The organism is Pseudomonas sp. NFR09 (assembly GCF_900111535.1).
In the GTDB taxonomy this organism is placed as follows: domain Bacteria; phylum Pseudomonadota; class Gammaproteobacteria; order Pseudomonadales; family Pseudomonadaceae; genus Aquipseudomonas; species Aquipseudomonas extremorientalis.
Window position 1 is genome coordinate 588,848 of the sequence record NZ_FOIH01000002.1, and the last position, 175,349, is coordinate 764,196.

The 175,349-nt window shown below is 60.9% G+C and carries 156 protein-coding genes and 1 tRNA gene; 70 read left to right on the forward strand and 87 right to left on the reverse strand.

Translation table 11 applies throughout. The annotated features are described in order from the left end of the window. The first annotated feature begins 153 nt into the window (after window positions 1-153). Window positions 154-1,218, forward strand: coding sequence for a class II fructose-bisphosphate aldolase (gene fba, locus BMX59_RS06715; protein ID WP_003177554.1), 1,065 nt, complete (start codon window positions 154-156; stop codon window positions 1,216-1,218). A gap of 143 nt (window positions 1,219-1,361) precedes the next feature. Here fba and BMX59_RS06720 read toward each other — a convergent pair whose 3' ends face one another. Both BMX59_RS06720 and BMX59_RS06725 read right to left on the reverse strand, forming a co-directional pair. Continuing rightward, window positions 1,362-1,790, reverse strand: a complete 429-nt coding sequence (locus tag BMX59_RS06720) for a hypothetical protein (protein ID WP_093120705.1) — start codon at window positions 1,788-1,790, stop codon at window positions 1,362-1,364. Between the two features lie 185 nt (window positions 1,791-1,975). Beyond that, window positions 1,976-2,641 (reverse strand): polysaccharide lyase family 7 protein, encoded by a 666-nt coding sequence (locus tag BMX59_RS06725; RefSeq protein ID WP_071490323.1) that lies wholly within the window; start codon window positions 2,639-2,641, stop codon window positions 1,976-1,978. Window positions 2,642-2,951: 310 nt separating this feature from the next. On the opposite strand from BMX59_RS06725, the gene BMX59_RS06730 reads away from it, so the two are divergent. The 3 genes from BMX59_RS06730 to BMX59_RS06740 are packed head-to-tail and all read left to right on the forward strand — an operon-like array spanning window position 2,952 to window position 5,915. Then, window positions 2,952-5,057 carry a putative bifunctional diguanylate cyclase/phosphodiesterase gene (locus BMX59_RS06730; RefSeq protein WP_092242103.1) on the forward strand — a complete coding sequence of 702 codons (2,106 nt, stop codon included), beginning with the start codon at window positions 2,952-2,954 and terminating at the stop codon, window positions 5,055-5,057. Between the two features lie 41 nt (window positions 5,058-5,098). Beyond that, window positions 5,099-5,599: a M48 metallopeptidase family protein gene (locus tag BMX59_RS06735; RefSeq protein WP_093120709.1), complete on the forward strand. Its 501-nt coding sequence runs from the start codon at window positions 5,099-5,101 to the stop codon at window positions 5,597-5,599. Between the two features lie 19 nt (window positions 5,600-5,618). Beyond that, a complete protein-coding gene (locus BMX59_RS06740) occupies window positions 5,619-5,915 on the forward strand; it encodes a winged helix-turn-helix domain-containing protein (protein WP_033898013.1) in 297 nt (98 codons plus the stop codon). Here BMX59_RS06740 and BMX59_RS06745 read toward each other — a convergent pair. Next, window positions 5,912-6,364, reverse strand: a complete 453-nt coding sequence (locus BMX59_RS06745; protein WP_093120712.1) for a GNAT family N-acetyltransferase — start codon at window positions 6,362-6,364, stop codon at window positions 5,912-5,914. The genes BMX59_RS06740 and BMX59_RS06745 overlap by 4 nt on opposite strands. 201 nt (window positions 6,365-6,565) lie before the next feature. Here BMX59_RS06745 and BMX59_RS06750 point away from each other — a divergent pair, with 201 nt between their 5' ends. Next, window positions 6,566-7,303 (forward strand): substrate-binding periplasmic protein, encoded by a 738-nt coding sequence (locus tag BMX59_RS06750; RefSeq protein WP_071490320.1) that lies wholly within the window; start codon window positions 6,566-6,568, stop codon window positions 7,301-7,303. Between the two features lie 35 nt (window positions 7,304-7,338). On the opposite strand, the gene yccS is transcribed toward BMX59_RS06750, so the two are convergent. The 10 genes from yccS to betI form a co-directional block, all read right to left on the reverse strand. Beyond that, complete coding sequence (gene yccS / locus BMX59_RS06755) at window positions 7,339-9,522, reverse strand: YccS family putative transporter (RefSeq protein WP_093120715.1); 2,184 nt, start codon at window positions 9,520-9,522, stop codon at window positions 7,339-7,341. A 203-nt stretch (window positions 9,523-9,725) separates the two neighbouring features. Next, window positions 9,726-10,904, reverse strand: coding sequence for a BaiN/RdsA family NAD(P)/FAD-dependent oxidoreductase (locus BMX59_RS06760; protein WP_092242106.1), 1,179 nt, complete (start codon window positions 10,902-10,904; stop codon window positions 9,726-9,728). Between the two features lie 159 nt (window positions 10,905-11,063). After that, window positions 11,064-12,401, reverse strand: coding sequence for an ATP-dependent RNA helicase DbpA (gene dbpA, locus BMX59_RS06765; RefSeq protein WP_231501119.1), 1,338 nt, complete (start codon window positions 12,399-12,401; stop codon window positions 11,064-11,066). Window positions 12,402-12,531: 130 nt separating this feature from the next. Beyond that, window positions 12,532-13,959, reverse strand: coding sequence for a multidrug transporter subunit MdtD (gene mdtD / locus BMX59_RS06770; RefSeq protein WP_093120719.1), 1,428 nt, complete (start codon window positions 13,957-13,959; stop codon window positions 12,532-12,534). Window positions 13,960-13,995: 36 nt separating this feature from the next. Then, window positions 13,996-14,844, reverse strand: coding sequence for an alpha/beta fold hydrolase (locus BMX59_RS06775; RefSeq protein ID WP_093120721.1), 849 nt, complete (start codon window positions 14,842-14,844; stop codon window positions 13,996-13,998). A gap of 199 nt (window positions 14,845-15,043) precedes the next feature. Next, entirely contained in the window at window positions 15,044-16,360 is a 1,317-nt protein-coding gene (locus tag BMX59_RS06780; RefSeq protein ID WP_093120724.1) for a TldD/PmbA family protein, read from the reverse strand. Then, complete coding sequence (locus BMX59_RS06785; protein WP_093120726.1) at window positions 16,360-17,802, reverse strand: TldD/PmbA family protein; 1,443 nt, start codon at window positions 17,800-17,802, stop codon at window positions 16,360-16,362. Before BMX59_RS06785 ends, BMX59_RS06780 begins: the two co-directional genes overlap by 1 nt. Window positions 17,803-17,983: 181 nt before the next feature. Continuing rightward, window positions 17,984-19,687 (reverse strand): choline dehydrogenase, encoded by a 1,704-nt coding sequence (gene betA, locus BMX59_RS06790; RefSeq protein WP_071490313.1) that lies wholly within the window; start codon window positions 19,685-19,687, stop codon window positions 17,984-17,986. Between the two features lie 143 nt (window positions 19,688-19,830). Beyond that, window positions 19,831-21,303 (reverse strand): betaine-aldehyde dehydrogenase, encoded by a 1,473-nt coding sequence (gene betB, locus BMX59_RS06795; protein ID WP_092242109.1) that lies wholly within the window; start codon window positions 21,301-21,303, stop codon window positions 19,831-19,833. A 91-nt stretch (window positions 21,304-21,394) separates the two neighbouring features. Then, entirely contained in the window at window positions 21,395-21,988 is a 594-nt protein-coding gene (betI, locus tag BMX59_RS06800; RefSeq protein WP_017735982.1) for a transcriptional regulator BetI, read from the reverse strand. A gap of 378 nt (window positions 21,989-22,366) precedes the next feature. On the opposite strand from betI, the gene BMX59_RS06805 reads away from it, so the two are divergent. Next, complete coding sequence (locus BMX59_RS06805; RefSeq protein ID WP_232000993.1) at window positions 22,367-24,301, forward strand: BCCT family transporter; 1,935 nt, start codon at window positions 22,367-22,369, stop codon at window positions 24,299-24,301. A gap of 52 nt (window positions 24,302-24,353) precedes the next feature. Here the strand turns inward: BMX59_RS06805 and choV are convergent, their stop codons facing one another. The 3 genes from choV to BMX59_RS06820 all read right to left on the reverse strand — a co-directional run bounded on the left by choV (window position 24,354) and on the right by BMX59_RS06820 (window position 27,391). After that, the gene (gene choV, locus BMX59_RS06810; protein ID WP_058426626.1) at window positions 24,354-25,532 is read right to left on the reverse strand and encodes a choline ABC transporter ATP-binding protein; all 1,179 of its coding nucleotides are present in this window, start codon (window positions 25,530-25,532) and stop codon (window positions 24,354-24,356) included. Then, window positions 25,529-26,374 carry a choline ABC transporter permease subunit gene (gene choW / locus BMX59_RS06815; protein ID WP_016972877.1) on the reverse strand — a complete coding sequence of 282 codons (846 nt, stop codon included), beginning with the start codon at window positions 26,372-26,374 and terminating at the stop codon, window positions 25,529-25,531. The genes choV and choW overlap by 4 nt, the downstream gene beginning before the upstream one ends. 69 nt (window positions 26,375-26,443) lie before the next feature. After that, window positions 26,444-27,391 (reverse strand): choline ABC transporter substrate-binding protein, encoded by a 948-nt coding sequence (locus BMX59_RS06820; RefSeq protein WP_092242112.1) that lies wholly within the window; start codon window positions 27,389-27,391, stop codon window positions 26,444-26,446. Between the two features lie 415 nt (window positions 27,392-27,806). Between BMX59_RS06820 and BMX59_RS06825 the strand changes: the two genes are divergently transcribed. Then, window positions 27,807-29,183, forward strand: coding sequence for an L-serine ammonia-lyase (locus tag BMX59_RS06825; protein ID WP_093120729.1), 1,377 nt, complete (start codon window positions 27,807-27,809; stop codon window positions 29,181-29,183). 508 nt (window positions 29,184-29,691) lie between these two features. Then, window positions 29,692-30,795: a choline metabolism transcriptional regulator GbdR gene (locus BMX59_RS06830; protein WP_005792167.1), complete on the forward strand. Its 1,104-nt coding sequence runs from the start codon at window positions 29,692-29,694 to the stop codon at window positions 30,793-30,795. A gap of 96 nt (window positions 30,796-30,891) precedes the next feature. Here the strand turns inward: BMX59_RS06830 and BMX59_RS06835 are convergent, their stop codons facing one another. From BMX59_RS06835 to BMX59_RS06860, 6 genes are all read right to left on the reverse strand, one after another. Then, a complete protein-coding gene (locus BMX59_RS06835; RefSeq protein WP_010207120.1) occupies window positions 30,892-31,155 on the reverse strand; it encodes a hypothetical protein in 264 nt (87 codons plus the stop codon). Between the two features lie 285 nt (window positions 31,156-31,440). Then, a complete protein-coding gene (locus tag BMX59_RS06840; RefSeq protein ID WP_093120732.1) occupies window positions 31,441-32,601 on the reverse strand; it encodes a gamma-butyrobetaine dioxygenase in 1,161 nt (386 codons plus the stop codon). A gap of 9 nt (window positions 32,602-32,610) precedes the next feature. Then, window positions 32,611-33,090, reverse strand: a complete 480-nt coding sequence (locus tag BMX59_RS06845) for a thioesterase family protein (protein ID WP_093120734.1) — start codon at window positions 33,088-33,090, stop codon at window positions 32,611-32,613. 13 nt (window positions 33,091-33,103) lie between these two features. After that, a complete protein-coding gene (locus BMX59_RS06850; RefSeq protein ID WP_093120736.1) occupies window positions 33,104-34,069 on the reverse strand; it encodes an L-carnitine dehydrogenase in 966 nt (321 codons plus the stop codon). Between the two features lie 127 nt (window positions 34,070-34,196). After that, complete coding sequence (locus tag BMX59_RS06855) at window positions 34,197-35,084, reverse strand: 3-dehydrocarnitine:acetyl-CoA trimethylamine transferase CdhC (RefSeq protein WP_092242127.1); 888 nt, start codon at window positions 35,082-35,084, stop codon at window positions 34,197-34,199. 78 nt (window positions 35,085-35,162) lie between these two features. After that, a complete protein-coding gene (locus tag BMX59_RS06860; RefSeq protein ID WP_092242128.1) occupies window positions 35,163-36,107 on the reverse strand; it encodes a choline ABC transporter substrate-binding protein in 945 nt (314 codons plus the stop codon). A 193-nt stretch (window positions 36,108-36,300) separates the two neighbouring features. Between BMX59_RS06860 and BMX59_RS06865 the strand changes: the two genes are divergently transcribed. Both BMX59_RS06865 and BMX59_RS06870 read left to right on the forward strand, forming a co-directional pair. Then, complete coding sequence (locus tag BMX59_RS06865; RefSeq protein WP_071490303.1) at window positions 36,301-37,245, forward strand: GlxA family transcriptional regulator; 945 nt, start codon at window positions 36,301-36,303, stop codon at window positions 37,243-37,245. A gap of 68 nt (window positions 37,246-37,313) precedes the next feature. After that, window positions 37,314-38,480, forward strand: coding sequence for an AAA family ATPase (locus tag BMX59_RS06870; RefSeq protein WP_093120739.1), 1,167 nt, complete (start codon window positions 37,314-37,316; stop codon window positions 38,478-38,480). Window positions 38,481-38,589: 109 nt separating this feature from the next. Here the strand turns inward: BMX59_RS06870 and BMX59_RS06875 are convergent, their stop codons facing one another. Together BMX59_RS06875 and BMX59_RS06880 are read right to left on the reverse strand one after the other, a co-directional pair. Beyond that, a complete protein-coding gene (locus BMX59_RS06875; protein ID WP_093120741.1) occupies window positions 38,590-39,006 on the reverse strand; it encodes a DUF3010 family protein in 417 nt (138 codons plus the stop codon). A 41-nt stretch (window positions 39,007-39,047) separates the two neighbouring features. Beyond that, window positions 39,048-39,449 carry a lysozyme inhibitor LprI family protein gene (locus BMX59_RS06880; protein ID WP_071494402.1) on the reverse strand — a complete coding sequence of 134 codons (402 nt, stop codon included), beginning with the start codon at window positions 39,447-39,449 and terminating at the stop codon, window positions 39,048-39,050. A 219-nt stretch (window positions 39,450-39,668) separates the two neighbouring features. On the opposite strand from BMX59_RS06880, the gene BMX59_RS06885 reads away from it, so the two are divergent. The 6 genes from BMX59_RS06885 to BMX59_RS06910 all read left to right on the forward strand — a co-directional run bounded on the left by BMX59_RS06885 (window position 39,669) and on the right by BMX59_RS06910 (window position 47,444). Continuing rightward, complete coding sequence (locus tag BMX59_RS06885) at window positions 39,669-40,646, forward strand: dipeptidase (RefSeq protein ID WP_010207105.1); 978 nt, start codon at window positions 39,669-39,671, stop codon at window positions 40,644-40,646. 75 nt (window positions 40,647-40,721) lie between these two features. Beyond that, complete coding sequence (locus BMX59_RS06890; protein WP_008083165.1) at window positions 40,722-41,252, forward strand: DUF5943 domain-containing protein; 531 nt, start codon at window positions 40,722-40,724, stop codon at window positions 41,250-41,252. 15 nt (window positions 41,253-41,267) lie between these two features. After that, window positions 41,268-43,328, forward strand: coding sequence for a dimethylglycine demethylation protein DgcA (gene dgcA, locus BMX59_RS06895; protein ID WP_071490299.1), 2,061 nt, complete (start codon window positions 41,268-41,270; stop codon window positions 43,326-43,328). Window positions 43,329-43,499: 171 nt separating this feature from the next. Beyond that, window positions 43,500-45,443 carry a dimethylglycine demethylation protein DgcB gene (dgcB, locus tag BMX59_RS06900; RefSeq protein ID WP_093120743.1) on the forward strand — a complete coding sequence of 648 codons (1,944 nt, stop codon included), beginning with the start codon at window positions 43,500-43,502 and terminating at the stop codon, window positions 45,441-45,443. Continuing rightward, window positions 45,443-46,663: an electron transfer flavoprotein subunit alpha gene (locus BMX59_RS06905; RefSeq protein ID WP_093120746.1), complete on the forward strand. Its 1,221-nt coding sequence runs from the start codon at window positions 45,443-45,445 to the stop codon at window positions 46,661-46,663. The genes dgcB and BMX59_RS06905 overlap by 1 nt, the downstream gene beginning before the upstream one ends. A gap of 10 nt (window positions 46,664-46,673) precedes the next feature. Further along, a complete protein-coding gene (locus BMX59_RS06910; protein WP_093120748.1) occupies window positions 46,674-47,444 on the forward strand; it encodes an electron transfer flavoprotein subunit beta in 771 nt (256 codons plus the stop codon). Between the two features lie 660 nt (window positions 47,445-48,104). Here the strand turns inward: BMX59_RS06910 and gbcA are convergent. Next, window positions 48,105-49,400 (reverse strand): glycine-betaine demethylase subunit GbcA, encoded by a 1,296-nt coding sequence (gene gbcA, locus BMX59_RS06915; RefSeq protein ID WP_071490295.1) that lies wholly within the window; start codon window positions 49,398-49,400, stop codon window positions 48,105-48,107. 281 nt (window positions 49,401-49,681) lie between these two features. On the opposite strand from gbcA, the gene gbcB reads away from it, so the two are divergent. After that, a complete protein-coding gene (gene gbcB / locus BMX59_RS06925) occupies window positions 49,682-50,782 on the forward strand; it encodes a glycine-betaine demethylase subunit GbcB (RefSeq protein ID WP_092242153.1) in 1,101 nt (366 codons plus the stop codon). A 57-nt stretch (window positions 50,783-50,839) separates the two neighbouring features. On the opposite strand, the gene BMX59_RS06930 is transcribed toward gbcB, so the two are convergent. Both BMX59_RS06930 and BMX59_RS06935 read right to left on the reverse strand, forming a co-directional pair. Then, a complete protein-coding gene (locus BMX59_RS06930; protein WP_093120751.1) occupies window positions 50,840-51,037 on the reverse strand; it encodes a hypothetical protein in 198 nt (65 codons plus the stop codon). Between the two features lie 176 nt (window positions 51,038-51,213). Then, window positions 51,214-52,254, reverse strand: a complete 1,041-nt coding sequence (locus BMX59_RS06935; protein WP_092242160.1) for a threonine aldolase family protein — start codon at window positions 52,252-52,254, stop codon at window positions 51,214-51,216. A gap of 90 nt (window positions 52,255-52,344) precedes the next feature. Between BMX59_RS06935 and BMX59_RS06940 the strand changes: the two genes are divergently transcribed. After that, window positions 52,345-53,073 carry a TraX family protein gene (locus BMX59_RS06940; RefSeq protein WP_093120754.1) on the forward strand — a complete coding sequence of 243 codons (729 nt, stop codon included), beginning with the start codon at window positions 52,345-52,347 and terminating at the stop codon, window positions 53,071-53,073. Between the two features lie 20 nt (window positions 53,074-53,093). On the opposite strand, the gene BMX59_RS06945 is transcribed toward BMX59_RS06940, so the two are convergent. Further along, window positions 53,094-54,122 (reverse strand): NAD(P)/FAD-dependent oxidoreductase, encoded by a 1,029-nt coding sequence (locus BMX59_RS06945; protein ID WP_093120756.1) that lies wholly within the window; start codon window positions 54,120-54,122, stop codon window positions 53,094-53,096. A gap of 21 nt (window positions 54,123-54,143) precedes the next feature. Beyond that, window positions 54,144-56,342, reverse strand: coding sequence for a hypothetical protein (locus BMX59_RS06950; protein ID WP_092242169.1), 2,199 nt, complete (start codon window positions 56,340-56,342; stop codon window positions 54,144-54,146). 407 nt (window positions 56,343-56,749) lie between these two features. Between BMX59_RS06950 and glyA the strand changes: the two genes are divergently transcribed. The 7 genes from glyA (at window position 56,750) to fdhA (ending at window position 65,592) form a co-directional block, all read left to right on the forward strand. After that, a complete protein-coding gene (gene glyA / locus BMX59_RS06955; protein ID WP_071490289.1) occupies window positions 56,750-58,003 on the forward strand; it encodes a serine hydroxymethyltransferase in 1,254 nt (417 codons plus the stop codon). A 22-nt stretch (window positions 58,004-58,025) separates the two neighbouring features. Beyond that, a complete protein-coding gene (locus tag BMX59_RS06960; protein WP_093120760.1) occupies window positions 58,026-59,276 on the forward strand; it encodes a sarcosine oxidase subunit beta in 1,251 nt (416 codons plus the stop codon). A gap of 15 nt (window positions 59,277-59,291) precedes the next feature. Continuing rightward, window positions 59,292-59,594 (forward strand): sarcosine oxidase subunit delta, encoded by a 303-nt coding sequence (locus BMX59_RS06965; RefSeq protein WP_010207083.1) that lies wholly within the window; start codon window positions 59,292-59,294, stop codon window positions 59,592-59,594. After that, window positions 59,591-62,608: a sarcosine oxidase subunit alpha gene (locus tag BMX59_RS06970; RefSeq protein ID WP_093120763.1), complete on the forward strand. Its 3,018-nt coding sequence runs from the start codon at window positions 59,591-59,593 to the stop codon at window positions 62,606-62,608. Before BMX59_RS06965 ends, BMX59_RS06970 begins: the two co-directional genes overlap by 4 nt. Window positions 62,609-62,711: 103 nt before the next feature. Next, window positions 62,712-63,344 (forward strand): sarcosine oxidase subunit gamma, encoded by a 633-nt coding sequence (locus tag BMX59_RS06975; RefSeq protein WP_092242174.1) that lies wholly within the window; start codon window positions 62,712-62,714, stop codon window positions 63,342-63,344. A gap of 10 nt (window positions 63,345-63,354) precedes the next feature. Then, window positions 63,355-64,212, forward strand: a complete 858-nt coding sequence (purU, locus tag BMX59_RS06980; protein WP_005792124.1) for a formyltetrahydrofolate deformylase — start codon at window positions 63,355-63,357, stop codon at window positions 64,210-64,212. Window positions 64,213-64,392: 180 nt separating this feature from the next. Further along, the gene (fdhA, locus tag BMX59_RS06985) at window positions 64,393-65,592 is read left to right on the forward strand and encodes a formaldehyde dehydrogenase, glutathione-independent (RefSeq protein WP_016972852.1); all 1,200 of its coding nucleotides are present in this window, start codon (window positions 64,393-64,395) and stop codon (window positions 65,590-65,592) included. 46 nt (window positions 65,593-65,638) lie between these two features. On the opposite strand, the gene BMX59_RS06990 is transcribed toward fdhA, so the two are convergent. The 5 genes from BMX59_RS06990 to BMX59_RS07005 all read right to left on the reverse strand — a co-directional run bounded on the left by BMX59_RS06990 (window position 65,639) and on the right by BMX59_RS07005 (window position 68,208). After that, window positions 65,639-66,022, reverse strand: a complete 384-nt coding sequence (locus BMX59_RS06990) for a hypothetical protein (RefSeq protein ID WP_078050475.1) — start codon at window positions 66,020-66,022, stop codon at window positions 65,639-65,641. Between the two features lie 157 nt (window positions 66,023-66,179). Then, window positions 66,180-66,584 (reverse strand): DUF3757 domain-containing protein, encoded by a 405-nt coding sequence (locus BMX59_RS06995; RefSeq protein WP_092242177.1) that lies wholly within the window; start codon window positions 66,582-66,584, stop codon window positions 66,180-66,182. Window positions 66,585-66,637: 53 nt separating this feature from the next. Then, window positions 66,638-66,991, reverse strand: coding sequence for a hypothetical protein (locus BMX59_RS07000; RefSeq protein WP_092242181.1), 354 nt, complete (start codon window positions 66,989-66,991; stop codon window positions 66,638-66,640). Window positions 66,992-67,197: 206 nt separating this feature from the next. Next, complete coding sequence (locus BMX59_RS30415; RefSeq protein WP_170856043.1) at window positions 67,198-67,353, reverse strand: hypothetical protein; 156 nt, start codon at window positions 67,351-67,353, stop codon at window positions 67,198-67,200. 396 nt (window positions 67,354-67,749) lie between these two features. After that, window positions 67,750-68,208 (reverse strand): anti-sigma factor domain-containing protein, encoded by a 459-nt coding sequence (locus BMX59_RS07005; protein ID WP_093120769.1) that lies wholly within the window; start codon window positions 68,206-68,208, stop codon window positions 67,750-67,752. A 135-nt stretch (window positions 68,209-68,343) separates the two neighbouring features. On the opposite strand from BMX59_RS07005, the gene BMX59_RS07010 reads away from it, so the two are divergent. Beyond that, the gene (locus tag BMX59_RS07010) at window positions 68,344-68,916 is read left to right on the forward strand and encodes a DUF2780 domain-containing protein (protein WP_092242187.1); all 573 of its coding nucleotides are present in this window, start codon (window positions 68,344-68,346) and stop codon (window positions 68,914-68,916) included. Window positions 68,917-69,111: 195 nt separating this feature from the next. Then, window positions 69,112-69,768 (forward strand): hypothetical protein, encoded by a 657-nt coding sequence (locus BMX59_RS07015; protein ID WP_092242190.1) that lies wholly within the window; start codon window positions 69,112-69,114, stop codon window positions 69,766-69,768. A gap of 90 nt (window positions 69,769-69,858) precedes the next feature. On the opposite strand, the gene BMX59_RS07020 is transcribed toward BMX59_RS07015, so the two are convergent. Further along, a complete protein-coding gene (locus BMX59_RS07020; RefSeq protein WP_092242195.1) occupies window positions 69,859-70,737 on the reverse strand; it encodes an acyltransferase in 879 nt (292 codons plus the stop codon). Between the two features lie 173 nt (window positions 70,738-70,910). Between BMX59_RS07020 and BMX59_RS07025 the strand changes: the two genes are divergently transcribed. The 4 genes from BMX59_RS07025 to creD are packed head-to-tail and all read left to right on the forward strand — an operon-like array spanning window position 70,911 to window position 74,954. Beyond that, the gene (locus tag BMX59_RS07025) at window positions 70,911-71,411 is read left to right on the forward strand and encodes a retropepsin-like aspartic peptidase RloA2 (protein ID WP_071494368.1); all 501 of its coding nucleotides are present in this window, start codon (window positions 70,911-70,913) and stop codon (window positions 71,409-71,411) included. A gap of 9 nt (window positions 71,412-71,420) precedes the next feature. Beyond that, a complete protein-coding gene (gene creB / locus BMX59_RS07030) occupies window positions 71,421-72,089 on the forward strand; it encodes a two-component system response regulator CreB (protein ID WP_092242198.1) in 669 nt (222 codons plus the stop codon). Next, window positions 72,089-73,528 (forward strand): two-component system sensor histidine kinase CreC, encoded by a 1,440-nt coding sequence (gene creC, locus BMX59_RS07035; protein WP_092242201.1) that lies wholly within the window; start codon window positions 72,089-72,091, stop codon window positions 73,526-73,528. Before creB ends, creC begins: the two co-directional genes overlap by 1 nt. Window positions 73,529-73,580: 52 nt before the next feature. Next, window positions 73,581-74,954: a cell envelope integrity protein CreD gene (gene creD, locus BMX59_RS07040; protein ID WP_092242204.1), complete on the forward strand. Its 1,374-nt coding sequence runs from the start codon at window positions 73,581-73,583 to the stop codon at window positions 74,952-74,954. 186 nt (window positions 74,955-75,140) lie between these two features. Here the strand turns inward: creD and BMX59_RS07045 are convergent, their stop codons facing one another. The 8 genes from BMX59_RS07045 to BMX59_RS07080 all read right to left on the reverse strand — a co-directional run bounded on the left by BMX59_RS07045 (window position 75,141) and on the right by BMX59_RS07080 (window position 83,906). Continuing rightward, complete coding sequence (locus BMX59_RS07045) at window positions 75,141-75,770, reverse strand: glutathione S-transferase family protein (protein ID WP_092242207.1); 630 nt, start codon at window positions 75,768-75,770, stop codon at window positions 75,141-75,143. Between the two features lie 34 nt (window positions 75,771-75,804). Next, complete coding sequence (locus tag BMX59_RS07050; RefSeq protein WP_093120780.1) at window positions 75,805-75,981, reverse strand: hypothetical protein; 177 nt, start codon at window positions 75,979-75,981, stop codon at window positions 75,805-75,807. Beyond that, window positions 75,978-77,072, reverse strand: a complete 1,095-nt coding sequence (locus BMX59_RS07055) for a PepSY-associated TM helix domain-containing protein (protein ID WP_093120783.1) — start codon at window positions 77,070-77,072, stop codon at window positions 75,978-75,980. Before BMX59_RS07055 ends, BMX59_RS07050 begins: the two co-directional genes overlap by 4 nt. A 63-nt stretch (window positions 77,073-77,135) precedes the next feature. Further along, window positions 77,136-79,565 carry a TonB-dependent siderophore receptor gene (locus tag BMX59_RS07060; protein WP_093120786.1) on the reverse strand — a complete coding sequence of 810 codons (2,430 nt, stop codon included), beginning with the start codon at window positions 79,563-79,565 and terminating at the stop codon, window positions 77,136-77,138. An 85-nt stretch (window positions 79,566-79,650) separates the two neighbouring features. Beyond that, window positions 79,651-80,631 (reverse strand): FecR domain-containing protein, encoded by a 981-nt coding sequence (locus BMX59_RS07065; protein WP_071490276.1) that lies wholly within the window; start codon window positions 80,629-80,631, stop codon window positions 79,651-79,653. Further along, the gene (locus BMX59_RS07070; RefSeq protein ID WP_092242219.1) at window positions 80,628-81,146 is read right to left on the reverse strand and encodes an RNA polymerase sigma factor; all 519 of its coding nucleotides are present in this window, start codon (window positions 81,144-81,146) and stop codon (window positions 80,628-80,630) included. Before BMX59_RS07070 ends, BMX59_RS07065 begins: the two co-directional genes overlap by 4 nt. A gap of 133 nt (window positions 81,147-81,279) precedes the next feature. Then, window positions 81,280-81,987 carry a 3'-5' exonuclease gene (locus tag BMX59_RS07075; RefSeq protein ID WP_092242222.1) on the reverse strand — a complete coding sequence of 236 codons (708 nt, stop codon included), beginning with the start codon at window positions 81,985-81,987 and terminating at the stop codon, window positions 81,280-81,282. Continuing rightward, the gene (locus tag BMX59_RS07080; protein WP_175486660.1) at window positions 81,984-83,906 is read right to left on the reverse strand and encodes a putative nucleotidyltransferase substrate binding domain-containing protein; all 1,923 of its coding nucleotides are present in this window, start codon (window positions 83,904-83,906) and stop codon (window positions 81,984-81,986) included. The genes BMX59_RS07075 and BMX59_RS07080 overlap by 4 nt, the downstream gene beginning before the upstream one ends. 246 nt (window positions 83,907-84,152) lie before the next feature. Between BMX59_RS07080 and BMX59_RS07085 the strand changes: the two genes are divergently transcribed. Next, entirely contained in the window at window positions 84,153-84,599 is a 447-nt protein-coding gene (locus tag BMX59_RS07085) for a response regulator (RefSeq protein ID WP_058426679.1), read from the forward strand. Between the two features lie 149 nt (window positions 84,600-84,748). On the opposite strand, the gene BMX59_RS07090 is transcribed toward BMX59_RS07085, so the two are convergent. Then, window positions 84,749-86,926 (reverse strand): malate synthase G, encoded by a 2,178-nt coding sequence (locus BMX59_RS07090; RefSeq protein WP_093120794.1) that lies wholly within the window; start codon window positions 86,924-86,926, stop codon window positions 84,749-84,751. A gap of 266 nt (window positions 86,927-87,192) precedes the next feature. On the opposite strand from BMX59_RS07090, the gene BMX59_RS07095 reads away from it, so the two are divergent. Next, window positions 87,193-87,705, forward strand: coding sequence for a glycine cleavage system transcriptional repressor (locus BMX59_RS07095; protein ID WP_092242227.1), 513 nt, complete (start codon window positions 87,193-87,195; stop codon window positions 87,703-87,705). 223 nt (window positions 87,706-87,928) lie between these two features. On the opposite strand, the gene rarD is transcribed toward BMX59_RS07095, so the two are convergent. From rarD to BMX59_RS07120, 5 genes are all read right to left on the reverse strand, one after another. Beyond that, window positions 87,929-88,813 carry an EamA family transporter RarD gene (gene rarD / locus BMX59_RS07100; RefSeq protein ID WP_092242230.1) on the reverse strand — a complete coding sequence of 295 codons (885 nt, stop codon included), beginning with the start codon at window positions 88,811-88,813 and terminating at the stop codon, window positions 87,929-87,931. 182 nt (window positions 88,814-88,995) lie between these two features. Continuing rightward, the gene (locus tag BMX59_RS07105; protein ID WP_092242232.1) at window positions 88,996-89,970 is read right to left on the reverse strand and encodes a serine/threonine protein kinase; all 975 of its coding nucleotides are present in this window, start codon (window positions 89,968-89,970) and stop codon (window positions 88,996-88,998) included. A gap of 183 nt (window positions 89,971-90,153) precedes the next feature. Beyond that, window positions 90,154-92,052 (reverse strand): PhoX family protein, encoded by a 1,899-nt coding sequence (locus BMX59_RS07110; protein WP_093120800.1) that lies wholly within the window; start codon window positions 92,050-92,052, stop codon window positions 90,154-90,156. 79 nt (window positions 92,053-92,131) lie between these two features. Further along, window positions 92,132-92,896, reverse strand: a complete 765-nt coding sequence (locus tag BMX59_RS07115) for a TOBE domain-containing protein (RefSeq protein ID WP_092242237.1) — start codon at window positions 92,894-92,896, stop codon at window positions 92,132-92,134. A 58-nt stretch (window positions 92,897-92,954) separates the two neighbouring features. Next, complete coding sequence (locus BMX59_RS07120) at window positions 92,955-93,692, reverse strand: ComF family protein (protein WP_093120804.1); 738 nt, start codon at window positions 93,690-93,692, stop codon at window positions 92,955-92,957. Between the two features lie 92 nt (window positions 93,693-93,784). On the opposite strand from BMX59_RS07120, the gene bioB reads away from it, so the two are divergent. The 10 genes from bioB (at window position 93,785) to BMX59_RS07170 (ending at window position 106,173) form a co-directional block, all read left to right on the forward strand. Further along, complete coding sequence (gene bioB, locus BMX59_RS07125; protein WP_093120807.1) at window positions 93,785-94,840, forward strand: biotin synthase BioB; 1,056 nt, start codon at window positions 93,785-93,787, stop codon at window positions 94,838-94,840. A gap of 164 nt (window positions 94,841-95,004) precedes the next feature. Continuing rightward, window positions 95,005-96,186, forward strand: coding sequence for an 8-amino-7-oxononanoate synthase (gene bioF, locus BMX59_RS07130; RefSeq protein ID WP_093120810.1), 1,182 nt, complete (start codon window positions 95,005-95,007; stop codon window positions 96,184-96,186). Continuing rightward, the gene (locus BMX59_RS07135; RefSeq protein ID WP_058426688.1) at window positions 96,179-96,910 is read left to right on the forward strand and encodes an alpha/beta fold hydrolase; all 732 of its coding nucleotides are present in this window, start codon (window positions 96,179-96,181) and stop codon (window positions 96,908-96,910) included. Before bioF ends, BMX59_RS07135 begins: the two co-directional genes overlap by 8 nt. Further along, entirely contained in the window at window positions 96,903-97,715 is an 813-nt protein-coding gene (gene bioC, locus BMX59_RS07140) for a malonyl-ACP O-methyltransferase BioC (RefSeq protein WP_093120813.1), read from the forward strand. Before BMX59_RS07135 ends, bioC begins: the two co-directional genes overlap by 8 nt. After that, on the forward strand, window positions 97,712-98,392 hold the full coding sequence (gene bioD, locus BMX59_RS07145; RefSeq protein WP_092242245.1) for a dethiobiotin synthase: 681 nt from the start codon (window positions 97,712-97,714) through the stop codon (window positions 98,390-98,392). The genes bioC and bioD overlap by 4 nt, the downstream gene beginning before the upstream one ends. Window positions 98,393-98,498: 106 nt before the next feature. After that, complete coding sequence (locus tag BMX59_RS07150) at window positions 98,499-98,780, forward strand: hypothetical protein (RefSeq protein WP_058426691.1); 282 nt, start codon at window positions 98,499-98,501, stop codon at window positions 98,778-98,780. Window positions 98,781-99,107: 327 nt separating this feature from the next. Then, window positions 99,108-100,913, forward strand: coding sequence for a phenylacyl-CoA dehydrogenase (locus BMX59_RS07155; RefSeq protein WP_071490261.1), 1,806 nt, complete (start codon window positions 99,108-99,110; stop codon window positions 100,911-100,913). 208 nt (window positions 100,914-101,121) lie between these two features. Then, entirely contained in the window at window positions 101,122-102,411 is a 1,290-nt protein-coding gene (locus BMX59_RS07160; RefSeq protein WP_093120817.1) for a GGDEF domain-containing protein, read from the forward strand. A gap of 90 nt (window positions 102,412-102,501) precedes the next feature. After that, window positions 102,502-104,271, forward strand: a complete 1,770-nt coding sequence (locus BMX59_RS07165; protein ID WP_093120819.1) for an acyl-CoA dehydrogenase C-terminal domain-containing protein — start codon at window positions 102,502-102,504, stop codon at window positions 104,269-104,271. A gap of 123 nt (window positions 104,272-104,394) precedes the next feature. Continuing rightward, window positions 104,395-106,173: an acyl-CoA dehydrogenase C-terminal domain-containing protein gene (locus BMX59_RS07170; protein WP_092242250.1), complete on the forward strand. Its 1,779-nt coding sequence runs from the start codon at window positions 104,395-104,397 to the stop codon at window positions 106,171-106,173. 226 nt (window positions 106,174-106,399) lie between these two features. On the opposite strand, the gene BMX59_RS07175 is transcribed toward BMX59_RS07170, so the two are convergent. Next, window positions 106,400-107,299, reverse strand: coding sequence for a LysR family transcriptional regulator (locus BMX59_RS07175; RefSeq protein ID WP_071490257.1), 900 nt, complete (start codon window positions 107,297-107,299; stop codon window positions 106,400-106,402). A 209-nt stretch (window positions 107,300-107,508) separates the two neighbouring features. Here BMX59_RS07175 and BMX59_RS07180 point away from each other — a divergent pair, with 209 nt between their 5' ends. After that, window positions 107,509-108,771: an aspartate aminotransferase family protein gene (locus tag BMX59_RS07180; RefSeq protein ID WP_093120822.1), complete on the forward strand. Its 1,263-nt coding sequence runs from the start codon at window positions 107,509-107,511 to the stop codon at window positions 108,769-108,771. 172 nt (window positions 108,772-108,943) lie between these two features. After that, on the forward strand, window positions 108,944-109,102 hold the full coding sequence (locus BMX59_RS07185; protein ID WP_003228885.1) for a YqaE/Pmp3 family membrane protein: 159 nt from the start codon (window positions 108,944-108,946) through the stop codon (window positions 109,100-109,102). A gap of 5 nt (window positions 109,103-109,107) precedes the next feature. Here the strand turns inward: BMX59_RS07185 and pqqE are convergent, their stop codons facing one another. The 10 genes from pqqE to BMX59_RS07235 form a co-directional block, all read right to left on the reverse strand. After that, entirely contained in the window at window positions 109,108-110,238 is a 1,131-nt protein-coding gene (gene pqqE / locus BMX59_RS07190; RefSeq protein WP_092242262.1) for a pyrroloquinoline quinone biosynthesis protein PqqE, read from the reverse strand. Next, the gene (gene pqqD, locus BMX59_RS07195) at window positions 110,231-110,506 is read right to left on the reverse strand and encodes a pyrroloquinoline quinone biosynthesis peptide chaperone PqqD (protein WP_092242265.1); all 276 of its coding nucleotides are present in this window, start codon (window positions 110,504-110,506) and stop codon (window positions 110,231-110,233) included. Before pqqD ends, pqqE begins: the two co-directional genes overlap by 8 nt. Further along, a complete protein-coding gene (gene pqqC / locus BMX59_RS07200) occupies window positions 110,503-111,255 on the reverse strand; it encodes a pyrroloquinoline-quinone synthase PqqC (RefSeq protein WP_017138042.1) in 753 nt (250 codons plus the stop codon). Before pqqC ends, pqqD begins: the two co-directional genes overlap by 4 nt. A gap of 11 nt (window positions 111,256-111,266) precedes the next feature. Beyond that, window positions 111,267-112,178 carry a pyrroloquinoline quinone biosynthesis protein PqqB gene (pqqB, locus tag BMX59_RS07205; protein ID WP_058424746.1) on the reverse strand — a complete coding sequence of 304 codons (912 nt, stop codon included), beginning with the start codon at window positions 112,176-112,178 and terminating at the stop codon, window positions 111,267-111,269. A 66-nt stretch (window positions 112,179-112,244) separates the two neighbouring features. Then, window positions 112,245-112,319, reverse strand: coding sequence for a pyrroloquinoline quinone precursor peptide PqqA (gene pqqA, locus BMX59_RS07210; protein WP_003194766.1), 75 nt, complete (start codon window positions 112,317-112,319; stop codon window positions 112,245-112,247). A 159-nt stretch (window positions 112,320-112,478) separates the two neighbouring features. Then, window positions 112,479-114,827, reverse strand: a complete 2,349-nt coding sequence (pqqF, locus tag BMX59_RS07215; RefSeq protein WP_093120827.1) for a pyrroloquinoline quinone biosynthesis protein PqqF — start codon at window positions 114,825-114,827, stop codon at window positions 112,479-112,481. Window positions 114,828-114,875: 48 nt separating this feature from the next. Continuing rightward, window positions 114,876-115,670 carry a carbon-nitrogen hydrolase family protein gene (locus BMX59_RS07220; protein ID WP_093120830.1) on the reverse strand — a complete coding sequence of 265 codons (795 nt, stop codon included), beginning with the start codon at window positions 115,668-115,670 and terminating at the stop codon, window positions 114,876-114,878. Between the two features lie 10 nt (window positions 115,671-115,680). Then, on the reverse strand, window positions 115,681-117,372 hold the full coding sequence (locus BMX59_RS07225) for a flavin monoamine oxidase family protein (protein WP_092242276.1): 1,692 nt from the start codon (window positions 117,370-117,372) through the stop codon (window positions 115,681-115,683). Window positions 117,373-117,518: 146 nt separating this feature from the next. Further along, entirely contained in the window at window positions 117,519-117,965 is a 447-nt protein-coding gene (locus BMX59_RS07230) for an Lrp/AsnC family transcriptional regulator (protein WP_010206997.1), read from the reverse strand. 37 nt (window positions 117,966-118,002) lie between these two features. Further along, window positions 118,003-118,872 carry a LysR family transcriptional regulator gene (locus BMX59_RS07235; protein WP_093120834.1) on the reverse strand — a complete coding sequence of 290 codons (870 nt, stop codon included), beginning with the start codon at window positions 118,870-118,872 and terminating at the stop codon, window positions 118,003-118,005. A 112-nt stretch (window positions 118,873-118,984) separates the two neighbouring features. On the opposite strand from BMX59_RS07235, the gene BMX59_RS07240 reads away from it, so the two are divergent. After that, window positions 118,985-119,410 carry a VOC family protein gene (locus BMX59_RS07240; RefSeq protein ID WP_093120837.1) on the forward strand — a complete coding sequence of 142 codons (426 nt, stop codon included), beginning with the start codon at window positions 118,985-118,987 and terminating at the stop codon, window positions 119,408-119,410. A gap of 44 nt (window positions 119,411-119,454) precedes the next feature. Here BMX59_RS07240 and BMX59_RS07245 read toward each other — a convergent pair. The 5 genes from BMX59_RS07245 to rpsU all read right to left on the reverse strand — a co-directional run bounded on the left by BMX59_RS07245 (window position 119,455) and on the right by rpsU (window position 127,965). After that, window positions 119,455-119,531 (reverse strand) — tRNA-Ile (locus BMX59_RS07245). 16 nt (window positions 119,532-119,547) lie between these two features. Continuing rightward, the gene (locus BMX59_RS07250; protein WP_093120840.1) at window positions 119,548-123,291 is read right to left on the reverse strand and encodes an EAL domain-containing protein; all 3,744 of its coding nucleotides are present in this window, start codon (window positions 123,289-123,291) and stop codon (window positions 119,548-119,550) included. A gap of 121 nt (window positions 123,292-123,412) precedes the next feature. Beyond that, window positions 123,413-125,263: an RNA polymerase sigma factor RpoD gene (gene rpoD, locus BMX59_RS07255; RefSeq protein WP_071490246.1), complete on the reverse strand. Its 1,851-nt coding sequence runs from the start codon at window positions 125,261-125,263 to the stop codon at window positions 123,413-123,415. Between the two features lie 67 nt (window positions 125,264-125,330). Then, window positions 125,331-127,304: a DNA primase gene (dnaG, locus tag BMX59_RS07260; RefSeq protein ID WP_071490245.1), complete on the reverse strand. Its 1,974-nt coding sequence runs from the start codon at window positions 127,302-127,304 to the stop codon at window positions 125,331-125,333. A gap of 445 nt (window positions 127,305-127,749) precedes the next feature. Next, window positions 127,750-127,965: a 30S ribosomal protein S21 gene (rpsU, locus tag BMX59_RS07265; RefSeq protein ID WP_002551877.1), complete on the reverse strand. Its 216-nt coding sequence runs from the start codon at window positions 127,963-127,965 to the stop codon at window positions 127,750-127,752. Between the two features lie 202 nt (window positions 127,966-128,167). Between rpsU and tsaD the strand changes: the two genes are divergently transcribed. Continuing rightward, window positions 128,168-129,193: a tRNA (adenosine(37)-N6)-threonylcarbamoyltransferase complex transferase subunit TsaD gene (tsaD, locus tag BMX59_RS07270; protein ID WP_092242291.1), complete on the forward strand. Its 1,026-nt coding sequence runs from the start codon at window positions 128,168-128,170 to the stop codon at window positions 129,191-129,193. A gap of 24 nt (window positions 129,194-129,217) precedes the next feature. Here the strand turns inward: tsaD and plsY are convergent, their stop codons facing one another. Beyond that, window positions 129,218-129,787 carry a glycerol-3-phosphate 1-O-acyltransferase PlsY gene (gene plsY, locus BMX59_RS07275; RefSeq protein WP_038843023.1) on the reverse strand — a complete coding sequence of 190 codons (570 nt, stop codon included), beginning with the start codon at window positions 129,785-129,787 and terminating at the stop codon, window positions 129,218-129,220. Between the two features lie 74 nt (window positions 129,788-129,861). Between plsY and folB the strand changes: the two genes are divergently transcribed. Both folB and folK read left to right on the forward strand, forming a co-directional pair. Continuing rightward, entirely contained in the window at window positions 129,862-130,215 is a 354-nt protein-coding gene (gene folB / locus BMX59_RS07280) for a dihydroneopterin aldolase (protein ID WP_071490243.1), read from the forward strand. Further along, window positions 130,206-130,724 (forward strand): 2-amino-4-hydroxy-6-hydroxymethyldihydropteridine diphosphokinase, encoded by a 519-nt coding sequence (gene folK, locus BMX59_RS07285; protein ID WP_071490242.1) that lies wholly within the window; start codon window positions 130,206-130,208, stop codon window positions 130,722-130,724. The genes folB and folK overlap by 10 nt, the downstream gene beginning before the upstream one ends. Window positions 130,725-130,796: 72 nt before the next feature. On the opposite strand, the gene BMX59_RS07290 is transcribed toward folK, so the two are convergent. The 11 genes from BMX59_RS07290 to BMX59_RS07340 all read right to left on the reverse strand — a co-directional run bounded on the left by BMX59_RS07290 (window position 130,797) and on the right by BMX59_RS07340 (window position 144,839). Beyond that, window positions 130,797-132,029 carry a multifunctional CCA addition/repair protein gene (locus tag BMX59_RS07290; RefSeq protein WP_092242295.1) on the reverse strand — a complete coding sequence of 411 codons (1,233 nt, stop codon included), beginning with the start codon at window positions 132,027-132,029 and terminating at the stop codon, window positions 130,797-130,799. A gap of 63 nt (window positions 132,030-132,092) precedes the next feature. Continuing rightward, on the reverse strand, window positions 132,093-133,658 hold the full coding sequence (locus BMX59_RS07295) for a SpoVR family protein (RefSeq protein ID WP_093120845.1): 1,566 nt from the start codon (window positions 133,656-133,658) through the stop codon (window positions 132,093-132,095). After that, window positions 133,655-134,926 (reverse strand): YeaH/YhbH family protein, encoded by a 1,272-nt coding sequence (locus BMX59_RS07300; protein ID WP_017138057.1) that lies wholly within the window; start codon window positions 134,924-134,926, stop codon window positions 133,655-133,657. Before BMX59_RS07300 ends, BMX59_RS07295 begins: the two co-directional genes overlap by 4 nt. 113 nt (window positions 134,927-135,039) lie before the next feature. Then, window positions 135,040-136,962 carry a PrkA family serine protein kinase gene (locus BMX59_RS07305; protein WP_071490239.1) on the reverse strand — a complete coding sequence of 641 codons (1,923 nt, stop codon included), beginning with the start codon at window positions 136,960-136,962 and terminating at the stop codon, window positions 135,040-135,042. Window positions 136,963-137,247: 285 nt separating this feature from the next. Continuing rightward, complete coding sequence (glpE, locus tag BMX59_RS07310) at window positions 137,248-137,577, reverse strand: thiosulfate sulfurtransferase GlpE (protein ID WP_092242303.1); 330 nt, start codon at window positions 137,575-137,577, stop codon at window positions 137,248-137,250. 9 nt (window positions 137,578-137,586) lie between these two features. Further along, window positions 137,587-138,438 carry a symmetrical bis(5'-nucleosyl)-tetraphosphatase gene (locus BMX59_RS07315; protein ID WP_093120849.1) on the reverse strand — a complete coding sequence of 284 codons (852 nt, stop codon included), beginning with the start codon at window positions 138,436-138,438 and terminating at the stop codon, window positions 137,587-137,589. Beyond that, the gene (apaG, locus tag BMX59_RS07320) at window positions 138,438-138,818 is read right to left on the reverse strand and encodes a Co2+/Mg2+ efflux protein ApaG (protein WP_010206973.1); all 381 of its coding nucleotides are present in this window, start codon (window positions 138,816-138,818) and stop codon (window positions 138,438-138,440) included. Before apaG ends, BMX59_RS07315 begins: the two co-directional genes overlap by 1 nt. 100 nt (window positions 138,819-138,918) lie before the next feature. Beyond that, window positions 138,919-139,731: a 16S rRNA (adenine(1518)-N(6)/adenine(1519)-N(6))-dimethyltransferase RsmA gene (rsmA, locus tag BMX59_RS07325; RefSeq protein ID WP_071490236.1), complete on the reverse strand. Its 813-nt coding sequence runs from the start codon at window positions 139,729-139,731 to the stop codon at window positions 138,919-138,921. Beyond that, complete coding sequence (gene pdxA / locus BMX59_RS07330; RefSeq protein ID WP_093120852.1) at window positions 139,728-140,717, reverse strand: 4-hydroxythreonine-4-phosphate dehydrogenase PdxA; 990 nt, start codon at window positions 140,715-140,717, stop codon at window positions 139,728-139,730. The genes rsmA and pdxA overlap by 4 nt, the downstream gene beginning before the upstream one ends. Beyond that, the gene (locus BMX59_RS07335; protein ID WP_093120855.1) at window positions 140,714-142,051 is read right to left on the reverse strand and encodes a peptidylprolyl isomerase; all 1,338 of its coding nucleotides are present in this window, start codon (window positions 142,049-142,051) and stop codon (window positions 140,714-140,716) included. The genes pdxA and BMX59_RS07335 overlap by 4 nt, the downstream gene beginning before the upstream one ends. Next, the gene (locus BMX59_RS07340; protein WP_093120858.1) at window positions 142,026-144,839 is read right to left on the reverse strand and encodes an LPS-assembly protein LptD; all 2,814 of its coding nucleotides are present in this window, start codon (window positions 144,837-144,839) and stop codon (window positions 142,026-142,028) included. Before BMX59_RS07340 ends, BMX59_RS07335 begins: the two co-directional genes overlap by 26 nt. Before the next feature lie 130 nt (window positions 144,840-144,969). On the opposite strand from BMX59_RS07340, the gene BMX59_RS07345 reads away from it, so the two are divergent. Genes BMX59_RS07345 through BMX59_RS07355 form a run of 3 tightly spaced genes read left to right on the forward strand, consistent with a single transcriptional unit; the run spans window position 144,970 to window position 147,435 of the window. After that, window positions 144,970-145,995 carry an aminoglycoside phosphotransferase family protein gene (locus tag BMX59_RS07345; protein ID WP_093120861.1) on the forward strand — a complete coding sequence of 342 codons (1,026 nt, stop codon included), beginning with the start codon at window positions 144,970-144,972 and terminating at the stop codon, window positions 145,993-145,995. Continuing rightward, window positions 145,992-146,666: an N-acetylmuramate alpha-1-phosphate uridylyltransferase MurU gene (murU, locus tag BMX59_RS07350; RefSeq protein ID WP_071490231.1), complete on the forward strand. Its 675-nt coding sequence runs from the start codon at window positions 145,992-145,994 to the stop codon at window positions 146,664-146,666. Before BMX59_RS07345 ends, murU begins: the two co-directional genes overlap by 4 nt. Before the next feature lies 1 nt (window position 146,667). Continuing rightward, window positions 146,668-147,435 (forward strand): TerB family tellurite resistance protein, encoded by a 768-nt coding sequence (locus BMX59_RS07355; RefSeq protein ID WP_093120864.1) that lies wholly within the window; start codon window positions 146,668-146,670, stop codon window positions 147,433-147,435. Between the two features lie 3 nt (window positions 147,436-147,438). Here BMX59_RS07355 and BMX59_RS07360 read toward each other — a convergent pair whose 3' ends face one another. Beyond that, a complete protein-coding gene (locus BMX59_RS07360; RefSeq protein WP_093120867.1) occupies window positions 147,439-148,413 on the reverse strand; it encodes an alpha/beta hydrolase family protein in 975 nt (324 codons plus the stop codon). A 77-nt stretch (window positions 148,414-148,490) separates the two neighbouring features. Here BMX59_RS07360 and BMX59_RS07365 point away from each other — a divergent pair, with 77 nt between their 5' ends. The 14 genes from BMX59_RS07365 (at window position 148,491) to BMX59_RS07430 (ending at window position 163,483) form a co-directional block, all read left to right on the forward strand. Further along, window positions 148,491-150,485 carry a PAS domain-containing sensor histidine kinase gene (locus BMX59_RS07365; RefSeq protein ID WP_092242326.1) on the forward strand — a complete coding sequence of 665 codons (1,995 nt, stop codon included), beginning with the start codon at window positions 148,491-148,493 and terminating at the stop codon, window positions 150,483-150,485. Between the two features lie 18 nt (window positions 150,486-150,503). After that, on the forward strand, window positions 150,504-151,133 hold the full coding sequence (locus BMX59_RS07370; protein WP_071490227.1) for a response regulator: 630 nt from the start codon (window positions 150,504-150,506) through the stop codon (window positions 151,131-151,133). Window positions 151,134-151,358: 225 nt separating this feature from the next. Then, window positions 151,359-152,471 (forward strand): ABC transporter ATP-binding protein, encoded by a 1,113-nt coding sequence (locus BMX59_RS07375; RefSeq protein WP_058424775.1) that lies wholly within the window; start codon window positions 151,359-151,361, stop codon window positions 152,469-152,471. A 43-nt stretch (window positions 152,472-152,514) separates the two neighbouring features. Then, window positions 152,515-153,555 (forward strand): ABC transporter substrate-binding protein, encoded by a 1,041-nt coding sequence (locus tag BMX59_RS07380; protein ID WP_071490226.1) that lies wholly within the window; start codon window positions 152,515-152,517, stop codon window positions 153,553-153,555. 220 nt (window positions 153,556-153,775) lie between these two features. Continuing rightward, window positions 153,776-155,023 carry an ABC transporter permease gene (locus BMX59_RS07385; protein WP_071490225.1) on the forward strand — a complete coding sequence of 416 codons (1,248 nt, stop codon included), beginning with the start codon at window positions 153,776-153,778 and terminating at the stop codon, window positions 155,021-155,023. A 12-nt stretch (window positions 155,024-155,035) separates the two neighbouring features. Next, window positions 155,036-155,860, forward strand: a complete 825-nt coding sequence (locus tag BMX59_RS07390) for an ABC transporter permease (RefSeq protein ID WP_015886162.1) — start codon at window positions 155,036-155,038, stop codon at window positions 155,858-155,860. 155 nt (window positions 155,861-156,015) lie between these two features. Next, window positions 156,016-157,164: an iron-containing alcohol dehydrogenase gene (locus BMX59_RS07395; protein ID WP_071490224.1), complete on the forward strand. Its 1,149-nt coding sequence runs from the start codon at window positions 156,016-156,018 to the stop codon at window positions 157,162-157,164. An 84-nt stretch (window positions 157,165-157,248) separates the two neighbouring features. Next, entirely contained in the window at window positions 157,249-157,923 is a 675-nt protein-coding gene (rpe, locus tag BMX59_RS07400; protein ID WP_071490223.1) for a ribulose-phosphate 3-epimerase, read from the forward strand. After that, complete coding sequence (locus BMX59_RS07405; RefSeq protein WP_093120876.1) at window positions 157,920-158,738, forward strand: phosphoglycolate phosphatase; 819 nt, start codon at window positions 157,920-157,922, stop codon at window positions 158,736-158,738. The genes rpe and BMX59_RS07405 overlap by 4 nt, the downstream gene beginning before the upstream one ends. Window positions 158,739-158,808: 70 nt before the next feature. Further along, the gene (gene trpE, locus BMX59_RS07410) at window positions 158,809-160,290 is read left to right on the forward strand and encodes an anthranilate synthase component I (RefSeq protein ID WP_071490221.1); all 1,482 of its coding nucleotides are present in this window, start codon (window positions 158,809-158,811) and stop codon (window positions 160,288-160,290) included. A gap of 9 nt (window positions 160,291-160,299) precedes the next feature. Next, window positions 160,300-160,893 carry an aminodeoxychorismate/anthranilate synthase component II gene (locus BMX59_RS07415; RefSeq protein WP_071490220.1) on the forward strand — a complete coding sequence of 198 codons (594 nt, stop codon included), beginning with the start codon at window positions 160,300-160,302 and terminating at the stop codon, window positions 160,891-160,893. A 9-nt stretch (window positions 160,894-160,902) separates the two neighbouring features. Further along, the gene (trpD, locus tag BMX59_RS07420) at window positions 160,903-161,952 is read left to right on the forward strand and encodes an anthranilate phosphoribosyltransferase (protein WP_071490219.1); all 1,050 of its coding nucleotides are present in this window, start codon (window positions 160,903-160,905) and stop codon (window positions 161,950-161,952) included. After that, a complete protein-coding gene (gene trpC / locus BMX59_RS07425; RefSeq protein WP_071490218.1) occupies window positions 161,949-162,785 on the forward strand; it encodes an indole-3-glycerol phosphate synthase TrpC in 837 nt (278 codons plus the stop codon). Before trpD ends, trpC begins: the two co-directional genes overlap by 4 nt. After that, a complete protein-coding gene (locus BMX59_RS07430; protein WP_170856046.1) occupies window positions 162,785-163,483 on the forward strand; it encodes a lipoate--protein ligase family protein in 699 nt (232 codons plus the stop codon). Before trpC ends, BMX59_RS07430 begins: the two co-directional genes overlap by 1 nt. Here BMX59_RS07430 and crp read toward each other — a convergent pair. Next, complete coding sequence (gene crp / locus BMX59_RS07435; RefSeq protein WP_071490216.1) at window positions 163,480-164,124, reverse strand: cAMP-activated global transcriptional regulator CRP; 645 nt, start codon at window positions 164,122-164,124, stop codon at window positions 163,480-163,482. The two genes, BMX59_RS07430 and crp, sit on opposite strands and share 4 nt — an antisense overlap. A gap of 247 nt (window positions 164,125-164,371) precedes the next feature. Here crp and BMX59_RS07440 point away from each other — a divergent pair, with 247 nt between their 5' ends. Further along, window positions 164,372-164,794 (forward strand): OsmC family protein, encoded by a 423-nt coding sequence (locus BMX59_RS07440; protein ID WP_005792019.1) that lies wholly within the window; start codon window positions 164,372-164,374, stop codon window positions 164,792-164,794. Between the two features lie 55 nt (window positions 164,795-164,849). On the opposite strand, the gene coq7 is transcribed toward BMX59_RS07440, so the two are convergent. The 6 genes from coq7 to hemJ form a co-directional block, all read right to left on the reverse strand. Beyond that, entirely contained in the window at window positions 164,850-165,497 is a 648-nt protein-coding gene (coq7, locus tag BMX59_RS07445) for a 2-polyprenyl-3-methyl-6-methoxy-1,4-benzoquinone monooxygenase (protein WP_015886151.1), read from the reverse strand. A 116-nt stretch (window positions 165,498-165,613) separates the two neighbouring features. Next, a complete protein-coding gene (locus BMX59_RS07450) occupies window positions 165,614-165,952 on the reverse strand; it encodes a histidine triad nucleotide-binding protein (RefSeq protein ID WP_010206940.1) in 339 nt (112 codons plus the stop codon). A gap of 46 nt (window positions 165,953-165,998) precedes the next feature. Next, entirely contained in the window at window positions 165,999-166,787 is a 789-nt protein-coding gene (locus BMX59_RS07455; RefSeq protein WP_092242344.1) for an SDR family NAD(P)-dependent oxidoreductase, read from the reverse strand. Window positions 166,788-166,850: 63 nt separating this feature from the next. Continuing rightward, a complete protein-coding gene (locus BMX59_RS07460) occupies window positions 166,851-167,813 on the reverse strand; it encodes a DUF805 domain-containing protein (protein WP_092242347.1) in 963 nt (320 codons plus the stop codon). 69 nt (window positions 167,814-167,882) lie between these two features. Next, on the reverse strand, window positions 167,883-168,845 hold the full coding sequence (locus BMX59_RS07465) for an NAD(P)H-dependent flavin oxidoreductase (RefSeq protein ID WP_093120883.1): 963 nt from the start codon (window positions 168,843-168,845) through the stop codon (window positions 167,883-167,885). Window positions 168,846-168,869: 24 nt separating this feature from the next. After that, window positions 168,870-169,298 carry a protoporphyrinogen oxidase HemJ gene (gene hemJ / locus BMX59_RS07470; protein ID WP_071490210.1) on the reverse strand — a complete coding sequence of 143 codons (429 nt, stop codon included), beginning with the start codon at window positions 169,296-169,298 and terminating at the stop codon, window positions 168,870-168,872. A gap of 136 nt (window positions 169,299-169,434) precedes the next feature. Here hemJ and argC point away from each other — a divergent pair, with 136 nt between their 5' ends. Both argC and erpA read left to right on the forward strand, forming a co-directional pair. Beyond that, complete coding sequence (gene argC, locus BMX59_RS07475; RefSeq protein WP_003210935.1) at window positions 169,435-170,469, forward strand: N-acetyl-gamma-glutamyl-phosphate reductase; 1,035 nt, start codon at window positions 169,435-169,437, stop codon at window positions 170,467-170,469. 165 nt (window positions 170,470-170,634) lie between these two features. Then, window positions 170,635-170,985: an iron-sulfur cluster insertion protein ErpA gene (erpA, locus tag BMX59_RS07480; protein ID WP_003176443.1), complete on the forward strand. Its 351-nt coding sequence runs from the start codon at window positions 170,635-170,637 to the stop codon at window positions 170,983-170,985. A gap of 67 nt (window positions 170,986-171,052) precedes the next feature. On the opposite strand, the gene BMX59_RS07485 is transcribed toward erpA, so the two are convergent. Both BMX59_RS07485 and BMX59_RS07490 read right to left on the reverse strand, forming a co-directional pair. Continuing rightward, on the reverse strand, window positions 171,053-172,144 hold the full coding sequence (locus BMX59_RS07485; RefSeq protein WP_093120886.1) for an anhydro-N-acetylmuramic acid kinase: 1,092 nt from the start codon (window positions 172,142-172,144) through the stop codon (window positions 171,053-171,055). Window positions 172,145-172,146: 2 nt separating this feature from the next. Further along, window positions 172,147-173,565 (reverse strand): peptidoglycan DD-metalloendopeptidase family protein, encoded by a 1,419-nt coding sequence (locus BMX59_RS07490; protein WP_093120889.1) that lies wholly within the window; start codon window positions 173,563-173,565, stop codon window positions 172,147-172,149. A 209-nt stretch (window positions 173,566-173,774) separates the two neighbouring features. On the opposite strand from BMX59_RS07490, the gene tyrS reads away from it, so the two are divergent. Beyond that, window positions 173,775-174,974, forward strand: a complete 1,200-nt coding sequence (tyrS, locus tag BMX59_RS07495; protein ID WP_010206932.1) for a tyrosine--tRNA ligase — start codon at window positions 173,775-173,777, stop codon at window positions 174,972-174,974. Window positions 174,975-175,349: the final 375 nt, after the last annotated feature.

Below are 175,349 nucleotides of genomic sequence, written 5' to 3' on the forward strand. Positions count from 1 at the left end.
CCACATTAGATTCGGTTCCAAATTGGGTTCTGAGTCAGCAATAACGATTCAGCAAGTCAGGCATGCAAACCCTGACCTGCAATAACTTGAATAGCAGCCGCCGCTACGGCAGGCTTGCACGATTAACGACCCTCGACCGGGAGAGACAACACAATGGCACTTATCAGCATGCGTCAAATGCTGGACCACGCAGCCGAGTTCGGCTACGGCGTCCCAGCCTTTAACGTCAACAACCTTGAGCAGATGCGCGCCATCATGGAAGCCGCTGACAAGACCGACTCCCCCGTGATCGTCCAGGCTTCGGCCGGAGCCCGCAAATACGCCGGCGCGCCGTTCCTGCGTCACCTGATCCTCGCCGCAATCGAAGAATTCCCGCATATCCCGGTGTGCATGCACCAGGACCACGGTACCAGCCCTGACGTGTGCCAGCGCTCCATCCAACTGGGCTTCAGCTCGGTGATGATGGACGGCTCCCTCGGCGAAGATGGCAAGACCCCGACCGACTACGAATACAACGTGCGCGTCACCCAGCAAACCGTAGCCATGGCCCACGCCTGCGGCGTGTCTGTTGAAGGCGAACTGGGCTGCCTGGGTTCCCTGGAAACCGGCATGGCCGGCGAAGAAGACGGCATCGGTGCCGAAGGCGTGCTGGATCACAGCCAAATGCTGACCGATCCGGAAGAAGCCGCCGACTTCGTGAAAAAGACCCAAGTCGACGCCCTGGCCATCGCCATCGGCACCAGCCACGGCGCCTACAAGTTCACCAAGCCACCTACTGGCGACGTGCTGGCCATCGACCGCATCAAGGAAATCCACAAGCGCATCCCCAACACCCACCTGGTGATGCACGGTTCTTCCTCGGTGCCGCAAGAGTGGCTGGCGATCATCAACCAGTACGGCGGTGACATCAAAGAAACCTACGGCGTGCCGGTTGAAGAAATCGTCGAAGGCATCAAGTACGGCGTGCGCAAGGTCAACATCGATACCGACCTGCGTCTGGCGTCCACCGGTGCGATGCGTCGCCTGATGGCTACCAACCCGAGCGAGTTCGACCCACGTAAGTTCTTCGGTGCGACCGTGACCGCGATGCGTGATGTATGTATCGCTCGCTACGAGGCCTTCGGTACTGCCGGCAATGCTTCGAAGATCAAGCCGATCTCGTTGGAAGCGATGTATCAGCGGTATTTGAAAGGTGAGTTGAACGCTAAGGTGAACTAAGCCAATAGCGCCAAAAAAACCCGCAGAAATGCGGGTTTCTTATAGGCGTGAAGTATTTTTCTAAGGACAGTGAACAGTTTTTCATCGTGAGTAACGCAATAGTTTTTCAGGTAATGGATAAGCCATCTTAGTAATTACTCTAGTTATACAACTGTAAATCTCAGGTTCTGTCCGATCTCCGTATATGTTTGAGATGCATTTTCAAGCTCCCAGTAAACATCATAGACTCCTGGGTTTGGAAGGTAGCAGGGTATTTCCTTCTCAAAATGTTCGCGTTTATTGTTGATGTAAATTTGTAGCAGCGCGGCAGTAAGAGTTATTTGTTCCAGAAACATCGTAGGAAGACCTGCGGACGGCACAGGGTAGCAGTAATAAGTCAGCACATCGCCTATCCTGGTGTTGTTGCTCAAAAAGTGCGACAAGACGAGATACCTGAAGGGCCTGGTGACAACTGGCATGTTTTGGGGCGGCGTCGCAAAAGAACCAGGTGGGGTGGAATTGTATATTTTTGGTTGCGACCCGGCGCCAAACCCCGAGACGGCAGGTTGGTTAATGGTGGCTATCGTTGGCATGTGTTTAACTCCTGAATGGGTACATGAGTCGGACGCACATGATTTTATGAGATGTGCGCTAGGGTGCGCACTGCAAGAGATACTATTTTTTTATGCTGTTTTGCTATAGGGGTAAGACGATCGTCGAAGTTCGTTATATCCAAGTAATCATTCCCCCGCCGTAGCGGGGGATGATTGAAATAATCTTACTCGTGATCAATATCCAACTTGGCAAACGTCACCCGCGCCCCTTCCTTGCTGTCGCCACTGTTGTCCTGCACATACGCTCCCGCCTTGAAATACAACGGCTTGGCGCCCCACGCCGCGCCGATGCGTTCGTTCCACTCGCCGTCCGCCGCATACACACTGAGCAGTCCAGCCTTGTTGAGGTTGATCACATAGGTGAAGGTTTTTTCCAGCGGCACATTAGATGCCACGGTGATCACCCGGCCTTCATCTTCATCCGGGCGCATGCGCACCTTGGCGACGATGTTGCCTGTCTGGGTCTTCTCCTTGAATTGATACTCCAGCTTGATCAGTGGTTTCTGGCTGTCATAGGCGTGAATCTGCCCGATCACGATTTTGCCGGAGGACGGCACTTGATTGACGGCCAGAGTGGCACGCAGGAAGTTGTCCGCATCCGGATAGGTCCAGTTGCGCAGGCGGCCATCGGCGTAGGTCTCGCGCAATTCACTGCGCGGGTAAATGGCGTTTTCGGTACGAGTGCCGGTGACCGGGGTCCAGAATTGGACGTTGCTGCCTTCGGCCTGGAAATATTGGTCGTTGAAGCCGCTCATCAATCTGGGGGTTTCGATGGTCGCGGGTGGAGAGCCGACAGGGATGCTGAGGTTCCAGGTAGATAGGTCGATCATGGCGTAGGCCTTTTTACAGAGGGGTGTAGGCTATGGCCCTTGGGCCAGACAGGTTCTTTATAGGTGGTGTTAACCGTCTTGTTAAATCATTGCTGGCAACTTATTGGCGCCAAAGGAATGCCAAAAAGCCATGTTTCCCGTGGTTCGTGGCTTGTAGCGATTGACCGTTAGTCGGCTTCCTGAACTTTGGCGCAATGATGGCACTGAGGTTACTTCTGCTTTTTCTGAACCGGGGCTAGAGTGAGGCCTCAGTGTTTGTCCGGGTTTTCTGTCAGAAATGACCGGAGTAGTCCTAAGGAAGAGACGTAGCATGGAATGCGCTCCACACCACGGCGATGGTCATTCGGTTCTTCTCGTGGTCGATGACTACCCAGAGAACCTGCTCAGCATGCGAGCGCTGTTACAGCGTGAAGACTGGCATGTGGTGACCGCTGCGTCCGGTGTGGAAGCCCTCGAGAAGTTGCTCAAGCACGAAGTCGACCTGGTGCTGCTGGATGTGAAGATGCCCGGCATGGACGGCTTCGAGGTGGCGCGCCTGATGCGTGGCAGCCAGCGCACGCGCATGACCCCGATCATTTTCCTCACCGCCAATGCCCAGTCGCCCGCCGCAGTACTTGAAGGCTATGCCAGTGGCGCCATCGATTACCTGTTCAAACCGTTCGACCCGCATATCCTCAAACCCAAGGTCCAGGCGTTGCTGGAGCATCAGCGCAATCGCCGGGCCTTGCAGCGTCTGACTCATGAGCTGGAGTCCGCACGGGCGTTCAATGCCTCGGTGTTGGACAACGCCGCCGAAGGCATTCTGGTGGTGGGCGAGGGCAGTGTGATCGAGTATGCCAACCCGGCCATTTCGCGACTGCTGAACGCTACCATGGCCGAGTTGCGAGGCGAGAGTTTCCTGAGCTTCCTGCAAAAACCCCATGTGCCGGCCTGGCTGGGGTTCGAGATGTACCTCGCTTACCGCCAGGGCCAGACCTGGCGCTTGCACGATGCGATCCTGCGTACCAGCCGCGGCCAGCAGGTGCCGGTGGCGTTGTCGTGTGCGCCGCTGCCGGCTGAACAGAAGGCCATGGTGGTGACCGTGCTGGACATGTCCGAAGTGCGTCACCTGCATCAACAATTGGAGTTCCAGGCAGTCACCGACCCGCTGACCGGGCTGTTGAACCGGCGCGGGTTTTACCAGGCGGCCGAGAACATTTTGCTGCGCAGCGAGCGCAACGAGCAGTCTCTGGTGCTGCTGTACCTGGACCTTGATGGCTTCAAGCGGGTCAATGATTCTCTCGGCCATGACGCCGGCGACCGGGTGCTGCGCTGGGTGTCGGAGCAGTTGCAGGGTTGCCTGCGTTCCTACGACATTCTCGGGCGCATGGGCGGCGATGAGTTCACCGCGCTGCTGGAACTGGAGTTCCCCGAGCAGGCGGCGAAGATTGCGGAAAAACTGATCGAACGGGTGTCTATCTGCCAGCAGGTTGACGGTTTGGATGTGATGCTCGGTGTCAGTATCGGTATCGCCACGTTCCCGGATTGCGGTTCGGACGTTAACGGCCTGTTGCGCGCGGCGGACATCGCCATGTACGAAGCCAAGCGCGCAGGTCGTCAGCAATATCGCTATTACGACCAGGAAATGAACGGCCGCGCCCGTTCGCGCCTGATGCTGGAAGACGGCGTGCGCACGGCGATTCAAAACAAGGAGTTCACCCTGGTGTACCAGCCCCAGGTGGCGTTGGCGGACGGACGTGTGCGCGGCGTGGAAGCGCTACTGCGCTGGCAGCACCCCAGTGTCGGTGATGTGCCGCCCGGTCTGTTTTTGCCGTTGCTGGAAGAAGCCCGGCTGATCAGCCAACTCAGCACCTGGATTTACCAGCAGGTCGGCGGCCAGCTCCAGGCCTGGCACGCCGGCTTGGATGATGAATTGGTGTTGAGCGTGAGCCTGAGCAGCAGTCAGTTCAACATGCCCAACCTGGCGAGCCAACTGCAGCAGGTGCTTGAGCGACATGGGCTGCAGGGGCGGCAACTGGAAGTGGAAATCAGTGAAGACTGCCTGATGAGCAACCTTGAAGAGTCGATCAAGCAGCTCAAGTTGCTGCGCCAGATCGGCGTGCGCACCGCCCTGGATGACTTTGGCCTGGGCAACTGTTCCCTGGCGCATCTGCGCGACCTGGCCTTCGACACCCTCAAGCTCGACCCGCAATTGGTCGCTCGCCTGCCAGGCTCAGCGCGGGATGAGGTGATGGCGCGCAGCATTATCGAGCTGTGCGGGCATTTTGATGTAGTGGTGGTGGCTGAGGGGGTGGAAACCCAGGAGCAGGCCCAATGGCTGAAGGCCAATGGCTGCCCTTTCATTCAGGGGCCGATGGCGGCGCAGCCGTTGGTGGCTGAGGAAGTGGCACACTGGTGCCACGCTCGCCTGCGCTGAATTCGTTACACTGGCGCCTATCCGAATCTGTTGCAGACCCCATGACCGCGCTGAAATACCTCCAGGCCTATCCCGCCGCCCTTCAGGAACAAGTGCGCCAACTGATCGCCGAGGACCAGTTGGGTGCCTACCTGGAGCAACGTTACCCCGAACGCCACGCGGTGCAGAGCGACAAGGCCCTGTACGCCTACGCCCTGGCCTTGAAGCAGGAACATCTGCGCAATGCGCCGGCCATCGACAAGGTGCTGTTCGATAATCGCCTGGACCTGACTCATCGCGCCCTAGGCCTGCACACCACCATCTCGCGGGTACAGGGCGGCAATCTGAAATCGAAGAAAGAGATCCGCATTGCTGCGCTGTTCAAGGAGGCCGCGCCGCAGTTCCTGCGCATGATCGTGGTGCACGAACTGGCACACTTCAAGGAGTCGGACCACAACAAGGCGTTCTATAAACTCTGCGAGTACATGATGCCGGGCTACCATCAGGTGGAATTCGACCTGCGGGTGTACCTCACGTACCGCGACCTGCTGGGCAAACCCTGACCGCACAAGGCAACCGACCATGGATGTGAGCAAGACCAAGAGCAGCTTCTACCGCCGCCTGTACGTGGCCTACCTGATCGACAGCGGCCAGGCCAGCAGCGTCCCGGCCCTGACCGACGCCACCGGCATGCCCCGGCGTACGGCGCAGGACACTATTGCGGCGTTGGCCGACCTGGACATTGTGTGTGAGTTCGAGCAGGAAGACGGTGCCCGCAACCATGCCGGGCACTATCGGATTCGCAGCTGGGGCGCGATTGATCGGCGCTGGATCGAGGCGAACCTCGGCCAGATCAAGCAGGTGCTGGGTTATCCCTAGTCCTTTCGCATGCCGATGTGTGGAATATCATCCTCAAGGTACTCCTCACCTGCCACGACAAAACCATACCGCCCGTAGTACCCCTGCAAATGCGCCTGGGCTGACAGGAATATCGGTGTCTCGGGCCAGGTATCGGCAATCTGCTTGAGCGCCTCTTCCATCATCCGATGGCCCAGCCCGGTGCCGCGCGCCACCGGCGCTACGATCACGCGGCCGATCACCACGTCGCCGCCCTGGGATTCCGGGTCCAGCAGGCGCAGGTACGCCACCAGTTGGTCGTCCTGCCACGCCATCAGGTGGTGGGTGTCGCCCGATAAATCCTGCCCATCGAGATCCTGGTACACACATTTCTGCTCGACAACAAACACCTCGTTGCGCAAGCGCAGGATCGCGTAAAGCTGCTCCTTGCCCAGGTCATCGTGGTGTTTGCACACCCATTCAACGGTCATGGCCAGTTCTCTTATCAATGTCTGTTGCGGATAGTAAGCGCAGCGGGCAACGCTGTCTAAATCAACTATTTTTGTGAGTGAAATCAATTTGCCATCATTGAGTGCGTTCGGCGCCGGTTTCTTTGTGTAATCTGAGCTACTGTTAGAACCTCGGGCCGCGCCTGAGCCAAGGCCACCGCCTGCCTGCCAAGGACTTTGAGCATGCCGCGATTCTCTCGTGCCGTTGCTTTGATTGGAGTGTTGCTGCTGGCCCAGCCGGCATTCGCGCAGCGTCTGCGTCTGGTGGCAGATGCCTGGCCGCCTTTTACCGATTCCACCTTGATCAACGGCGGGCTGGCCACCGATATCGTCAGTACCGCCCTTGCCCGTGCGGGTTATGCCAGTGACTTCGAGCAAGTGCCCTGGGCCCGTGCGCTGATGGGGGTTGGGGACGGCCGTTATGACGTGCTGATCAACGCCTGGTACGACGATGCCCGTACGAAACTGGGCCAGTTCTCAGGTGAATACCTGCTCAACCGTGTGCGCTTTATCAAGCGCCGCGACGATCCCATCGAATTCCAGAACCTTGCGCAATTGCACGACTATCCCATCGCCGTGGTGCGTGGCTATGCCTATTCGGCGGCGTTCGATGGGGATGCGCAGTTGCAGAAAGTCCCGGTGCACAACTTCGCCATGGCCGTGCGCATGCTCGCGGCGCAGCGGGTGCGGCTGACGCTGGAGGATGAGTATGTGGCGCGCTATTACCTGTCGCGCGAGTCGGCGCGGGTGCGCAATGCGGTGGAGTTTTTGCCCCAGCCGCTGAGCGAAAACAGCCTGCATATCCTGGTCAGCCTGAAGAACCCGGAGCATGAGCAGATCGTGGCCGGTTTTGATCGGGAGATTGCCAAGATGAAGGCTGACGGTAGCTATGAGCGGTTGATGAAGCAGCACGGTATGTAGCGGGCGCCTCTTGTGGCAAGCCCGCTCGCCACAGGTCAGGCCGCGCTGGTGTCCTTGATCAAATGCGCCGCCAAGGTGCGCAACGGCCCCAGTTGCCGGCAAATCAACGCCAACTGCGTCTGCACCAACCGCTGCCCTTCATCGATCTCATCCGGCATCTGCTCCAGGTCCGCCGCCAGCGCTTCTTCGGCATCGCTCTGGATCGCGATCGGCTGCTTGTTGGCCAACCCCGTGGCGATCTCATCGATGCTCGCCGCCAGGGTCTGGCCGGCGCCATCGATCAGATGCTCACGCACCTCGGCCGGCAATTGGGTTTCACGGTGCGCGCCCAGCCCTGACAAATAACTGAGCAAAGTGTGCGACAACACCAGGAACCGAAAACCCACGTCCGCTTCCTTACGGAAGTGCCCCGGTTCCATCAGCATGTTCGCCAGGGTGGTGGACAGCGCCGCATCGGCGTTGTGCGCGTTGCGTCGGGCCAGGCGGTAGGCCAGGTCGTCGCTCTTGCCGGCGGCGTACTGCTGCATGATCTGGCGCAGGTAGATGCTGTTGCAGGTCAGGGTATTGGCCAGCACTTTGTTCAAGCGGCGACCTTGCCAGTCCGGCAGGAACAGGAACACCGCGAGGCCGGCGATCAGGCTGCCGAGCAAGGTATCGAACAGGCGTGGCAGGAATAGTCCGTAGCCATCGCCGACCTGGTTGAAGCAGAACAACACCATCAAGGTGATGGCGGCGGTGGCCAGGGTGTAGCGGGTGGTGCGGTTGATAAAGAACACCAGGCCGGCAGCAATGGCGAACATCGATTGCACCAGGGGGCTCGGGAACAAGTCGAACAGTGCCCAGGCCACGGTCAGGCCGATGGCCGTGCCGATGATCCGCTGGCCGAGCTTGCGCCGCGTGGCGCCATAGTTCGGCTGGCACACAAACAGCGTGGTGAGGATGATCCAGTAGCCCTGGGACGCGTGGATCGCATGCAGCATGCCGTAGCCGACGGTCAGCGCCAGGGACAGGCGCAACGCGTGGCGGAACAGCAGTGACGTCGGCGTCATCTGCGTGCGCAGGCGCGTCCACATTTCCTTGAGGTTGCGCGGGGCGCGGTCGAGCAGGTTGCTGTCGGTGGCGTCCGCCAGGCTGTCGGGGTTGCTGGCGTCGCCGAGCAGGCGGTCCAGGGTCGACAGGTTGGCCGCCAGGGCGCGCAACGAACGCAGCAGGCCGCGCCAGGCTGGGTTGCTCTGGATGCGCAGGTGCTCCAGGGACGCGTTGAGGTCGCCCAGGGCTTCGGCGAAGCTGTCGTCATAGATGAACGGTTGGCGCATCTGGATCGATTCGGCCAGGGTCTGGCAGGCCTTGCCCTGCTGGCGCAGCAGGCGCTGGCAACGGAAGAGTACGTCGCTGTGGAAGAAGGCCTCGGCCAGGGCGTTGTACGGGTAGTGCGACGAACTGGCGCGTTCGTGGATGTCCTGGGCCAGGAAGTACAGCTTCAGGTAACGGCTGACTTTCGAACCGGGTCGACCATTGCCCACGCGATGCAGGATGATTTCCTTCGCCGCATTCAGCGCCGCCACCACGCGACCGTTCTGCTGGGCCAGTTCCAGGCGCCGCGCTTCCACGTCCAACTGGCGGATTGGCTCGAACAACGATGACTTGAGCTTGAGGTACCGTCCAAGCTCACGGAACAACCGCGCCAGGCTCTGTTGCACCGGCTGGTTGGAAAACAGCGCCTGCCACAGCACCGACAGCGCGCCATACCAGGCTGCACCGGCCACCAACAGCAGCGGCTCATGCCAGAAATCGCTGACGGCGCCGCCGCGTTGGTCCACGCCGATCATGGTGTATACCGAAAGAATCAACGTTGCCGAAGCAATCGCCCCATAGCGCTCGCCCAAGGCGCCGAGCATGGTCAGGCAGAAGGTGGCCAGGGCCAGTGAGACCGCGAAGATCAAGGGATAAGGGAACAGCAACTCTACCGACAGCGCGGCGATGCTGAAACACACCAGCGTCACCGCCAGGGCGTTGAGGCGGCCCTGCCAACTGTCATCGGTCTCGGCCAGGGCGCTGGCGATGATCCCCAGGAACAACGGGATCAGCAGTGCCATTTCATCCTGATACCAGCACAGCGCCATGCTGCCGGTGAGGGCAATGAATACCCGAATGCTGTAGCTGAATTTATCCAGTGCCCACAGGCGCCGCAGGGACTGCTTGAACGAGGTCGATGACATGAAGTCTGGAGTCTTCCGGGACGATGCCGCTAAATTGAGCTATCAAGGACGCCACGGCAAGCGTGGCGATCACATCCAACAGCAAAATTTATTCCATGTGGGAGGGGGCTTGCCCCCGATAGCGGTAGATCAGTCACAGTCGTACTGATTGACACACTGCCATCGGGGGCAAGCCCCCTCCCACATTTGACCGATTACACTCTTCAGGCGTACTGCGCCGCCGCGTAACCCGAAGCCCAGGCCCACTGGAAGTTGAAGCCGCCCAGGTGACCGGTCACATCCAGCACTTCACCGATAAAGTACAGGCCGGGGCTTTTCAGCGATTCCATGGTCTTGGACGACACTTCCCGTGTGTCCACGCCACCCAATGTGACTTCCGCCGTGCGATAACCCTCGGTGCCCGCCGGCACCAATTGCCAGTTGCCGAGTTTTTGCGCGATGTCGGCAATTTCGGCATGGGTGTATTGCTTCATCGGCTTGGACACGAACCATGTCTCGGCCAACAGGTTGGCCATCTTCTTGGTGAAGATCTCGCCCAGCAGGGTTTTCAACTCGCTGTTGGGGCGCTCGACTTGTTGCTGTTGCAGCCAGGTGTGAGCGTCGTGGTCGGGCAGCAGGTTGATTTCAACCGTGTCGCCGGATTCCCAGTAAGAAGAAATCTGCAGAATCGCCGGCCCGCTGAGGCCACGGTGGGTAAACAGGATGTTCTCGCGAAAGCTCTGGCCGTTGCAGCTGACCAGGCAATCCACCGACGTCCCCGACAACTCGCCACACAAATCCTTGAGCTGGTCGGTGATGGTGAACGGCACCAGCCCGGCGCGGGTCGGCAGCAGTTCGTGGCCGAACTGTCTGGCCACCTGGTAACCAAAACCGGTCGCGCCCAGGGTCGGGATCGACAGGCCGCCGGTGGCGATCACCAGGGATTCACAGCGCAACTCGCCCAAGGTGGTCTGCAACTGATAGCCGCTGTCCAGCTTGGCAATCTCCTGGACCGACGTGTCCAGGTGCAGGCTCACGCCGACCTGGATGCACTCATCGAGCAGCATGCCGAGGATGTCGCTGGATTTGTTATCGCAGAACAACTGGCCGAGTTTTTTCTCGTGGTACGGCACGCCGTGCTTGGCCACCAGCCCGATGAAGTCCCACTGGGTGTAGCGGGCCAGGGCGGACTTGCAGAAGTGTTCGTTGTGCGACAGGAAGTTGGCCGGCTCGGTGTACAGGTTGGTGAAGTTGCAGCGGCCACCACCGGACATCAGGATCTTCTTGCCGGCCTTGTTCGCATGGTCGACCAACATCACCTTGCGCCCACGCCCGGCGGCGGTCAGCGCGCACATCAAGCCTGCGGCGCCGGCGCCAATGATCACAACTTCGGTCGAGCGCAAAACGGTGTCCTCATACAAGTTCTGATTTGGAATACAGTCAAATGTGGGAGGGGGCTTGCCCCCGATAGCAGTGTGTCAGCCAGTGCATCGGTAACTGATAGATTGCTATCGGGGGCAAGCCCCCTCCCACATTGGATCTCCATTGAAGCGGAGAGCCCGTTACAGGATGCGCACGCGCAACGAACGGCCTTTGATCTTGCCGTCATTCAAGCGCTGCAAGGCCTGCTTGGCGATCCCGCGTTCCACGGCCACGAAGGCCTGGAAGTCAAAGATCGCGATCTTGCCGACCTGGGCACCCGGGATGCCAGCTTCACCGGTCAACGCGCCGAGGATGTCGCCTGGACGAACCTTGTCTTTACGGCCTGCAGCGATGCACAAGGTGCTCATCTGCGGCAGCAACGGACCACCGCTTTGCGGCTTGAGGTTGTCCAGTTGGTCCCAGTTCAGTGGCGATTTCTGCAACTGCTCGATGGCCTGGGCGCGGTGCGCTTCGGACGGAGCGACCAGGCTGATGGCGATGCCGGTCTCACCGGCGCGACCGGTACGGCCGACGCGGTGGATGTGGATTTCCGAATCGCGGGCCAGTTCGACGTTGATCACCATGTCCAGCGAGTCGATGTCCAGGCCACGGGCTGCAACGTCAGTGGCAACCAGCACCGAGGTGCTGCGGTTGGCGAACATCGCCAGCACCTGGTCGCGGTCGCGCTGTTCCAGGTCGCCATGCAGGCCAACGGCGGAAATGCCCTTGGAGGTCAGGTGATCCACGGTTTCCTGTACTTGCTGCTTGGTGAAGCAGAAGGCCACGCAGGAGGCAGGGCGGAAATGCGCCAGCACCTTGGTCACGGCGTCCATGCGTTCTTCCGGTGAGATCTCGTAGAAACGCTGCTCGATCTGGTCATCGGAGTGGAACGCTTCGGCTTTGACTTGCTGCGGCGCGCGCATGAACTTTGAGGCCAGCTGCTTGATGCTCACCGGGTAGGTGGCGGAGAACAGCAGGGTCTGGCGGCGCGGCGGGGTCTTGCTGATGATGTCTTCGATGGCGTCGTAGAAGCCCATGTCGAGCATGCGGTCGGCTTCATCGAGGATCAGCGTGTTGAGGCCGTCCAGCACCAGCGAACCCTTGCGCAAGTGCTGCTGGATGCGGCCCGGTGTGCCGACGATGACGTGGGCGCCGTGCTCCAGGGAAGCGATCTGCGGGCCGAGGGACACGCCGCCGCACAGGGTCAGCACCTTGATGTTGTCTTCGGCACGGGCCAGGCGGCGGATTTCCTTGGCGACCTGGTCGGCCAGCTCACGGGTCGGGCACATGACCAGGGCCTGGCAGCCGAAGTAGCGCGGGTTGATCGGGTTCAACAGGCCGATGCCGAAGGCGGCGGTCTTGCCGCTGCCGGTCTTGGCCTGGGCAATCAGGTCCAGCCCCTTGAGGATCACCGGCAAGCTTTGCGCCTGGATCTGCGTCATCTCGACATAACCCAGCGAGTCGAGGTTAGCCAGCATGGCGGCGGACAGGGGCAAAGTATTAAAAGCGGTGGCGATGGTAGTCACGGGACTGGCTCTGCAAAACAAAATGTCGCGCAGTGTACCAGTCCCGTGGGAATTTCCCTGCAAGTTCTAGACGAGAAGCCTGTTAATGCTCGATGTCGTGCTCGCGGCTGACTACTCGTTTGCCATCGGTTGGCGACAACTGCAGGAAGATCGCCGCCGCCAGCATCGCCATGATGCCCACTGTCAGAAAGGTCAGTTGGAACGCGCCGAGTACGCTTTCCACCCCATCATTACCGGTTTCGGCGGTGAACCCGCCGAGCAGCGCACCCGCGCAGGCCACGCCGAGGCTGAGGGACAACTGCGCCACCACTGACAGCAAACTGTTGCCGCTGCTGGCCTGGGCGTCGTCGAGGTCGATCAGGGTGACGGTGTTCATCGCGGTAAATTGCAGGGAATTGATCGCCCCGAGTAACGCCAGCATGCACAACAGCAGCGGGTAGGGCGTGTGCTCGCTGACCAGGCCCATGCTCGCCAGCATGATGCCCAGCGCCAGCGTGTTGCCGGTGAGCACGATGCGGTAGCCGAGGCGTTCGATCAGGGTGCGGGCGATGGACTTGGCAAACATCGCCGCCGCCGCCAGGGGCAGCATGCTCATACCGGCTTCGGACGGTGAGTAACCCAGCGCGACCTGCAACAGCAACGGCACCAGAAACGGCAACGCACCGCTGCCCAGCCGCGCAAACAGGTTGCCGAGGATGCCGATAGCAAAGGTGCGAGTCTTGAACAGCACCGGCGAAAACAGTGGGTTGTCGATATGCCCGGCGCGCAGCCAATACGCCGCCAGGCACGCCAGCCCGCCGAACAGCAGCAACATCACCCGCAGGTGCGGCAGGTGCAGTTCGCCCAAGCCTTCCATGGCGATGGTGATCAACACCATTGCCGCGCCAAACAAGAGAAACCCGACGCCATCAAAGCGCGTACGTTCGCTGCCGCGCAGATCGGGGATGAGTTTCCACACGGCGTAACAGCCGACCATACCCACCGGCAGGTTGATCAGGAAGATCCAGTGCCAGGTCAGGTATTGCACCATCCAGCCACCCATGGTCGGGCCGAGTAGCGGGCCGAGCAGGCCGGGAATGGTAATGAAGCCCATGATGCGCACCAGTTCGGAGCGGGGGTAAGCACGCAGCACCACCAAGCGGCCGACCGGCAACATCAGCGCGCCGCCCAGGCCCTGGATCACCCGGGCGCCCACCAGCATGGTCAGGCTGCTGGACAAGGCGCACAGCAGCGAACCGATGCTGAACAGCATGATCGCGCCAAAGAAGATTTTCTTGGTGCCGAAGCGGTCGGCGATCCAGCCCGAAGCCGGGATCAGCAAGGCAACGGTGAGCATGTAGGCGATCACCACCCCTTGCATGCGCAGCGGGTTTTCAGCGAGGTCCCGGGCCATGGCCGGCAACGCCGTGTTGAGGATCGTCCCGTCCAGCGACTGCATGAAGAAGGCAATCGCGACCACCCAGGGGAGCCAGCGGGCGGTCTTGGCATCGAGCGGGACGCGATTGGGCATAGAGAACCTTTTTGTTAGCTGGCTATGTGTTGGCGATTATGCGCCAACCGGGGTGCTTTTTCCCACCAGGAAATCCAGCAGTTCACGGTGTACCGCTGCGGCGGCTTCGTTGGATTCGAGGTCGAGCAAGTGGCCAGTGTGTTCGGCCACGGCGAAGCTGCTGCGTCCTACGTACTGCTTGAACAATTGCGCTTCGGCGGCGGGGGTGTATTCGTCGAGCGCGCCGTTGAGGAAGTGCACCGGTGTTTCAATCTGCTTGAGTGTCGGCAGGTAGTTGCCGTCGCCCAAGGCCAATACCTGATGGATGTGAAAACGCGCCTGGCGGTATTCGGTGGTGGCCATGCTCGACAAGTGCCGGTGGTTGTTGCGCTTGAGGCGGGGCGACAGGTACTTGCCCACGGTCACGTTGAGCAAGTGGCCGACCGCGGACTTGTCATCGGCCTCGATCAGCACGCGCACGCGCTCCACATAATCGAGCATGGCCTGGTTGAGGCTGGGCGCCAGGGCCATCACCACCGAGCTTTCGATGGACGGCGGGTTATGGGCCAGGGTCAGCAACGTCGAGATGCCGCCCCAGGAGGCCGACACCAGGTGGTTGACCTGGAAGCGCTCGACCAGGGCGCGCAGCATCTGCACCTCGTCGTCCTTGGTGACCAGGTCCAGTTCGGCGTTGTGTTCCCTGGAATAGCCGGAGAACGGCAGGTCGAACAGCAGCACATTGAAATGCCCGGCCAGGCATTTGCTGGTGCGGGCGAAGGAACGCGTGGTGGACAGCGCGCCGTTGACCATCAGGACGGTCTTTTTTTCCGAATCGTTTCCTAGCTGCTCAACATGAACGTTGTAGTGTTTGAACAGCTTCTCTATGACAAAACTTCCATGGTTCATGTCAACGCTCCAGCTTGCCCTTCCCGGGCAAGGCCATGCTCTCGTGGGTGGGGTGGCGGGGTGCCACTAACCCTTATAACGAGGAATCTGGAGGTGAACAACAGGCCGAATGGCCAAAGTGTGGAGAAGGGAAGCTTCGCTACGGCGCAGGTAAATCCCCTGTAGGAGCCGGCAAGCCGGCGCCCACGAAGGATGGGGTTTACAGGGTGAGGGTCAGGCGTTTGACCAGGGCTCCCGGCAACAGGTTGGAAGCGGTGTTGCGCTGGCTGTAGGTACTGGCCGAGAGCAGCAATTCCCGCTCAGCGGTCAGGGCTTCCAGCTGCGAGCCGAGCAGGTTGTACACGCTGTCATCAAAGCGCATGGTGCTGACCGGTGCCTTGATCTCGCCGTCTTCCACCCAGAACGTGGCGAAGCGTGTCATGCCGGTCAGGCGCGCCGCCGGCAGGTCCGAGTAGTTCAAATACCACAGGTTGCTGATGTACAGCCCGGTGCCCAATTGCTTGAGGATATCGGCCTGGGCCAGGCCGCCGGCGGCCATCTGCAAGGCGCTGGGGGATTCGTCGCTGCTGGCGCCGTTGGTGCTCAGGCCGTATTCGGCGGCGCTGCGCGAGTTGACCAACTGGCCTTCGCCTTTGCCCGCGCTGATCAGTGTCACGTCACTGCGCGGATAGCCTTCGGTGGAAAACGCCTGGCTCAGGGAGCCGCTGATCTGTTCGTCCACGGTCACCAGCGGGCTCAGGGATTGTTCACCGGCATACAGCTTTTGCAGCGAACTGCCTTTGCTGGCAATGGCCTGGGCGGAAAAACCACCCCAGGTGATGAGGCTGATGATCTCTTCCAGCGCCGCCGGGGCGAGGTAGGCGCGGTACTGCCCGGGTGCCAGCTTGTGCAGCGGGCGGCCAAGGAATTCCAGTTGCTCGCGGGCTTGCTGGAAGCGCGCGGCGAACTCGGCGCTGTTCCAGGTGTGCCCGGCATAGCTGGCCTTGACCGCTTCACCATTGGCGTGGAACAGGCTGAAGTCGAAGTTGAAGCTGTTGGCGCGGTGCCAGCCGAACGCGCCGTCCGAGCTGGCAAAGCCACGGCTGATCGGGCCGGCAGCGTAGAAACCGACCAGATCAACACCTTCAGCAGCCTGGCTGATGTCTTCCAACACCCGGGCCAGGTCCGGCAGCGGTCGCGTTTGTTCGTTGCTGCTTTGCCAGGCATTGTGGTTGAGCAGCAGGTACGGGTCCTTGGGTAGCAACGGCAAGGTGTCGCGCAGTTGTTGCAGGCCGTCGGCCAGGCGTTGGCGGTCCAGCCCCGCTTCGCCGGACAAGGTGATGCCCAGGTCGGCATGGCGGCCATCGTTGATCAGTTTCAGGGTGAGGCTGGCTTGTTGCACCTGGCCGGCCTGGCGCACCTTGGCGTGGTTGAAGCGTACGAATTCGGAGGCTTCATCGGCATAGCCGAGGTGGAATTGTTCGTTGTCGGTGATGGCCTGCTTGAGCCACTCCACCAGTGCCTTGAAATTGTTCATCAGGCATCTCCCCCAAATACGTCGACATCACTGAATACGCAGGCCGGCGACGCATGGCCGACGCGAATCACCTGGTTGGGCTCGCCTTTGCCGCAGTTCGGTGTACCCAGCACCTTGAACGTACTGGCATCGCCGACGGCGCTGAGATTGCGCCAGAAGTTTGCGGAAATGGCCCGGTAGTTGGGGTTTTTCACCACGCCTTTCAACTCGCCATTTTCGATCAGTTGGCCCCATTCGCAGCCGAACTGGAATTTATTGCGCGCATCGTCGATGGACCACGAGCGGTTGGTCGACATCAGGATGCCGTTTTCGATGCCGCCGATCAGTTGCGCGAGGCTCTTGTCGCCTGCTTCGATATTCAAGTTGGCCATGCGATCGATGGGCGCGCGGTTCCAACTGCTGGCCCGGCTGTTGGCCACGCCTGGCATGCCTGCACGGAATTGCGACAGCGCTCCACCGAGGGGCTTGAGCAGCAGCCCCTCACGGATCAGGAATTGCTTGCTGGCTTTGGTGCCTTCGTCATCGTGGCCGTAGCTGGCCAGTTGTTCGGGAATGTCCGGGTCGAAGGTCACGTTCAGCAGCGGGGAGCCGTATTGCAGGTGGCCGAAGTCGCTGGCCTTCACAAAGCTGGTGCCGGCGTAATTGCGCTCGTCGCCGAGGATGCGGTCCAGTTCCAGGGGGTGGCCGATGGATTCGTGGATCTGCAGGATCATCTGGTCGGGCATCAACAGCAGGTCACGCGGACCGTTGGGCGTGTTCGGCGCGGCCAGCAGTTGCAGGGCCTCATCGGCGATGCGCGGCGCGGCGCCGACCAGGCCGAAGCGGCTGATCACGTCGAACCCGCCTTGCTGGCCGAAGTTGCTGCCGCCGAGGGTGCGGGTCTGGCTGTCATCACCGTCGTAGGCGGTGACGTTGACGCCGGGGAATACAAAGCGCTGGGCCTGGCGCAACTGGGCACCGGCATTGTTCAGGTAGATCTGCTCGACGTGGGTCAGGCCCAGGCTGACTTCCCAGCTCACCAGGCGCTCGTCCTTGGGCACGGAGGCCGATTCGCTGCCGAGCAACTGGTAGCAATCGCTCAGGGACGGGAAGGGCTGTTGAAGCTCGGGCGACAGGTAATCGGCGACGTCACTGGAGACGTGTTGCTCGCGCAGGTCGAGCAAGGCGTGGGGGCTGATCAGGCGGGCTTGTTGTTCGGCACGCTCAAGGGCGGCTTGCAGGCCGGCGAGGGAAATGTCGTTGGTCGCGGCGTAGGCTTCCACACCGTTGAGACGCACGGTGAGCATGGCGCCCTCGTCGTGGCTCAGGTGGGGCGGTTCGGCGACGTTCTTGCGTACGGCCAGGTATTGGCCGGATTCGCGTACGTAGCGCAGCGAGAAGAATTCGGCGCGGGTGCGCAGGGCACTGAAATGCTGTTTGAGTGTGGCGTGGTGGTCGAACATGGGGCCTTCCTTGTGGGCGGCTCGTCGCGGGCAGGCAGACAGAGTAGCTGATCAAGGAGGGGTTTTGCAGTGACTGGTCGGGCCTCTTCGGGGGCAAGCCCCCTCCCACACTTGATCGGGTTCACACGGTCAAAAATGTGGGAGGGGGCTTGCCCCCGATGGGAACACCGCGGTGTATCCGTTACTGCGCGGTAGGGCCCACTTCACGCAGCGGCTTGCCACGTACCGGCGCGTCGCCTGCCACGTAGTAGTCGGCGGTGCTGCGTGGCAATGGCTTGCGGCCACGGATCTTGTCGGCGATTTTCTCGGCGATCATGATCGTTGGCGCGTTCAGGTTGCCGGTGGTGATGATCGGCATGATCGACGCATCGACTACACGCAGACCCTGCATGCCATGCACGCGGCCTTCGCCATCGACTACTGCCATCTCGTCGGTGCCCATTTTGCACGAGCAGGACGGGTGGAACGCCGTTTCGGCGTGCTCACGGATGAACTTGTCCAGTTGCTCATCGGTTTGCACATCGATACCCGGGCTGATTTCGCGGCCACGGTAGGGGTCCAGCGCCGGCTGCTGCATGATTTCACGGGTCAGGCGGATGCCGTCGCGAAATTCCTGCCAGTCCTGCTCGGTGGCCATGTAGTTGAAGAGGATGCTCGGGTAGTCCCGTGGGTTCTTCGACTTCAACTGGATGCGGCCACGGCTCGGCGAGCGCATGGAGCCCATGTGCGCCTGGAAGCCGTGCTCTTTCACACCGTTGCTGCCGTTGTAGTTAATCGCCACCGGCAGGAAGTGGTACTGGATGTTCGGCCATTCGAATTCTTCACGGGTGCGGATGAACCCGCCCGCTTCGAACTGGTTGCTGGCGCCGATGCCGGTACCGTTGAACAGCCACTCGGCACCAATGGCCGGCTGGTTGTACCAGAGCAGCGACGGGTACAGCGACACGGGCTGGGTGCAGGCGTATTGCAGGTACAGCTCAAGGTGGTCCTGCAGGTTTTCACCGACGCCTGGCAGGTCGTGGACCACCGGGATGTCGAGGCTTTCCAGCAGTTTGGCCGGGCCGACACCGGAGCGTTGCAACAATTGCGGCGAAGCGATGGCGCCGCTGCACACCAGCACTTCCTTACGGGCGCGGGCTTCGACGCGCTCTTCGGCGGCGCCGATCAGGTAACGCACGCCAACCGCACGTTTGCCTTCGAACAACACTTTGTCGGTGAGGGCGTGGGTGACGATGGTCAGTGTGGAACGCTTCTTGGCGGTGTCCAGGTAACCGCGTGCGGTGCTGGCGCGACGGCCTTTAGGCGTGACGGTACGGTCCATCGGGCCGAAGCCTTCCTGCTGGTAGCCGTTCAAGTCTTCGGTACGCGGGTAACCGGCCTGCACGCCGGCTTCGACCATCGCGTGGAACAGTGGGTTGTTGCCAGGCTTGGGCGTGGTCACGCTGACCGGGCCATCGCCGCCGTGCCAGTCGTTGGGGCCGATATCGCGGGTTTCGGCCTTGCGGAAGTACGGCAGGCAGTCGAGGTAGGTCCAGTCTTCCAGGCCCGGCAGCTTCGCCCAGTTGTCGTAGTCCATGGCGTTGCCACGGATGTAGCACATGCCGTTGATCAGCGAGGAACCACCCAGGCCCTTGCCGCGCCCGCATTCCATCCGGCGACCGTCCATGTGCGGCTCTGGATCGGTTTCGTAGGCCCAGTTGTAGCGGCGGCCTTGCAGTGGGAACGCCAGGGCGGCTGGCATTTGCGTGCGGAAGTCGAAACGGTAGTCGGGACCACCGGCTTCCAGCAGCAGGACGGTGACGCCTTCGTCTTCGGTCAGACGGGTCGCCAGGGTGTTACCGGCGGAGCCGGCACCCACAATGATGTAGTCGTATTCTTGGGACATTGGATGCACCCTCTTTGATGTGTGGTCAGGTCGGGCCTCATCGGGGGCAAGCCCCCTCCCACATTTTTGAATGTATGCGCAAATCAAAGTGTGGGAGGAGGCTTGCCTCCGATGGCGGCCTCAGGCAATACATGGCCCGGGTCTTAGAACACCGAGGCGTAGTCGCCCAGCTCGACCTGTACCGATTTGATGCGGGTGAAGTTGTTCAGCGAGCTGATGCCGTTCTCACGGCCCACACCCGATTGCTTGTAGCCACCGACCGGCATCTTCGCGTCGGATTCGCCCCAGGCGTTGATCCAGCAGATACCCGCTTCCAATTGGTGAATCACGCGGTGAGCGCGGTTCAGGTCTTTGGTCACCAGGCCAGCGGCCAGGCCGAAGTCGGTGTCGTTGGCGCGGCGGATCACTTCTTCTTCGGTCTCGTAGGTGAGGATGCTCATCACTGGGCCGAAGATTTCTTCACGGACGATGGTCATTTCGTCGGTGCAGTCGGTGAACACGGTCGGGGCCACGTAGGCGCCTTTGGCGAAGTCGCCGTCGGTCAGGCGGTCGCCACCGCACAGTACGCGTGCGCCTTCTTCCTTGCCTTTGGCGATGTAGCCCAGCACGCTTTCCATGTGGGCGAAGCTGACCAGCGGGCCGAAGTTGGTGTTGTCGTCCTGCGGGTCGCCGACGCGGATGCGCGCAACACGCTCGACGATCTTGGCTTCGAATGCCGCTTGCAGGTGCTTGGGTACGAACACGCGAGTGCCGTTGGTGCAGACCTGGCCGGAGCTGTAGAAGTTGGCCATCATCGCGATGTCGGCGGCGCGATCCAGGTCGGCGTCTTCGAACACGATCAATGGCGACTTGCCGCCCAGTTCCATGGTCACTTCCTTGAGCGAGGAGCTCGACGCGCTCGCCATGACTTTCTTGCCGGTGTCGGTGCCGCCGGTGAACGAGACTTTCTCGATGCGAGGGTGCTCGGTCAGCCAGGTGCCGACTTCACGGCCGCTGCCGGTCAGCACGTTGAACACGCCCGCCGGAACGCCGGCTTCGGTGTAGATCTCGGCCAGTTTCAGCGTGGTCAGCGAGGTGACTTCGCTTGGCTTGAAGATCATCGCGTTGCCGGCGGCCAGGGCCGGTGCGGATTTCCACAGGGCGATCTGGATCGGGTAGTTCCACGCGCCGATACCGGCGACCACGCCCAGCGGCTCGCGGCGGGTGTAGACGAACGAGGTGTCGCGCAGCGGAATCTGCTCGCCTTCGATGGCCGGCACCAGGCCTGCGTAGTATTCCAGCACGTCGGCGCCAGTGACGATGTCGACGTACTTGGTTTCGGAGAAGGCTTTACCGGTGTCCAGGGTTTCCAGGGCGGCCAGCTCGTCGTTGCGCTCGCGCAGGATGTCGACGGCACGACGCAGGATGCGCGAGCGCTCCATGGCGGTCATCGCAGCCCAGATTTTCTGGCCTTTCTCGGCGCTGACCACGGCACGTTCAACGTCTTCTTTCGTCGCGCGTTGCACTTGGGCGAGAACTTCACCGTTAGCCGGGTTGATGGCTTCGAAGGTGGCATCGCTGCCAGCGTCGCTGTAGCCGCCGTCAATGTAGAGTTTTTGCAGTTCGAAACGGGCCATAAAGTCCTCGCAAGTGCATAAGTGGTTGGCGTTGACTGCCGTACCGTAAGCCGGTGCGGCAGCGTTCAGGGGTTGAGCGTTTATGTGTGCTCTAACTCACCTGCTTGGCCAATTGGAAATCCATGTATTCGTAAGCGATCCGTTGCGCCTGCGCCGTGTCGAAAGCGTCTCCCGACAGGGCGCCGCGCAACCACAAACCGTCGATCAGGGCCGCCAGGCCTCGGGCTGCTTTGCGTGCGTGCGGTAGCGGCAGCACTCGGCGGAACTGGCAGCACAGGTTGGAATACAGACGTTGATCGTTGATCCGCTGCAACCTGTGCAATGACGGGTGGTGCATGCTGGTGGCCCAGAAGGCCAGCCAGGTTTTCATTGCCGGTCCGTTGACCTGGCTGGCGTCGAAGTTGCCCTCGATGATCACCTGAAGGTGCGCCCGTGGGCTGTCGTCCGTCAGCGCCTGCCGGCGCTCATGGACGTTGTCGATCAGCGCGTTCATCAAGTAGCGCATCGTCGCTGCAATAAGGCCGTTCTTGTCCTTGAAGTAGTGACTGATGATGCCGTTCGAGACGCCGGCCAAACGGGCGATCAGCGCAATGCTGGCATCTCCCATTCCGACCTGATCGATGGCCGTCAACGTGGCTTCGATCAACTGCTGGCGGCGTATGGGTTGCATACCGACCTTGGGCATGTAGCACCTCTCCTTAGGCCTGCGGCGGGCGATAAACGTCCGTCGGCTTGATGGCCAGTCTATTTTGTTTTGATTGAACGTTCAATCAACAAAGAATAAGATCTGCGACAAATGGTCGCGTCCTACAGGTATTTCCCACCTGCAGGCGCGACATCCGGCACCTGGTTAAACCCCTGAAACGTCCCTGGGCACTGCGCCCGTGGGGGACAGGGATTTAAGGGGTGTCTTTATAACACCCGTCCGTCGACTGCCGAAAAATCGATGTCCCGGGATAACCGTTGCCTTGTGTTTCTCTCTCGCACTGCCCGGAGCATCTGCGCCATGAGTTCTGCCTCTCTTATAAAAACCCCACCGGAAAAGGTGCGGGTCAACGGTTGGGTGTTCTACACCTCCACCGCGCTGATTCTGTTGTTGACTGCCATTCTGATCATCGCCCCGCAGGAGGCCGGGCGCATGCTCGGTGTTGCCCAGGCGTGGCTTTCGAAAAGCTTCGGCTGGTACTACATGGTGGTCATCGCCGCCTACCTGGTGTTTGTGGTGGGCCTGGCGTTTTCGTCCTACGGCAAGTTGAAACTGGGCAGCAAGGACGACACCCCGGACTTCAGCTACGGCGCCTGGGCCGGCATGTTGTTCTCCTCGGGCATCGGCATCTCGCTGCTGTACTTTGGCGCCTCGGAGCCGCTGGACCATTACTTCAACCCGCCCGAAGGCGCAGCCGCCAGCAATGGCGCCGCACGCCAGGCGCTGCAACTGACCTTCCTGCACTGGGGCCTGCATGGCTGGGCGATCTATGCCCTGGTTGGCCTGGCCGTGGCGTACTTCGCGTATCGCCATAACCAGCCGCTGGCCCTGCGTTCGGCGCTGTACCCGCTGGTGGGCGAGCGTTGGGTGAAAGGCGCGGCCGGCCATGCGGTGGACGGTTTCGGTATGTTCGTGACCCTGCTGGGCCTGGTGACGAACCTGGGGATTGGTTCGATGCAGGTGTCGTCCGGGTTGGAAAACCTGTTCGGCATGCAGCACAGCAACACCAACCTGTTGATCGTGATCATCGTGATGAGCACCGTGGCAACCATTGCTGCCGTGTCGGGCGTGGAGAACGGCATCCGCCGCCTGTCCAACCTCAACATCGTGCTGTTCAGCGGCCTGTTGATCTTTGTGCTGTTGTTCGGCCCGACCCTGCATTTGCTCAACGGCCTGGTGCAGAACACCGGGGACTACCTCAACGGCATCATCCTGAAAACCTTCGACCTCTACGTGTACGAAGGCGATGCCGACAAGACCGAACGCTGGATGGGCCTGTGGACCCTGTTCTACTGGGCGTGGTGGATTTCCTGGGCGCCCTTCGTGGGCATGTTCATCGCGCGGATTTCCCGTGGTCGCACGGTGCGTGAACTGGTGGCCGGCGTGCTGCTGATTCCGCTGGGCTTTACCCTGGCGTGGCTGTCGATCTTCGGTAACTCGGCCCTGGACCTGGTGCTGAACCACGGTGCGGTGGAGTTGGGCAAGACGGCGCTGGAGCAGCCTTCCATGGCCATCTACCAGTTGCTGGAGCATTATCCTGCGTCGAAAATTGTTATCGGCGTGTCGATCTTTGTAGGCTTCGTGCTGTTCCTCACCCCGGCGGATTCCGGCGCGGTGATGATGGCCAACCTGTCGTGCAAAGGTGGCAACGTGGATGAAGATGCGCCGCACTGGCTGCGGATCTTCTGGTCGGCGGTGATCACCCTGGTGACCATCGGCCTGCTGTTTGCCGGCAACTTCGAAGCCATGCAAACCATGGTGGTGCTGGCGGGGCTGCCGTTCTCGGTGGTGCTGATCTTCTTTATGTTCGGCTTGCACAAGGCGATGCGCCAGGACGTGGCCATCGAACAGGAGCAGGCGCAATTGGCCGAGCGTGGTCGCCGTGGTTTCAGCGAGCGTCTGACGGCGCTGGACCTGCAACCGAGCCAAGGCACCGTGCAGCGTTTCATGGACAAGCATGTGACGCCGGCGTTGGAAGAGGCGGCGACGGCGTTGCGTGATCAGGGCTTGGAAGTGCAGACCCTGCTCGGTAAGTCCAAGCGTTGCATCGGTGTGCGCATCGAGATGGAAGAGGGCAACCCGTTTGTCTATGAAGTGAGCCTGGATGCCTACTCGTCGGCGCCGAGCGACCTGCCCGAGGAAGAGCGCACTCGCTACTACCGTGCCGAGGTATACCTGCACAACGGACCTCAGGAATACGACCTGATGGGCTTCACCCAGGAACAGATCACCCGGGATGTGCTCGATCAGTTTGAAAGCCATCGGCAACTCCTTGGCCGGGTCTATAGCTGATAGTTGAAGACGGGTGGTGTCCTCACTGACACCACCTGTCTACTGTGCAGTGTCAGCCCAGGTTCTTGCCCAGCAGGGCGTGGTACAGCTCACTGTCTCCCAGAATCCCCACCACCTGGTTGTTGTCATGCAACACCAGCTTGTTGCCGGTGTGATAACGAATCTGCAACGCATCGCGCATGCCGATGTTCGAGTCCACCAGTGTCGGCAATCGACCCAAACCTTCCACCGCTTGCCCCGGCGCCCAGTTCTGCAGGTTCATCACCGCGCCGTTCTGGCGGGCGCCCTTGATGGTGTTGCCTTCGGCCAGGTCCAGCCACGAGTCGCCGCCCGGATCGAGGCATACCGAACCGTTCACGCGCTTGCAGTTGTCCAGGGTGCGCATCAGGCTGCGACCGCACAGCACGTTCAACGGGTTGGTGTGGGCGACGAAGGTACGCACATAGTCGTCCGCCGGGTTCAGCACGATCTCTTCCGGCACGCTGTACTGGATGATCTTGCCGTCTTTCATGATTGCGATACGGCTGCCCAGCTTGAGCGCTTCGTCGAGGTCGTGGCTCACGAACACGATGGTTTTGCTCAGCTTGCGTTGCAGCTCCAGCAACTCGTCCTGCAGGCCTTGCCGGATCAGCGGGTCGAGGGCGGAGAAGGGTTCATCCATCAGCAGGATATCGGCGTCCATCGCCAACGCTCGGGCCAGGCCGACGCGCTGCTGCATGCCGCCGGAGAGTTCGTCCGGCTTCTTGTTGCGCCACTGGGTCAGGCCCACCAGTTCAAGCTTTTCATCCACCAGCTTGCGCCGGTCTTTCTCTGGGCGGCCCTGCATCTCCAGGCCGAAGCTGATGTTTTCGCGCACCGTCAGCCAGGGCATCAGGGCGAACTTCTGGAACACCATGGCGATGCGCTTGGTGCGCATCATTTTCAGCTCGGCGGGCGTGCAGGACGCGATGTCGATCTGGCGACCTTCATGCTCCACGAACAGCTGGCCACGGCTCACGGTGTTGAGACCGTTGATGCAGCGCAGCAGGCTCGATTTGCCGGAGCCCGACAGGCCCATCAGCACGCAGATCTCACCTTTCTCGATATCCAGGCTGGCTTTTTCCACGCCGACAATCTGTCCGGTCTTTTTCAGGATCTCGTTACGGCTCATGCCCTGGTCCAGCAGCTTGAGCGCTTCGCGTGGGTCTTTGGAGAAGATCACGTCGACTTTGTCGAATCGGATAATGCTCATGCATCACCCCCTACTTTGGCGTCGGGTTGTTTGCAGATGCGGTCGAGCATGATGGCCAGCAGGACGATCGCCAGGCCCGCTTCAAAGCCCAGGGCGATGTCAGCGGTGTTGAGCGCGTTGACCACCGGCTTGCCGAGGCCGTCGGCGCCCACCAGGGCCGCAATCACCACCATCGACAACGACAGCATGATGCATTGGGTAATGCCGGCGGCAATGCTCGGCATGGCGTGGGGCAGTTCAATGCGCGAGAGCAACTGACGACGCGAGCAGCCAAAGGCCTTGCCGGCGTCCATCAACTCTTGCGGTACATCACGGATACCCAGGTAGGTCAGGCGGATCGGCGCGGCAATCGCGAACACCACCGTGGAAATCAGCCCGGGCACCACACCCAGCCCGAAGAGGGTCAGGGTAGGGATGAGGTAGACGAAGGTCGGTACGGTCTGCATCAGATCGAGCACCGGCCGCATCATGGTGTAGAACAACGGTTTGTGCGCGGCAACAATGCCCAGCGGCACACCGATGACCACGCAGACCAGGGTGGCGAACAGCACCTGCGCCAGGGTCTCCATGGTTTCCTGCCAGTAACCCAGGTTGAGGATCAGCAGGAAGGAGGCGATGACAAAAACAGTCAGTCCCCATTTACGTTGGATAAAGTGAGCCAGCAGCGCAATCAGACCGATCAATGCCAGCGGATTGAACCAGGTCAGCGCAAACGTCACGCCGTGGATCATCGTTTCCAGTGTCGATGCGATTGCGTCGAAATAGTTGGCGCCGTGTTGGGTCAACCATTCGACGAAGGCAGCGATGTACTGGCCTAGTGGGATTTTCTGTTCAGTCAGCATGGTAGTGAATGTCCACATGCGAAGAGGGAAAACATCCCGGGGCAGCGCACCGCCCCGGGGTCAGCGGCATTACTTGGAGAGGTAAGCTTTCACGGCCTCCAGGCCAGGTTTGCCATCAACGGTGGTGACACCGGCGAGCCAGGTGTCGAGTACTTGAGGGTTCTTCTTCAGCCAGGCTTTCGCCGCGGCGTCGGGTTTCATCTTGTCGTCCAGGACATTACCCATCAGGGTGCTTTCCATGTTCAGGGTGAACACCAGGTTCTTCAGCAACTGACCCACGTTGCTGCATTCCTGGGTGTAGCCCTTGCGGGTGTTGGTGTAGATGGTGGCCTGGCCGTAGTTGGGGCCGAAGGAATCATCACCCCCGGTCAGGTACTTCATCTTGAAGCGGGTATTCATCGGGTGCGGTTCCCAGCCGAGGAACACGATGGCCTGGTCGCGCTTGGTGGCGCGTTCGACCTGGGAGAGCATGCCGGCTTCGCTGGACTCGACGACTTTGAAACCGGCGGTTTTCAGGCCGAAGGCGTCTTTGTCGATCAGCGTCTGGATGGTGCGGTTGCCGTCGTTGCCCGGCTCGATGCCGTAGATCTTGCCGCCCAGCTCATCCTTGAATTTGGCGATATCGGCGAAGTCCTTCAGGCCTTTGTTGTACAGCGCTTCCGGGACCGCCAGGGTGTACTTGGCGTTCTCCAGGTTGGCGCGCACGGTTTCCACGGTGCCGGCATCGCGGTACTGCTTGATGTCGTTTTCCATGGTCGGCATCCAGTTGCCGAGGAAGATGTCCATGTTCTTGCCGTCGGCCAGGGACTTGTAGGTCACGGGCACCGAAATCATCGTGGTGCGTGGCTTGTAGCCCAGGCCCTTGAGGACTTCGCTGGTGGCGGCGGTGGTGACGGTGATATCGGTCCAGCCGACATCGGAGAAGTTGACGGTCTGGCATTGTGCCGGTTCTGCAGCGTGCGCCACGACTGGCAGACTCAGCATGGCGGCCAACAACAACGAGGGTGAAGCTTTCATGGGGCTAGACTCCTGTGTTTTTTCTGACGGCGTTCGCCGCGCTTTATAAGTGTTGCGGTTGGAGCGTGCGACAACAGCTCTGGCACGGTGCCTTGCAAACGAGTCGAGACTGATCATGTACCAGTGAAAATCTGACGCCTACAGGGGGCGTCGTATCCAGTACAGGGAGGGTCGTATCCAGTGTCGGTGACGTCGCTTACAGGTTTTTCCCAAGGCAAAACTGCAGTTTTTGCCCATCTGCACCGCTAAAAACGGCCAAAACCGGTGATCGCACAGGCGCGACGCTGGTGAGCATGGGTGCGTCGGTGTGAGACGCCGTGACGGCAAACAAAAGCTTGATGATGCCGCCATCTGGGCGATCTGAGCGTAGCAGCTCGTTGGTGTCCGGCCTGTTCACCTGCGGAGTTCCACGTTAATGGCTATCAGTGTTTTCGACCTGTTCAAGATCGGCATCGGGCCTTCGAGTTCTCATACCGTCGGCCCCATGCGCGCCGCGGCGTTGTTCGTTCAAGGGTTGCGTGAACGTGATCTGTTGGAACAAGTGCGGCGCGTCGAAGTTCAGCTGTATGGCTCGCTGTCGGCCACCGGCATCGGCCATGGCAGCGACACCGCGACCATCATGGGCCTGATGGGCGAATGGCCGGACGCCATCGACCCGTCGCAGATCGGCCAACGCATCCACGCCCTGCGCGAGACCGACACCCTGCTGCTCGACGGGCGCTTGCCGGTGCCCTTTGTCTGGGCCAGGGACATGCGCCTGCTCGACGAAAACCTGCCGTTCCATCCCAACGCCATGACCCTGGTGGTGTCGGGTGACAACGGCGAGCTGCACCGCGACACCTACTATTCAGTGGGTGGCGGTTTCGTGGTGGATGAAGCCCAGGCGCAAAGCGGCGTGGCCGATATGGACCGCACCGAATTGCCTTACGACTTTTCCAGCGCGGTGGAGCTGTTGCAGCTGTGCAAGACCCACAACCTGCGCGTGGCCGAGTTGATGATGGCCAACGAGAAGGTCTGGCGCTCTGAAGATGAAATCCGCAGCGGCCTGATGAAACTCTGGCGCGCCATGCAGGATTGCGTGGAACAGGGTCTCAAGCACGAAGGCATCCTGCCCGGCGGCCTCAACGTGCGCCGGCGTGCCGCCAAGTTGCACCGCAGCCTGCAGGAGTTGAACAAGCCCAATGTGATTGGTTCGACCCTGAGTGCCATGGAATGGGTCAACCTGTTCGCCCTGGCGGTGAACGAAGAAAACGCCGCCGGTGGACGCATGGTCACGGCGCCCACCAACGGCGCTGCCGGGATCATCCCGGCGGTGCTGCATTACTTCATGAAATTCAGCGAAGAAGTCACCGAGGCCAATGTGGTCGACTACCTGCTTGGTGCGGCGGCGGTGGGCATTCTGTGCAAGAAGAACGCCTCGATCTCCGGCGCCGAAGTCGGCTGCCAGGGCGAAGTGGGCTCTGCCTGCGCCATGGCCGCCGCCGGGCTGGCCGAGATCCTCGGCGCCACGCCGGAGCAACTGTGCAATGCTGCCGAAATCGGCCTGGAACACAACCTGGGGCTGACCTGCGACCCGGTGGGCGGCTTGGTGCAGGTGCCGTGCATCGAGCGCAACGCAATCGCGGCGGTGAAGGCGATCAACGCGGCGCAAATGGCGCTGCGCGGCGACGGCCAGCACTTTATCTCCCTGGACCGGGTGATCCGCACCATGCGCGATACCGGAGCGGACATGCATGACAAGTACAAAGAGACATCGCGCGGTGGGTTGGCGGTCAGCGCGGTGGAGTGCTGAGACCGCGTTGCCTGCATCGGGGGCAAGCCCCCTCCCACATTTGGATTGGTGAACACAGTCAAAGGTGGGAGGGGGCTCGCCCCCGATAGCAATCATCCAGGCGCCGCTGCGCAAAAAGTGAACACCCCAACCAAAAGCGCCACCTTTTAGCGCGTCGCAAATAGATAAGTAGCTTGCGAACGATTTTCGACCTGACCACTGGCCTCCCGCGCTTTGGGTGACAGACTTCTCCCACACCCGAAAAGCGCCTTCCCACAAGTGCTACCGATCTGCTCACACACCTTGCCCGGGCGTGTTCCTACGGCCAATTCCAGCCATAACCGTACGTGCGGCGCGGGCTTATTTAGACGCGTCATGAGGTCGTTTTTAGGAGTTATTGGACGGCCATTCAAATTTAGGCATGGCATTTGCTCTATCAATTCAAAGCCTCTCTCCTCGCCGGATGAAGAGCGCAATAACAAGAGCCTCGCCTGAGGCCATCACCCGCTTTGTGTGAGGAGATACCGCGATGACGTCGTTCAACTCCGGGGCCCAACCCCAGAACCGTGCGCCTCAATCCATCGGCTTTTTGCTGCTGGACAATTTCACGCTGATTTCCCTGGCCTCCGCAGTCGAACCGCTGCGCATGGCCAACCAGCTCTCCGGCCGCGAGCTGTATCGCTGGACGACCTTGAGCGTCGATGGAAACCAGGTGTGGGCCAGCGACGGTCTGCAAATCACTCCCGATGCTTCCATGCACAAAGCGCCCGCCCTGGATACCGTGATCGTGTGCGGGGGTGTGGGTATCCAGCGTACCGTGACCCGTGAACATGTGTCGTGGCTGCAAAGCCAGGCACGCCAATCGCGCCGCTTGGGCGCGGTATGCACCGGCAGTTGGGCCTTGGCTTGCGCCGGTCTGCTCGACGGTTTTGATTGCAGCGTGCATTGGGAATGCCTGGCTTCGATGCAGGAAGCCTTCCCCCGCGTGGCCATGAGCACACGCCTGTTTACCCTCGACCGCAACCGCTTCACCAGCTCGGGCGGCACCGCGCCGCTGGACATGATGCTGCACCTGATCAGCCGCGATCACGGTCGCGAACTGTCGGCCGCCATCTCCGAGATGTTTGTGTACGAACGCATCCGCAACGAGCAAGACCACCAGCGCGTGCCGCTCAAGCACATGCTCGGCACCAACCAGCCGAAGCTTCAGGAAATCGTCGCGCTGATGGAAGCCAATCTGGAAGAACCGATCGACCTGGATGAACTGGCGGTATACGTCGCCGTCTCACGTCGCCAGTTGGAGCGGTTGTTCCAGAAGTACCTGCATTGCTCGCCGTCGCGTTACTACCTCAAGCTGCGCCTGATCCGTGCACGGCAGTTGCTCAAGCAAACGCCGATGTCGATCATCGAAGTGGCGTCGGTGTGCGGGTTTGTGTCCACGCCACACTTCTCCAAGTGCTACCGCGAATATTTCGGCATTCCGCCACGGGATGAACGCGTCGGCTCCAACACCACCCAACAGGTGGCGATGATGCCAATTCCACAGGCGCTGGTGTTGTCGCCGTTGTCGGGGCCGATGTCGGCGTTGAGTCAGGCGCGCAATGAGTCGACGTTTGCCAGCGTAAGGCTCTAGACCGAGGTTTCTGCATCGGGGGCAAGCCCCCTCCCACATTTGGATGGGTGAACACAGTCAAAGGTGGAAGGGGGCTTGCCCCCGATAGCAATCTAATCAGGCGCCAGAGTTCTGCTTGAACTGCACCAGTGCCGGCAACAACTGCTTGTCGATTGCCTGGCGCACGGCCGGCAGAATCGTCGCACTGCCGGTGTACATCTGCTCCACCATGCCCTTGAGCGCCTTGGCCCGTGCCTCGCTCAAGCCGCGCACCGCGCACTCGCAGGCCTGCTCGGCAGTGGCGCCGCTGGACACTTCGAAACCCAGCGAGCGCAGTTGGCCCAGCAGGTCATCCTGGTCAATCAAATCCGCGTGCATCATGACGTTTATCCTGGTGAGGTGAACGGGGTCTGACTGGGATTCTGGTAGCCACCCAAGAGGGCGGCAAGCGCAGATTGTATGAATGCCTCAGATGGCTATGAGCATGTCGTTTTCGGGCCATTTACCGGCGGCGGTAATGGGCACACTGAGTACCAGCAAACAGCTTGAAGGTTTGGTCACCCTCGGGATGTCACGCTCACACAAGGCCCTCTGCCTCGATCCAGTCACGGCTGGATCGGGGTTTTTTTGTGGGGGCGGGCTTGCTCGCGAAGGGCGCGCCAGGGTCTACCGTTGCAACACCAAAATGCGCGAGAGCAACTCATCCCTATCGATATAACACCCTTGAAAATGCCGAGCCCCGGAAGCCGGGTCAAAAGCGTGACGCGCATGCAACGTGCGGCGGTTATCGAAGCACCACAGCTCACCGGGGTTCAGGCGCTGCACCACACGAAAGCGATCTTCCCGCGTCATCGCGATAAAGCGCCGATAGGCGCGATACAGCAACGGCATCTGTTCCACACTCGTCTCAAACGGCCCGCGTAGAAAATTGGCCATGCGGATCTCCGCGATATCGCCCAAGGCATCCAGCGCAATGATCGGCGCCAACTGGCGGTAGTCGCTGTGACGGTCCTTGTTGCGAAACTCCACCGGGATGTCGCACAGAGCCAGGAACGCTTCGGGGTCTTCGGTACGCAGGGCGCAGGCGATGGCAAACCCATCGACAAAAATACTTTCGCCACCGTCGGCATCGTTCACCAGGCAATGCAAAAACTGCAGGCCCGGTTGCAGCTCCCGCGTGGGCAAGTCACTGTGCAACGGCAGGTTGAAGGCGGTGTAGGCATTGCTGTCGGCATCGGCCTTGGATTGCACGTTGAACAGCACGCCGAAGTTGCTCTCGCGGATGAATGAAATGCGCTTGGCGACCAGCGCCAGGGCGCCGGGCTCGGTGGGCACGCCGCGGATTTGCGTGAGGCCGCAGTCACGTAGCGCCAGCAGCCACTGCAACAATGCGTGGGGGTCTTGCATGACCGCTGAATAGTCGAACACCGGCAGTTGGAAGCGGCTGTCCCACAGCTGGGGTTTGGGCTTCGCCGCCCAGCGTTCGGCGCGGGACTCATCGTCGTAGGCATGCGCCCGCAGCCAGCCGGGGTCGTACTGGCTGCGGTGGCCGCCGCTCCATTGCACGCTCAACAAGCCTTGATCGATGCATGCGTCGACAGCGCTGAGGTGCTCGTCCACATCGACAATCTCCAGCACCTGCTCGCGGGTCACGCTGTACACGCATTCCGCGCAGGGGCAGTTGTCCCGCAGCCACTGATGATGAAACGGACTGACCCGCCCATCGGCCCATTGCACACGAATCTGATCATTTAGCACCCGCACCTGCGCAAGGTCGCAGATCTTCGGGTAGGTACGGAAATCGGCAACAGCGGCGGCGGTTTGCATGGGGTCTCCTTATGGTTTTTTGGGTGGCAGTCCAATCACTCGGCCGAGCAGGGCGGGGCGAGGCAGGTCAGCCTGCTGGGCGCTGATGGCAGAGAGTCTTTCCAACGTGGCATCGGTGAACGGCGCGGCATGCGGACCGGCCAGGTCAACGTGCAACAGCATCTGTTCGTTGCCCGCCAGTTCCTTCTCATCCCCCACCAAGTGCAGGCTGTGATAGAGGTGCAGGCGCTTGGCGTCATGGGCGATCAGTTGGGTATGCACCTCCACGTCGGCGCCGAGTTTCACTTCGTGCAGGTAGTTCAGGTGCAGCTCCAGGGTGAACAGCGAATGACCGCTGGCTTCGCGATTTTCACTGTCCAGCCCGAGGATGTCCATCAGCGCGTCGGTGGCGTAGCTGAAGATCAGCAGGTAGAACGCGTCGCGCAGATGGCCGTTGTAGTCCACCCAGTCGGGGTGGACCTGGGTGGTGTAAGTGGTGAGTGCGGGCATGTCAGGGGTTCCGTTATTCAGCGAAGGTCATGCCGTGCTTGGCCTTGGTGGTTTTCACCGCTTCCAGCACCGCCAGCAGGCAATCATCACGATAGCGCTCCAGCGCTGAAATGCTGTGCTTGCCCAACTGGTCGCTGGTGCCGTCGACCACGTCGTCGATCAGCTTGTCGGTCAGTTCCGGCGCCGGCAGGTAGGTCCACGGCAATTGCAGTGCCGGGCCGAACTGCGCCATGAAGTGCCGCATGCCGGCATCGCCGCCCGCCAGGGTGTAGGTGAGGAACGTGCCCATGATCGACCAGCGCAGGCCGGCGCCAAAACGGATTGCGTCATCGATCTCGCCGGTGGTCGCCACGCCATCATTGACCAGGTGCAGTGCTTCACGCCACAACGCTTCGAGCAGGCGATCGGCGATGAACCCCGGGACTTCCTTGCGCACATGCAGCGGGCGCATACCGAGGGATTCATACACCTTGATCGCGGCCTGGATGGCTTCTGGCGCGGTGTTCTTGCCGCCAACCACTTCCACCAGCGGCAACAGGTAAACCGGGTTGAACGGGTGGCCGACCACACAGCGTTCCGGGTGGGTCGAACCTTCGTAGAACTCACTCGGCAACAGGCCCGAGGTGCTTGAACCGATCAACGCATTCGGCTTGGCTGCCGCACTGATCTTGCTGTGCAGGTCCAGCTTCAGCTCCAGGCGTTCCGGGGCGCTTTCCTGGATGAAGTCGGCGTCTTTCACGCATTCTTCAATGGTGGCGACAAAGCGCAGGCGCTCTTGCGACGCACCCGGCGCCAGCCCTTGTTTCTCCAGGGCGCCCCAGGCGTTGGCGACGCGCTTGCGCAGCGCAGCTTCGGCACCAGGTGCCGGGTCCCAGGCGACCACATCCAGGCCATGGGCCAGCGCGCGGGACACCCAGCCGCTGCCGATGACACCGCTGCCGAGGGCGGCGAAGGTTTTGATTTCGGTGATAAAGCTCATGGCAAATTCCTATGGATTTCGGTGGTCCAGTGTGGGAGGGGGCTTGCCCCCGATAGCGGTGTGTCAGTCGATACATTCGGTACTGATGCACCGTAATCGGGGGCAAGCCCCCTCCCACATTTTTTGATTAGCGGCGTTTGGTGAGGCCCATTTTTATGCGTCCTTCGGCGGGGGTCATTACCCGTGCGCCGAGGCGGCTGAGGATTTCACTGGCCCGTTCCACCAACTGGCCGTTGGTCGCAAGCACACCCTTGTCCAGCCACAGGTTGTCTTCCAGACCGACCCGCACGTTGCCGCCCAGCAGCACCGCTTGCGCCGCCATCGGCATTTGCATGCGGCCAATCCCAAAGCCGGCCCACACGGCGTCGGCGGGCAGGTTGTCGACCATGGCTTTCATGGTGGTAGTGTCGGCCGGTGCGCCCCACGGGATGCCCAGGCACAGCTGGAACAGCGGGTTGTCGAGCAGGCCTTCCTTGATCATCTGTTTGGCGAACCACAGGTGACCGGTGTCGAAGATCTCCAGCTCGGCCTTTACGCCCAGCTCCTGGATGCGTTTGGCACCCGCCCGCAGTTGGGCCGGAGTGGACACGTAAATGGTGTCGCCATCGCCGAAGTTCAGGGTGCCGCAGTCCAGGGTGCAGATTTCCGGCAGCAGTTCTTCGACGTGGGCCAAGCGGGTCAGCGGGCCGACCAGGTCGGTGTTGGGGCCGAATTCCATCGGGTTCTCGCCGCCACCGATCTCCAGGTCGCCGCCCATGCCGGCAGTGAGGTTGACGATGATGTCGATGTCGGCCTCGCGGATACGCTCCATCACTTCGCGATACAAGGCGACGTCACGGCTGAACTTGCCGGTGTGCGGGTCGCGCACGTGGCAGTGCACAACGGTCGCGCCCGCTTTGGCGGCTTCCACGGCGGCGGCGGCGATTTGTTTGGGGGTGACCGGCACGTGTGGGCTTTTGCTGGTCGTGTCGCCAGCACCGGTGAGTGCGCAGGTGATGATGACGTCGTGGTTCATGAGGCAGGTTCCTTACAAGCGGGCGTAGGGGTGCCGTGCGCAGCCGGGAGTGGCTGCGACACGGTGATTCGAATCAGGTTATTTGCTGGTCAATTGCAGGTTGGCCGCCGCCGGTTTGCCGTCGAAGGTGGTCACACCTTCCAGCCAGCGGGCCTGGTCTTGCGGGTGATCCTTGAGCCATTGCCTGGCGGACTCGATAGGGTCCTTGTGATCCAGCAGCGGCTGCATCATCCGGCTCTCGTCGGCGGCGGTGAAGGTCAGGTTGGTCAGCAGTTTGTGCACGTTGGGGCATTGTTCGGCGTAGTTCGGTGCGGTGACGCTCCACACGGTGGCCATGCCTTCGTTCGGCCCCAGGGCGTCGTCGCTGCCGGTGAGGTAGGTCATGGCGACGTTGACGTTCATCGGGTGCGGCGCCCAGCCGAAGAACACTACGGCTTCCTTGCGGCGCACGGCGCGGTCGACGGCGGCGAGCATGCCGGCTTCACTGGACTCGACCAGCTGGAATTTGCCGAGGCCGAACTGGTTCTTGGCGATCATCGCCTTGATCTGGGTGTTGGCGCCCGAGCCTGGCTCGATGCCGTAGATCTTGCCGCCCAGTTCTTTCTCGAACCTGGCGATGTCGGCAAAGGTTTTCAGGCCTTTGTCTGCCAGGTAGGTAGGCACGGCGAGGGTGGCACGGGCGTCTTCCAGGCTGGGCTTGTCGAGCACCTTGACTTGCTTGGCGTCGACGAACGGCGTGATGGTCTGGGTCATCAGCGGGTTCCAGTAGCCCAGGAACAGGTCCAGGCGCTGGTCGCGGATACCGGCGAAGATGATTTGCTGGGAGGCGCTGGTCTGTTTGGTCTTGTAGCCGAGGCCGTCGAGCAACACTTGGGTCATGGCGCTGGTGGCGATTACGTCGGTCCAGTTCACCACGCCCATGCGCACGTTCTGGCAGGATGCCGCGTCGGCAGCCAGTACGTTCGTGCTCAAGATGGCGCTGGCGCTGAGTGCGAGCACGCAGCGGCTGATCAGTCGGTTCATGGTGGATCCCTCGGCAGGTCGTTATTGTGGGGTCCGGCGTCTTTGTGCGCCGTGGGATCAAATTACGCAGCTTGAGGGCCGACAAAACGCACGGCGGCGACCAGCTCTTGCACTGCAGCGACCTGTGCTCTTGAATGGCTCGTTGAACTGGCGTATCACAGTGAGCACGCTGCCCGTCCTACGAGAGCGCACCATGTCCCAGGATTTCTACTTTCTGCTGATGCCGGGCTTCTCGGCCATCGGCTTTATCTCTGCGCTGGAACCGCTGCGGGTGGCCAACCGCTTTCGTGGCGAGTTGTACCGCTGGCATGTATTGAGTGCCGATGGCGGCGCGGTATTGGCGAGCAATGGCATGTCGGTCAACGCTGACGCCGCGCTGGAACCGTTGAAAAAGGGCGCGACGTTATTGGTGGTGGCGGGCTTCGAGCCGCTGCAGTTCGCCACGCCTGCGCTGGAGCACTGGCTACGGCGCCTTGACCATGATGGCGTGACCCTCGGCGCCATCGACACCGGCGCTTGTGTGCTCGCCGAAGCCGGGCTGCTCGACGGCCACCGCCTCACCCTGCACTGGGAAGCCATCGACGCGTTCAAGGAATCCTATCCGCACCTGACGGTCACCCAGGAACTGTTCGAAATCGACCGCCGCCGCATCACCTGCGCTGGCGGCACCGCTTCCATCGACCTGATGCTCGACTTGATTGCCCAGGCCCACGGCCCCGAACTGGCGATCCAGGTCTCCGAACAATTCGTGCTCGGCCGCATCCGCCCACGCAAAGACCACCAGCGCATGCAGATCGCCACGCGCTACGGCATCAACAACAAGAAACTGGTGCAGGTGATCGGCGAAATGGAGCAACACACCGAGCCGCCGCTGAGCACCTTGGCCCTGGCCGAGGCGATCAAAGTCACCCGGCGCCAGTTGGAGCGGCTGTTCCGCCTGCACCTGAACGACACCCCGAGCAATTTCTACTTAGGCCTGCGCCTGGAAAAAGCCCGACAGCTCTTGCGCCAAAGCGGTATGAGCGTGTTGGAGGTAGGTATTGCGTGCGGGTTCGAGTCGCCGTCGTACTTCACCCGCAGTTATCGCGCGCGGTTTGCGAAGTGTCCGAGGGAGGATCGGCGACGGGAGGTGGTGTAATGGCCAATTATAGTAAATTATACTCGCGACTATAATTTATAGTCCTTTCCATAATTGAGTATAAAACCATGTCCAAGCACAGCGGCTTTGTATTCCGCCGCCCCACCCTGGCCAGCAGTATTGCTGACGGCCTGGTGGGCGCCGGCATTCAGGATTTCACCTCTGGCCTGTTTCTCGCGGCGCCGCGTCGTACGGGCAAAAGTACTTTTTTGCGTGAGGATCTGATCCCGGAGTGCCAGCTTCGGGGTTGGCTTACCGTGTATGTCGATCTGTGGGCCGACAAAGAGAAAGATCCTGCGGAGTTGATTGCCAGTGCTATTGCTGCCGCGCTGGTGCCCTATGAAAAGGGCATTCGCAAGCTGGCCAAGCACATTGGAATCGAGAAACTGAGCTTTCTGCGTACCCTGTCCTGGGACTTCAGCAAGCCTCAATTGCCGGTTGGCGCGACGTTGACCCAGGCCTTGGAGTTGCTCCACCGCGCAGCGGAAAAACCTGTCGTCCTGATGATTGACGAGGCTCAGCACGCTTTGACCAGCGATTCAGGCATCAATGCGATGTTCGCGCTCAAGGCTGCCCGGGATCAGCTCAACCAAGGCCGTGACGAGGACGGCAGCGGTTTGCATCTGGTATTCACCGGCTCCAATCGCGACAAGCTGGCTCACTTGGTACTGGGTAAAAGCCAGCCGTTCTTCGGCTCCAGCATCACGCCGTTCCCGCTGCTGGGTAAAGAGTTCACCCAGGCCTACACCGCGCACCTCAACGCGCACCTGGCCAAGACCAACCAATTCAACGCCGCCGATATTGATGAAGCCTTTGAGCTGGTAGGCCGGCGCCCCGAGATGTTGCGCACGATCATCGGTGAAGTGGCGCTGGAGTTGGGCGAAGCCAGCAACCTCGGCCAGTTGCTGCACAGTCGTGCCGAACTGCTGCGTGCCGGTGTGTGGACCGAATTCGAAAGCGCCTGGAACAACCTCACCATCCCCCAGCGCGCCGTACTGCAAGTGATGGTGGAGCGCTCGCAAAACAACGAACCCTTCGCGCCGTTCACCGACAGCACCGTAACGGCGGTCAGCAAGGCGCTGGAGGACATGGGCAGCGACGTGGTGCCGGGCACCCAGACGATTCAGGCCTGTATCGATGCCCTGCGCGACAAGGAACTGGTGTGGAAGTCGAGCCGGGGAGGGTATGCCCTGGAGGACAAAACCTTCGGCGACTGGCTGCGCAACAAGCGCTGACATGTGGGAGGGGGCTTGCCCCCGATGACAGGCTGTCAGTTGATACAACTTCGGCTGACCCACCGCTATCGGGGGCAAGCCCCCTCCCACAGTAGATTAATGATGTGGCCTATTTCTTCAGCAGCGCCGAACACGCTGCTTTGTACGCTTCATGCTGGTATTTGTTCAGCGTCGCCGGCAGTTCGAAGTTGTGCTTCTTGTTCTGCGCATTAAGGGTCTGCGGCGACAGCAAGGTCACCTCAACCCCGTCCAGCAGCTGGAACACCCCTTCAATCTTGAACGTGGTCGGGCCACCGGCGAACTCGCCTTTCTTGCTGCGCTTCTTGATCGCGATACGCTCGATGGCGTTTTCCTGCACAAATGCCTTTACCTGTGCGGCGAAGGCTTTGACGTTGGCGGCCTCGTCATCGTCTTCCAGGGCAATTTTCTTGGTCGCCAGGATGACGTGGGCAAGTGCCTGGTTGTCCAGTGAGGCGACGGCGATGATGGCTTCGCTGCCTTTGATTTCGATGCCGCAAGTCTTCATGAATAGCCTTGGTTCAGAGTAAAAGTGGCGGAGATTGTCGCTTATTCCTGCCCAATCGACTCCAAAAACTCCGACCGCTCATCACTCATCCGCGCCAGGCAGTCGTTCTGTGCGATCGCGTAGGCCTTGGTGCCGGTCACCGCCGGAAAGGTGTCCACCGCGCAATCAGCGTCACGCAATTTTTCCCACTTTTGCTGGGCATCCTTCAGACGAGCGGTAATGTCCGCCAGCTTGGTCTTGTCGCTGCCGTAGGTCGACGCCATGCGTTCGAGCAGGCCCTGGTAGTTATCCTTGAGCAGCTGTTCAGCAGTGGTTTTGTTATAGGTGGCGCATTCCAGGGTTTGCTTGTCGTTTTCGATGCCGTCGCACGGCGTGCTGTCGGTGTCTTCAGCCGCGTGAACGCCGGTTGCGATGAGTGCCAAAGCCAGGAAAATCGATTTCATTGCGCCGTCTCATATCAGTTGATGCCCGAATTCTGGCTCAAGCGTAAGACAAAGAACAGCCGCGAGTCAGACCTCTCTTGGTAGCCTTTGTCGCGGATTGACGCTTTCGGCAATTCCCCTGTCGTTTTTGCACCCGGCTCTGTCGGCCCCTGGGCATATGCTGGCCCCAAAGCGCCGGCAGACGATTCGGCGCATGAATCGCCAATAAGGGGACGCCTGATGAGCCCAGCCGAATTGCACGCCGACAGCATCGTTATCGACGGGCTGATTATTGCCAAGTGGAACCGCGACCTGTTCGAGGACATGCGCAAAGGGGGGCTCACCGCCGCCAACTGCACGGTGTCGGTGTGGGAAGGGTTCCAGGCCACCATCAACAATATCGTGGCCAGCCAGACTTTGATCCGTGAGAACAGCGACCTGGTGATCCCGGTGAAAACCACTGCGGACATCCGCAAAGCCAAGGAACAGGGCAAGACCGGCATCATCTTCGGCTTCCAGAACGCCCATGCCTTCGAAGACCAACTCGGCTACGTCGAGATCTTCAAGCAGCTCGGCGTCGGTGTGGTGCAGATGTGCTACAACACCCAGAACCTGGTCGGCACCGGTTGCTACGAGCGCGACGGCGGCCTGTCGGGCTTCGGTCGCGAGATTGTCGCCGAGATGAACCGTGTCGGCATCATGTGCGACCTGTCCCACGTGGGCTCCAAGACGTCCGAAGAAGTCATCCTCGAATCGAAAAAGCCGGTGTGCTATTCCCACTGCCTGCCGTCGGGCCTTAAAGAACACCCGCGCAACAAGTCCGATGAAGAGCTGAAGTTCATCGCCGATCACGGGGGGTTTGTCGGTGTGACCATGTTCGCGCCGTTCCTGGCCAAGGGCATCGATTCGACCATCGACGACTACGCCGAAGCCATCGAATACACCATGAACATCGTCGGTGAAGACGCCATCGGCATTGGCACCGACTTCACCCAGGGCCATGGCCAGGATTTCTTCGAAATGCTGACCCATGACAAGGGCTACGCCCGCCGCCTGACCAGCTTCGGCAAGATCATCAACCCGCTGGGCATCCGCACCGTGGGCGAGTTCCCCAACCTCACCGAGACCCTGCTCAAGCGCGGCCACCCTGAGCGCGTGGTGCGCAAGATCATGGGCGAGAACTGGGTCAACGTCCTCAAGGACGTCTGGGGCGAATAAGCCACCGCTAACGCATCTTCTCCCCGGCCATCCGCGCCGGGGCACTACACAAGAATTTTCTGGAGTTAAGTTTCCATGGCTAAGATCGCCCCGCAATTGCCTATCGAAGTCGACAGCGAAACCGGTGTCTGGACCTCCGACGCCCTGCCGATGCTGTATGTGCCACGCCATTTCTTCGTCAACAACCACATGGGCATCGAAGAAGTGCTGGGCGCCGAGGCCTATGCCGAGATCCTCTACAAGGCCGGCTACAAATCCGCCTGGCACTGGTGCGAGAAAGAAGCCGAATGCCACGGCCTGGAAGGCGTCGCGGTGTTCGAGCACTACATGAAGCGTCTGTCGCAACGTGGCTGGGGCCTGTTCAAGATCCAGGACATCGACCTCGACAAAGGCACCGCCAGCGTCAAGCTCGAACACTCGGCGTTTGTCTACGTGTACGGCAAGGTCGGGCGCAAGGTCGACTACATGTTCACCGGCTGGTTTGCCGGTGCCATGGACCAGATTCTTGAGGCCCGAGGCAGCAAGATTCGCACTGTGGCCGAACAAGTCTACGGAGGCTCCGAAGAGGGCCACGATGACGGCCTGTTCACCGTCAAGCCGTTGTAAGCCGAGGACCGTGCCATGGCTTTCGAAGCAATGTTCCAGCCGATCCAGATCGGCAAGCTGACCATCCGCAACCGCGTGCTCAGTACCGCCCACGCCGAGGTGTATGCCACCGATGGCGGGATGACCACTGACCGCTATGTGAAGTATTACGAAGAGAAAGCCAAGGGCGGTATCGGCCTGGCAATCTGCGGCGGTTCCTCGGTGGTGGCCATCGACAGCCCGCAGGAATGGTGGAGCTCGGTGAACCTGTCCACCGACCGCATCATCCCGCACTTCCAGAACCTGGCCGACGCCATGCACAAGCATGGCGCCAAGATCATGATCCAGATTACCCACATGGGCCGCCGCTCGCGTTGGGACGGCTTCAACTGGCCGACGCTGATGTCGCCGTCTGGCGTGCGTGAGCCGGTGCACCGCGCCACCTGCAAGACTATCGAACCGGAAGAAATCTGGCGTGTGATCGGCAACTACGCCCAGGCCGCACGCCGCGCCAAGGCCGGTGGCCTGGACGGGGTGGAATTGTCCGCCGTGCACCAGCACATGATCGATCAGTTCTGGAGCCCGCGGGTCAACAAGCGGACCGACGAGTGGGGCGGCACGTTTGAAGGGCGCATGAAGTTCGGCCTAGAAGTGCTGAAGGCCGTGCGTGCCGAGGTGGGTGACGACTTCTGCGTGGGCATGCGCCTGTGCGGTGACGAGTTCCACCCGGATGGTTTGTCCCACGAGGACATGAAGCAGATCGCCAAGTATTACGACGACACCGGCATGCTCGATTTCATCGGCGTGGTGGGTTCGGGTTGCGATACCCACAACACCCTGGCCAACGTTATCCCCAATATGAGTTATCCACCGGAGCCGTTTTTGCACCTGGCCGCCGGTATCAAGGAAGTGGTCAAGGTCCCGGTGCTGCACGCGCAGAACATCAAGGACCCGAATCAGGCCACGCGCATCCTGGAAGGCGGTTATGTGGACATGGTCGGCATGACCCGCGCGCACATTGCCGACCCGCACCTGATCGCCAAGATCAAGATGGGCCAGATCGACCAGATCAAGCAATGCGTCGGCGCCAACTATTGCATCGACCGCCAGTACCAGGGCCTGGATGTGTTGTGCATCCAGAACGCCGCGACGTCCCGTGAATACATGGGCGTGCCGCATATCATCGAGAAGTCCACCGGGCCGAAACGCAAAGTGGTGGTGGTGGGTGCCGGCCCGGCCGGGATGGAAGCTGCACGCGTGGCCGCCGAACGTGGCCATGATGTGACGCTGCTGGAGAAGAAAGAATTTATCGGTGGGCAGATCACCACCGCTTCGAAAGCGCCGCAGCGTGACCAGATTGCGGGTATCACCCGCTGGTTCCAACTGGAGCTGGCACGCTTGAAAGTCGACCTGCGCCTTGGCGTGGCGGCGGATGCCGACACCATCCTGGACCTGCGTCCGGACGTGGTGGTGCTGGCGGTGGGTGGGCATCCGAATGTGGAGCAGAACGAGCACTGGGGCGCCGCCGAAGGTTTGGTGGTGAGCAGTTGGGATGTGCTCGACGGCAAGGTAGCACCGGGCAAGAACGTGCTGGTGTACGACACCATCTGCGAATTCACCGGCATGTCGGTGGCGGATTTCCTCGCGGACAAAGGCAGCCAGGTCGAGATCGTCACCGACGACATCAAGCCGGGCGTGGCCATCGGCGGTACGTCGTTCCCGACCTACTACCGCAGCATGTACCCCAAGGAAGTGATCATGACCGGCGACATGATGCTGGAAAAGGTCTACCGCGAGGGCGACAAGCTGGTGGCGGTGCTGGAGAACGAATACACCGGCGCCAAAGAGGAGCGGGTGGTCGACCAGGTAGTGGTAGAGAACGGCGTGCGGCCGGACGAAGCCATCTACTACGCGCTCAAGGAAGGCTCGCGCAACAAGGGCCAGATCGACGTCGAAGCCTTGTTCGCGATCAAGCCGCAGCCGTGCCTGAGCGAGACGGGTGATGGGTACTTGCTGTTCCGCATCGGTGACTGTGTGGCGCAGCGTAATACCCACGCTGCGATCTATGACGCTCTGCGCCTGTGCAAAGATTTCTGAGCCAGCCTTGAACCAATGTGTACTCGGTCCAAATGTGGGAGGGGGCTTGCCCCCGATGGCGGAGTGTCAGTTGATACAGCTGTAGCTGACCCACTGCTATCGGGGGCAAGCCCCCTCCCACATTCAGCGCCAGTTTCACAGTAGACCTGTGCGGTCTGTGGGAGCTTCACCATGTTGAACACCTTGCTGCCTATTCTCTTGTTTACCGCCCTGGGCCTCGCCGTCCTCGGCGCCCTGCGCCGGGTGAACATGTGGCGCCGTGGCCGCGCGTCCAAAGTCGACCTGCTGGGCGGTCTGCTGGCCATGCCCAAGCGCTACATGGTCGACCTGCACCACGTGGTCGCCCGCGATAAATACATCGCCAATACCCACGTCGCCACCGCGTTGGGCTTTGTGCTGTCGGCCTTGCTGGCGATCCTGGTCCACGGTTTCGGCCTGCAAAGCCGTATCCTCGGCTACGCCTTACTGTTGGCCTCGGTGCTGATGTTTGTTGGCGCCACCTTCGTCTATCTGCGTCGGCGCAACCCGCCGTCGCGCCTGTCGAAAGGCCCGTGGATGCGCCTGCCGAAAAGCCTGATGGCGTTCTCGGTGAGCTTCTTTCTGGTGACGCTGCCGGTGGCTGGGATTCTGCCGGCGGACTTCGGCGGCTGGCTGCTGGCCGCATTGCTCAGCGTCGGTGTGTTGTGGGGCGTGTCCGAAATGTTCTTCGGCATGACCTGGGGCGGCCCGATGAAACACGCCTTCGCCGGTGCCCTGCACCTGGCCTGGCACCGCCGCGCCGAGCGTTTTGGCGGTGGCCGTTCCACCGGTTTGAAACCGCTGGACCTCAGTGACAAGACTGCGCCCCTGGGTGTGGAGAAACCCAAGGATTTCACCTGGAACCAACTGCTCGGTTTCGACGCCTGCGTGCAGTGCGGCAAGTGTGAAGCCGCGTGCCCTGCGTTCGCCGCCGGCCAGCCGCTGAACCCGAAAAAGCTGATCCAGGACATGGTCGTCGGCCTGGCCGGCGGCACCGATGCCAAGTTCGCCGGCAGCCCGTATCCGGGCAAAGCGGTGGGCGAGCACAGCGGCAACCCGCACCAGCCGATCGTCAACGGCCTGGTCGACGCCGAGACCCTGTGGTCGTGCACCACCTGCCGCGCCTGCGTGGAAGAGTGCCCGATGATGATCGAGCACGTGGACGCCATCGTCGACATGCGTCGCCACCTCACGTTGGAAAAAGGCGCCACGCCGAACAAGGGTGCCGAAGTCCTGGAAAACCTGATCGCCACCGACAACCCCGGTGGTTTCGCACCGGGCGGTCGCCTGAACTGGGCGGCGGACCTGAACCTGCCGCTGCTCAGCGAAAAAGGCAGTGCCGAGGTGCTGTTCTGGGTCGGCGACGGTGCCTTCGACATGCGTAACCAACGGACTTTGCGTGCCTTCGTCAAAGTGCTGAAAGCGGCCAAGGTCGACTTCGCCGTGCTCGGCCTGGAAGAACGCGACAGCGGTGATGTCGCCCGGCGCCTGGGTGATGAAGCGACCTTCCAGCTGCTGGCTTCGCGCAATATCCAGACCCTGGCCAAGTACAGCTTCAAGCGGATCGTCACCTGCGACCCCCACAGTTTCCATGTGCTGAAAAATGAATACGGCGCTTTCAACGGCAACTACCGGGTACAGCACCACAGCACCTTCATGGCCGAGTTGATCGCTGAGGGAGCGCTGAACCTGGGCCAGCACAAAGGCAACAGCGTGACCTATCACGACCCTTGTTACCTCGGCCGCTACAACGGCGAGTACGAGGCGCCGCGCCAAGTGCTGCGTGCATTGGGGATTGAGGTCAAGGAAATGCAACGCTCGGGGTTCCGTTCACGCTGCTGCGGTGGCGGCGGCGGTGCGCCAATCACTGACATCCCCGGTAAGCAACGTATCCCGGACATGCGCATGGAAGACATCCGCGAAACCGGTGCCGAGCTGGTGGCGGTGGGTTGTCCACAGTGCACGGCGATGCTTGAGGGCGTTGTAGAACCAAGACCCTTGATCAAGGACATTGCCGAGCTGGTGGCCGACGCGCTGCTCGAAGACGCCGCGCCTGCCAAAGCCCCATTGAAGCGTGAACCTGCGGAGGTGCACTGATGAGCGACATTATCCGCCGTGACCCACGCGCCGAGTGGATCGCCCGCAACCGCCTGCACCCGCTGCATGCGGCGATGCAACCGGTGCAGCACAGTTGGATGGGGCCCAATGGCGTCATCCGCAAGAACGTGCACGGCGTCGGTTTTATCGGCCCCAATGGCATCAAGCGTATCGACCGCAGCGGCGCGCAGCAGGGCGGCTCGGCCAAGCGTACGGCGGCAGTAGAAGTGCAATTGCCGCTGCATCAGATTGCCGCCCCCGCGTTCTACATCAACGTGGTACCGGACATGGTTGGCGGCCGCTTGAGCAGCCACGATCGCGACCTGCTTGGCCTGGCGCGACAACTGGCCGGCAGCGACGGCGCGGTGCTGGCGGTGGTGTTTGGTGATCACAAGGAAAGTGCGTTTGCCACGGCGGGTGTCGACCGTTTGCTGGTGCTGGAAGGCCACGCATTCGACGGTTATTCACCGGAACAACGCGTCCAGGGCCTGCGGGCTGTGGACAATCAGTTCAACCCGCGACACTGGCTGCTGCCGGACAGCCGCAGCGGCGGTGGCGAGTTGGGTCGACGCTTTGCCGCCAGCCTCAAGGAGCGCCCGGCCACGCGGGTGTGGCAGATCAAGGGCGACGAGTGCATCGGCCGCGCCGGTGCCGGCCAGGAAGACTTGGCCCGGCCACTGCCGCGCCTGGTCCTGGCGGTTGCCGAATGTGCCGATCCGGTCAGCGAAACCCGTCACGAAGTGCTGCCAGTGGAGTTATCCACAGCCCTGGCGCGCAGCCTGCCACGCATCGAAGACCTCGGCGCGGTGGCGGTGGACCCGGCGGCGATTCCCATGGCCGAAGCGGAATTCATTTTCTCCGGCGGCAACGGCGTGAAGGACTGGGCGCTGTTCCACCAGACCGCCGCCGCCCTGGGCGCCACCGAAGGCGCCTCGCGGGTGGCGGTGGACGATGGCTTCATGGCGCGTGATCGCCAGGTCGGTGCCAGCGGCACCTGGGTCACGGCGCGGGTCTACGTGGCCGTGGGTATTTCCGGGGCGATCCAGCACCTGCAAGGCATCGGCGCCTGCGACAAAGTGGTGGCGATCAACCTCGACCCGGGCTGCGACATGATCAAGCGGGCCGACCTGTCGGTGATCGGCGAAAGCGCCGCAATACTGCAAGCCTTGATCGCGGCGGTCGAAGCCTACCGCAACGGCGCCAAGCGCGATGCAGCATGAGGATACGACCATGACGACGAATGTAATCAGCCTGGTGTCCATCGGCGCCCACCCGACTTCCGGGCGCCCGCGCCGTGCCGAGCAGGATGCGCGAGCCGTGGAGCTGGGCCTGCAAATGGCTGGGGATAAGTTGCAGGTGCTGCACGCCGGCAACATCGCCGAACCGACCCTGCGCAGCTACCTGGGCATGGGCCTGCCGCAATTGCATGTGCTGGAGCAACCGGCGGGTAGCGATGCGTTGCCGGTGCTCAGCGAGTACCTGCGCGATGCGGGTGCCCAAGTGGTGCTCGCCGGCAGCCAGGCCGAAACCGGTGAAGGCTCGGGCATGCTGCCGTTCCTGCTGGCCGAGCAACTGGGTTGGCCGCTGATCGTGGGGCTGGCGCAGGTGGAGTCCATCGACGGCGGTGTGGCCCATGTGCTGCAAGCCTTGCCCCGTGGTCAGCGGCGGCGCTTGAAGGTGCGCCTGCCGTTCCTGGCGACGGTGGATAACGCTGCGCCCAAGCCACGGCAAAGCGCCTACGGCCCGGCGCAACGCGGTGAGTTGGCGGCCCATGAAGTCCAGATTGAAGAGGATGAGCTGTTCCATGCGGCGGTGTTGCAGCCGGCCAAGCCACGGCCCAAGCGTCTCAAGGTGATCAAGGCCAAGAGCGGCGCTGACCGGATGAAAGCCGCCACGGCCAAGGCCAGTGGTGGCGGTGGGCAAGTGCTCAAGGGTGTGAGCCCGGAAGAGGGCGCCCAGGCGATCCTCAAGCTATTGGTTGAGGAAGGTGTGGTTCGCTGAACATGAACAGGGACTGTGGTTTACCCACAATCCCTGTTGACCTGTCTGTGGATAACCTGTTCGCGGTTGTCCACACCCCTTATGAATCAAGCGCTAGAGTCCCATGTACGAAAAATAACCAAGCTAACTGAAGGTTTTTGATGGGGTTTTTCGCGCCGTCGGTGTATTTCGCTGAACCGACTTGCCCCCATAGTCTGTTGGTGCTTCTGTGGATAACGTGTTCGCTCTCGGCTGAGGGCCTTATTAATAAAGGCCTGCATGGAGTTGATCAAAATCTGATCGATGTAAGCGGTTTCTCAGCTGAGACGCCTGAAAGCCTAGATTCATGAAGCTTTGAGGTGGTTTTCCACAGCGTGATCGGAGTTGCCCCCAAAGTCTGTTGGTGCATCTGTGGATAAGGTGTTCGTGTACTGCTACAAGCCACGTAAATCATGGCTTTCAGTAGGTTGTTCAAAAAACGAACAAAGCCGGGCCAGACTCACTGGTTTGAATAAGTCACGGATTTTATTCACTTGATTTCAGGCTGGTGCGGCGCTTGTCCACAATTGCTGTGGGTGGCTCTGTGGATAAGTTGTTGGGCAAAGTCTGGAGGGCAGGGGAAACAAGGGGAAGCAGGGGGTTGAATGTTTTTTGCACAATTCAGCCCCCCGGACCAACGTGTCATTCGTGAGCGGCAACACCCTTGAGGTAGGGCGCCGGAGCGGCCCCAAGGTTGTGCAGCATGCGCTCGCTGTACCAGTCCACGAAGTTCACCACGCCGAACTCATAGGTCTTGGAGTACGGGCCAGGCTGGTAAGCGGTGGAGTTGATCCCGCGCTGGTTCTCTTCGGCCAGGCGACGATCCTGGTCGTTGGTGGCGTCCCACACTTCGCGCATGCGTGCCACATCGTAGTCAACACCTTCCACGGCGTCCTTGTGCACCAGCCACTTGGTGGTGACCATGGTTTCCTGGGCGCTGATCGGCCACACAGTGAACACGATGATGTGGTCGCCCATGCAGTGGTTCCAGGAGTGGGGCAGGTGCAGGATGCGCATCGAGCCCAGGTCCGGGTTCTTGATGCGGCCCATGAGTTTAGCGCAGCCCTGCTTGCCGTCCATGGTCATCGACACGGTGCCTTTGAGCAGCGGCATGCGCACGATACGGTTACGCAGGCCGAAGCTGGCGTGGGCGTAAGGGATCTTCTCGGCATCCCAGGCGGCGGCGGAGGCGGCTACATGGTCCTTGAACGCCTGGTCGGCGCGCGGATCGGTGACGTCGTCCCATTCCAGCAGGGTTTTCAGCAGTTCCGGGTGCGACGCGTTGCAGTGGTAGCACTCGCGGTTGTTTTCCAGCACCAGCTTCCAGTTGGCTTTTTCCATCAAGGTGGTTTGCACCGCCACCTTGGTGTTCTCCATGTCGTAGGGTTCCATGTAGTGGTTCAGCGTCGACAGGAAGTCGTCGATGGCTGGCGGGTTCTCGGCCAGGCTGATGAAGATGTAGCCGCCGGCGGTCTTCACGTTCACTGGCTTGAGGCCGTACTGCTTCATGTCAAAGTCGGCGCCCATCTCGGTGCCGGCGAACAGCAGGCGGCCGTCCAGCTCGTAGGTCCACTGGTGGTAGTGGCACACGAGTTTGGCGACCTTGCCCTTGTCGCTGGTGCACAAGCGCGAGCCGCGGTGGCGGCACACGTTGTGGAACGCGTGCACCACGCCTTCGGCGCCACGGATCACGATGATCGGGTTCTTGCCCACTTGCAGGGTCAGGTAGTTGCCCTTGGTGGGGATCTCGCAGGTCATGCCGGCGATCAACCACTCTTTCTGGAAGATCTCCTGCATGTCGATATCAAACAGCCGCTCATCAGAGTAGAACGGCTGTGGCAGCGAGAAAGTGCGCTCGCGCTCTTGCAGCATCTGCGCGGTGGCCTTGCGTGCGGGTTCCAGCGGATCGCCCAAGCTTAAGGTTGCGGTGACGTCCATCGTGTGTGTCCTCATGGCCATTCTGTGTGGCCGGCGAATAGTGGCTACGGTTGTACTACGCAAGGCATAAAGAAAGCGTCGTTGTTGGGAGCGAGTGTGGGGCCGCGCAACGTCAGAACCTTATCCATGGGCGACATGGCCCAATCTGTTCCCGACGCGCAACCCTAGGTCGTTGGGGGCTGGTCGCGATAAGTATGTGAATGTCGCAGATAGGTAAATGGGCGGTTCCGGCGTTACGCAGAATCGCCACCATAAGGCCGACGTCGGCGGTGGAGAACAACATGTCCAATAATTTCCTGAATCCGGTAACCACCCAGACCTGGGCCAATGGTCGGCACATTGTCCGGTGCGTCAAAGTCATCCAGGAAACCTGGGACGTACGCACCTTCTGCTTCATGGCTGATCAGCCGATCCTGTTCTTCTTCAAGCCAGGGCAATTCGTCACCCTGGAGCTGGAGATCGAAGGCCAGCCGATCATGCGTTCCTACACCATTTCCAGCTCGCCGTCGGTGCCGTACAGCTTCTCGGTGACCATCAAGCGCGTGCCGGGCGGCAAGGTTTCCAACTGGCTGCACGACACGTTGCACGAGGGCCAGGAACTGGCGGTGCACGGGCCGGTAGGCCTGTTCAATGCCATCGACTATCCGAGCCCGAAGGTGCTGTACCTCAGCGGCGGCGTCGGCATCACGCCGGTGATGTCCATGGCCCGTTGGTTCTACGACACCAACGCCAACGTCGACATGACGTTTATCCACAGCGCCCGCTCGCCGAAAGACATCATCTACCACCGCGAGCTGGAGCACATGGCGTCGCGGATCGACAACTTCAGCCTGCACCTGATTTGCGAGAAGCATGGGCTGGGCGAGCCATGGGCCGGTTATCGCGGTTACCTGAACCACAAGATGCTCGAACTGATGGTGCCGGACTTCCTCGAGCGCGAAGTGTTCTGTTGCGGGCCTACACCGTATATGAATGCGGTGAAGCGCCTGCTGGAAGTGGCGGGTTTCGACATGACGCGGTATCACGAGGAGTCCTTTGGCGCCACGCCGCCGGAGGCCCGTGCGGATGCGGTAGAACAAGCCGAACAGGCCGCCGACGCGCCGGAAATCGACTTGGCGGATCTGCATCAGGTGGAGTTCATTGCGTCGGGCAAAAGTATTCGCGTGGCCCCTGGCGAAACTGTCCACGCCGCTGCTGCGAAGCTTGGATTGCTGATCCCGAAAGCCTGCGGCATGGGCATCTGTGGTACGTGCAAGGTGATGAAGCTGGGTGGCGAGGTCGAGATGGACCACAACGGCGGGATTACCGAGGAAGATGAAGCCGAGGGTTACATCCTGTCGTGCTGCAGCGTGCCGAAGGGTGATGTGCGTATCGAGTTCTGACTAACGAAGCCGCTCTAAATGTGGGAGGGGTGTAGAACCCCCTCCCACAGTCAGTGCTTAACGCACAAACAGGTTGATGAGATACGCGCCCGATGCTGTCATTTCGAACTCTTTACCCGTGACGGTAAAGTGCCTTGAAGGCTCGATGATAGCGTCACCAACGTCCGCCAGTTTCCTCAGGTCGTCCAGGCCGACGAGGGTGGCGTTGGTGTCGGATTGAAGCTGAGAAGCAGTCGTGTAGCATTGAATTTCCATGATGTTGCCCTCTGTGGGATATCCATTTCCAGCCGACTATTCGGCAGGCAGTCAGCCCCGAAACAACGCGTCCATTGGTTCGGGGTGACGAGATCTTATCCAGGGCAGGGGCTAGATAGATACTGTCAGAAATACGTACAAACAGTCTCTGAAAACGGGCTGGAAGGCCCGTAGTCTCAGGCCCCCATCACTTTCCGAATATCCGCCGCCAATTCTCTTACACGCTCTTCCTCGGTATCCCACGCACACATAAAACGCGCGCCGCCTTTGCCGATGAAGGTATAGAAACGCCAGCCCTTGGCCGTCAGCGCTGCGATGGCCGGCTCCGAGAGTTGCAGGAACACGCCGTTGGCCTGCACCGGGAACATCAACTCCACACCGGGAATATCCGCCACCAGGCTGCTCAGCAGCTGCGCGCAGTGGTTGGCATGGCGTGCGTGTTTGAGCCAGGCGTCGTTTTCCAACAGACCTACCCACGGGGCCGAAAGAAAGCGCATTTTCGACGCCAGCTGCCCGGCCTGTTTGCAGCGGTAGTCGAAGTCTTCGGCCAGCTTGTGGTTGAAGAACAGGATAGCTTCGCCCACGGCCATGCCGTTCTTGGTGCCGCCAAAGCACAGCACGTCCACACCGGCTTTCCAGGTCAGGTCGGCGGGCGAGCAGCCGAGGAACGCGCAGGCGTTGGAGAAGCGTGCGCCGTCCATGTGCAGGTTCAGGCCCAGCTCTTTGCAGGTGGCGCTGATGGCGCGGATTTCTTCCGGGGTGTACACGCTGCCGACTTCCGTGGCTTGGGTCAGGGTGACCACGCGTGGCTTGGGGTAGTGGATGTCCTGGCGCTTGAGGGCGATCTCGCGGATCGACTCCGGGGTCAACTTGCCGTTTTCGGTGCGGGCGGTGAGCAGCTTGGAGCCGTTGGAGAAAAACTCCGGCGCGCCGCATTCGTCGGTTTCGACGTGGGCGGTTTCCGAGCAAATCACGCTATGGTAGCTCTGGCACAGCGAAGACAGCGCAAGCGAGTTGGCGGCAGTACCGTTGAAGGCGAAGAACACTTCGCAGTCGGTTTCGAACAAGTTGCGGAAACCGTCGGCGGCGCGGTGGGTCCATTCATCATCGCCATAGGCGCGTTGATGACCCTGGTTGGCTTGTTCCATGGCGGCCCAGGCTTCCGGGCAGATGCCGGAATAGTTGTCACTGGCGAATTGTTGGCTCTTGTCGGTCATGGCCCATTCCTGTGGTCGATGTTGGTGCGCACTGTAACCAAGATTGTCGCGGGTGCGCACGCACTGTAAATGCAAAGTCACTGGGGAATTATGCACGGTACTGGAACGATGCCTGTCGGACGTGTCCGCGATGGCGCTCTGGATCTGCTCAAGTGGCTGGCGCTGTTGAGTATGGTGCTGGACCACCTGCGCTATGTCGGTTTAAGCCTGGATGGCCTGTATGTGCCGGGGCGCCTGGCGTTTCCATGGTTTTGCCTGGCAATTGCGGCCAACCTGCATCGGGTCGCAGGCACGCCGGTGACGCGCCAGTGGCGTTACCTGGGATGGCTACTGCTGTTCAGTGTGATCAGCGAAGTGCCGTACCGGATGTTTATCGACGATGCCGATACATTGAATGTGTTGCCAACCCTGGCGCTGGGTTTGCTGGTTGCCAGAGGATGGCAGCAGAAGACGTTTTTTGATCGAGGATTGGCGTTGATCGCCATCACGATTGCGACCGTTTTTTCCGCGCACTTGATGTTCGGCTTTTTCGGCGTATTACTGCCGTTGGCGATGTTGCTGGTCTTCAGTCGCCCCTGGTATTTCAGCGTCTTGCCGGGCGCGATCTGCGTAGCAGCCAATCAATGGCAGGCCCTGCTCAACAGCGGTACGTTTTTGGCGCTGTCGGGACTGACGGTGTGCATGATCGCGCCACTGCTCGGCTTGGTCCTGCTGCGACATGCCAAAAACGCCGCGCCACCCGCCATGCGGCGCTGGGCGTATAGCCTTTACCCTGCGCATTTTATAGTGTTGCTTGCCGTTCGACAGCTGATTGCTTGACCGCGCAAGGGCCGTATTGGCTATGGCTTTTCAAGCCACGGAGGAGGGAACGGATGGGCACGATACAGTTCACGCATTCTTTTTACATCGCTCTCGAACCAGTCCCGTATCCATCGTTGGTACTGCAGGGAAATAACCTGTTGATTCGTTGGGTTGGCACATCCTTCGACGACAGCCTGGGCGGCCATCATTCCTGACATTAGTGCTTTAAGAACCCCATGAGAGGCGCCCGGATCTATCACCGCGCTGGCGTCTCCCACGATGAAGTAGCCACTGCCTGCCGATTGATCGCAGATTCTCCAAGTAACATCGGCACCCTGCATTTTCCCCACGCGGGTCAGGTGTTCGAAGGAGGATGGAACAGCAGATGCCTTGCAGATCTGATCGTGCTCAAAATAGAGGCGTGTCCAGTGATACAGCTTTCGTCCTACGTGTGCGGTCCAATACCACCCCAGCCGATCGGCGAAAATACCCAGTGCACTTTCGTCGATGGTTCCGCTCGTATAGCCATACAGGGCCGTAAGTGGCGGTGAGTAGCAACGTGATCCCAGCCCGAGCTGACGTGTGAGCCAGCCATGAGCGCCGCTGGCATCCACAAGCTGGCGGCAAGACAGAGTCCCGGTAAGGGTTTGTACGCCCATGACGCGACCGTTTTCCAGGAGTACCTTTTTTGCATGGCAAGGCTGCAGGGCATGGACCCCCAGCGCGATTGCCTTCGCCAATAAAAAGCCATCCAATATGGACCTGGGTATTTGAAACCCTGACCAAGCGCCATCGGCATCATTTCCGAAGGGAGTAAAGTTTCGTTCCTTATCCCAGGTTACCCAGTTTCCAAAAGGCCTGATGAATTTGCCCGCCTGCACTTGGTTCATCACGCCTAGCTGCTTAAGAAGAGGCTCAATGCCAGGATGCAGTGTTTCGCCAGGACGTTCGCGAGGAAATGAAAGGCGCTCAACAATGGCCACCCTCAGGCCATGTTGAGCGCAAGCAATAGCCGCCGCGCATCCTGCCGGGCCGGCGCCTATTATGACGACATCGTAGTCATTCATCGTGTCGGACTTTAGCTGTGGTTAAACGGGTTGCCATGGACGCGTGCCTGATTGGTGAAAGATCACATGTGGCCAGACGAGATAATTTGAAGTTTCTATGACTTTGATTAGGGTTTTATTGAAATGTGGAGAGGCGCTTGGTTCATAGCGATAGAGTTCGAATCGATATGCTGTGGTATCAAGGGTGACGTTTGAATTTAGAGGGGAATCGAGCTCTCTTAAATCGTCGGAAGTTATAGTTTTGAACGAGCGTATAAACCATTTTTCATGCAGGGAGCCGAGTGCAAGTTTGACGCGTCGGAATGCATCAATACGTCTTTGGTATTCCAATGTATCAATCTTGCCGGTCAGGGCGAGTGAGAACTTACCTTCCAGAGCGCTTTCCGTATAATCACCATAGCGATAACTGTGATAAGCAATTTGTGTCACGTTGTTGGTAATAATACTGTGTGGTGCGGGGATGCCGTCCCAAGAAAAACCGGAAGTTATGCCAATTTCCTGATCGAGCATCGGTTTAATCGTCGGGCCCGCTCCGGCGTCGGGTTCAAAGGATTGAGCGGCGTCAGGAGCGACTGCCGGCCAAAATGAACTGAGCGCGGCACACAGTTTTGCGTCCTCTGGAAAAGGGCTGCCTAGCCTGTAGGCTGCGAGGTGCGGCACGGCCCCCGAGCTACTCTCGTATTCGACAGCACCAACATCCCAGCCAGGAGCAAAGACTCCCGCTGCGGCATCTGGAAGGCATGAGGCACGTTTTGCCGACGCTGTATCAGGTTTTGCCGCAGTCGACTGCCCAACAGTTGACCCATGGTGACCCACAATCGCAGTTACGCTGACATCAGTGCTGGAAAAGAGGGTGGGAAAAGACTGGATATTGGCCGCATAGCGAGAATCGGACAGGCATTCAGGGGGCGTCTGAAACACGGTTTTTTGAATGTCCGGACTCAGGGTCTCCAGCCACTCGCTCAGATGCCGCTGATTACACAGAGGGTAGAAGTCGGGAGCGCACAGCAAAGAGTAGGCGGGTATGCGAGTTGGAAAAGCGGTGTCCAGCGCTGGGCACTGAGCTTGAATCCAGCCGTCTGCGGTAAAGTCCAGGTAATGCAGGGCTCGGAAGTCGCCTTTTTCCAGCTCACTGAGGATGCCTGGCTGTTGGTTGAAGTTAACAAGGTTGCCGGCGTCGTCAACTTTATGGCGAATGTGCACATATTCCGGAGCGTTTTCGGGCCCGATCAAGGTGGATGCTAACAGCCTTGGCGATTTTGGTACGTTGAAGGTCAACGGTTTACCTTTGTATTGCGCCGCCTCAACCAGAAATCTGCGTGGCGAGGCTGCCATGAGCCCCGCGCCGAATTCCTGTTCGCAAAGCCAGTTGCCGAGCCCTTCGGTTATGACAAAAGGTGGTTGACTGATGTCTGGTTCTTCCCAGCCCGACCCGGCGCCCAACATTAAGTGTAGGCGGCGTATTTTCTCGTTTTTGTGCATCGCTGTCAGTTGGACGTCAAGGCTCAGACCTGCAATGCACTCGGTGCCGTTGAACAGTTTGTGCAGGGGTACCCAAAAATCGTGGGTTTCGTCCTCTTCGCGCACGCGCATAGGGCCGAAAGTTGTGGCGTCTCCCTTGCGTTGGATGGCGATGTAGGCGGCGTATCGAGCAGGCAAGACACGAATGGCGTGGTTGTCATCTGCAACAAAAGGTAGGAACCCCCTACTTTGCGCATCGTACAAAGGTTCAGCGGTGCCAACGCGTGATATGCCGGTTCGTGAAAAACACATATCGGCCTGTTCTTTGTGAACTGTATCAGGTGCCGGTCGGTACTCATTAGCAAAGACGACCACAGCCATGGGCGCACCATTGGCGCGTTCTTTTAATTGCTGGAGGCTGGGTGGTTGGCTGCCGTAAACATAGTTCATGACCGTTTCCAACTCGGCAGCCGTAGGGTAAATCTGAAGTGGATTACCTTTCGCATCCACTGTTACGTTAGCGTTGGCCAGTGCGTGAAACAGCAAACTGAGTGCTGGGTTGCCGGGTTCAATGCCGCGTACTCCGCTTAACGCGAAGTCTTCAAAGCCGGCGAGTGTTCGATCCACCTTTAAGATGTTACGAAGTTCGTCTTGCAAGGACGGTGCAAGGATGTTAAGGCCGTGATGAAGCAGTAAGTTATGCCAGCCACCAGGGGCCAATCGGGTGCAAATATCTTTGACTTGATCAATTAAAGCCATGTTTGTTCTCCTGCGGTTTAAAAGTCAGTTTCAAGATAGCGTTGCCGGATTGTTGCGCGAGTCGAGGTATTGCTCGGCGAGCAATTAAGTTCTCATGTAGGGTGAAATGCAAAAGATGTTTTGTAAGTGGTTATTTGGTTGGGTATTTTCAAAGTTTATTTTAATGTTTGCCTGTTAGTGGTTTTTGTAAGAAGCCTCTTTCAGTAGGTTTTTTGTATATAAAAACTTTCTGCCGGGCAGGTGCCTGCCTCTTCGTGTACGTTGAAAACGAGGTCGACCAGCAACCCATGTCGTAAACGCACCTTTGCATGGCGTGCGCAGGCATTTGACCTGTCTGCGCCAGCCCTACCATCGCATCAAAGGGCCCTGCACGGGCCTCAACAATACGAAAGGCTGGGAGAGACGCGATGTTCAGCAAACAAGACCAGATCCAGGGATATGACGACGCACTGCTGGCGGCCATGAATGCCGAGGAGCAGCGCCAGGAAGATCATATCGAGTTGATCGCGTCAGAGAACTACACCAGCAAACGCGTGATGCAAGCCCAAGGCAGCGGCCTCACCAACAAATACGCCGAAGGCTACCCAGGCAAGCGCTACTACGGTGGCTGCGAGCATGTGGACAAAGTTGAAGCCCTGGCCATCGAGCGCGCCAAGCAGCTGTTCGGCGCCGATTACGCCAACGTGCAGCCACACTCCGGTTCGTCCGCCAACAGCGCCGTGTACCTGGCCCTGCTGAACGCCGGCGACACCATCCTGGGCATGAGCCTGGCCCACGGCGGTCACCTGACCCACGGCGCCAAGGTGTCGTCCTCGGGCAAGCTGTACAACGCGGTGCAATACGGGATCAACACCGACACCGGCCTGATCGATTACGACGAAGTCGAGCGCCTGGCGGTGGAGCACAAGCCGAAAATGGTCGTGGCCGGTTTCTCCGCCTACTCCAAGACCCTGGATTTCCCACGCTTCCGTCAGATCGCGGACAAAGTGGGGGCGCTGCTGTTCGTCGACATGGCCCACGTCGCCGGCCTGGTTGCCGCCGGCCTGTACCCGAACCCGCTGCCCTACGCCGACGTGGTCACCACCACCACCCACAAGACCCTGCGCGGTCCTCGTGGCGGCCTGATCCTGGCCAGGTCCAATGAAGAGATCGAAAAGAAACTCAACGCCGCCGTATTCCCCGGCGCCCAGGGCGGCCCGCTGATGCACGTCATCGCCGGCAAGGCCGTGTGCTTCAAGGAGGCGCTGGAGCCAGGCTTCAAGGCTTACCAGCAGCAAGTGATCGACAACGCTCAGGCCATGGCCAGCGTGTTTATCAAACGCGGCTACGATGTAGTGTCCGGCGGCACCGATAACCACCTGTTCCTGGTCAGCCTGATCCGTCAGGGCCTCACCGGCAAAGAGGCGGACGCCGCCCTCGGTCGCGCCCACATCACCGTCAACAAGAACGCCGTGCCGAATGACCCGCAGTCGCCGTTCGTGACCTCGGGCCTGCGCATCGGCACCCCGGCGGTGACCACGCGTGGTTTCAAAGTGCCGCAGTGCATCGAACTGGCCGGCTGGATCTGCGACATCCTCGACAACCTCGGCGACGCCGACGTCGAGGCCAACGTGGCCAAGCACGTGTCTGCCCTGTGCGCTGATTTCCCGGTTTATCGCTGAGCGCGGTTTTGGAGTAATGACTATGCAACGCTACTCGGGCTTCGGCCTCTTCAAGCACTCCCTCAGCCACCACGAAAACTGGCAGAAGATGTGGCGCACGCCGACCCCCAAGAAAGTCTACGACGTGGTCATCGTCGGCGGCGGCGGGCATGGTCTGGCAACCGCCTACTACCTGGCCAAAGAACACGGCATCACCAACGTGGCCGTGGTCGAGAAAGGCTGGTTGGGCGGCGGTAACACCGCGCGCAACACCACCATCGTGCGTTCCAACTACCTGTGGGACGAGTCGGCGCACCTGTACGAACACGCGATGAAGCTGTGGGAAGGCCTGTCCCAGGACCTCAATTACAACGTGATGTTCTCCCAGCGTGGCGTGTACAACCTGTGCCACACCTTGCAGGACATCCGTGATTCCGAGCGCCGTGTGAGCGCCAACCGCCTCAATGGGGTGGACGGCGAATTGCTCAATGCCAAGCAAGTGGCCGACGAGATCCCATACCTCGACTGCTCGAAAAACACCCGCTACCCGGTGCTCGGCGCCACCGTGCAACGGCGCGGCGGCGTGGCCCGTCACGATGCCGTGGCCTGGGGCTTTGCCCGTGCCGCCGACGCATTGGGTGTGGACCTGATCCAGCAGACCGAAGTGATCGGCTTTCGCAAGGAAAACGGCGTGTGCATCGGCGTGGAAACCAACAAGGGCTTCATCGGCGCCAAGCGCGTCGGTGTAGTCACTGCCGGTAATTCCGGGCACATGGCTTCGCTCGCCGGGTTCCGCCTGCCGATCGAATCCCACCCGCTGCAAGCGCTGGTGTCGGAGCCGATCAAGCCGATTATCGACAGCGTGATCATGTCCAACGCCGTACACGGCTACATCAGCCAGTCCGACAAGGGCGACCTGGTGATCGGCGCCGGTATCGACGGCTACAACGGCTACGGCCAGCGCGGCTCGTACCCGGTGATCGAACACACCATCCAGGCCATCGTCGAGATGTTCCCGGTGCTGTCCCGCGTGCGCATGAACCGTCAGTGGGGCGGTATCGTCGACACCACGCCGGATGCGTGCCCGATCATCTCCAAGACTCCGGTGCCGAACATGTTCTTCAACTGCGGTTGGGGCACCGGTGGCTTCAAGGCCACGCCGGGCTCAGGCAACGTGTTTGCCGCCAGCCTGGCCAAGGGTGAAATGCACCCATTGGCGGCACCTTTTGCCATCGACCGTTTCCACAACGGTGCGTTGATCGACGAACACGGCGCTGCGGCCGTCGCCCACTAACAGGAGAAATTCCCTATGTTGCATATCTTCTGTCCTCACTGTGGCGAACTGCGCTCCGAAGAGGAATTCCACGCATCCGGCCAGGCGCATATCCCGCGCCCGCTGGACCCGAATGCCTGCACCGATGAAGAGTGGGGCGACTATATGTTCTTCCGCGACAACCCGCGCGGCCTGCACCACGAACTGTGGATCCACGCTGCCGGTTGCCGCCAGTACTTCAACGCGACCCGCGACACCCTGACCTACGAAATTCTTGAAACCTACAAGATCGGTGAGAAGCCACAATTCACCGCCAAGGCCTCTGGAGAGAAGGTATGAGCCAGACCAATCGCCTGTCCAACGGTGGCCGGATCGACCGTAATAAAGTCCTGACGTTTACTTTCAACGGCCAGACCTACAAAGGCTTTGAAGGCGACACATTGGCCGCAGCCCTGCTGGCCAACGGCGTCGACATCATCGGCCGTAGCTTCAAGTACTCGCGCCCTCGCGGCATCTTTGCCGCCGGCGCCGAAGAGCCGAACGCGGTGCTGCAGATCGGTGCCACCGAAGCCACTCAGATTCCCAACGTGCGCGCCACGCAACAGGCGTTGTACCAAGGCCTGGTCGCCACCAGCACCAACGGCTGGCCGAACGTCAACAATGACGTGATGGGCATCCTCGGCAAGGTCGGCGGCAAGCTGATGCCGCCGGGTTTCTACTACAAAACCTTCATGTACCCGCAATCGTTCTGGATGACCTACGAGAAGTACATTCGTAAGGCCGCCGGCCTCGGCCGCTCGCCGACCGAGAACGATCCGGACACCTACGACAACTTCAACCGTCACTGTGACGTGCTGGTCGTCGGCGCCGGCCCTGCGGGCCTGGCTGCCGCACTGGCCGCCGCCCGCAGCGGTGCCCGCGTGATCCTCGCCGACGAGCAGGAAGAGTTCGGTGGTTCGCTGCTGGATTCGCGTGAAAGCCTCGACGGCAAGCCGGCTGCGGAATGGGTTGCCAGCGTCATCGCTGAACTCAAGGCCCTGCCGGACGTGGTGCTGTTGCCCCGCGCCACCGTCAACGGCTACCACGACCATAACTTCCTGACCATTCACGAGCGCCTCACCGATCACCTCGGTGACCGTGCGCCGATTGGCGTGGTGCGTCAGCGTATCCACCGTGTGCGTGCCAAGCGCGTGGTGCTGGCGACCGGCGCGTGCGAGCGTCCGCTGGTGTACGGCAACAACGACGTGCCGGGCAACATGCTGGCCGGTGCGGTCTCCACCTACGTGCGTCGCTACGGCGTGGCACCGGGCAAGAAGCTGGTGCTGTCGACCAACAACGACCACGCCTACCGCGTTGCCCTGGACTGGCTCGATGCCGGCCTGCAAGTGGTGGCCGTGGCCGATGTTCGCCACAACCCACGCGGTGCGCTGGTGGAAGAAGCCCGCGCCAAAGGCATTCGTATCCTCACCGGCAGCGCCGTGATCGAAGCCCGTGGCAGCAAGCACGTGACCGCCGCCCGCGTGGCCGCGATCGATGTGAAAGCGCATAAAGTCACCAGCCCAGGCGAATGGCTGGAGTGCGACCTGGTAGCCAGCTCCGGCGGCTACAGCCCGGTAGTTCACCTGGCTTCGCACCTGGGCGGCAAGCCGACCTGGCGTGAAGATATCCTCGGTTTTGTACCCGGCGAAGCGCCGCAGAAACGCGTGTGTGTCGGTGGGATCAACGGGGTCTACGGCCTTGGCGACTCCCTGGCGGATGGTTTTGAAGGCGGCGTGCGCGCGGCCAGCGAAGCCGGTTTCGCGCCGGTGGAAGGCACCTTGCCCAAAGCGCTGAGCCGCCTGGAAGAGCCGACTTTGGCGGTTTACCAAGTACCGCACGACAAGCCGACTGCACGGGCGCCGAAGCAATTCGTCGACCTGCAGAACGACGTGACCGCCGCCGCCATCGAACTCGCCACTCGCGAAGGTTTCGAGTCGGTCGAGCACGTCAAGCGCTACACCGCGCTGGGCTTCGGCACCGACCAGGGCAAGCTGGGCAACGTCAACGGCCTGGCCATTGCCGCCCGCTCGCTGAACGTGACCATCCCGCAGATGGGCACCACCATGTTCCGTCCCAACTACACGCCGGTGACTTTCGGCGCCGTAGCGGGCCGTCACTGTGGGCACATCTTCGAACCGGTGCGCTACACCGCGTTGCACGCCTGGCACGTGAAGAACGGTGCCGAGTTTGAAGACGTCGGCCAGTGGAAGCGCCCTTGGTACTTCCCGCGCAACGGTGAAGACCTGCACGCCGCCGTCAAACGCGAATGCCTGGCCGTGCGTGACAGCGTCGGCCTGCTGGATGCGTCCACCCTCGGAAAGATCGACATCCAGGGCCCCGACGCGCGGGAGTTCCTCAACCGCATCTACACCAACGCCTGGACCAAGCTCGACGTGGGCAAGGCGCGCTATGGCCTGATGTGCAAGGAAGATGGCATGGTCTTCGACGACGGCGTGACTGCCTGCCTCGCCGACAACCACTTCCTGATGACCACCACCACCGGCGGCGCTGCCCGTGTGCTGCAATGGCTGGAAATCTACCAACAGACCGAGTGGCCAGACCTCAAGGTGTATTTCACCTCGGTCACCGACCACTGGGCGACCATGACCCTGTCCGGCCCCAACAGCCGCAAGCTGCTGGCGGAAGTCACCGACATCGACCTGGACAAGGACGGGTTCCCGTTCATGACCTGGAAAGAAGGCCTGGTCGGCGGCGTACCGGCGCGGGTGTTCCGCATTTCGTTTACCGGTGAGCTGTCGTACGAAGTCAACGTGCAGGCCGACTACGCCATGGGTGTGTTGGAAAAAATCGTCGGCGCCGGCAAAAAGTACAACCTGACCCCGTACGGCACCGAGACCATGCACGTATTGCGGGCCGAGAAGGGCTTCATCATTGTCGGCCAGGACACTGACGGCTCGATGACCCCGGATGACCTGAACATGGGGTGGTGCGTGGGCCGTACCAAGCCGTTCTCGTGGATCGGCTGGCGTGGCATGAACCGTGAAGACTGTGTGCGTGAAGAACGCAAGCAACTGGTGGGCTTGAAGCCGGTCGATCCGAAGGTGTGGCTGCCGGAAGGCGCGCAGCTGGTGTTTGATCCGAAGCAATCGATCCCGATGAAGATGGTCGGTCACGTCACCTCCAGCTACGCCCACAACTCCCTTGGCTATTCGTTTGCGCTGGGTGTGGTCAAGGGCGGCTTGAAGCGTATCGGCGAGCGGGTGTTCTCACCGCAGGCCGATGGCAGCGTGATCGAGGCGGAGATTGTTTCTTCGGTGTTCTTCGACCCCAAAGGCGATCGCCAGAACATCTGACAGGCCAAGCCCCTCCCTCAAGTTGAAATGCATTCCCCTGTGGGAGGGGGCTTGCCCCCGATGAGGTCAGCAGCCTCACAACAGAATTCAGAACAGGTGCTTTATGACAGCAGCCAATGTTTACCAACAACGCCCCACCTCCGGCGCCAAGGCCGAGTCGTCGCTGCACCACGCCGACCTCGCCAGCCTGGTCGGCAAGGGCCGCAAGAACGCCGGCGTGACCGTGCGTGAAAAGAAACTCCTGGGCCATCTGACGATTCGTGGCGACGGCCATGACGCAGCCTTCGCCGCCGGCGTGCACAAAGCCATCGGCATCGAGTTGCCCGGCGCGCTGCAAGTGATCGTCAAGGGCGAAACCAGCCTGCAATGGCTCGGCCCGGATGAGTGGTTGCTGATCGTGCCGAGCGGTGAAGAATTCGCCGCCGAGCAAAACCTGCGCGCCGCCCTGGGCGACCTGCATATCCAGGTCGTCAATGTCAGCGGCGGTCAGCAGATCCTCGAACTCAGCGGCCCGAACGTGCGCGATGTGCTGATGAAGTCCACCAGCTACGACGTACACCCCAACAACTTCCCGGTGGGCAAGGCAGTGGGCACGGTGTTCGCCAAGTCGCAACTGGTGATCCGCCACACGGCTGAAGACACCTGGGAGCTGGTGATCCGTCGCAGCTTCTCGGATTACTGGTGGTTGTGGTTGCAGGATGCATCGGCCGAGTTCGGCCTGAGCGTCCAAGCCTGAGGAATGAGCCATGAGCCGCGCACCCGATACATGGATTTTGACCGCCGACTGCCCCAGCGTGCTCGGCACGGTGGACGCGGTCACCCGCTACCTGTTCGAGCAGGGTTGCTACGTCACCGAGCACCACTCGTTCGATGACCGGCTTTCGGGCCGGTTCTTTATCCGCGTGGAATTCCGCCAGCCCGACGGTTTTGACGAACAGGCGTTCCGCGATGGTCTGGCCACCCGCGGTGAAGCCTTCGGCATGATCTTCGAGCTGACGGCGCCGAACTACCGGCCAAAAGTGGTGATCATGGTATCCAAGGCCGATCACTGCCTCAACGACCTGCTGTATCGCCAGCGCATCGGCCAACTGTCGATGGACGTGGTCGCGGTGGTGTCCAACCACCCCGATCTGAAACCCTTGGCCGACTGGCACCAGATTCCCTACTACCATTTCCCCCTCGACCCCAACGACAAACCGTCCCAGGAGCGTCAGGTGTGGCAGGTGGTGGAAGACACTGGCGCCGAATTGGTGATCCTTGCGCGCTACATGCAAGTGCTGTCGCCGGAGCTGTGCCGCAAGCTCGATGGCAAGGCCATCAACATTCACCACTCGTTGCTGCCGGGGTTCAAGGGCGCCAAGCCGTATCACCAGGCGTATAACAAGGGCGTGAAGCTGGTAGGCGCCACGGCGCATTACATCAACAACGACCTGGACGAAGGCCCGATCATCGCCCAGGGCGTGGAGGTGGTGGACCACAGCCACTATCCCGAGGACTTGATTGCCAAGGGGCGGGATATCGAAGGGCTGACGTTGGCCCGGGCGGTGGGGTATCACATTGAGCGGCGGGTGTTTTTGAACGCCAATCGGACGGTGGTGCTCTGACTGACGCCATCGGGGGCAAGCCCCCTCCCACCTTTGGAATGCGGTCGAATGTGGGAGCGGGCTTGCCCCCGATGAGGCCCTTACTAACAACGCAAGAACAGCATCTGTACCCGAGCACTTAAACGCGCTGCCCACCCAACGGGCAACGCAGTTCCATAAAAACAACAGCGAGGTGAAAGCATGTCTGGTAATCGTGGTGTCGTGTATCTCGGCAACGGCAAGGTCGAAGTACAGAAAATCGACTATCCCAAAATGCAGGACCCCCGTGGCAGGAAGATCGAGCATGGCGTCATCCTGCGCGTGGTCTCCACCAACATCTGCGGCTCCGACCAACACATGGTGCGCGGCCGCACCACTGCCCAGACCGGCCTGGTGCTCGGTCATGAAATTACCGGTGAAGTGATCGAGAAGGGCAGCGACGTCGAGAACCTGAAGATCGGCGATCTGGTCTCGGTGCCTTTCAACGTGGCGTGCGGGCGTTGCCGCTCGTGCAAAGAGCAACACACCGGTGTGTGCCTGACCGTCAACCCGGCCCGTGCCGGTGGCGCCTATGGCTATGTTGACATGGGCGACTGGACCGGCGGCCAGGCTGAATACGTGCTGGTGCCGTATGCCGACTTCAACCTGCTCAAACTGCCGGATCGCGACAAGGCCATGGAGAAGATCCGCGACCTGACCTGCCTCTCCGACATTCTCCCGACGGGCTACCACGGGGCCGTCACTGCCGGCGTTGGTCCGGGCAGCACTGTGTACATCGCGGGTGCCGGTCCTGTGGGCCTGGCGGCTGCCGCCTCCGCCCGCCTGCTGGGCGCCGCAGTGGTGATCATCGGCGACGTCAACCCGGTCCGCCTGGCTCACGCCAAGGCTCAGGGCTTCGAGATTGCCGACCTGTCCAAGGACACCCCGTTGCACGAACAGATCGCCGCACTGCTGGGCGAGCCGGAAGTGGACTGCGCCGTCGATGCCGTGGGCTTTGAAGCCCGTGGTCATGGTCATGAAGGGGTCAAGGCCGAAGCGCCGGCCACCGTACTCAACTCGCTGATGGGCGTGGTGCGCGTGGCGGGCAAGATCGGTATCCCTGGCCTGTACGTCACCGAAGATCCGGGTGCCGTGGACGCCGCCGCAAAAATGGGCAGCCTGAGCATTCGCTTTGGTCTGGGCTGGGCTAAATCCCACAGCTTCCACACCGGGCAGACGCCGGTGATGAAGTACAACCGCCAGCTGATGCAGGCGATCATGTGGGACCGTATCAACATTGCTGAAATCGTCGGTGTGCAGGTGATCAGCCTGGATGACGCACCGCGCGGCTATGGCGAGTTCGATGCGGGCGTGCCGAAGAAGTTTGTGATTGATCCGCATAAGTTGTTCAGTGCGGCATAAAGAGCAGGGCAAATAATAAGGGCGACCCCAGGGTCGCCCTTATTATTTATTGTGAGTTGAGCCGCAGGTAGGGAGTGGCTGTTACACCCTCTTCAACGACAGTCTTTCCGCCATAGTCACAACGTAGCCTTCCCTCTGTCTGGGTGATGGTCTCTGCCTTGAGTGCGTACCTGGGGGCTAGATAATCGTCATCTGTTCCGGCTGTCTGGCCCTTCCATGTCCTGCCCCTGGTGTGGGCCGAGTATTCATATCCTTCGCCGTAGGGCGGTGGCAGGTCAGGGTCCGTGTAGGGTTTGGAGTGGATGTCGCTGACGGCTGGGCATTGGCCGATGTCGATGGCCTGGCCCGACGAAGCCTGGTGTGGCCTGCGAAAATCGAGAAGGTTGAGTGCGGTAGCGGCAGCAAAAATATTGGGTATCAATCCGATCATCTCGTCACAGTTCCTTGTTTGTGGCTGAACCTTCGCGTCGAAAATCGTGAGAAGGCTGCCTTGGGTGGGCCGTGCCGGGCCTACAGTTCCGCAAGCACGTCGGCGGCTGGCTGAGGATTTGTGAACGTGAACGGTCGGAATGATTCGGATGACGTTTTTACTGATGCGTAAATGAACACTTGGAAATTGCCAGGGCTTCGCAATACGTGCCTTTCCACTCGCCAATAGGAGGGATAAGGTTCCAGGCAGACACAGGTTTGAGCGTGACCGAAAAGCTCGCGTCGTTATTCATGGGGCCCTTATAGGTGCAGGTGACGGTTTTGTTATTTGCATCGTACCGGGCATCGTGAAAGGTCGAATCATTCAAGTATGAAGCGGCAGCCAACGGGTTTTCACCTATCCAGGCCCGTCCATCAGGTTGTGACGCCTCATAGCGGTAACCGCCATTGATCATCTCCGTTTGTTTGATGGCTTGGATCGAGGGACAGGTGGAGGTCGCTGCACCGACAGTGTGCACCAGGGCCATCGTGGCCAACATACCTGCAAGCAGTGAGCTTCTCATTACCCGCCTCCTGTGGGTTGCGGGAAGGGCGACCGCAAAGTCGCCCTTATTAATTATTGCGGTGCTGTGAGTCTTAGATTAGGAACTGCAGTTTCACCATTTTTTATCAGCGTTTTGCCTCCGTAGTCACAGCGCTGCTTTCCATTCACTACATTGAACGTCTCTGCTTTGAGTTCATATTCAGGTGCCAGGTAATCATCTTTAGTGTTACCTGTTTGGCCCGTCCACTCCTTACCACCGCTCTTGGCGGTGTATTTGAAACCGTCGACGCTATTACCTTGGATGGTTTCTTGGAATGCTTCAGATTTAATGGTTTTAGTTGCCGGGCAGTCCTCGATATCAGCTGCATGAGCGCCCCCGGCCAATACACAAGCAGCCAGCATCCCTACGGCGAATTGATAATTCATATCTGATCCTTAATTGAATTGTGAGGTGAAGTCTGAATGCTAAGACGGTTTGCTAGCGTGGGGTACTGTTAGAAATGACAGTAATTTATAATTATTCGGTATGAGAAATTCGTTTTATATGGGAGTCGGTATATTTGAAGCTGCCAGAAATAGCATACGCAGGTACAGAAAGGGCGACAGGGCATCGCCCTTTTTGCGGCAATTTTTTAAGCCTGCAATCGCCGGCTGATGACATCGAGCAAATCGCAGCCGTCGCACAGCGGAATGGCGCATAGCAGGTCGAAGTCCTGGGGGACGAGGGTGTCGGTGTGCAGGGATGGGGTGGCGCTGTCGTGGCCGGTGAGCGGCATGTATCGGTTCATGTTTTGAACCCATTCAAGTAGAGGTGGGCTACACATATATTCGTCGCCAAACGAATTGGGTGGCAGCTGTACGCAGGTTGGCGAACCGGGAATGGAACCGGCAGACCCGAAGGTCTCCCGCGCACAGCCACCATGAAAGCGGCTATTGCGGACGCAAAAGGGCCTGCAAAAAAGCAGAAGCTTTTGCACCATTCACCGGGTCGCCAAACCCGTGTCGCCATGTGGACGACGGCCGAACTATAAAGCGCGATCCCTTGCCACGAGCAAGTCACCCAGGCACTGAATGTCAATGTGGGAGGGGGCTCCGATGGCGGTGGCTCAGTCAGTAAAGTTGTGACTGAACTACAGCTATCGGGAGCAAGCCCCCTCCCACATGGGTTTGTGGTGTTTGGGGAATCAGCGAGTGGCCAGTGCGCCCTGGTAGACGGTCGGCCCCGTCGGCTGTTTGCTGATGGAACCACCCTTGGTCTCCGAACTCACCATCAACTCCACCGGCTTGCGGATGCTTTTCTGCTGGCGCGGGTTGAGTCCGATAATGCCTTTGCCATCTTCCGGCAACAGCCCCAGGGAAACCGGCGCGCTGCCTTCTGGAATGGCCCAGAGTTCCAGGCTGCGGTCCGGCTCCGGTGCCGCCGTGGCGATCGGTTCAACTTCGAGGTAATCCTTGTGCGCAATGATTTGAGCGGCCGGCTGCTGGGCCGTGGTCACCAGGGTGGCGGCGGACTTGACGTTATCCTGGGTGTAGAGCGCGCCACCGAGGCCGGCGACGATGGCCATGCAGGCGCCGATAAACACACGTGGGCGGCTCCAGAATGGGGACGTTGGCTCAATCACTTGGGGGCGTGTGGCGCTCATATGGCTATTCCTGGCTGTGTTGAAGTCATTTCATGGACTCTGGTATTCCCCTTGGGTTCCTCGGCCCGCCAGGAACAATGCGTCGGATACCCAGTCAAACGCCTGCTTTCACCCCGACACCCAGAGGTTGTTTCGATGAAGATTTCACGCGGTTTCGCCCTTTCCTGCCTGATGACCCTGGCAGCCGGCCCGGTGCTTGCCGCAGGGTTCAGCCTTGGCGACGCGGCCAATGCCATTTCCGGCATGCAGGGTGGTAACAACAAGGCAGCGGCAGCAGCGCCGTCGTCCGAGACGGCCGGGTTGCTGAGCGCCCTGACCTCGCAACTGAACATCACCCCCGAGCAAGCGGTCGGCGGTACGGGCGCAATGCTGGGCCTGGCCAAGAACAAATTGAGCGGCAACGACTATTCGCAACTGGGTAATAGTGTGCCTGGCCTCGACCAACTGTCGGGGAATAATGCGTTGGGCAGCCTCGGGGCCTTGAGCGGGATGCTCGGCCAGGCTGGCGGTAGCAAGACCAGCGGCCTGGATGGCCTGCTGGGTAACGTGAAGAACACCAACGACCTGAACACCGCGTTCAGCGCCCTGGGCATGGACAGTGGCATGGTCGGCCAGTTTGCCCCGGTGATCCTGCAATACCTGGGTGGTCAGGGTGCCAGCAGCTCGGTGCTGGGCAAGCTGGCCAAGGCCTGGGGTACAGGCGGTTAATCGCCCTTTCTCCAAGGAGTGCATTTCCTGTAATTATTTCTGCGTCATTATTCATGATGAGTTGGATTATCGGCGCAATGAGTTGTAGTAAAGCGGTAGGAACGGTAGGAAGTCTGAGTGCCACGCAGTTGTACCCTTCGCAGCATCACTTCGGTGCTGTTTGAAGGGCAAATCGACTGAATTAATGGTGAACTAATGACATCTGTTAATCCGCAGCAAACAACGCTTCAGAATCAATATAACCAGATTGGCGCCAACTTGCAGAGCACCAAGCCTGTGCTGACTGCCCCCAATTTTTTGCGTGATATGGGGTTGAACGCGAACTTACTGCACAACTTGCGAAATGACTTGGACGCGGTGATTAATGGGTCGGTCCCTGACCGGGCACTCACTAATTTGGTGGCTGGGTTTCAACAACTCCTGACTTCTTTTAGTGGCGGGGCCAAAGAGTGGCCTGCAGACAAAGTGATCCCTGAAGGCGGTAAATTCTTTGTGAAGGGCAGTGACGGCCTGCTAAAAGAAATCACCCCGCCCAAAGAGTGGCCTGCAGACAAAGGGTTCCCCGAAGGCAGTAAATTCTTTGTGAAGGGCAGTGGCGGCCTGCCAAAAGAAATCACCCCGGCCAAAGAGTGGCCTGCAGACAAAGTGATCCCTGAAGGCGGTAAATTCTTTGTGAAGGGCAGTGACGGCCTGCTAAAAGAAATCACCCCGCCCAAAGAGCGGCCTGCAGACAAGGCGTTGCTGGAAGCTAGGGCTGCTGTAGACGACATCTCGCAGGCAGCGGAAAACTTGCGCTCGGGTTTGAAGCCTCTTCTTAGCAATTCGTTTTTTGCTAACAGCCCTGAGCAATGACGAGATACTTTTTGCAATAGCATAAACTCGCAGGCTTGAACTTTAGTTTTGAAACAGTAGGGTTTAACAGCCCTACTGTCTTTGACACTTTCATTTGAGAAGGTTTTGAATGCGCTGATCCTTCTCGCCCCAGAGCTGGTTGACCCAGTCCTGGACGGTCTGGCGAAATGCCGGATCATTCTCGTAATCTCCTTGCCACAGCGCCGGGTCCAGCTCACGGGTGCGGATATCGATGATCACCTTCGGTACCGATCCGCAAATCAAATCCCAGAACCCTGGAATCCTGTCTTGCGGGTAGACCACCGTCACATCGAGCACAGCATCCAGTTGTTCACCCATCGCCGCCAGCACGAATGCCACACCGCCTGCCTTGGGCTTGAGCAAGCGGGTGAAAGGTGAGCCCTGCTGTTTGCGCTTGGCCTCGCTGAACCGCGTACCTTCCAGATAATTGACCACCGTCACCGGCTGGCGCTTGAACAGCTCACAGGCCTCTTTGGTGATCTTCAGATCCTGCCCCGCCAGTTCCGGATGCTTGGCCAGGAATGCCTTGGTGTAGCGCTTCATGAACGGGTAATCCAGCGCCCACCAGGCCAGGCCCAGGAAGGGCACCCAGATCAGCTCTTTTTTCAGGAAGAATTTGAAGAACGGCGTACGCCGGTTGAGGGCCTGGATCAAGGCCGGGATGTCAACCCAGGATTGGTGGTTGCTGATCACCAGGTAACTGGTGTCACCCCGCAGATCGTCGCCGCCGCGAATGTCCCACTGGGTCGGGATGCACAGCGAGAAAATCAGCTTGTCGATCTCGGCCCAGGTCTCGGCGATCCACATCACCGCCCATGACATGTAGTCACGCAAGCGCCCCGGGGCTACCAGCTTGAGCAGGGCAAACACCATCAACGGGCCGAACAGCACGAGGGTGTTGAGCAAGAGCAGCAGGGTGACGAAACAGCCGGTGAGCAGGCGGCGCATAAGTAACTCTTGGAATCTTGTGGGCGGGCCATCATAAGCAAGGTGAGTCTAGAGGCCAAATCGCAAATCACCGTACGAATGTTTCACAATGTGCCGGGTATGGTGGGGTTAGCTAACTAACCGGCGCTTTTGCGGTCTAGAATCCGCCTACTTCTTTCCGAGGACATCACTTCGTGAAACTGTTTCTTGCCTCCCTCGCCCTGGTTGCCCTGCCGGTCATGGCCGCCGAGCCGACCCTCTACGGTCGCTACGAATACATCCAGTTGCCGGAGATCGGCGAAACCTTCAAGGCCAAGATGGACACTGGCGCGCTGACCGCCTCGCTGTCGGCCCGCGACATCCAGACCTTCACCCGTGACGGTGACGATTGGGTGCGTTTCCGCCTCGGCGGCAAGGACGCGTCCGATAAGGTCTACGAACACAAAGTCTCGCGCATCAGCAAGATCAAGAGCCGCGCCGACGAAGACGAGGACAAGGACGAAGCCACCGTGGCCAAGCGCCCGGTGATCGACCTGGAAATGTGCCTGGGCGACGTCAAGCGCACCGTTGAGGTCAACCTCACCGACCGCAGCAGCTTCAACTATCCGCTGCTGATCGGCGCCAAGGCTCTGCGCGAGTTCGGCGCTGCGGTCAACCCGGCGCGTCGCTACACTGCTGACAAACCGGACTGCTGACCGACCACCATGCCCCACATCCTGATTGTCGAAGACGAAGCGGCGATAGCCGACACGCTGATATTCGCCCTGCAAGGCGAGGGCTTCACCACCACCTGGCTGACACTTGGCCAGGCGGCGTTGGAGCATCAACGCCAGACCCCGGCCGACCTGATCATCCTCGACATCGGCCTGCCGGACATCACCGGGTTTGAAACCTGCAAGCAACTGCGCCGGTTCAGCGAAGTGCCGGTGATGTTCCTCAGCGCGCGGGATGGCGAGATCGATCGGGTGGTGGGGCTGGAAATCGGCGCCGACGATTATGTGGTCAAGCCCTTCAGTCCTCGGGAAGTGACGGCGCGGGTCAGGGCGATCCTCAAGCGCATTGGCCCAGGAGCTGCGCCGGTGGTGTTCCAGGTAGACCTGGAGCGCATGCAGATCATGTATCGCGGCCAGCCATTGAGCCTCACGCGTCACGAATTCCGCCTGCTGCAAAGCCTGCTGGAACAGCCTGAACGTGTATTCAGCCGCGAGCAGCTGTTGGACGCGGTCGGCGTGGCGGCGGATGCCGGTTACGAACGCAACATCGACAGCCATATCAAAAGCCTGCGCAGCAAGTTACGCAGCGTGGCTGCGGACGCCGAGCCGATCCAGACCCACCGCGGCCTCGGCTACAGCTACAGCCCGGGCAACAGCTGATGCGCCTGGGGCTGCGGATCTTCCTGGTATACGCGCTGTTTATCGGCCTGACCGGCTACTTCGTGCTCAGCACCGTGATGAAGGAAATCCGCCCTGGCGTGCGCCAGTCCACCGAAGAAACCCTGGTGGACACCGCCAACCTGCTGGCCGAAATCCTGCGCGACGACGTGAAGAACGGCACCCTCGGCCAAAGCCACTGGCCCGAACTGCTCAAGGCCTACGGCAATCGCCAGCCGGGCGCGACCATCTGGGGATTGCCGAAGAACCAGGTCAACCACCGCATCTACGTGACCGACGCCAAGGGCACCGTGCTGCTCGACTCCACGGGTGAAGCAGTGGGGCAGGACTATTCCAAGTGGAACGACGTGTACCTGACCCTGCGTGGCGAGTACGGTGCGCGTTCCACTCGCAGCGAGCTGGATGACCCCACTTCCTCGGTGATGCACGTGGGTGCACCGATCCGTGACAACGGGCAGATCATTGGCGTGGTCACCGTGGCCAAGCCGAACAGCTCGTTGCAGCCCTACGTCGACCGCACCGAGCGGCGCCTGCTGTGGTACGGCGCGGGCCTGGTGATTCTCGGCCTGTTGCTCGGCGCGCTGCTGTCGTGGTGGCTGAGCGTTGCGCTGCGTCGTTTGACGGCCTACGCCGAGGCGGTCAGCGAGGGCCGGCGCGCCGAGCTGCCGCATTACCGTGGCGGTGAACTCAAGCAGTTGTCCACCGCTGTCGAGCACATGCGCACGCAACTGGAAGGCAAGGCTTACGTCGAACACTACGTGCACACCCTGACCCACGAATTGAAGAGCCCGCTGGCCGCGATACGCGGCGCGGCAGAGCTGTTGCAGGGCGACATGACCCGTGAGCAACAGCAGCGTTTCGTCGGCAATATCGACAGTGAAAGCGCGCGCCTGCAGCAGTTGATCGAACGCCTGCTGAACCTGGCGCAGGTCGAGCAACGCCAGGGCCTGGAAGAGCAGGTGAGCATCCCGCTGGCAGCCATGGTCGATGATGTTCTCAAGGCGCAATGTGCGCGGATCGAAGGCGCCGGGTTGCACGTCGATCAGGCGATTGCGGCGGATGTGAAGGTGTACGGCGAACCCTTTCTGCTGCGCCAGGCCCTGGGCAACTTGCTGGATAACGCCCTGGATTTCACACCGCCTGGCGGCACCTTGAAATTCAGCGCGCAGACCCGGCACAACGACGTACAGGTGAGCCTGTTCAACCAGGCTGCGCCGATTCCCGACTACGCCCTGCCGCGCCTGAGCGAACGGTTCTACTCGCTGCCACGCCCGGCCAGTGGCCGAAAAAGCACCGGCCTGGGCCTCAACTTTGTCGAGGAAGTGATGAAGCTGCACGGCGGCGCGTTGCAGATCGGCAACGTGCAAGGCGGCGTGCAAGTGGTGCTGCATCTCCACACAGTCTCCACATTGCCCACATAAATCTCCCACACAGGCTGCCCAGACTCTCCTCCATCCAAACAGGGAGAGACCCATGAACCGCAGCCTGCTTTTCAAACTTGGCGCGATTGCGCTGCTGATCCTGCTGTTGCTGATTCCGTTGCTGATGATCAACGGCATCATCAGCGACCGCCAGCAACTGCGCGATGGCGTCCTGATGGACATCGCCCGCAGCTCCAGCTACGCCCAGCGCCTCACCGGCCCGGTGATGGTGGTGCCGTATCGCAAGACCGTCCGCGAGTGGAAGCTCAACGAAAAACTCAACAAACGCTACGAAGTCATCCGTGAAGAGCGCGGCCGGCTGTATTTCCTGCCGGACCGTTTTGAACTCGACGGCAAGGTGCAGACCGAACTGCGCGCACGGGGCATCTACCAGGCGCGGCTGTTCCACGCCGACAACCGTATCAGCGGACGTTTCGAATTGCCCGCGCAGTTGGGTATCACCGAAGACTTCGCCGATTACCGCTTTGAACCGGCGTTTCTCGCAGTGGGCATCAGCGATATTCGCGGCATCGAAAATGCGTTGAAGCTGGAGCTGGGCAGCCAGCAGCTGGAGTTCGAACCGGGCTCCCAGGTGGACTGGCTGGGTGAAGGCGTGCACGTGACGCTGCCGGAGCAGGACAGCAAAAAGCCCAGTGTCGTGGACTTTGCCTTCGACCTGCGCCTGCAAGGCACCGAGCAATTGCAAGTGGTGCCGGTGGGCAAGACCAGCCAGGTATCACTCACCTCCAACTGGCCGCACCCCAGCTTTATCGGCAATTTCCTGCCGGCGCAACGTGAGGTCACCGATAAGGGGTTTACCGCCAACTGGCAGACCTCATTCTTCTCCACCAACCTCGAACAGGCTCTGCAAACCTGCCTGGACGGGCAGGGCTGCAATGACTTCAACAACCGCAGCTTCGGCGTGAACTTCATCGATCCGGTGGACCAGTACCTCAAGAGCGACCGTGCGATCAAATATGCGCTGCTGTTCATCGCCCTGACCTTTGCCGGCTTCTTCCTGTTCGAAGTGCTCAAGAGCCTGGCGGTGCACCCGGTGCAGTACGCGTTGGTGGGCTTTGCGCTGGCGTTCTTCTACCTGCTGTTGTTGTCGTTGTCCGAGCACATAGGCTTTGCCCTGGCCTACCTGACCTCGGCCAGTGCCTGTGTGCTGTTGATCGGCTTCTATGTGTGCCATGTGCTGCGCAGCGTGGCGCACGGGCTGGGCTTCTCGGCGGGGTTGGCGGCGTTGTATGGCTTGCTGTACGGGTTATTGAGTGCCGAGGACTACGCGTTGCTGATGGGTTCGTTGCTGCTGTTCGGCCTGCTGGGCACGGTGATGGTGTTGACGCGCAAGTTGGACTGGTATGGCGTGGGCAAGCGCAAGGCGGCCGAGCCGTTGATGTTTGACCTGGAGGCGGTGCAATGATCGGGTTACGCGAGGATCAGCAAGTGGGGGCGCAATTAGCCGCAAGGATCGCTACATTCCTCAATACCACCGCCGTTCAATGTGGGAGTGGGCTTGCCCGCGATAGCGGTGGTTCAGAAACAGCTGTGCTGAATGACATACCGCGATCGCGGGCAAGCCCGCTCCCACATGGGGTCGGTGTGAACATCAGGTCGGTGGCTGGGTCTGCAGCATCGAAGGCCGCTGGCTGACCTCGGCGTACCAGGCGGCAAGCTGCGGGTTGTCCAGGCGCCATTGCATATCCGGGTGGCGGAAGTCGAGGTAACCCAGGGCACAAGCCACGCTGATGGCGGCGATATCGAAATGGCTGGCCAGTTCGGCAATCGCGTCGGCTTCCAGCTCGGCGAGGGTGCGACGGATCTTGTTGCGCTGTTCGTCGAGCCACTGGTCCCAGTGTTTTTCTGCCGGGCGCAGGGCGGTTTCGTAGCGCACCAGCACGGCGGCATCCATGATGCCATCGGCCATCGAGGCCAGGGTCAGGCGGCGCCAGCGGGCCGAGCCGTCGCGGGGGATCAGCGGGGTGCCGACGTGCTGGTGGTCGAAGTAATCGAGGATCACCCGGCTGTCGTGCAGTACTGAACCGTCGGCCAGGCGCAGGGCCGGGATCTTGCCCACGGGGTTGCCTTCTACCACCTGCGCATCCGGGTTGACCGGGGTCGGCATGCAGCCGTACAGGGCGACGCGATCCTGCTGGCCGGTTTCAGCCAGCAGCACGCGAACCTTACGAACGAACGGTGACGCGGGGTTGTGGAACAAGGTCATGCTGGGAGCGGACATGGGCATTCCTCTGAATGGGCTGCGCTAATCTATCTCACCGTTTGATCAAGGCCCAAGTACCAATTGCAGCGGGGATGCCCAGCCCGAGCCAACTGAGCGAATCCCACAGCCCATCCCCGAGCAGCGCCGCAAACAACCCGACGGCGCTGAGCAGGCCGATCCCCAGAGGGATCCCGAAGACCTTCCAGAAACTCGACTGACGTGGCTTCATGTTCGGCGCCTTACGATCCACAGGTAGATCCCGCTCACCAGCACGATGATGGTCAGCCCATCCAACACCGCCCACAGGATCTTCATCGGCATGCCGCCGTAATCGCCAAAGTGCAGCGGCTGGGACATGCCCATGGCGTCCATGTACCAAGGCCGTTCGGCGACGGCGGTGACAGCCAGGGTGCTGGCGTCGATCAGTACCGGCGTGAGCAAATGCGAGGTGAGGTGGGTGCTGCCTTTCATGAACACCGCGTAATGGTGTTCGCTGGAAAAGCGTGTGCCGGGGAAGGCGATGAAGTCCGGCTCCATGCCGGGGGCGGCCTTGGCGGCAATCGCCAGCAGTTCGGTGGCCGGTGCGCGTTGGGTCAGGGGCGAGGCGTTTTTGTAGGGTTCGATCATGGCGCTGAGGCTGTCCTGGCGCCAGGCGGCGATGATCAGGTCGGCGCAGGCGCTGATCACGCCGGTCACGCCTACCACCAGCGCCCAGGTCAGGGTGACCACGCCGATCAGGTTGTGCAGGTCGAGCCAGCGCAGGCGGGTGGACTTGTCCTGGCGCACGGTGGCGAACTTCAGGCGGCGCATGAACGGCAGGTACAGCACCGTGCCGGAGATAATCGCCAGCACAAACAGCGCGCCCATGAATGCCAGCAACAACTTGCCCTGCAGGCCGGCGAACATGTCCACATGCAAGCGCAGCAGGAACATCGTGAACCCGCCGTTGGCCGCCGGGGTTTCCATGGCTTGGCCGGTGCGCGCGTCGAGCAGGAAGGTGTGCGACGAGTTGGGTTCGGTGCCGGCGGTGGCGGCCATGATCGCGATCACGCCGTTCTTGTCGTCTTCGTCCCAGGCCAGGTACTGCATGGCGTCGCCGGGGCGATGGGCCTGCGCGGCGCTGACCAGTTGCTCCAGGTTGAGCTGCGGCGTGTCGGCGGGCATCTGCGCCAGCTCGGGCTCGTTGCCCAGCAGGTGGTCGATCTCGTGGTGAAACACCAGCGGCAGGCCGGTGAGCGCGAGCAGCAGCAGGAATACCGTGCAGATCAGGCTGGTCCAGGTGTGGATGAAGGACCAGCGGCGGATGGTTTTGCTTTTCATGTTTTCAACCTTCAGACACACCAAAGCCGCCCATTGGGGCGGCCCGGTGGTTAACTCAGCCGATTACCACTGGTAGGTGGCACTGGCGACGACGCTGCGTTGGTCGCCGAAGTAGCAGTAGGAACCGTCACAGGTGGAGATGTAGTCCTTGTTGAACAGGTTGGTGGCATTGAGTTTGACCGAGGCGCCTTTGAGGCTGTTGTCCAGGCGACCCAAGTCGTAATGCACCGCACCGTCGAAAACGGTGTAGGCGTTGGCTTTGCCGAGCCAGGTGTTGCCCTGGTCGCCGTAGGTGTTGCCGGTGTAGCGCGCGCCGAAGCCGATACCGAAGCCGTCCAGTACACCGGTGTGCCAGGTGTAGTCGGTCCAGAGCGACGCTTGCTGATTTGGCATCAGTTGCAGGCGGTTACCTTTGAAGTCGCCTTTTTGGACTTCGGATTTGGCCAGTGTGTAGGCGGCGATCACCTTGAGGTTTTCGGTCACGTCAGACACGGCTTCCAACTCCAGGCCTTTGACTTTCACTTCGCCGGTCTGGTCGGTGACCGCCTGGCCGCCTGCACCTGTGCTGGTGACCAGCACGTTTTTCTGGGTCAGGTCATACACCGCCGCACTCAACAGGGTGTTGGAACCGGGTGGCTGGTACTTGATCCCGAGTTCCCACTGCTTGCCTTCGGTTGGCTTGTACGATTTGAGTGGGTCTACGCTGGCGTTGCTCGCTGGCTGGAAAGATTCAGCGTAGGACAAGTACGGCACAAAGCCCGAGTCGAACACATAGCTCAACGCTGCGTTGCCACTGAAGTTCTTGCTGCGGTCGGTGTTGGTGACGTCGTTCTTATTGAAGTAGGTCGTGCCCTGATGGACCCAGTCTTCACGACCGCCCAGGGTCAGGCGCCAATTGTCCAAGGCCATCTGGTCTTGTACGTAGAGGCCGGTCTGGATGGTTTTCTGGTTGTAATCGTAATACGCATCGGAGCGTGGAGGACGTACGACCGGCGTGGTGTTTACAGGATTGAAGATGTTGACGGTGCCTGCTCCGCCGTAGATCGACAGGTATGACGTATCGGTACGCTGGTGATCCAGGCCCAGCAGCAGGGTATGCGTGACATCGCCGGTGGCGAAGTCTGCCTGGAAGTTGTTGTCGACTGCGAACTGGCCGATGTTCTCGTCGACGTTGGTCGAGGTGCGGCCAATGTTACCGGCAGCGTCAACCGGGTAATAGGCATAAGCGCCCACGGTCAGTTGCTGGAACGACAGCTCCGACTTGGTGTAGCGCAGGTTCTGTTTGAACTGCCAGGTGTCGTTGAAGCGGTGCTCGAACGCATAGCCCAACGCGTAATAGGTGCGGTCGTAAAACTCGTAGTCCGGGTCGCCCAGGTTCTTGTGGTGGGACACATCGCCCAATGGCGATTTGATCTTGGTGCCCACGATAGGCAGGAACTGACTGGTGGCCCCCGTATCGTCACGAGTGAACTGCGACAGGAAGGTCAGCTTGGTGTCCGGGTCGATGTTCCAGGTCAGGCTGGGCGCAATGTTGTAGCGCTTGTTATCGATGTGGTCGACCTGGGTGCCGGCATCCCGCACCACGCCGCTGAGGCCATAGAGGAACTGGCCTTCGTCATCGATCTTGCCGGTGCTGGCGAAGTTGATCTGGCGGTAGTTGTCGCTGCCGTATTGCACCTGTACGGCATTGCTCGATTCAGCACTGGGGCGGCGGCTGACCATGTCCAGCAAACCGCCCGGCGGGGTCTGGCCGTAGATCGACGAGGCCGGGCCGCGCAGCAGGGCGAGGCGGTCGAGGTTCCAGGTTTCGGCTTTCGGGTTGGCGTACACACCGCGTGGCAGCGGCAGGCCGTCGAGAAACTGGGTTGGTTCGAAGCCGCGCACGCGCATCCAGTCGTAGCGGGTGTCGCTGCCGTAGCTGGCGGACACGATGCCGGGCATGTATTTGACCGCATCGTCCAGGTTCTGCACGTTGCGGTCCTGCATCTGCTGGCGCGTGGCAACCGAGATCGAACGCGGCGCCTCGACCAACGCGGTGTCGGTCTTGGTGCCGGCGGCGGTGCGCTTGGCCAGGTAGCCGTCGACCGGGCCCCAGGCGCTTTCATAGCTGTCCTGGCCGGTGATATTGGTGGTCGGCAACGCTACGACGCCTTCCGGAATTGCCACCAGGGTGTAGGTTCCCGCACTGCTTTGTTCCAACTGCAGTCCCGTCCCTCGCAACGCCTCACGCAGCGCACCGGGTGCGTCGAACTGGCCCTGGACCGGCGCCGAGGTCTTGCCCGATGCCAGTGCCGGGCTGAGGGTGAGTGCCAGGCCGCCCTGGCTGGCAATCTGGTTCAGGGTGCTGGCCAGTGGCGCCGCCGGCAGGTTGTAGGCGCGCACGCTGGACGCCTGTTCGGCGGCGATCAGCGACGTGCTGGCCAGCGGGGCGCCGAGGGCAATGGCCACGGCTAACAGGCTGGGGCGCAACAAGGTGTCTAGCGTGCGGGACATAGGGCGGCTCCTGAATGGAAGTAATTCGCAATTGCCTATGTGCCGAACGAGAATCAGAAAGTGATAGGGCGGGGGGAAATATTTTTTATTTGGCGGCAGGTGCCTTGCCAGTCACCGTCACCCACCACGGCGTGTGCTGCTCGATCTGCACCGGCAGGGTCGGCAGCAGCGCATTAAGCGCCAGCGTGGTGTCGCGCAATGGGAAGCTGCCAGTGATGCGCAGGTCGGCCACGTTTTTATCCACACCCAGGTAACCGGTGCGGTAGCGGCTCAATTCCTCGATCACATCGCCCAGGCGGGCGTTGTCCACCACCAGCATGCCGCGGGTCCAGGCGTCGGTGGCGGGGGTAACGGCCAGCAGTGGGCCGAGGCCGTCGCTGCGCATCAGCACTTGCTGGCCGGCCTTGAAGATTTGCTCCTGATGCAGCGCCTCGGGCTGGGCGGCCACCGCCGATTGCAGCACGCTCAAGCGCGTGGCGTCGTCTTCGCGCTTGACGATGAACCGCGTGCCCAACGCCCGCAGGCTGCCGTCGCGGGTTTGCACATAGAACGGGCGGGCATCGTTATGGCCGGTCTCGACCAGGATCTCGCCTTCCTGCAATACGATCAGGCGACGTTTTTCATCAAAACGCACGTCGATGGCGCTGTGGGTATTGAGGTTGATCAGCGTACCGTCCGCCAGCTTCAGCGTGCGCTGTTCACCCGTGGCGGTGCGTTGGTCGGCCAGCCAATAGTGGATCGGCACATAGCGCTCGCCGGCAAACAACGCCAGCCCGATCACCAGTGCAATGCTCGCCAGCCCACTGCCCAGCTTGCGCACGCGTTGGCGAATGCCTTCGCGCGATTGCAACAACGCCACCCGCGCCGGGCCCGAGGCCATGCTGAAACGCTGGTCGAGCATGCCCAGTTGGCGCCAGGCGCGAGCGTGCTCTTCATCGCTGGCCAGCCATTTATCGAACTCTTCGCGCTCAATGGCGCTGCCGTCGCCTGAATCAAGGGACAGCTGCCAGGCAATCGCCGCATCCAGCACGCGGGCCGACACGGGTTTGGAACTGATCACCGTCACAGCGGCTCGCCATACAGCGCGATGTAGCACTGGCGAATGCCCTGGGCCAGGTACTGGCGCACCCGGGGTACCGATACGCCCAGGCGCTGGGCGATTTCCGCGTGGCCCAGGCCGTCGAGGCGGTTATAGAGGAAGGCGGCGCGGGCCTTGCTCGACAGCTTGCCGAGCAGACGGTCGATGGCCTTGAGGTCTTCGAGGATCAGTTGCTGTTCTTCCGGCGAGGGATGTTCGCTTTCCGGGATCAGCATCAGTTCGGTGAGATACGCCTGCTCCAGGGCGGCGCGGCGGAAGTAGTCGAACAACAGGCCCTTGGCGATCGCCACCAGAAAGGCCCGTGGCTCGCGGGGTTCGCGCAGCTCATCACGGCCGAGCAGACGTATGAAGGTGTCCTGGCTCAAATCCTCGGCACGGCTCGGGCAGGCGACGTTGCGTCGAAGCCAGGCCAACAGCCAGCCACGATGGTCGCGATACAACGCACCAACAAGCTCACTGCGTGGGTTCTGGATCGACGACAAGGCATCACCTGGTAAACGCGATGTTTAAACTAACGAGAATTATTCGCGATTGTGTCAGAGCCTTGGGGTGGGCGCAATTGGCGTCTGTCGGTTTGTACCGGGGCAAGCCTGCTCACCACAAGGATCGGCGGCCTTAGAAAGAGGGCGCGTGTTTACGCCGTTTCCATTGGCTCAAACGCTCTAGCAGTGCTTGTGGCGTGTCGATGTGCTGCGCCCGTGCGCGGCTGAACAGGATCAGCATCAGCTCCGCCGTGGCCAGGGCATCGGCGCTGGCGTGATGGCGCTCGCCCACGTGCAGGTTGAAATGGTTGATCCAGTCGTCCAGCCCGGCCTCGCGGATATGCGCGTCGGGGCACAGCAAAGGGGCGATGTCGGCCACGTCCAGGAACGGGTGGGCCAGGCGGTAACCCAGGCTGTCCTTGAGCGCCCGGCACAGCATGTGTTGATCGAATGGCGCATGGAAGGCCAGCAAAGGGCTGTCGCCGACGAACTCCATGAAATCCAGCAGTGCCTCGGCCGGGTCGCTGCCGGCGGCAATGGCACTGGGGCCGAGGCCGTGGATCAGTACGCTGGGGCTGAGTCTGGTCTCGGCGCGTTGCAGGGTGCGTTCGAACATCTGGGAGAAGTCCACCGCGCCGTCCTCGATCACCACCGCGCCGATGGACAGCACCTGGTCGCGATTGAGGTTCAGGCCACTGGTTTCCAGGTCCACCACCACCCAGCGCTGGCTGCGCAAAGGTTCGTTGCCTAGAGGCGAAGGCTTGCACAGTCGCTCCAGACGCTGTTGTTGCGTGCTGTCGAGCCCCGGTTTTTTCGTACGCAGCCAGTTGAACAAGCTCACAGCTGATACCGCAACGTCAGGCTGCTTTGCAGGCGTTGGGCCTGGCGCAGAGATTCCCGCAGGATGCGCCGGTCCAGATGGTTGAGGCTGTCGGGGTCGACGCGGTTGGAATACGGCTGGTTCTCGCGGGTCTGCAACTGGTGCTGCTGCATGCGGGTTTGCTGGATAAAGTGGTAGGCCTCTTCGTAGGCGGCGCCGTCCAGGGGCTCGATCACTTCCTTGACCACCAGTTGGCGCAGGCGCTCCAGGGTGTTGTTGGCGTGGATGCCATTGGCCAGGGCCAGCAGGCGCGCGCCGTCCACAAATGGCGTAAGGCCCTGCACCTTGAGGTCGAGGGTGGCTTTCTCGCCCCCTTTACGGGTCAGCACAAACTCGCGGAAGCGTCCTACAGGTGGGCGCTGGCGCAACGCGTTCTCGGCCAGCATGCGTTGGAACAACCGGTTGTCCGCGACCTGATCCAGAATGCCCTGGCGCAGTTGCTCGCAGCCACGCTCGTCGCCCCACACCACCCGCAGATCGAAATAGATACTGGAACCCAGCAGATTCTCCGGCGTGGCCTCGCGGATAAACGCTGCGAAACGGCGCGCCCACTCAGCCCGCGACAGGCACAACTCCGGGTTGCCGGCCATGATATTGCCCTTGCACAAGCTGAACCCGCAGAGCGCCAGGCTCTGGTTGATCTGCTGCGCCAGCGGCAGCAGCCGGCCACGCATCTCGGCCGCTTCGGCGGCGTCCTTGGCATCGAACAGGATGCCATTGTCCTGGTCGGTATACAGCGTCTGCTCGCGGCGGCCTTCGCTGCCAAAGCACAGCCAACTGAATGGCATGCCGGGGTCGCCTTTCTCGGCCAGGGTCAGTTCGATCACCCGGCACACGGTGTGGTCGTTGAGCAGCGTAATGATGTGGGTGATCTGGGTGGACGACGCACCATGTGCCAGCATGCGCTCCACCAATTGGCCGATTTCGCCGCGAATCGCTACCAGGTTGTCTACCCGCGGTGCGTTGCGGATGGTGCGCGCCAGGTGCACCAGGTCCACCCGTTGCAGGGAAAACAGGTCGCGTTCGGACACCACGCCGCACAGGCGCTGCTCTTTGACCAGGCACACATGGGCGATATGCCGCTCGGTCATGGCGATGGCCGCGTCGAAGGCGCTGTGGTCCGGGGTCAGGAAAAACGGTGCCTGGGTCATATGGCCTTCAATGGCCCGGCTGAAATCGCTGGTGCCATCGGCCACCACCTGGCGCAGGTCGCGCAGGGTGAAAATCCCCAGGGGCGCTTTGTGTTCATCGACGATCACGATACTGCCCACCTGCTGCTCATGCATCAGCGTAACGGCCTCGCGCAGCGGTGTGGTGGGGCTGCACGTTACCGGGTGGCGCATGGCCAATTCACCCAGGCGAGTGTTCAGGGAGTATTGAGTGCCGAGGGTTTCCACCGCCTTTTGCTGCACTTGCTGGTTGACCTGGTCCAACAGGCTGCTGACGCCGCGCAGGGCAAAGTCGCGAAACGGGCTGGACAGCGCGAACAGCTTGATAAACGCCGGTTTGTTCAGTTGCAGGCAGAAGGTGTCTTCGGCGGCCTTGTGCTCGGTGCGGGTGGCCCGTTCGCCGAGCAGGGCTGCCAGGGGGAAGCATTCGCCCGTGGTGATTTCAAAAGTGGTTTCGGCGCTGTCCGGCCGCTCGCCCACGACGCGACCCTGCTTGACGATATAAAAATGCTCTACCGGGCCGCCCGACGGTTTGAGGATGCTGTCGCCGGGGCTGTAGAAGCGTAACTGGCACTGTTCCACCAAAAACGCCAGGTGCGCGTTTTCCATCTGGTTGAACGGCGGGAAACGTTGCAGGAATTGCAGGGTGCCGTGGATATTTTGCAGTACAGCAGTTTTCCCCGCCTGGGCGTAGGCATCAGCTTTACTCATAACAGTGACCGCAGTTTTTTTGTCGTTATCGTCCCTCATGGTCGACTCCTGCGCAGCGGGTGCCCATTGGACGTAAGTCTAGGTCGCTGAAAACACCATAGAACTAGGGAAAAACCTTACATGACTATCGTCCAAACCCCGTAGAACACCCACTAGTCAAACTTTCCGACGAAGTGCACATTGATCGCCCTTCCGCAGATGTCTGACGAGTGTGCTGGGAGCTAGATGAGAATTGCTGAGAACCGTATGTCCGACCACGATATTTTGAGCGATGCCGAGCGTGAGGCGCTGAGCGCCGTGATGCTGGAGCCTGATTTACCGCCACAACGCGTGTTGATTGTTGACGATGACAAGGACGCGCGTGAACTGCTGGCGGAAATCCTGGGGCTGGACGGTATTCGCTGCATGACAGCCGACAGTGGTGAGGCGGCGTGGGATTTGTTGAAGTCCAGCAGCTCTATCGGTTTGTTGATCACTGACCTGCGCATGGCGCCCAGCAATGGCCTGGAACTGATCCGACAAGTGCGTGAATCCACCCGGGCGGCGTTGCCGATCATCATCATGTCGGGGGACGCCGAAGCGCCGGACGTGATCGATGCGATGCACTTGAGCGTAGTGGACTTTTTGCTCAAGCCGATTGATAGCGTGAAATTGGCAAAGATGGTGAAGCGGGAGTTGGGGATGGCGTCCTGATTCTGCGGTGTCTATAACGGCCTCATCGGGGGCAAGCCCCCTCCCACATGTTCTATTAGTTGTGGGAGGGGGCTTGCCCCCGATAGCGCCAGTTCAGCCACCACAACCCCAAAGAAAAAGCCCCGATCTCTCGATCAGGGCTTTTTGATTTACAGGCCGTTTTTAGCCTTGAACTCCCGACGCCGACGGTGCAACACCGGCTCGGTGTACCCGTTCGGCTGCTTGGTCCCTTCAATCACCAACTCCACCGCTGCCTGGAACGCGATGTTGCTGTCGAAATCCGGCGCCAGCGGACGATACAACTTGTCCCCGGCATTCTGACGGTCCACCACCGGCGCCATGCGCTTGAGGCTTTCCATCACCTGGGCTTCGTCGACGATGCCGTGGCGCAGCCAGTTGGCGATGTGCTGGCTGGAGATACGCAGGGTGGCGCGGTCTTCCATCAGGCCCACATCGTTGATGTCCGGCACTTTCGAGCAGCCGACGCCCTGGTCGATCCAGCGGACGACATAACCCAGGATGCCCTGGGCGTTGTTGTCCAGCTCGTTGCGGATCTCTTCGTCAGACCAATCGGTGTTGCTGGCCAGGGGAATGGTCAGGATGTCGTCCACCGACGCGCGCTCGCGCTTGGCCAGCTCGGCCTGGCGGGCGAACACGTCGACCTTGTGGTAGTGCAACACGTGCAGCGCCGCCGCCGTAGGCGATGGCACCCACGCGGTATTGGCGCCGGCCAGTGGGTGGGCGATTTTCTGTTCGAGCATCGCCGCCATCAGGTCGGGCATCGCCCACATGCCTTTACCGATCTGCGCACGGCCTTGCAGCCCGGTGCTCAAACCAATATCGACGTTCCAGTTTTCGTAGGCGCCGATCCATTTTTCCGCCTTCATCGCCGCCTTGCGCACCATCGCGCCGGCTTCCATGGAGGTGTGGATCTCGTCGCCGGTACGGTCGAGGAAGCCGGTGTTGATAAACACCACGCGCTCGCTGGCGGCCTTGATGCAGGCCTTGAGGTTGACCGTGGTGCGGCGTTCCTCGTCCATGATCCCGACTTTCAGCGTATTGCGTGGCAGCTTCAGCACGTCTTCGATACGGCCGAACAGCTCGTTGGTGAACGCGGCTTCTTCCGGGCCGTGCATCTTTGGTTTCACGATGTACACGGAACCGGTGCGGCTGTTCTTGCGGCTGCTGTTGCCGTTGAGGCTGTGGATCGCGGCCAGGCTGGTGATCAGCCCGTCGAGAATGCCTTCCGGCACTTCGTTGCCGTCTTTGTCGAGGATCGCGTCGATGGTCATCAGATGACCCACGTTGCGTACGAACAGCAGCGAACGGCCATGCAGCGTCACGTCCTGGCCATTTACGCCGGTGTACACGCGGTCGGCGTTCATGGTCCGGGTGAAGGTCTTGCCGCCCTTGGACACTTCTTCGGCCAGGTCGCCCTTCATCAGGCCGAGCCAGTTGCGGTAGATCACCACTTTATCGTCGGCATCCACAGCGGCGACGGAGTCTTCGCAGTCCATGATGGTGGTCAGCGCGGCTTCCACCAGCACGTCTTTGACGCCGGCGGCGTCGGTCTGGCCGACCGGGGTGTTGGCGTCGATCTGGATTTCGAAGTGCAGGCCGTTGTGTTTCAACAGGATCGCAATCGGCTGGGCGCTGTCACCCTGGAAGCCGATCAGTTGTGCGTCGTCGCGCAGGCCGCTGTTGCTGCCGCCCTTGAGGCTGACGATCAGCGTGCCATCGACGATCTTGTAGCCGGTCGAATCCACATGGCTGCCGGCGCTGAGCGGTGCGGCTTCATCAAGGAAGGCGCGGGCGAAGGCGATCACTTTGTCGCCACGGACTTTGTTGTAGCCCTGGCCCTTCTCGGCGCCGTCGGCTTCGCTGATGGCGTCGGTGCCGTACAGGGCGTCATACAACGAGCCCCAACGCGCATTCGAGGCGTTGAGGGCAAAGCGCGCGTTCATCACGGGCACCACCAGCTGCGGGCCGGCCATGCGGGCGATCTCGTCATCGACGTTTTGGGTCGTGGCCTGGAAATCCGCGGCTTCTGGCAGCAGGTATCCAATGTCTTGCAGGAAGGCTTTGTAAGCCACCGGGTCGTGCGCCTTACCTGCGTGAGTCTGGTGCCAGGTATCGATCCGCGCTTGGAAATCGTCGCGTTTGGCGAGTAGGGCTTTGTTCTTCGGTGCCAGGTCGTGGATGACCTTGTCGGCACCGGCCCAGAACTGGTCGGCAGTGATGCCGGTACCGGGAATGGCTTCGTTGTTCACGAAGTCGAACAGGACTTTGGCGACCTGCAGGCCACCGACTTGAACGTGTTCAGTCATTGCTTGCCTCACTCTGCGGAGCTTATGCGCTTTTTCAGATTTTCATTATGTAGTGCACGGTTGGGCATACTACATGATGACTTGCGGTTGTGAAAATTAGACTAAATACGTCGTTTAGCGACCCACTTTGGTCGTACGGTCACAGCGGAGAACCGGATGTTCTCAAAAAACTATTGGATTGTTCCAGATAAATATAAAAATGGTACACGATTTGTTTTCGAGGGCTTCCGAGTCCACCTTGTAGATTGAATTCAGAGGGCTTCGCCATGGACCATCTTGTACTCACAATTATCGCCGCCGACAAACCCGGCCTGGTTGAACGCATCGCGCAGAATATTGCCACCCACGGTGGCAACTGGCTGGAAAGCCGCATGGCGCACATGGCCGGGCAATTTGCCGGGATCCTGCGGGTCAGCGTTCCAACAGAGAACCGTCAGGCGCTGGTCGGCGCGCTGGAGGACTTATCCACACATGGCATTCGCGTGCTGGTGGGCGAAGGCAGCAGCGGGCAGGCCTCGGCCTCCAAGTCGATCATGATGACGCTGGTGGGCAATGACCGTGCGGGTATTGTGCGCGAGATTACGGCGCTGCTGAGCAAGCAGGGCGTGAACCTGGAGAGCCTGAGCACGGACGTGCGCCCGGCGCCCATGAGCGGTGATCCGTTGTTTACTGCTGAAGCGCTGCTGCAGGTGCCGGCAGCGTTATCCCTAGATGCCTTGCAGTTGACCCTGGAAACCCTGGCGGACGATCTGATGGTGGAACTGCATCACGAGGAATAATCGGCCCACAGGGTTATGCATGGAAATCTTGCATGGGCCTGTGGATAACCTGTAGAGACCCGGCGCCAGGCCACGCCGTGCGGGGTTCTTCGCTACTTGAGCAAAAAACGAGCAGTTTCAAGGGCTTGTGCACAAATGGCGGGGATCAGGTTGTGGATAACCTTGGGGTGGATGTCTGCAAGCCACGTAGATTATGGCTTGCAGAGGTTTGTACGTTATTTGATCAGCGTTTGCGTGCGCTGAGCCAGATGTCCATGCTGTACACCACCAGGCCCGCCCAGATGAACGCGAAGGCGGTCAAAGTGCTTGGTGCCAGATGCTCGCCGAACAGCAGCACGGCTTCCAGCAATACCAGGGTCGGCGCGACGTACTGCAAAAAGCCCAGGGCGGTATAGGGCAAATGCCGTGCGGCGGCGTTGAAACACACCAGCGGGATCAGTGTCACCGGGCCGGCGGCGACCAGCCACCAGGCTTCGGAGGTGCCCCAGAATTCCATCTGCGCACTGTGGGCGGTCGGGTTGAACAGCAGCCATGCAACCGCAATCGGCACCAGCATCCAGGTTTCCACCACCAGCCCCGGCAGGGCTTTCACCGGTGCCTGCTTGCGAATCAGCCCGTAGAAACCAAAGGTCAACGCCAGTACCAGCGATACCCACGGCAGGCTGCCCACTTGCCACACCTGCTGCGCCACACCCACCGCAGCCAGCCCAACGGCGACCCACTGCAAACGGCGCAGGCGTTCACCCAGGATCAACATGCCCAGTACCACATTCACCAACGGGTTGATGTAGTAACCCAGGCTCGCCTCCAGCATGCGCCCGGTGTTGACCGACCACACGTAGGTCAGCCAGTTACCCGCGATCAACGAACCACTGAGTGCCAGGATCGCCAGGCGCTTGGGGTTGTCGCGCAGTTCGCGGAACCAGCCGGGATGTTTCCACACCATCAACAGCAAACCGCCGAACAGCGCCGACCACAACACGCGGTGCACGATGATCTCTGCGGCGGGCACGCTGGCGATGGCTTTGAAGTAGAGCGGGAACAGACCCCAGATGACATAGGCGCTCAGGCCCAGGATATAACCCTTGCGGGGGTTGGCGGCTTGCATTGCAGAATCCTTGCTTAGGCAGCTAACAAAGGCGTGATTGTAAGTACATTTGGCGGGCAATGTGATCTGCTTTGCTTTGGGTGGGAGGGGGCTTGCCCCCGATTGCTGTGTGTCAGTCACAGATGCATCAACTGGCAGACTGCAATCGGGGGCAAGCCCCCTCCCACATTTAACTCGACAGGTCAGAAGAGTTTCAGGGGTTCTTCGTTGAGGGCCGCCAATTGCTCGCGCAAGGCCAACACCTGATCGCCCCAGTAACGCTCACTGCCAAACCACGGAAAGCTATGGGGGAACGCCGGATCATCCCAGCGGCGTGCCAGCCAGGCGCTGTAATGCATCAGGCGCAAGGCGCGCAGGGGTTCGATCAGCGCCAGTTCACGCGGGTCGAAGTCGTGGAACTCCTGATAGCCGTCCATCAATTCCGACAGTTGCCCCAGACATTCCTGGCGATCGCCGGCGAGCATCATCCACAGGTCCTGCACCGCCGGGCCCATGCGGCAGTCATCCAGGTCGACGATGTGGAACATCTCGTCGCGGCACATCATGTTGCCGGGGTGGCAATCGCCGTGCATGCGGATGTTCTTGTGCGGCGTGGCCTTGTACACCTCTTCCACACGCTTGAGCAGGTCGCGGGCCACGGACTCGTAGGCCGGCAACAGGCTCTTGGGGATGAAATTGCCTTCGAGCAGGGTGGTGAGGGAGTCGTGCCCGAAATTCTTCACGCCCAGGGCTTCACGGTGTTCGAACGGGCGGGTAGAGCCCACCGCATGCAAACGGCCGAGCAGTTGCCCGAGGCGATAGAGTTGGTCGAGGTTGCCTGGTTCCGGCGCGCGGCCGCCACGGCGCGGGAACAGGGTGAAGCGGAATCCGGCATGTTCGAACAGGCTTTCGCCGTTGTGAATCAGTGGCGCGACCACCGGCACTTCGCATTCGGCCAGTTCGAAGGTGAAGCGGTGTTCTTCGAGGATCGCCGCGTTGGTCCAGCGCTGCGGGCGGTAGAACTTGGCGATCAGCGGCTCGGCGTCTTCGATGCCCACTTGGTAGACGCGGTTTTCGTAGCTGTTGAGTGCCAGGACGCGAGCGTCGCTGAGGAAACCGATGCTTTCGACGGCGTCGAGGACCAGGTCGGGGGTGAGTGTTTCAAACGGGTGGGCCATGCGAACTCCTGCGCGCAGCAGGGCGCCGCGTCCGGCCGGGTATGGTAACGCACCGGGGCTGAGATAGGGGGGGCTGTGCCATTGCTATCGGGGGCAAGCCCCCTCCCACATTGACTGCATTCACATATTTTGACTTGTGAACACAGTCAGTGTGGGAGGGGGCTTGCCCCCGATGAGGCTTTGTCAGGCGCCGACGATACCGCCGTCATCCCGCCGAATTGCCATCACTGACGAGCGCGGCTTGCCATTCGGCAGATGCTCCGGCCAGGTCGAACCGCCGGTTTCGCCTGGGTGCTGAATCCCCACAAACAACGTCTTCTGATCCGGCGAGAAGCTGATGCCCGTCACTTCACACGCTACCGGTCCGACCATGAAACGGCGGATTTCCCCGGTGGAGGGGTCGGCGCAGAGCATCTGGTTGTTGCCCATGCCCGCGAAGTCACCCGCGTTGCTGTAGTCGCCATCGGTGAGAATCCACAGGCGTCCAGCCTTGTCGAAACCCAGGCCGTCCGGGCTGTTGAACATGTTCTGCGGGTTGATATTCGACGAGCCACCCTTTGGCGTGCCAGCGTGCACGCCCGGGTTGCCGGCCACCACGAACAGGTCCCAGCTGAATTCAGTGGAACCGTGGTTATCCGCGTCGGCCTTCCAGCGCAGGATCTGGCCGTAGACGTTTTTTTCACGCGGGTTGGGGCCGCCCACCGGCTGGCCGTCTTCACCGCGCTTGGCGTTGTTGGTGAGGGTGCAATAGACCTGGCCATCGGTGGGGCTGACCACGATCCATTCCGGGCGGTCCATGCGCGTGGCCTTCACCACGCTGGCGGCCAGGCGCGCGTGGATCAGCACTTCGGCCTGGCTGGCGAAACCGGTGCTGGCGTCGATGCCGTTCTTGCCGTGGGTGAGTTCGACCCATTGGCCCTTGCCCTTGGGGTGATCGGCGTTGCCGTCGCCCGCGTCGAAGATCGCCACGTACAAGGTGCCGTGGTCGAGCAGGTCCTTGTTGGCCTTGGGGTTGTGGTGGTTGATCGGGTCGCGGCTGACGAACTTGTAGATGAACTCGCCGCGTTCGTCGTCGCCCATGTACACCACGGCGCGGCCGTCACGGGTTTCGGCCAGGGCGGCGTTTTCGTGCTTGAAGCGGCCCAGCGCAGTGCGCTTGACCGGCGTGGACTTGGGATCGAACGGGTCGATTTCCACCACCCAACCGTGGCGGTTGAGTTCGTTGGGGTTCTTGGCGATGTCGAAGCGCGGGTCGTGCGGGTGCCAGTTGATGTCTTTGCTGGCGGCCACCACACCGTAGCGTTTCTGCCCGACGTCGAAGGTTTGTTGCGGGTTGCTGCTGCCAAAGCAGTCGGTAAAGTTCTCTTCGCACGTCAGGTAAGTACCCCACGGCGTCTTGCCGTTGGCGCAGTTCTGGAAGGTGCCGAGGGCTTTCTTGCCGGTTTTGTCGGCGCTGGTTTTCAGCCAGGCGTGGCCAGCGGCGGGGCCGCTGAGGTTGATCGGCGAGTTGCCGTGGATGCGCCGGTTGTAGCGCGAGTCCTGCACGAACTGCCAGGTGTCGCCCTTGCGCCGCACTTCGATCACCGACACGCCTTCGCTGGCCTGGGCCTTGCGCACGTCTTCGGCCGATTGCGGCGCGCCGCCGTGGGCGAAGAGGTAGCGGTAATTGGTGTATTCGTTGTTGATCGCCATCAGCGCACGGTTGTCGTCGCCCGGGAAGGCAAACAGGCTCATGCCGTCGTTGTTGTCCCCGAACTGCTGCTCCTGGGCCTTGGCCGTGCCGTTGCCGGACGGGTCGAAGGCGGGTGCGTTCTTGCTCAGCGGTTGGCCCCAACTGATCAGCACCGAGGCGCTGTAGCCTGGCGGCAAGGTGATGGTGTCACTGGTGGCGGCGGCGATGCTGGTAAAGCCCAGCAGTGGGCTGGCGCTGGCGGCGTTGACGGCCAGGGCGCTGCGGCTCAGCAGGTTGCCACCGAGGAACATTGCGGCACCGCACAGGGCGCCAGCGCCGATAAAGCGGCGGCGGGTGAGGCCGACCATCTGTTCAAGGTCGGTGGCTTGGTTTTCTTCTAATAGGCTCATCTCAGGCTCCCTGCGGTTTTTGCAGACACCATAAGGAGCGGGCGTGACGAAATGGTTGCAGTTTGAAGACGGGCTGCGACTACACCGGCGTACCGAGCAGCACATTGCTCGGCGCGAACTGCACGGTGATGGTTTTACCTACGACGGCGCCCACGTCCTTGAGTGCGTCGGGCCGCGCCAGGGCGCATAAAACCTGGCCATTGGGCAGGGCGATGCGCACTTCGCCTGGGCCGTCGTCGGCGTCGAGAATGGCGTCGACGGTGCCGCTCATGCAATTGTGTCCAGGTGTTGCAGATTGCTTGGATGGGAGCAGTTCCAGCCATCCGGCCTTGATCAATGCGACCACTTCCACACCGGTTTCCAGCTCCAGGCGCTGCGTGCTGTCGTGGGTGATCTGCGCGTCCAGGCTCAGGCCGCCGGCCAGTTGCAGGCGGATCAGATCGTTACGGCCCTGCTGCTCGATGGCGATGACCTGGCCATGCAATTGGTTGCGCGCGCTGGTGCGCAGCATCAAGCGGCCGAGCAGGTTGAAGTCGCTGGCGGCTTCATCGGAGCCCAGCACCTCGGCTTGCAGCACTTGCAGACGCTGGTACAGACGCAACACGCGCTCACCTTCGGTCGTCAGCTTGGCACCGCCGCCGCCCTTGCCGCCCACGCTGCGTTCTACCAACGGCTTTTGTGCCAGGTTGTTCAACTCGTCGATGGCATCCCACGCCGCCTTGTAACTCAAGCCTGCGCTTTTGGCCGCGCGGGTGATGGAACCCTGCTCGGCGATATGCGCCAGCAAGGCAATGCGCTGGGGGCGGCGAATGATGTGTTGGCTGAGGGAGGCTGGCAGAGACATGGGGATACGCTTGGCTGGGATGAGCCGAACGTTGCGGGCAAGGTGCGCCGGAGTCAAGTCAACTGCCCGGTTTGGGCGTGCGGGCCAGGCAATACACATCGACCTGCTTCGCACCGGCGTTCATCAATAACCGCGCCAGGCTGTGGGCCGTGGCGCCGGTCGTCAGCACGTCGTCGACCAGGGCGAAATGCCGGCCCTGCACCTGGGCGTCGGGCGCCAGGGCGAAGGCGCCGAGCAGGTTGCGTTGACGGGTCTTGGCGTCAAGGGCTTGTTGGGCCACGGTTTCATGGGGGCGTAACAACAGCTGTTCATCGTGGGGGATGTTCAAGTCGCTGCCGAGCCAGCGCGCCAGCATCAACGCCTGGTTGTAGCCGCGTTCGCGCAGGCGCTTGCGCGCCATGGGCACCGGTAGCAGGCACTCGGGGCGTACGAGTTCGGTATTGTCAAAGCGATGTTGCAGGTGCTGCGCCAGGAGCCACGCCAGCATCTGCCCGAGGGGCCAGCGTGCCTGATGCTTGAAGCGGCTGATCAGGCTGTCGATGGGAAAGCGGTAGGACCAGGGGGCGATGACCTGTTTAAACGCGGGGGGATTTCTTTGGCATTGCCCGCAGATCAAACCCTCCATCGGCAAGGGCAGGGCACACACATCGCAGTGCTCCATGAGCCAGGGCAGCTCGGTTTCGCAGACGTTGCACACACAATGGGCGGAAGGTGTCGCTTCATCACAGATTAAACAGGTTTGTATGTTATTTAACCAGATGTAAACCTGGTGTTTGTATCTTGGTTGACAGTGCATGAATCTTCCTTAAATATGCCGAGCATCCGTGTCGTGCCTGTGGGTATTGCCCTTCCCGCAGCGCTTGCCAAAGCATAATCAAGGAATCGCCCATGAGCGCCAGCACCACCGCCACCTTGCGTCACGATTGGTCCCTCGCCGAAGTCAAGGCGCTGTTCGTGCAGCCGTTCAATGACCTGCTGTTCCAGGCGCAGACCGTGCACCGCGCGCATTTCGACGCCAACCGTGTGCAAGTGTCGACGCTGCTCTCGATCAAGACCGGCGCCTGCCCGGAAGATTGCAAATATTGTCCGCAGTCGGGCCACTACAACACCGGCCTGGAAAAAGAAAAGCTGATGGAGGTGCAGAAGGTCCTCGAAGAGGCGGCCCGCGCCAAAGCCATCGGCTCGACCCGCTTCTGCATGGGCGCCGCCTGGAAACACCCGTCGGCCAAAGACATGCCCTACGTGTTGCAAATGGTCAAAGGCGTGAAGGCCATGGGCCTGGAAACCTGCATGACCCTCGGCCGCCTTGACCAGGACCAGACCGAAGCCCTGGCCCAGGCCGGCCTGGACTACTACAACCACAACCTCGACACCTCGCCGGAGTTCTACGGCAGCATCATCACCACCCGCACCTACAGCGAGCGTCTGCAAACCCTGGCCTATGTGCGTGATTCGGGGATGAAGATCTGCTCCGGCGGCATCCTCGGCATGGGCGAGTCCCTCGACGACCGCGCCAATTTGCTGATCCAGCTGGCCAACCTGCCGGAGCATCCGGAGTCGGTGCCGATCAACATGCTGGTGAAGGTGGCGGGGACACCGCTGGAAAACGCCGAAGATATCGACCCGTTCGACTTCATCCGCATGCTCGCCGTGGCGCGCATCCTGATGCCGAGGTCCCACGTGCGCCTGTCGGCCGGCCGTGAGGCGATGAACGAGCAGATGCAGGCGTTGGCGTTCTTTGCCGGTGCCAACTCCATCTTCTACGGCGACAAGTTGCTGACCACCGCCAACCCGCAGGCTGACAAGGACATGCAACTGTTCGCGCGCCTGGGCATCCTGCCGGAAGCCCGTGAAGAACATGCCGATGAAGTGCATCAGGCGGCAATCGAGCAGGCGTTGGTGGAGCAGAAGAGCAGCGAGCAGTTCTACAACGCTGTCGTTTGATTTAAACGCCATACAGCTGTGGGAAACGGCTTGTGTGGGAGGGGGCTTGCCCCCGATAGCGATGGGTCAGTCGACACCTGCATCAACTGACCGATTGCAATCGGGGGCAAGCCCCCTCCCACATTAGATCCCCGCCACATTTTTACCGTTAAACCGAGGCCAGCATGTCTTTCGATCTCGCCGCGCGCCTCGCTGCCCGTCGTGCCGAACACCTTTACCGCCAACGCCCGCTACTCGACAGCCCCCAAGGCCCGGAAGTGGTGGTGGACGGCCAGCCGCTGCTGGCGTTCTGCAATAACGATTACCTGGGCCTGGCCAATCACCCGCAAGTGATCGAGGCCTGGCGCGCCGGTGCCTCCCGTTGGGGTGTGGGCGGCGGCGCTTCGCACCTGGTGGTCGGGCATGCCACGCCGCACCATGAACTGGAAGAAGCCCTGGCCGACCTCACCGGTCGCCCGCGTGCGCTGCTGTTTACCACCGGTTACATGGCCAACCTCGGCGCGGTCACGGCGTTGGTGGGGCAGGGCGATACGGTGCTGGAAGACCGTCTCAACCATGCGTCGCTGCTGGACGCGGGCTTGCTCTCGGGGGCGCGTTTCAAGCGTTACCTGCATAACGATGCGCAGAGCCTGGCCAAGCGCCTGGAGAAAGCTACCGGCAATACCCTGGTGGTCACCGATGGTGTGTTCAGCATGGACGGCGACCTGGCCGACCTGCCCGCGCTGGCCCGCGAAACCAAGGCCAAAGGCGCCTGGTTGATGGTGGATGACGCCCATGGTTTTGGCCCCCTGGGCGCCAACGGCGGCGGCATCGTCGAGCATTTCGGCCTGAGCCAGGAGGACGTGCCGGTGCTGGTCGGCACCCTCGGCAAGGCGTTCGGCACGGCCGGGGCGTTTGTGGCCGGCAGTGAAGAGCTGATCGAAAGCCTGATCCAGTTCGCCCGCCCGTACATCTACACCACCAGCCAACCGCCCGCCCTGGCCTGCGCCACCTTGAAAAGCCTGGAACTGTTGCGCACTGAGCATTGGCGGCGCGAGCACCTCAACCGCCTGATCAGCCAGTTCCGCCAGGGCGCCGAGCAGCTTGGGCTGGACCTGATGGACAGCTTCACGCCGATCCAACCCATCCTGATCGGCGACAGCGCCAAGGCCATGCGGCTGTCGCAGATGCTGCGCGAGCGCGGCCTGATGGTCACAGCTATTCGCCCACCGACCGTGCCCGCCGGCAGTGCGCGTCTGCGCGTGACATTGACGGCGGCCCACAGCGCGGCGCAGGTGCAGCTATTGTTAAACGCATTGGAAGCGTGTTTCCGCTTGTCAGGCAGTTCGGGGCCCAACCATGCGTGATCGACTGATATTGCTGCCCGGCTGGGGCCTCGGTGTATCGCCGCTGGAGCCGTTGGCCGCCGCCTTGCAAGGTTTGGACGAGCACCTGCAGGTGCAGATCGAACCGTTGCCCGCACTGGATTCCAGCGACCTGAATGAGTGGCTCGACGAACTCGACGCCACGCTGCCAGACAACGCCTGGCTGGGCGGCTGGTCCCTGGGCGGCATGCTGGCTTCGGAACTGGCGGCGCGGCGTGGCGAACGTTGCTGCGGCCTGCTGACTCTGGCGAGTAACCCGTGTTTCGTCGCCCACGCTGGCTGGCCAAGCGCGATGCCCGCCGAGACCTTCGACGCGTTCCTCGCGGGCTGCCATGCCGACTCCCAGGTCACCCTCAAGCGCTTCGGCCTGTTGTGCGCCAAGGGCGCCGAAGACCCGCGCGGACTGTCGCGGCTGCTGGTCAGTGGCGCGCCGAACACGCCGTCCAGTGTGTTGATGCCCGGCCTTGAGCTACTCGCCCAGTTGGATACCCGTGAAGCCTTATTGGCCTATCGCGGCCCGCAGTTGCACCTGTTCGCCGGCCTGGACGGGTTGGTACCCGCCGAAGCCGCCAGCGACCTGCTGGCCCTGCTGCCGGATGTTGAAATCGGCCTGATTGAACAGGCCGGCCACGCGTTTCTTCTGGAAGACCCTCACGGTGTAGCGGGGGCCATCCAGGCTTTTTTGCATGAGTGCGTCGATGACTGATTTATCCCACGCCCCGCTGCCGGGCGCGTTGCCGGACAAGCGCCAGGTGGCGGCGTCCTTTTCCCGTGCCGCCGCCAGTTACGACAGTGTTGCCGAATTGCAGCGGGCGGTGGGCAGCCAATTGCTGGCGCGCCTGCCGGGCAATACCGCGCCGCAACGCTGGTTGGACATGGGCTGCGGCACCGGTTATTTCAGTCGCGTGCTGGGTGAACAGTGGCCCGCCAGCGAAGGCATCGCGCTGGATATCGCCGAAGGCATGCTCAACCACGCACGCCCCCTGGGTGGCGCCGAGCACTTCATCGCCGGCGACGCTGAACGCTTGCCGCTCAAAGCTGAGAGCGTGCAGCTGCTGTTTTCCTCCCTCGCGGTGCAGTGGTGTGCGAATTTCGAGGCGGTGCTCAGCGAAGCCTATCGGGTGTTGCAACCGGGCGGAGTGCTGGCCTTCGCCAGTCTCTGCGTGGGCACCCTGGAAGAACTGCGCGAAAGCTGGCGTGCGGCGGATGGCCTGGTGCACGTCAATCGTTTCCGCACCTTCGAGGCGTATCAACACTTGTGTGCGGCCAGCGGCCTGCGGGTGGTGAGCCTGGAGCGCCGTCCTCATGTGTTGCATTACCCGGATGTACGCAGCCTGACCCACGAATTGAAGGCCCTGGGCGCGCATAACCTCAACCCCGGTCGCCCCGGTGGGTTGACGGGGCGCGCGCGGATTGTTGCACTGGTGCACGCGTATGAGCGGTTCCGCCAGGCCCAAGGCCTGCCGGCGACTTACCAAGTGGTGTATGCCGTACTGGAGAAACCTCTATGAGCGCCGCCTACTTCATCACCGGCACCGACACCGATGTCGGCAAGACCACCATCGCCGCCGGCCTGTTGCACGCGGCGCGGCAAGCCGGTAGAAGCACCGCGGCTGGCAAGCCGGTGGCCTCCGGTTGCCAGGTCACGCCCAAGGGCTTGCGCAACGCCGATGCACTGGCGTTGCTGGCCGAATGCTCGTTGCCGTTGAGTTATGCCGAGGTCAACCCGGTGGCCTTCGAACCGGCCATCGCTCCCCACCTGGCGGCGCGGGAGGCGGGTTTCTCGCTCACCGTGCAATCGTTGTTGAAGCCCATGCAGCAGATCCTGGCACGGCAAGCGGATTTCACCCTGATCGAAGGCGCCGGCGGCTGGCGGGTGCCATTGGCCGATCAGGCGAACCTGTCGGACCTGGCCATGGCGCTGAAGTTGCCGGTGATCCTGGTGGTGGGCGTGCGCCTGGGTTGCATCAGCCATGCCTTGCTGACCGCCGAAGCCATCGCCCGGGACGGCCTGCAGTTGGCCGGGTGGGTGGCCAATATCATCGAGCCCAAGACCTCCCGTCTGGAAGAAAACCTCGCCACCCTGGCCGAGCGCCTGCCTGCGCCATGCCTGGGGCGTGTGCCGAAACTCAAGCACGCCGGGGCTGAAGCGGTTGCCGAGTACTTACAGTTGGACCTGCTTGACTGATTTTGGCTATCGACAAGGCATTATGCCATTAGTGTTTTTGACGAGCCCTTTGACGGGATATCTGCTTCAATTCAACTTCACGATTCTCTAAAGGCAGGCTTACGCCATGGAAATCTCTGGAAGCAGCGCGTTTTATTCGGGCCTGAGCAGTATTCAGTCCGGACAGAACCGTGTCGATCAGGCCGCCGGCAGAATTGCCAGCGCCGCGACTACCCAGCCATCGGATGCGCAAAGCGACCGTCTGCAAGCCAACGACCGCGCCCAGCCGTCCAACTCGGCCAGCAATATGGTTGAAATGGCCCAGGGCAAATTCCAAGTGGAGCTCGGCGCCAAAGTCGCCAAGGCTTCGGATGAAATGCTCGGCACCTTGATCGATACCTACGCCTGATCTGCTGGCGCTAAAAAATATGGGAGGGGGCTTGCCCCCGATAGTGATGGATCAGCCAATGTGTGTATGGCTGACATGGCGCTATCGGGGGCAAGCCCCCTCCCACATTTTTACTGTGCCGTCCTTCTGAACTTCTACACTCCCGCAGTCATGTGGCGTCTTGCCGCAAGCGTTGCAGTGCGCGCCATTGATTCGCGTCATGACAAACGGCATCCGGACGACGCTTGACATCCCCAAGTGGTAAACGTATGTTTCAAACACCTGTTTGACCGCCCCACACTTCCACGCGGTTGTTCATTCCAGATACATCAGCAGAGGTTTATCGCTATGCCTGACTACAAGGCCCCCTTGCGTGATATTCGCTTCGTTCGTGACGAACTGCTTGGCTATGAAGCGCACTATCAGAGCCTGCCGGCTTGCCAGGACGCTACCCCGGACATGGTTGACGCCATCCTTGAAGAAGGCGCCAAGTTCTGTGAGCAAGTGCTGGCACCGCTGAACCGCGTGGGCGACATCGAAGGCTGCACCTGGAGTGAGTCGGGCGTCAAAACCCCTACCGGTTTCAAAGAAGCCTACAAACAATTCGTCGAAGGCGGCTGGCCAAGCCTGGCCCACGACGTGGCGCACGGCGGCCAAGGCCTGCCGGAATCCCTGGGCCTGGCCGTGAGCGAAATGGTCGGCACCGCCAACTGGTCGTGGGGCATGTACCCGGGCCTGTCCCACGGTGCGATGAACACCATCTCCGAGCACGGCACCCCCGAGCAGCAAGAGGCCTACCTGACCAAACTGGTGTCGGGCGAATGGACCGGCACCATGTGCCTGACCGAGCCACACTGCGGCACCGACCTGGGCATGCTGCGCACCAAGGCCGAACCTCAGGCTGATGGTTCCTATAAGGTCTCCGGCACCAAGATCTTCATCTCGGCCGGTGAACACGACATGGCCGACAACATCGTCCATATCGTACTGGCCCGCCTGCCGGACGCACCGGCCGGCACCAAAGGCATCTCGCTGTTTATCGTGCCGAAGTTCCTGCCCAACGCCGATGGCTCGATTGGCGCGCGCAACGCCGTGAGCTGTGGTTCCCTGGAACACAAGATGGGCATCCACGGCAACGCCACCTGCGTGATGAACTTCGACGCGGCCACCGGTTTCCTGATCGGCCCGGCGAACAAAGGCCTGAACTGCATGTTCACCTTCATGAACACCGCTCGTCTGGGTACCGCGCTGCAAGGCCTGTCCCATGCCGAGATCGGTTTCCAGGGCGGCTTGAAATATGCCCGCGATCGCCTGCAAATGCGCTCCCTGACCGGCCCGAAAGCACCGGACAAAGCCGCCGACCCGATCATCGTGCACCCTGACGTGCGCCGCATGTTGCTGACCATGAAGGCCTTCGCCGAAGGCAACCGTGCGATGGTGTACTTCACTGCCAAGCAAGTGGACATCGTCAAATACGGCACCGACGACGAAGCCAAGAAACAGGCGGACGGCCTGCTGGCCTTCATGACCCCGATCGCCAAGGCCTTCATGACCGAAGTCGGCTTTGAATCGGCCAACCACGGTGTGCAGATCTACGGCGGCCACGGTTTCATCGCCGAGTGGGGCATGGAGCAGAACGTTCGCGACAGCCGCATTTCGATGCTGTACGAAGGCACCACCGGCATCCAGGCCCTCGACCTGCTGGGCCGTAAAGTGCTGATGACCCAAGGCGAAGCGCTCAAGGGCTTCACCAAGATCGTGCACAAGTTCTGCCAGGCCAACGAAGGCAATGAAGCGGTCAAAGAATTCGTTGCACCGCTGGCTGCGCTGAACAAAGAGTGGGGCGAGTTGACCATGAAGGTCGGCATGGCCGCGATGAAAGACCGTGAAGAAGTGGGTGCCGCCTCGGTGGACTACCTGATGTACTCCGGTTACGCCTGCCTGGCTTACTTCTGGGCCGACATGGCGCGCCTGGCGGCCGAGAAACTGGCTGCCGGCACCACCGAAGAAGCGTTCTACACCGCCAAGCTGCAGACCGCGCGCTTCTACTTCCAGCGCATCCTGCCGCGTACCCGTACGCACGTGGCCACCATGCTGTCGGGCGCCAACAACCTGATGGACATGAAAGAAGAAGACTTCGGCCTGGCTTACTAAGCCTTACCGGGGTTCACTTGCAGAGCCGCCGCTCCCTTGCGGGAGCGGCGGCTTTTTTGTACCCGATAAAAAACCACAGCGCAGCACTCAGGGATTACTGTCGGCTGCCGTTACAGTGATGGCAATGTGATACATGTTCGACGGGTTGTGTTTAACTGTCTGCATAAAGGCACAGTGCCATCATTTTTTGCGGGTCGGAGTTTTACCCTTGTCACGCGTGTCCGCTGTACGTTTCAGTCACTTTCTCCCTTCGTTGCTGCTCTTGCTGGCCGGGCTCTCGGCTGCGTACGTCAAGGACCTCAACGTCTTCTTCACCTCGCTGTTCAATGTGTTGCCGACCCTGGTGCTGTTGCTCGGTGGTTCGTACTGCGCGGTGTACCGCCGCCAGCGTGAACTGTTCCTGATGATCACGGTGTACATCGTCTACTTCCTGCTCGATACCCAGACCGACTTCTACCGCGACAATGGTCGCGTGCGCGAAGACGCCGCGGTGGTGTTTCACCTGTGCTGCCTGCTGCTGCCGTTGTTGTTCAGCATCTACGCTCTGTGGCAGGAGAAGACCCACCTGTTTCGTGACTTCGTTGCCCGTGGCGCGGTGTTGCTGGCGGTCGGCAGCGTAGCGCTGGCGCTGGAGCAGAGTTATCCCCAGGCGGTGCTGAACTGGCTGGCGGAGATCCGCTGGCCGGCGCTGCATGGCACTTGGATGAGCCTGATCCAGTTGTCTTACCCGATGTTCCTGATCGGCTTCCTGACCCTGGCAGCGCAATACTGGTACCAGCCGCGCCCGCTGCATGCGGCGCAACTGGTGGGGTTGCTCGGCCTGTTCTGGATGTTGCCGCAGACGTTCATCCTGCCCTTCACCCTGAATATCATGTGCAGCCAGGTGATGCTGATGATCGCCGCCGGTGTGGCCCACGAGGCTTATCAAATGGCCTTCCGCGATGAGCTGACCGGCCTGCCGGGGCGTCGTGCGCTGAACGAGCGCATGCAGCGGCTGGGGCGCAACTATGTGCTGGCGATGAGCGACGTCGACCACTTCAAGCGCTTCAACGATACCCATGGTCATGACGTGGGCGACCAGGTATTGCGGCTGGTGGCGAGCAAGCTGTCCAAGGTCAACGGCGGCGGGCGCGCGTACCGCTACGGCGGTGAAGAATTCGCCGTGGTGTTCGCCGGCAAGACCCTGGATGAATGCATGCCGCACCTGGAGGCGATCCGCGAGATCATCGCCGACTACGACATCAAACTGCGTCATTCGGACCGCCCCCAGGACGATCAGCAGGGTCGCCAGCGCCGTTCAGGCAGCGGTGCCTCCAGTGTCTCAGTGACCATCAGCATCGGCGTGGCCGAACGCCAGGCCGAGCAGCGCACGCCCGAGGAAGTGCTCAAGTCCGCCGACCAGGCGCTGTACGCCGCCAAGGGCGCGGGGCGCAACTGCGTGGTGGCGTCCGGGCAGACCCGGCGTGGCGCGGTGCGCATGGAGAGCGCTGCCGGTTGAGTGATGGTGGTGTATTCAGCGGTTCTACAGTGATTGTTCCGGGCGTTGGCCGGCAGTAGGTTGAAACCATCTGCTGACGGAGACATTGCCATGCCTGAGTACAAAGCTCCCCTTCGCGACATGCGCTTTCTGATCGACAACGTGTTTGATTTCCACGGCCACTACGCCGCATTGGGCGCGACCGATGCCAGCCCGGACATGGTCGCTGCGATCCTCGAAGAAGGCGCAAAATTCTGCGAGAACGTGCTCGCGCCGCTCAACCGCAGTGGCGACGAAGAAGGCTGCCATTTCGACAATGGCGTGGTCACCACGCCCAAGGGCTTCAAGGAAGCCTTCGCCCAGTACGTTGAGGGCGGCTGGCACGGCGTGGCAGCGGACCCGGCCTACGGTGGCCAGGGCTTGCCGCAGTCGCTCGGCCTGGTGCTGAGCGAGATGATCGGCTCCAGCAACACCTCCTGGGGCATGTACCCGGGGCTGACCCACGGCGCGATGTCGGCGATCCACGCCCACGGCACCGCCGAGCAGAAAGACACGTTCCTGACCAAACTCACTGCGGGCGAATGGACCGGCACCATGTGCCTCACCGAAGCCCACTGCGGCACCGACCTGGGCCTGATCAAGACCCGTGCCGTGCCCCAGGCGGACGGCAGCTATGCGGTCACCGGCAGCAAGATCTTCATCTCGGCCGGCGAGCACGACATGAGCGCCAATATCATTCACCTGGTGCTGGCCAAGCTGCCGGATGCGCCGGCGGGCACCAAGGGCATCTCACTGTTCATCGTGCCCAAGTTCCATGCCGACACAGGCGAGCGCAATGCGGTGCACTGCGGTTCCATCGAACACAAGATGGGCATCAAGGCGTCCGCAACCTGTGTGTTGAACTTCGATGGGGCCAAGGGTTTCCTGATCGGTGAGCCGAACAAGGGCCTCAACTGTATGTTCACCATGATGAACCATGCGCGCCTGGGCACCGGCATGCAGGGCCTGTGCAACGGCGAAGCGAGCTTCCAGGGCGCGATCAAGTACGCCAACGACCGTCTGCAGATGCGCTCGCTGACTGGCGCCAAGGCCCCGGACAAAGCCGCCGACCCGATCATCGTGCACCCTGATGTGCGCCGCATGCTGCTGACCATGAAGGCCTTCAACGAAGGTAACCGTGCGCTGACCTACTTCACCGCACAATTGCTCGACACCGCGCACCTGAGCAAGGACGCGGCGCAGCGTCAGGAGGCCGAAGACCTGCTGGCGTTCCTCACGCCCATCTGCAAAGCCTTTATGACCGACACTGGCCTTGAGGTGACCAACCACGGCATGCAGATCTTCGGTGGCCACGGTTACATCCGCGAATGGGGCATGGAACAACTGGCCCGCGATGCGCGGATTGCGCCGATCTATGAAGGCACCAACGGCATCCAGGCCCTCGACCTGCTGGGGCGCAAGGTGCTGGGCAGCCAGGGAAAGTTGCTGCGTGGGTTTACCAAAATCGTGCATAAGTTCTGTGCCGCGAATGCCGAGCACCCTCAGCTCAAGGGCTATGTGGCGCAACTCAATCAGTTGAACGGGGAGTGGGGTGAGCTGACCACGAAGGTCGGCATGGCCGCGATGAAGAACCCCGATGAAGTGGGCGCGGCGGCGGTGGATTACTTGATGTACAGCGGTTACGTGGTGCTCGCGTACCTGTGGCTGCGCATGGCGATCGCTGCCCTTGAACAGCCAGATGGCAATTTTGCCAAGGCCAAGTTGGCCACGTGCGAGTTCTACTTCAAGCGTCTACTGCCGCGTACGGCTACCCATCGCGCGGCCGTGGAAGCGGGCAGCGAATGCCTGATGAGTCTGCCTGCGGAGGCGTTTGCGTGGTGATGACTTAAAAATACCAATCAGTCACAAGTGGACCCTATGTGTCTGAAAAGTTGTTCGGGTACACTCTGAGCCTGTAAAACCGACTCTTCCCGAATTACTTTTCACGTTCTCACGAGGTTTGCCATGGCTGATTACAAAGCGCCGCTGCGTGATATGCGCTTCGTCCTCAACGAAGTCTTTGAGGTCGCCACCACTTGGGCCCAGTTGCCGGCATTGGCAGACACCGTTGACGCCGAAACCGTAGAGGCCATCCTCGAAGAAGCCGGCAAGGTCACCGCCAAATCCATCGCCCCGCTCAGCCGTGGTGGCGATGAACAAGGTTGCCGTTGGGATAACACAGCGGTATTTACGCCGGACGGTTTTCCGCAAGCCTACAAAACCTACGCTGAAGGCGGTTGGGTGGGTGTAGGCGGCGACCCTGCGTTCGGCGGCATGGGCATGCCCAAGGCCGTGTCGGCCCAGGTCGAAGAGATGATCAACTCGTCGAGCCTGGCGTTCGGCCTGTACCCGATGCTGACCTCCGGCGCCTGCGTGTCGATCAACACCCACGCCAGCGAAGCGCTCAAGGCTGCTTATCTGCCGAAGATGTATTCCGGTGAGTGGGCCGGTTCCATGTGCCTGACCGAGGCCCACGCCGGGACCGACCTGGGGATGATCCGCACCAAGGCTGAGCCGCAGGCGGACGGCTCCTACACAGTCAGCGGCACCAAGATTTTCATCACCGGCGGTGAACACGACCTCACCGATAACATCATCCACCTGGTACTGGCCAAGCTGCCGGACGCGCCGGCGGGGCCCAAGGGGATTTCGCTGTTCCTGGTGCCGAAGTTCATGGTGAACACCGACGGCAGCCTGGGCGCACGCAATGCCGTGAGCTGTGGTTCCATCGAGCACAAGATGGGGATCCAGGCGTCGGCGACCTGCGTGATGAATTTCGACGAGGCCGTGGGTTACCTGGTGGGCGAGCCGAACCGTGGTCTGGCGGCGATGTTCACCATGATGAACTACGAGCGCCTGGGTGTCGGTATCCAGGGCCTGGCGTCCGGCGAGCGTTCCTATCAGAACGCTATCGAGTACGCCCGCGACCGCCTGCAAAGCCGTGCACCGACCGGCGCGCAGGCCAAAGACAAAATGGCCGACCCGATCATCGTGCACCCGGACGTACGGCGCATGCTGCTCACCATGAAGGCCGCCAACGAAGGTGGCCGTGCGTTCTCCACCTACGTGGCGACGCAACTGGACATCGCCAAGTTCAGCGACGACGCCGCTGCCCGCGAGCGTGCGGATAACCTGGTGGCACTGCTGACGCCGGTGGCCAAGGCGTTCCTGAGCGACCTGGGCCTGGAAACCACTGTGCTGGGCCAACAGGTATTTGGCGGCCACGGTTACATTCGTGAGTGGGGCCAGGAGCAACTGGTGCGCGATGTGCGAATCACCCAGATTTACGAAGGCACCAACGGCATCCAGGCCCTGGACCTGATGGGGCGCAAGATCGTCGGCAGTGGCGGGGCGTTCTACACCCTGTTTGCCGATGAGATCCGCGCGTTCATTGCCTCGGCGGGTGCCGAGCTGGCCGAATTCACCAAGCCGTTGGGCGCGGCGGTGGACAACCTGGATGAGCTGACCGCCTGGGTGCTGGACCGCGCCAAGGCCAACCCCAATGAAATCGGCGCGGCGTCGGTGGAGTACCTGCATGCCTTTGGCTACATGGCGTATGCCTATATGTGGGCTCGCATGGCCAAGGCCGCGTTGGGCAAGGAGTCGCAAGAAGACTTCTACGCCAGCAAACTGGGGACTGCGCGTTTCTACTTTGCGCGCCTGTTGCCACGCATCCACTCGCTGAGTGCGTCGGTAAAAGCCGGTAGCGAATCACTGTTTTTGCTGGATGAAGCCTTATTCTAAGGGCTTGGAGGACGTGTAAGCATTCTCTTACATGACGTGCTGCTATTCGTCCTCTATCGCCATATTGGATCCACGGATAATCTACTTCACATGGACGTCGCGCAGGAAGCGCAAAGCAACAACACGGACACGTAGGATTCTGCCAGGACGGCGGAGTGAAATGGATGTCAGGGAAACAGTCTGCAAAGCCCCGCTTCGGCGGGGTTTTCTTTTGCCCGCGAAAAAGTCAGGCAGGCGCCTGCGGGGCATTCATCACGTCTTCCAGCAAGGTGCGCAGCAACGCCACCGTCGCCTGCTGGCGCTGCACATCGCGGCACACCAGACCGACTTTCAGCGGCACCCTGGGCTCACTCAAGGGCTTCCAAAGCAGCGCCTGGCTGTTGTGTTCATCCTGGGAGCGCCCCGGCAGCACCGTCGCCAGTTTTGTGTGAGGCAGGCTGTCGAGGATCCCCACCATGGTGTTGAGTTCCGCCTGGACCTGCGGGCGTCGCCCGAGGTTGGACAGTTGGCCCTGCCAGATCTGCCGCACCTGAAACTCTTCCCCCAACAGCAACATCGGCAACTCCGCGGCCTGCTTCAGTGAGACTTTCTTGAATTCCCGCAAGGGATGGTCTTCGGGGATGACCACCTTCAACTCATCTTCGTACAACAACACGCCGTGCAACCCCGGCTGGCGTGGCGGCAGGTAACTGATGCCGATATCCAGCGAGCCGTTGAGTAGCCGCCGCTCAATTTCGAGCCCGGTCAATTCGTAGATCTGCACCACCAAATGCGGCTGGGCCTTGCGCACGCGCTCGAGCATCTGCGGGACCAGGCTGGTGTGCACGGTTTGCAACACGCCGATGGCCAGCGTGCGCATCGCCTGGCCCTTGAAGTTGCGCAGGGCCTCAACTGCCTGTTGCATGCCATCGATCAGCGGCAAGGCGTGGTTGTACAGCGTATGCGCCGCCAGTGTCGGTAGCAGGCGCTTGCTGCTGCGTTCGAACAGACTCACATCCAGGTTCTGCTCCAACTGGCGAATCTGCTGGGACAGCGCCGGTTGGGAGATCGACAGACGCTCCGCAGCACGGCCTACATGGCCCTCCTCATACACCGCGACGAAATAACGCAGTTGCTTGAAATCCATAAGGTTTACTTATCGAAAAAGCTGGAAAATCGAAATGGCCGCTGGCCCCCGAGACGCCTAGTCTAGCGCCTATTCGCAGGGCTTACAGGGCCAGATCGGGCAATGAACAGCGTTTATATTGATGGCGTTTACATAGGCAAGGCAAAAAACCTCAAGGCAATGTTGGCACCTCGCACCGACCAAGGCCCAGTTGCTATTGGGGGCGAGCCATGAATCTATTCCGTCGCCCCGCGCCGAGCCTGGACGATTTAGTTCTGGAGACGCCCAGCGATAATCCTCCCAACGAATCCCTGATGCCCTCCGTCGCACGGCCGCCGCAAGTGTTCGTGCGCGGCCAGGGTTCCTGGCTCTGGGACAGTGACGACCGGGCCTACCTGGATTTCAGCCAGGGCAACGCAGCCAACAGCCTCGGCCACAGCCCACAGGTGTTGATCAAGGCGCTGGCCGACCAGACTCAGGCGCTGATCAACCCAGGCAACGGCTTGCATAACCGCGCTCAACTCAACCTTGCCGAGCGCCTGTGCCATCGCACCGGCAGTGACCAGGCCTACCTGCTCAACAGCGGCGCGGAAGCCGTTGAAGCCGCGATCAAGTTGGCGCGCAAATGGGGCCAACTGCATCGTGGTGGCGCTTACCGCATCATCAGCGCGAGCGGTGGTTGCCATGGTCGCAGTTTTGCGGCGATGTCGGCGTCGGCGGGCGAGAGTACCAATCGCTTCGAACCGCAACTGCCGGGCTTCAGCCATGTGCCCTTCAACGACCTGCCGGCCCTGCATGCCGCGGTCGACGCGCAAACCGTCGCCATCCTGCTGGAGCCGATCCAGGGCGCGGCCGGAGTGATCCCCGCGACGGAGCACTATCTCAAAGGGGTCGAGCGGCTGTGCCGTGAACTGGGGATCCTGCTGATACTCGACGAGGTGCAAACCGGCATAGGCCGCTGCGGCACCTTGCTCGCCGAACAGCAATACGGCGTACGTGCGGACATCATCACCCTCGGCAAAGGCCTGGGCGGCGGTGTGCCCGTTGCGGCGCTGCTGGCGCGTGGTAAAGCCTGCTGTTTTGAAGTGGGCGAGCTGGAAGGCACCCATCACGGCAATGCGCTGATGGCATCGGCCGGGCTGGCGGTATTCGATACGGTGCTGGAGCACGGCTTTCTGGAACAGGTGCGTGAGTCCGGCCTTTACCTCGGCGAAGGCCTTGCCCGCCTGGCCTATCGCTACGACCACGGCCCGCTGCGCGGCCACGGCCTGATGTGTGGCCTGGCGCTGTCGGATGATTCTGCGGATGCGGTGGTAAAAGCTGCCCTGCACGAAGGCCTGATCCTCAACGCCCCACAGCCCGGCTGCCTGCGCTTCACCCCGGCTCTCACGGTGAGCAAAAGCAACATCGACGAAATGCTCCTGCGCCTGGCCCGTGCCTTCTCCCGCGTGCGTACCGCACAACTGCAATGCCGCAAGGGCATCGCTGTTTAACCCCTATTCCTGAACCGTCTCGCGGTCTACGCGACGCCTCCGGCCTGATTCTTTTGGCTGGGGGCGTTTTTTTGCCTGGATGGCCCAACGCCAGATCCCACTGAACCCTCACGAACGCCCAAGGTCGATTAGCTACACGGCTCACACGAGCCGATTTTCTGGAGCTGATCCCATGGATTTCATTCGTATCATCATCGCCATTCTGTTGCCGCCACTGGGTGTGTTCCTGCAAGTGGGTTTCGGCGGCGCGTTCTGGCTGAATATCCTGCTGACCCTGTGCGGCTACATCCCGGGCATCGTGCACGCCGTGTACATCATCGCCAAGCGCTGAGGCCGTCAGCCTTTGGCGATGAGCCGTGAGTTGCGCTCATTGCGAAAGGCCAGTTGCTCGATGGTCTGGGTGGCGTGCTCGGCCTCTTCCCGCGCTTGCAGGATGATGCCGTGCTGCTCGGACTTGCTGCAGACCGGGTCGGCATTGCTCGCGTCCCCCGTCAGCATGAAGGCCTGGCAACGGCAGCCGCCGAAGTCCTTTTCTTTTTCATCGCACGAACGGCACGGCTCGGGCATCCAGTCGTAGCCACGAAAGCGGTTGAAGCCGAACGAGTCGTACCAGATGTGCTGCATGCTGTGGTCGCGCACATTGGGAAATTGCACCGGCATTTGTCGGGCACCGTGACACGGCAGGGCGGTACCGTCGGGTGTCACGGTCAGGAAGATACTGCCCCAGCCGTTCATGCAGGCCTTCGGGCGCTCTTCGTAGTAGTCCGGTGTGACGAAGATCAGCTTGCACGGGTGACCTTCCGCTTCCAGCCGGGCGCGATATTCGTTGGTGATGCGTTCGGCGCGCACCAGCTGCTCCCGGGTCGGCAACAACCCCACCCGATTGAGCTGTGCCCAGCCGTAGAACTGGCAGGTGGCGAGCTCCACGAAGTCGGCCTCCAGCGCAATGCACAGTTCGATGATGCGGTCGATCTTGTCGATATTGTGCCGATGGGTCACGAAGTTCAGCACCATCGGGTAGCCGTGGGCCTTCACGGCCCTGGCCATTTCCAGCTTCTGTGCGAAGGCTTTTTTCGAGCCGGCCAGCAGGTTGTTCACCTGTTCGTCGCTGGCCTGGAAGCTGATCTGGATATGGTCCAGGCCGGCTTTCTTGAAGTCGCTGATCTTCTGCTCGGTGAGGCCGATGCCCGAGGTGATCAGGTTGGTGTAGAACCCCAGTTTGCGCGCTTCAGCGATCAGCTCGGCCAGGTCCTGGCGCACCAGCGGTTCACCGCCGGAAAACCCCAGCTGCGCGGCCCCCATCTCGCGGGCTTCGCGAAACACCTTGAACCACTGCTCGGTCGTCAGCTCCTTGCCCTGCTCGGCAAAGTCCAATGGGTTGGAGCAGTACGGGCACTGCAACGGGCAGCGGTAGGTCAGCTCGGCCAGCAACCACAGCGGCAGGCCGATGGCCGGCTTTTCAGGCAAGGGTGATCCAGTGCTCAGCACGGGCGACCTCCATGAATTGCTCGATGTCTTCACCGAGCTCAGGCACACCAGGAAATTGTTTCTCCAGCTCGGCGATGATGGCCGCCACGTCGCGCTCGCCGTCGATCAAGCCACCGATCAATGCGGCGCTGTCGTTGAGCTTGATCATGCCTTCGGGGTAGAGCAACACGTGGCCTTTTTGCGCCGGCTCATACTGGTAACGGTAGCCTGGGCGCCAGGTCGGTTTCTTGCTGCGGTCAAAGCTCATAGGGTGATCCCTTTATGCCACACCCGCTGCTCGGTCACGCTGTGATATGGCGGGCGCTTGAGTTCATAGGCCATGCTCATGGCATCGAGCATGCTCCACAGGATGTCGAGTTTGAACTGGAGAATCTCCAGCATGCGCTCCTGGCCTTCACGAGTGGTGTAGTGCTGCAGGGTAATTGCCAACCCGTGTTCCACATCGCGGCGGGCCTGGCCCAGGCGGGTGCGGAAATATTCATAGCCGGCCGGGTCGATCCAGGGGTAATGCTGCGGCCAGCTATCGAGGCGCGACTGGTGGATCTGCGGCGCGAACAGCTCGGTCAGCGAGCTGCTCGCGGCTTCCTGCCAACTGGCGCGACGGGCGAAGTTGACGTAGGCGTCTACCGCGAATCGTACGCCAGGCAGTACCAACTCCTGCGAGCGTAGTTGGTCGGGGTCGAGGCCCACCGCCTGGCCCAGGCGCAGCCAGGCTTCGATGCCGCCGTCCTCACCGGGGGCGCCATCGTGGTCGAGCAGGCGCTGGATCCACTCGCGACGGATCTCACGGTCCGGGCAGTTGGCCAGGATCGCGGCGTCTTTGAGCGGGATATTCACCTGATAATAGAAACGGTTGGCGACCCAGCCCTGGATCTGCTCGCGGGTGGCGCGGCCTTCGTACATCGCCACGTGATACGGGTGATGGATATGGTAGAAGGCGCCCTTGGCCCGCAGGGCGGCTTCGAATTCGGCGGTGGTCAATGGCGTGTCAGTCATCTCGTCAGCTCCTACAATTCAATGCTCATGCCGTCGTAAGCCACTTCGACATTGCGCCGCACCAGCTCCGCTCGCTCGGGGGAGTCTTCATCGAGGATCGGGTTGGTGTTGTTGATGTGGATAAGCACCTTGCGCTGCTCGGGCAACTGTTCCAGCACTTCAAGCATGCCGCCGGGGCCGTTTTGCGCCAGGTGGCCCATCTCGCGGCCGGTGCGGGTGCCAACGCCACGGCGCTGCATTTCATCGTCATCCCACATGGTGCCGTCCACCAGAAGACAGTCGCTGCCGGCCATGATCTCCAGCAATGGCGCGTCGACCTTGCCCAGGCCCGGGGCGTAGAACAGCTTGCCGCCAGTGCGCAGGTCTTCGACGATCAGGCCGATGTTGTCGCCGGGGTGCGGGTCGAAGCGGTGTGGCGAATAGGGCGGTGCGGCGCTGCGCAGGGGCAGCGGGGTGAAGCGCAGATTGGGGCAGGCCGGGATGGTGAAGCTGGCGTCCAGCTCGATGCGGTTCCAGGCCAGGCCGCCATTCCAGTGGGTGAGCATGCTGAACAGCGGGAAACCGGTGCTGAGGTCTTCATGGACCATGTCGGTGCACCACACCTGGTGCGGGCAGCCTTCGCGCAGGCTCAGCAGGCCGGTGGTGTGGTCGATCTGGCTGTCCATCAGGATGATCGCGCTGATGCCGGTATCGCGCAGGGCGCGGCCGGGTTGCATCGGTGCAAAGCCCTGGAGTTGCGCGCGGATATCCGGCGAGGCATTGCACAGCACCCAATTCACGCCATCGTCGGAGATCGCGATGGACGACTGGGTACGCGCCTGGGCCCGCAGGCTGCCATCACGAAAACCCGCGCAGTTCACGCAGTTGCAGTTCCACTGCGGGAAACCACCGCCGGCGGCGGAACCTAGAATCTGGACAAACATGGCAGCTCCATCAAGCTCAAAACAAAAACGCCCCGGGCGAACCGAGGCGTTGTAGTACCCAGCGGATTAACGGCTGGCGAAGTACATGGTTACTTCGAAACCGATGCGCAGATCAGTGTAAGCAGGTTTGGACCAGGTCATATTCTTACTCCTACGAAGGGATGGGACGTTTACTACCAAGTAATACATATAGTCCACCTCCAGTCGGAGATGTTCAGATGTGTGCGTGGGAATATTACTCAATTCTTTTCAAGTTAGCGCTGTCTTGAGGGAGAAAGCCTTTTGCAGGGGCGGCAATGATCACCCTGCCGCTTGCCACGCAGTCGAGATGCGCGGGCCGTTGGCGATGCAGCGCCAGCCGCCTGCGGCGTCGTTTAATTGTTGCGCGGCATGCTGCAATGCTTCGCGGGTACAGGTTTGGATCCGGGCTTGAAGTTGAACCAGGTAGTCCGACGGATGGCCCGCCAGATGGGCATGCCACAGCAGTTCGGCGGCTTGGGCGTTGGGCAGCGTCCGTACGCAGAACTGCTCGGCCAACGCCAGGTTGCCCAGGTCGTCGCTGCGGTCGATCAGCGCCGGCAGTTGCTTGAGGAAGGTGTTCAGGTGATCGGCGATGCCCGACAGGGACAGGCCAGGGGATTGCACACCGAACAGCAGGCCGGTCTGGCCGTTTATCTGTCGGATGCCGCTGAACACGGCGTAGCCGATTTGCAGCTCTACCCGCAGGCGTTGGTAGAACGGCGCCTGGAGCAGATGGCCGAGTAGTCGCCATGCGGCTTCGTCCGCCAAGGATTGGCTTGGCGTTGGACAAAACAGCAGCAACGCGGCTTCGTTTGAGTCGGTTTCCACCTCATGCCAGATACGTTGGCCGCTCAGGGATGGCGCGACGTGATTGAGGCTCGCGGGTTGCCCCGGCAGGCGGGCCGCAGCAGTTTTGATCAAGGCTTCATGGGGGGTAGAGAAACCCAGCCCCAGACCGTGCCAACGTGCGGAGTCCCACGAGGCTGGTTCGGACGTGGTCGAGGTGCAGCAAGCGGGCAGCGTCTTGAGCAATTCGCGGATGGCGATCATGGGCGGCGCGGCGGCTTGTGCCTCTTGCGGATCGCCCAGGCGTTGTGCCAGCACTTCCAGAACTGCTGGGATCGGCTCCTGTAGCCCGACCATTTTCACCAGCCAGTGACTGCCCAGGTTTTCGAACGACACGTCGACACCCGCCTGGCGTGCATTGTCGCGCAACGATTGCAAAGCGTTTTCCGGGTGTGGCGGAGCTGATTGCCATTGCAGATACAATGCCCCTTCGTTGCTGTCGTCCGCCAATGCCTGGCTGAAGGTCAACGCCGATGCATCACGACGCCCTCTGGAGCGATCCTGGGCAAACGTGCGCAAGCCTCGGTGGGCGCTGGTCTGGCCGCGGATCAGGCCGGCGCGTTCTTCCTTGACCGGCGGACGCAGGAAGGGGTTGTTCGGCGGCAACTGCCAAGTGAGTGTGGAGGGCGGCAGGTGCAGCGAATCCAGCATGGCCTTGAGGGCGGCGACATCCAGTTCCGACAGGTCTTGGTTGTCGTTTCGGGCCAAGGCCAGAGCGCCTTGGGTCTGTTGTTGGCGAACGGCCAGCAGTGCGAATTCTTCGCGCAACGCCGTCCAGTCGCTATGTGCGAAAAAGGCCAGCCAGTCGTACAGCAACGCCTCGACGTGTGTCGCCGATTCAGCGGGACCACTGAGTGTAAAGTCGATAGCCAGCACCGCTTGCCCAGCGAAGTGATACAGCACCGACGCCTGCAGTGCGCTCGCCAGTTGCTGCGCTTTCAGCTCCGCCAGCAAGCCACCGGGTGCCGAAGCGTTAAGCCAGGTGCAGAGGAATGCCAGTGCTTCCCGGGGTGCATTGCACGTGATGACCTGATGCAGGTGATCATTGGCGATGTGCCGATAGCGCTGGGCTTGCCCCTGCATCAAGGCCGGTGGCGCGGATTGCACACGCAGAGGTCCTGGGATCAGGTGCTCACTGAACCGCTGTGCCAAGCCTTCCAGTGCCTCCAGCGATTGTGGGCCGGCCAGGCTCAAGGTCATCTGCCCACTCTGATATAACTGCGTATGAAATTCCCGCAAGGCTTGCTGAAATGTCTCATGCTCTACTGGCAGGCTGTCGCGGTTGCCCGCATGGAAACCCCGCAGCGGATGATCCGACGCCAGGCCTTCCAGTAGTGCCACTTGCTGTTGTGCCGTTGCATCCTGGGACCAGGCGATAAACTCCGCGTGCAGCACCTCGCGCTCACGCAGTTGGTCCTCCAGCGCCAGGCGCGGATGGGTCAGCATGTCGGCCAAGCGCTCCAGGCCCCCGGCAAACGTGGCCGCCGGCAGTTCAAAGAAAAAGTCCGTAGTGCGCTCACGCGTGCTGGCATTGACCTGGCCTCCATGGCGTTGCACGTAGGCCATCAACCCTTCGCTTGTGGGAAAACGCTCGGTCCCGAGGAACAGCAAATGCTCCAGGAAATGCGCCAGTCCCGGCCATGCCAATGGCACGTCGTGGCTGCCGGCCGCCACCCTCAGCACGGCCGCGCAACGCTTTAACCGTGGGGCGTGATGCAAGGAAGCCCGCAAGCCATTGGCCAGGGTCAGGTGAAGGTAATGAGGGTGGGCCGGCGCAGGCATGGGCACTTCCGAAACAGAGAATGTGCCTATGCTAGCAAACCGGCTGGATCAGGGCTTGTGCAGCGCGCCGTACAACTCGGGGCGGCGATCTTGCAGGTAGTGATTGGCACTGCGGGCGTCGAGGAGCGATTGGCGCTCCAACTCCCCGACGATCAGCGCTTCGTCCAGGCCGGCCTGGGCAATACGCTGGCCATTCGGCGCGGCAATGCTGCTCTGCCCGCAGTACTGGATCTCGCCTTCATGCCCGCAGTAATTGGCGTAGGCCACATAACACTGGTTTTCAAAGGCCCGCGCCCGCACGGTGACATCGGCGACAAAATCGAACGGCACCATGTTGGCAGTGGGCACCAGGATCAGCTCAGCGCCAGCCAGGGCCAGGCGCCGGGTGTTTTCCGGGAACTCCAGGTCATAGCAGATCAGGAAACCGAGCTTCCAGCCGTTGAGTTCTACCAGTGGGAAATCATCCTCACCGGCGCTGAACATCGAATGGTCCAGATCACCAAACAGATGGGTCTTGCGGTAGTTGCACAGGCGCTGGCCGTGGGCGTCGATCAACTGCACGGCGTTGTAGATCTGTCCATCTGCGGCCCGCTCAGGGTAGCCGTACAGAATCGCCAGCCCGGCGCTTTTGGCCAGTTCGGCAATGGCCTGCGCCGACGGCCCGTCCTGTGTCTCGGCCAAGGCGCCAACGGCCTCGGCACCGATGTTGTAGCCGCTCAGGAACATCTCCGGCAGCACCAGTACATCGGCATCGGATGCCTCATGCGCCAGTTGGTGCAGGCGCTTGAGGTTGCCGGCCACATCCAGCGGCAGCGGCGGGCATTGGTACAGGGCGACGCGCATGTTCAACTCCTTAATCCGCCAGGGCAATCGGCCCGATTTCATCGAACACATCACCCGGCCCCGGGTTCTCGGGGTGAGTGCTGCCGCCGAAGTGGGTCATGATGCCCCACACCGCGTTCAGTGAGGTTTGCACCGCGCCCTCCACCCAGGCCGGCGTCCAGGACACATCATCACCAGCGATAAAAATCCCACGTTGTTCGGCGGGCATGTCCTTCTGCATGAAGTGTGCATACATGCGCTGGTTATAGCGATAGTGCCCCGGCAACGCGCCCTTGAAGGCCCCGAGGAAGTGCGGGTCGGCTTCCCAGGACACGGTGATTGGATCGCCGATAATGCGTGCCTTGATATCGACTTTCGGGTAGATCTTTTTCAGCGCGTCGAGGGCAAGTTTCACCCGCTTGTCGATGGGCTGCGGCAGCATTTTCAGGGCGTCGCTCATCCACGAGTACGACAGGCAGATCACCCCCGGCTTGTCGTCGCCGTTATCGAACAGGTAGGTGCCACGGGTCAGGCGGTCGGTGAGGGTCATGCTCATCAGGTCACGGCCGGTTTCCGGGTCTTTGTCCTTCCAGAACGGGCGGTCGACCATCACAAAGGTTTTCGATGATTGCATGTAGCGTGTGCGGTCCAGGGCCATCCACATTTTTTGCGAGAACAGGCTTTCGTCGCATTCGATCTGGGTGGTCAGCAGCCAGCTCTGGCAGGTGGTCAGCACGGCGGCGTACTCGCGGGTGTCGCCATAGTTGTCGGTGACGGCAAAACGGCCATCGGCGGCATGGGCGATACGTTTGACGCCCGCGCGTGGCGCGCCGCGATGCAGTGAACTCAGGCTGGTGCCGGCCGGCCAATGGGCGCAGCGCTCCGGTACATGGCGCCAGATGCCCATCGGCACCTGGGCTACGCCGCCGACCACCAGGTGTTGGTGGTCGTCGCAGTTGGTCATCACCACGCGGAAGATTTCCAGCATCGAATTGGGGAAGTCAGAGTCCCAGCCGCCGGTGCCGAAACCCACCTGGCCGAAGACTTCACGGTGCAGGAACGACAACTTGGCGAACGCCTTGGAGGTGGCGACGAAGTCGTAGAAGGTGCGGTCGTCCCACAGCGGCACCAGCTTGTTCCACAGCTCCTTGAGGCGCGGCACGTCGCGGTCGCGGATGGCCTGCTGGATATCACCGAACTGCGAACCGGCTTCCAGCGCATCGGCCCAGGCGTCCGCGACTTCCTGGAACAGTACCGGCAAGTCGGAGAGCTTTTGCGCGTAGTGGGTCTGGCCTTCAAGGTCGATGACCGTGCTGCCGGAGGCCGGGGTCAGCGGGTTGGGGAAAGGTTTGGTTTCCAGGCCGAGCTTGTCCACATAGTGGTAGAACGCCGTCGACGACACCGGAAAGCGCATGCCGCCCAACTCGGCGATGATACCTTCGGCGCCTTCAAAGGCCTGGGAGCGCAGGCGGCCGCCCATTTTCGAGGCTTCGTACACCACCGGCTTGAGGCCCAGCTTCATCAGTTCGTAGGCGGCCACCAGACCCGCGATGCCGGCGCCGACGATCGCCACTTCGGCGCCGTGGTGGGCGGCGGGGATGCTGCCCAGGCCTGCCGGGTGTTCGATCCAGTCATCAAAGGCAAACGGGAAGTCCGGGCCAAAGATGGTGATGGGCTTTTTACCGTCTGCAGGGTGGCGATTGTTTTTGTTGAAGGTGTTCATGGCTGACCTGGCTGATGACCCGACGGGGCACGACCCGCTGAGTATAGGAAAAGATGGCAGCCAGTTTAGGGAGCGCGGCGTTCGTTAATAAGACGTAAAGTGTCGTCGGATTGAACTTTTTTTAGTCAGAATGACGAAACTGTTGGTCAGATTGGTTGACCGCGATCCAGTTTGTTACTGAGGATGATCGACGTGGTGGTTTTCTCCACGCCGTCGACGCTGCCGATCTGGTCCAGCAGTTGGTCCAACTGCTCCGGCGAATCCGTGCGCAGCCAAGCCACGTAATCAAACTCTCCACTCACCGCGCACAACTGCTGCACTTGGGCCATGGCACTCAACCGGCGCAACACTTCTTTGCCCGAGCGTGCCTGTACGGTGATGCCCACATAAGCCTGCAAACCACCATCGACCACCCGCTGCCCGAGGCGCACGCCATAACCGGTGATCACCTGGGTTTTCTCCAGGCGTGCCAGGCGTGACGTCACTGTGGTGCGCGCGATGCCCAACTGCCGGGCGAGCATGGCCACGCTTTCGCGGGCGTTGATCTGCAGGGCGGCGATCAGTTGGCGGTCGATTTCATCTAGGGCAGGCAAGGCGAGGGCTCCGGTACGGGGGCAATGGGTTGGCATCTTACAGGTTGGCGCTGGCGAGCAGGCAGCGGGTAAACAGTTGCGGCACGGGCAGCTGGCGTTGACTGTAGCGGCTCAGCAGGATGATTTCGCGGTAAAAGGTCCGGCTGCCCAATGGGATGACTCGCACGTTGGGCGAGCGTTCCAGCCACAACCCGGCCTGAGGAATCAGCGATACGCCCAGGCCGCATTCGACCATCTTGACGATGGCCTCCAGCTCATCCAGCTCCAATGCTACCTGCACGTCAAGTTTATGTTCCTTGAGGAATCGGCTGACCAGGCGACCGCCAAATGAAGTGCGGTCATAGCGCACATGGGGCTGCGTCGCCAGCAACTGCAACGGGTTATCACCCGCCAACGTGTGAGGCACGATCAGCGCGAACGGCTCCTTGCGCAGCACCTGCACGTGCAGTTCCTTGGGCAGGTCGAAGGGCGGGCGGATGATGATCGCCGAGTCCAGCTCACCGGCGTCCACCCGGCTCAACAACTCCAGGGACACGCCCGGTATCAACTTGCACTCCACCGTCGGTGCCGCCTGACGCAAACGCACCAGCGCCTGGGGTAGCAGGCCGGTCTGCGCGGTGGTGATGGCACCCACTTTCAGTTCGCCCCGGTACTCGTTGGCATCCACGGGTACGGCCATGCGGTTGAAGGTTTCCAGTATCTCCCTGGCCAACGGCAAGGCACGCAAACCGGCTGCATTCAACGTGGCCTGGCGCCCGGTACGATCGAACAACTGCACGCCAAGCGCCTGCTCCAATTGACGAATCTGCGCACTGACCGCCGACTGCGTCAGCCCGATATGCATACCGGCCGCCGCGAATGTGCCGTGGCGGGTTACTGCGATAAAGGTCTTCAGTTCACGCAGCATGGGCGTCTCGATTGATCGAAATAATTTGAGCTCGGCGCAAAAACTATCGTCTTTTCATCGTCAGGAGCAAGGCTAAACTCGTGGGACTTAATGCCCACAGAGGTTTGACCTGATGACACTCGCACCTTTTCACCTGGCAATTCCGGTATACGACCTCGCCGCTGCGCGGCATTTCTACGGTGAAGTCTTTGGCCTTGAAGAGGGGCGTTCCAGCGAACACTGGGTAGATTTCAACTTCTTCGGGCATCAGTTGGTCATTCACGAACACCCGAAAACCGCCTCCCAGGAGTTAGCCCACACCAACGCAGTCGACGGCCACAACGTACCCGTGCCGCATTTTGGCGTGGTGCTGGGCTGGGAAGATTGGCACGCCTTGGCGCAGCGGCTGCAGGCCAGGGAAACTCGGTTTGTGCTGGAACCACATATTCGGTTCAAGGGGCAGGTGGGGGAGCAGGCGACGTTGTTTCTGTTTGATCCGTGTGGGAACGCGCTGGAGTTCAAGGCGTTCAAGGATATTGGGCAGTTGTTTGCGAAGTGAGGCGGCCAGACACACGAAAGCCGCGCAATGCGCGGCTTTGGAGTTGGTGGGCCCACACGGACTTGAACCGTGGACCAAAGGATTATGAGTCCTCTGCTCTAACCAACTGAGCTATAGGCCCTGTAACAGGTCGCGGATTATAACGATGGTTTCCCCGCTGTGCCATCCGAAAAATCCTCAATGCTTATACGAAGAAACGTAGCAGCAAAAAGCTCCGGCGGTAGCGGCAGACTGACGATGTAGCCTTGCATCTGTTCGCAGCCTTCCGCAGCGAGGAAGGCCTGCTGTGCGGGGTTCTCCACGCCTTCGGCGATGATGGTGAATTGCATGCTGTGGCCCAGGGCGATGATGGCGCGCACAATGGCGGCGTCGTGGGGGTCGTCGGGCAGGCCGCGGACGAAGGATTGGTCGATCTTCAGGTAATCCAGGGGCAGGCGCTTGAGGTAGCTGAGGGAGGAGTAGCCGGTACCGAAGTCATCGATTGCCAGTTGTACGCCGAGGTCTTTGAGTTGGTGCAGCACCTCCAGCGCTTCTTCGGCCTGGCTCATGATGAAGTTTTCGGTGATCTCCAGTTGCAGGCAGCCCGGGTCGAGTCGGTAGTCGCGCAATAGCTGTTCGATGCGCGCCAGCAAGCCGGGGTGACGCAGTTGGGCGCCGGCCAGGTTCACCGACAGTGGGCCGAACTCGTCGAAGGTGCCTTGCCAGGTGTGCAGTTGTCGGCAGGCCTGTTCCAGCACCCAATCACCGATCTGCAGGATCATGCCGTTCTCTTCGGCGAGGGCGATGAAGTGTTCGGGCGGTACGTCGCCAAACGTGGGGTGATGCCAGCGGATCAATGCTTCGGCACCGATCAGTTCCTGGGTGATCAGGCTCCGTTTCGGCTGGTAGTACAGGGTCAGTTCGTTGCGCTCGATGGCGCGGCGCAGTTCATGTTCCAGCGCCACGCGCTCGTTGGCCTGGGCGGTGAGGTCGCGGGTGTAGCTTTCGACCCGGTTGCGCCCCTTGGCCTTGGAGCGATACATCGCGGCGTCGGCATTCTTGACCAGGGTGGCGACGTCGGTGCCGTCCTGCGGGTATAGGCTGGTGCCGATGCTGGCGCTGATAAAGAACTCGTGCTCGCCGGCCTGGAACGGCGGTGTAAAGCAGGCCAACAGCTTATTCGCCAGGTATTCGGCGTCACTCGCGTGTTGCAGGCCTGGGAGCAGGATGATGAATTCGTCGCCGCCCAAGCGTGCCACGGTGTCGATGTCGCGCAGTTGCTCCTTGAGGCGGACGGCGATGTCTTTGAGCAGCAGGTCGCCGATCGGGTGGCCGAGGCTGTCGTTGATGTGTTTGAAGCGGTCCAGGTCAAGAAACAGCACGGCGCCCTGTTTGCCGGTTTCCTGGTGACCGTTGAGGGCGGCCTGCAGTCGGCTTTCGAACAGCGTGCGGTTGGGCAGGCCGGTCAATGGGTCGTGATGCGCCTGGTAGTCGAGACGGGCCTGGGCCAGTTTGAGGCTGGAGATGTCGGCGAACACCGCGACGAAGTGCGTGATCAACTGGTCGCGGTTGCGCACGGCACTGATGGTCAGCCAACTGGGGTACAACTCGCCGTTCTTGCGACGGTTGGAAATCTCGCCTTGCCAATGCCCCTGGGCGGTCAATTGATGCCACATCGCCGCATAAAACGCGCTGTCATGCAGCCCGGAAGCGAGTAAGCGCGGGGTATTGCCGAGGGCTTCGGCCTCGCTGTAGCCGGTGATTTCACTGAAGGCACGGTTGACGGCGCTGATGTTCTGCCGGGTGTCGGTGATCAACACCCCTTCGGCTGTGCTCTCGAACACGGTGGCAGCTTGTTGCAGTTTTTCCTGCATCAGTTGGCGTTCGGTGATGTCTCGGGCGATGGTCAGCATGCAGTCGTCATCGCCAATCGGCAGTGGGCGGCTGGATAGCTCGCACAGGCGAATCTGACCATCGCTGCGGCGTATGTGGCAGATGAAGTCGCGCACAAAGCCATCGCGCTGCATCAGTTCGAGCATGTGTTTGCGTTCGTTGAGGTCGACCCAGATGCCCAGGTCCAAGGTGGACTGATCGACGGAGGCGGCGCTGTTGAAACCTGTGATCCGGCTGAAACCATCGTTCACTTCTATCAGCAGGCCATCGCGCTGGCGGCTCAACAGCAAGCCGTCGGGGGAGGCGTGGAAGGCCTTGGCGAATTTCTCCTCGGAGGTTTGCAGCTGTTGCTGGGTTTCCTTGAGTTGGGTGATGTCGCGCACCACCACCACGATGGCCTCTGTAGTGTCGAGTTGAAACGGCTCGGCGGAAATCAGCCCGGTGAAGGCTTGGCCATTGCTGCGCAGAAAGGGCATTTCCAGGTTGCGGATGCTGGTGGTCTGCAACCGCTGCAGCAGATCGGGGCCTGCGCCCTGGATGCCCCAGATGTTCAGCTCGGTAGCGGTTTTACCCACGACCTGTTCGGCTGTCAGCCCGACCTGGTCCTCGAACGCTTTGTTCACCTCCAGCAGGCAGCCGTCGGACAGCTGTGCAATCACCAGGATGTCCGGGCATTGCTGGAACACCGAGGCGAACTTCTGCTCAGACAGTTGCAGGGCCTCTTCGGTGCGCTTTGCCTCACTGATGTCGATCATCAAGCCGCGCAGCACGGGCTCATGGCCGTGCTCGATCAGGCTGACGATGTCACGCACCCACAAGCAACGGTTGTCGGCGGTGATGACCCGGTAATCAACGCTGTGGTCACGGTTGGCGCGGGTTTCGCGTTGGCAGTAGGATTCGGTGCGAATCAGGTCGGCGGGGTGAATGATGTTGCGCCAGAAGCCCGGAATCAGCCAGTGGGCCCGTGGGTAACCCAACAGTTCCTCAGCGTGGGGTGATACATAGCTGTAGGTGAAGTCGGTGACGCTGGCTTCCCAGGCAATCGCGGACAAGCTCTCCACCAGGCCGCGATAGTGGTACTCGCTGCTGCGCAGTTCCTGTTCGAGGGCTACGCGGCGGGAGATTTCCGAACTGAGCCGGCGATTGATCCGGATTACCACGGCCAGTACGGTGCTCAGCAGCAACACGGCGGGCAGGCCGTAAGTCAGCAAGTCGGTCCAGAAGGTGCGATGGTCGGTAAAGCTGCCGACCCAATGTTGCTGGATCGCGTCGGTTTCCTGCGGGCTAAGGTCGGCCAGTACCTTGTCGAGGATGCCCACCAGCATTTTGTTGTCGCGTGGTACGCCCATCGCCAACTGATAGCGGTAGGGCGTTTCGCCGCTGACGTACAAACCGTCGAGCTTGAGTTGGCGCAGGCTCCAGACGCTTGAGGCGAGGTCGCCGACGACCGCATCCACTTCGTCCGTGGCCAAGGCTTGCAGCGTCGAACTCACATTCGGCATGGCCACCAGGTTGAGGTCGGGATGGTGCGTGCGTAGCAGTTCATGGGGCGCGTAGTTTTCCACCACGGCAATCTTCAGCCCGTAGAGATCCTTCAGATTGCGCGGTTTGGCCCCGCCTTCGTGGGCCAGGATGACGATGGGGAAGTCGAGGTACGGGCGAGTGAACGCCATGTAGCCTTGGCGTTCGGGTGTGGACATGATGCCGGGCAGCAGGTCGAGCTGGTTGTTGCGGGCCAGCTCCAGTACCGCGCTCCAGTTCACCGGTTCGATCAGCTTGACCCGTATGCCCAGGCGATCCTGGATCAGGCGCACGTAATCCGCCGCCAAACCTTGGTAGCGACCTTCTTCGTCACGGTACTCAAAGGGTGGCCATGACGCGTCCACCCCCAGGCGCAGCTCCTGATGGTCCGCCAACCAGCCACGCTCATCATCAGTGAGAGTCAACGCGCCAGCCGTTGCGGTCCAGGTCAGCAGCGACAGCAGTAACACAGTCGGCAATCTGGGCATAACGGTCTCGTTATGGCACGGGGAATGTTTCGAGTGTAGACGGGCATTGCGGGGGAGGGGCGTTGCGAGGGATTTTATCTATACAAAACAAAACCCCCGGCCTGGGCCGGGGGTTCTGGTGTCACTCGTCGAGGAAGGAGCGCAGATGCTCGCTTCGCGTCGGGTGGCGCAACTTGCGCAGCGCCTTGGCTTCGATCTGACGGATCCGCTCGCGGGTCACGTCAAACTGCTTACCGACTTCCTCAAGGGTGTGGTCGGTATTCATGTCGATGCCGAAACGCATGCGCAGTACCTTGGCTTCACGGGCAGTGAGGCCGGACAGTACGTCGCGAGTCGCTTCTTTAAGACTCTCAACGGTGGCGACATCGATTGGCGACTGCATGGTCGAGTCTTCGATGAAGTCACCCAAGTGGGAGTCTTCGTCATCACCGATCGGGGTTTCCATGGAGATCGGCTCTTTAGCGATCTTCAATACCTTGCGGATTTTATCCTCAGGCATTTCCATGCGTTCGCCCAGCTCTTCCGGGGTCGGTTCGCGACCCATTTCCTGCAACATTTGCCGGGAAATACGGTTGAGCTTGTTGATCGTCTCGATCATGTGCACCGGAATACGGATGGTGCGGGCCTGGTCGGCAATCGAGCGAGTGATTGCCTGACGGATCCACCAGGTGGCATAAGTCGAGAACTTGTAGCCGCGACGGTATTCGAACTTGTCCACAGCCTTCATCAAGCCGATGTTGCCTTCCTGGATCAGGTCGAGGAATTGCAGGCCACGGTTGGTGTACTTCTTGGCGATGGAGATCACCAGACGCAGGTTGGCTTCAACCATCTCTTTCTTCGCGCGGCGGGCCTTGGCCTCGCCGATCGACATGCGCCGGTTGATGTCCTTGATCTCGGCGATCGTCAGACCGGTTTCGGTCTCAAGCGCAGTCAGCTTCTGCTGGCAACGGATGATGTCCGGCTGCAGGCGACCAATGGCTTCAGCGTATTTCGCCTTGCCTTTGGCCAGTGCGTCGGTCCAGCTTTCGTCTACTTCGTTGCCCGGGAACTGGCGCAGGAAGTCGGCACGCGGCATGCGGGCATCACGCACACACAGTTGCATGATTGCGCGCTCTTGGGCACGCAGACGCTCCAGGGCACTGCGAACACGCTCAACCAGGCCTTCGAATTGCTTCGGCACCAGCTTGATCGGCATGAACAGCTCTGCCAGGGCCACCAGCTCGGCAATTGCCTGCTTGTTGGCGCGACCGTGCTTTTTCAGGGCCTTGCGGGTGATTTCCATTTGATCGGAAACCGCACCGAAACGCTGGGCAGCGATGATCGGGTCCGGACCGCTTTCGACTTCGTCTTCATCGTCGCCGCTGGCTTCAGCGTCGTCGTCTTCGGAGTCGTCGTCCGCTTTCGCAGCCTTGGCATCGACAGGCGGCGGTACTTCGGCGGCAGGCGGCGCAATGCCGTCATCCGGGTCGATATAACCGCTCAGGACGTCGGACAGGCGACCACCTTCGGTGGTGACGCGGGTGTACTCGGAGAGAATGTGGTCAACCGTGCCTGGGAAGTGCGCGATTGCGCCCATCACTTCACGGATACCCTCTTCGATACGCTTGGCGATTTCGATTTCGCCTTCGCGTGTCAGCAGCTCGACGGTCCCCATTTCACGCATATACATGCGCACAGGGTCGGTGGTACGACCGATATCGGTCTCCACAGCAGCCAGCGCGGCGGCCGCTTCTTCTGCGGCAGCCTCGTCGGTATCGGCGTCCGCCAGCATAAGGGAATCCTTATCTGGCGCAGCTTCGAATACGTTGATCCCCATGTCGTTAATCATGCGGATGATGTCTTCCACCTGCTCTGGATCTGAAATATCCTCAGGCAGGTGGTCGTTGACCTCCGCGTAAGTCAGGTAACCCTGCTCACGACCGAGAACGATCAACTCTTTGATACGTGACTGCTGTTGCGCTTTTCCGGACATAACACCCTATCCACTGAAGGTCTTGGCGGGCAAAAAACAAGCCGAGGATTATACCCGAGCTATGACCTCACACGCCAGCTGAGGTCGGGTTTGATGCGGAAACATTCTGTTTTAAGAGGTCGCGCATCTGTTTTGCTATCTGAATTTGCTCTTCAGCCGACAATCCCGGCTGCCTTGCTCTCTTGATGAGTTCATCGAGGGTCTGCGTGTGCTGACCCGCAGATAACCTAGTAATGGTGTCTAAAAACTGTTGTTCAAGGTTGTCGCCGTCAATTAGCCACTCCTTTTCCGCGAGCGCTTTGAGCAAGCGGCCTTGTTCGGTGCCATGCCAGCGAGCCATCAATTGAATTGAGTTTAGCTTAGGATTTTTCTGTACCGCCTCGATCAGGGCGATCAGTACCTGGGCGTAGGTGTTGCTCTCGTTGGCAAAGTGATCGGCGCTCTCGACCTTCTCCGCCAGATGCGGGTGGTGGATGAGCGTGCGCAGGGCAATCAGCGTCGGCGCTTCCACGGCAACCGGGGTGCGCGGGGCGTAGGCCTCATCGCCGTCACCGCGCTTGCCGTTCTTGCTCCAGGGTTTCTTGTCCCATTTCTTGCCGCCGGCACCGGGTTTCTTCGGCGTCCACTCCTGTTGGGGCGCGTAGGCCTCCTGGGGTTGGTGGAAGTCGGAGTAGTCCGGCATGGCGTCGTAATCCATGCCTGGGTCGTAGGCCGGTGGCGCTGCGTCATGCGGTGCGTTATGCACCAGCTGGCTGACGGCTTCGCCACTGAGCCCGGTGATTTCCAGCAGACGCATGCGCATCAGGGACTTCAGGTTGGCGCCTGGGACCTTATCGATCAACGGTGCCGCGAGGGTAGCCATGTGGGCCTTGCCTTCGAGGGAACGTGGGTCTGCTTCTTCGGTCAGTTGCTGGAAGAAGTAGTCGGCCAACGGCTGCGCATGTTGATTGATGCGCGCGCGAAATGCGTCGGTGCCTTCGGAGCGCACCAGGGTGTCCGGGTCTTCGCCTTCGGGCAGGAACAGGAAGCGCGCACGGCGTCCATCCTGCAGGCTCGACAGCGTGGCTTCGAGCGCGCGCCATGCGGCATTGCGGCCAGCCTGGTCGCCGTCGAAGCAGAACAGCACGCTGGGCACCACGCGAAACAGGCGTTTCATGTGTTCTTCGCTGGTGGCGGTGCCCAGGGTGGCGACCGCGTTGCGCAAGCCTTGTTGGGCGAGCGCAATTACGTCCATATAGCCTTCAACCACGATGATCTCGTCGAGGTTGCGGTTGTTCTTGCGCGCCTCGAACAGGCCGTAGAGTTCCTGGCCTTTGTGGAACACCGGGGTTTCCGGGGAGTTCAGGTACTTGGGCTTGTCGTCTCCCAGCACCCGGCCACCAAAGGCGATGATGCGGCCCCGGCTGTCGCGGATCGGGAACATCACGCGGTCGCGGAAGCGGTCATAGCGTTTGCCAGTCTCGGCGTTCTCCACCAGCAGGCCGGCGTCGATCATGGCCTTTTGCTGGAGGGTGTCACTGCTCAGGTGCTTGTACAGGTTGTCCCAGCCGGGCGGGGCGAACCCCAGGCCGAAGTCGCGGGCGATTTCGCCGGTGAGGCCGCGTCCCTTGAGGTAGTCGACGGCGGCCTTGCGCTGCGGATGGCTTTTAAGCGCCTGACGGTAGAAGTCGGCAGCGGCGGTCAGCAGCGGGTACAGCGGCGAATCGGTGGGTTGCCGCGGTTTGTGCGGGCGTCCGCTTTCTTCGCGAGGGATTTCCATGCCGGCGGCTTTTGCCAGTTCCTCGACCGCCTGGGGGAAGTCCAGGTTGTCGTGGTCCATGATGAAGCCGAGGGCATTGCCGCCCGCGCCGCAGCCAAAGCAGTAGTAGAACTGCTTGTCTGGGCTGACGCTGAACGACGGAGTCTTTTCCTTATGGAACGGGCAGCAAGCGGTGTAGTTCTTGCCGGCCTTCTTCATTTGCACGCGCGAGCTGACCACATCGACGATGTCGGTGCGGTTCAGAAGGTCGTCAATAAAGCTCTGGGGAATCAGCCCGGCCATGGCGTTCTCGTCATCACTGCGTGTAAATGAGGGCCCGTGAGGTGTTCAAGCGCGCGTATCGAGTGCTCGAGCATCCAGCGACTGCATGGGGTGTACGGAAGTGTATCTGCCGAATATTCACTGACGTTAGTTTCTGATCAGTCTTCGGTGTGGAAATGTTGCCCCGGCGCCCGGTCTTGGCCGGTGACGGGCCTCGGAAACGCCTCGTTGGGCGCAGTCGACACGGTTGGTCGGCTGTTTACAGAATGAGTGTGCTCGTCAGTAGCCTTGATAGGCTCGTCAGAAGAGACGTGCACCGCTGGCAAAAGAGCCAGTCCTGACGTGTGAAGCAGTTGTCTCGGTCGCATGTGCGGCGTCAACGGTGAAGCATCAAGCGATATCCGCAAATGCCATTAGCCCGGCTGAGGGCCGGGCTTGGCAGAAGCTTGCTACGAACGTCTGTGTATTAGTACAGACGAACGGCGCGGCGCTGTTCGCGCTGAACTTTCTTGGCGTGACGCTTGACAGCGGCTGCTGCTTTACGCTTACGCTCAGAAGTTGGCTTCTCGTAAAATTCGCGGCTACGAACTTCAGCCAGTACACCGGCTTTTTCGCAGGAGCGCTTGAAACGACGCAGAGCTACGTCGAAGGGTTCGTTCTCTTTAACTTTGACGGCTGGCATCCAGAGCTACCTTCTTTCATTACCGGGATCAACGTTCTCGTCGCAAAAAATTCGCGGCTGAGGTCGTCGGTTTTTAAGGGTTGCGGATGTTAACCCCTCATTGCCCGGAATGCAAAGCCTCTGATCGAAAACCGCTAGTCGGGAGGGGGAGTGGCGACTATTATGCGCGCCTTCGAATTCAGCCTCTACAAGGCGCAAACCCATGCTAGTACTGGGACTTGAAACCTCCTGCGACGAAACCGGTGTCGCACTTTACGACAGTGAACGCGGGCTCCTGGCCGATGCGCTGTTCAGCCAGATCGACCTGCACCGTGCCTATGGCGGCGTGGTGCCGGAGCTGGCCAGCCGTGATCACGTCAAGCGCATGCTGCCCCTGATCCGCCAGGTGCTGGACGAGGCCGGCTGCGTGCCGACCGAGATCGACGCTATCGCCTACACGGCCGGCCCCGGATTGGTCGGGGCCCTGCTGGTTGGGGCCTCTTGCGCTCAGGCGCTGGCGTTTGCCTGGGGCATTCCGGCGCTCGGCGTGCACCATATGGAAGGCCATTTGTTGGCTCCGATGCTGGAGAAAACCCCGCCACAGTTCCCGTTCGTCGCTTTGTTGGTTTCGGGCGGCCATACGCAGTTGGTTCAGGTGGATGGCATCGGCCAATACACCCTTCTGGGTGAATCCCTGGATGACGCCGCCGGTGAAGCGTTCGACAAGACCGCGAAGATGATGGGCCTCAATTATCCGGGTGGCCCGGAAATCGCACGCCTCGCTGAAAAAGGCGTGGCCGGCCGCTACACCTTCCCGCGCCCGATGTGTGATCGCCCAGGCCTGATGTTCAGCTTCAGCGGCTTGAAAACCTCCGCGCTGAACACCTGGCAGCAGAGCGTCAGCGCCGGGGACGACAGTGAGCAAGCCCGTTGCGACATCGCGCTGGCGTTCCAGCAGGCCGTGGTGGAGACTTTGACCATCAAGTGCAAGCGCGCCCTGAAACAGGCGGGCATGAAGCGCCTGGTGATCGCCGGCGGCGTCAGTGCCAACAAGGCTTTGCGCACTTCGCTGGAAAAAATGCTCAGCGATATGAAGGGCGATGTGTTCTACGCACGTCCGGAGTTCTGCACCGACAACGGCGCGATGATCGCCTACGCCGGTTGCCAGCGCCTGCAGGCCGGGCAGCATGAAAGCCTGGCGATCAGCGTGCAGGCGCGCTGGCCGATGGAGCAGTTGTCGCCGCTGTAACACCGCAACCTGAATTGACGGTATTTAAAAATGCCGTTCGCGCCCGGCAAACAGGTCGCGTAAATTGCCACGGTGGCGCCAGACGATCAGCAGTGTCAGCACGCTCATCGGCAGCAGCGCCGCCGGTTCTTGCCAGGCCAGTAGCGGCAGGGTGAGCGGGGTGGCGATCAGTGCGGCGAGTGAGCTGGTGCGGGTCAGGTAGAACGTCAACAGCCAGGCGAGTACAGCCAGTAACGCTGCCGGTGGGTAGATCCCCAGCAACATGCCGGCCGCCGTGGCGACGCCTTTGCCGCCACGAAAGCGGAAGTACAGGGGAAACAGATGGCCCAGGACCGCGCAGACGCCGATCCAGGCCTGTTGTTGCAGAGGCAGGCCGGCGAGGCTGGCGATCAGCACGGGCAACAAGCCCTTGCACAGGTCGCCCAGTAGCGTCAGTACGGCGAGTTTCTTGCCGGCCAGGCGCAACATATTGGTGGCGCCGGCATTGCCTGAGCCACTCATTCGCGGATCGGGGTTTCCCGTCAGGCGGCTGAGCAAAATGGCGAAGGACAGCGAGCCGAGCAGGTAGGCGAAGATCGCCAGTGACCAAAACATGCTAACTATTCCGGGCGAGGACGCCCTGATTCTAACGGGGCATCGCGCCCTTGTCGTGCTGCGGAGAAGAGTGCTTGGACAGAGTGTTTATCGAAGGCCTGGAAGTCGACACCGTCATCGGGGCCTACGACTGGGAGCGCGGAATCCGCCAATGCCTGCGCCTGGACCTGAGCTTTGCCTGGGACAACCGCCCGGCTGCGGCCGGTGACGACCTGACCCTTGCGCTGGATTACGCCAGCGTGTCCGCGCGCATCCAGGCCTTTGCCGAGCAATCCCAGTACCAACTGGTGGAAACCTTTGCCGAACGCCTCGCGCAAGTGTTGATGAATGAATTCCAGATTCCCTGGCTGCACCTCAAGCTGACCAAGCCTGGTGCCGTGCCGGCTGCCAAAGGCGTGGGCGTGGAGATCGAGCGCGGATGTCGCTAACTCAGGTTTACCTTGGCCTAGGCAGCAATATCGAGCGCGAGTCTCACCTGTGCGCCGGCTTGGATGCGCTGGCGAGTTTCTTGACCGATATGCGTTGCTCGGCGGTGTTCGAAAGCCAGCCGGTGGGCATCAAGAGTGGGCCGTTCTTCAATCTGGTGGTGTCGGCGTATACCGATCTGCCGTTGATGGAACTGGACCGCCGGTTGAAATTCATCGAGGCCGACAACGGTCGTTATGCGCCGGACCGCAAAGGGCTGCCGTTGGATATCGACGTGTTGTTGTATGGCGATCTGGTGGGCAATTTCGATGGTTTGGTTTTGCCGCGTGCGGAAATCCTGAAAAACGCCTTTGTGTTGTGGCCGCTGTCGCTGATGGCGCCGGAACGCGTGCATCCTGAGGTGGGCAAGACGCTGGCCGATTTGTGGCGCGATACGCAGATCGACCAAGTGCTGGCGCCTGTCGCGTTTGAATGGCAGGGCCGACAACTGACGCCGGGCGCTCTCCTGTAGGAGCCGGGCTTGCTCGCGAAAAACCGGAGAGCGCTGCGTTATCGTTGACGTTCTTCGCGAGCAAGCTCGCTCCTAAATGAGTGCGTGTTGTTCCTTGTAGGTTTTTAGTGCCTTGAGCCGTTCGCGTTTGAGCGCCTCACCCAGCTCCGGGCCTTTGAAGCCTTTCTCCAGCAGGGGGGCCACCGCAACCTCGCGAGCTGCTTTTGCCGCTCCGCGCAAATAATCCGCCTGTGGATAACTTCTTTGCTCCAGACCCTTGCGGCCTCGGGCGTCCATCTCGCAGGCGACCACGAACTCTTCAAAGCGCTGTGGCCGCCGGTACACGTCGAAGCTTTGCAGCAACTCCAGCAATGTCGAGGCCTTCAGCTCCAGAGCGCGATGGCCGTGGGTGTGATATTGGCCCACCAGCAGTGCTAATTCCTGGCAATCCCTCGGCACCTTGAAGCGTTCGTTGACCGCCTTGATCAGCTTCAAGCCCCGGTGTTCGTGGGCGATGTGCTGCGGCAACTTATCCACAGGCGTCGTACCCTTGCCCAGGTCGTGGAGCAGGCAGGCCCAGCGCACAGTCAGTGGCTGTTGATGCAAAGCGGCTTGTTCTAGCACGCTGAGGGTGTGCACGCCGGTGTCGATTTCCGGGTGATGGGCTTCGGGTTGTGGCACGCCGAACAGTGCATCGACTTCGGGCATCAAGGTTTTCAGGGCCTGGCAGTCACGCAGCACCTGAATAAACACCTGAGGTTGATCTTCCATCAGCGCCCGGGAGATTTCTTTCCAGCTGCGCTCCGGCGTCAGGGCTTCCAGTTCGCCGGATTCGCTGAGTTGACGCATCAGCTCCAGTGTTTCCGGCGCGACGGTGAACCCCAGGGGCGCATAACGTGCAGCAAATCGTGCCACTCGCAGTACGCGCAGGGGATCTTCGGCGAACGCCGGGGAAACGTGGCGCAGAATGCGCGCTTGAAGATCGCGTTGGCCGTGATAAGGGTCGATCAAGTTACCGTCATCGTCTTGCGCCATGGCGTTGATGGTCAGGTCGCGACGGATCAGGTCTTCTTCCAGCGTCACTTCGGGGCTCGCGTGAAACACAAAGCCGCCGTAACCCCGGCCACTCTTGCGTTCGGTGCGGGCGAGGGCGTACTCGTCGCCGTTCGTTGGATCGAGGAACACTGGGAAGTCTGCGCCCACCGGCTTATAGCCCTTGGCGAGCATCTCTTCGGCAGTCGCGCCCACCACGACGCGGTCAATATCGGTGACCGGGATGCCCAAGAGGCGATCCCGTACCGCACCGCCGACTTTATAGGTTTTCATGAAAAAGCCTCCGTTAGCGGCACAGGATACCGCCTGTGCCTGACCAATGGAGGCTTTGCTGTTTCAGAGATGAACGACAGCCAGATCCAGGCGACCGTAGTCGTTGTCGTTGTGATCGCTGCGCGGTGGCACATGGTGGGTCTTCATCACCTGATCGCCTTGCAGGGTTTCCAGGTGAATATCGAAGCCCCACAGCCGATGCAGGTGCTTGAGTACTTCCTCGGTGGATTCCCCCAAAGGTTTGCGATCGTGCTGCTGGTGCCGCAGGGTCAGCGAGCGGTCGCCGCGCACGTCGATACTGTAGATCTGCACGTTGGGCTCGCGGTTGCCCAGGTTGTACTGCGCCGCCAGGGTTTCACGGATGGTGCGATAGCCAGGCTCGTCGTGGATGGCCGGCACCACCAGGTCATCCTTGAGGTCGTCGTCGAGGATGCTGAACAGCTTGAGGTCGCGGATCACCTGAGGTGACAGGTACTGCAGGATAAAACTCTCGTCCTTGAAGCTGCTCATGGCGAACTTGATGGTGGAGAGCCAGTCGCTGCCGGCGATTTCCGGGAACCAGCGGCGGTCTTCTTCGGTGGGGTGCTCGCACATGCGGCGGATATCGCGGTACATCGCAAAGCCCAGCGCATAAGGGTTGATGCCATTGTAGTAAGGGCTGTCGAAGCCGGGTTGGAAGACCACGCTGGTGTGGGAGGTGAGGAATTCCATCATGAAGCCGTCGGTGACCAGGCCTTCGTCGTACAGGTCATTCATCAGTGTGTAGTGCCAGAACGTGGCCCAGCCTTCGTTCATCACCTGGGTCTGGCGCTGTGGATAAAAATACTGCGCGATCTTGCGCACAATACGCACGATTTCCCGCTGCCAGGGCTCCAGCAACGGCGCGTGTTTTTCCAGGAAGTACAGGATGTTTTCCTGAGGTTCGGCGGGGAAGCGTACATTATCCTTGTCGCTGTTTTTTCCTGTCTTTTTGGGAATGGTGCGCCACAGGTCATTGATCTGCTTCTGCAGGTGTTCTTCGCGCTCCTTCTGGCGCAGGCGTTCTTCCTCGGCGGAAATCGGGTAGGGGCGCTTGTAGCGGTCGACACCGTAGTTCATCAGCGCGTGGCAGGAGTCGAGCAGGTCCTCTACCGCATCGATGCCGTGGCGCTCCTCGCACTGCATGATGTACTGCTTGGCAAACACCAGGTAATCGATGATCGAACTGGCGTCGGTCCAGGTGCGGAACAGGTAGTTGCCCTTGAAGAAGCTGTTATGCCCGTAGCAGGCGTGGGCCACCACCAGTGCCTGCATGCAGATGGTGTTTTCTTCCATCAGGTAGGCGATGCACGGGTCGGAGTTGATCACGATCTCGTAGGCCAGGCCCATCTGGCCGCGGGTGTAGGACTTTTCGGTGCTGAGGAAGTGCTTGCCGTAGGACCAGTGGTGATAGCCCAGCGGCATGCCCACCGAGGCGTAGGCATCCATCATCTGTTCGGCGGTAATCACTTCGATCTGGTTGGGGTAGGTGTCCAGGGCATACCCCGCGGCGATACGGCTGATTTCCCGGTCATAAGCCTGGATCAGTTCAAAGGTCCACTCTGACCCCGTGGAGATGGGGTGGCGTTTTTGCTCTTTTTTGGCGGTCATGTCACTAACCTGCGCTGGAAGAGTTCACGGAAGACCGGGTAGATATCGCCGGCCGAGACCAGTTGCTGCTGGGCGAACGTGTCGGCGAAGGCTTCGCCGATGCGCTCGTATTCGAACCACAGCGCCTGGTGCTCACGGGGGGTAATTTCGACATACGTGTAGTACTGCACGAACGGCATGATCTGGTTGATCAGGATGTCGCGGCAGATGGGCGAATCGTCGTTCCAGTTGTCACCGTCCGAGGCTTGCGCGGCGTAGATGTTCCACTCATTGGCCGGGTAGCGCTCGGCCATGATCTCCTGCATCAACTTCAAGGCGCTGGAGACGATGGTGCCGCCGGTTTCCCGTGAGTAAAAGAACTCCTCTTCGTCGACTTCCCGGGCGCTGGTGTGATGGCGGATAAATACCACGTCGATCTTGTCGTAGTTCCGCTTGAGGAACAGATACAGCAGGATGAAGAAGCGCTTGGCGATGTCCTTGGTGGCCTGGGTCATGGAGCCGGACACGTCCATCAGGCAGAACATCACGGCCTTGGAGCTGGGGTTGGGTTGCTTGACCAGCAGGTTGTATTTCAAGTCAAAGGTATCGAGGAACGGCACGCGGTGAATACGCGCGCTGAGTTTCTCGATTTCTGCCTCTATTTGCTGGATATCCCCGAAGTTGTCCGGTTCTTCACGCTTCAAGCGCGCTAACTCTTCCTTGGCCTCCTTCAGTTTGGCGCGGCTGCTGCCCGACAGTGCGATACGCCGGGCATGGGCCGAGCGCAGGGTGCGGATGATGTTGATGCGCGAGGGGTTGCCCTCGTTGCTGATACCCGCGCGTACGGTCTTGAAGGTGTCGGTACCGGTCAGGTTGCGCTTGACCAGGTTGGGCAGTTCCAGGTCCTCGAACATGAATTCGAGGAATTCTTCCTGGGTGATCTGGAACACGAACTCGTCCATGCCTTCGCCGGAGTTGCCCGCCTTGCCCGGACCTTTGCCGCCGCCACCCCCTTGGGGACGCTGGATATGCTCGCCGGTGGTGAACTCCTTGTTGCCGGGGTGCACGACGGTCTGTTTACCGCCCCGGCCGTGGTGCAGCACCGGTTCGTCAATGTCCCGTCCGGGAATGCTGATTTGTTCGCCATGCTCCATGTCCGTGATGGAGCGGCGACTGACGGCCTCTTCGACGGCCTTTTTGATGTGGTCACGGTAACGCCGCAGGAAACGCTGGCGGTTTACCGTGCTCTTGTTCTTGCCATTGAGGCGTCGGTCGATCACATAGCTCATGGGGAGCCCTCCGGGCAGCTTCACGTTACAAGCTTCAAGCCGCGAGCTGGAAGCTTAGAGACAAGCGGTCGGCTGCCAGGCCAGAAGCCCGGCAGCGCACGCCTGTCGCTGCCTTACTGCGATTTGCGCACCCGCAGGTACCACTCGGACAGCAGCCGTACCTGTTTGTCGGTGTAGCCGCGCTCGACCATTCGTGTGACGAAGTCGTTGTGTTTTTGCTGATCCTCCTTGCTGGCCTTGGCGTTGAAGCTGATGACCGGCAGCAAGTCCTCGGTGTTGGAGAACATCTTCTTCTCGATGACCACCCGCAGCTTCTCGTAGCTGAGCCAGGTCGGGTTCTTGCCATTGTTGTTGGCGCGGGCGCGCAGCACGAAGTTGACGATTTCGTTGCGGAAATCCTTCGGATTGCTGATGCCGGCGGGTTTTTCGATCTTTTCCAGTTCCTCGTTGAGGGCGACGCGGTTGAGGATCTCGCCGGTTTCCGGGTCGCGGTATTCCTGGTCCTGGATCCAGAAGTCGGCGTACAGCACGTAGCGGTCGAAGATGTTCTGGCCGTACTCGCTGTAGGACTCCAGGTACGCAGTCTGGATTTCCTTGCCGATGAACTCGATGTAGCGCGGCGCCAGGTATTCCTTGAGGAAGCGCAGGTAGCGTTCGCGGGTTTCCGCCTGGAATTGCTCCTGTTCGATCTGCTGTTCCAGCACATAGAGCAAGTGCACCGGGTTGGCGGCAATTTCGTGAGGGTCGAAGTTGAAGACCTTGGACAGGATCTTGAACGCAAAGCGCGTCGACAGGCCGTTCATGCCCTCATCCACGCCGGCGGTATCGCGGTATTCCTGGATCGATTTGGCCTTGGGGTCGGTATCCTTGAGGTTTTCGCCGTCGTACACGCGCATCTTCGAGTAAATATTCGAGTTTTCCGGCTCCTTGAGGCGTGACAGCACGGTGAACTGGGCAAGCATCTTCAAGGTGTCGGGTGCGCAATGCGCCTTGGACAGGGAGCTGTTGAACAGCAGCTTGTCGTAGATCTTGATTTCATCGCTGACCCGCAGGCAGTAAGGCACCTTGACGATATAGATCCGGTCGATGAAGGCTTCGTTGTTCTTGTTGTTGCGGAAGGTGTGCCACTCCGATTCGTTGGAGTGGGCCAGCAGGATCCCGGTAAACGGAATCGCACCGAGGCCTTCGGTACTGTTGTAGTTGCCTTCCTGTGTGGCGGTAAGCAGTGGGTGCAGCACCTTGATCGGTGCCTTGAACATCTCCACGAACTCCATCAGGCCCTGGTTGGCCCGGCACAGCGCGCCGGAATAGCTGTAGGCGTCGGCGTCGTTCTGCGGGAATTCCTCGAGTTTGCGGATATCGACCTTACCCACGAGGGCCGAGATGTCCTGGTTGTTCTCATCGCCCGGTTCGGTCTTGGCCACGCCGATCTGGTTGAGGATGGACGGGTAGAGCTTGACCACGCGGAACTGGCTGATGTCACCGCCGAACTCGGCCAGGCGCTTGGTGGCCCAGGGCGACATGATGGTGTTGAGGTAGCGGCGCGGGATGCCGAAGTCTTCTTCGAGGATCGCGCCATCTTCCGTGGCGTTGAACAGGCCCAGGGGCGACTCGAAGACCGGCGAGCCCTTGATGGCGTAGAAGGGCACCTTCTCGATCAGTTGTTTGAGCTTCTCGGCCAGGGACGACTTGCCGCCGCCGACGGGGCCGAGCAGGTAGAGGATCTGTTTCTTCTCTTCCAGGCCTTGGGCGGCATGGCGGAAGTAGGAGACGATCTGGTCGATGCATTCTTCCATCCCATGGAAGTCTTCAAAGGCCGGGTAGCGACGGATCACCTTGTTGGAGAATATTCGCGACAGCCGCGAATTGTTCGAGGTGTCTATCAGTTGCGGCTCGCCTATCGCCAGCAGCAAACGTTCGGCGGCAGACGCATAGGTGCTGCGATCCTGTTTGCACAGCTCGAGATACTCTTGCAGCGTGAGTTCTTCCTGCTGTGTGGATTCGAAGCGGTTTTTGAAGTGGCTAAAAATACTCATGACGTCGTCACCTCGCTCGATACGTGGAGCCGACGCCGGATCAATCAGTCGATGCTGGCAGACATTGGCAGACGCCAATGGCTGTTTTCCCCCCAGAACACCCTGAAACGCTACCGATGACCCGCACGCCGGTGTACCGGCTCTCCCCTGATTCGGATGGCCTGCGCTTAAGGATAGTTCGGAATCGGAGAGGTCAAGGCGCGATGCGCAATTAGTTTGGCTGCGCCGTTCGTCAGAAACGGCGCAAGCCCAAGCGTCACGCGGGGTAGCGGGGTGTGAAAAAAATTATTGCGAATCGCCCGAGGAAATTTCCGCAGGATAGGTCGTACGCCACAGCTCAAAGCCGCCGTCCAGGCTGTAGACGTCGGAGAAGCCCTGGCTGATCAGGTAGGCCGCCGCGCTCTGGCTGGAGTTGCCGTGGTAGCAGGCCACGATTACCGGTGCGTCAAGGTCTGCGGCGCGGATGAAGTCGGCGATGTTGACGTTGTCCAGGTGCCTGGCACCGGTGATGTGCGCGGCGTTGTAGGTCGGCTGGTCGCGGATATCGACCACCACGGCACCTTGCTCGCGCAGGGCCTGGGCTTGTTCGGGAGGGATACGTTTGAATTCGCTCATGGATGGCTCCTAGGGCCTGGCGGTGGCCGGCAATGTAACGGGCAGGGGGGATTCGCACTGGCAGCTATAACGCTCGCCGGTGTCGACGTTCATCAGCGTCATGGCGCCGCCCCACACGCAACCGGTGTCGAGGGCGAATACGCCAGGCTCATCGCACTTGCCTTCAAGTGCAGCCCAGTGACCGAAAATGATCCTGGTGTCACGGGTCTTGCGTTCTTTGTGGGCGAACCAAGGCTTATAGCCGGGAAGCGCGGTGTCGGCGCCTTCCTTGCTCTTGAGATCCAGCTTGCCCTCGGCGGTGCAGAAGCGCATGCGCGTGAAGTAGTTGGTGATGACCCGCAGGCGTGCGACGCCGGTCAGGTCGTTGTCCCACTTCACCGGCTCGTTGCCGTACATCCCGTCGAGGTAGGCGGTGTACAGATTGTCATCGGTCAGGGCGCTCTCGACTTCAGCGGCGCACTTGAGTGCTTTCTTCAATGACCATTGGGGCGGGATGCCTGCATGGACCAGGGCCACGTCACGGCCTTCGTCGTAATGCATGATTTTCTGGCGGCGCAACCAGTCGAGCAACGCGGCGCGATCGGGCGCTTCGAGGATTTCCCGCAAGGTATCGCCCTTTTTCAGGCGCTCGATGTTGTTGCCGGCCGCCAGCAGGTGCAGGTCGTGGTTGCCCAATACGCACACCAGGGAATCGCGCAGGCTATATAAGTAGCGCAGCGTCTCCAGGGACTGCGGGCCGCGATTGACCAGGTCACCGACCAACCACAGGCGGTCACTTGCCGGATCGAAGGCTACGCGCTCAAGCAGGCACTTGAGCGGCTCCAGGCAACCTTGCAGGTCGCCGACCGCATACGTCGTCATCAGTGCAGGGCTCCCGGCACGGCAAGACGGAACGGCGCGATGATGGCGTCGAACAGTTGGCCGTCGGTGGCCTTCATTTGATACGAGCCTTGCATGGTGCCGACCTTGGAGGTCATCACCGTGCCGCTGCTGTAGGTGTGGCTGGCGCCGCTGTCGATCAGCGGCTGCTGGCCGACCACGCCTGCGCCGCGCACTTCTTCGACCTGGCCGTCACCGTCGGTGATCACCCAGTGGCGTGACAGCAACTTGGCCGGTACCAGCCCGTTGTTTTTCACCGTGATGGTGTAGGCAAAGGCGAAGCGGTTCTGTTCAGGTTGCGATTGGTCCGCCAGGAAGCGGGTGACGACGCTGACGTCGATCTGGTAGCGAGGATCGGACATGCAAGAGGCCTTAAAAGCAGAGGACAGCAGATGCGGGTCAGTCTAGGCCAAGAGGTGGGCACTAGGCCAGACATGCTGTCTGGCCTATCCCCGGGATGCTCTATTGCGCTGCGGGCGCAGGCTGGATGGCCAACTGGTCGGCCAGGCGTACGAACGCGGCCAGGTCCAGTTGCTCGGGACGCAGGCTGCCATCGACGCCGGCAGCTTCGATCTCGGCGTTGCTCAGCAAGGCCTTGAGCGTGTTGCGCAGGGTCTTGCGGCGCTGGTTGAACGCTTCGCGTACGACGCGTTCCAGCAGGCGATGGTCTTTGGCCGGGTGCGGCAGTACCGCGTGGGGCACCAGGCGCACAATCGCCGAATCGACCTTCGGCGGCGGGTTGAAGGCACCCGGACCGACGTTGAACAGGTGTTCGACGCGGCAGTGGTACTGAACCATGATCGACAGGCGGCCCCAATCACCACCGCCAGGGCCTGCCGCGAGGCGTTCGACCACTTCCTTTTGCAGCATGAAGTGCATGTCGCGGATGATCCCGGCGTTGTTCAGCAGGTGGAAAATCAGCGGCGTAGAGATGTTATACGGCAGGTTACCCACCACGCGCAGGCTGTTGGGTGCGGCGTTGAGAGTGTTGAAGTCGAACTTCAGCGCATCGCCCTGATGCAGGTTGAAGTTGGGCTTGCCGGCGAACTGCTGGTTGAGAATCGGGATCAGGTCCTTGTCCAGCTCCACCACATCCAATTGGCCGCCGCTGGCCAGCAGGCCTTGAGTCAGCGCGCCCTGGCCCGGGCCGATTTCCAGCAGACGGTCTTCGGGCTTGGCATGGATGGAGCGCAGGATGCGGTCGATCACGCCAGCGTCGTGCAGGAAGTTTTGCCCGAAGCGCTTGCGCGCCCGGTGTTGGTAATGCTCAGTCATATACGGGTCTCGGCCATCTGATAGGCGGTTTCCAGGGCCACGTGCAGGCTACCGGTATCGATCCTGCCGCTGCCCGCCAGGTCCAGGGCGGTGCCATGGTCGACGGAGGTGCGGATGATCGGCAAGCCCAATGTCACGTTGACGGCGGCGCCGAAGCCTTTGTATTTAAGCACCGGCAGTCCCTGGTCGTGGTACATCGCCAGCACTGCATCGCAGTGCTCCAGATATTTGGGGGTAAACAGAGTGTCCGCAGGCAGCGGGCCGTGCAGGTCCATGCCTTCTTGGCGCAGACGCTCCAGGGTGGGTTCGATGATGTCGATTTCTTCGTGGCCCAAGTGGCCGCCTTCACCGGCGTGGGGGTTAAGCCCACAGACCAGGATGCGCGGTTGGGCGATGCCGAATTTCTGTTGCAGGTCGGCGTGCAGGATGCGTGTCACGCGCTCCAGTCGCTCGACGGTGATGGCATCGGCAATGTCGCGCAGTGGCAGGTGCGTGGTCACCAGGGCGACCCGCAGGCCGCGCGTGGCCAACATCATCACCACTTGCTCAGTGTGGGTCAGTTCGGCAAGGAATTCGGTGTGGCCGGAAAAGGCGATGCCGGATTCGTTGATCACGCCCTTGTGCACGGGTGCGGTGATCATGCCGGCGAAGTCGCCGTCGATGCAGCCTTGCCCGGCGCGGGTCAGGGTTTCGAGCACGAACGCTGCGTTGGCCTTGTCCAGTTGCCCGGCGACGACTTTGGCCTGCAGTGGGGTGTCCCACACATACAGGCTGCCGGCGGGGGCGGGCAGGTCCGGCCAGTTGCCCGGCGCCACGTCCAGCAAAGTGACTGCCACACCCAGCTGCGCGGCCCGCTCAAGGAGCAGGTCACGGCTGGTAATGGCGATCAGGGGGTGTGGCTGGGGTTGCGAGGCGAGCAGCAGGCACAGGTCAGGACCAATGCCGGCCGGCTCGCCGGGTGTCACCGCGAAACGCTGGGGTTTCACTGCACTGCCTGGTCGGTGCCTGTCTGGGCGCCTGGTAGCTTGATTTCAACGTAGGCTTCGTCACGGATCTGACGCAGCCAGGTTTGCAGTTCTTCATCGTATTTGCGGTTACGCAGTACGTTCAGCGCTTGTTGCTCGCGGGCCTGGCTGGTGTTGTCGGTGGCGCGACGGCCAAGGACTTCCAGCACATGCCAGCCATATTGGGTCTTGAACGGCTTGGACAACACGCCCTGCGGCGTATCGGCCATCACCTGCTGGAACTCCGGCACCAGGGCTTTCGGGTCGATCCAGTTCAGGTCGCCGCCGTTGAGGGCAGAACCCGAGTCTTCCGAGAAACTCTTGGCCAGGGTGGCGAAGTCTTCACCGCTTTCGATGCGGTCGTAGATCTTCTGGGCCAGTTCCTTGGTTTGCGCTTCGGTGCGGATTTCGCTTGGTTTGACCAGGATATGACGAACATGCACTTCGTCTTTAAGCGAGGTCTCGCCACCGCGACGCTCCAGCAACTTCAGGATGATGAAACCACCTGGGGTGCGGGCTGGTTTGGTGATATCACCCACGGCCATGGCGCTCAGTTCACGGTCGAACGGAGGTGGCAACTGAGCGGCTTTACGCCAGCCCATGTCGCCGCCCTCGAGGGCGTTGTCGCTACCGGATTGGGCAATGGCCATCTGGGCGAAATCAGCACCGGCCTTGAGGCGATCATAGATAGCCTGGGTCTTGGCGGCGGCGGCATTGAGCTGCTCGGAGTTGGCGCTGTCCGGTGTCGGGATCAGGATATTGGCCAGGTGCAGTTCTTCGGAGAGTTGCATCTTGCCGAGGTCCGATGCCAGGAAGTTCTTCACTTCCTGTTCGGATACCTGGACCCGCTCGGCAACACGGCGCTGACGCACACGGCTGATGATCATTTCACGGCGGATCTGGTCACGGGCGTCGTCATACGAAAGGCCATCGTGGGCCAGGGCCGCGCGGAATTGATCGATGCTCATGTTGTTGCGCTGGGCAATGGTGCCGACTGCCTGGTTCAGTTCTTCGTCCGAAATACGGATGCCGGAACGATCGCCGATCTGCAGTTGCAGGTTCTCGACGATCAGGCGCTCCAGCACCTGCTGGTCCAGGACGCTGGTCGGCGGCACGCCACCGCCACGCTTGGCGATGGTCTGCTGGACTTCCTTGACGCGCTGGTCCAGTTGGCTCTGCATGATCACGTCGTTATCGACGATGGCCACGACCTTATCCAGTTCTTGAACCGCAGCGTGTACCGATGCGGCACCCAGGAACAGCGCGCCCAGCACTAGCGGGCGCAGACAATCAGAAAGCTTGGTCTTCACGTTCACGATAACCTTCAATGCCTTTGTCGAGGAAGCTCTCTACCTTGGCGCCGGTCAGGCCGCCGAGTCCTTTGAGGACGATCTGGAAGAAGAGCCCGTGGTCACCCTTTTCGTTAAGCGGGGCGATCTGGCTGTATTCGTCGTTGGAAACCCAGTAACGGTTGATGACGCGCAGTTTCCAGCAGCAGTTGTCGTACTCGAAACCACCGAAGGCTTCCAGGGTACGGTTGCGGGCGTAGTCGTACTGCCAGCGAGTGATCAGGTTCCATTGTGGAATGATCGGCCACATCATCGAGAAGTCGTGTTGCTGGATCTTGTAGTAATCCTTCACGAAGTTCGGATCACCTGGTTGCCCGTAGTCACCACCGAACTGCCATTTGCCGGTCAGCTGGTTGTAGACGACTTGGTCATTGCGATAGCGATAACCGACGTTGATGATCTTGTTCGGGTTGTCTTCCGGCTGGTAGTGCAGCATCGCGCTACCGGAACGAGGGCTGTGTTCCTCGGTGTCCCAGTTGTAGTCGGCAGTGGCGCGCCAGTCACGGTTGAAGCGGAACTCGTAGTCCAGGGCAACCGGCGAAACGTCGGACTGTGCGTCGGCACGGTCCGCCGCCAGGATACCTGGAAGTTGAACTTCACGGTCCTTGAAGTACACGGCCTGGCCGACGGATACGCGCTGACGCTCGAAGCCGTTCTCTTCGATCCAGCGGCTGGTCAAGCCCAGGGACAGCTTGTTTTCGTCGCCGATGCGGTCGGTGCCGCTGAAGCGGTTATCGCGGAACAGCGACGCGTAGCTGAACGAGTACTCGCTGGTGTCGAAGACCGGGATATCAGCCTGGTCCTTGTTCGGTACGTACAGGTAGAACGCACGCGGCTCAAGGGTCTGGCGATACTCTTTGCCGAACCAGTTGGTGTTGCGGTCGAAATACAGGCCGCTGTCGACGCTAGCAATCGGAACCGCACGGTCCTGGGAGCTTTTGAACGTACCACCGGCGTACTGGGTACCGTTCCTGGCTGCTGCGGCCTGGTCGGCAACGATCTGGTTCTTGCCGATGTTGTCTAGGTCCAAGTCATACTTGGTGTACACGTACTTGAGCTTCGGCGTGATGAAGCCGTAGGTCCAGTTCATCGGGTATTCGACGGCTGGGGCTACGTTCAGGCGCGTGCCGTTGGCACGGGTCAGGCCGCGGACGTAGGTGTCCAGGCGGGCTTCTGAGTCACCGTTCTCATTGATAAAGTTGCCGTTCTCCAGATCGCGATCGAAACGCACGGCTTCGGTCTCGTAGCTGAAGTTAAGGCCACCTGGATGGTACGGCAGCGTGCCGTTGAAGGTGATCTGCGGCAGGCGGTCATACGGAGTGACCTGGGAAATCGTTGCCAACTGGTAGGCCTGCAGGTTCAAGCGAGCCTGGAAGCTGTCGCCGCGATAAGTTACCGAACCCTGCTGGTTGATGTAGTCGCGGCTCTCGACGCCTTCCTGATAGGACTTGAGGTCCTGGAAGTAGTAAGGATCGCTGATCTTGGTGTAGTCGACCTGGGTCAGTACACGCGAGTCCAGCCCGCCCTTGTGTTGCCAGTTGAGCATGTAGCGGGTTTTTTCGTAATCGGTCTGCTTTTTCCGCTCGTCGCTGTCGTCGTTCAGGTACGCGCCGCCGAACTGGCCTTCGCTGGACTTGGTGAGGTAGCGGAATTCGCCTTCCATCAACAAGCCACGCTTGGTCATGTACTGCGGGTACAACGTGGCGTCGTAGTTCGGCGCCAGGTTGAAGTAGTACGGCGTGACCAAGGTAAAGCCGGTTTCGCTGCCGGTGCTGAAGCTCGGTGGCAGGAAGCCGGACTGACGACGGTCGTCGATCGGGAAATAGATGTAGGGGGTGTACAGGATCGGAATGTTCTTGACCCGCAACGTCGCGTTGGTGGCCGTACCGAAACCGGTGGCCGGGTTCAACGTGATGTTGTTGCCCTTGAGCTGCCAGGCGTTGCTGTCTGGCTCGCAGGTGGTGTACGTACCGTCCTTGAGACGGATGATCGCGTTCTCGGCACGCTTGGCGTACAGCGCGTTACCGCGGATACGCGATTTGTGCATCACATATTCGGCGTTGTCGATCTGGGCGGCGCCAGTGTCCAGTTGGACTTCGGCGTGATCGCCCACGATCAATGCGCCGTTGTCGCGTAAACGAACGTTGCCGTTCAGCTCGCCACGGTTCTCGGCCTGGTACAGGCTGGCTTCCTCGGATTCCAGTTGCATGCTGCCCTGGCGCATGACGACGTCACCGGCCAGGGTTGCCACCTGTTGTTCCTGCTCGTAACGAGAGGCCTTGGCACCGATGAAGGTGGGCGCATCGCTCTTGTTCGTCTTGTCGTTCATGCCAGGACGCGTCGGCTCGATGTACGCACCGCCGCAGTAAGGGCCGGTTTCGGCCAACTGTGCTGCGGTCAGCTTGTCGCGGGGCACCCAGTCCAGGTGGCTGTAGTCGGCGCTGCGCGAACGCAGGCCACGGCCCTTGGCTTCGGTGACCAGAGCGGTCTTGGGCTCGGCCTCGGCGTTGCCGCCAGCATCGGCCTGCGCCGTGCTGTTGGCGGAGCTGACGGCTGCACCGTCATGCACCGGGCGTGGTGGTAGTGGGGTTGCGGCGGTTTTTGGCGCGCAATCCCAGGCACCCGAAGCAGAGACTGAGCAGTCATACTGTTCCGCGGCGACCACGAATGAGGTGGCGAAGGGTTGCAGGGCCAGCAGACTGCCGGTTACCAGCAACGGAAATTTTCTACGAAACGCGGGGGATTTCAATGCCATCTTATTAGTCCGGGCTTCCTGCGTGCCATCTGCCCGCGGTTTGGGCCGCACGCCTCTCGATGGTCTGAAAAAGATGCGTGATAATAAAGCATGCCCCGCTTGACGGCTAGCGCCGTCGGAGACCCTTGTAATGCCCGAGCAAGATCTACGTTTACAACAGCTGGAAGCCTGGCTGGAAGAGCAGTTGCCGATCCTTTTCAACACTCAAGGCTGGGGCGCCGTCCCCCCGGCCATATTGACCGCGGCCAGCAGCGACGCGAGTTTCAGGCGCTACTTCCGTTGGGAAGGGGGGGGGCGGACCTTTGTCGTAATGGACGCTCCACCCCCCCAGGAAAACTGCAAACCTTTCGTCGATATCGCTCATTTGCTGGCGAAGTCGGGCATAAATGTTCCAAAAATTTATGCAGAAGATTTGCCCCGAGGCTTTCTTTTGCTCAATGACCTGGGCAGAAAAACCTACCTGGACGTGATTGACGACAAAAACGCCGATCACTTGTTTGCCGATGCCATCGACGCCTTGCTGGCTTTCCAGCAGTTGCCGATGGACGCGCCGCTGCCCAGCTATGACGTCGCCTTGCTGCGCCGCGAGCTGGAATTGTTTCCCGAGTGGTACGTCCGCCGGCACCTGGGTATCGAGTTGGATACACAGCAACAAGCGCTTTGGCAGCGCGTCAGTGACCACCTGATCGACAGCGCCCTCGCGCAGCCGAACGTGCTGGTGCACCGCGACTATATGCCGCGCAACCTGATGATCAGCGAGCCGAACCCGGGCGTGCTGGATTTCCAGGATGCGGTCTACGGGCCGGTCACCTATGACATCACGTGCCTGTTCAAGGACGCGTTCCTCAGTTGGCCCAAGGCCCGCGTGCGGGACTGGCAGCGCGGCTATTGGGAGCGTGCCGCGAAACTGGGCATCCCGGTGCAGGCGGACTTCGAAGACTTCCTGCGTGCCAGCGACCTGATGGGCGTGCAGCGCCACCTCAAGGTCATCGGCATCTTCGCGCGGATCTGCCATCGCGACGGCAAGCCACGTTACCTGGCCGATGTGCCGCGCTTCTTTGCGTATATAGAAGCGGTGCTCGCCGACCGCCCTGAGCTGAGCGAACTGGGTGAATTGCTCGCCAGCTTGCGCCAGCCCACCGAGGCAAGCGTATGAAGGCGATGATCCTGGCGGCCGGCAAAGGTGAGCGGATGCGGCCACTCACCTTGCATACGCCCAAGCCGCTGGTGCAGGCCGGTGGCAAGCGCCTGATCGAGTATCACCTGGAGGCATTGGCCAAGGCGGGCTTCACCGATATCGTGATCAATCACGCCTGGCTCGGCCAACAGATCGAGAGTTACCTGGGGGATGGTGCACAGTTTGGCGTGCGCATCCGTTACTCAGCCGAAGGCGAACCGCTGGAAACCGGCGGCGGGATTTTCCAGGCGCTGCCGTTGCTGGGCGACGAACCGTTCCTGGTGGTCAACGGCGACATCTGGACCGATTACGACTTCACCCGGCTCAAGCAACCGCTCAAGGGCCTGGCCCATCTGGTGATGGTCGATAACCCGGCGCATCACCCTTCGGGTGGCGATTTCTACCTGGATCAGGGTTTGCTTCATGATGCGGCGGCCGGTGCCGATAACCTGACCTTCAGTGGCATTTCCGTGCTCGACCCCAGGCTGTTCGCGGGGTGCAGCGCGGGTGCCTTCAAGCTGGCGCCGCTGTTGCGGGCAGCCATGGCCAAAGGTCTGGTAACGGGGGAACACATGGCGGGACGCTGGATTGATGTCGGCACGCTGGAGCGCCTGGCGCAGGTCGAAACCCTGCTGGCAGCGGGGCAGTAGCATGCTGTGGCCAGGGACGCTGATCGGCGCGGGGGCTGGCTTTGCCATTGCCAGTATTCCGGGGGCCATGTTGGGCGCACTGTTGGGGCAGGCGCTGGACCGCCGCCTGCAACTGCGCAGTTGGGCCCAATTGCGCGAGCGCCTGGGCGGGCGCCCGGCGTTGCGCAATGACGAGTTGTTGTTTGTGTTGCTGGGGCGCCTGGCCAAGAGCAATGGGCGTGTGGTGGATGGGCATATCCAGCAGGCGCGTCAGGAGATGCGTTCGCTGGACATGACCGAGTCGGCCCAGCGCCGTGCGATAGCGGCGTTCAATCGCGGCAAGTCCGGCGCTGACCGGATGCGCAGCTACCTGCGTGTGCTCAAGGCCCAGCCCCACGCCGCCGAAGGTGTGTTGCGCGCGTGCTGGCGTATGGCGTGGGCCGATGGCAAGGCGGATGACGCCGAACGCGACCTGATCGACCTGTGGGGCAAATGGCTGGGCTGGACGCCACAACAGCTCCAGGCATTGGCCGCTGACTTCAAGCCTGAGCACAGGCCATTGGTCAGTCGCGGCATCACTTATCAGGAGGCGTTGCGCTTGCTGGGGGTGACGGCCACCACCGAGCCATCGGCAATCAAGCGTGCTTATCGCCGCCTGCTCAGTCGCCATCACCCGGACAAGATTGCCGGCACGGGTGCCAGCGCCGCGCAGGTGCGTGAGGCGACCGAGCGTACCCGTGAATTGCACAACGCCTATACGTTGATTCGCGAGCGCCGGGATTTCCGCTAGGTTTCAGTCGACGCTGGCCTGCGGGCTCAACCAGCCGCGAACCCTGCGATACAACTGCTCCTGCCCGGCATCACTGTTGCCGGGCAAGGCTTTCAACGACACCTGCTTATAGCCATCATTCTTCAAACGCTTGGCCGCCTGGGCACGGGCCAGTGCGTTTTTGCGTGATTGAGCGCTGTCTTGATAGAACACATCGGCGGTCGGCAACTTCAGGCCGGGGGCCAGTTGTTGCACATCCGGGTGACGACCGGTGGGCGTCTGCGCCGCGACCATGACGAACTTCTGCACCTGGGACGGCTGCTTCTCGCTCAAATAACGTGCGGCCCACCAGGCGCCGGTGCCATGGCCGAGCAGCACCACGCTGCGTGCGCTCTGGGTCTGGGCGAAGGCCACTGCGGCGTCGATGCGCGCGAAAATGCGCGAAGCGTCGGTCTTGTCCTGTTCATCGGCGCCAGGCACCACGGCCGGGTCGGTGCCTTCGGCTTCGGCGCTGGCGGCTTGTTCGATAGGTTTGTCGGCGGTGCTCGCTTCCTTGCTGCTGGTGTCGACGGTAGCCTTGGGCGCTTCCATCACACGTGGTGGCAGCGTGTCCACGCTCACATCCGGCAGCGACAGGCTGAGGGAGCCCCAATTGGCATCCGGCAATTTGTGCCGCAACGGGCTGATTGCTTGCGGCCAGTCAGCACTTTCGCCGGCGCCCGGTACGATAATCACCACACCTTCGGGCTCGGCGCTGTTGGCCGGTTTCCACAGGGCCAGGAATGAATCGCTGCCGGCCTGCAATTGTTGCTGTTCCTGTTGCGGGATTTTGCGCTCCAGTGCACTGGCTTCCTCCTGGCTACGCTCGGGTAAAGGCTGGCGCTCGACCGGTTTTTCGGCGGCCGGTGCGGGGGCGTCAGCGGCCTGCACGGAAAAGGCACTGGTAATAAGTAGCGACAGGCACAATGCTGGCAGTGCCGAACGGTGAACAAAGGGCATCGTAAATTCCCGGCCAGAAGTGATTCCGGCAGCCTAATGGGTTGGTCAGTATTTGTCAGTGATGTGAGACGTCAATCATGGTTTTTCGCTGTCTGCTGGTTATCGGCTGTTGCTGCCTTGCCTTGATCGCAAATGCCGCCCCTGCGCCCGCCACTCCCCAGGCGCAGCTCAATGTGCAGCAACGCGAGTGGCTGGCCCAGCACCCGGAACTGCGGGTGGGCCTGGTATTGCAGGCGCCGTATGCGCAATACGACCGGCGTTTGCAGCGATTGTCCGGGGCGAACGTCGAGTTGATGCAGTGGTTGGCCAAGGCACTGAACATCGAGCTGACCTGGCGCAACTTCCCCAACCAGGAGCAACTGGAAGCCGCTGTGCGCGAGGGCGAAGTGGACATCGCCCCCGGCCTGCAACAAACCCCGGCCGGTTTACGCCTGTGGTTGTTCACCGACCCTTACATGCGTGTGCCGCAGCACATTGTCGGCATCCGCGAGGGCGGCGGCGCTGTGGAGTTGGAGAAACTCGATGAGCAATCCCGCGTTGCCGTGCGCATGCCCAGCGCCGTGGCGGACTACCTGCGCAGCACCTATCCCGGCCTCAACCTGCAAGGCGTGCCGATGGAGCGCCAGGCCCTGCAGCTACTGGTGAGCCAGCAGGCACGCTATGCGGTGGTGGACGAGGCGCAATTGAGTCGCTTGTCCGGCGAGGCGGAGTTCGCCGGGTTGGCGGTAGTGGGGGATATCGGCCTGCCACAGTTGTTGCGGGTGGCCACGCGCCGGGAGTGGCCGGAGCTGGCCGGCATCATGGAAAGCGCCTTGCGCGCCATCCCCGCCCGCGACCTGGACCAATTGCATAGCCGCTGGCTGCAACCCAAGTACCCACGCCTGACGGAAACCCCAGGCCTGTGGCAAAACCTCAGCCTGTTGTTGGGCCTGTTTTTGCTCGCCAGCCTGGTTGTCGTGTTCTGGCAGCGCCGCCAGCAACGGGTGCTCGAGCATGGGTTATTGGCCGCCCGCGAAGAAAGCGCCGCCCGCGCCGCCGGGGCCGAAGCCTTGCGCCTGACGCAGTTTTCCATCGATCAGAGCACCGTGGGCATCTTGTGGGTCAACTGGGACAGCCATGTGCGCTACGCCAACCGTGCCGCCGAAAGCATGCTCGGCTATAGCCCCGGTGCACTGATCGAGCGGCCATTGGCTGACCTGGATCCAAGCCTGGATATGGACCGCTGGCTCAACCTGTGGAAACGCGCGCGGGCCAGCGAAGACGGCCCGCAGAACTTTGCCACCGATTGCCGACGTGCCGATGGCAGCATCCTGCCGACCAATGTGTCCTTGAGTTTTCTGCGGTTTGCCGAGGCCGAGTACCTGGTGGTCTACCTCAACGACGTCACCGAGTTGCGCCGGACGTTGGCCGCGTTGCTGCAAAGTGAAGCGCAGTTGCGCGAACTCTCTGCCCACCTGGAAACCGTGCGCGAAGAAGAAAAGGCCCGCATCGCCCGTGAAGTGCACGACGAACTCGGGCAGATGCTCACGGTGCTCAAGCTCGAAACCTCGATGTGCGAGCTGGCCTATGCGCAACTCGACCCCGGTTTGCACGAGCGCTTGAACAGCATGAAGCGCCTGATCGCCCAGTTATTCCAATTGGTACGCGATGTGGCGACCGCGCTGCGCCCGCCGATTCTGGATGCCGGCATTGCTTCGGCCATCGAATGGCAGGCGCGGCGTTTTGAGGCGCGCACGCACATCCCTTGCCTCGTCCAGGTGCCGGATAACCTGCCGACCTTGAGCGATGCCAAGGCCATCGGCCTGTTCCGCATCCTGCAGGAGGCGCTGACCAATGTGATGCGCCATGCCCAGGCGCATACTGTCGAACTGACCCTGGCAGTGGAAGGCACGCATCTGCGGCTGACCATCAGTGATGACGGCGTCGGTTTCGTCCAGGCCCAGGGCCGTCCGGTATCATTCGGTCTGGTAGGCATGCGCGAGCGAGTGCTGATCATGGGCGGGCAATTGAGTCTGGACAGCGAGTTGGGGGAGGGCACCACCCTGAGCGTCACGGTGCCGTTGGATGCATAACACCAAGAGGAAGCGCCTGTGATCCGTGTACTGGTAGCCGAAGACCACACCATTGTTCGTGAAGGCATCAAGCAGTTGATCGGCCTGGCCAAGGACCTGCTGGTGGTGGGTGAAGCCGGCAATGGCGAGCAGTTGCTGGAGACCTTGCGTCACGTGCCGTGCGAGGTGGTGTTGCTGGACATCTCGATGCCCGGCGTCAACGGCCTGGAAGCGATTGCGCGCATCCGTGCGCTGAACAATCCGCCGGCCATCCTGGTGTTGTCGATGCACGACGAAGCGCAAATGGCCGCCCGCGCCTTGAAGGTTGGCGCCGCCGGGTATGCCACCAAGGACAGTGACCCGGCGCTGTTGCTCACGGCGATCCGCAAGGTGGCGGCCGGCGGGCGCTACATCGACCCGGACCTGGCCGACCGCATGGTCTTCGAAGTCGGCCTCACCGATACCCGGCCGCTGCATTCGTTGCTTTCCGAGCGCGAATTCTCGGTGTTCGAACGCCTGGCCCAGGGTGCCAACGTCAACGACATCGCCCAGCAGCTGGCGCTGAGCAGCAAGACCATCAGCACGCACAAGGCGCGGTTGATGCAAAAGCTCAATATCACCTCACTGGCTGAACTGGTGAAGTACGCCATGGAGCACAAGCTCCTCTAGCGACGTATCTAATAACGACACTCCCAAAACACCGTCAAACCCATTCTTGCCGCTTGCAGCTCGCCCCTTGCGGCTGTGCTGTCCCGTACGCGCCATCCCTGTAGGGCAATCCCTACCCCCAACCTTCCATCCGACCGATGCAATTCTCTCCTGGCCCCCGATTTCCGGGGGCTGGCGCCTGGACTACGCTTGTTCCACAGCAGTCCAAAACAAAAAGGTGCGGGTATGAGCGAGGTGGATTCAAATGATGTGCTGGTCAGCTTTCGTGGCGTGCAGAAGAGCTACGACGGCGAGAACCTGATCGTCAAAGACCTCAACCTGGAGATTCGCAAGGGCGAGTTCCTCACCCTGCTCGGGCCTTCCGGTTCGGGCAAGACCACCAGCCTGATGATGCTCGCCGGCTTCGAGACGCCGACCGCCGGCGAAATCCAGCTGGCCGGGCGGTCCATCAACAACGTGCCACCGCACAAGCGCGACATCGGCATGGTGTTCCAGAACTACGCCTTGTTCCCGCACATGACCGTCGCCGAGAACTTGGCGTTCCCGCTGTCGGTGCGGGGCTTGAGCAAGACTGATATCAGCGAGCGGGTCAAACGCGTGTTGAGCATGGTCCAGCTCGATGCCTTCGCCCAACGTTACCCGGCACAACTCTCCGGCGGCCAGCAGCAGCGCGTGGCGCTGGCCCGGGCGCTGGTGTTCGAACCGCAATTGGTGCTGATGGACGAACCCCTCGGCGCCCTCGACAAGCAACTGCGCGAACACATGCAGATGGAGATCAAGCACCTGCACCAGCGCCTCGGCGTGACTGTGGTGTACGTGACCCATGACCAGGGCGAAGCGCTGACCATGTCTGACCGCGTGGCGGTATTCCATCAAGGCGAGATCCAGCAGATCGCCGCGCCGCGCACCTTGTACGAAGAACCGAAGAACACCTTTGTCGCCAACTTCATCGGTGAGAACAACCGCCTCAATGGTCGCCTGCACAGCCACACCGGCGAGCGCTGCGTGGTGGAGCTGGCACGGGGCGAGAAGGTCGAGGCACTGGCGGTGAATGTCGGCCAGGTCGGTGGCCCGGTGACCCTGTCGGTGCGCCCGGAGCGCGTCAGCCTCAATGGTTCCAGCGAGAGCTGCGTCAACCGTTTCTCGGGGCGGGTGGCGGAATTCATCTACCTGGGCGACCACGTGCGCGTGCGCCTGGAAGTCTGCGGCAAGACCGATTTTTTCGTGAAACAACCGATTGCCGAGCTGGACCCAGCCCTGGCGGTCGGCGACGTGGTACCGATTGGCTGGCAAGTCGAGCACGTTCGCGCACTCGACCCACTTCTAGAGGCGAATTGATCGCCCCCTGGCTTCACCAACCCTGCACGTGGAGAGAACAACAATGTTGAGATCCCTTAAGTATTCGGCGCTGGCCATTGGCTTGATCGGCGCAACCCAGGCCATGGCAGGCCCGGACCTGACGGTCGTGTCCTTCGGTGGCGCGAACAAGGCGGCCCAGGTCAAGGCGTTCTACGCACCTTGGGAAAGCGCGGGCAATGGCAAGATCGTCGCCGGCGAGTACAACGGTGAAATGGCCAAGGTGAAAGCCATGGTCGACACCAAGAGCGTGTCCTGGGACCTGGTGGAAGTGGAATCGCCGGAACTCTCCCGTGGCTGTGACGAAGACATGTTCGAGCCGCTGGACCCGAAACTGTTCGGCAACACCGCCGACTATGTGAAGGGCGCCATCCAGCCATGTGGCGTGGGTTTCTTCGTGTGGTCGACCGTGCTCGCCTACAACGCCGACAAACTCACCTCCGCCCCCACCAGTTGGGCAGATTTCTGGGACACCAAGAAATTCCCGGGCAAGCGCGGCCTGCGTAAAGGCGCCAAGTACACCCTGGAGTTCGCCTTGATGGCCGACGGTGTGGCGCCGAAAGACGTGTACAAAGTGCTGGCCGGCAAAGATGGCCAGGACCGTGCATTCAAGAAACTCGATGAACTCAAGCCGTCGATCCAGTGGTGGGAAGCCGGCGCACAGCCGCCGCAGTACCTCGCTTCCGGTGACGTCGTGATGAGTTCGGCCTACAACGGCCGCATCGCCGCCGTACAGAAAGAAAGCAACCTCAAAGTGGTGTGGAACGGCGGCATCTACGACTTCGACGCCTGGGCCATCCCTAAAGGCCTGGCCAAGGACCGTGCCGAAGCGGCGAAGAAATTCATCGCTTTCTCAGTACAGCCTCAGCAGCAGAAGACCTACTCGGAAAACATCGCCTACGGCCCGGCCAACACCCAAGCCGTGCCGTTGCTGGCCAAGGACATCCTCAAGGACATGCCGACCACCCCGGAAAACATCGCCAACCAGGTGCAGATCGATGTGAGCTTCTGGGCGGATAACGGCGAGCAGCTGGAGCAGCGCTTCAATTCCTGGGCGGCCAAGTAACCCAACACTGTTGTTGTGTGTTTGCTGATTGTGGCGAGCGGGCTTGCCCCGCGTTGGGCTGCGTAGCGGCCCTAAAACCAGGCGCCGCGCTCGATCAGGCAGAGCGCGGTGGGTTTAATGGGGCTGCTGCGCAGCCCAACGCGGGGCAAGCCCGCTCGCCACAGGGTCTGTTGTACATCGCACGAAACTGTCGTCATTTTCAGTCTTACCGGAGTCAGCCATGGCCATCGCCGTTCCCTCGAACGAGGTCAACAGCCCCACCCTCAAGCAGCGCCTGGCGCGTGCCGAGCGGCTCAATCGCTGGAAGGCCCAGGCCTTGATTGCGCCGCTGGTGCTGTTCTTGCTGCTGGTGTTCCTGGTGCCGATCGTTGCTTTGCTGTTCAAGAGCGTCGGCAATCCGGAAGTGGTGGGCGGCTTGCCGCGTACCGTGGTCGCGGTGACGGCCTGGGACGGCCGTGGCTTGCCGGGTGAACCGGTGTACCAGGCCCTCAGCGAGGACCTGGGCGAAGCGCGCAAAAACCAGACCCTGGGCGATCTGTCCAAACGCTTGAACATGGAACTGGCCGGCTACCGTAGCCTGCTGACCAAAACCGCGCGGGCGCTGCCGTTCAGTGAAGCGCCCGGCTCTTATAAAGAAGCGTTGGAAAACCTCGACGAACGCTGGGGCGACCCGGCGTACTGGCAGGCGATCCGGCGCAATACCAGCAGCCTGACACCGTTCTACCTCCTGGCGGCCGTCGATCATCGCATCGACGACCTCGGCGAAATCGCGCCGGCCACACCTGACCAGGCAATCTACCTGGACATCTTCGCCCGTACCTTCTGGATGGGCCTGGTAATCACTGCCATCTGCTTGCTGCTGGCCTATCCCCTGGCCTATCTGCTGGCCAACCTGCCGGCACGCAAGAGTAACTTGCTGATGATTCTGGTGTTGCTGCCGTTCTGGACCTCGATCCTGGTGCGGGTGGCGGCGTGGATCGTGTTGCTGCAGTCCGGCGGCCTGATCAACAGCGCCTTGATGGGCATGGGCTTGATCGATAAACCCTTGGAGCTGGTGTTCAACCGCACCGGGGTCTACATCTCGATGGTGCACATCCTGCTGCCATTCATGATCCTGCCGATCTACAGCGTGATGAAGGGCATCTCGCCCACCTACATGCGTGCGGCGATTTCCCTGGGTTGCCACCCGTTCACCAGCTTCTGGCGCGTGTACTTCCCGCAGACCTATGCCGGCGTCGGCGCCGGTTGCCTGCTGGTGTTCATCCTGGCGATTGGTTACTACATCACCCCGGCGCTGCTGGGCAGCCCGAACGACCAGATGGTCAGCTACTTCGTGGCGTTCTACACCAACACCAGTATCAACTGGGGCATGGCGACGGCATTGGGTGGCTTGCTGCTGCTGGCCACCGTGGTGCTGTACCTGATCTACAACCGGCTGGTGGGCGCCAGTCGCCTGCGCCTGAGCTGAGGAGACCTTGCGATGCTGAGCCCTTACATGTCGCCCGTTGAACGGGTCTGGTTCTACAGCTTGCGGATCCTCTGCGGCTTGATCCTGTTGTTCTTGATCCTGCCGGTGCTGGTGATTATTCCGCTGTCGTTCAACAGCGGCAGTTTCCTGGTGTACCCGTTGCAAGGCTTTTCGCTGCACTGGTACCAGGACTTCTTTGCCTCGGCCGAGTGGATGCGTGCACTCAAGAACAGCATCATCGTCGCCCCGGCGGCCACGGTGCTGGCCATGGTGTTCGGCACCCTGGCGGCCATCGGCCTGACCCGTGGCAACTTCCCCGGCAAGGCGCTGGTGATGGCACTGGTGATTTCACCGATGGTGGTGCCGGTGGTGATTATCGGTGTGGCCAGTTACCTGTTCTTTGCACCGCTGGGACTGGGTAACAGCTTCTTCTCGTTGATCGTGGTGCATGCGGTGCTGGGCGTGCCGTTTGTGATCATCACGGTGTCGGCCACGTTGCAGGGGTTCAACCACAACCTGGTGCGGGCGGCGGCGAGCCTCGGGGCTTCGCCGTTGACGGCGTTTCGCCGAGTGACCTTGCCATTGATTGCGCCGGGGGTGATTTCCGGGGCGCTGTTTGCTTTCGCCACGTCGTTCGATGAAGTGGTGGTGACGCTGTTCCTCGCCGGCCCTGAGCAAGCGACGCTGCCGCGTCAGATGTTCAGCGGCATCCGCGAGAACCTCAGCCCGACGATTGCGGCGGCGGCAACCTTGTTGATTGCCTTCTCGGTATTGCTGTTGCTGACCCTGGAATGGCTGCGCGGGCGTAGCGAGAAACTGCGCACCGCGGCAGTCTAACGGCCTGCTGGAGATTCTAGTGTGGGAGGGGGCAAGCCCTCTCCCACATGGTTTGGTGTTGTGTTGGAAATCACCATTCAGCCTCTGAATGCTAGGCAACCCGAGTTTCCGAGCTACTCTTGTGCCAGCCCATCACTTAATAAGAGGCCGCGCACATGAGTACTTCCTCATTCAAGATCGCCCACAAACTGCTGACCGGCGCTGGCGCCATCGAACAACTGGCCTTTGAACTCACCCGCCTGGATGTGGACAACCCGCTGATCGTCACCGACGCCGCGCTGGTCAAGTCCGGCACCGTGGCGCTGGCCCTCGAACACTTGGGCGAGCGCACCTACGAGATTTTCGACCGCGTACTGCCCGACCCGGAAATCGCCATCGTCGAGGACTGCATGCGCGTTTACCGCGAGGGCGGGCATGACGGCCTGATCGGCCTGGGCGGCGGCAGCGCCATCGATATCGCCAAAAGCGTAGCCGCCTATGCCGGTTACCACGGTGCGCTGGCGGACCTCTTTGGCGTCGACCAGGTGCCGCGCAAGGGCCCGCCGTTGATCGCCATCCCGACCACGGCCGGCACCGGTTCGGAGGTGACCAATGTGGCGATCCTTTCCGACAAGGCCGCACAGCTGAAAAAAGGCATCGTCAGCGACTACCTTCTGCCGGATGTGGCCTTGATCAGCCCGCAAATGACCCTCACCTGCCCGCGCAGCGTTACCGCCGCCAGTGGTGTGGATGCGCTGGTGCATGCCATCGAGTCCTACTTGTCGCTGAATGCCTCGCCGATCACTGATGCGCTGGCCATCGGCGCGATCAAGTTGATTGCCAAGGCGCTGCCCAAGGCCTACGCCAACCCGGCCAACCTGCAGGCTCGTGACGACATGGCCACCGCCAGCCTGATGGCCGGCATGGCGTTCGGTAACGCCGGGGTCGGCGCGGTGCATGCGTTGGCGTACCCGTTGGGTGGGCGTTTCAACATTGCCCATGGGGTGAGCAACGCGCTGTTGCTGCCCTATGTGATGCACTGGAACAAATTGGCCTGTGTGGAGCGCATGCAGGAGATTGCACAGGCCATGGGCGTGAATGTCACCGGCTTGAGCGTCAACGATGCGGCCGATCAGGCAGTGGACGCGATGACGCGACTGTGTGCCGCCGTCGAGATTCCGGCAGGCCTGCGCAGTTTCGGCGTGCCCGAGGACGCGATCCCGGCGATGGCGGTTGAGGCGGCAGGCATTGAGCGGCTGATGCGTAACAATCCGCGCAAGCTCAGCGCCGCCGATATCGAGAAAATCTACCGGGCGGCGTACTAGCCGTTGAGCCAGGTCACGGTGCGCGCGGCAAAGCATGAGGTATACAATGCGCGCCATCGTGATTTAGCTCAAAAAAGGTGCGTCATGCAGCCCTTCGTTATTGCTCCATCGATTCTCTCCGCCGATTTCGCCCGCCTGGGTGAGGAAGTGGACAAGGTGTTGGCCGCCGGTGCCGATTTCGTGCACTTCGACGTCATGGACAACCACTACGTGCCCAACCTGACCATCGGCCCGATGGTGTGTGCGGCGCTGCGCAAGTACGGCATCACCGCGCCGATCGATGCGCACCTGATGGTCAGCCCGGTGGATCGCATCATCGGCGACTTCGTGGAAGCCGGCGCGACCTACATCACCTTCCACCCGGAAGCCTCGCTGCACGTCGACCGCACCCTGCAACTGATCCGCGAAGGCGGCTGCAAGGCGGGCCTGGTGTTCAACCCGGCCACGCCGTTGAGTGTGCTTGAGTACGTGATGGACAAGGTCGACATGGTCCTGCTGATGAGCGTTAACCCAGGCTTCGGCGGCCAGAAGTTCATCCCGGGCACCCTGAACAAGCTGCGTGAAGCTCGCGCGCTGATCGATGCTTCCGGTCGCGACATCCGCCTGGAGATCGACGGCGGGGTCAACGTCAACAACATCCGCGAAATCGCCGCCGCGGGCGCCGACACCTTCGTGGCCGGCTCTGCGATCTTCAACGCGCCGGACTATCAGGAAGTCATCGACAAGATGCGTGCCGAACTGGCGCTGGCACGTCCATGAGCGGCTTTGAGCAGCTGTTCCCCGGCAAACTGCCACGGCTGGTGATGTTCGATCTGGACGGTACCTTGATCGACTCGGTACCCGACCTGGCAGCGGCGGTGGACGAGATGCTGCTCAAGCTGGGGCGCAAGCCGGCCGGGATCGAGTCGGTGCGTGAGTGGGTCGGCAACGGTGCGCAGATGCTGGTGCGCCGCGCCCTGGCTAATAATATCGATGCCGAAGGCGTGGATGACGTCGAGGCTGAACACGCCCTGGAGCTGTTCAACGCCGCCTATGAAGACGGCCATGAACTGACCGTGGTCTACCCCGGCGTACGTGACACCCTCAAATGGCTGAGCAAGCAGGGCGTGGAAATGGCCCTGATCACCAACAAGCCGGAACGCTTCGTCGCGCCGCTGCTGGACCAGATGAAAATCGGTCGGTATTTCCGCTGGATCATCGGTGGCGACACCCTGCCGCAGAAAAAACCCGACCCGGCGGCGCTGTTTTTCGTGATGAAAATGGCCAATATCCCGGCCTCCCAGTCGTTGTTTGTCGGCGATTCACGCAGTGATGTGCAGGCGGCGAAGGCAGCGGGCGTGCAGTGCGTGGCCCTCAGCTACGGCTATAACCATGGTCGGCCGATCGCCGAAGAGTCGCCGGCGATGGTGATTGATGACCTGCGCCTGTTAATCCCCGGTTGCTTGGGAGCGGGCGCTGAGATAACGTTGCCCGACACCGATCCGTCCCCTTCTGGAAATTCCATCGTGGTGGTCACTCGCAAACTCTGGATGAAAGTCATCAAGGCCCTGGCCCGCTGGCGTTGGCGCGCCTGACTGTTCCTGGCCGCGCCCTGCGGCACGTTTGCATACCTGACTGTTAGACCCTCAAGCCACGAGGCATATCATGACCCGCGAAGAATTCCTGCGTTTGGCCGCTGCCGGCTACAACCGCATTCCCCTGGCCTGCGAAACCCTGGCCGACTTCGACACGCCGCTGTCGATCTACCTGAAACTGGCCGATGAGCCTAACTCCTACCTGCTCGAGTCCGTACAGGGCGGCGAGAAGTGGGGTCGTTACTCGATCATCGGCCTGCCGTGCCGTACGGTGCTACGGGTACATGACCATCATGTGAGCATTACCCATGATGGCGTCGAGATCGAAAACCATGATGTCGAAGACCCGTTGGCGTTCGTCGAAGCCTTCAAGGCGCGCTACAACGTGCCGACCATTGCCGGCCTGCCGCGCTTCAACGGCGGCCTGGTGGGTTACTTCGGTTATGACTGCGTGCGTTATGTGGAAAAACGTCTGGGGCAATGCCCGAATCCGGACCCGTTGGGCGTGCCGGACATCCTGCTGATGGTCTCCGACGCGGTCGTGGTGTTCGACAACCTCGCCGGCAAGATGCACGCGATCGTGCTGGCCGACCCGTCCCAGGCCGATGCGTTCGAGCAAGGCCGGGCCAGCCTCGAAGCCCTGCTGGAAAAACTGCGCCAGCCGATCACCCCGCGTCGCGGCCTGGACCTCAGCCGTCCGCCGGCGGCCGACCCGATCTTTCGTTCAAGCTTTACCCAGGATGATTACGAGCGGGCCGTCGATACCATCAAGGAATACATCCTCGCCGGCGACTGCATGCAGGTGGTGCCGTCGCAGCGTATGTCCATCGACTTCAAGGCCGCGCCGATCGATCTGTACCGGGCGCTGCGTTGTTTCAACCCGACGCCGTACATGTACTTCTTCAACTTTGGTGACTTCCACGTGGTGGGCAGTTCGCCGGAAGTGCTGGTGCGCGTCGAAGACAACCTGATCACCGTGCGCCCGATCGCCGGCACGCGCCCACGGGGTGCAACCGAAGAAGCTGACCTGGCGCTGGAAGAAGACCTGCTGAGCGACGACAAGGAAATCGCCGAGCACTTGATGCTCATCGACCTGGGTCGTAATGACACCGGGCGTGTCTCGGAAATCGGTTCGGTGAAGCTCACCGAGAAGATGGTGATCGAGCGTTATTCCAACGTGATGCATATCGTGTCCAACGTTACCGGCGAGCTGAAGGCTGGCCTGACGGCGATGGATGCGTTGCGCGCGATTCTGCCGGCGGGCACCTTGTCGGGTGCGCCGAAGATCCGCGCGATGGAAATCATCGACGAGCTGGAGCCGGTCAAGCGTGGAGTCTACGGCGGTGCCGTGGGTTATTTCGCCTGGAACGGCAACATGGACACGGCCATTGCGATCCGCACTGCCGTGATCAAGGACGGGGAGCTGCACGTGCAGGCCGGTGGCGGGATTGTCGCCGACTCGGTGCCGGCCCTCGAATGGGAAGAAACCCTGAACAAGCGCCGCGCGATGTTCCGCGCCGTTGCGCTGGCTGAACAGACCCCCAATTCCTGAGGTTCCCCCATGTTGCTGATGATTGATAACTACGATTCCTTTACCTACAACGTTGTGCAGTACCTGGGCGAGTTGGGTGCCGAGGTCAAGGTAGTGCGCAATGACGAACTGACCGTCGCCGAGATCGCCGCCCTGAACCCGGAGCGCATCGTGGTTTCGCCAGGCCCGTGCACGCCGACCGAGGCGGGTATTTCCCTGGAGGCGATCCAGTATTTCGCCGGCAAGCTGCCGATCCTGGGCGTATGCCTGGGCCACCAGTCCATCGGCCAGGCCTTTGGCGGTGACGTGGTGCGTGCACGCCAGGTGATGCACGGCAAGACCAGTCCGGTATTCCATCATGATCAGGGCGTGTTCCATGGGCTTAACTTGCCGGTGACCGTGACCCGCTACCATTCGTTGGTGGTCAAGCGCGAAACCCTTCCGGATTGCCTGGAACTGACCGCCTGGACCCAACTGGAGGACGGCTCGGTCGACGAGATCATGGGCCTGCGCCACAAGACACTGAATATCGAAGGGGTGCAATTCCACCCCGAATCGATCCTGACCGAGCAGGGCTACGAGCTGTTCGCCAATTTTCTCAAGCAGAGCGGCGGCACGCGCTAAGGACTTTCCATGGATATCAAGACTGCCCTGAGCCGTATCGTCGGCCACCTGGACCTGAGCACCGCTGAAATGAGCGATGTGATGCGCGAGATCATGACCGGTCAATGCACCGACGCGCAGATCGGCGCGTTCATGATGGCCATGCGCATGAAGAGCGAGAGCATCGACGAAATCGTCGGCGCCGTGTCGGTCATGCGCGAGCTGGCGGACAAGGTCGAGCTCAAGACCCTCGATGGTGTGGTCGACGTGGTCGGCACCGGCGGTGACGGTGCGAACATCTTCAACGTGTCGACGGCTTCTTCGTTTGTGGTGGCGGCGGCGGGTTGCACTGTGGCCAAGCACGGTAACCGCGCGGTCTCCGGCAAGAGTGGCAGCGCCGACTTGCTGGAAGCGGCGGGGATCTACCTGAACCTGACCCCGATCCAAGTGGCGCGCTGTATCGACAACGTCGGTATTGGGTTCATGTTTGCCCAATCCCACCACGGTGCGATGAAGCATGCCGCCGGCCCGCGCAAGGATCTCGGCCTTCGTACCCTGTTCAACATGCTCGGCCCGCTTACGAATCCGGCCGGTGTGAAACACCAGGTGGTGGGTGTGTTCAGCCAGGCGCTGTGCCGGCCATTGGCCGAAGTACTGCAACGCCTGGGCAGCAAGCATGTGCTGGTGGTGCATTCCAAGGACGGCCTGGACGAATTCAGCCTGGCGGCACCGACCTTCGTGGCGGAGCTGAAAAATGACCAGGTCACTGAGTATTGGGTCGAGCCGGAAGACCTGGGCATGAAGAGCCAGAGCCTGCACGGCCTGGCGGTGGAAAGCCCGGCGGCCTCCCTGGAACTGATTCGTGATGCCTTGGGCCGTCGCAAGACCGAGAACGGTCAGAAAGCCGCCGAGATGATTGTTTTGAATGCTGGCGCGGCACTTTATGCAGCCGACCACGCCTATAGTCTTAAGGAGGGTGTTGCCTTGGCCCACGATGCGCTGCACACCGGTCTGGCTCGTGAGAAGCTCGAAGAGCTGGGAGCATTCACCGCAGTATTCAAGATGGAGAATGAAGGATGAGTGTGCCGACCGTTTTGGAAAAAATCCTGGCCCGCAAGGCTGAAGAAGTTGCCGAGCGGCGCGCCCGCGTGAGCCTGGCCGAGCTGGAAGCCCAGGCAAAGATCGCCGATGCACCGCGCGGTTTCGCCAATGCACTGATCGCCCAGGCCAAGCAGAAGCAACCGGCCGTGATCGCCGAGGTCAAGAAAGCCTCGCCGAGCAAAGGCGTGATCCGCGAACACTTTGTGCCATCGGAAATCGCCGTCAGCTATGAGAAGGGAGGGGCGACTTGCCTGTCCGTGCTGACCGATATCGACTACTTCCAGGGTTCCGACCTGTTCCTGCAGCAGGCCCGCGCCGCGTGCAAGTTGCCGGTGATCCGCAAGGACTTCATGGTCGACCCGTATCAGATCGTCGAAGCCCGTGCCCTGGGCGCCGACTGCGTGCTGCTGATCGTTTCCGCGCTGGATGACGTGAAGATGGCCGAGTTGGCTGCCGTCGCCAAAAGCGTCGGCCTCGACGTGCTGGTGGAAGTGCATGACGGCGATGAGCTGGAACGCGCCTTGAAAACCCTCGACACACCGCTGGTGGGGGTCAATAACCGTAACCTGCACACCTTCGAAGTCAGCCTGGAAAACACCCTCGACCTGCTGCCGCGGATTCCGCGTGACCGTCTGGTGATCACCGAGAGTGGTATCGTCAACCGTGCCGATGTGGAGTTGATGGAGATCAGTGGCGTGTACTCGTTCCTGGTGGGCGAGACCTTCATGCGTGCCGAGAACCCGGGGGCTGAATTGCAGCGCCTGTTCTTCCCGGAGCGGGGCATGGCGGTCAGCGGTTCGACGCTGGATTGATGATGACGCAGCCGGTGGCGATGACCGTCGAAGCAGGACTTGCCGCCGAGCAAGACCTGCTGGCGGCTGTTTGCGCAGGTGAGCGGGAGTATGGGTTGTTGTTCTGGCAACCCAGCGATCAGGCTTTGGTCATGCCGCGTCGGTTGAGCCGCTTGCCGGCCTTTGAAACCGCCAGCCAGGTTTCAGCCGATGCGGGTTGGCCGGTGCTGCTGCGTGAAACCGGCGGTGAGCCGGTGCCGCAGTCGAGTGCCACAGTCAACATCGCCCTGGTCTACGCCCCGCCGCGCAGTGAGGGCGACCAGAATCGTATCGAAACCGGTTACCTGCGTTTATGTCAGCCGATCTGCGACTTGCTGATCGAGTTGGGCGGCGATGCGTCTGTCGGCGAGATCGACGGCGCATTTTGCGACGGTCGCTACAACGTCAATCTCAATGGCCGGAAAATGGTTGGCACTGCCCAGCGCTGGCGTCAAAGCGGGGGGCGCCCGGTGGGCCTGGTGCACGGTGCGCTGTTGCTGGAAAACGATCGCGAAGACCTGATCGCGGCGGTCAATCGCTTCAATGAAGCCTGCGGTCTTGAACAGCGGGTGCGTGCCGACAGCCATATCGCCCTGCACGAAGCCTTCCCGGCGCCCGATGCGATCAGCCGGCTGGACACCTTGTACCGCCAGATGTTGGCCAGCTTCCTGCCGGTTTAACGGGTACCGAACACCACCATCGTCTTGCCTTTGACGTGCACCAGGTTGCGTTCTTCCAGGTCTTTGAGCACGCGTCCGACCATCTCCCGTGAACAGCCGACAATGCGCCCGATTTCCTGGCGCGTGACCTTGATCTGCATGCCATCGGGGTGAGTCATGGCGTCCGGTTGCTTGCACAGGTCAAGCAGGCAGCGTGCAACACGGCCGGTGACGTCGAAGAATGCCAGGTCGCCGACTTTGCGCGTGGTGTCCCGCAGGCGTTGCGCAATCTGGCCGCTGAGGACATAAAGGATGTCGGGATCTTGTTGGGCCAGTTCGCGGAATTTGGCGTAGCTGATCTCGGCCACTTCGCACTCGACCTTGGCACGCACCCAGGCGCTGCGTTCCTGTTCCTTGCCGGCTTGTTCGAACAACCCCAACTCCCCAAAAAAATCCCCGGTGTTCAGGTAGGCGATGATCATTTCGCGGCCGTCTTCATCCTCGATCAGGATGGTGACCGAGCCTTTGATAATGAAGAACAGGGTTTCGGAGCGTTCGCCGGCGCAGATGATGTTGTGCTTGGCCGGGTAGCGGCGGCGCTGGCAATGCATCAACAGTTTGTCGAGATTCTTGATTTTGGGTATGGGAGTAAGGGCAACCATGGTTGTATCCCGAAAAGACTGCGCTAAATAGTTGGAGTTGTTGTATTCATCGGGTATCGGCATTGATACGCGCTGCATAAAGGGTGGCATTACGCCATCGATTTGGCGTCAGCTTAACAGACACATTCTGACTCGATTAGCCAATTTTCCGCGCAAAGCCTGCTTTTGATCGCTTTTGTTGCAAACGCTGACGCAGGCGGGCCCTGTGCTAAGCTGGCGACCCTTTTTTAGCAGTGGAGTCTGGGCGATGAAGGCACGCATCCAATGGGCGGGCGAAGCCATGTTCCTCGGTGAGTCGGGCAGTGGCCATGTGGTGGTCATGGATGGCCCGCCGGAAGCCGGTGGCCGTAACCTGGGCGTACGCCCGATGGAAATGCTCCTGTTGGGCGTAGGCGGTTGCAGCAATTTCGACGTGGTCAGCATCCTGAAGAAATCCCGCCAGGCCGTGGAAAGCTGCGAAGCCTTCCTGGAGGCGGAGCGTGCCACCGAAGACCCCAAGGTATTCACCAAAATCCACATGCATTTCGTGGTAAAGGGCAGGGCGCTGAAAGAGGCGCAGGTGAAGCGCGCTATCGAACTGTCGGCGGAGAAGTATTGCTCGGCGTCGATCATGCTGGGCGCGGCCGGGGTGGCCATTACCCATGATTACGAGATAATTGAGTTGGGTTGATCGCTCAATCGGCGGACAAAAAGAAAGGGCGCTGTGATAGCGCCCTTCTTTTGGCTCAGATTCGGTACGTGCTTTTAGTCATGACCTTGGCCAATAGGCTCATGCCAAACCGCACTGGCGCCGGGAAGCGAAAACCACCGGCATCCAGCGCGCTTTCTGCGTGATGTTCTTCATCAATGCGCATCTGCTCAAGAATGGCACGGGACTTTTCGTCTTCGGCCGGCAGTTGTTCCAGATGTTCATCCAGGTGTTTGCACACCTGATGTTCAGTCGCTGCGACAAAACCCAGGCTGACCTTGTCGCTGATCAGGCCGGCCGCGGCGCCGATCCCAAACGATAAACCGTAGAACAGCGGGTTCAACACGCTCGGGTGACTGCCCAGTTGGCGGATGCGTTGCTCGCACCAGGCCAGGTGATCGATTTCTTCCTCGGCGGCATGCTCCATGGCTGCGCGCACCTGCGGCAGCTTGGCGGTCAGCGCCTGGCCCTGGTACAGCGCCTGGGCGCAGACTTCGCCGGTATGGTTGATGCGCATCAAGCCGGCGACGTGACGGGTCTCGGTCTCGCTCATCTGCGCGTCGGGCTGCACGATGGCGGGCGAGGGGCGATACGGCTGGCCGCTGAAGGGCAGCAGCGTACGCATGGCCATGTCGGCTTGCAGCAACAGACGGTCAATCGGCGAGTAGTGACGTTGGGTAGTCATGCTGACCTCCGGGAAGAATCTCGGCGGCCAGTTTACCGCAAGAGACGGGCAAGCGTTTGCGTTGCGTCAAGGGCATGGGGTCGCAGCCTGGGCTGCGACCTTTGCTGAAAGGCTGATCAGCCCGGCGGCCAGTTCATCTGGCGCTGGCCCAGCACGTGCATATGGATGTGATAAACGGTCTGCCCGCCTTTCGGGTTGCAGTTCATCACCACCCGGAAACCTTCTTCACACCCTTGTTCTACAGCCAGGCGCTGGGCGGTGAACAGGATATGACCGGCCAGGGCTTTATCTTCTTCAGTCAGGTCATTGAGCGTGGGGATGTGTTTCTTGGGAATGACCAGGAAATGCACGGGCGCCGCCGGGTGGATGTCCTTGAACGCCAGGACTTGGTCATCTTCGTAGATGATGTCCGCGGGTATTTCTCTGTTGATGATCTTGGTGAACAGAGTATCCACAGCTGTTTCTCCATTATGAATGTGCAAGGTGAGTGTACTCAGCCAGTCAACGTGGGCAATAGGCCTTGTTGATGGCGCCGGCGATCTTGCGGGTCAGCCAGCGTGGGCTGAAACGCGGGCTGAAGGCGATCCAGCGGTTGCGACGGCCGGGGATGATGATGGCTTTGTTCTTTTCCAGTGCGCGCACGGTGTAGAGCGCCACTTCTTCGGGGCTCATCAGCTGTTGACTGCGGTCGAGCCTGGCGGTGTCCATCTGCGCGGTGCCGAAGAACGCGGTGCGTGTCGGGCCGGGGCAGAGCACCGAGACCTTGATGCCGCAGGTTTTCAGTTCTTCGCGCAAGCCTTCGGAGAAATGCAGCACATAGGCCTTGCTGGCGTAATAAGTGCTCATCCACGGGCCGGGCTGGAATGCCGCGATGGACGCCACATTGAGAATCTGCCCGCCGCCGTGCAGCGCCATGGCATTGCCGAGTGCGTGGCACATTCGGGTCAGGGCCAGGATGTTGACCTCCATCAGGTCCTGTTCGGTCATCCAGTCCTGGGCCAGGAACGGCCCGCTGGTGCCGATGCCGGCGCAGTTCACCAGCAGGTCGATCTGCCGCTCGCCTTCTTCAAGCTCCAGCAGGAACCCGGACAAGCGCAGTGGCTCGCCAAGGTCGCAGGCCCGGAACAGCACTTCGACGCCAAAGCGTTGGGTCAATTCGATTGCAATGCTTTCCAACTGATCACGCTGGCGGGCCACCAGAATCAAGCTGCGGCCGCGACGGGCGAGTGCTTCGGCCAGGGCCAGGCCGATGCCGCTGGAGGCGCCGGTGATCAGAGCGTAACGGGTCATGCCTTTCTCCATCGCAACGCCGCCGCGCCTGTGACAGAGGCATCACAGGCCGGGGGCGTTTCTTCACTGTTCTGGAGAGTCTACAGGTTCGCCCGCTTCGTCAGCACTCTGCGCTTCGTCTTCTTCGACGGTTGCCGCCTGGTCGGCGTCTTCGTCGGAGGTGATGGAGCTGCTTTCGTAGCTGCTGTCCACGTTGGCTTCGAGCTGGTCCAGGTAACCGTTCATGCCCAAGGTCACCACGATGGCAAGCATGACTGGAATAAACGCCAACCACAGCGTGGCGAGGACTTTTACCGCGGTGGAGTTACGTGGCGGTGGCGCACCATACTGGTTGGCTCCTGCATTGCCCGGCAGTACCAGCAACAGGATCGGGAAGACACTGTTCACCAATGGCACCAGGTTGAGTAGGTACAACCAGCCCGACCAACCCAGGTCATGCAGGCGTTGCACGCCGATTTGTACACTGACCCATACCAGCGCCACAAACAGCGCGAGACCCAGCAGTACTCCGATGATGGTGCCCGCAATCGGTGAGGCGGTAGCCACGGCAAAGCTGACGGTGCTGATGATGCCACCCGCAACCAGCATCGCCAGGGTCAACACCAGGGTCCATGCCAGGTAGCGCAGGCGGCCGATCCGCCCATGGATAGTGAAGACTTTGAGGGTGGCGTACTCGGGCAAGTCATCACCCACCGCCGCGCGGGGAGGCGCATAAGGCGAGGCATCCGGACGCGCGAAACCAGAAGGGCCGGAATCCGTCTCGTGAGTTTCAGCGAGGCTGAAGGCCACAGGCTGTTCGGGCTCAATGCGCGCGTCGACACCGGCGTTTTTCAGCGCGGTGAGGTAGGTTTCCGCATCCGGGCGAGACAGGTCGCGCTTGAGCGCAACCGGGCGGCCGGTAAAGAGCTTTTCGATGGCTTCGACTTCGCTCTTGAACAGCTCGGCCAGGTTCAGTTTGGCCGTGGTGCTTTCGACACCCGGGAGCAAGGCTCCATCAAACACAATCTTGAAACGGTTGTCGCTCATGCGGGCTTCCTTGTCACTTGTTCAGGGAGGTAGTGCAGGCCCGTCTAATCAGCAGGCCTGGCAGTTGGGTCAACGTGGCCAGCGCAGTTGTGCCGCCTGTTCGCGTGCCTTGCGGTATTCGGCATCCAGGCGCGCAACGAGTTCATCGACGCTGGGCAAATCATCAATCTCACCGACGCCTTGGCCAGCAGACCATACAGTCTTCCAGGCTTTGGCCTCGTCGCTCAACGGCTTGAGCTTGGAGCCGAAGTTGACCTCGCCTTTGCCTTGCAGGGCGGCGAGGTCGAAACCGGCGTTTTCCAGGCTCTGGCGCATAAAGCTGGCGGGCACGCCGGAGACAGCGGGAGTGTGCACGATGTCGGCGGCGCGCGATGTGAGCAGCATCTCTTTATACGCATCCGGTGCCTGGCTTTCGGTAGTGCCGATAAAGCGCGTGCCGAAATAGGCCAGGTCTGCACCGAGCAGTTGGGCAGCGAGAATCTCGTGCCCGTGATTGAGACAGCCGGCCAGCAGCAGGGTTTTGTCGAAGAACTGGCGGATCTCGGCAATCAGCGAGAATGGGCTCCAGGTGCCGGCATGGCCACCGGCGCCGGCGGCTACGGCGATCAGGCCGTCCACACCGGCCTCGGCAGCCTTCTCGGCATGGCGGCGGGTGGTGACGTCGTGGAACACCAGGCCACCGTAGCTGTGTACCGCGTCCACCAGCTCTTTGACGGCACCCAGGCTGGTAATGACGATGGGCACTTTATGCTCAACGCAGATCGCCAGGTCTGCCTCCAGGCGGGGATTGCTGTTGTGCACGATCAGGTTGACGGCATAGGGCGCGGGGTTGTCCAGCAGCGCCAGGCCCGCTTCGATTTCCTCCAGCCAGGCCTTGAACCCGCTGCTGTCGCGTTGGTTAAGCGCCGGGAAACTCCCGACTACCCCATTGCGGCAGCACGCCAGGACCAGTTGCGGGTTGGAAATCAGGAACATCGGCGCCGCCACGACGGGCAGGCGCAGATGTTGTTCAAGCAGAGCGGGCAGCGACATTGGAGGTACCCCAAGTAATTGAAGTTAGAACGGTTTGACCACGACCAAAATTACGATAGCCAGCAATATCAGAACGGGCACTTCATTGAACCAGCGATAAAAGACATGGCTGCGGGTGTTTTCGCCACGGGCAAAGCGTTTTACCTGCGCGCCGCACATATGGTGGTAGCCAATGAGCAGTACGACGAGGGTCAGCTTGGCGTGAATCCAACCGCCCGAATGAAAGATGCCTGGGTTCAGATAGATCAGCCAGCCGCCGAAAATCAACGTGGCGATCATCGCCGGCCCCATGATGCCGCGATACAACTTGCGCTCCATGACGCTGAAACGCTCTTTGCTGACGGTGTCCTCGCTTTGGGCGTGGTAGACAAACAGGCGTGGCAGGTAGAACAGCCCGGCAAACCAGCAGACGACGCTGACGATGTGGAAGGCTTTGATCCATAGATAGAGCATTTCTAGTTATTCCCAGGTTCACGGTAACTGAGGATAGTAGTGGCTCATGCGCCCATACGTCACGTTGGCGGTTGTCGCAGGACGATACGACCCCTATTATCGACGGCTTTCCAGTGGGTTCGTTGAGGGCAGGTTTATGGTCAAGGTCGGTATCGTCGGCGGCACGGGTTACACCGGTGTCGAATTGCTGCGTCTGTTGGCTCAGCATCCGCAAGCTGAGGTGGTGGTCATCACTTCCCGATCCGAGGCCGGGCTGGCCGTGGCCGATATGTACCCGAACCTGCGCGGTCATTACGACGGCCTGGCGTTCAGTGTTCCGGACATCAAGACCCTGGGCGCCTGCGACGTGGTGTTCTTCGCCACCCCGCACGGTGTTGCCCACGCCCTGGCAGGCGAGTTGTTGGCCGCCGGCACCAAAGTGATCGACTTGTCGGCGGACTTCCGTCTGCAGGACGCTGATGAGTGGGCCAAGTGGTATGGCCAGCCGCACGGCGCGCCGCAGTTGTTGGAAGAGGCGGTGTACGGCCTGCCGGAAGTGAATCGTGAACAGATCAAGCAAGCGCGCCTGATTGCTGTACCGGGCTGCTATCCGACGGCTACACAGTTGGGCTTCCTGCCTTTGCTGGAAGCGGGGCTGGCAGACGCTTCGCGCTTGATCGCGGACTGCAAGTCAGGCGTCAGCGGTGCCGGTCGTGGTGCGGCGGTTGGTTCGCTGTACTCCGAGACGTCGGAAAGCATGAAGGCCTATGCGGTGAAAGGTCACCGTCACTTGCCAGAAATTCGTCAGGGGCTGCGCCGCGCGGCTGGGAAGGACGTGGGCCTGACCTTCGTCCCGCACTTGACCCCAATGATCCGCGGTATTCACTCCACGTTGTACGCCACCGTGGTCGATCGCTCGGTCGACCTGCAGGCGCTGTTTGAAAAGCGTTATGCCAACGAACCGTTCGTCGATGTGATGCCGGCCGGCAGCCACCCGGAAACCCGCAGCGTGCGCGGTGCCAATGTGTGCCGGATTGCTGTGCATCGCCCGCAGGACGGTGACCTGGTCGTGGTGTTGTCGGTGATCGATAACCTGGTCAAGGGCGCGTCCGGCCAGGCGGTGCAGAACATGAACATCCTGTTTGGCCTGGATGAGAAGTTGGGGCTGTCCCACGCGGGCATGCTGCCTTGAGGCGGTTGAGTCGCTAAGCAAAAGGCCCGTTGATCGGGCCTTTTGTGTTTTTAATGGCGACAGCGCAGATTGATATACCGTAACAATAGTTGACCGCTTTTCTAGGAGAAGCGGATAATGCCGACCATTACGCATATGGCGGCGCTACGCCGGGAGATTATCAGCATGAGCGTTGAATCCTTCACCCCCACGGCTTTGCAATTCACCCACGGTGCTGCGCACAAGGTGAAGAGCCTGGTCGATGAAGAGGGTAATGATCGCTTGAAGCTGCGCGTATTCGTTACGGGCGGCGGTTGTTCAGGATTTCAGTACGGTTTTACCTTCGATGAAGATGTAGCCGATGATGACACCATCGTTGAGCGCGAAGGCGTAAGCCTGGTTGTGGACCCGATGAGCTTCCAATACCTGGCCGGTGCCGAGGTGGATTACCAGGAAGGTCTGGAGGGTTCACGCTTTGTGATCAAGAACCCTAACGCTACCACCACCTGTGGTTGCGGGTCTTCGTTCTCGATCTGATCGGCAACGGATGCAAAAACGCCGCTTGGCTGTGATAGACCAAGCGGCGTTTTGCTGTGCGCAGATTTTAGGTCGGGTAGATGGCGCCCAGTACCCGAAGTCCTCGTGCCCCGGTGACGCTTGGGCGGTTGGCGGCGATACCTTCGAGACAGCAATGGGCCAGCCATGCGAAGGCCATGGCCTCGACCCAGTCGGGGTCTACTCCGTAGATGGCGGTGCTGCTGACTTGAGTCGATGGTAGCAGAGCGGCCAGGCGGTTCATCAGCGCGGTATTGCGGGCCCCTCCGCCACACACCAGCAGTGTTTCGGTCTGGGGCTGGGCGGCCTGCAGGGATTCGATGATGGTCAGGGCGGTCAGCTCAAGTAGCGTGGCCTGAACATCCTGAGGCTCGAATGTTGGTAAGCGACCCAGGTGTTGGTGCAGCCATTCCAGATTGAACACTTCGCGGCCGGTGCTCTTGGGGCCCGTGGTCACGAAGAAAGGGTCGCTGAGCAGGGCGTTGAGTAGAGCTGGCTCGACCTTGCCGCTGGCGGCCCACTGGCCATCACGATCAAAGTGTTCACCGCGTTGCTGGTGAATCCACGCATCCAGCAGGACATTACCTGGGCCGCAGTCGAAGCCGGCTACAGGTTTGCCGGTCTCAATCAGGCTGAGGTTGCTGAAACCTCCCACATTCAATACGGCACGGTTACCGCTGTGCTCGCCAAATAGCGCTTCATGGAACGCAGGGACCAGCGGAGCGCCCTGACCGCCGGCGGCGACGTCGCGGCTACGGAAATCGCTGACCACGGTGATGCCGGTAAGCTCGGTGAGCAAGGCCGGGTTGCCGATCTGTACGGTAAAGCCCCGTGCGGGTTCATGGCGGATGGTCTGGCCATGGCTGCCAATTGCGCGAATGTCCTGAGGCTTGAGGTTTTGTTGGTCGAGTAAAGCGTGAATACCTTGAGCGGCAAGCTTCACCCAGTTCTGCTGGGCGATGGCTGAGCGAGCGATCTCATCTGCCCCGCTGGCGCAAAGAGCAAGCAGCTCAGTGCGCAGGGTATCGGGCATGGGAATGTAGTGTGTAGCGATCAGCTTGATCGCCGGGGACTGCTCGATCAAGGCGATGTCCAGGCCATCAAGGCTGGTCCCGGACATCACGCCAATATAGAGCGCCATACTTAACGCTTCGCCGAAGCCAGCAGGGTGGAGCGTTCTTGGTCCATGCGCGCCATCAACGGCTGGCTCTGTTGCATGAAACGGGCACGCTCGGCCTTGGCGATCGGGTCGGCCATGGGCAGCTTCTGGCCCAGTGGGTCGACGTGAACGCCATTGACCTGGAACTCATAATGCAAGTGTGGGCCGGTGGACAGGCCGGTAGTACCGATATAGCCGATCACCTGGCCTTGTTTCACTGTGCCGCCGGTTTGCACGCCCTTGGCAAAGCCTTGCATGTGGCCATACAGGGTGCGGTAGGTATTGCCGTGCTGGATGATCACGGTATTGCCATAGCCGCCACGACGTCCTGCCAGCAGGACTTTACCGTCGCCGGCTGCCTTGATCGGCGTGCCACGCGGGGCGGCGTAGTCGACGCCTTTATGGGCGCGGATTTTGTTCAGAATTGGATGCTTGCGACCCATGGAGAAACGCGAGCTAATACGAGCGAAGTCCACTGGGGTGCGGATGAAGGCCTTGCGCATGCTATTGCCATCGGCAGTGTAGTAGCTGCTGTTACCTTGTTTGTTGGTGTAGCGCACGGCGGTGTAGGTCTTGCCGCGGTTGGTGAAGCGTGCGGAGAGAATGTTGCCGGTGCCCACGACTTTGCCGTTGGCGACTTTCTGCTCGTAGATCACGTCGAATTCGTCGCCCTGGCGAATGTCCTGGGCGAAGTCGATGTCGTAGCCGAACACGCTGGCCATGTCCATGGTCATGCTGTGGGACAGGCCTGCCCGGGCCGCCGACTGTGACAGGGAGCTGTTGATCACCCCGTGTACATAGGCAGAGCGCATGACCGGCTTGGTAGTGATCCGATTGAAGGCAAAGCCTTTGGCGCCCTTTGTCAGGGTAATGCTTTCGAGGTCGCTGACATTGCTGTGCAGGTTGTTCAGTTGGCCATCGGGGGCGAACTCGAATTCGAGCTTCTGGCCGTGCTTGAGCTGGGTGAACTGCTTGGCTTGTTTGTCGCTCGCCAGCACTTCATTAACGGTAGCGGCGGGGAGGCCGACCTTCTCGAATAGAGTCGACAGGGTGTCGCCCTTGGCCACGATCACTTCGCGGTGATGAGGGTTTTTGGCCGTGTCGGCAGCAGGCGCAGCTGTACTCTGGGCTGCTTGTTGGGTGTCTTCGGGGTTGTTTTCTATCTGGGCGAACGGTGATTCGGTGGTCGTATTTGTGGCTTGTTGCGCGTCGGAAGCGTCTTGATCTTGTGTCAGTTGTTCAACTGGACTTTCCAGGTCAAGGCTCAGGGATGTTCGTTTGGCTTCTACGTCACTGGAAGGGAATACCAGGAGTGCCAGGCTGAGAAGGGCGGCGATACCACTTGCGGCGAGCAGGTGGGTCTTCGGGTAAAGCGGCGGCGCTTTAGACGGTTCAGTGGTCATAGGTAATTTTGACTTTGAAGATGAAATGGAAAAGATGAATGACATGATGAAGATGAAATAACTGTATAAAATATAACCAAATCATCTGTGGCGCAAGCTCGCGAACGCTGGGCTTGCTGAACGGTGTCCGTTCGCAGGGCAAAACTTGTAATTAGTCCCTGATCTTGTATGGTTGGTTCCCTTTTGAATCTGAGCCTTGCGGGTCTGTTATGAAGTCGGTTGAAGAGCAGCTAGCGCTGATAAAACGTGGTGCGGAAGAACTGTTGGTCGAAGCTGAGCTGATCGAAAAGCTCAAGCGTGGTCAGCCCCTGCGTATTAAGGCTGGCTTTGATCCGACTGCGCCGGATCTGCACCTGGGGCATACGGTGCTTATTAATAAGCTGCGCCAGTTCCAGGAGTTGGGGCACCAGGTCATCTTCCTTATAGGTGACTTCACCGGAATGATCGGTGATCCGAGCGGCAAGAGCGCCACACGTCCGCCGCTGACCCGTGAGCAGGTGCTCGATAATGCCGAGACCTACAAGACTCAGGTATTCAAGATACTCGATCCAGCCAAGACCGAAGTGGCGTTCAACTCTACTTGGATGGATCAGATGGGGCCGGCGGACTTCATTCGCTTGACCTCTCAGTACACTGTCGCGCGCATGCTTGAGCGTGATGATTTCGACAAGCGCTACTCCACCAATCAGCCGATCGCCATTCACGAGTTCCTCTACCCGTTGGTTCAGGGCTATGACTCGGTAGCGTTGCGTGCGGACGTTGAGCTGGGCGGCACTGATCAGAAGTTCAACCTGTTGATGGGGCGTGAGCTCCAGCGTGCGTATGGGCAGGAAGCCCAGTGCATCCTGACCATGCCGTTGTTGGAAGGGTTGGATGGCGTCAAGAAGATGTCCAAGTCCCTGGGGAACTATGTCGGTATCCAGGAGGCGCCGGGCGTTATGTACGGCAAGCTGGTTTCGATTCCTGATGCTTTGATGTGGCGTTACTTCGAGTTGCTGAGCTTCCGGTCGATGGACGAAATCAATGCGCTGCGTGCTGATGTAGAGGCAGGCGCTAATCCACGTGACGTGAAGATTAAGCTGGCGGAAGAGATTGTTGCGCGTTTCCATGGTGAGGAGGCTGCGGCCAGTGCTCACCGTGCTGCGGGTAATCGCATGAAGGATGGCGAGTTGCCTGATGATTTGCCGGAGATCGAGCTGTCTGCTGCCGAGGCGATGCCGATTGCTGCCGTGCTTAATAAGGCTGGCCTGGTTAAGAACTCGGCGGTTGCGCGCGACCTTCTGGGTTCGGGTGGGGTGCGTATAGATGGTGAGGTTGTGGATCGCACCTTTATATACGAGCTGGGCGCTACCCACGTTTGCCAGGCGGGGAAGAAGGCATTTGCGCGCATTACGCTAAAATCCGAATAAACCTGAAATTAAGTGTTGACGGCGAATTTTATCTGTCTATAATTCGCCCCACTTCCGGCGCAGTCGAAACGGAAAACTCCTTGGTAAACAAAGAGTTACGCAGAATTCGACAGCGACTTGCTTCAGTTCATTGGAGCCCAGAAGGAGTTGATAGGGCAGTGTTGTCTGGCTCTATTAACGTTTCGATCTTCTCGGTCGAAAGCGGAGAAAAAGAGGTGTTGACAGCAGCGTGTAACGCTGTAGAATTCGCCTCCCGCTAACGAGAGATCGGAAGCGCAAGTGGTTGAAGTTGTTGAAGAAATCTTCGAAAACTTCTGAAAATAATCACTTGACAGCAAATGAGGCTGCTGTAGAATGCGCGCCTCGGTTGAGACG

Coding starts and splice junctions, on each gene's coding strand:
- fba (WP_003177554.1), top strand. CDS start 154: ATGGCACTTATCAGCATGCGTCAAATGCTGGACCACGCAGCCGAGTTC.
- BMX59_RS06720 (WP_093120705.1), bottom strand. CDS start 1,790: ATGCCAACGATAGCCACCATTAACCAACCTGCCGTCTCGGGGTTTGGC.
- BMX59_RS06725 (WP_071490323.1), bottom strand. CDS start 2,641: ATGATCGACCTATCTACCTGGAACCTCAGCATCCCTGTCGGCTCTCCA.
- BMX59_RS06730 (WP_092242103.1), top strand. CDS start 2,952: ATGGAATGCGCTCCACACCACGGCGATGGTCATTCGGTTCTTCTCGTG.
- BMX59_RS06735 (WP_093120709.1), top strand. CDS start 5,099: ATGACCGCGCTGAAATACCTCCAGGCCTATCCCGCCGCCCTTCAGGAA.
- BMX59_RS06740 (WP_033898013.1), top strand. CDS start 5,619: ATGGATGTGAGCAAGACCAAGAGCAGCTTCTACCGCCGCCTGTACGTG.
- BMX59_RS06745 (WP_093120712.1), bottom strand. CDS start 6,364: ATGACCGTTGAATGGGTGTGCAAACACCACGATGACCTGGGCAAGGAG.
- BMX59_RS06750 (WP_071490320.1), top strand. CDS start 6,566: ATGCCGCGATTCTCTCGTGCCGTTGCTTTGATTGGAGTGTTGCTGCTG.
- yccS (WP_093120715.1), bottom strand. CDS start 9,522: ATGTCATCGACCTCGTTCAAGCAGTCCCTGCGGCGCCTGTGGGCACTG.
- dbpA (WP_231501119.1), bottom strand. CDS start 12,401: ATGCTGGCTAACCTCGACTCGCTGGGTTATGTCGAGATGACGCAGATC.
- mdtD (WP_093120719.1), bottom strand. CDS start 13,959: ATGCCCAATCGCGTCCCGCTCGATGCCAAGACCGCCCGCTGGCTCCCC.
- BMX59_RS06775 (WP_093120721.1), bottom strand. CDS start 14,844: ATGAACCATGGAAGTTTTGTCATAGAGAAGCTGTTCAAACACTACAAC.
- BMX59_RS06780 (WP_093120724.1), bottom strand. CDS start 16,360: ATGAACAATTTCAAGGCACTGGTGGAGTGGCTCAAGCAGGCCATCACC.
- BMX59_RS06785 (WP_093120726.1), bottom strand. CDS start 17,802: ATGTTCGACCACCACGCCACACTCAAACAGCATTTCAGTGCCCTGCGC.
- betA (WP_071490313.1), bottom strand. CDS start 19,687: ATGTCCCAAGAATACGACTACATCATTGTGGGTGCCGGCTCCGCCGGT.
- betB (WP_092242109.1), bottom strand. CDS start 21,303: ATGGCCCGTTTCGAACTGCAAAAACTCTACATTGACGGCGGCTACAGC.
- betI (WP_017735982.1), bottom strand. CDS start 21,988: ATGCCCAAGGTCGGTATGCAACCCATACGCCGCCAGCAGTTGATCGAA.
- choV (WP_058426626.1), bottom strand. CDS start 25,532: ATGAGCATTATCCGATTCGACAAAGTCGACGTGATCTTCTCCAAAGAC.
- choW (WP_016972877.1), bottom strand. CDS start 26,374: ATGCTGACTGAACAGAAAATCCCACTAGGCCAGTACATCGCTGCCTTC.
- BMX59_RS06820 (WP_092242112.1), bottom strand. CDS start 27,391: ATGAAAGCTTCACCCTCGTTGTTGTTGGCCGCCATGCTGAGTCTGCCA.
- BMX59_RS06825 (WP_093120729.1), top strand. CDS start 27,807: ATGGCTATCAGTGTTTTCGACCTGTTCAAGATCGGCATCGGGCCTTCG.
- BMX59_RS06830 (WP_005792167.1), top strand. CDS start 29,692: ATGACGTCGTTCAACTCCGGGGCCCAACCCCAGAACCGTGCGCCTCAA.
- BMX59_RS06835 (WP_010207120.1), bottom strand. CDS start 31,155: ATGATGCACGCGGATTTGATTGACCAGGATGACCTGCTGGGCCAACTG.
- BMX59_RS06840 (WP_093120732.1), bottom strand. CDS start 32,601: ATGCAAACCGCCGCCGCTGTTGCCGATTTCCGTACCTACCCGAAGATC.
- BMX59_RS06845 (WP_093120734.1), bottom strand. CDS start 33,090: ATGCCCGCACTCACCACTTACACCACCCAGGTCCACCCCGACTGGGTG.
- BMX59_RS06850 (WP_093120736.1), bottom strand. CDS start 34,069: ATGAGCTTTATCACCGAAATCAAAACCTTCGCCGCCCTCGGCAGCGGT.
- BMX59_RS06855 (WP_092242127.1), bottom strand. CDS start 35,084: ATGAACCACGACGTCATCATCACCTGCGCACTCACCGGTGCTGGCGAC.
- BMX59_RS06860 (WP_092242128.1), bottom strand. CDS start 36,107: ATGAACCGACTGATCAGCCGCTGCGTGCTCGCACTCAGCGCCAGCGCC.
- BMX59_RS06865 (WP_071490303.1), top strand. CDS start 36,301: ATGTCCCAGGATTTCTACTTTCTGCTGATGCCGGGCTTCTCGGCCATC.
- BMX59_RS06870 (WP_093120739.1), top strand. CDS start 37,314: ATGTCCAAGCACAGCGGCTTTGTATTCCGCCGCCCCACCCTGGCCAGC.
- BMX59_RS06875 (WP_093120741.1), bottom strand. CDS start 39,006: ATGAAGACTTGCGGCATCGAAATCAAAGGCAGCGAAGCCATCATCGCC.
- BMX59_RS06880 (WP_071494402.1), bottom strand. CDS start 39,449: ATGAAATCGATTTTCCTGGCTTTGGCACTCATCGCAACCGGCGTTCAC.
- BMX59_RS06885 (WP_010207105.1), top strand. CDS start 39,669: ATGAGCCCAGCCGAATTGCACGCCGACAGCATCGTTATCGACGGGCTG.
- BMX59_RS06890 (WP_008083165.1), top strand. CDS start 40,722: ATGGCTAAGATCGCCCCGCAATTGCCTATCGAAGTCGACAGCGAAACC.
- dgcA (WP_071490299.1), top strand. CDS start 41,268: ATGGCTTTCGAAGCAATGTTCCAGCCGATCCAGATCGGCAAGCTGACC.
- dgcB (WP_093120743.1), top strand. CDS start 43,500: ATGTTGAACACCTTGCTGCCTATTCTCTTGTTTACCGCCCTGGGCCTC.
- BMX59_RS06905 (WP_093120746.1), top strand. CDS start 45,443: ATGAGCGACATTATCCGCCGTGACCCACGCGCCGAGTGGATCGCCCGC.
- BMX59_RS06910 (WP_093120748.1), top strand. CDS start 46,674: ATGACGACGAATGTAATCAGCCTGGTGTCCATCGGCGCCCACCCGACT.
- gbcA (WP_071490295.1), bottom strand. CDS start 49,400: ATGGACGTCACCGCAACCTTAAGCTTGGGCGATCCGCTGGAACCCGCA.
- gbcB (WP_092242153.1), top strand. CDS start 49,682: ATGTCCAATAATTTCCTGAATCCGGTAACCACCCAGACCTGGGCCAAT.
- BMX59_RS06930 (WP_093120751.1), bottom strand. CDS start 51,037: ATGGAAATTCAATGCTACACGACTGCTTCTCAGCTTCAATCCGACACC.
- BMX59_RS06935 (WP_092242160.1), bottom strand. CDS start 52,254: ATGACCGACAAGAGCCAACAATTCGCCAGTGACAACTATTCCGGCATC.
- BMX59_RS06940 (WP_093120754.1), top strand. CDS start 52,345: ATGCACGGTACTGGAACGATGCCTGTCGGACGTGTCCGCGATGGCGCT.
- BMX59_RS06945 (WP_093120756.1), bottom strand. CDS start 54,122: ATGAATGACTACGATGTCGTCATAATAGGCGCCGGCCCGGCAGGATGC.
- BMX59_RS06950 (WP_092242169.1), bottom strand. CDS start 56,342: ATGGCTTTAATTGATCAAGTCAAAGATATTTGCACCCGATTGGCCCCT.
- glyA (WP_071490289.1), top strand. CDS start 56,750: ATGTTCAGCAAACAAGACCAGATCCAGGGATATGACGACGCACTGCTG.
- BMX59_RS06960 (WP_093120760.1), top strand. CDS start 58,026: ATGCAACGCTACTCGGGCTTCGGCCTCTTCAAGCACTCCCTCAGCCAC.
- BMX59_RS06965 (WP_010207083.1), top strand. CDS start 59,292: ATGTTGCATATCTTCTGTCCTCACTGTGGCGAACTGCGCTCCGAAGAG.
- BMX59_RS06970 (WP_093120763.1), top strand. CDS start 59,591: ATGAGCCAGACCAATCGCCTGTCCAACGGTGGCCGGATCGACCGTAAT.
- BMX59_RS06975 (WP_092242174.1), top strand. CDS start 62,712: ATGACAGCAGCCAATGTTTACCAACAACGCCCCACCTCCGGCGCCAAG.
- purU (WP_005792124.1), top strand. CDS start 63,355: ATGAGCCGCGCACCCGATACATGGATTTTGACCGCCGACTGCCCCAGC.
- fdhA (WP_016972852.1), top strand. CDS start 64,393: ATGTCTGGTAATCGTGGTGTCGTGTATCTCGGCAACGGCAAGGTCGAA.
- BMX59_RS06990 (WP_078050475.1), bottom strand. CDS start 66,022: ATGATCGGATTGATACCCAATATTTTTGCTGCCGCTACCGCACTCAAC.
- BMX59_RS06995 (WP_092242177.1), bottom strand. CDS start 66,584: ATGAGAAGCTCACTGCTTGCAGGTATGTTGGCCACGATGGCCCTGGTG.
- BMX59_RS07000 (WP_092242181.1), bottom strand. CDS start 66,991: ATGAATTATCAATTCGCCGTAGGGATGCTGGCTGCTTGTGTATTGGCC.
- BMX59_RS30415 (WP_170856043.1), bottom strand. CDS start 67,353: ATGAACCGATACATGCCGCTCACCGGCCACGACAGCGCCACCCCATCC.
- BMX59_RS07005 (WP_093120769.1), bottom strand. CDS start 68,208: ATGAGCGCCACACGCCCCCAAGTGATTGAGCCAACGTCCCCATTCTGG.
- BMX59_RS07010 (WP_092242187.1), top strand. CDS start 68,344: ATGAAGATTTCACGCGGTTTCGCCCTTTCCTGCCTGATGACCCTGGCA.
- BMX59_RS07015 (WP_092242190.1), top strand. CDS start 69,112: ATGACATCTGTTAATCCGCAGCAAACAACGCTTCAGAATCAATATAAC.
- BMX59_RS07020 (WP_092242195.1), bottom strand. CDS start 70,737: ATGCGCCGCCTGCTCACCGGCTGTTTCGTCACCCTGCTGCTCTTGCTC.
- creB (WP_092242198.1), top strand. CDS start 71,421: ATGCCCCACATCCTGATTGTCGAAGACGAAGCGGCGATAGCCGACACG.
- creC (WP_092242201.1), top strand. CDS start 72,089: ATGCGCCTGGGGCTGCGGATCTTCCTGGTATACGCGCTGTTTATCGGC.
- creD (WP_092242204.1), top strand. CDS start 73,581: ATGAACCGCAGCCTGCTTTTCAAACTTGGCGCGATTGCGCTGCTGATC.
- BMX59_RS07045 (WP_092242207.1), bottom strand. CDS start 75,770: ATGTCCGCTCCCAGCATGACCTTGTTCCACAACCCCGCGTCACCGTTC.
- BMX59_RS07050 (WP_093120780.1), bottom strand. CDS start 75,981: ATGAAGCCACGTCAGTCGAGTTTCTGGAAGGTCTTCGGGATCCCTCTG.
- BMX59_RS07055 (WP_093120783.1), bottom strand. CDS start 77,072: ATGAAAAGCAAAACCATCCGCCGCTGGTCCTTCATCCACACCTGGACC.
- BMX59_RS07060 (WP_093120786.1), bottom strand. CDS start 79,565: ATGTCCCGCACGCTAGACACCTTGTTGCGCCCCAGCCTGTTAGCCGTG.
- BMX59_RS07080 (WP_175486660.1), bottom strand. CDS start 83,906: ATGAGTAAAGCTGATGCCTACGCCCAGGCGGGGAAAACTGCTGTACTG.
- BMX59_RS07085 (WP_058426679.1), top strand. CDS start 84,153: ATGTCCGACCACGATATTTTGAGCGATGCCGAGCGTGAGGCGCTGAGC.
- BMX59_RS07090 (WP_093120794.1), bottom strand. CDS start 86,926: ATGACTGAACACGTTCAAGTCGGTGGCCTGCAGGTCGCCAAAGTCCTG.
- BMX59_RS07095 (WP_092242227.1), top strand. CDS start 87,193: ATGGACCATCTTGTACTCACAATTATCGCCGCCGACAAACCCGGCCTG.
- rarD (WP_092242230.1), bottom strand. CDS start 88,813: ATGCAAGCCGCCAACCCCCGCAAGGGTTATATCCTGGGCCTGAGCGCC.
- BMX59_RS07105 (WP_092242232.1), bottom strand. CDS start 89,970: ATGGCCCACCCGTTTGAAACACTCACCCCCGACCTGGTCCTCGACGCC.
- BMX59_RS07110 (WP_093120800.1), bottom strand. CDS start 92,052: ATGAGCCTATTAGAAGAAAACCAAGCCACCGACCTTGAACAGATGGTC.
- BMX59_RS07115 (WP_092242237.1), bottom strand. CDS start 92,896: ATGTCTCTGCCAGCCTCCCTCAGCCAACACATCATTCGCCGCCCCCAG.
- BMX59_RS07120 (WP_093120804.1), bottom strand. CDS start 93,692: ATGCACTGTCAACCAAGATACAAACACCAGGTTTACATCTGGTTAAAT.
- bioB (WP_093120807.1), top strand. CDS start 93,785: ATGAGCGCCAGCACCACCGCCACCTTGCGTCACGATTGGTCCCTCGCC.
- bioF (WP_093120810.1), top strand. CDS start 95,005: ATGTCTTTCGATCTCGCCGCGCGCCTCGCTGCCCGTCGTGCCGAACAC.
- BMX59_RS07135 (WP_058426688.1), top strand. CDS start 96,179: ATGCGTGATCGACTGATATTGCTGCCCGGCTGGGGCCTCGGTGTATCG.
- bioC (WP_093120813.1), top strand. CDS start 96,903: ATGACTGATTTATCCCACGCCCCGCTGCCGGGCGCGTTGCCGGACAAG.
- bioD (WP_092242245.1), top strand. CDS start 97,712: ATGAGCGCCGCCTACTTCATCACCGGCACCGACACCGATGTCGGCAAG.
- BMX59_RS07150 (WP_058426691.1), top strand. CDS start 98,499: ATGGAAATCTCTGGAAGCAGCGCGTTTTATTCGGGCCTGAGCAGTATT.
- BMX59_RS07155 (WP_071490261.1), top strand. CDS start 99,108: ATGCCTGACTACAAGGCCCCCTTGCGTGATATTCGCTTCGTTCGTGAC.
- BMX59_RS07165 (WP_093120819.1), top strand. CDS start 102,502: ATGCCTGAGTACAAAGCTCCCCTTCGCGACATGCGCTTTCTGATCGAC.
- BMX59_RS07170 (WP_092242250.1), top strand. CDS start 104,395: ATGGCTGATTACAAAGCGCCGCTGCGTGATATGCGCTTCGTCCTCAAC.
- BMX59_RS07175 (WP_071490257.1), bottom strand. CDS start 107,299: ATGGATTTCAAGCAACTGCGTTATTTCGTCGCGGTGTATGAGGAGGGC.
- BMX59_RS07180 (WP_093120822.1), top strand. CDS start 107,509: ATGAATCTATTCCGTCGCCCCGCGCCGAGCCTGGACGATTTAGTTCTG.
- BMX59_RS07185 (WP_003228885.1), top strand. CDS start 108,944: ATGGATTTCATTCGTATCATCATCGCCATTCTGTTGCCGCCACTGGGT.
- pqqD (WP_092242265.1), bottom strand. CDS start 110,506: ATGAGCTTTGACCGCAGCAAGAAACCGACCTGGCGCCCAGGCTACCGT.
- pqqC (WP_017138042.1), bottom strand. CDS start 111,255: ATGACTGACACGCCATTGACCACCGCCGAATTCGAAGCCGCCCTGCGG.
- pqqB (WP_058424746.1), bottom strand. CDS start 112,178: ATGTTTGTCCAGATTCTAGGTTCCGCCGCCGGCGGTGGTTTCCCGCAG.
- pqqF (WP_093120827.1), bottom strand. CDS start 114,827: ATGCCTGCGCCGGCCCACCCTCATTACCTTCACCTGACCCTGGCCAAT.
- BMX59_RS07220 (WP_093120830.1), bottom strand. CDS start 115,670: ATGCGCGTCGCCCTGTACCAATGCCCGCCGCTGCCGCTGGATGTGGCC.
- BMX59_RS07225 (WP_092242276.1), bottom strand. CDS start 117,372: ATGAACACCTTCAACAAAAACAATCGCCACCCTGCAGACGGTAAAAAG.
- BMX59_RS07235 (WP_093120834.1), bottom strand. CDS start 118,872: ATGCTGCGTGAACTGAAGACCTTTATCGCAGTAACCCGCCACGGCACA.
- BMX59_RS07240 (WP_093120837.1), top strand. CDS start 118,985: ATGACACTCGCACCTTTTCACCTGGCAATTCCGGTATACGACCTCGCC.
- BMX59_RS07250 (WP_093120840.1), bottom strand. CDS start 123,291: ATGCCCAGATTGCCGACTGTGTTACTGCTGTCGCTGCTGACCTGGACC.
- rpoD (WP_071490246.1), bottom strand. CDS start 125,263: ATGTCCGGAAAAGCGCAACAGCAGTCACGTATCAAAGAGTTGATCGTT.
- dnaG (WP_071490245.1), bottom strand. CDS start 127,304: ATGGCCGGGCTGATTCCCCAGAGCTTTATTGACGACCTTCTGAACCGC.
- rpsU (WP_002551877.1), bottom strand. CDS start 127,965: ATGCCAGCCGTCAAAGTTAAAGAGAACGAACCCTTCGACGTAGCTCTG.
- tsaD (WP_092242291.1), top strand. CDS start 128,168: ATGCTAGTACTGGGACTTGAAACCTCCTGCGACGAAACCGGTGTCGCA.
- plsY (WP_038843023.1), bottom strand. CDS start 129,787: ATGTTTTGGTCACTGGCGATCTTCGCCTACCTGCTCGGCTCGCTGTCC.
- folK (WP_071490242.1), top strand. CDS start 130,206: ATGTCGCTAACTCAGGTTTACCTTGGCCTAGGCAGCAATATCGAGCGC.
- BMX59_RS07290 (WP_092242295.1), bottom strand. CDS start 132,029: ATGAAAACCTATAAAGTCGGCGGTGCGGTACGGGATCGCCTCTTGGGC.
- BMX59_RS07295 (WP_093120845.1), bottom strand. CDS start 133,658: ATGACCGCCAAAAAAGAGCAAAAACGCCACCCCATCTCCACGGGGTCA.
- BMX59_RS07300 (WP_017138057.1), bottom strand. CDS start 134,926: ATGAGCTATGTGATCGACCGACGCCTCAATGGCAAGAACAAGAGCACG.
- BMX59_RS07305 (WP_071490239.1), bottom strand. CDS start 136,962: ATGAGTATTTTTAGCCACTTCAAAAACCGCTTCGAATCCACACAGCAG.
- glpE (WP_092242303.1), bottom strand. CDS start 137,577: ATGAGCGAATTCAAACGTATCCCTCCCGAACAAGCCCAGGCCCTGCGC.
- BMX59_RS07315 (WP_093120849.1), bottom strand. CDS start 138,438: ATGACGACGTATGCGGTCGGCGACCTGCAAGGTTGCCTGGAGCCGCTC.
- apaG (WP_010206973.1), bottom strand. CDS start 138,818: ATGTCCGATCCTCGCTACCAGATCGACGTCAGCGTCGTCACCCGCTTC.
- rsmA (WP_071490236.1), bottom strand. CDS start 139,731: ATGACTGAGCATTACCAACACCGGGCGCGCAAGCGCTTCGGGCAAAAC.
- BMX59_RS07340 (WP_093120858.1), bottom strand. CDS start 144,839: ATGGCATTGAAATCCCCCGCGTTTCGTAGAAAATTTCCGTTGCTGGTA.
- BMX59_RS07345 (WP_093120861.1), top strand. CDS start 144,970: ATGCCCGAGCAAGATCTACGTTTACAACAGCTGGAAGCCTGGCTGGAA.
- murU (WP_071490231.1), top strand. CDS start 145,992: ATGAAGGCGATGATCCTGGCGGCCGGCAAAGGTGAGCGGATGCGGCCA.
- BMX59_RS07355 (WP_093120864.1), top strand. CDS start 146,668: ATGCTGTGGCCAGGGACGCTGATCGGCGCGGGGGCTGGCTTTGCCATT.
- BMX59_RS07360 (WP_093120867.1), bottom strand. CDS start 148,413: ATGCCCTTTGTTCACCGTTCGGCACTGCCAGCATTGTGCCTGTCGCTA.
- BMX59_RS07365 (WP_092242326.1), top strand. CDS start 148,491: ATGGTTTTTCGCTGTCTGCTGGTTATCGGCTGTTGCTGCCTTGCCTTG.
- BMX59_RS07375 (WP_058424775.1), top strand. CDS start 151,359: ATGAGCGAGGTGGATTCAAATGATGTGCTGGTCAGCTTTCGTGGCGTG.
- BMX59_RS07380 (WP_071490226.1), top strand. CDS start 152,515: ATGTTGAGATCCCTTAAGTATTCGGCGCTGGCCATTGGCTTGATCGGC.
- BMX59_RS07385 (WP_071490225.1), top strand. CDS start 153,776: ATGGCCATCGCCGTTCCCTCGAACGAGGTCAACAGCCCCACCCTCAAG.
- BMX59_RS07390 (WP_015886162.1), top strand. CDS start 155,036: ATGCTGAGCCCTTACATGTCGCCCGTTGAACGGGTCTGGTTCTACAGC.
- BMX59_RS07395 (WP_071490224.1), top strand. CDS start 156,016: ATGAGTACTTCCTCATTCAAGATCGCCCACAAACTGCTGACCGGCGCT.
- rpe (WP_071490223.1), top strand. CDS start 157,249: ATGCAGCCCTTCGTTATTGCTCCATCGATTCTCTCCGCCGATTTCGCC.
- BMX59_RS07405 (WP_093120876.1), top strand. CDS start 157,920: ATGAGCGGCTTTGAGCAGCTGTTCCCCGGCAAACTGCCACGGCTGGTG.
- trpE (WP_071490221.1), top strand. CDS start 158,809: ATGACCCGCGAAGAATTCCTGCGTTTGGCCGCTGCCGGCTACAACCGC.
- BMX59_RS07415 (WP_071490220.1), top strand. CDS start 160,300: ATGTTGCTGATGATTGATAACTACGATTCCTTTACCTACAACGTTGTG.
- trpD (WP_071490219.1), top strand. CDS start 160,903: ATGGATATCAAGACTGCCCTGAGCCGTATCGTCGGCCACCTGGACCTG.
- trpC (WP_071490218.1), top strand. CDS start 161,949: ATGAGTGTGCCGACCGTTTTGGAAAAAATCCTGGCCCGCAAGGCTGAA.
- BMX59_RS07430 (WP_170856046.1), top strand. CDS start 162,785: ATGATGACGCAGCCGGTGGCGATGACCGTCGAAGCAGGACTTGCCGCC.
- crp (WP_071490216.1), bottom strand. CDS start 164,124: ATGGTTGCCCTTACTCCCATACCCAAAATCAAGAATCTCGACAAACTG.
- BMX59_RS07440 (WP_005792019.1), top strand. CDS start 164,372: ATGAAGGCACGCATCCAATGGGCGGGCGAAGCCATGTTCCTCGGTGAG.
- coq7 (WP_015886151.1), bottom strand. CDS start 165,497: ATGACTACCCAACGTCACTACTCGCCGATTGACCGTCTGTTGCTGCAA.
- BMX59_RS07455 (WP_092242344.1), bottom strand. CDS start 166,787: ATGACCCGTTACGCTCTGATCACCGGCGCCTCCAGCGGCATCGGCCTG.
- BMX59_RS07460 (WP_092242347.1), bottom strand. CDS start 167,813: ATGAGCGACAACCGTTTCAAGATTGTGTTTGATGGAGCCTTGCTCCCG.
- BMX59_RS07465 (WP_093120883.1), bottom strand. CDS start 168,845: ATGTCGCTGCCCGCTCTGCTTGAACAACATCTGCGCCTGCCCGTCGTG.
- hemJ (WP_071490210.1), bottom strand. CDS start 169,298: ATGCTCTATCTATGGATCAAAGCCTTCCACATCGTCAGCGTCGTCTGC.
- argC (WP_003210935.1), top strand. CDS start 169,435: ATGGTCAAGGTCGGTATCGTCGGCGGCACGGGTTACACCGGTGTCGAA.
- erpA (WP_003176443.1), top strand. CDS start 170,635: ATGAGCGTTGAATCCTTCACCCCCACGGCTTTGCAATTCACCCACGGT.
- BMX59_RS07485 (WP_093120886.1), bottom strand. CDS start 172,144: ATGGCGCTCTATATTGGCGTGATGTCCGGGACCAGCCTTGATGGCCTG.
- BMX59_RS07490 (WP_093120889.1), bottom strand. CDS start 173,565: ATGACCACTGAACCGTCTAAAGCGCCGCCGCTTTACCCGAAGACCCAC.
- tyrS (WP_010206932.1), top strand. CDS start 173,775: ATGAAGTCGGTTGAAGAGCAGCTAGCGCTGATAAAACGTGGTGCGGAA.